This is a genomic window from Limnomicrobium aquaticum, from assembly GCF_040545545.1.
Lineage (GTDB): Bacteria > Pseudomonadota > Alphaproteobacteria > Rhizobiales > Rhizobiaceae > Ensifer_A > Ensifer_A aquaticum.
Map to the genome: position 1 here is coordinate 1 of NZ_JBEPMB010000004.1, position 230686 is coordinate 230686.

The window sequence follows — 230686 nt, forward strand, 5'->3', positions numbered from 1 at the left end:
CGCCGCTCCGTGTCCGGGTTCTTCCGGTAATTGCGTTTGTTCCAGACCAGCCTTCCGATATACGTCTCATTGTTGAGGATGCCCGTGCCACGCTCTGCATGTCCGCGGATGGCCGTGTCTATAATTCGGTTAGCTTAGATTTGTCGGTGCCGCAGCAAATGATTGTGGCGACACGGCTTGTCGGCAAACTCTTACCGTCGTTGGGCAGCATAGGGGCGAAGCGGAAATTATTTCCGTTTCGCGGATAATCCTGTTCGCGCCAGCTTGAAACGTCGATTCCTTGCCAACGGTCAGCGTGTAACCCCAATCTAACGCAGGGCACAAAATTGTCTGCTTGAATGTCTTACCTGACTGTCCTGCCTGCATTTAGGCTTTCCTGATAGCGAAGCCTTTTTCGAAGGCCTGAAATAAGCCCATTTTCCTAGCTGGGAATCCAGTCTTCGCAGGAAGAAGCTTGAAAAATGGCCCAAATTTGCAAGTCTCTGCACTATCAGGCCCAGGCTCAGCACCTGGCGACATTTTCCAAGCCAGAAATAATTTCCGCTTTGGGCCGTGAACGGACTGTCCGGAGGCTGACATCCCCGGACCACGTGAAACCTTTAATTTCTCACAGTGATTCCGACTATTCCAAAAGCCGAATGACTTCAAGAGCATTATTGCTGACAGTGAGATTTGTGAATTTCCTTCGAAGATGCTGCGAATACGCGCCGGCTACCGGTCTGGCGCTGCTTCCTCCATCTTCTTGGTCAACAGGAACGGACCTGTTTCAACCATCTCGACACGGAAGGATAGGACGATGGCTCTCAATGATATTCTGCCCGGCAAGCTCGGCTTTGGCGCAGCGCCGCTCGGCAACATGTTTCGTGACATTCCCGACGAGGAAGCGCTGGCTACAGTCGCGGCTGCATGGGAAGACGGCATCCGCTATTACGACAATGCACCGTTCTATGGCGCGGGTCTCGCCGAAATCCGTATGGGAAAGGCGCTCGCGGACAAGCCGCGTGACCAGTATGTGGTCAGCACGAAGGTCGGCCGCCTGATCCTCGACGAGGTTGAAGATATCGGCGCCCGTGATCTCGGCGAGAAGGGCGACGTGTTCAAGCATGGCCTCCCCAACAAGATCGTCAACGATTACACCGAGGACGCGACCTACCGCTCGATCGAAGACAGCCTGAAGCGCCTCAAGACTGACTATATCGATATCGCCTGGGTCCATGACATCGCGCAGGATTTTTACGGGGACGAGTGGCTCTGCAAGTTCGAAGAGGCGCGCAAGGGCGCATTCCGCGCTCTCGACCGCATGCGCGACGAAGGCGTGATCAAGGCCTGGGGGCTTGGCGTCAACAAGGTCGAGCCGATCGAACTGTTGCTGGCGCTGGATGAGCCTCGACCGGACGGTTTCCTGCTGGCCGGGCGGTATTCGCTCCTCGATCACGACCGCGCCCTGCAGCGCGTCATGCCGACTGTGGCCGAGCGTGGGCTTGGGATCGTCGCAGGCGGTCCTTACAGCTCGGGCGCACTCGTCGGCGGCCCGAACTTCGAATATGCGCCGGCGACGCGAGAAATCCTCGCCAAGGTTGCCGCCATCAAGGCAATTGCCGATCGCTACGGGATTTCGATGAAGGCTGCAGGGCTTCAGTTTGCGCTTGCCAACCCGGCGGTTGCAGCGGTCATTCCGGGCGCAAGCCGTCCCGCCCGGATCGCCGAGGACGGGTCCGCACTGCGGGAAAGCATCCCGGCGGATTTCTGGCGCGAGTTGCGGGATGGCGGTCTCGTCAATCCGGCAGCGCCGCTTCCGATCGAAGACTGACCGCCGATTGCAGGGCTGAAGCAGAACGGGGCACCATCATGTCCCGGTCGTCCTCGTCGTTCAACGCGGCTGCAGGAACTTCTGCATTCGAGGAACAGCAAAATCGAGGAAGGCGCGGACGCGGGCTGGGAGGAATTGCGAATTGCGATAAAGGGCGTGGACTTCATCCACGACGCCGATATCGCTGTCTGCCAGAAGCTCGACGAGTTCGCCACGCTCGATCGGCCCGCGCAGATGATAGTCGGCAAGGCGGATGATGCCGACGCCGGCAATCGCCATCCTGCGCAAGGTGTCACCATTGTTGACCAGCAACGATCCGCTCAGCATGCGCTCGACAATCCGTCCACCCTCCCGCATCGGCCAGACGGGCATGGCCCGGCGGAAATTGAAGCCGAGGCAATTGTGATGCACGAGCTCTTCCGGCGTTGTTGGCGTCCCGTGGCGTTCCAGATAAGCGGGTGAAGCGACGATGCAGCGTCTGGTCTCGCCGATTTTGCGTGCCATCAGGTTGGAATCGGGAAGCTTGCCGACGCGGATCGCGATATCCGTGCGGTCGAGATAGAGATCGACCACCTCGTCCGAGAGCGAAAGATCCACGATGACATTGGGATAGGCTTCGAAGAAGGCCGGCAGGATGGGCTCCACGGCCGTCGTGCCGAAGCTCACCGAGGACGTGATGCGGACGACGCCTTCGGCCTCGGCTCCCCCTTGTGCGATCTGCTGCTCGGTCTCGTCGAGCTGGGAGAGCAGCGCCTGGCTGCGCTCATAATAGAACTGTCCTTCTTCGGTCAGGGCCAGCCGCCGCGTCGAACGCTCGATCAGCCGGACTCCCAGCCGGGATTCCAGGCGGGCTATCAGTTTCGACACCGTCGATGGCGTCATCAGCATGAGCCGCGCAGCCTCGGAAAAGCTTCCCGCCTCCACCACCCGAACGAACACCATCATTTCGCCTGCGCGATTATCCATTGCCACACCTGTGAGCCAAGTTCATCGAAGTCAATAGTATTTAGCGAATCTTCGCCGCTTCGTCGCGCGATATGTGAACTCGACTATCAAATCCAGTGAAGAGGAAGGGTCTAATCCGCAGCGCGGCATTGTGCGATCTAACTCTCGAGGGCAAGCCAAGCCGGAGAAAGGCGATGCTGGCCCGAAATCGCAAAAGGAAAGGAACGCTGCAATGTCCGACATTCATGGAATGGATTTGTTCAAGCCCGCCTTCATCGGCGATATCGAGGTTTCCAACCGCGTCGCAATGGCACCGCTCACCCGCTCGCGGGCGGGAATGGATGGCGTGCACACGCCGCTTGCGATCGATTACTACCGGCAACGTGCGTCGGCGGGTCTCATCATCACCGAAGCAACCAATATTTCGCGCCAGGGACGAGGCTATGCCTACACGCCCGGTATCTACACGGATGCTCAGGCAGAGGCGTGGCGTGGCGTGACCGACGCCGTTCACGCGGAAGGCGGGAAGATCGTCGTTCAGCTCTGGCACGTCGGTCGCGTGTCCCACAGCAGCCTGCAGGAGAATGGTGCGTCGCCGGTTGCGCCCTCTGCGATCCCCGCCGGTGGGACGGTTTACACCCTTGCCGGGAACGAAGCGCCCTCGATGCCCCGTGCATTGGAAACCGCCGAACTCCCCGGCCTGCTCGAGGATTATCGCCGCGCTGCCCGACTGGCAAAAGCGGCCGGCTTCGATGGCGTGGAGGTTCATGCAGCCAACGGCTATCTGCTCGACCAGTTCCTGCGTGACAGCACCAATCACCGGACGGACTTCTATGGCGGGTCCGTGGAAAATCGGGCGCGCTTTCCCATCGAAGTCGTCACGGCTGTTGCCGAGATCTGGGGCGCAGGCCGCGTCGGCGTGCGCATCTCCCCGCTCTCAACCGCCATTGGCAACACGCCGCTCGATAGCGATCCGCAGGCGACTTACGGCTATTTTGCCCGGCAACTCGGCCAGCTGAGGCTTGCCTATCTCCACGCTGTCGAGGGGCAACTTCGTGATGCCAATGGGGCCTCGGCACTTGACTTCAAGGCATTGCACGAAGGCTTCGGCGGTAGCTACATCGCCAATAACGGTTACAACCGGGACATGGCGCACGCTGCTGTTGCATCGGGCTACGCGGATATGGTTTCGTTTGGACGTGCCTTTATCGGGAATCCCGATCTTGTGGAACGGCTTCGCAAGGATGCACCGCTCCATGATGCCCCCCAGAGCGCCTATTATGGCGGCGGCGCGCAGGGATACACGGATTTCCCGGCAATTGGCGTCTGAGCCGTCAGCCATTCAACGCCTTCATCAGAAGCCGCGCAATCGTCCGATTGCGCGGCTTCTGCGCGTATCCTTCAGAGGCGCGTGCCCGGTTCACTCCGCCGTGAGCCTCGCCAGACTGTTCCTGTGAAACGCTTTCTCAAATGCTGGGAACAAGCTCAGTCTACTGATCACGCGTCCAATGTGAGATCTAATTCTCAGAGCAGCAGCCGGACACGAGTTCCGCAAGAGACTGTTCCCCATACGGTTTTGGAAAGGATCATCATCATGGAAATCGTTTCGCAAGCGAACATCGACGTGCAGGTTCCGACCGATCACGCGCGCTCCCGCAATCTGACCCTGCTGGCCTTGGCGCTCGGCAGCTTTTCGATCGGAACTTCTGAGTTTGCCAGCATGGGCATCATTCAGCTCTTCTCGAAGAGCCTCGGCGTCAGCATTCCCGACGCGACCAGCGCGATCGCAGCTTACGCATTTGGTGTCGTCATTGGGGCACCGCTTGTGACGCTGGCGGCAGCCCGCCTCAATCGCCGCACGCTGCTTCTGGCTCTGATGGGCCTGTTCATCGCCGGCAACGTGCTCTCGGCCATGGCCACGAACCTTGGTTTCTTCATGGTCGCCCGTTTTATCAGCGGCATGCCACAGGGCGCTTATTTCGGGGCTGGTGCTGTCGTCGCCTCCTATATCGTCGGACCGGGACAGGCCGGCAAGGCTTTCGCCATTGTCATGACCGGGCTTACTGTCGCGACCATCTTCGGGTCGCCTCTGGCAACATTCCTCGGGCAGACGATCGGCTGGCGCGAAACCTATCTCGCGGTCGCAGCCTTCTCGCTTCTTGCCTTCGGCGCAATCTTCCAATGGGTGCCGCGCACCAAGGCGCTTGACGGTGTTCCGGTCATTCAGGAAGTCTCCTCGATTCGCAAGCCGCAGGTCTGGGGCGTGATGATTGTGGCAGCACTCGGCATCGCCAGCATCTTCGCCGTCTACACCTTCATCGCACCGCTGGTCACCGATGTCGTCAAGCTGTCGCCTGAAGTGATCCCGGTTGCTCTGGCACTGTTCGGCATCGGCATGACGGCGGGCAACATCTACGGTGGCAAGCTCGCCGATCGCTATCCCGCCCGCGGCATCGTCCTTGGCTTTGGTAGCACTCTCGTTATCCTTGCTGCACTGGCGCTCGGTGGCACATATCCTGCAGTCTTCTTCCCTGCCATGTTCGGCGTCGGTGCGGCCATGATGGCGGCGATCCCGACCATCCAGGTACGGCTGACGAACTTCGCACCGGAAGCCCCGAGCCTGATGGGTGCGATGAATCTGGCTTCGCTCAATGTCGCAAATGCCATCGGCGCTTGGGCAGGCAGTGTCGCGGTCGGAGCCGGCTACGGACTCCTGTCCGCCGCCTGGGCAGGGTTTGCCGTCACGTTGCTGGGCCTTGTTGTCTTCGGTCTCACCCTGTTGCACCACCGCGGCTAGGATGGCTCGAAAGCATGCTGAATTGACAAGTCTCTGCGCCATAAGGCCCCCGCAACCGAACATCAAAACCATACCAAAAAGCCCGCTCGGTCAAACCAGCGGGCTTTCGCGCGTGGATCAATAGGTCGGGGAACTCTTTGCGTTTTAAAACCGTCTTTAAGATATCGGATTTTGCTGAAGTAGCTCGTGTAGCTGGTGTCGCCCGCGGAAATGCAAATGCTCCGCGGGCGATCTTTTGCTGTGGCTCAGTTCTTCACGGTGTCTTCCAGGAAGAAGCGGCCGAGCGGGTTCTGGTAGAAGTTCGTGACGTTCTTGCGCATCACGTTGATATAGGGGCTGTAGTAGAGGTCGATCCAGTTGACGTCGGCCTTCGCCATCTTCTGGAGATCGACATACATGGCCTCGCGCTTGGCCGGGTCCGTTTCGAGACGCGCGGCGGCGACCAGATCCTTCACCTTGTCGTTCTTGTAGCGCGTCATGTAGTTCATGTTCGTGTCGTGGCCGAGCACGAAGGTCGTCTTCTGGTCGGGGTCGAGAATGTCGTTCGTCCAGTACATGACCGAGATATCGTAGTTACCGGCGATCAGCATGTCCCAGCTCTGACTGGGATCGACCTTCTGGAGATTGGCGGTCACACCGGCCCTGGCAAGCTGTTGCTGGAGAAGAACGGCGATCTGCTCGTCTGTCTCCTTGCCTGCATTGACGACATAGTTGAGCGTCAGGCCTTCCGCGCCAGCAGCTTTCAGCATCTGCTTGGCCTTTTCCGGATCGTAAGGACGCTGGAGATTGTCGTCATAATGGTAGAGAGCGCCCTTCGGGATATAGGAATTGGCGACTTCGCCGAGGCCGAAGGTGGCCGCTTCCACGATCGCCTTCTTGTCGATGGCAAGATCGAGCGCCTCGCGCACTTCCTTCTTGGCGAGCGCGCCGTGCTCGTGGTTGATCAGCAGATGATCCTCGCGCGTCGACGGGTCCATGCGCACCGTGAGATCCGGATTCTTCTTCATCTCGGCCACGCGCGAGAAGGGAACGGTGATCGCGACGTCAATCTGGCCGGTCTGGACGTTCAGCATGCGAGTATTGTCGTCTGGGATGACGATCCATTCCACGCCGTCAAGGCTGACATGGCCGGCGTCCCAATAGTTCGGGTTCTTCTTCAGAATGATACGGTCGCCGCGCTTCCAGTCGACAACGGAGAACGCGCCGGACCCGATCGGCTTTTCGGCAAAGGCGTCGGGATTGGCCTCGACGACCTTCTTCGGCAGGACCGAGGCATTCGGCAGCGCCATCATCGAAATGAAGGGAACCGACTTGCTCTTCAGCTTGACGATGAGCGTCTTGTCGTCGGCAGCCGTAGCCGTATCGATGATCTTGAAGCTGTCGGCCCAGAGCGAGCCCTTGTCGTCGCGGATGCGGGTCAGCGAGAAGGCGGCGTCGCCGGCCGTGACCGGGCTGCCATCGGAGAACTTGGCGTCACGCAGCTTGAATGTATAGGTCAGGCCGTCGTCGGAGACGGTCCAGCTTTCGGCCAGGCCGGGCACGAGCTTGGTGCCTGTGGCATCGACGCGGACGAGCACGTCGAAGACGTTGGAGAAGACCCAGTTGTCGACATTCTGCGCCGACTTGATCGGGTCGAAGGTCGTGGAATCCTCGTTGCGGCCGATGGTGAGCACGCCTGCGGCTTCCGCATAGGAGGCCGAAAGGGACAGGATGGCCGCGAAGGCGGCGATTTTGGCTTTCTTCATCTTCAACATGATGGTTTCGATCCTCTGGTGGTTATTTATGGTTGGAGCGTTGCGACAGCGGCCTGTCCGGGTCGATGTCGGGAATGGCTTCGATGAGGCCGGCGGTATAGGCCTCGCGCGGGTTGGCGAAGACGTCTTCCGAGCGGCCTTCCTCCACGATGCGTCCGTGATGCATGACGATGACGCGCTGGCAGAGCGAGCGCACGACCGGCAGGTCATGGGCGATGAAGACCAGCGTCAGGTCCATGGTCGCAACCAGCTTGCGGAAGAGGGCGACGATCTGCGCCTGGATCGTGACATCGAGTGCTGCGATGCATTCGTCGGCGACGATGACGCGCGGGTCGATGGCAAGCGCCCGCGCAATGCCGGCGCGCTGGCACTGGCCGCCACTCATCGTGCGCGGCTTGCGCGTGGCGAAACTGCGCTCAAGCTCGACGAGATCGAGAAGCTCGCTCACGCGTTCCGGGATCCGGGCGGCGGGGATCTTCTTCTGGACCGAGAGGACTTCGGACAGCGTCTCACCGATCGTCATGCGCGGGTTCAGTGAATTGTAGGGGTCCTGGAAGACCATCGCCGCCTCGGATCTCAGCGCCAGCAGCGCCTCTGTCCGATGGAGGCGGAGGCTTGCGCCATGGAAGCTGACATGGCCGGCCGAGGCCGGCGTCAGGCCGAGCATGGCCCGCGCCAGCGTCGACTTGCCCGAGCCGCTTTCGCCAACGATACCGACTGTTTCGCCCGGCCAGATCTGCAGCGACACGCCGTCGACGGCGCTGAAATGCTTGCGCTTCGAAAACAGTCCGCCCCCGGTTGGAAACCGCACGGCAAGATCGTCGATCTCGATCAGCGGACGAACGTCCGCCGGCCTTTCGACAGGCGCGGCCGTTGCCAACTCCTGTTCCACGGGCATGGAGGGGTGGCTGGAAATCAGCGTCTTCGTATAGTCTGCCTGCGGTGCTTTCAGGATCTGTCGTTTCTCGCCGGTTTCGACGATGCGGCCATGGCGCATGACGGCGATACGGTCGCAGGTCTGGGCGACGACGCCGAGATCATGCGTCACGAGAATGATCGAGAGGCTGCGCTTGACGCGCAGGTCGAGCAGGAGATGCAGGATCTGCGCCTGGATCGTCACGTCGAGCGCCGTTGTCGGCTCGTCGGCGATCAGGATTTCCGGGTTGCAGGCAAGCGCAATGGCGATCATCGCCCGTTGCCGCATGCCGCCCGAAAACTCATGTGCGTAGCTTGAAAACTGGCGCGGCGGATCGGTGAAGCCGACCTGGCCCATGATGTCGAGCGCCAGCGATTTCGCCGCGTCGCGCGAAAGCTGCTGATGATAGACAATGCCCTCGACGATCTGATCGCCGATGCGCATGACCGAGTCGAGATGGCTCGTCGGGTTCTGGAAGATCATGCCGATGCGCGCGCCGCGAATGGCTTGCAGCGCCGTCTCGTCCGCGCCGGCAATCTCCTGACCGTCGAGCAGGATCGAGCCGCCGGTCAGGCGAATGGCGCGCGACGGCATCAGTCCGACCAGCGTGCGGCAGAGCAGGCTCTTGCCCGAGCCGCTTTCGCCGACGAGACCGAGCACTTCGCCACGGGCGACATCGATGGACACGCGGTCGAGAAGGACGCGCGCGCCTTCCGGCGCATCGACGGTGACGATGAGATCGCGGACGGCAAGAAGCGGTGGCTGAGTGAATTCCGGGGCGGAGGTTTGCATCATCATCCGTTCACTCCCAGCCGCTCGGCAAGCCCGTCACCGATGAGGGAAAAGCCGAAGGCGAGCACGACGATGGAAAGGCCCGGAAACAGCGTGATCCACCAAGCCTGTGTGACGAAGCTCTGGCCTTCCGCGACCATGACGCCCCATTCGGCAGTCGGCGGCTGAACGCCGAGGCCGAGATAGCTGATCGCCGCGCCCGAGAGCAGAACGAGAACCACGTCGGACATGGAGAAGACGATGGAGCCGGCGACCGCATTGGGCAGGAGATGCCGGAAGAGAATGCGCAGGCGCGAGAAGCCGAGGCTCTGGGCGGCCAGCGCATAATCGCTGTTCTTGAGCACGAGGATCTGCGCCCGGATCAGGCGGGCATAGGACACCCAGCCGACCAGTGCCATGGCGATATAGAAACTGCTCAAGCCCGGTCCGAGGATGGCGATGATGGACAGCATCAGTACCAGGAAGGGAAAGGCGAGGATCACGTCGATCAGCCGCATCAGAACGGCATCGACGAAGCCGCCGAGGTAGCCGGAAACGGCCCCGATGACCGTGCCGATGGCAAAGGGGAAGGCCACCCCGATCAACGCCATCTGCAGATCGATGCGCGCCGAATGGATGACGCGGGAAAGGATGTCGCGGCCGAAATTGTCGGTGCCGAAGGGGTGGGCAAGGCTCGGGCCCTTCAGCCGCGCCGCCGCATCCTGAAAGATCGGATCGTAGGGCGCGACGAGCGGTGCCAGCAGCGCCATCAGCACGAAGAGGACGAAAATGACGAGCCCGGCATAAAGTGTTGCGTTTCGTGTTCTGACCATGCCGCCGCTCATAGCTTCACCCGCGGGTCTGCAGCGACGGTGGCGATGTCGGCCAGGAAGTTGACGAAGACGGTGGCGCAGGCAAAGACCATCGCCACGCCCTGAACCACCATATAGTCGCGCGAGAAGATGGCCCGCACCAGCAATTGGCCCATGCCCGGGAGAGCGAAGACGCTTTCGACCACGACGGTGCCGCCGATCAGCCAGCCGATATTGACGGCCAGAAGATTGATCGTGGGAACCACGGCATTCGGCACGACATGGCGCCAGAAGACGACGCTTTCGGGCATGCCGCGGGCCCGCGCGGCGGTCGCCACATCCGATTTAAGCCAGTCGATCATGGCCGCGCGCAGCGAGCGCATGAGCACGGTGGAGAGTGACAGCGCGATGGTGAGCGACGGCAGCACGAGATGCACGAGCTTGTCAGACAGCGTGTTGCCGTAGCCCGAGACGGGCAAGAGCGGGATGCTGACCGAGAAGAGCAGGATCAGCATCAGCGCGAGCCAGAAAGAGGGAAAGCCGATGCCGAATGTGGAGACAACGCGGACGGCATGATCCACAACCCGGCCTTCGTGGCGTGCGGCGATGGCTGCAAGCGGTACGGCGATCAGCACGGACAGAAGCACCGAGGAAAACACCAGCGCCAGGGTCGGCTCGATGCGGGTGGCGATCAGCTGCAGCACGTCGATCTTGAAGGTGATCGAGCGGCCCATTTCGCCATGCAAGAGGTTTTTGACGAAGTAGAAATATTGCTGCCAGATCGGCAGATCGAGCCCGAATTGCGAACGGATATTGGCGATCGCTTCAGGGGTTGCCTTGGTGCCGAGCAGAACGCGCGCCGGGTCGCCGGGGATCAGCCGGACCAGAACGAAAGTGATGATGGAAACGCCGAGGATCACCGGCAGAAACTGCAAGGGTCTGGTCAGTATGAAGCGATAGCGATGCAGCATCAGCCCGACACACTCTCGAGGAAGGAGAGCAACGGCGGGTAATAGCCCTGCGGATTTTCATAGAAGGGCATGTGGCTGGCGTTGCGCACGACATTGATCCGCGCGCCGTCTGGCAGGGCGTTCTTCATCCGCAGCGCACAGGCCGGTGTCAGTTCGTCATGCTCGCCCACCACGATCAGGACGGGGGCGGTGATCTTCGGCAGGTCGGGGATGCGGTTCCAGTCCTTCAGGTTGCCGATATAGAGGAATTCGTTCGGTCCCTGCATGGTCATGTAGGGGCCCATGTTCCAGTCTTCGAGCGAGCGATTGACCGGAGCCGGCCATTCCGGCAGGCGGCATACGTGGCGGTAGTTCAACAGCGTGACCGCTGCGAGATATTCCGGGTGATTGTAGGTCCCGGCCGCCTCATGCGCCTGCATCATTGCAACGGTTTCAGGCCCGAGCGCAGCGCGCAGCCGCTCCAGTTCGCTGACAAGATGCGGCATGTCGGCGACAGTGTCTGCGAGGATGAGGCTCTTGATCACGTCAGGATGCGTTAGCGCATAATCGATGGCGAGCCAGCCGCCCCATGAATGACCGAGCAGGTGAACGGGACCGAGTCCGAGCGTCTGGCGCACCGCCTCCGTCTCTTCGACATATCGCTGGATAGTCCACAGGCTTGTGTCCTCGGGGCGGTCGGATGCGCCCGTTCCGAGCTGATCGAAGGCGACGACCCGGTAACCGTTGTCCGCCAGACAGGAATGCGCCTCGCGCAGATAATCGCAGGGCAGTCCTGGTCCGCCGTTCAGGCAGAGCAGGGTCTCCGGACCCTTGCCGAAGACATAGGCCACGACGCGATGGCCCTGGATTGTCAGCTCGTGCCTCTCGTCCGGTTCGATTTCGCGCCACATGATTTCGCCTTCGCATTTGCACAACATTTATGCAGGATTATTTCTAGAGCAATTGAGGCTCCACACTAGCTATCAGAAGTGATAGGGTGAACCCGTTCGAGGGGCAGGTTTGGAAATTTGGCGCGGCAGAGGTTGGCATGGACGTCACAGGCATCGAAGAGCGGTTTGCAGCGGCAACCAGCCTCGACCTTCAGATCGATGAACTTTTCCTGGCCATGCAGGACTATGGCTTCGATACGCTGATCTACGACTACACGCCGGGCCGCTACGATCTCAGCGGCGAGCTGATGATCCCCACCGTGCTGGAACTGCGCAATGTCGACGAGACCATGCGCGACTACTGGTGCGGCCGCGGCTATTTCCGGCACGATCCCGTGCAGCATGTGGCGCTCGGGACGACCGCACCCTTCTTCTGGAATTACGATCCCAAGGCGCAGACGCTCATCCATGCCTTCATGAACGAGGAAACAGCGCCGGTTGCCGAATTTCTCTGGGAGCGCGGGCTGACAGCGGGTGTGACCGTGCCGATCCATCTTCCGGGTGGCGATTATGCCACCGTGACCGGCATTCGTGCTGGCGATCCGGGCCGGCTTGAACGCGACGTGCGGCTGTGCATGGGCGATTTCAGCCTCATCTCGCATCTCTTTCAGCGCACCGCAGCGCTGCGCATCGCTCGCGAACAGGCACTCTCCGGCCTGCCGCGCCTGACGATGCGCGAACGCGAATGCCTGCGCTATTCGGCCGAGGGCTATTCGGCCAAGGAAATTTCCCGCCTGATCGACCGCTCCGTGCCCACCGTCGTGATGCATCTCAACGCCGCGACCCGCAAGCTCGGTGCACGAAACCGCACGCAGGCCGTGGCCCGCGCCGCGCATCTGCGCATGTTCGACCAGCCGCGCGGCTAGGCCCATCTTACCCTATCAGTTGTGATAGCTGCCACGCCTGCGGTCCTGCGCCTATTGTCATGCTCCATGATCGTTACATGCAAGGAGCGCCGAATTGTCCGTTGAAACCCGTGAAGGCTATCTGCCATTCCGCGATTATCAGACCTGGTATCGTGTCACCGGCGACCTGAAGAGCGGCAGGCTGCCGCTGGTCGTGGCCCATGGCGGTCCCGGCTGCACGCATGATTATGTCGACAGCTTCAAGGGGATTGCCGCGCTCGATGGACGCGCCGTTATCCACTACGACCAGCTCGGCAATGGCAAATCAACGCATTTGCCGGACAGGGGTCCGGAGTTCTGGACGGTGTCGCTGTTTCTGGAAGAGCTGGATGCGCTTCTGAGCCATCTCGGCATCGCGGATCGCTATGCCTTCCTCGGCCAGTCCTGGGGTGGCATGCTGGGTGCGGAACATGCGGTGCGCCAGCCGGCGGGCCTGAAGGCGCTGGTGATCGCCAATTCACCCGCCAACATGCATACCTGGGTGGCGGAAGCAAACCGCCTGCGCCGCGATCTTCCGGCCGACGTGCAGGAAACGCTGCTTGCGCACGAGGAAGCCGGCACGCTGATGCATCCCGACTATGTCGCGGCCTCCCGTGTGTTCTACGACCGGCATGTCTGCCGTGTGACGCCCTGGCCGGAAGATGTTGCGCGCACCTTCGCCGCCATGGACGAGGACAACACCGTCTACCGCAACATGAATGGCCCGACCGAATTCCACGTCATCGGCACGATGAAGGACTGGACCATCGAGGACCGGCTCGATCGCATCAAGGCGCCGACGCTCCTGATTTCCGGCGCCCATGACGAAGCGACGCCGGAAGTCGTGCGCCCCTATCGCGAACGCGTTCCGGATATCCGCTGGGTGCTCTTCGAACACTCCAGCCATATGCCGCATGTCGAGGAAAAGGAACTCTGCCTGAAGACGGTCTCCGACTTTCTGTCGGGTCACGACGCGGGCGGCTGAGCTTGTAAGCCCGCCTCATGCACCTTGCCCGCCAGGCGCGCGCCCTGACGAGCGGGGAGCTCCGCTCTGTCAGAGATATGGCGAATAGGCCTCGATGGCGGCTTGCGAGAACGGGGCGTTGGCGCAGGTGCTGCCGAGCTTCTTGGCTTCGCAAAACTTGCGGAGCGCTCGCAGCGTGTTGTTGCCGGCAACTCCATCGGAAGAGCCCGCGTAATAGCCGCCGCCACGCAATGCGGTCTGGAGCTTGGCCACGAATTGCTTCTTGTTCACGCTATAGAGCATGACATAGGCGCCTTTGAATTTCAGCTTGGCTGCGTCTTCGATGTAGCGGGCGGCCTTGGCCGGATCGGCCTTGACGCCTTCGCCCTTTGCATAGGCGTTGGCCGCAAGCGTCATGGCTTCGGGGTTGCCGAGAGCTGCGCCCTTTTCGAAATAGGACGTGCCTTTGGCCAGGCTCTTCTTGACGCCCTTGCCGTAAGTGTAAGCGTAGCCCAACATGACGTAGGAGCCGGAATTGCCCAGTCTGGACCCGGTTTCGAAATAGGAGAGCGCCTTGGCGTCGTTTTGCGCCACGCCCGCCCCATTCGCGTAGGCATAGCCCAGCATGGTGGCGACATCGCCCGATGTCTTGTCCAGATCGAGAGCCCGCTTGAAGTAGGCGACCGCTTTTTCCGGGCTCTTTTCGACACCGTCGCCACTGTTGTAGGCATAGCCCAGCATGGCGAGCGCGCCGGCATTCCCCAGCTCGCCGGCCTTGTCAAAGAAGAACAGTGCCTTCTGCCTGTCCTGCGCCACGCCAACGCCGGCATTGTAGGCATAGCCCAGCATGGCCGCGACATTGGCGTCCTTGTCGTTCTGCGCCATGGCGCGCTGGAAGTAGCTGAAGGCGCGTGCCGCGTCCTTGCTGACGCCGTCGCCGTTGTTATAGGCGTAACCGAGCATGGCCAGAGCGCCGGGGTTATCAAGTTCGGCGGCCTTGTCGAAATAGGAGAGCGCCTTCTGCCGGTCCTTGTTGACGCCCTTGCCCCCATCGTAGGCATAGCCCAGCATGGCGATCACGTTGCTGTCTTTCGGATTGAGCGCCAGCGCCTTTTCGAAGTAGCTTATTGCCTTGGTCGTATCCTTGGTGACGCCCGAACCCTCGGAATAGGCGTAACCGAGCATGGCCTGCATGTCGGCGTTCTTTTCATCGAGCGCTGCGGCCTTCTGGAAATAGGAAACGGCCTTGGCCTGGTCCTTCGCGACGCCCGTGCCGTTGTTGTAGGCGTAGCCAAGCTGTGCAGCGGAATTTGCATCCTTGTCGTTGGCTGCGAAGGCCTTGCTGAAATAGTCGAACGCCTTCTTGTCGTCCTTCGTCACTCCGTCGCCGTTCTGGTAGGCGTCTGCAAGAAGTTTCATGGCGTCGGCATTTCCGCGATCAGCGGCAATCGTGAAAAAGTGCAGGGCCTTGGTTCGGTCGCGGGTCACCCCCGCTCCGTCGTTATAGGCCCGCGCCGCATTAAGCGCCGCGGCGGCATCGCCGGCTTCCGCCGATTTCTCGATGTCGGCAAGCGGAGGAACGGCGGCGGTCTGAGCATGAACGGAAGCTGTCGTCACAAGAAGCGCCGAGATCAGGCATGCGCGCAGGACGGTCGAAGTTTTCATGAAATATCTCCTTGAAAGGAATAAATTATTCTCGCTATCTAAAACCTTCAGCCGCCAGCGGGGCTGTGACATCACCATTTTCAACCTGTTTGCGCTGAGCAAGGCAGCACAACATCACGGCACCGATCGCAATCATTGTCGGTAGCCGGTCGGCAAGGCCAGCGCTGCTTTCGATCGTGCCGTAGAGCAGATATGCGCCGCCGACGACCAGCAGCCGCAAGCCTGCGGTCTCGCCCGCCACGTAGCTCCTGCAGCCGTGATAGAGAAGCTCAACGACCCAGATGCCGAAAATCACGCAGCCAGCCACGCCAAGTCCCAGCAGGATGTCGAGATAGCTGTTATGGGTCGACGTCATCGTCTCGTAGTATCCCAGGCGTAGCGGCCCTACGATGCTCTCATATTTCATGACCACGCCATAGCCGAGCCCCTGGAGGGGGATCTTGTCGGTGATCGCATACATGTATTCCCACATGTAGGTGCGCCCGGTCAGCGTCGCCTTTCGGTCCAGAAGTTGCAGCACGACCGCAAAGATTGTCGAGCCGGCGAGATAGGCCGGAATGGTGCCGATCCCTGCCAGCAGCAGAATCTGCGACCGGCTAGCGGCCGATTTCGGTAGGGTCAGGACATAATAGGCGCCGAGCGAAAAGACGAAAATAAACAGGCTGGCGCTCGATTTGCTGACGACGACAGCGATCAGCACGAGCAAAAGTAGAATGCCTTTTTGTTTGCCCGAGATAGTCTTCGACGGCATCAGCCAGGCGGCCAGCATCACACAGAATTCGGCAAACACGTTCTTGTGCGTAAAGAGCCCTCGGACGCTACCGTCGAGGCCCGCGCTGCGCATGACGGCAAGGGACGGCTCGAGGAGTGCGAGCGCCAGACTGAGGACGATGGTCCAGAGCAGCAGACGATAAAGCCATGTATCGAGCCGGACGTCGATATCTGGGAGATCCGCCAGGGAGACGAAGAGCAGCATGAACAGTGCGAAGCGCACAACATGCTGCAGCGATTCCTGCCAGAACGGGTTGTCGAGGCTCGAAATCACGAGCCAGCCGAGAACGAGCCAGAGTGAAGTGGGCAGGTTACGAATGTTACTGAGGCGGAAGTGCAAAAGAATGTAGCCGCCAGCGAAGAGGACGGCGACGACCCGAAGCAGGAACCCGCCATATTTCGGAATATCGATGGCCATGCCTTCCTCGATCGGCCAGATCCACAGACCGGCAACGTCGATGAAGAAGAGCGTGAAGGCCAGTGCCGCGAACGCGGTTCCCGATCTGCTCTTAAGCATGACTCGGCTCCCTCTTGTTGAGCAGCATCATCGCCATCAGCGTGAAGACAATATAGTTCAGTGCCAGCACGACCGGGCCGAAATGCATCAACCCGGCAGCCGTGATCCCGGCCAGGCTCAGTGCATTGATGGCGAGCTCGACGAGCGTGAGGCCGGTACGGCGATGGTCGAGATCAAGCGCGCTCAAATAATTCAGCGAGACGAAGTAGACAACGAAGGGTGCGATGAGCCAGCAGAAAAGCCGCACGAAGCCGATGGCATCGTGAAAGCGATCGCCGAAGATCAGTTCGATCAGCGGTGCGCCGGCGAAGATCGCAACGGCGACGGCCAGTGACACGACGCCGGCGACGACCTGCGCTGTTCTCAGTGAGCGCCGGGTGTCTTCCTGAGTTTCGTTGCCATAGGCGAGTTTTTGAGCGTGTTTCTGAATCGCGAAGAGCATGGCGCTGACGATCTGGAAAATGCGGGAGCCGAGCACGTAATTGCCCAGCACTGCCGGCGTGAAGGCAATGCCGGCAAAGATGCGGTCCACCGAGGTTGCTGCGAAGCGGAATACGTTGGTGGCGCAAAAGGACAGGCCTTCCGCGAAGGAGGCCCGATCCTCCCGATGGAGACGTCCAGAGAGCCTCATATGCCTGTAATTCAGCAGGATGGCATAGGACAGGGTGAAGGCGGCGTAGACAAATGAAAGGTCGAGAAGGTTGCGCCAGCCGGGAACGATCAGGATGACCAGAGCGGGAAGTGCCTTCGTCAGCGCTGCGCCCAGTCGAACCATGTCGGCCGCGCGCATGGCCGACGTTGCGGTGCTGCGATGTTCGGCAATCGTGATCAGGCGCTGTCCGATGGTTTCGGAGACGCAGAGGACGGCAACGAAGGTTATGAATGCCTTACCGACCAGGACGGTCGAGATCGCCAGCGCGAAGGGATAAAGAAGTACGCCCGTTACCAGCGACGTGGTGTAGAGCAGGGCGAGGGTTCGCTCGTAGCGACGATCGTTACGTAAGCCCTGACGAACGAGGACGTCACCGAGGCCCAGCCCGATGATTTCCGCGAAAATTGTCGTGATGATGATCACGAGGCTGAAGCGCCCGAAATCCTCCGGTCCGAGCAGCCGCGCCAGGGTGAGCACCGTCGCGGCACTGATGGCCAGATTGGCCAATGCGGAGAGGACGGTGATGGCGACGCCGGAACGTGTCATGAGCGTGACTCAACTCCGCCGGAAGCCATCGCCGGAGCCTTGTTCCTCGGGCGGTCCTTTGCGAGTGCGGTTTCAACGACCTTTGCCAATTGGCGCTGATAGCGTTCCAGCGAAAAGCGGGCTTCGAAACGCGCGCGGCCTCTGGTGCCCATTTCCGTCGTTGACTGCCGATCTTCCGCTGCCCGGCGGATGGTGGATGCCAGCGCCTCCGCGTCATTGGGCTTAAAGACCAGTCCTGTTTCGCCATCGACGATGATTTCCATGAGCCCGCCGTGGCTTGCGCCGATAACGGCGCGGCGATGCATCATCGCCTCGACCGCGACCAGCCCGAAAGGTTCCGGCTTGCGGGAGGGCACGACGATGAAATCCGACCATTCGAACGCTTCCGACGGGTCTTCGACGAAGCCTTCCATTCGGATCGAGCAGGTGAGTCCGAGAGCTTCGATCTGGCTTTTCAGCTGTCTTTCGGCCGGCCCGTTTTCGAAGGCTGAGCCGAGAAGGCGCAGTTCTGTGCGCTCGGCAATGTCGGCGGGCAGGCGGGCAAGCGCCTCGACCAGCAGGTCCTGTCCCTTCCAGTCGTTTATGCGCCCGATCATCAGGATACGCACGCGATCTCCATCGCGAATGTCACGCGACGACGAGCGGGCCGTGTCGGGAACGCCGTTGAGGATCAACGCGTTGGGTTGCCTGCCTAGCGGCTCGAAGGCAAGTTTCGTCGCTTCCGAGTTAAAGATGAGCGTTGCTCCGGAAAGCCGGGCAATTGTGCGGATCACCTTGCGCGCAAACCCGGTCGGGATTTCATGGATATGGAGAAGGCTCGGACGCCGTGTCAGCCGGGCTGCGATTGCGTAATCGAAGACAACGGATGTGTTGATATAGGTGACACATGCGGCGTTCATCATCCGCCACGCACGGAAGAGATAGGCGGGGAAAGCCAGGGCCAGAAGAAGATTGCCGAGCAGCCCATTGGCCTTTCGGGCAATCCAGAGACGGGAGAGTTCGACCTCGAAGCCGAGCCGCTGCAACTCCTGAAGCAGCAACCCGTCGCGGGGCAGGATCACCTTGATTTGCGCTGTCGGAAAGCTTTGACGGAACGCCTGCAGCGAACTGATGAACGTCCGGTCCGAGCCATAAAGCTCGTAGCCCTGATGTACGGCCAGAATGCGCCGGGGCGTCTGCGTCTTCGCCGTCATAGAAGACGCTCCAGCACGTTTTCGTATTCGGCATGAACCTTGTCGAACGTGAAGTTCTCGGAATGCTGCAGGCGCGCCGCACGCCGGGCCTTCAGAAGATCCAGTTCGCCGGTCTCGATCCTGTCGAAAATGGCGGACAGGTCGCCAATCGTGCGGAAGTAATGCTGACCGGGGCCTGCGACCCAACGGTTGAAGGCGTTGTCTTGTGCAATCACCGCGTTGCCGGCCCCCAGAGCTTCGACGAGCGAAGGGTTCGTTCCCCCGACCGTATGGCCATGGATATAGGCCGCGCAATGGTATCGCAATGCTTCGACAGCCGGCGTCTCGTAAATTGCTCCTGGAAAAATGACCTGGTCGGAGGCGGCGGCGAGAACCTTGCGGTGATAGGGATTGGTGTCTGCGAGCTTGCCGAGAACCAAGAGCTTCATGTGTCGGCGCTTCGAAGAGAAAGCCTCCACCACCTCAAGGATCGAGTTTTCCGGCTCGATCCGCGCGATCGACACGGCGTAGCCCTGCGGCTTCACGCCCAGAGCCTCGACATAGTCTTCGGATGCCTTAACAATGGGGCTCGAGCCGTAAGGGATCACGTCACATTTGTATTGCAGGTGACGGCGCTGGTGGCGCGCGATTTCGGGATGGTCGGCGATGGTCGCGTGGCCGACATGGGCGCCGACGAACTCGTTCAGATAGAACCAGCACCGTGCCGGCAGGCTCCATTTGCCGCGGCGCCACTCGATCCCATCCATGTTGATGGCGACCTTGCGCCCCTTGAACCGCTGCCAAAGCGAGAAGACGCTGGTGTTGTAGCCGAGAACGAGATCAATGCCCGGCCTCTTCACAACATCCCGAATGCAGCGCCAGTCGAATTTCATCGTGGAGACCGGGCCGTCGCCGCTGACGGCAACATGAACCCTGCGCACACCCATCCATTCGTCTTCATAAAGATCGGGCGGGCAGTCGGTGCTGTTGGCGTCGTGCTGACAATAGACCGTGACCTGCCAGCCGCGCTGCCGCAGGTAGAGCGAGAAATTCTGGGCGAAGGTTTCAAAGCCGCCATGTTGCGCGGGCAGACCGCGGATACCTAGAATATTAAGAGATTTCATTGTTTGACCCACCAATAAAACAACAAGCAACAAACGACTGTGCCGAAGCATGTCGCGTTCAGATCTGAAAGCTTTGGTCTAACGAGAAGAAGTTCGCCTAATACCGAATTTCTGCACGTTCAATTTTTTTATGCTTTTTAATGAAATCTATGACTTACCAATGAGGCCCAGGGGCGGAAGAGTTTTTGTTTTGTCGCTCTTTCCATCTTTGCTCAACAATTATGAGAGCAGCCTGCTGGACGCAAGTTTATGCTGAACGCTTGGTTAATGTCTACAGGGCAGCTCTCTTCCTTTCACGCGTATTCCAGGCAGCGTTCCACGAGATAGCGGCCGTAGGCGCTCTTTCCGTAGGCTTTTGCAAGCCTTTCCAGTTGCGGGGCGTCGATGAAGCCGAGACGGAAGGCGATCTCTTCGGGGCAGGAAACCTTGAAGCCCTGACGCCGCTCCAGCGTTGCCACGAATTCGGCCGCTTCGAGCAGGCTGTCGGGTGTGCCGGTGTCGAGCCAGGCGAAACCGCGTCCCATTTGCTGGACGGTGAGTTTGCCGCGTTCGAGGTAGACGCGGTTGACATCGGTGATCTCAAGCTCGCCGCGGGCGGAGGGCTTCAGATTTGCAGCAATGTCGATCACGTCGGCATCGTAGAAATAGAGGCCCGTGACGGCCCAGTTCGACTTAGGCTTTACCGGCTTTTCTTCGATGGAGAGGGCGCGAAAATCGCGGTCGAATTCGACGACGCCATAGCGTTCCGGCTCGCTGACATGATAGGCGAAAATCGTCGCCCCGTCCTCCTGAGCCTTGGCGCGATCGAAGAGCTCTCCAATGCCGTGCCCATAAAAGATGTTGTCACCGAGCACGAGACAGGAGCGTTCGCCGGCGATGAAGTCGGCGCCGATGATGTAAGCCTGGGCAAGTCCGTCAGGCGAGGGCTGTTCGGCATAGGACAGCGAAAGCCCCCAGCGCGACCCGTCGCCCAGCAGGGCCTGGAAGTTCGGGAGATCCTTGGGCGTCGAGATGATCAGGATGTCCCGGATCCCGGCCAGCATCAGGGTCGAAAGCGGATAGTAGATCATCGGCTTGTCGTAGACCGGCATCAGCTGTTTCGACGTGACCGATGTCATGGGATGGAGGCGTGTTCCGCTGCCGCCCGCGAGAATGATCCCCTTCATGATAACCTCTTATGTCCAATTGAAAATTGAAAGATCTTTTATGTATTCAATGTCTTGTTTGACGTTGTTTTGCCTCAGCCGTGCCGCCCGGCCAAGATTTCCCTGACAATCGCCGCCGTCGATCCGTGCCAGTCGGGCAACACGACGCCATGGCTCAGCCGCAGCTTGCTGCAGTCGAGCCGGGAGTTGGCGGGGCGTGAGGCGGGCGTCGGATAGTCGCTGGACGAGATCGAGACGACCTCGGAGGAAGGCCCACCTTCGGCGGCTGAAGCCGCAAAGATTGCCCGGGCAAAATCCGCCCAGGAGGCTTCGCCTGTGGCCGTCATATGGAAAACGCCGCGCATGCGTTCATCGCGGCTCTCCAGCAGGTTATCCGCCACTTTCAGGACCGCATCTGCGATGTCGAGGGCTGAGGTCGGGTTGCCGAACTGGTCGGCGACGACGCGCAATTCCGGCCGCTCGCCGGCAAGCCGCAGCATGGTCTTGAGGAAATTCTTTCCATAAGGGCTGTAGACCCAGGCGGTCCGCAAGACGGCGACGTTAGGGGAGGCGGAGAGAACCCGCTGCTCGCCTTCCAGTTTCGACCGGCCATAGACATTGGTCGGCCCGGTTTCGTCTGTCTCGACATAGGGCGTCGTTTTGGCGCCGGAAAACACATAATCGGTAGACAGATGCACGAGCGGAATGCCGCGGCGGGCCGCGGCCTGTGCGAGTGCGGCGGGTCCGTCTGCATTGATGGCGAAGGCCAGCGCCTCTTCCGATTGGGCCTGATCCACCGCCGTGTAGGCGGCGGCCGAGATGATCAGTTCCGGCGCAACCTGTTCTACGGTTGCGGCGATGGAGCCCGTATCGGCCAGATCAAGCTCCGGGCGGCCGACGGCTATGATCTCGATATCGTTGCGCGATGCTGCTCGTGCCGCAAGCGATTGCGCCACCTGTCCCTGCGTTCCGGTGACGAGATAGCGGCGCCGAGGGATCATCGCCCACCTCCGCCGGCAGGCAGGCCGAGACGGCGACCGTCGTAGTCCCGACGCAGCGGCTCCCACCACCAGGCATTGTCGAGATACCAGCGGACAGTTTTCTCAATGCCGGTGTCGAAGGTTTCGATCGCCCGCCACCCGAGCTCCGTTTCCAGCTTTGTGGCGTCGATGGCATAGCGGGCATCATGGCCCGGACGATCGGTGACGAAGGTAATCAGTGCCTCATGCGGCTCGCGGCGCGGGGCCATGGTGTCGAGCAGCGCGCAGATGGTGCGCACAACATCGATGTTGCGACGCTCGTTCCGCCCACCGACATTGTAGGTTTCGCCGATGCGGCCACGCTCGGCGATCAGGTCGAGCGCGCGGGCGTGGTCTTCCACGAAAAGCCAGTCGCGGATGTTGTCTCCCTTGCCATAGACCGGCAGAGGCTTGCCTTCCAGGGCATTGAGGATCGTGAGCGGGATCAGTTTTTCGGGAAAGTGATAGGGTCCATAATTGTTCGAGCAGTTGGAAACGATGACCGGGAAGCCATAGGTGCGGGCCCAGGCTTTCGCCAGAAAATCGGAGCCCGCCTTGCTGGCGGAATAGGGTGAGCTCGGATCATAGGCCGTGGTTTCGGCGAAGAGGCCCTCGGCGCCGAGCGAGCCATAAACCTCGTCGGTCGAGACATGCAGAAAGCGGAATGCGTCCTTCTCTCTGTCGGCCAGGCCCTGCCAGTAGCGCCGCGCAGCTTCCAGCATCGTGTAGGTGCCTATGACATTGGTCTCGATAAATTGCCGGGAACCGGTGATCGAGCGATCGACATGGCTTTCGGCCGCCAGATGCATGACGCGGTCAGGTCTGAAGCTCTCGAAGGCGGCTTCCATCGCCAGCGCATCGCAGATGTCGGCGCGACGGAAACTGTAAAGCGGATTGTCGGCCACTGTCTGCAGGGAGGTCAGTGTCCCCGCATAGGTGAGCTTGTCGATGTTCAGGACCTCATAGCCCTTTTCAAGCACGAGATGTCGAACGAGGGCAGATCCGATGAAACCTGCACCGCCGGTGACGAGAACACGCATGGTAGCCGCCTTTCTCACGAACCGAAGCGAAAGGCGGTTGGCAGCTCGGCAAGCCGGGGCTGCACCTTGTCCTTGTCGGACAGGATGGCGAGGTCAGGCGCGACGGGCCAGTCGATGCCGAGGGCAGGGTCGCTCCAGAGAAGACCCCGGTCGTGGGCCGGACTGTAATAGTCGGTCAGCTTATAGCTGATCACCGTGTTTGGCATGAGGGTGCAGAAACCATGCGCGAATCCCGGCGGCACCCAGAGCTGTTCGCCATGTTCGGCCGTCAAGCGTCTGGCCGCATGCTGCCCGAAAGTTGGCGAGCCCGTGCGAATATCGACCGCGACATCGAGCAGCGCGCCTTGCGTGCAGGAAACGAGCTTGCCCTGCGCGCGTGGGGGAAGCTGAAAGTGAAGGCCTCTCACCGTCCCGGTCTCGACCGACATCGAGCAGTTTTCCTGGACGAATGTGAAGTCGCCGACCTGGCTGCTGAAGGTCTCCTGCCGGAAAACCTCCATGAAGAAGCCGCGGCTGTCGCCGATCTTCTTTGGCGTGATGAAATAGACGTCCGGAATATCGAGTTCTTCAAAAATCATGGGAAATATCCGTATTCAATATGTTTCTGGATGTGTCAGATGCTCCTTCTCAGCTCTCGTAATATCCGGAATAGCGATAATAGCGGCTGCCCTTGGCGACTTCGCGCTGGCTCATCACGCCAAGCATCGTCGTTCCCGGTGCACAATTTTCCTGCAGCGCCTTCATGCAGCGCTTGGCCACCGTCTGGGCCGTCGTGCTCCAGCGAACGACGAAGGTGACGAAATCGGCATGGCGGGCGATGTAGAGGCCATCGACAACCGGATCGATCGGCGGCGTGTCGATGACGATGAAGTCGAATTGCTGCCGGGCTTCCGCAATCAGCGCCGCAAAGCGGTCGCCCATGACGAGTTCATCGGTCGCATGGTTGCTGAGGCGTCCGCCCAGCGCGAGCTTCAGATTGCCGCTTGGATCGGAGGTGATCAGGCTTGAAAGGCCTTCGCCGGTTTGACCCTGCAGGTAGCTCGCCAGCTGCTGGCTCTGGTTCAGGCCGACGAGCTTGTGGACGCTCGGCTTTCTGAGGTCGGCGTCGATCAAGAGCGTGCGGCGGCCGGAATGGGCGAGCGTTCGGGCCAGCGAGAGGGAGACTGTCGACTTGCCCTCGTTCGGAACCGAAGAGGTGACCAGCACGACGAGGCCGCCGGGTTGACCGTTCATCGCGAAGTCGCCGTTGCGGTTCCGGTCGATATTCATCCGCTCGATCTTGACGCGGATACGCCGGAACGCTTCGGCGAAGGCGGACATGGGCGTCGAGATGATGAGATCTGGAATGCCGTTGCGCGCGTTGGCCGGTGTTGCCTGCTTTTCGATCACGGCGGCAACCGGAACTCTCAGCACGCTTTCAATCTGTTCGTCCTCGACGAAGCCGCCGATGAAATTCTCCCGCATGAAGGCGACGCCCAGTCCGACAAGCAGCGAGGCGCCGAGCGCGATGCCGAGCGAGCGGCCGACCTTGGGGAAGGAGGGCGTCGTGGGCAGCAGCGCAACGCTGACGATGCGGCTGTCCGGAACCTGAAGCTGGGCCTGCGTGTCCAGCTCCTTCATGCGCGACAGCAGGCTTTGATATTGCTCGCGCGCGATTTCGGATTCCTTCTGGATCGCATAGACTTCCGCCAGGACTTCAGGTGGCAGGTTGCTGCTCATGATGGCGGTGCGCAGACGCTCCCGAAGAGCGTCGGTGGTGTTTCCGCCTGTGGCCACGTCCTTCTGGAACGCCACGACTGCGGCAGCCGCGTTGTCCTGCAGCTTCTTGTCGAGTGCGGCCAGATCCTTCTGGATATTGCCCTGCGGCTTGCCGCCGAGGACGGGGATCGACATCGAGGCCGCGAGATTGGCGCGCTGCACCTGCAGCGCCTTCAGGGCGTCGCTCTTCAGCGTATCGGCGAGTGCGGAATAGTTGCCTTCCGTCAGCTGCTTCTGTGCTGCCGCCAGCGCGTTGTTACGGTCTACGTTGCGGCGCAGCGTTGCGTCCATTTCCTCGCGCAGCCGTTTGATTTCGTCCGACCCTGAAAGCTCCTGTAGCTTTGCCAGGTTCTTCTCCATATATTCGTCGAGCTTGCGCTCCCCGCGTACAACGGCGTCGTTGGCCTGGCCGAGCTGCGCCTGAATGATGTTGCGCGATGCCAGCGTGCCGGAAACCTTCGACTGGAGTTGCTGGTTGATGTAGGTCTGGGCAAGCGCGTTGGCGAGCGCGACCGCCTTCTGCGGATCGCGGGACGTGAAGGAAACGGAAATGACATAGGTCATGCCTTCGCGTTCCACGTCGACCGCTTTTTCAACCCGCTTGACCACCTTGGCGACCAGTTCGTCGCTGTCCGTGGCAGCAGGGCTCTCGAGGTTGAACACCGTGAGCACCTTGTCGAGCCATCCAAGCGTCACCCCGAATTCTGGATCGCTCATCAGGTTCTGATCCTTGATCAGCTGCGCGATGGCGTTTCCCGTATTGAGGATCGCGACTTCGCTGTCGACGCGAGCGTTGGTCTCAATCCCCGAGTAATCCGGCCGGTCCGTGGGGTTGAGAAGGTTCTTCGAGCTGGGGTCGACCAGGAGTTTGGCCGTTGCAGTGTATTTCGGAACCAGGGTGAACAGCACCACTGAAACCGCGACCATCACGACGAGCGCGACGGCGGCAATGATCAAATACTGACGGCGAATGATTCCGATCAGATTTCGAATCTCGTGACTCTGTTCCACTATAATACCTCACGCAAACTATAAACTATGCTCTTGTCCGCAACGCTGAATTATCAATATTTTATGACGTCCACTGAATTGACGCCGATTTTTACTGCAGCAAGATGACCATTTAAATACGCACCCACATCGACGTTGATGCGGTTGTCGTTGATTTCCACGTCCCTGACAGGCGTATGCCCGTGCACGACCCTGAAGCCGAGCTTGACGCCATTCCATTGAAACTCTGCCGGGCGCGACCAGAGTAGCGTCTCGGTTGACTGCATCTCAAGGCCCAGTGCCGGGTCGATCATGGCGTGCACGAAGCAATAGTCGGGCACGACGATCATCTCCGGCAGGGCACGAAGGAAATCGCGGTGTTCTTCCGGCAGGTATTCCTGCAGCATCCGCGCGATGCTCCGGCTATCGCGGTGGCGCGGATAAAGCCCGTAGGAGGCCAGCGTTTCGGTCGCGCCGATCGACAGCCATTGGTCCTGCCGTCCGTCACTGTCGAGGAAGTCCTGAAGCGCCACTTCGTGATTGCCGGCAATGCAGAACCTGCGGAAGCCGGGAGGTGGCGGCGAGGTCAGGTGATCGAGCACGGCAGCGGATGCGGGGCCGCGGTCTATGTAGTCGCCAAGGCAGATCAGCCACTTTTCCCCGTCGATGGATGCTGCGTCCGCGATGATGCGTTCCTCAATGGCTTTCAGGCCGTCATAGCATCCGTGGATGTCGCCGATCGCGTAGATGGCCTGCGGCCGCTGTTCGAAGAACAATCTCTCCCGCCGCCGCGCGGGGGCGGGCGGTTTGCTGCGGCCAAGCACGCTCGACATGAAGGCCATCATCTGGGCAACCCTTCTGATCGCTGGCCCGAGCCAAGCGCGCGGGCGAGCCCACAGGCAACAATGGCGATGAAAAAGAGGGTGTAGCCCTCGATCTCGAGGCTGAAATCGACCACGGCGTGGAGGGCCGAAAGCGCGATCACGGCCGCGGCGGCGGCAATGATCGCGTCGCGCTTTGCGTTGGCGACCAGAGCCGCAAAAGCAAGGCCGACGAGAAGGATCGGCAGACTGCCGAAGACCAGTCCGTATTCGCTCCACAGCGCCAGATAGCTATTGTGAGCCTTGTCCCAGATGTAGTCCGTGTTGACGGGCGGCTGGTGGACAAGCGGAAAGGCGGTTGCGAAACTGCCGCCACCAAACCCCGTGAACGGACGCGCCAGGATCATATTCCAGGTCTGGGCATAAAGCGCGGTTCGATCCACAATTGAGTGCTCGGCCAGCAGGACGCGGTCGAGCAGTTGCGTACTAAAGACAAGCAAGGCGATCAGCAGCACGCCGAGCACCACAAGGACCGCCCCGCGGGGCACGTTTGCCGGAATTTCATCATCGCCTGCGGTCGGCATGGGGCCGGATTTGGAGGGCCGCCATCCGACGAGGCCCGCGAAGACGGCGATGCCGGTGACGGCGACAATCAGGCCCATGCGGGAATTGGTGGAAGCGATATCCACGACGAGGACGATCAGGGCGGTCGCGACGATTGCCAGCGATACGGGCGTAGCGCCGCCCCGTGAGCCCGCGCCCTGGGAGCGGGGCTGAACCGTCTTGAGGAGTTGGGAAGCGCCAAGGACGATACCTGCTGCGAGCATGGTCGCAAAGGTGTTGCGATTGATGAAAGCGCCGGTCATGGATCCCTCATAGGTCCATTTCTGACCCAGCAGGGCTGCATCGTTCAGCATGAAGAAGAGCACGAAGCCGAGCACGCCATGCGCGACGGCGATCCAGAAGAGCACGGTCATGAAGCGGCTCGCGCGCTTCCTGTTGGCGCAAACCTGGAGGCTGAGAAAAGCGACGACCCCGAATGTCAGCCAGCGGAGCAGGGCGAGCACGGTTTCCCGCGGCGCTATGCTGAGTGTGCAGCAGGAAGCTGAAGGGCCGTCGATGTCGCCGGAATGAAACATGAGCGCCGATAAAATCTGGATGAACTGAAAGCCGATAAATAACAGGTAGACGACACCATAGAGGCCCACCCTTTTCAATGAGAAAGCCAAATCTTGGTTTATATAGAAGATTAACGCGAGATAGGTCACGAGCATGAGGCACATGGCCGTGAAGGCACCGATCCAGACAAGCGGACGGTTGCCGCCGAGGAAGAGCGGCACGATGGCGATAAAGACCGTCAGGCACCACATTGTCGCGTCGTTCAACTTCTCTCTGGTCATGGGATGCTCATTTTTGCCGTTCATCAATGCGGCGGAATTCAATCAATTCTTATTGTGCAATGCCCGAAATTCGGCTCAGCCTGCACCCAGGCCCCGTTTCAGTTCGTAGACGAAACGATCCTGGGCGTCGGCGGGCAGTCCAGAGGCGATCTTGCTCATGCGCTCGCGGAATTCCGGATCGGCTCGATAAAGCCGGCTGATTGCTGCGATGCCCGTCTGGCTGGTCGCCATGATGGCGAGGTCGGCGTCGTTTCCGGTCCTGGCGTCGGCGTCGAGACTGGCGAAGTTTTCTTCGGCAATCAGGTTGCGGTTCAGGGCGATCCATCCCTCATATTTGCCAAGCTCACGAGATTTCCGCAGTTCACTGTTCATCGCCGCGAAATCGCCAAGTAAGGCGCTTGTCTGGGCTCTGACGCACCAGGCGAAGGAGGAGAGGGGGACGCGCTCGATAGCTGCGTCTGCGATGGACCTGCAATGGCCGGCAAAGCGTAGATTGTCTTCCGCCGTGTTGGCCAGTCTGCGCACGCCGGTCATGCCCGCGAGACAGGCCGACAGCAATCTCTGATCTGCATAGGCGGAATAGCCCAGGCTGACCGAGCCGTCGAATATACCGTCCTGCAGGACTGCGTTTTCCGCGCCCCCGTAGGTCAACACGGCGGACTCGGTTCGAAACAATGCGGTGCCGGTCAGAAATCCGAGAGCGGCCAGTCCGATGGCGACAAAATGAAAAGGGGACTTCGACATTATGCTCTCTTGAAAATGATGTGCGGTCCCGGAAAACGCGGGATCGCATGATGGCTGCCTCGGTCCGGGAAGACTGGTGTCAGCCTGTTGTGATATGCCGTTTCTTGCATGGAAAGATCAAGCTGCCGCCGGGTGCGGTCAAGTTAGCCTTTCCAACGGTGTGGATCGTCAGAGGCGACGGTGAGGTAGCGATAGCCACTCTCCTGTCGCGACACGATCATGCTGCGCAGATTGTCGAGGACGAATTCGCCCGCGCTCGTCTTGACGACGAGAACGGCGTGGCCTTCGCCCTTTGGCGTGCGCACGACGGCCATCCGCAGCGCCGATGCGGGCAAACCTGCGCGGATCAGCTTGTGTCGCTTCGTGATCGCATAGTCGTCGCAATCGCCGAATGTGCTGGAGATTGTCCAGACATCCCGCCCCTTGTCGGCGCGAGGCTTGATCTGGCTGTTGACCTGATTGTTGATTTCGGCAAGCAGATGCCTGGTTCGCTCGTCATATGCGATGGATGTCAGGCGGGTGCGCCGGCAATCGGCCGGGTTCTGCAGGCAGAAAATCTGGAACTGCAGCGGCGGCGCATGGCCGAGCTTCGGCCCCGCCGGTTTCATATCGGCAGGTCTCGGCGCCATTGCGCGTGCGGCTGAGGCGGTTCCGAAGGCGTTTGCCTCCCCCACCAGAGAAAGCGTCACTGACGCAACTGCCGAAAACGCGATCAGAAAAGACTTCAACATGTCCGCCTCTTTTCCGGATGCTTGGGTTCACATCTCTTTTGCGAAGAAGGTTTCGCTTGAGAGCAAGTTAGCCGAAGGAGCTTGAGGACGGATTATTGAGATCGATAAAATCGTAACGATCGGATCGATTTGTGTCAAAAGGGCGCAGCACCTCCTGCCCCTTGCCTTCACGCAGCCAGATGTGAGGTGTCTTGTGTAGGTGGCCGGACTTCAGAAGCCCTTGCCACCACGCAGTTCGGTCCAAACCGTCAGCGCGAGAATCTGCATATCGAGCCAGATGGAGAATGAGCGGATATATTGCAGGTCGTAGGCAATGCGTGCGCGGGATACCGAGGGCGTATCGGTCGGGCCGCGGAAGCCGCGCACCTGCGCAAGACCGGTGATGCCGGGGCGCACAGTGTGGCGTGCGTGGTAGCCGGGTACAAGTTCTTCGTAAAGCTTGCCGGCTGCCTTCATGCCGATGGCATGGCAGCGCGGTCCAACGAGCGACATGTCGCCACGCAGGACATTATAGAGCTGCGGAAGCTCATCGATGCTCGTCTTCCGCAGAACCCTGCCGAGGGGCGTCACGCGCGGGTCGTCCTCGGTTGTCTGCGCGACCCCGGTCGCGTCGCAGCGATCCGTATACATCGAGCGGAACTTGTAGACCCTGATCTTTTGACCGTCTTTGCCCCAACGCTGTTGCGAAAAGAAGGCGGGCCCGCGGCTCGTGGCCTTGACCGCCAGAGCCACGCCGACCAGCAGCGGCGCCAGAACGATAAGCGCGCACAGCGAAACCACGACATCCATCACCCGTTTGGCGATGAAATGTATTTTCCTCCCGAGGTCGCCCTCGCGGATAACGACATCGCCTCGCGTTCTGTTCGGGGTGTTCCGCGTCTTGCGCCTGCGAGGCAATTCAGGACTGAAGACGTTTTCAAATCCGGTCTGGAAAGTCAAAGGTCGCTCCAGATGTTCATTTCAGAAAAATCAAAAAATATAAAATGATCGCTCGATAGATAGACTGAGGCCAAAAACGGCCGCCGTCTTGTGGAAAGGAAATCCACCTGACAACAAATATGGAAAAATTTGTGAGGGATGGACCCGGAAAACGGGTCCATCATATAGAGCCAATAAGTGCCGCCCGACGAAGCTGCGTCAAGCCAGCAGGCAGGCTAACTCAGTTGGCGCTGGCCTGCTGGCCGGCAACTGCAGCCGTGGTGGTCTGGGGTGCCCCGGTGCTGACGGTGTTTGCGATCTGCGCGATCTGCTGCTGCTGGCCGCTGTTCGAAGACTGCGAGCCTGCAAACGCGATGGCACCTGCGATTGCCTTGTCGTTCGAACCGTTTGCCACGCCAGCGAGTGCTGCGACGAGGTTAGCGATTGCGCGATCCTTCTGGGCGGGAGTGCCGCGGTAACGAGCAATCTCAGCCTGTACAAGCGCGACGCAATTGCCACCAGCCGAGCAGCCTGCAACAACCGAATTGGTGCTGGCCTGAACGGGAAGGGTCGAGAGCGCGAGACCGGCTACGGCCGCCGCTACGGAATATTTGAACATTATAATATACTCCAATGAAAACATGTATAATGAATTCTTAATAGGGAAGTCCGAAAAGAGTCAAGAGTATCTGTTCCTTGACAAGGCCGGAACCTGCATCGCTCCCGCCGCCGCAGCGTCGCGGGCAGCCCCTTTCAGGGTCGTCTTGCGCAAAAGACCTGTCCGAGCGCCGGAAGGATGATCGGTTGTCACATATGACGTTCCCGGTGATACAGAACGTTCGATGCCGAAAAATCTCCGAAATCATGTCTTGATCCTCCAGTCGCTAGAGGGTGTAGCCATGGGAAAAGAAGGCAAGGAGACCATCATGGCGACGACCTCGGGCAAAATGCGCTATCGTGTGGAAGGCATGGATTGCGCCGGCTGTGCAACAAAGATCGACACGGCGGTGCGAAAGCTGCCGGGCATCGTCGATGTATCCGTTTCCGCAACGGCCGGCACAATGATCGTCAACTACGACGGTGACGAAACACTCCCCGCGGTTGAAAAGACGGTTCGGAAACTTGGTTACGGTGTCCAGGCCAAGGATGCAATGGCGGTTAACGCAGCCATCACATCGAACGGCGGTGCAGACGACCATGCCGAGCCGAGCTGCGGTTGTGGCCACGATCATGCCCATGTGCACCCACATGCCTGCGGAAGTTCCGGTCACCCGCCCCACGATCATGCCGGGCACGATCATGGGCACGCCGGCCATTCCCATGCTGCTCACGATAGTGGCGTGCCCGAGGCGCTCGGGCTGCATGGCCATGACCATGGAGCGTCGTCGGATGGCCCCTGGTGGCGTTCCCGGAAGGCGGTTCTGACGATGGCAAGCGGTGGAGCTTTGGCGGTCGCCTATGTCGTTGGTCATGCCGTGCCGTCGATCGCCGCCTACGCGTTTGCTGCCGCCATGCTGATTGGTCTCGTGCCGATCGCCAGGCGTGCGCTTTCGGCGGCCCTTGCCGGCATTCCGTTCACGATTGAAACTCTCATGACCATCGCCGCCGTGGGTGCGGTCCTCATCCATGCGAGCGAGGAGGCCGCAGCGGTTGTCTTCCTCTTCCTGGTCGGCGAACTTCTTGAGGGCATTGCCGCCGGGCGCGCCCGTGCCAGCATCCAGTCGCTCACAACGCTGGTGCCCAAGACGGCGCTGCTCGAAGAGAACGGGCGCACGCGTGAGGTTCAGGCAGACACGCTTTCCGTCGGTTCGATCATTGTCGTCCGGCCGGGAGATCGCCTTGCCGCGGATGGGGTCATCCTGGAAGGTGCGAGCGCCATCAATGAGGCGCCGGTGTCCGGCGAAAGCGTTCCCGTGCGCAAGGAGAAGGACGCCGCCGTCTTTGCCGGAACGATCAACGGCGAGGCTGTGCTCAAGGTGCGGGTCACGGCAGCCGCGGCCGACAACACGATTGCGCGCGTGGTGAAGCTGGTTGAAGAGGCGCAGGAATCCAAGAGCCCGACAGAGCGCTTCATCGATCGGTTCTCGAAATATTACACGCCGGGTGTTCTGCTGGTCGGCGCCCTTGTTGCAGTGGTTCCGCCGCTTGCCGTTGGCGCGCCGTGGGCCGAATGGATCTATAAGGGCCTCGCGGTGCTGCTGATTGGTTGCCCCTGTGCACTGGTCATCTCGACCCCGGCTGCCATCGCTGCCTCCCTGTCCGCCGGAGCGCGGCGCGGCCTTCTGATGAAGGGCGGCGCGGTGCTGGAAGGACTTGGCAAGCTTTCGGCGGTGGCGCTCGACAAGACCGGCACGCTGACGGAAGGAAAGCCCAAGGTTACCGATATCGTTGCCTGGAACGCGGGGGAAGGTGAGGTTCTCGCTTTGGCGGCAGCGCTGGAAACAGGTTCAAGCCATCCACTCGCGCAAGCCATCCTGGCCAGAGCCGAAGCGGATCAGGTTGCCGTTCCTGCCGCCTCGCAGGCGCAGGCCATTGGGGGCAAGGGTGTGACCGCCACCGTGGATGGCCGCGAAGTCTTCCTCGGATCGCCGCGCGCCGCCGGGGAAAAGGTAGTTTTGCCCCAGGACCTGCAGCGGCGCATTCAGTCGCTGCATGAGGAGGGCAAGACCGTATCGGTTCTGCTCAGGGGATCTGAAATCTCCGGCCTCCTGGCCATGCGTGACGAGCCGCGCCCGGATGCCCGCCAGGGCCTGCAGGCGCTGAAAGCACTCGGCATCAAGACGGTTATGCTGACGGGCGACAATCGCCGAACGGCAGAAGCGATCGCTGCGCAACTCGGCATGGGCGATGTCCGCGCAGAGCTTCTCCCGCAAGACAAGCAGCGGATCGTCGGCGAATTGAAGGCTCAGGGGCTTGTTGTCGGCAAAGTGGGGGATGGCATCAACGACGCGCCCGCGCTTGCCGCCGCCGATATCGGGATTGCCATGGGCGGCGGCACGGATGTCGCTCTGGAAACGGCCGATGCGGCTGTCCTTCATGGCCGGGTGGCTGACATTGCAAGGATGGTCCAGCTTTCCAGAAACACCATGGCGAATATCGGCCAGAACATCACCATCGCGCTCGGCCTGAAGGCCGTGTTCCTTGTGACGACGGTGATCGGCATCACGGGGCTGTGGCCTGCCATTCTTGCCGACACGGGCGCGACAGTGCTGGTCACGATGAACGCCCTGCGTCTGCTGTCGCCGAAACTGGAGGGAGACGAGAGCTGAGCCCTTGCGCTTCAGCACACTCTGTAATGTAACTGGCTGAGCACGAAGCGGGCGCCGGGCCGGTTGTCTTCGATCTTCACGCTCAGCCCGTGGAGATCGGCAATCGCCTTGACCATGCTCAGGCCAAGGCCGTTACCCGGCGAATTCCGGCTCTTGTCGAGCCGATAGAGCCGCCGGAACACCTTTTCGCGTTCGCTCTCATCAATGCCGGGACCGTCATCCGCGACAATCGCCACATAACCCTCCTTGCGGCGCTCGAGCGAAACGACGATGCGGGTGCCGGCCGGGCAATGATTGATGGCGTTCTCCACGAGATTGACGGCGAGTTGGGTCAGCAACTCCTTGTCGCCCTCGATGGGGAAGGTTGCATCCGGCGGAGCCTCAAAGGAAACGGACTGCCCATTGTCTTCGGCAACGCCCGAGAAGATCTCGGCGACATTCTCCAGGACCTGTCTGAGGTCCAGCTGGATGAAGCGCGACCTGCGGGCGCCTGCTTCGATCTGCGAGATGCGCAGAAGCGCCTGGAATGTCGCGTTGATCCTGTCGCTTTCCGCCAGGGCTTCCTGCAGTTGCTCTCCCACGGCATGCCCGTTTTCCTCGCGGATTGCTGCCTCCTCGAGAATAACCTTCAACCGGTTGAGCGGTGTCTTCAGGTCATGGGCGATATCGACGCTCACCTGTTTCATGCCGGTCATCAGATCCGACAGACGATTCAGCGCTTCGTTGATCTGCCCGGCGATGACATCGATGTCGTCGCCCCGACCGGAGATCTCCACGCGCTTGGTAAACTGACCATCGGAAATGTCGTTCATCGTGCGGGCGATGTTCTGGATGCGCGCCTGCGCGCGAAGTCCCAGGAAGACGCCCACGATGATCGCCAGAAGCGAAGTTGCGAGCGCCATCCAGGCAAAGCTGGAGAAGACGATCTCCGCCAATGCTTCGGTCTGCTCCACGCTTTGGCCGATCAGCAGCGGCCTCCCATCGATCGTACCTGTCAGAACCCTGTAGCGATTACGCGTCGATAGTCCGAGCTCTTCACCCGTGACCGTCTGGAGACTGCTTCCGGTCTTGAATGTCGCGACATTTCCCGCCAGGCGCTGGCCCTCCGGCGTGCCGAGATAGAAGACGCTCGGATAGCCTTGTTCGAGATTGCTGTAGGTTTCCATGGCCTTCACGAGGTCTTCGACGCGGCCGGGAGAATAGGTCGATTGCATGACGGAATACGTTTCCGTCACGGAGGCGTCGAGCGTGGCATAGAGTTCCCGGCGCAGAATTTCGTATGTCACCGCGTAGACCAGGAAAGACGACGTCATGAACAGGAACGCATAGGCGACCGCCAGCCGGAACGGGGTGCTGCGCCAGAAATTAGCTGGGTACATGGAGGCTGTATCCGGTGTTGCGCACGGTGTGCAGGAGCTGCAACTCGAAGGGTTTGTCGATTTTCGTCCGCAGCCGGCTGATATGGGTCTCGACCACGCTTGTCTGCGGGTCGAAATGGATGTCCCAGACCTTTTCGAGCAGCATGGTGCGCGTCAGCACTCGGCCTTCGGCGCGCATCAGGGTTTCCAGCAGAACGAATTCGCGTGGCTGGAGATCGATATGCTGTCCCGCGCGCTGCACCTTGCGGCGCACGAGGTCCAGTTCGAGGTCGGCAACCTTGAGAACGGTTCGTTGCTCCTGCACAGGCGGGCGACGGGCCAGCGCGTTCAGGCGGGCCAGCAGTTCGGAAAAGGCGAAGGGTTTGACCAGATAGTCGTCCGCCCCGGCCTCCAGTCCCTCGACCCGGTCATCGACGCCGCCCATGGCGGTCAGGAAGAGAACCGGAGTCTTGATCTGCGCGGCGCGCGCGGCCCGGACCAGCGAAAGTCCGTCGAGACCCGGTAGCATGCGATCGACGATCAGAACATCGTAGTGATCGCGGTCCTGGGTCGCCTGGAAAAGCCCGTCCCGGCCGTCGCGAAACGTGTCGCAGACGTGTCCTGCTTCGGTCAGCCCCTTGGCGACGAAGGCGGACATTTTCTCATCGTCTTCGATGACCAGTATGCGCATGTTCTTCTGTCCCGACTTTCGTGATCTTGGCAATCTGCCACGGATTTCTGTCGTGAAGCTTCCCGCTGACATACAATTCCGTAAGAATCTCGCTTCGCGGGGCTCGCGCTTTTGCGGTCGGGTCATCAGGAGCGTTCGTGAACCGGAGACGCGGTCTCCGTATCTCAAGACGCTTTCAACCGCCCGACCTCCACGGCCGGGCGGTTTGACGGGCATTGCGGATCCCGCAGGACCGATCAACGAAGAAGGACGGAGTAGGTGCCGTCTTCCGAGCTCACGATGCCCGCGACGTTGTTGATCTGGACATTCATGCTGCGCAACTTGGCAGCAAGAGCAGGGGTCTTGGCGATGATGGCCTTGGCTTCAGCCGCGTAGATCTCCGGCTGCGCCGTCATGAACTTGTATTCCTTGTTGGCCTTTGCCTGGGCGTCCAGGATGACGACCTGAACATCCGATGCGCTGGCGAATGTCGGGAAGTAGTCGTTCATCGGGGCTGCAGTCGCGATGCCGCCGCTCAGGCCGAGTGCGAGGGCTGCTGCGAGAAAAATCTGTTGTGCGCGGTTCATGGCGTATCTCCGGTTTCGATCGGGCGGCTCGTTGCGAGCTGCCCTTGTTGACGAGAAGGAGATTGCCTGCCGCTCTTCACAGGCGCCTTTCCGGAACTATACAAATTGGTGAGGTTTGGGCGATTGGTCGCGGGCAGGGCATTTTAGGCGAGACTCGTCGATTCACGCGCTTGCGGGCGTGGTTAAAATAGCGTTAAATTCCTTTCAGACGTGACCCTTTGGGAGGCAGTTTGCGCATCTTTTGTGGGTAAGGTCTGCGATGGCTATGATGGCCATGGCGTTCAAGGGGATTGGGTCGGTAATGTGGCCCCATATCTCCCGAGTTTTGCGTAGGACGAGTGGCGTTATGAAGACGTTGACGATCGATATCAGGCGGGCCGACCCCCAGGATGCGCGCGCAATTTCCGAGGCGCACCGCCAATCCTGGCAGCATACCTATGCCGGCCTGATCCCTCACAAGCCATTGACCAAAATGATCGAACGCCGCGGTGAGCGCTGGTGGCGGATCGCATCTCGCGGGCCGGCAACGCTTCTCGTGGCGGAAGTTGCGGGCGAAATCGCCGGCTATGCGACGATCGGCCAGAACCGGGCGCGCGGTCTTGCGCAAGAGGGTGAGATCTACGAGCTGTATCTGAAACCCGAATATCAAGGCATCGGCCTTGGCTCACGCCTCTTTGCGGAGGGCCGCTCGCTGCTTTCTTCGCTGGGCTATCGTGGGATGGTTGCCTGGTGCCTGGAAGATTGCGACCTGACGATCCGCTTTTTCCGCAATCACGGCGGGGTTGATGCCGTCGAGGGCACGGAAGATTTCGGCGGCGCGGCGCTGAAGAAGCTCGGCTTCCTCTGGAACTGATCACTCGGCCTTGAGGCGGTCCGGCAGATGGTTGCTGGGCGTGCCGGCCTTCGGTCCCTTGGTCCCCACCCACATCGGTTCGGTATAGCCGCAGGCGAAGTCGCTCGCATTGTCGTCCGCAAGCTTGCGGGCGAGATCGTTGGCGTTCGGATTGGCCAGCGCATCGACATAGCCGACGACGCAGGAGAGACCGTCGTCCGGCTGTGCGACGCGGGAGACGACCAGAACCTGTCCGGCATTCTTCGGCGACGAGGCTCCGGTGTTGGGGTCCGGGTTGTCGGTAAACCATCGCTGGATTGCGGCAACGGGTTTGCCTGCGTCGTCCAGCCGCCACTCGATGGTCATGTTGATATTGTTGAACTGCGCGAAGGTCTCGAAACTGTCCTCAATGAGATCCTTGGCCGCCGGTCCATATCGCAGGCTCTGGCGCAGATCGTCTTCAGCGAAATAGACTGGATAGGATTTGTATCCGGCGCATTTCATGCGTCCGCCCGCCTCGCCGCTCGAGAGCTTCTTGCAATTGTCGAGATCGAGCTTTGTGTAGACGCTCGAATTGGCGGAGGCCGTCCCAGCGGCAAACGTTGCCAGAATGAAGAGCGCAAATCCCGCATGCATGGTGTCTTCCCCGAAATATCCCCGCGGAAACTCTATCGAAGCGAACGGGCTTGCGCCAGCCGCCGCCCCGCGTCGCCGTGTTAAACATAGCCCATCGGCCATGTTGCGTTGCAATGCATTTGCCTTTATCGACACAGCCGATGAAATCACCGCCATAAGGGATGGATGAATGCGTATCGATGCAATTTCTATCGGCAAGAACCCGCCGGACGACGTCAACGTGATTGTGGAAGTGCCGGTTGGCGGTCACCCGATCAAGTACGAAATGGACAAGGAAGCCGGCGCGCTCATCGTCGACCGCTTCCTCTACACGCCGATGACCTATCCGGGTAACTACGGCTTCGTCCCGCACACGCTGTCCGAAGACGGCGACCCGGTCGACGTTCTCATCTGCAACACACGTCCGCTGATCCCCGGCTGCGTGATCAATGTTCGCCCGATCGGCGTCATGATCATGGAAGACGACGGAGGCAAGGACGAGAAGATCCTGGCCGTTCCGGTTCCGAAGCTGACGCAGCGTTACGACAAGGTCATGAACTACACGGACCTGCCGGAAATCACGCTGAAGCAGATCGAGCACTTCTTCGAACACTACAAGGATCTGGAACCCGGCAAGTGGGTCAAGATCGGCGGCTGGCAGGACGTTGACGTCGCCAAGCGCCTCATCGTGGAAGCGATCGAACGCTACAAGAAGTCCAAGTAAGAGCGCTACGCGCGCTCCAGAAGCGCTTGAAGCTTCGTAGCAATCTCCTCCGTATCGCCGTCGATGCGGAGGATTTTTTTGCGCGCCGTGTCGCCGGAAATCACGGAGATCGACGATTTCGGCAGCTTGAGGGACTTGGCCAGCAGTTCGATCAGCGCCTTGTTGGCCTTGCCCTGTTCGGGCACGGCTGTCACGCGGGCCTTGAGCAGCGTTTCGCCGTCTGCGCCCGTTTCGGCGCCATCAATGCCGTCGCGCCCGGCATTCGGCGTGAGTTTCACCGAAAGCCGGACGTGATCCGAATTGACCTGAAAGGGTAAGGCTTCGCCCATCAGCCGCCGAGCAGTGCAGAGGCAATCGTCGTGTTCAGCAGTTGCTGCAGGAAGAACAGGATGACCAGCACGACGAGCGGCGACAGATCAAGACCGCCCATGTTCGGCAGGATCTTGCGGATCGGGCGGTAGATCGGTTCCGTGACCTGGTAGAGCGAACGGCCGATCATGTTGATGGCTTCATTGCGCGTGTTGATCACGTTGAAAGCATAGAGCCAGGAAAAAATCGCCGAGGCAATGACCAGGAACCAGATGATATTGATAATGAAATTCAGGGTCGCGATAACCGCCAGCATAATCCGCTCCAATCTTTCGATTGACAGTTATGTAGTCTTTGGCGACTAAACGGGCAAGGGCGGGTCTTTCATCCCCGTCAACATGCTTAATGGCGGCGTCCTGCCGCCGAGGAAAACTACTCCATGTCCGATACCGTCACCCCCGTGCACCGGTTCGCCGCATTCCGTCATCGTTCTTATTCGCTGTTCTTCTTCTCACGCTTTCTCACATCCTTCGCGACCCAGATCGTCAGCGTGTCAGTGGGCTGGCAGATGTATGACGCGACGAAGAACCCGTTCTATCTGGGCCTCATTGGCCTCTTCCAGTTTCTGCCGTCGCTGGCGCTGGTGCTGGTGACGGGGTCGGTCGCCGACCGCTACAATCGGCGCGTCATCGTCTCGGCCTGCATGTTCGTGGCTTCCGTTGCCACCGCGCTACTGCTCGGCATGACGCTGACGGCTACTTTCTCGCCCATGCCGGTCTTTATCGTCATGCTGCTCTTCGGGCTGGAGCGCGCCTTCATGGCGCCTGCGGTGCAATCGCTTGCGCCAAATCTCATTCCGCCGGAAGACCTGTCCAACGCCGTGGCCTGGAATTCCTCGTCCTGGCAGGCGGCCACCATCATCGGGCCCGTCGCAGGCGGCCTGCTCTACGGGCTGGGCGCCGACATTGCCTATGCGGTCGCGCTGGCATTGCTGCTCGTGAGCTCGGTTCTCGTCATCATGATCCCGAAGCCCGCGCAGCGCATGTCGCGCGAAAAACCGACATGGACCTCGTTGCTCGCCGGTTTCAGCTTCATCAAGTCCGAGAAGATCGTTCTAGGCGCGATCTCGCTCGACTTATTTGCCGTTCTGCTCGGTGGCGCGACCGCTCTGATGCCGATCTTCGCCCGCGACGTGCTGACCGTAGGCCCCTGGGGGCTCGGCCTGCTTCGCTCCGCGCCCGGCGTGGGTGCCATCGTCACCGCGATCCTGCTTGCGAGTTTCCCGATCAGGCATCGTGCCGGCATGCTGATGTTCGTCGGCGTTGCCGTCTTCGGAGCCGGCACGGTGGTGTTCGGCCTGTCGACGTCGGTCTGGCTCTCGGTGGTTGCGCTCGCGGTCATGGGGGCTGCGGACATGATCTCCGTCTATGTTCGCGAGACGCTGATAGCGCTCTGGACGCCCGACGAAGTGCGCGGGCGCGTGAACGCGGTGAACATGGTTTTTGTGGGAGCCTCGAACGAACTGGGCGAGTTCCGCGCCGGCACGATGGCATCACTCATCGGCGCGGTGCCGGCTGTGGTGGTTGGAGGGGTCGGCACGCTCGCCGTTGCCGTGATCTGGGCGCTGTCATTTCCGAAACTACGCCAGATTGACAGTCTCGATGCTCCGGTTGAGGAGCATTGAGGTACTGGAGCGTTTCAGGCGCAACCGGAATAGCCTGAAACACTCTATCTCTTTGTTTTCACGCAATTCCGGACGAAAAGCCGCTACACGCTTTTTCTGGAATTGCTTTAGCTGTTTAATGTGCGCCTCTCGCGGGCGCGCCTTTCTGCAGCGATCCGCTGTTCCACACGTTCGCGGCCTTCGACGCCGAGAAGATCGGCGATGCGCCAGATGACGTGATCCTCGACTTCTGACTTTTCACCGTCTGCATAAACAATGTCCCAGAGCAGGCCGACGAAGGCGTTGCGCCTCTCGATCGGCAATTCGCGCTTGAGAACGGTGGTGAACTGGAAAAAGTCCACGGCATTCTTCTCCGCGCGATCGCCCGCCTCCAGAAGCGCATTGAGTCTCGCGCCTTCCAGTCCGAAACGCGTCCTGAAGACGTCTGCGACGATGGCCCGTTCCTCCGGCGTCACCTTGCCGTCGGCGGCCATGACTTGATTGCAGAGCGCCACGGCCGCGACGCGGACCTCAGTGACCTCCTCATCAGCAGGGCCTGTCCCGCCGACGATTTCCTGCAGGAATGAGACGATCGTTTCAAACACTTGAAATCTCACTCCTTAGAAAAGCTTCAGACGTGTCTTGCTATCTTCGACGGGTGCCGCAGGCGCCTTGACGCCCGGATCGTCCGGTGGCCTGCCAAAGAACGGCTCGACGGCTGCCCAGGCCTTGCTTTCATCTTCGTCCTGTGCCGGCTTTGCCGGTCTGGCGGCCGGGCGAGAAGTGTTCTTTCCGGACGTTTCACTGTTAACGGGCTTGGCCGCGGATTGGGGCGAAGGTGTCGGTTCGGTCTTGACCGAAGTGGGTTCCGGCTCGCCGAAGACGTGGATTTCCGAGGCTTGGGGCGCCGGGCGCGGCGTATTGGCCGGCGGCAGCGACAGGAAGGCGGCTTCTGCCGTAAGCGGCTCGTGCTCGATCGCCGTGCCGGCCTGCCGCTCGAGCTTGCGCCATTCGAACGCGTCAATGCGGCCTGTGACCGGCGAGAGCGGCAGCCAGACCTGCGACACGAAGCCATCGGCGATCCAGGCGGGATCTCGGGGGGCGCGACGGGCCATCGACATCCAGTGGCGGATACGGGCCTGATCGCCGCTTTCTTCCTCTTCGATATCGGCCAGAAGCAGGAAGACGCTTTCGCGCATGTCGAGCTTGGCTGCGGCTTCCGCCTTTTCTCGGGCGGTCCGGAAGTCGCGCATGTCGAAGGCGGCAGCGGCAACGGCGTAGAGTGATTCATAGGCTTCCGGCTGGGCCGTTTCGAGCTTGATGGCTCGGCGCAGGCGTTCGTCCGATGTCAGATTGCCCTGCGCATGGACGTAGCAGATTGCGACATCCGGATGGGGGGCGGCCTTCCAGAGGCGCTCGAGAACGGCGGAGGCCTTGCGCAGGTTGTTCTCGCGGTAGAGCGCCTTGGCGGCCACGATGCCAGCCGGGATCAGCGACGGTTCCAGACGCAGCGCGTGTTGGGCATCGTCGCCGGCGGCCTTCGGGTTGCCGTCGAGGGCGGCAGCCGCCTTGGCGGTCAGCAGGACTGCCTTCTTGCGGTTGGCCTCGTCCTTGCCCATCGCGCCCGAGAGGCGATATTGTTCCAGCAGTTTCAGAGCGTCGTCGAAAAGGCCGAGACGCATCTTGGCTTCAAGCGTCGCTTCGGCAGCCCAGGGCAGGTGCGGAGCCTTTTCAACAGCGCGTTCGGCATATTGCGTGGCTGCCTCGTCTGCACCGAGGCGCTTGGCCTCCAGATAGAGGCCGCGCAGACCGAGTTCGCGGGTTTCCGGGTCTTCGGCCATCTGCTCGAACTTGCGGCGGGCTTCATCGTTGCGGCCTTCGATGAGACTTGCCTGTGCTTCCAGAAGATGGATCAGCGGCTCCTGATCGGCGCTCAAGAGGCCCTTGGCGCGGGCGTTCATCTTGCGCGCCGTCGCGGCATCGCCGGCGCTGGCGGCAATGAGGCCGGTGGAGAGCGCCTGATAGCCACGATCGCGTTTGCGGGCGCGGAAATAGCGGTTGATCGAGCGTGGCGAGGTCCAGATCGTGCGAATGAGCCACCAGATGAACATGATGACCGCGATTAGCGCGACGATCAGGGTCACTGCGACCATGACGCTCATTTCGATCTGCTGACCCTGCCAGACGATGGTGAGGTCGCCGGGACGATCGGCCAGCCATGCGAAACCCCAGGCGAGGGCGAGGACGAGGAGTACGAAACCGAGTAACTTGAGCATCTTCGTCGCTTACCCCCGCTTGCCGGTCGTCTTGACTGCATGTTCGAGCGCCTGGGCGACAAGCGCCTCAACCTTCACGCGCGCTTCCAGCGCGGCATGATAGTCCTGGTCCGCCGCTTTCAGGTTATCCGGCAGCGTATCCCATTCCCTGAGCGCGCCGGCCAAGTCGCTGCCCTGCAGCTTGTCGCCGATACGGGCGATGATGGCGTCCGGGCTCGTGCCCTCGACATTACCCACAGGGCGAACCTTGATGACGGAGAAGGCGCTTTTGAACAGGCGGTCGCTGAGGCTCTGGCCGGCAACGGGCTTGTTCAGCACGGCGAGCATCTGGTCGGCGGCGTCCGGATAGCGCTTGATGAGGTCGGAACGTGACGGCACGCCCTTGGCCGCGAAGGCCTGCAGGGCGGCGACGGCTTCATCATTCGGAGCGACGCTCGCCAGCGTTTGCAGTTCGGCCTGGAACGGTCCGCCGCGATCTATCGCTGCCTTGAGACCGGCTGAGGCGATGGCGCGGGCAACATCGACGTCGTCGCGCGGCGCGTTGACCTTGGCTTCGGTCTGCTGAAGGCGGTTGGCGACAGAGGCCATCTGCGCGTCGACCTTGTCCATCTTTCCGGCGGTCTCGTCGAGCTTGCCCTTGATGGCGAGCACGTCGGTCAGGTCGCCGACGGGCAGTTTCGACATGGCGGTCTCGATATTCTTCAGGCGATCCTCTACAGGCGCGAGATTAGTGACCGGCGGATTGGCAGCCTTTTTCTCGACGTCTGCGAGTTTCTGCTGAAGGCCCGCGATCTGGCCGGCATAGTCCGGCAGCTGAATCTTCTGGGCAGGCCCCAGATTGGGGACGAAGCCGGCATATTGCGCGGCACCTGCCCCGACGAGCACAACGAGGCCGCCGACGATGCCTGCCGCAATCAGGCCGGCGCCACCGCCTCCGCTGCCACGCTTTTCGGTTGATGAGGGGGTTTCGCTGGAGGGTGCGGCCTGCGGGGCAGGCTCAACTACGGGATCTGGTGAAGGTTCGGACGCTGCAGCGCTTTCGGTGGGCGCTTCGGACGCCGCTGCTGCTTCGACTGCGGCTTCCGGTTTCGCCGCGTCGTCCGAAGGTGTCACGATCCGTTCGGCCTCAAGGTCGATTGTCTGCGGCTCCTCGGATTTGCGGGAGCGGCGCGGCGGGTTTCCGTTGGACATGGCGACCTCTTCAATTCTCTTCTCGGCGCAAAGGTAATCAGGCTTTTCAGTTCAGAAAACCCCTTCGCGGGTATTTGATGGCGAGACTGCTACAAAAGTTCAAACAGGCTCCGTTCATCGGGCCGTACGGCATATCTTGCTTGTCCTCTCATCGCTGCCGGAACGGCCTCGGCAATGGCGGGGCTGAGACATAGGAAATGGATATCCTGTCTCTCCTTAAGGAATGATTCACTGAGTTCGAAAAACCTGCGGGCGGTCTCTGCAGAGTAGAGAAGCACGGCCTCGGGCCGTTGCTCAAATGCAGCCTGCAAAATGTCCCCCGTCACATTGACTGGCCGCATCCTGTAGCAGACGATGACCTTGACCGGAAAACGCGCGGCCGCCAGTTCCTGTTCCAGACGCGGCGAGCGGGGTTCGCCGGCAAGATAGAGAAGCGCGGGCTTGGTTTCGCCTGGAAAGCGTTCACGCAGGACGGCGGCGAGCGCAGCGCCGTCTCCATCGGCGGCTTCGACGTGCGAAAATCCGGCGTCTGCTGCAACTTTGGCCGTCGTCTTCCCCACGGCGAAGAGGGGTTTGCCGGCGAGTTCGCCGGCCGAGCCAAGAGCCCTGATCGCTTCTGCGCTTGTGGCGAGAACAGCCGCGACCTCACCGCAGGTGTGTGCCCGCGCCACGCCTTCGGGATCGTGCACCGCCGCAAAGAGCGCCAGAAAAATCGGTTCGTGTCCCAAAGCTTTCAGCCGCTCCCCGGTGCGCACGGCGCTCGCTTCCGGCCGTGTCACGAGGACGCGCATGTCAGCTCCAGTCGGAGAAGAAGCCGGGGCCGGCCTTGTCGCGGATCTCTTCGCCGGCGCGGCGGCCAAGGGCTGTGGCGTCACTCGCCTTGCCCTCGGCGCGGATTTCATGGAAGCGGGAGCCGTCGGGCGTCAGGATCATGCCGTGAAAGGCGATATGGTCGCCCTCGACCTTCGCAAGACCGGCAATCGGGGTGCGGCAGGAGCCGTCGAGGGTTGCCAGGAAGCCGCGTTCGCAGCCGACGGTCGTCCATGTGGCGGGATCGTTGATGGCGGCAATCAGATCGTCCGTCCGCTTGTCGCCGACACGGCTTTCGATGCAGATCGCGCCCTGGGCGGGGGCGGGCAGAAAGTGCTCCGGATCGAGGATTTCGGTCGCCACATGCGCCTTGCCGAGACGGTTGAGGCCGGCAAGCGCGAGCAGCGTGGCATCTGCCTCGCCATCGGCGAGTTTGCGCAGGCGCGTGTCGACCTGGCCGCGGAAAATGGTCACGTTCAGATCGGGGCGGAGCCGCCGGATCAGCGCCTGACGGCGCAGCGAGGCGGTCCCGACCAGTGCGCCGGAGGGCATTTCCATGAGCTTGGCGGCAACCTTGCCGACAAAGGCGTCGCGCACGTCCTCGCGCGGCAGGAAGGCCGAGATATAGAGGCTCTGCGGCAAAAGCGTCGGCATATCCTTGGAGGAATGCACTGCCAGATCGAGCCGGCCGTCTGCCAGCTGCTCTTCCAGTTCGGCGGTGAAGAGGCCCTTGCCGCCGATGGCCGCGAGCGCACGGTCCTGGATGCGGTCGCCCTGGGTCGAGAGGATGACGATTTCGAACATCTCTTCCGGCAGGCTGTGTGCCTCCATCAGCCGTCTGCGGGTCTCGTAAGCCTGTGCCAGCGCCAGCGGGCTGCCACGCGTGCCGATCCTGAAAGGTTTCGTTTGCATTCCGAATTGTCCGTTGTTACCGGGAAGCTAGCTAGAGCGTTTCCGGCAAAAAAGAAATTGCCCGAAGCGCTCAATCTCTTTGTTTTCGCGCAATTCCGGACGAAAAACCGCTTCGCACTTTTTCTGGACTTGCTCTAAACAGGTTTGACGCAGCCCGCAATGAACGAAGTCAAATTGTCCCGACCGCTGACCATCCTTGGCATCGAAACGAGTTGCGACGAAACCGCCGCTTCCGTCGTCGTGCGCCATCCGGACGGTCGTGGCGAGATCGTTGCCGATGTCGTTCTCAGCCAGCTCGACGAGCATTCGGCCTATGGGGGCGTCGTGCCGGAAATTGCGGCCCGCGCCCATGTCGAGGCGCTCGATACGCTGATCGAGGAGGCACTGACCCGCTCGGGCAAAGGCCTGAAGGACATGGACGCAATTGCCGCGACCTCCGGGCCGGGGCTCATCGGCGGGCTGATCGTCGGGCTGATGACGGGTAAGGCGATTGCCTATGCGTCCGGCAAGCCGCTTTATGCGGTCAACCATCTGGAAGGTCACGCGCTGACGGCGCGGCTGACGGATGGAGTGGAATTTCCCTATCTCATGCTGCTGGTTTCCGGCGGGCACACGCAGCTTGTTCTGGTCAAGGGCGTCGGCGACTACGAGCGTTGGGGCACGACGATTGACGATGCGCTGGGCGAGGCGTTCGACAAGACCGCGAAGCTGCTTGGCCTGCCTTATCCCGGCGGACCGGCGGTGGAGAAGGCGGCGAAATCGGGTGACTCCAAGCGGTTTGCCTTTCCGCGTCCGCTGGTCGGTGAGGCGCGGCTGGACTTTTCGTTTTCAGGGTTGAAGACAGCGGTGCGCATGGCGGCGGAAGAGATCGCGCCGGTGAGCGAGCAGGATATTGCCGATATCTGCGCCTCGTTCCAGCATGCGGTGGCGCGAACGCTGAAGGAACGAATAGGTCGTGGACTGAAGCGGTTTCGGGAAGAGTTTCCGGGCGTTGCCGAGCCGGCGCTTGTTGTGGCCGGCGGCGTGGCGGCCAATACGGTGCTGCGCGAGATTCTAACGTCACTCTGCGCCGAGAACCGCTTCCGCTTCATCGCGCCGCCGCATCGGCTCTGCACCGACAATGCGGCGATGATTGCCTGGGCAGGGCTGGAGCGCATGGCGGCAGGCTTTGATGCCGACGGGCTCGATGTCGCGCCGCGCTCCCGCTGGCCCCTGGATCAAAACGCTGCCGTGGCGCTGGGTTCGGGTAAGCGGGGCGCCAAGGCATGAGCGGGCTTGTGAAAGTGGCCGTGATCGGTGCGGGGGCGTTCGGCACGGCGCTGGCCACCGTGATTGCCGAGGCGGGGCGGGCGGATGTGACGCTGATCGCCCGCAACGACGCGATGGCGGAGCGGCTGGCGGCGACGCGGAAACATGACACGGCGCTGCCGGGAATTTCGCTGTCGGAAAAGATCGGTTTTACCGCCGATCCGGATGTTTTGAGGACGGCGGATATCGTGCTCTTCGCAATGCCCTCGCAGGCACATCGCGAGGCGGCGCGGCACTATGGGCCGTCGCTTTCAGCAGATGCGATTATCGTGACGTGCGCCAAGGGCATCGAGCGCGAGACCGGCGAATTGTTGACGACTGTGCTAGAGGACGAATTGCCTGAACATCGGGTCGCCGTTCTCTCCGGTCCCGGTTTTGCCGCCGATATCGCTTCCGGTCTGCCGACTGCTATGACCATTGCTGCGGCGGATATCGAGACGGCCGCGCGGCTTGCCGAAACGCTGTCCGGCCGCACCTTCCGGCTTTACGCCTCCGATGATCGCATCGGTGTGCAGCTTGGCGGGGCTCTTAAGAACGTGCTCGCCATTGCCTGCGGCATTGTCGAGGGCTCGGCGCTGGGGGATTCAGCGCGGGCGGCGCTGATTTCGCGCGGGCTTGCGGAGATGTCGCGTCTGGCTGCAGCGCTTGGTGGATCGGCAGAGACGGTGAGCGGGCTTTCAGGCCTCGGCGATCTGGTACTGACGGCAACGAGCCACCAGTCGCGCAACCTGCGCTACGGCATTTCGCTGGCGCGCGGCGAAGCGGCGCAGGGCGGGCAATTGGTGGAAGGTGCCTTTGCGGCCTCTGTTGCGGCGCGGCTTGCGCGCGAGCACGGGATCGAGATGCCGATCACGCAGGCGGTTGCCGCCATTATCGATGGAAAACTGGATACGCGTACGGCCATGGAACAGCTCATGACCCGTCCGATCCGTAACGAATAGAGGAGATACGCTCATGCTTTTCGCGCTCTGGTGCACTGACAAGAAAGATCATCTGCAGGTCCGCATGGACACGCGTCCGACCCATGTCGAATGGCTGAACTCGATCAATGCCGAGGGCAAACTGAAGATGGCCGGCCCAACGCTGAATGCCGAAGGCAAGCCGATGGGCAGCCTCGTGGTGATCGTCGCTGACGATGCGGACGCTGCTGCTGCGCTTGCCGCGCAGGACCCCTATGCCAAGGCCGGCCTTTTCGAGACGGTCGAAATCCGGCCCTTCAACTGGGTCTTCAACAATCCGGAGGCATGAGGCGCATGGCGTTTTGGCTGTTCAAGTCGGAGCCCTTCAAGTTTTCCTTCGAGATGCTGAAGGCCAAGGGTGCTGACGGCGCCGAGTGGGATGGTGTGCGCAACTACCTCGCCCGCAACAACATGCGGGCGATGCAGATCGGCGACAAGGGCTTCTTCTATCACTCCAACGAGGGGCTTGAGGTCGTCGGCATTGCCGAGGTTTGCGCGCTGGCGCATCATGATTCCACCACCGACGATCCGCGCTGGGAGTGTGTCGATATCCGTGCGGTGATGGACATGCCGAAGCCGGTGAGTCTGAAGGATGTGAAGGCCAATCCGGCACTGGAAAAGATGTCGCTTGTCACCTCCATGCGGCTTTCCGTCCAGCCGGTGACGGAAGACGAATGGCTGGAAGTCTGCCGCATGGGCGGGCTCGACAACCCGCCACGCTGATATAGAGCATTTCCGATGAAAACCGGATCACCTGAAATGCTCTATCTCTTTGTTTTTTCGCAGTCCGAACGCAAAACCGCTAACGCACTTTTGCTGGACGTGCTCTTGTGAAAACCGATCCCCGTCAGTTCATCCTCGAAAACACCGGCATCATGTCGCCGCCGCATGTGCCGGAGGTTAAGCTTCATCTGGCCGACGAGGCGCACGATCTCTGGCTGAAGACGGAAGAGGAACTCAATGAGATCGGCCTGCCGCCACCCTTCTGGGCCTTCGCCTGGGCGGGCGGGCAGGGGCTGGCGCGCTATGTTCTGGATCATCCGGAAAGTGTAGCCGGCAAGCGGGTCGTCGACTTCGCATCCGGTTCAGGGCTGGTGGCGATTGCCGCGATGAAAGCTGGCGCGCGCGAGGTTCTTGCGGCGGATATCGACCCCTGGACGGGGACGGCGATTGCGCTCAATTCGGGACTGAACGGGGTTGCGGTGGAGTACACCCGCGACGATCTTGTCGGAACGGAACTCGACGCTGACATTCTTCTGGCCGGCGATGTGTTTTACGACCAGAGCTTTGCGGCTGCGTTGATTCCGTGGTTGGAGCGTCTGGCTGCGAACGGAACCGCTGTTCTTGTCGGCGATCCTGGCCGGGCTTATCTGCCGAAGGACAGGGTGGAAGCGCTTGCCGCCTATCAGGTTCCCGTGACACGGGCGCTGGAGGACAGCGAGATCAAGAAGACGATGGTCTGGCGATTTGTTGCCTGAGCGGACTTCCGTTTACTTCGGGCGGATGACGCAAACGCCGTGATCCATTGAGCAGAGATCGCTGTTCTGACCGTTCGGTTCTTCCGTCACATTCACGATCTTGGCGCGGGGCGCGGGTTCCAGTGCCGGAGCACGGCCGATGCCGGGGGCGATGGCGATGTAGACGCCGTTGCCGTGGATGCGGGTTGCCGTGATGCCGCCGGCGAAGGTGCCGATGCCGCGGATATGGGTGGGCAGGCCGTTGACGCCGGCAGCACCCTCCTGCCAGCCGTTACGGTGGTGACGGTGGAACTCGCCGGCTTCTGCGCAGGTCGCGCCGGATACAAGCAAGGCCAGAAGGGCGAACGAGATATTTTTACGCGTCATCATGGCTGATCGACGTCCTCGGCGGTTGGGGCATATCAGTTAACGGTCTGTTAACGAATAAGCACCTTTTTGTCGATGATGGGAAGCGCTTTGCGGCAATCCGGGCCGTTTGCGGATGCGTAATTGAAATATATGGTTAATACAGAGGCTTGACCGGGCTTTTCGCTAATCGATTAAATGTGCGACTTGGCAATAAGCAGGGCTTGCCGGGGCGCAATCCGGGGATTAAAGGTCGCCTTATGACGCAATGCACAAGGAGGAGCGGACCGTCTGGGTTTCCGCGGCTTCCGGACAATTAACGCCAAAGAGGATACCGATGGCGAACGTGACAAATAACCGGCCCTTGTCGCCGCATCTGCAGATCTACAAGCCGATCCCCACGATGGTGATGTCGATCCTGCACCGTATCACCGGCGGCGCTCTCTATTTCGGAACCATCCTTGTTGCCTGGTGGCTCATCGCCGCGGCGTCCGGTCCGGGCTATTTCGAGTTCGTGAACGGCATCTTCGGTTCTTGGATCGGTCGCCTCATTCTTCTCGGCTACACCTGGGCGCTGGTTCATCACATGCTGGGCGGTCTCCGTCACTTCATGATGGACTTCGGCTACGGGCTTGAGAAGGAGCTTTCGACCCGGCTTGCCAAGCTGCAGGTCGTCGCCTCGGTTGTGCTCACGGTCCTGATCTGGATCGTCGGCTTTCTGGTTCGCTGAGGAGATTGTCGGATGAATATGCGCACACCTCTCAAGAAGGTTCGCGGTCTCGGCGCCGCCCATGACGGTACCGAGCATTTCTGGCGCCAGCGCCTCACGGCCGCCGCCAACGTTCCGCTCTTCCTCTTCTTCATCGGCTTCCTGATCAAATACAACGGCAAGCCCTATCCCGAAGTGGTCGCCGCGCTTCACAACCCGATTGTCGCGACCATCATGGGTCTGATGGTCGTTTCCGGCATCGTCCATATGAAACTCGGCATGCAGATCATCATCGAGGACTACATCCACTCCGAGTGGCGCAAGGTCTCGCTTCTGATGCTGAACACGTTTTTCTCGTTCCTTCTCGGCGCGCTCTGTCTTTTCGCCGTGCTGAAGATCGGGTTTGCAGGGTAAGAAAACATGGCAACGAACGCTTCTCTCGCCGCTAACGGCAAAGCCTATACCTATGTCGACCATTCCTTCGACGTGATCGTCGTCGGCGCCGGCGGTGCCGGTCTTCGCGCCACGCTCGGCATGGCCGAACAGGGCCTCAAGACCGCCTGCATCACCAAGGTCTTCCCGACCCGTTCGCACACGGTTGCGGCACAGGGCGGTATTGCCGCCAGCCTACAGAACATGACGCCGGACAGCTGGCAGTGGCACCTTTACGACACCGTAAAGGGGTCCGACTGGCTCGGCGACGTCGACGCTATGCAGTATCTCGCCATGGAAGCGCCGAAGGCGGTCTATGAGCTCGAGCACTACGGCGTGCCCTTCTCGCGAAACGAGGAAGGCAAGATCTACCAGCGCCCGTTCGGCGGCCACATGCAGAACTACGGCGAAGGCCCGCCGGTGCAGCGCACCTGCGCTGCCGCCGACCGCACCGGCCACGCCATTCTGCACACGCTTTATGGCCAGTCGCTCAAGAACAATGCGCAGTTCTTCATCGAATATTTCGCGCTCGACCTCATCATGGAAGCCGACGGCCGCTGCACCGGCGTTGTCGCCTGGAACCTTGATGACGGCACGATCCATCGTTTCGCCGCCAAGATGGTGGTTCTGGCGACCGGCGGCTATGGCCGCGCCTATTTCTCGGCAACCTCCGCGCATACCTGCACGGGCGACGGCGGTGGCATGATTGCCCGCGCCGGCCTGCCGCTGCAGGACATGGAATTCGTGCAGTTCCATCCGACTGGCATCTACGGTGCCGGCTGTCTGATTACGGAAGGTGCGCGCGGCGAGGGCGGCTATCTCGTCAACTCCGAAGGCGAGCGCTTCATGGAGCGCTATGCGCCGTCCGCCAAGGATCTTGCCTCGCGCGACGTCGTCTCGCGCTGCATGACGATGGAAATCCGCGAAGGCCGCGGCGTCGGCAAGAACAAGGATCATATCTACCTGCATCTCGACCATCTCGATCCGGCCGTTCTGCATGAGCGCCTGCCGGGCATTTCCGAGAGCGCCAAGATCTTCGCCGGCGTCGATGTGACGCGCGAGCCGATCCCGGTTCTGCCGACCGTTCACTACAACATGGGCGGCATTCCGACGAACTATTGGGGCGAAGTGCTGAACGCCGACGCCAACAACCCGGAACGCATCGCACCCGGCCTGATGGCTGTCGGCGAAGCCGGCTGCGCTTCGGTGCACGGCGCCAACCGCCTTGGCTCCAACTCGCTGATCGACCTTGTGGTCTTCGGCCGTGCCGCCGCCATCCGCGCCGGTCAGGTCATCGACAAGAGCGAGCCGATCCCGGCGCTCAACAAGGCCGCCTGCGACAAGATCATGGAACGCTTCGACCGCGTCCGCTTCGCCTCCGGTTCGACGCCGACGGCCGTTGCGCGCGATAAGATGCAGCGCGCCATGCAGGAAGATGCTGCCGTGTTCCGCACGCAGGAAGCGCTGGAATCCGGCTGCCGCCGTATTTCCGCGATCTGGAAGGGTGAGCTTCAGGACATCAAGGTCACGGACCGCTCGCTGATCTGGAATTCCGACCTCGTCGAGACACTGGAACTGCAGAACCTGATGGCCAACGCCATCACCACGGTTTACGGCGCGGAAGCCCGCAAGGAAAGCCGCGGTTCGCATGCTCGTGAAGACTATACGTCCGGCCCGTTCGCCGGCCGCGACGACGTCAACTGGCGCAAGCACACGCTGGCCTGGGTGAACGAGGCGGGCGACGTCAAGCTCGACTATCGCCCGGTTCACACCGACCTGATCGCAGACGGCATCGATCCGCACAAGATCGAGCCGAAGGCCCGCGTGTATTGAGGAGACAGGACCATGGTTGAACTCACTCTCCCCAAGAACTCTGTCGTCCAGGAAGGCAAGACCTGGCCTAAGCCGGCGGGCGCGAAGAACCTGCGCGAATATCGCATCTATCGGTGGTCGCCGGACGAGGGGAAAAACCCCTCGATCGACACCTATTACATCGACGCCGACGATTGCGGTCCGATGGTGCTGGACGGTCTGATCTATATCAAGAACAAGATCGACCCGACGCTGACCTTCCGCCGCTCCTGCCGCGAAGGCATCTGCGGGTCGTGTGCCATGAACATCGACGGCACGAATACGCTGGCCTGCACTAAGGGCATGGAAGACGTAGACGGCACGATCAAGATATATCCGCTGCCGCATATGCCGGTGGTGAAGGACCTGATCCCCGACCTCAACAACTTCTATGCGCAGCATCGCTCGATCGAGCCCTGGCTGAAGACGGTTTCGCCGGAGCCGGCGAAGGAATGGCTGCAGAGCCATGACGACCGCCTGAAGCTTGACGGTCTTTATGAGTGCATTCTCTGCGCCTGCTGCTCGACATCGTGCCCGAGCTACTGGTGGAACGGCGACCGCTATCTCGGCCCGGCGGTTCTTCTGCAGGCCTATCGCTGGCTCATCGACAGCCGCGACGAAGCAACCGGCGAGCGTCTGGACAATCTGGAAGATCCCTTCCGGCTCTATCGCTGCCACACGATCATGAACTGCGCGCAGACCTGTCCGAAGGGTCTGAACCCGGCAAAGGCCATTGCCGAGATCAAGAAGATGATGGTCGAGCGCCGCACCTGATCGATTTTTATGCAACGGGTGGGGGGAGTTTGTTTCTCGTCCCGCCCGTCGCCATGATTTATTCTTGATTAACCATAATCTCTTACGGTAACGCGATTTCTATCACGCTCTCGGGTAATTTGCCCGCTGGTGTCTGAGGCTCAAGGAGTTCGTCATGCGCGTCGTTCACGCCGTTACCGGTATTGCTCTTCTGGCGGCCCTTGCAGGGTGCGAGCGGACCTCCGATTCTGGTCAGCTTCCGCCCTCCGCAGCGATTGCACCAGCTCCTGTGAATCCGCAGCCTATCGGTGGCGTTCAGTCGAGCGGGCTTTCCGACCCGACAGGCCAGCCCGCGACGGCGCCCGGCCAGTTCCCGGCAGCGCCCCAGTCACCGACGCAGACGCAGGTCGCCTCCGCGGGCGCTGCCGGCACACCGCCGGCCAATGCCATGGACATCAAGAAGGACCAGATGGTCGGCGGCTGGAAGGTCTCCGCAGCCGGCACGAGCTGCAACATGTTCCTGACGCTCACCAAGTTCGGTAACGCGTCGCGCGGCGGCACCAGCAAGTGCGTCGGCGAGCTGACGACCATGCGGGCCTGGGACGTTTCCGGCAAGCAGGTCACCCTGATGGATTCCACCGGGAACCCGGTCGGCAAGCTCTTCAAGACGTCGGACAATCAGTATTCGGGCTCCACAAACAGCGGAACCCAGATCAGCATCACCCGCTAAGGCGTTTCCAGGAACGGAACTGACCCAGCGCGGCTTAGGAACGGCATGGAACAGATTCCGGATTACGCGCATAGCGTCGGCGAACGCCTCAACCTTCTGGTCGAGGCAGGGAAGCTTCAGGCGGACAACGCCCAGATGGCTGTTGCCGACGCGCTCGATGCGATCCTGAGCGATCTTCGAACCGTTCACGTTTCCAACAAGTCGAGCGCGCTTGGCTGGCTGTTCGCCAAGAAGCGCAAGCCCGCAAACAAGATCAACGGGCTCTATGTCTATGGGCAGGTCGGGCGCGGCAAGACCATGCTCATGGACATGTTCTTCGAGCTGGCGCCGATCCAGAAAAAACGCCGCGCGCATTTTCATGAATTCATGGCCGATGTGCATGAGCGCATCTTCAAGCATCGCCAGAAGCTGAAGAATGGCGAGACGAAGCAGGCCGACCCTGTTCCGCCGGTGGCGCAGGCGCTGCGCGACGAGGCGATGCTGCTCTGCTTCGATGAGTTCACCGTTACCGACATTGCCGATGCGATGATCCTGTCGCGTCTGTTCACCGAGCTCTTCAGCCTCGGCTGCGTGCTGGTCGCCACCTCGAATGTCGAGCCTGACAATCTGTACCCCGATGGTTTGAACCGCGGGCTTTTCGTGCCGTTCATTGGTCTGCTCAAGGAAAACGTCCGGGTTATGTCGCTGGACGCGCGCACGGATTATCGTCTGGAAAAGACGCGCCGCCTGCCCGTCTTCTGTCAGCCGCTGAACGCGCAGGCCGATGCGGCGATTGAAGAGGCCTGGTCGGTTGTGACCGAGGGCAAGCCGGTCATGGTCGAGGAAATCCCGATGAAGGGGCGGTCCATCCGTGTGCCGGCCGCCGCTGCCGGGGCCGCCCGCTTCACCTTCTCGGATCTCTGCGAAAAGCCGCTTGGGGCCTCCGATTTTCTGGCCATCGCTGAACGCTACGACACCGTCTTTGTCGAGCATATTCCGTTCATGGGGCCACAGAACCGGAATGAGACGAAGCGGTTCATTATCCTGATCGATGCGCTCTACGATCATGGCGTGCGGCTTTTTGCCTCCGCTGCGGCGGAACCTGAAAAACTTCTGACAGAAAAGCGTGGTACGGAAGGCTTCGAGTTCGATCGAACCGCGTCGCGGCTTTTCGAGATGCAGAGCGAGGATTACATAGCGCAATACGTGCGAAAAGCGGGCTGATTTGCATCGGATCGATTTTTAATATCTTACGTTTACGTAAGAATTTTTGCATCTAAACGATTGAAAAATATATACACAAATTTTTCATTTGCCAATTTGCCCGGTTAGCGTTAATCGAGACACCCGAAAAGGTGGTCGTAACTCGCGCCTGCCTTGAAGGATTAGTTCTCTCGAAGGAAGCTTATTCATGGCACGCAAGAAGATTGCACTTATCGGTTCGGGCATGATCGGCGGTACGCTCGCGCACCTCGCCAGCCTCAAGGAACTCGGCGATATCGTCCTGTTCGACATCGCTGACGGCGTTCCGCAGGGCAAGGGTCTCGACATCGCCCAGTCCGGTCCGGTCGAAGGCTTCAATGCGTCGCTGACCGGCGCATCCGATTACGCTGCCATCGAAGGCGCAGATGTGTGCATCGTCACCGCCGGTGTTGCCCGCAAGCCGGGCATGAGCCGCGACGATCTTCTCGGCATCAACCTCAAGGTCATGGAACAGGTCGGCGCCGGCATCAAGAAGTATGCCCCGAACGCCTTCGTCATCTGCATCACCAACCCGCTCGACGCGATGGTCTGGGCGCTGCAGAAGTTCTCCGGCCTGCCGAAGAACAAGGTCGTCGGCATGGCCGGCGTTCTCGACTCCGGCCGCTTCCGCACCTTCCTTGCCCAGGAATTCAACGTTTCCGTTCAGGACGTCACGGCTTTCGTTCTCGGTGGCCATGGCGACACGATGGTGCCGCTGGCACGCTATTCGACGGTTGCCGGCATTCCCTTGACTGACCTCGTCAAGATGGGCTGGCTGACGGCTGAACGCCTTGAGCAGATCATTCAGCGCACCCGCGACGGCGGCGCCGAAATCGTCGGCCTGCTCAAGACCGGCTCGGCCTTCTACGCTCCGGCTGCTTCGGCAATCGAGATGGCTGAATCCTACCTCAAGGACAAGAAGCGCGTTCTGCCCTGCGCCGCATACCTTTCGGGCCAGTATGGCGTGAAGGACATGTATGTCGGCGTGCCGGTTGTCATCGGCGAAGGCGGCGTTGAGCGCATCATCGAAATCGAACTGAACGGCGACGAGAAGTCGGCCTTCGACAAGTCGGTCGGTGCAGTTGCCGGTCTCTGCGAGGCCTGCATCAACATCGCTCCGGCTCTCAAGTAAGCCGTTCGCTCTTAATCATTACAGGATATTCCCATGAACATTCATGAATATCAGGCCAAGGCCCTTCTGAAGGGCTTTGGTGCACCGGTTGCCCAGGGTGTGCCGGTTCTGAAGATCGAAGAAGTCGAAGCGGCTGCGAAGTCGCTTCCCGGCCCGCTTTACGTGGTCAAGAGCCAGATCCACGCCGGCGGCCGCGGCAAGGGCAAGTTCAAGGAACTCGGCCCCGACGCCAAGGGCGGCGTTCGCCTGGCCAAGTCCATCGACGAGGCTGTCGCGTTTGCCAAGGAAATGCTCGGCAACACGCTGGTCACGGCCCAGACGGGCCCGGCCGGCAAGCAGGTCAACCGCCTCTATATCGAAGATGGTGCCGACATCGACCGCGAGCTTTACTGCTCGCTGCTCGTTGACCGCTCGGTTGGCCGCGTTGCCTTCGTCGTTTCGACCGAAGGCGGCATGGACATCGAGGCTGTTGCTCACGACACGCCGGAGAAGATCCACACGATCGCCATCGACCCGGCAGCGGGCGTGACGGCAGATGACGTTGCGAAGATCTCCAAGGCTCTCGATCTTTCGGGTGCCGCTGCTGAAGACGCCAAGTCGCTATTCCCGATCCTCTACAAGGCGTTTTCCGAGAAGGACATGGCTCTTCTCGAAATCAACCCGCTCATCGTCATGAAGAACGGCCACCTGCGCGTCCTCGACGCCAAGGTCTCCTTCGACGGAAACGCGCTGTTCCGCCATGACGACGTCAAGGCGCTGCGCGACGAGACGGAAGAAGACGCCAAGGAAATCGAAGCCTCCAAGTGGGACCTCGCCTATGTGGCGCTCGATGGCAATATCGGCTGCATGGTCAACGGCGCCGGTCTCGCCATGGCAACGATGGACATCATCAAGCTTTACGGCAAGGAGCCGGCAAACTTCTGCGACGTCGGCGGTGGCGCCGGCAAGGAGAAGGTGGCTGCTGCCTTCAAGATCATTACGGCTGACCCGAAGGTCGAGGGCATCCTCGTCAACATCTTCGGCGGCATCATGAAGTGCGACGTCATCGCCGAAGGCGTTGTCGCTGCGGTTCAGGAAGTTGGTCTCAAGGTTCCGCTCGTCGTCCGTCTCGAAGGCACCAATGTCGAGCTCGGCAAGAAGATCCTCAACGAGTCGGGTCTGGCGATCACGGCGGCTGACGATCTGGATGACGCCGCCAAGAAGATCGTTGCGGCGATCAAGGGCTAAGAAGGACCTGAACTCATGTCGATTATTGTCAACAAAGACACCAAGGTCCTCGTTCAGGGCCTGACCGGCAAGACCGGCTCCTTCCACACCGAACAGGCGCTCGCCTATTACAGCACCAAGATGGTCGGCGGTATCCACCCTTCCAAGGGCGGCACCAACTGGACCGGCTCCAAGGGCGAAACGCTGCCGATCTTTGCTTCGGTTGCAGAGGCCAAGGAAAAGACCGGCGCCGACGCATCCGTGATCTACGTTCCTCCGGCAGGCGCCGCGGACGCGATCATCGAGGCGATCGAAGCCGAAATCCCGTTCATCACCTGCATCACCGAGGGCATCCCGGTCATGGACATGGTGCGCGTCAAGGCGAAGCTGGAAAAGTCCAAGTCGCGCCTTCTCGGCCCCAATTGCCCCGGCATCCTGACGCCGGAAGAATGCAAGATCGGCATCATGCCGGGCTCCATCTTCCGCAAGGGTTCGGTCGGCATTGTTTCGCGCTCCGGCACGCTTACATATGAAGCTGTGTTCCAGACGTCGAACGAAGGCCTCGGCCAGACAACGGCTGTCGGCATCGGTGGCGACCCGGTCAAGGGCACCGAGTTCATCGACGTGCTCGAGATGTTCCTGGCCGATCCGGCTACCACTTCGATCATCATGATCGGCGAAATCGGCGGTTCGGCTGAAGAAGATGCGGCACAGTTCCTCATCGACGAAGCCAAGAAGGGCCGCAAGAAACCGATGGCCGGCTTTATCGCCGGTCGCACGGCTCCGAAGGGCCGCACCATGGGTCACGCCGGCGCTGTCGTTTCCGGCGGCAAGGGCGATGCAGAATCGAAGATTGCAGCGATGGAAGCCGCGGGCATCCGCGTTTCGCCGTCGCCGGCACGTCTCGGCAAGACGCTGGTTGAAGTCCTCAAGGGCTGATGCTCTTTGCGCCGCAAAAGCGGCGCATCACTGGTCAATATCCGTCCCCGGCCTGGTTTTCCAGCGCCGGGGACGGGCGTCAGTCCGGACGACCGAAAGCGGACATTTGAACTTTATCAAGTCGGGAGGCGGACTTAGTCCGCATGACACCATGGCAAGGCAAGACGCCAACGAGCAGTTTCAGTTGACCTCGTTCCTCGACGGTCAAAATGCGGCGTATATCGAACAGCTTTACGCAAAGTACGAGACCGATCCGGCCTCCGTTCCGGCCGAGTGGCGCGAGTTTTTCGCAGCCTTGGGCGAGAGCGCCGCGGACGTGAAGAAGGCGGCCGAAGGTGCCTCCTGGAAGAAGAAGAACTGGCCGATCGCTGCCAATGGCGAGATCGTCAATGCGCTCGACGGCGACTGGGCCGTGGTCGAGAAGGCCGTGTCCAAGAAGATCGAGGCCAAGGCTGCCGCTGAAGGCAAGCCGGCCACGACTGCCGACGTGCTGCAATCGACCCGCGACAGCGTGCGCGCCATCATGATGATCCGCGCCTACCGCATGCGTGGCCATCTGCATGCCAAGCTCGACCCGCTCGGCATTGCCGCGCCCGTTGAGGATTTCAACGAACTTTCGCCGGAGAACTACGGGTTCACGGCCGCCGATTACGATCGCAAGATCTTCATCGATAACGTTCTCGGTCTCGAATACGCGACGATCCGGGAAATGCTGGACATTCTCCAGCGCACCTATTGCTCGACGCTCGGCGTCGAGTTCATGCATATCTCCGATCCGGAAGCCAAGGCCTGGATCCAGGAACGCATCGAAGGTCCGGACAAGGGCGTCGAGTTCACGCCGAACGGCAAGAAGGCGATCCTGTCCAAGCTGATCGAAGCCGAAGGCTACGAGCAGTTTCTCGATGTGCGCTTCAAGGGCACCAAGCGTTTCGGCCTTGACGGTGGCGAAAGCCTCATCCCGGCGCTCGAGCAGATCATCAAGCGCGGCGGCAATCTCGGCCTCAAGGAAGTCGTGCTCGGCATGGCCCACCGCGGCCGTCTCAACGTTCTGACCAACGTCATGGGCAAGCCGCATCGTGCGGTGTTCCATGAGTTCAAGGGTGGCTCCTACGCGCCGGACGACGTCGAAGGTTCGGGCGACGTGAAGTATCACCTCGGCGCGTCTTCCGACCGCGAGTTCGACGGCAACAAGGTTCACCTGTCGCTGACGGCGAACCCGTCGCACCTGGAAATCGTCAACCCGGTCGTCATGGGCAAGGCACGCGCCAAGCAGGACCAGATGGCGCAAGTCTGGGACGGCGATATCATTCCGCTGTCCGAGCGCGCCAAGGTTCTGCCGCTGCTGCTGCACGGCGATGCCGCTTTTGCGGGTCAGGGCGTCACGGCCGAGATTCTTGGTCTCTCCGGTCTGCGCGGACACCGCGTTGCCGGCACGATGCATTTCATCATCAACAACCAGATCGGCTTCACCACGAACCCGGCCTATTCGCGCTCGTCGCCCTATCCGTCCGACGTCGCCAAGATGATTGAAGCGCCGATCTTCCACGTCAACGGCGACGATCCGGAAGCGGTCGTCTACGCTGCGAAGATCGCGACCGAATTCCGGATGAAGTTCCACAAGCCGGTCGTCATCGACATGTTCTGCTATCGCCGCTTCGGCCATAACGAAGGCGATGAGCCGAGCTTCACGCAGCCGAAGATGTACAAGGAAATCCGCGCCCACAAGACGGTCGTGCAGGTCTATGCCGACCGCCTGATCGCGGAAGGCCTGATCACCGAAGGCGAACTCGAGAAGATGAAGGCCGACTGGCGCGCCCATCTCGAGCAGGAATTCGAGGCCGGCCAGGCCTACAAGCCGAACAAGGCCGATTGGCTGGACGGCGTGTGGTCGGGCCTGCGCGCTGCCGACAATGCCGACGAACAGCGTCGCGGCAAGACCGGCGTTCCGATGAAGCAGCTGAAGGAAATCGGCAAGAAGCTGTCCGATATCCCGTCCGGCTTCAATGCCCACAAGACCATCCAGCGCTTCATGGAAAACCGCGCCAAGATGATCGACACGGGCGAGGGGATCGACTGGGCAATGGCGGAAGCGCTGGCCTTCGGCTCGCTTTGCCTCGACGGCCACAAGATCCGTCTGTCCGGTCAGGATTGCGAACGCGGCACCTTCTCGCAGCGTCACTCGGTGCTCTACGATCAGGAGACCGAAGAGCGCTATATCCCGCTCGCCAACCTCTCGCCGACGCAGGCCCGTTATGAGGTCATCAACTCGATGCTCTCGGAAGAAGCCGTACTCGGTTTCGAATACGGCTACTCGCTGGCGCGTCCCAATGCGCTGACGCTCTGGGAAGCCCAGTTCGGCGACTTCGCCAACGGTGCGCAGGTCGTGTTCGACCAGTTCATTTCGTCGGGCGAACGCAAGTGGCTGCGCATGTCCGGTCTCGTCTGCCTTCTGCCGCATGGCTTTGAAGGTCAGGGTCCGGAACATTCTTCCGCCCGTCTGGAGCGCTGGCTGCAGATGTGCGCCGAGGACAACATGCAGGTTGCGAACTGCACGACTCCGGCAAATTATTTCCACATCCTGCGCCGCCAGATGAAGCGCGACTTCCGCAAGCCGCTCATCCTGATGACGCCGAAGTCGTTGCTGCGCCACAAGCGCGCGGTCTCCCAGTTGTCGGAAATGGCGGGTGACAGCTCGTTCCACCGTCTGCTGTGGGACGATGCGGAAGTCATCAAGGACGGTCCGATCAAGCTCCAGAAGGATGCCAAGATCCGTCGCGTCGTCATGTGCTCGGGCAAGGTCTATTACGATCTGCTCGAAGAGCGCGAAAAGCGCGGCATCGACGATATCTACCTGCTGCGTCTGGAGCAGCTCTATCCGTTCCCGGCCAAGGCGCTGATCAACGAGCTTTCACGCTTCCGCAACGCCGAAATGGTCTGGTGCCAGGAAGAGCCGAAGAACATGGGTTCGTGGGCGTTCATCGACCCCTATCTGGAATGGGTGCTCGCCCATATCGACGCCAAGTACCAGCGCGTGCGCTACACCGGTCGTCCGGCCGCTGCCTCGCCGGCAACGGGCCTGATGTCGAAGCACCTCGCACAGCTTGAAGCCTTCCTGGAAGACGCATTGGGCGGTTGATCCGCCCAATTGCTCGCCCTCACTCGATTGAAGACAAACGGAACTGAAGACAATGGCCACTGAAATCCGCGTTCCCACTCTCGGCGAATCCGTTGCCGAAGCCACCGTCGGCACCTGGTTTAAGAAGGCCGGTGACACGGTCGCCGCCGACGAAATCCTCTGTGAGCTTGAAACCGACAAGGTGACGGTGGAAGTTCCGGCACCTGCTGCCGGCGTCCTCTCCGAAATCGTGGCCAAGGCCGGCGATACGGTCGAGCCGGGCGGTCTGCTCGGTCAGATCGCGGAAGGCGCTGCGGGCGCTGCCGCCGCCAAGCCCGCTGCTGCTCCGGCGCCTGCTGCCGCCCCGGCCTCGGCTGCTGCGCCCGTAGCTGCTCCCGCAGCGGCAACTTCCATGCCGGCCGCTCCGGCTGCCGCCAAACTGATGGCTGAGAACAACGTCTCTGCCGATCAGGTTGACGGTTCAGGCAAGCGTGGTCAGGTTCTCAAGGGTGACGTTCTGGCCGCAATCGCCAAGGGTCCTTCGGCGCCTGCACCCGTTGCCGCTGCTCCGGTTGCAGCCCGTCCGGCCTCTAGCGAGGCTGACGGCGTCCGTGAAGAGCGCGTGAAGATGACGCGCCTGCGCCAGACGATCGCGCGCCGCCTGAAGGACGCCCAGAATACGGCAGCCATGCTGACGACCTACAACGAGGTCGACATGAAGGCGGTCATGGACCTGCGCAACAAGTACAAGGACATCTTTGAAAAGAAGCATGGCGTGAAGCTCGGCTTCATGGGCTTCTTCACCAAGGCCGTGACGCATGCCCTGAAGGAAATCCCGGCTGTCAACGCCGAGATCGACGGCACGGACATCGTCTACAAGAACTACGCCCATATCGGCGTCGCCGTCGGTACCGACAAGGGTCTCGTCGTTCCGATCGTGCGCGATGCCGACCAGATGTCGATTGCCGAAATCGAAAAGGAAATCGGCCGCCTCGGCAAGGCTGCCCGCGACGGCCAGCTTTCGATGGCCGACATGCAGGGTGGCACGTTCACCATCTCCAACGGCGGCGTCTACGGTTCTCTGATGTCCTCGCCGATCCTGAATGCGCCGCAGTCGGGCATTCTCGGCATGCACAAGATCCAGGAGCGGCCGGTCGCCATTGGCGGCCAGGTCGTCATCCGGCCGATGATGTATCTGGCGCTCTCCTACGATCACCGCATCGTCGACGGCAAGGAAGCAGTGACCTTCCTCGTTCGCGTCAAGGAAAGCCTCGAGGATCCGGAACGTCTGGTTCTCGACCTCTGATTTCGAAAAAAAACACGGCCGCCGGGATGACCGGCGGCCAACGTGTCTAAGGCCTTTTTATTGTGCATTTTCCGATGGAAGCGGCTTCAAGCCTTCCGGAAATTGCTTCAACGGAGCTGCCCATGAGTGTCGAACTGATCTGCCTTCTCTTGAGCACCGTCGTTGGATTTGTCTATCTGATGGTCCAGGCGACCTTGTTGAACAGTGACAATGCGGGCGGTATCGATTTGAAACGGGACCGCGAGCCTGTGCTGGGCGTCAAGGCGCAGCGTGCCGGTCGCGCATTGCGTAATTTCCTGGAGAGCTATCCGCTTTTCATTGCGCTCGTTCTTGTGGTGGAACTTGCCCATCGCAACGGTATGATGACGAGTGGCGGCGCTATCGCTTATCTCGCCGGCCGCGTGGTCTATCTGCCGCTTTACATCGTGGGGATAGGCCCGGCGCGCTCTGCGGCGTGGGGCCTTTCGCTTCTTGGCATCGTGCTGATGTTCATCGGTATTCTCATCTAAGGACGTAAGCCATGACGCACCAATATCTCATTGAACTTGCTTCTCTGATGGCGATCTTTTCCTTCGCCATCGTGGTGCCCGGCGCGGATACCGCCATGGTGATGCGGCAGGCGATCGTGCATGGGCGCAAGGCGGCGATCCTGACGAGCTTTGGCATCGGCACAGCGCTGATGTTCCACGTCACCTACACGATCCTTGGTCTCGGGCTGATCATCTCCAAGTCGATCATGCTATTCAACGTGATCAAGTGGGCGGGTGTCGCCTATCTGATTTATATCGGCATCCAGTCGCTGCGCGCCGGTGCGACCGATCTTGACACGGGTGTCGTGCCTTCGGCTGAAAAGGGCGCGACGCAGTCGGCCTTCAAGGGCTTCGCGCTCGGCTTCATGGCCAATGCGCTGAACCCCAAGCCGGTCTTTTTCTTCCTGTCGATCTTCTCGACCGTCGTCTCGCATGACACGCCGGCGGCGGTGAAGCTGGGCTATGGCCTCATCATGGCGAGCTGCCTGATTGCCTGGTTCGTTGCCGTCTCGTTCTTCCTGACGACGCCGGCGATGCGTGCGGCGTTTGGACGTGCATCCAAGTGGATCAACCGGGCGAGCGGCGCGGTCTTCATCGCCTTCGGCCTCAAGCTTGCGACCGAAAAGGCGGGCTGATGTCATGCGGCGGGTTGGTCTGGCAGTCTTGGGGATCGTGACCTGGCTTGCGCCCGCTTTTGCCCATGCTGCTGCCTGCCCCCAGGAAAAGGCGATCTATCGCGATCGCGATAATGCCTATGAGCTAGCTTTCTCGCCGGTCAATACCGATGCGGAATCCAACACGCATCGCTTCAAGCTGAGCGTGCAGGGCACGAAGCTGTCGATGGATGGTTATGTCCAGGGCTCGACGCCGGTCAACACCTCGAACGGCATCATCTTCTACCACTGCCCGGATGGCGACGTTACCGACAGCGACATCAAGAAATGCACTGTCTGGCAGGGCTTCCTTTATGGCCACTCCGGTAGCCGCATCGACATCCTGCCCGCGCAGCGTAAGGACGCCGCCGACCAGATCCTGATTGCGGGTCTCGGTCTTGCCATTGATCAGTTTGAGGGCTTCGGCAAAGACAAGCCCAAGCTTGCCCCTTGGGACGTGCTGGACTTCAAGGAGTGCACGAAATGACCGAGCGGCCTGTTCTTCTCGTGACCGGCGGCAGTCGCGGCATCGGCGCAAGCGTCGCCTTGAAGGCCGCCGAAAAGGGCTGGGCCGTTGTCGTCAACTATGCGCGCGACCGGGACGCCGCCGAAGCGATTGCCAGCGTCATCAATGAAACCGGCGGTTCGGCGGTCGCCGTGCAGGGGGATGTGTCGCGCGAAGACGACATTGCAGCGATCTTCTCCGTCATCGATACGGCCTTCGGGCGGCTCGACGGCCTCGTCAACAATGCCGGCATTGTCGATCAGCCGGCCCGCGTCGATGAGATGAGCCGCGAGCGGCTGGAGCGGATGTTCGCCGTCAATTGCATCGGCGCGATTCGCATTGCATCGGAATCGGTCAAGCGCATGTCGACGCGTCACGGCGGCAATGGCGGCGTGATCGTCAACATCTCCTCCATGGCGACCGTCATCGGCTCGCCGAACCAGTATGTCGATTACGCTGCCTCGAAGGGTGCCATCGATACCCTGACAATCGGGCTGGCGCGCGAAGTGGCGGATGAAGGCATCCGCGTCAACGCGGTGCGGCCCGGCATCATAGACACCGATATCCACGCCTCCGGCGGTCTGCCGGACCGGGTGCGCGACCTGGCCGCGTCGATACCGATGAAGCGCGCGGGTGAGCCCGACGAAGTGGCGGACGCCATTCTCTATCTCCTGTCTCCCGAAGCGTCCTACGTGACGGGGGCGATACTCAATGTCTCCGGTGGCAGGTAAGGCCACCGGTCGGAAGGAAGGAAATCGAAATGTCCTATGATGTGATCGTGATCGGCACCGGCCCCGGCGGCTATGTCTGCGCAATCAAGGCCGCCCAGCTCGGCCTCAAGACCGCCGTCATCGAAAAGCGCGCCACCTATGGCGGCACCTGCCTGAACATCGGCTGCATTCCGTCCAAGGCGCTGCTGCATGCTTCGGAAGTCTTCGCGCATACGGCGCATGGCATTGCCGAACTCGGCGTCGAGGTCTCGGCACCCAAGCTGAACCTTGAAAAGATGATGGCGCACAAGGACGCCACCGTGAAGTCCAACGTCGATGGCGTGCAGTTCCTGTTCAAGAAGAACAAGATCGACACGTTCCACGGCACGGGCAAGGTCGAGGGCGCGGGCAAGGTGTCCGTCACCAACGACAAGGGCGAAGTCACCACGCTTGAGGCGAAGAACATCGTCATCGCGACCGGTTCGGACGTTGCCGGTATTCCGGGCGTCAAGGTCGATATCGACGAGACGGTCATTGTGTCTTCGACCGGCGGCATTGCGCTCACCAAGGTTCCGGAAAAGATGGTCGTGGTCGGCGGCGGCGTCATCGGGCTTGAGCTCGGCTCGGTCTGGTCGCGTCTCGGCGCCAAGGTCACGGTCGTCGAATATCTCGACAACATCCTCGGCGGCATGGACGGCGAAGTGTCCAAGCAGTTCCAGCGCATGCTCGCCAAGCAGGGCATGGAATTCCATCTCGGCGCGAAGGTGACGGGCGTGGAGAAGGCGGATAAGGGCGCGAAGGTCACGTTCGAACCCGTGAAGGGCGGCGACAAGACCGTTCTCGACGCCGATGTCGTGCTGGTTGCCACTGGCCGCAAGCCTTACACCGAAGGCCTGGGCCTCGCGGAGGCTGGCGTTGTTCTGGACAATCGCGGCCGCGTCGAGATCGATCATCACTACCGCACCAATGTCGCCGGCATCTATGCCATCGGCGATGTGGTCAAGGGCCCGATGCTCGCCCACAAGGCGGAAGACGAGGGCGTGGCGCTGGCCGAAATCCTCGCAGGACAAGCCGGCCATGTGAACTATGACGTCATTCCGGGCGTTGTCTACACGCAGCCGGAAGTCGCCTCCGTCGGCAAGACGGAAGAGGAGCTGAAGGCCGCAGGCGCTGCCTACAAGGTCGGCAAGTTCCCCTTCACGGCCAATGGCCGCGCACGCGCGATGCTGGCAACGGATGGTTTCGTCAAGGTTCTGGCGGACAAGGAGACCGACCGCGTTCTGGGCGTTCACATCATCGGCTTCGGTGCCGGCGAGATGATCCACGAGGCAGCCGTTCTGATGGAATTCGGCGGCTCGTCGGAAGATCTCGGCCGCACCTGCCATGCGCATCCGACCATGTCGGAAGCCGTGAAGGAAGCAGCCCTTGCGACCTTCTTCAAGCCGATCCACATGTGAGACTGATCCGGAACTGGCCTTCGTCAAATCCGGACATGAAGTTTTTATAATCATTCTAGAAAGCGCCTTGCGACGCAGGGCGCTTTCTGTTTTTGTCTTTAGCGCGGGCTTATGTTCATTTGCGAGAAGGCAAGACAATGAAACCCTTGAACTATTCCATCCCGCAGCGCGCCCTGCATTGGGGCATGGCGCTGCTCATCCTCTTCAACCTGATCTTCACCGAAGGCATGGAGACCTGGAACCGCGCGGTGCGCAAAGGTCTGGAGATCACGCCGGAGATGGTGTCCTCGGCCAATATCCACGCCTATGTCGGCATTGCGATCCTCGTTCTGGTGGTGATCCGCCTCGGACTTCGTTTCGTTCAGGGCGTGCCGGACCTGCCGTCCGAAGAGCCGCCGGTGCTGAAGCTGGTTGCAACTGCGACGCACGTCTTGCTCTATCTGCTGATGATTGCCCTGCCGCTGACCGGCATGGGCAAGTACTATTTCGGCCAGAAGCTGGCTGGCGACATTCATGCAGATGTCCTGAAGATCATCCTTTGGGCCTTGATCGCCCTGCATGTGGCGGGCGCGCTGGTGCAGAAGTTCTACTTCAAGACCGATGTGCTCGACCGCATGACCAAGGGCGTGAAGGCTTGAGGGACGGAGCCGCAATGGTTCTTTCAGAGAGCGATCTACCCGGTGCTGATTGGGTGGATCGCCAAAGCGTTTCGGTGGCGCGTCGCGACGTAAGGGCTGCGGATGCAGCAGTCATCGCGCTCGGCGATGCGATGCCCGGCTGGGTCGCAGCACTGATGCGGCTCAGGAATTTCATCGTCGGCTTTGTCGGGCTGAAAGGCGCGGGGCCGGGCGCGGGGGCCAATGGCGGTCAGAGTATTGGCGGCTTTCCCATCGTCAGCGAAACGCCGGAGAAGCTCGTCCTCGGCTTCAACGACTGGCATCTCGATTTTCGCATCGTTGTCGAGGCCGTGCCGGAGGCTTCGGGAACGGACCTCTCGCTGACCACTCTTGTCAAGCGCAAGCACTGGTTCGGAAAGCTCTATATCTTTCTCATCACGCCATTTCACGTTTTGATCGTGCGGCAGAGCCTTAGTGGGATCGCGGAAGCCTTCAGTTGACGGCGACCGTCACCGGGGTCACGGTGAAGCCTCTCTGCTGCAGCAGCGAGACCAGTCCTTCATCGCCCGGCAGGTGCAGCGCGCCGACGGCCATGAAGGCATTGCCTTTATTGAGGGTCGCTTCGGCGCGGTCAGCCATGTGGTGGTTTCGCACCGTGATCATTTTCTTCTCGAACTCGGCCATATCGGCGCTGTCGGCGTCGAGCTTGCCGACATATTCGCTCAAGGGGCCGATCATCGCCGGCTTGCCCGAGGCGTAAAGCTCGATCATCGTTTCCATCAGGTCCTTGGTCCGCTGCGGGTCTTTCAGTACGCCGATCAGGCCGGAGACATGCGTCTTCATGGACACCGAAGCCATGGCTTCGAGCTGCTCGGTCAGCGTTTCGAGACCGACCACCTTCTTGCCGGCTGCAATCGCATCCTTGGTCAGCTTCTCATCCAGAAAGTCGGCGCCAGCACCCTTGCGGGCCAGTTCGCAGGTCGGCAGCGCCACGAACGTGGAGAGCACCCAGGGCTTCATCTTGATAACGGCGGCAAGCGGAATGCCGCGTTCGGCCAACTGCTTTTCCAGCAGTGCCTTCTGGGCCGGGTTCAGAAAATCGTTTATCGTCGTGCTATCGGTAAACATCGAGAGATCGGGGCGCGCCAGAAGCTTCATGCTGGCGGCGTTCTTGTCGGCGATCTCGTCGGATTCGACGATGACGGCCTGTGCCGTCTTGAAGTCCTGCGCGGCTTCGGTCGGCAGATTGATAACGCGCGGGTCGGAGAGATGGATGGTGCCAAGCAGGTAGGACGGGGCGATGCCGGGCTTCTCGATCTTCCAGAAGATCGACTCGCCGTTCTTGAGCTTCGCCGTATCCTTCTCGATCTCTGCGAAACCCTTCGGGTCTTCCTTTTTGAGATCAGCGAGGATGTTCTTGCCGCCGCAGCTCAGGTCTTCCGCTGCCTTGGCCGGAGAAATCCAGCCGAGAACGAAGACCAGCGAGAGTGCTGCCAGCGTGTGCAGGCCGGCGATCAGCCACAGCCCGGCATTTCCGAACGAAAAGCTTCGGCTTTGGGCGGGGCGCAGACGGGTCTTCATGCGGAGATTCCTGAAATGGTTGTCCTGCGACCATAGCCGTGCGACCGCTCAAGAATCCTTAACCGGATTGGTTAATCTCGCCGCTTATCCATAAGCAATTCCGAACGCGAAACCGGCGTCCACTTTCGCTGGAATTGCCCCTACGCCCTCGGATGTGCCCGGTCGTAGATATCGAGCAGCCTGTTCGTATCGACGGCGGTATAGACCTGTGTCGTCGAGAGGCTGGAATGGCCGAGCAACTCCTGGATCGAACGCAGATCGCCGCCGCCGGCGAGCAGGTGCGTGGCGAAGGAGTGTCGCAGCGCATGCGGCGTTGCCGTTTCCGGTAGACCGAGTGCGGAGCGCATCTTGACCATTTCGCGTTGGATGATCGCCTGTTGCAGCGGCCCGCCCTTGGCGCCGCGAAAGATCGGCTCGTCGGGCTTGACGTGATAGGGGCAGAGCTTGCGATAGAGGTCGACCGCTTGCATGGCGGCGGGCAGAAGCGGCACCATGCGTGTCTTGCCGCCCTTGCCGGTGATGCGCAGCGTTTTTGTGCCCGGCAGTAGATCGTTCGGCGTCAGCGACAGGCCTTCCGAGATGCGCAGGCCGGAGCCATAGAGCAGCGTCAGCACGGCGGCGTTGCGCGCGGCGATCCATGGTTCTTCCGCGAGCTGGGAATCCGCTTCGATGACGTTGAGCGCCTGGCTCGCGGCCAGCGGTTTGGGCAGCGATTTCGGCTGCTTGGGGGAGCGCACGGCGCGCGCGCCGGTGGCATTGGCCAGCCCCTGCTTTTCCAGATAGCGCAGGAAGGAGCGGATGCCGGCGAGGCCGCGCCCGAGGGTGCGCGCGCCCGCGCCATCATTGCGTCGGGAGGCCAGGAAACCGCGCAGGTCGGCGGGGCGCAGGCTCGCGACGTCGGACAACTTTGCCGGTCCGCCGGCATGGCCGGTGAGAAAGTTGAGGAACTGGCGCGTGTCGCGCTCATAGGCCTTGACCGTCTTGGGTGACAGCCTCCGTTCGCCGGCAATGGAGGCCAGCCAGTCCTGCCTCAGCCTCGTCAATTTGTCGTCGGAAATGATGAGAAGTTCGTTCACGCGGGCAGCCCTCTTGCCCGCGCATTGTCCGCCCGCATGGTTAGCTTTTCGCTAACGCGGCGTTTCTTCGCGTGAAGATCAGCACGAGACCCGCCGAGGCGACGAAGGCGGCGCCGATCCAGACATTCAGCTCCGGCGACTGGCCAAACCAGACATAGCCGAGCGTTGCCGCCGTCAGCAGTTCTACATAGGAAAGCGGCGCAAGCGTGGTGGCATCCGCATGGCGGAAGGCGTTGATTGTCAGCGTGTGGCACAGCAGCGAGATCAGCCCCATGGCGAGCAAGAGGAGGAGATCGGAGCCGGATGGCGCGGACCAGGTTATGATGCCCTGCGGCAGGAGGAGCAGCGTTCCGAACACATTCTGAAAGACGAGGGCTTGCAGCGGTGTCGTTTCGCCCGAGGCAAGCCGTGTCGAGACCAGATAGAAACCGTAGCAGACGCCGGATGCCAGTGCGAGCAGGACGCCTGGCGAGATGGCGGTTCCGGGCTTTGCGATGATGATCGCGCCGGCGAAGCCGAGCACCAGTGCGGCAATCTTTGACGGTGTCATCTTCTCCCCCAGCAGGAAGACGGCCGTAACGCTTGCCACGACAGGTCCGATGAAAAAGGCGGCAACGGCGGTCGCCAGATCGATGGTGACAATGGAGAGGTAGAACAGAGTCATCGCCGTCACCATCAGGATCGTGCGGACAATATGCGGCTTGAGCCGGTGGCGCGGCGGCAATGCGCTGCGGCCATGGCGCAGGAAGGCGATGGGCAGGAGCAGGATCGAGGCGGCGAAATAGCGGCCGGAGCTCACCAGCAGGGCTGAATGGTTTTCCGAGAGAACCTTGGCGATGCCGTCGGCGACCGGAATGATGGCCGAACCCGTTGCCATCAACATGATACCCCTGATCTGACTCGACATGCTGTCCTCCGCTTCCCGCATTCGCCTATCGCGGATGGCGCGGCGCGTCCATGGCGGCACTCGAGAATCACGAAGGGCTGTTCCTCTCCTCCATGCGCTTTCCGGTTTTCTTTGGGCAGAGCTTGAGGCATGGTCCGCGCGATGAAGACGGATTCGCCCGCATTGTTCGAACTGCCTGATCCTGGGCCAGAACCGGCGCGCCAAACGGTGCGCGCGGTGCCGGTGCTCGTGCCGATGCCGGCACCGGGGCCTTATTCCTATACTGTTCCCGAGAACGTGCATGTCGTGCCGGGTTCCATCGTTGTCGTGCCGCTGGGGCCGCGCAAGGTGATCGGCGTTGTCTGGGACGAGCGGGGCGAGGGAGGGTCTGTCGATCCGAAGAAGCTGCGGCCGATCGAGCACGTGTTCGATTGTCCGCCTCTGGCAGACGACATGCGCGTCTTTCTCGACTGGGTAGCAGCCTATACGCTGACGCCGCCGGGGTATGTTGCGCGCATGGCGTTGCGCGCGCCAACGGCCTTCGATCCGGAACCGATGGTCGAGGGCCTTCGGCTGGTGAAGAGCGAGCTGGAGCGGATGACGCCTGCGCGGGCGCGGGTGATCGAACTGGCCTCCGATGGCTTTGCCTGGACGCGGCTGGGGCTGGTCCATGCGGCGGGCGTGTCGGCGAGCGTCGTGGACGGGATGATCGCTCAAGGCGCGTTCGAGACCGTCTTCCTGCCACCACCGCCCGTCGTTGCGCCGCCCGATCCCGATTATGTCGCCGACCGGCTGGAGGGCGTGCAGAAGGATGCGGCGCGCGTTCTGATCAAGACCGTGGACAAGGGCAAGTTTTCCGTCTCGCTGATCGATGGCGTCACGGGTTCCGGCAAGACGGAGGTCTATTTCGAGGCAGTCGCCGAGGCGTTGAAGCGCGGCAAGCAGGTGCTGATCCTGCTGCCGGAAATCGCGCTGACGGCGAGTTTTCTCGAGCGGTTTCAGGATCGTTTCGGCTCGAAGCCGGCGGAGTGGCATTCCGATCTTGCACCGCGCACCCGCGAAAAGGTCTGGCGGCAGGTGGTGACGGGCGAGGTGCGGGTCGTGGCCGGCGCGCGTTCGGCGCTGTTCCTGCCCTTTGCCGAGCTTGGCCTGATCGTGGTCGATGAAGAGCATGACCCTGCCTACAAGCAGGAGGATCGCGTCTTCTACAATGCCCGCGACATGGCGGTGGTCAGGGCGCGGATCGGCGATTTTCCGACCGTGCTCGTCTCGGCGACACCGTCGGTCGAAAGCCAGGTCAATGCCATGCAGGGCCGCTATCAGGCCATCCATCTGCCGACCCGTTTCGGCGATGCGGCCATGCCGGATCTCAGGTTGGTGGATATGCGGCGGCATGCGCCGGCGCGGGGCGGGTTCCTCTCGCCTCTCATGCTGCGCGGCGTCGATGCGACGCTGAAGAAAGGCGAGCAGTCGCTGCTCTTCCTCAACCGGCGCGGCTATGCGCCGTTGACGCTTTGCCGGGTCTGCGGCCATCGCTTCCAGTGCCCGCAATGTTCAAGCTGGCTGGTGGAACATCGCTTTCGCGGCGTCATCCAGTGCCACCAATGCGGTTATCAGGAAAAGACGCCGGAGGCCTGCCCGGAATGTGGGACGCTCGATCATCTCGTGGCCTGCGGGCCGGGGGTGGAGCGCATCGCGGAAGAGGTGGTGAGCCATTTCCCGGATGCGCGCACCATCGTGCTCTCCTCCGACATGGCCGGCGGGGTGAAGCGGCTGAGGCTGGAGCTGGAGGCGATTGCCAAGGGCGAGGCGGATATCGTCATCGGCACGCAGCTGGTCGCGAAGGGGCATAACTTTCCGCTGATGACGCTGGTCGGCATTGTCGATGCGGATCTGGGCCTGGCGAACGGCGACCCGCGCGCGGCGGAGCGGACCTTCCAGCTTCTGCATCAGGTGACTGGCCGTGCGGGACGAACTGGTCTCAAGAGCCACGGGCTCATCCAGACCTATCAGCCGGGTCATCCGGTGATGCAGGCCATCGTCTCGGGCGATGCGGAGGCCTTCTACGACCGCGAAATCTCGGAGCGCGAAAAGGCGAACCTCCCACCCTTCGGACGCCTCGCCTCGATCATCATTTCGGCCGACGACCGGCATTCGGCGGAGGTGCATGCGCGGGCGCTGCGCAATGCCGCGCCGCAGGCTGCGGGCATCACGGTGCTAGGGCCGGCTGAAGCGCCGCTCGCGCTGGTGCGCGGGCGCTACCGCTTCCGGTTGTTGGTGCATGGCCAGCGGACCTCGGATATGCAGGGCTTCCTCAAGGCCATGCTGGCGGCGGGGCCGAAGGAGCGGGGTTCGCTGCATGTGCAGGTCGATATCGACCCGCAGAGTTTCCTTTGAGCGGCTCTCTCAGGACCTGTTGTCCCGCATCAGGTCTGCCAGAACCGCGTCGAAATCCTCGCCCTTGATCGTCCGGTCGATGAGTTCGTGGAGACCTTTCTCACCAGCCTTGGCCTGGATGCGGGTGACATAGGCAGTTGCTGCGCCATAGGCATCGGCCCAGCCACGCTCCTGGATAAACGAGCCCCAGCTGTAAATCCGGCGCGCATGGCTGATCCATTGGATATCCTTGTCGGAATAGTCGAGGCGCAGGCGGTCGTCGCCGGACAAATAACTGGCAAGTCCCTCGTCGAACCATGTGGGAAACTTGGCATCCCAGAGTTCGCTCGCGCCCCATCGCTTGTGCAGTTCGGAATGAACACGCTCATGGGTGAGCAGGATCTGGCCGAGATGAGGATCGTTGGCGCCGCGCGGTGGCAGGTGGATGGCATGCCATCCATAGGTGACGGCGATGCGGTTGTTCTTGCCGAAGGCTTTTTCGCACATCATCGTCGTGCACAGCACGTAGCGGGGCGTGGTCTCCAGCGCGCCGAAGAAGGCCTTCACTTTTGCATTGGCCTGGCTGATCAGCAGCATTTCCTGAGCCGCCTTCGACGGATCGTCTGTATAGACACCGTCCGCGATCTCCGTCAGCCCGTAAAGCTTCGGCGCGACCATTCTCTGCGGTCCCGGAGTTGCGTAGGCAGCGACGGTTAAAAGCGTCGAACCGGCGAAGACAAGCGTAAAGGTTTTTCTCGATCTCATGGGCAGCACCTCCAACATGTTGAAACAAACTATCGGATACCAGGCTCATGCGTCTTGAATGAAATTGCCTCCCGCATTGCGGAGAATCCTGTGCGCAAACACGCACGCGGTGATTTCGGCGCTGAAAAGCTTGTGCCATAAGGTCCGCTCGATTTTGTGAATGCCTTCCGTGTGATGGCGGATTGATCGAAGGGCGGATCATGGAACTGACAATCCCACCTATTCCCAGCGCACCGGGTGCGCAGGCGGCTATGGCGTCTGCGGTGCTGACGCTTCTGCTGGGTCTTGCGCTCATGGTTCTGGCGCGACAGATTGGCGCATGGTGGGGCTTTGCCGCGCGCGAAGGCCGCGAGGGGGCGGTCGGCGAACTTCGTCCGATCGGTGCCTTTCTGGCCGGTCTGGGTCTAGCCGGTTTCCTCTTCGACCAGCCGGTCATCTATGTGATGATTGGCTCTGCCTGGGCGCTCGCCGCTTTCGGCCGGCTGCTTTCCATGATGTCGGCGTCCGACCGCTCGAACGGGCTCTTCAATTTTCTGTTTCTGCTCCTTCAGGCCGCTCTCGCTGCAGCGGGGCTCTACTGGCTCTTCGACGTCTGGACGGGCGATATCGGCTTCGCGATGCCGGAAGACCGCTCGGCCTACATTGTCTTCGTGGCTGCGGCTGTCACCGCCGGCCTCGGCGCGGTCTGCATGTTCGGGCCGGGTCTCATGATGATGCTTGCCGGGCTTTCGATCGGTGAGGGGCGCAGCCGTGTGATCGCCTCTGTACGCGCGCTCGGCGGCATGCTGATCGGGGCGGGTGGGGTGACGTTGCTGGCTGGCAATCCGATGTGCGAACTGGCGCTCGGTTCGGCGCTGGCGCTGTCAATCTTCGGACGTATACTTTCGCTGATTTTCGAAACCGGAAGATACGTTTTCCAGGTGATCGCGCTTCTGGTGACCATTGCGGGTGCTGCGATCTTTCTCGGTCATGTTTTCGGTTATTTCTGATCTTTCGGCGCCGCTTCAAAGAGTGGCGCAGAAATTTGCCGAATCATGTCTTTATCTGTCCTTTCCCTCCCAAAGGCGTGTTGCGAGTCCTGACATCCTATGCTACAGCGACGGCGAAATTCAGGGGGAATTGGGTCCTTGACCCGCGAAATCTGAGTCAATTGGCAATAGTTTCACGGGGTTAGCCGGAGCGTGAGCTTTGGTGCAATCTCGGGGATCAATGAAGAGAAGTTTGTGCCCGTGGCAGACACATCCCAAACTGTTTCCGGTGTAGCGGAAAGATACGCCTCTTCGCTTTACGAGCTGGCCTCGGAGGCGGGTTCCGTCGATCAGATCGGCGCCGAGCTTGCCGGTTTCCAGACCATGATCAACGAAAGCGCCGATCTGAAGCGTTTCATCGAGAGCCCGGTATTCTCGGCTGAAGACCAGCTGCGCGCGGTTGCTGCAGTTCTCGAAAAGGCGGGCATTTCCGGCCTCTCGGGGAACTTCATCAAGGTCGCCGCGTCCAATCGCCGGCTCTTTGCCGTTCCCGGCATGATCAAGTCTTATTTCCAGATCGTCGCGCGCAATCGCGGTGAGATTTCCGCCGAGGTCACGAGCGCCCATGCGCTGACCGCCGCGCAGGAAAATGAATTGAAGGCGACGCTGAAGGGCGTCACCGGCAAAGACGTGGCAATCAATGTCAACGTCGATCCTTCTATCCTTGGTGGGCTGATTGTTAAGGTCGGATCGCGTCAGATCGACACTTCCCTTCGCACCAAACTTTCTACTCTTAAGCTTGCACTGAAAGAGGTTGGCTGATGGACATCCGCGCCGCGGAAATTTCCGCAATTCTGAAAGATCAAATCAAAAATTTCGGCAAGGAAGCTGAAGTTTCCGAAGTTGGTCAGGTTCTCTCCGTCGGTGACGGTATCGCCCGCGTTTACGGCCTCGACAATGTTCAGGCCGGCGAAATGGTCGAGTTTCCCGGCGGCATCCGCGGCATGGCGCTCAACCTCGAAGCCGACAACGTCGGTGTGGTTATCTTCGGCGCCGACCGCGACATCAAGGAAGGCGACACCGTCAAGCGTACGGGCGCCATCGTGGACGTTCCGGTTGGTCCGGAACTGCTCGGCCGCGTCGTTGACGCGCTTGGCAACCCGATCGACGGCAAGGGCCCGATCAACACGACGCGTCGTGCACGCGTTGACGTGAAGGCTCCGGGCATCATCCCGCGCAAGTCGGTTCATGAGCCGATGTCGACCGGCCTCAAGGCCATCGACGCCCTCATCCCGGTTGGCCGCGGCCAGCGCGAGCTCGTCATCGGCGACCGCCAGACTGGCAAGACCGCCATCATTCTCGACACGATCCTCAACCAGAAGGCCATTCACGACAATGGTCCGGACGGCGACAAGCTCTATTGCGTCTACGTCGCAATCGGCCAGAAGCGTTCGACGGTTGCCCAGTTCGTGAAGGTCCTCGAAGAGCGCGGCGCTCTGCAGTACTCGATCATCGTTGCCGCGACCGCTTCGGACCCGGCTCCGATGCAGTTCCTGGCTCCGTTCGCAGGCTGCGCAATGGGCGAATATTTCCGTGACAACGGTCAGCATGCCCTCATCGGCTATGACGACCTGTCCAAGCAGGCTGTTGCCTATCGTCAGATGTCGCTTCTGCTGCGCCGCCCGCCGGGCCGCGAAGCCTATCCGGGCGACGTTTTCTATCTCCACTCGCGTCTCCTCGAGCGCGCCGCAAAGCTCTCCGACGAGCGTGGCGCCGGTTCGCTGACGGCTCTGCCGGTCATCGAAACCCAGGGTAACGACGTTTCGGCCTTCATTCCGACCAACGTGATCTCGATCACCGACGGTCAGATCTTCCTTGAAACGGATCTGTTCTTCCAGGGTATCCGCCCGGCCGTTAACGTCGGTCTGTCGGTTTCCCGCGTGGGTTCGTCCGCTCAGATCAAGGCGATGAAGCAGGTTGCCGGCTCGATCAAGGGTGAACTCGCCCAGTATCGCGAAATGGCCGCCTTCGCACAGTTCGGTTCGGACCTTGACGCTGCCACGCAGCGCCTGCTGAACCGCGGTGCACGCCTGACCGAACTCCTGAAGCAGCCGCAGTTCTCGCCGCTGAAGACGGAAGAGCAGGTTGCGGTGATCTTCGCCGGCGTGAACGGTTACCTCGACAAGCTCCCGCTCGCGCAGGTCGGCAAGTTCGAGCAGGGCTTCCTGTCGTACCTCCGTTCCGAAGGCAAGGCGATCCTCGACGCGATCCGCACCGAAAAGGCGATCAGCGACGATACGAAGGCCAAGCTGAAGGCGGCGCTCGACTCGTTCTCGAAGTCTTTCGCCTGATCAGGGGTTCCAGAAGTTAGGACGGAAAACGGATGCCTTCACTTAAGGATCTGAAAAACCGGATCGCCACCGTCAAGGCGACGCAGAAGATCACCAAGGCGATGAAAATGGTCGCCGCGGCGAAGCTTCGGCGTGCGCAGGAGGCGGCCGAGGCTGCTCGTCCGTATTCGCAGCGGATGAGTGCGGTGCTTGCAAACATCGCTCAGGCCGGCACGAACGAAGCGCCGCGTCTGATGACCGGCACGGGTAACGACCAGGTTCATCTTCTGGTCGTCTGCACGGCGGAACGCGGCCTTTGCGGCGGCTTCAACTCGCAGATTGCCCGTCTGGCGCGCGAACATACGCGCAAGCTTCTGGCTGAAGGCAAGACGGTCAAGATCTACTGCGTCGGCAAGAAGGGTTACGACATCCTTCGCCGCGATTTCGCCTCGCTCATCGTTGAGCGGACGGAACTGCGCGAGGTCAAGAAGATTGGCTTCGAAAACGCGGACCAGATCGGCAAGAAGGTCATCTCGCTCTTCAACAAGGGTGAGTTCGACGTCTGCACGCTGTTCTACTCGGAGTTCAAGTCGGTGATCAGCCAGATCCCGACGGCGCTGCAGCTCATTCCGGCTGCGGTTCCGGCCGCCGAGCCTGCAGGCGCAAGCGACGCGTCCTACGAATACGAGCCGGATGCCGGCGCGATCCTGGCGGACCTCATTCCGCGCAACATTTCGGTCCAGGTGTTCCGGGCTCTGCTTGAGAACGTCGCCGGCGAAATGGGCGCCAAGATGAGCGCGATGGACAACGCGACGCGCAACGCAGGTGACATGATCAACAAGCTGACGCTCAAGTACAACCGTCAGCGCCAGGCTCAGATCACCAAGGAACTGATTGAAATCATTTCGGGCGCCGAAGCGCTCTAAGGGTTAAGGAAAGAGGGTATCATTATGGCAGCTACCTCGGGCTCTACCGGCAAGGTGACGCAGGTCATCGGCGCTGTTGTCGACGTTTCGTTTGCAGGCGGCAACCTTCCGCCGATCCTGAACGCGCTCGAAACCACCAACAACGGCTCGCGTCTGGTTCTTGAAGTCGCCCAGCACCTCGGCGAAAACGAAGTTCGCACGATCGCCATGGACTCGACCGAAGGTCTCGTCCGCGGTCAGCCGGTTGTCGACATGGGCGCGCCGATCTCGGTTCCGGTTGGCGATCACACGCTCGGCCGCATCATGAACGTTATCGGTGAACCGGTTGACGAAGCCGGTCCGCTCGACCGCACGCATCTGCGCGCCATCCACCAGGAAGCTCCGGCCTATGTCGAACAGTCGACGGAAGCCCAGATCCTGGTCACGGGCATCAAGGTCGTCGACCTTCTCGCTCCTTACGCAAAGGGCGGCAAGATCGGCCTCTTCGGCGGTGCCGGCGTTGGCAAGACCGTTCTCATCATGGAACTGATCAACAACGTCGCCAAGGCGCACGGTGGTTACTCGGTCTTCGCCGGCGTGGGTGAACGTACCCGCGAAGGCAACGACCTTTACCACGAAATGATCGAATCCGGTGTGAACAAGCACGGCGGTGGCGAAGGCTCCAAGGCAGCCCTCGTATACGGCCAGATGAACGAGCCGCCGGGTGCACGCGCTCGCGTTGCTCTGACCGGTCTGACGATCGCTGAAGACTTCCGCGACAAGGGACAGGACGTTCTGTTCTTCGTCGACAACATCTTCCGCTTCACGCAGGCAGGTTCGGAAGTGTCCGCTCTGCTCGGCCGCATTCCTTCGGCCGTGGGCTATCAGCCGACGCTGGCTACCGACATGGGCCAGATGCAGGAACGCATCACCACGACGACCAAGGGCTCGATCACCTCGGTTCAGGCCATCTACGTTCCCGCCGACGACTTGACCGACCCGGCTCCGGCCACCTCGTTCGCCCACCTGGACGCAACGACGGTTCTGTCGCGTTCGATCGCTGAAAAGGGTATCTACCCGGCTGTGGACCCGCTGGACTCCACGTCGCGCATGCTCGACCCGCTGGTTGTCGGCGAAGAGCACTACGACGTGGCCCGTAGGGTTCAGGGTACGCTGCAGCGCTACAAGTCGCTTCAGGACATCATCGCCATCCTCGGCATGGACGAACTGTCCGAAGAGGACAAGATGACGGTTGCACGCGCCCGCAAGATCGAGCGCTTCCTGTCCCAGCCGTTCTTCGTGGCCGAAGTCTTCACCGGTTCGCCGGGCAAGCTGGTTTCCCTCGAAGACACGATCAAGGGCTTCAAGGGTCTCGTCAACGGCGAATACGATCACCTTCCGGAAGCCGCCTTCTACATGGTCGGCTCCATCGAGGAAGCCATCGAAAAGGCCAAGAAGCTGGCTGCTTGATCCACCATCTTGCGGCGGCGCGGGCTCGCTGGAGTGCCGCGCCGCGCATTTTCTTTCGTAATGGAAAAGTGAAAAGCCATGGCTGAAAGCTTCAATTTCGAACTGGTTTCGCCGGAGCGGCTTCTGGTTTCCGCCGATGTGACGGCGGTTGTCATTCCGGGCACCGACGGCGAGATGACCGTCATGGCGAGCCACGCGCCCGTGATGACGACGGTCAAGGCCGGTGTGGTCAAGCTCTCCAAGGCTGACGGCGCCGAAGACAAGTTCGTCGTTTTCGGCGGATTTGCAGACATCCTTCCGACGGGCTGCACGCTACTGGCAGAATCGGCAGTTCACATGGACGAGCTGAACGCTGCATCGCTGGAAAGCCGTATCGAGGCCGCTCGCAACGAGCTGGCCAATGCGGAGCATCACGAACACCGCAGCGCGATCGAAGATTTCATCTTCCAGCTGACCGAGCTGCGTGGCGCCGTTTCGGGCTGAACCCGAGAATAAATTCAACGAAATTTTTCGCCTCGCTCGGTGACGAGCGGGGCGAATATTTTTTTGTAACAAAAAGCAACGTGGCGAGTTTGACGCACTCATAGTGAGGTCAAGACGTAAATATGTCGCTATATGTCGATGAACTAATTTTCAAAAGGTTAACGCCGAAGTTACCAAATTTCGGCCCCCTTGGTTGATCGAAAATAAATAGTACATATTCTATATAATTGCCTTGAAATCATGGTCCGGCAATGCCGGTTGTCTGATTGGTGAAAGGGAATGCGATGCCAGTTCTTCAGTTGAAACCCGGTTCGTCGAGTGATGAACTGCTGACATTTGCAGAAAAGGCCGCCCAGGCGAGCGATTTCCTGAAGGCAATCTCCCATGAGGCCCGCCTGATGATTCTGTGCATCCTGGCGGAAGGCGAGAAATCGGTGACCGAGATCGAGACGATCCTCGGCTTGCAGCAGGCTGTTGTGTCACAGCAACTCGCGCGCCTGCGCCATGAGAATGTCGTCGAGACCCGCCGCGAGGGTCGACAGATCTATTACAGTATTGCCAATCCCGATGTTTCTGGAATCATCGATGCTCTCTATTCGATGTTCTGCAGGCCCGGCGCATCGATGATAAAGGCTTGATCGGATTGGAGAACTGTCTGCGTGACATGTTCGCTTGCGCCCGGTCGTACATGGGCCGGCATCCGTGCCACATATTGAGTTGCGGGTGACGCCAAGGGTTCTCAAGAGCCACGCTTCGTATATAGTTCTGCCACGCCTGTTATGGCTCACGGTATCGTAACAGGCGGACTTTATGGTCGATGCGGCATATAGCCATGTTGACCCAAAGCGGGGTCAGTCTTGTGAATCTTCACTCGCCGTTGAAGCGATGGAGCCGGAAATGAGTTCAGCGTACCGGCAATGGGGAGCCTTTGCGGCTGCGACAGTAGCAGCGCTCACCTTTGCGGTTCAGCCGCAGAGCGCGGTCGCGTTCGAGATTTTCGGGATTCATCTCTTCGGATCGGACGAGAAGGATACGCAGATCGCCGACCCCGTGCGCTACGCGGCAACATTGACTGGTGATGACGCGGATCTCCAGAAGATATTGGATGAACAATCTGCCTTGATTCAGGATCAGTCCAAGCCCGTTGACGGTGATTTCGGGCTTGTCATCAAGGCCAAGGACGATCGCGACAGGCTGGTGGCGCTGCTTTACGAAAAGGCGCGTTACGGAGCCGTGGTGACCGTCAAGGTCAATGGTATTCCGGTGGACAGTCTGCCGGCGCTGCCCAAATTTCCGCGGTCTGCGGCCGTGCCGGTTTCCATTTCCGTCAGCGTTGGCCCGGTGTTCACGCTGGGCAAGATCGTTCTGAAGGGCGATGCCGCCAAGCTCGATGGCGCGAATTACGGGCTGCTCATGGGTGGCAACGCCGGCTCGCAAGCGATTATTGACGCTTCCGCGAAGATTGTGCGTGACCTCAAGGCCGAAGGACGCCCGCTGGCGCGGATCAGCGAACGCACCGTTATTGCCGATCACGCGACCAACCGCGTTGATGTCACGCTATCGGTGGAGTCGGGCCCGGTCGCTCCGCTCGGGCAGGTCTCTGTCAATGGTGCCTCGGAAGTCAATCCGGAATTCGTCTCTGAATGGTCCGATCTGCGCGCCGGCGATCCTTATGCGCCCGACAAGCTCGCGCGTGCGGCAAAGCGACTGCGCGAGCTTGGCACCTTTTCGACCGTCGCCGTCACGGAAGGCAAGGAGCTTGCGCCGGACGGAACGATCCCCATCAAGATCGACGTGACGGAAGGCAAGCAGCGCTATTTCGGTGCGGGCATACAGTATTCGACCATCGATGGCGTCGGGCTTCAGGGCTATTGGGGCCACCGCAATCTCTTCGGTAACGCCGAATCGCTGAAGATATCCGGCTCGGTCAACCGGCTGGGGCAGACGCGCGACTTCAAGAAGCTTGACTACGCAGCCGCCATCGCTTTCGCAAAACCGGGAGCGTTTGGGCCGGCCACGACCTTCACCGCGAACTTTTCAGCGGGCCTCAACCACACGGCTGCTTACGATGCCAAGGTGCTCTCCGGCTCCGTCGGGGTGACGTATGACCTGACCGATCAGGACAAGCTGTCCGCGGGCCTCGCGCTCGACTGGACGCAGGCCAAGGACGTTTATGGCGATAATCGCTATCTCACCGCTTCGGTCCCGCTCGGCTGGACGCGCGATACGACCGACAACAAGTTTGATCCGACGACCGGCTTTCGCGCGTCGCTGACGCTTCGGCCCAGCTTTGGCATCAACAACAAGACCACGTTCGGCAGTGCTGAAGGTGCCATCTCGGCCTATCGTCAGCTCGGTGACGATGGCCCGGTTCTGGCAGGCAAGGTCGCTGTCGGCACGCTTGTTGGCGGAGGCAGCCTCGCGAATATTCCGGCAACACGCCGCTTCTATGCTGGTGGCGGCGGATCTGTGCGGGGCTACGCCTACCAGGGCATTTCGCCGCGCGATGCGGCCAACAATCCGCTGGGCGGGCGATCCTACATCACCGCCTCGATCGAAGCGCGTATCAAGGTCACCGATACGATCGGTGTCGTGCCCTTCCTCGATTTCGGTACTGTTTCATCCAGCAGCGCGCCGAGCTTCTCCGACCTCCGGGCCGGCGCTGGCGTTGGCCTGCGATACGCAACACCGTTCGGCCCCATCCGGCTCGATGTCGCGGTCCCGTTGCGACGTTATCCAGGCGGCAGCACATTCGGTATCTATGCCGGCATTGGGCAAGCGTTCTGATGGGCAGCGCGTGGTTATCGCCCGATTGCTGCGACAATCAGCGGCTAAAGCTTCAATAAAGGCAACATCTATACGGGTTGTGCGTTACGGGTCCGGGACGTGCGGCGCGTTGCCCGATTCACGATGGTGGGAAGAAGATCGGTATGGCGGGGACTTCAGGGAGAGCCGGATTTTGGCCACGGATGTTCGGCATCGCCGTGGTGGCGCTGGTGGCTCTGCTGGTCGCTGCATTTGGTGTGCTGGGTTTCACGCGCGCCGGAACGTCGATCCTCCTGAGCCTCGCTTCGCCTGCGCTGAACGGCGCGGATAGCAAGATTACGATCTCCGGCGCTGGTCCGCTGCTAACGGGCCACCTGACGGTTGGTCGGCTGACGCTCGCGGATGCCAAGGGCGTTTATGCCGAAATCGACGAGATTGTCGCCGAGTGGTCGCCTTGGGATCTTCTTGCGCTGAAGGCAAAGATTGATCTGCTCAGCGCCAAGCGTGTTCGCCTCGAGCGCCTCCCGGAAAGCTCTTCGCAATCCTCCTCCAGCAGCAGTTCGTTCTCCCTTCCGGTCGAGGTTGATCTCAAGCAGCTTTCTCTCCCGCAGATTTCGCTGGGCCCGGCGCTATCCGGGAAAGAAGAGACATTGTCGGCAGAGGCGAATGCGGCGCTGACCCGCGCTGGCATTTCCGGCAAGGCTGCGATCCGCGATCTGGGCAAGACGGCGGCCAGCGCGACGCTGGCCGTTCAATATGATTCCAACGCACAGACGCTGGCGCTTGATGCCAGGGCAGAAGAGCCGAAGGGCGGCGTGATTGCCGGCCTTCTGCGTCTGCCCGAGCAGCCGGCACTCGGCTTCTCCGTCAAGGGCGACGGCGCTCTGTCGAACTGGCAGGGCAAGGCGGTCGCTTCAGTCGAAGGTGTCCCGGTCGTCAATCTTGATGCCGGTGTGCGAAAAGCCGCTAGTGGTCCGATCGAGGTTGCCTTGAAGGGCGGCGGTGCGTTTGACGCGGTGCTGCCGCCGGTGCTGGAGCCTCTCTTCAAGGGTCGAACGGATATCGACCTTGCGATTGCCTATGACGCCGGTGGTGTGCTCTCCGTCAGCCGTGGCAAGATCGCCACCGGCACGCTTTCCGCCAATCTCGGTGGAACGCTATCGGCCAAGGGCGCGAACGATTTTCATGCCGAAGTCATGCCGGTAGGTGACGGCGCGGTCTTCTCGTTGCCGATGGGACATGATGTGCTGGGGCTGGACCTCAAAGCGCTCAATGTTTCAGTCAGCGGTTCGCCCGACAAGGCGAAGATCGATGCCGCTCTTGATCTGAAGAAACTGAACACGAACGCATTGAATCTGACAGATGTGGCGTTCTCAGCCAAGTCTCTGGCGTTCAACCTGCAGGCACAGAGCGGCGTGCTGGATACGCAGCTGACAGTGGGCGGCCGCGATTTCAAGTCCGCTGCGCTCAACCGGCTGGTGCAGGCGCCGCTGAAGCTCACGGCGCCGGTGACGCTTTCGCAGCAGGCGATCCAGGCCGCCTATCAGCTGGAGGGCGCAAGCCTCGGTGGCAAGGGTGATATCGCCTATGACAGGACTGCCGGGACGATCGAGACCAATCTTCAGCTCTTTGCCGTACCCTCGGCCTTGCCCGAGGCACTGACGGCCAAGTTGACCAAGTCTGTTGGACTTGCCGGCAATGTGCGGATCGTCAATGGTGCGGTCGAGGCGAAGAACGTGGTGCTGACCTCCGAAGTGGTCGAGGCCAAAGGAAGTGCCAGCCTGAAGAGCGGTGCGATCGATGCCGCCTTCAATGGAACGCTGCCTGATCTCGCCAAGCTCTCCGCCAGCGCACAGGGAAGCGGGAGTTTCAGCCTCGCCGCCAGCGGATCGCTGGACGCGCCGTCCGCGAAGATTTCGCTTGCTGTGCCCAAGGCCGTCCTGTCTGGCAAGGAACTCGACGGCTTTTCGGCCGATGTCACGGCGGCACTCAATCAGGGTGCGATCGGCGGGGACGTGAAGGCCAAGGGCTCGATTGCCGGTCAGGCCATCAATGTCGACGCGGTCATGAAACAGGACAAGGGGCGAACAGCGGTTCCCGACCTGCAGGTGAAGATCGGGCCTAATGTCATTTCCGGCACGCTGACGCTGGATACTGCCTTTCTGCCCGATGGCAAACTCAGCTTCGATCTGCCGGACCTGTCGCTGATCGGTGCTATGGCCGCCCAGCCGTTGAATGGTGCGTTGAAAGGCAATCTTGCCCTCTCGGCTCAGCAGGGTCAGCTTGCGGCGCGACTCGATCTGGCCGGCAAGACGCTGGGCTATGACACTGTCTCCATCGCCGGTGTTCGCGCCGGCATCGATTATCGAGCGGCCACGCTTTCCGGGGAACTCGGTGCAGATGCGGTTCGCAGCGGGACGAACTTGTTGGAGAAGCCGGTCGTTACGTTCTCACGTCAGGGTGAGAAGACCGACTTCGCGCTTGGCGGGCGCTATCAGGGCGCGCCGATTGCGGTGAACGGTTACATGGCCCCGGTGGATGGCAACACGGTTGTCCATCTCGGTGGTTTCAATGCGACAGCCGAGAAAATTGCGGTGAAGCTCGCCGGGCCGGCCGACATAACCCTGATCGATGGCGGCGTTCGCTTCGATGCCCTGAAACTGGCGCTCGGGACCGGATCGATCGCCATCAGCGGCCGTGCGGGGAGCACGCTCGATCTCAAGGCGACGATTACGAGCCTGCCGGCCGCCCTGGCCAATACGTTCTCGCCGGGGCTTGGCGCCGATGGCGCCATCTCCGGCACCGCGGCCGTCACCGGCAAGGCGACCGATCCGTCAGCGCAATTCGCGCTCAACTGGCCAGCCGCCTCGCTTGCGGCGACGCGCAGTGCCGGCCTGCCTTCCCTGTCCTTACGGGCAAATGGCGGGTATGCGGGCGGCGCGCTGACCATCGATGCCTCGGGCTCCGGCGGTGGTCTCAATGCCAAGGCATCCGGCCGCGTCAAACTGCAGGGGGGCCAAAGCCTCGACATCCGCGTGCAGGGCTCTGCACCTCTGACGCTTGCGCAACCCTTTGTCGCTGACCAGGGGATTGCTCTTTCGGGAAGCTCGAATTTCGACATTTCGGCCAATGGCGCGCTGACCTCGCCGAAGCTTGGCGGCACGATCAGGCTCGCCTCAGCAGGCGCGGCACTGCCGCGCCAGAACCTGAACCTGACGGGCATGGAAGGCACGATCGTGCTGGAGGGCAATACGGCCCGGATCGCCGGCCTTTCTGCCAAGATCACCAATGGCGGCAGTATTACGGTGGCCGGCACGATCGGGACGACGGCCGGCTCCGGCTTCCCCGCCGATCTCACGATCAAGCTGGCGAATGCGGTCTATGCGGATGGCGATCTCGTCAAGGCCAGGCTGACAGGTGATCTGACGCTCAAGGGTCCGCTCACCGGGGGCGCGGAGCTTGGCGGCGTGATGCGCATTGCCCAGGCTGCCATCACCATCCCGGAGAAGATCCCGGCTTCGCTTGCAGAAATTGACGTCAAGCACAAGAATGCACCGAAGAAGGTGATCGTGCAGACGAAGGAGCTTGAGCCGGAGGCTCCGAATGGCGCCAGCGGCTCCTCTGCCATTCGCCTTTCTCTCGACCTGCAGGCGCCGAACCAGATATTTGTCCGTGGTCGAGGTGTCGATGCGGAATTGGGCGGTACATTGCGCGTAACCGGAACTTCCGCCGCGCCCTCCGTATCCGGGGCGTTCAAAATGATCCGTGGGCGGCTGGAGATCCTCGGCAAGCGGCTGGATTTTGCCTCGGGGACCATCGGCTTCGGCGGTGGGCTGGTGCCGACGCTGGATCTGGATGCCACCTCCACCGCATCGGCGGCCACGATCACCGTCACCGTCAGCGGTCCCGCGAACGACCCGGAAATCGCCTTTTCCTCCTCGCCCGCATTGCCGCAGGACGAGGTGCTGGCGCAGCTGATCTTCAATCGATCGCTCTCCAGCCTCACGCCGTTCCAGATTGCGCAGCTCGCGGACGCGGCGCTGCAGCTTGCGGGAGGGCGCAGCTCATCGATCTTCGAGAAGCTGCGCAAGGGGGCGGGCATCGACGATCTGGACGTCTCGACCGACAGCGCCGGACAGGCGCAGGTAACGGCCGGCAAATACATCAATAGCCGCACCTATCTGCAGCTGCAGCAGGGCTCGGGTTCAGGGGCGAGCAAGGCCATCATCAATCTGGATGTCGGCAAAGGCGTGAAGCTGAGGGGCGAGGCCGACAGCGGCGGCGGCAGTGCAGCAGGCATTTTCTACGAGAAGGAATACTGACACCGCGTCAGGCATCGGGAAACCCCTGATATCGTGGGTCTGCCGGCAGAGTGTTAACACGAACGTAACCGGTATTGTGCAATCTCCTTAAGAACAGTCCATCGGCAGCACGATGCTTGCGGGGGCGGGCGACACTTGGGGAAGAGTTTTTAAGATGGCTAGCGCAATCAACACCACCAATTATGCAGGCGAAACCCTGGAGATCATAGCCTTCCGGCTTCATGATCAGGAATTCTGCGTGAAGACGACGACGATCCGCGAAATTCGCGGCTGGGCACCGTCGACACCGATCCCGCATTCGCCGCCGGAAGTCATCGGCGTGATGAACCTGCGCGGCTCGGTCATCCCGATCATCGACCTGGCCTACAAGCTCGGCATGGAAAGCACACAGGCCAACGAACGTTCGGCCATCGTCGTTGCAGAAGTGCACAACATGGTCATCGGCATGCTGGTCGACCGTGTCTCCGACATCCTGACGGTTGCCGGCAGCCAAATCCAGCCGGTTCCGGAAGTCACCGCTTCCTTCGACCGCAGCTATTCGGAAGGCATCATCGCCAACGAGAATGGCATGATCTGCTTCCTGAATCTCGCCAAGATGTTCCGCGAAAAGGACATGGACGACGTCGCCGCCTGATCGGCAGACTTCGAGAATTTCAGAAAGGTCGCTCCGGGAGCGGCCTTTTTGCGTTTCAGCGGATGCCCAGGAGGTGGAGAAGCGCGAAGCTGATGCCGACCAACAGGCCAAGCGAAATCGTACCCGTCGCGAGAACTCTGCCGCCTGACGACAGGATCGTGCGCATGTCCACAGAGAGCCCAAGGGCGGCCATGGAGACGATGGTGAGCGCGGTCGCCAGCGTTTCGACTGGGCCGAGCGCCTGATCGGAGATCATGCCTGCGGAGCGCAGCGCCATCATGGCGATGAAGCCGATGATGAACCACGGTATGATCTTCGCCCATTCGATGCGGCGGGCCGTTTGTGTCCGCTCTGCGCTGCAATCGCCGAGAAGGCCGATACAGAAGATGACCGGGGCAAGCATCATGACGCGGATCAGCTTGACCAGCGTGCCGGTCTGCATGCTCAGGAGGCCGACCGGGGCGGTGGCGGCAAGCACCTGCGGGACGGCATAGACGGTCATGCCGGACAGGATGCCGTAGCGTTCCGCGCTCATGCCCGTCGCGTGCTGGCCGAGCGGCAGCAGCAGGACGACGAGGATGCCCAGCGCCGCGGTGAAGGCAATCGAGGCTGCAACGTCCTCCGCACGGGCCTTGATGACCGGGGCAACGGCGACAATGGCCGAGTTGCCACAGATGGAATTGCCGCAGGCGACCAGAAGGGCCAGACGATGTTCCAGCTTCAGCATGCGACCGATCGTGTAGCTTGAGAGCACGGCGACAAAGACGGACGCGGCAACGCCGGCGACGAGCGCCGGTCCGGCATCGCCAATGGCCGAGATGCTGATGGACGCACCCAGCAACACGATGGCGATTTCCAGAAGCAGTTTGGCCGAAACCTTGACGCCGGCCTCGAAGCGCGGATGTAAACCGATGAAGGTGCGGATCAGGGCGCCGATCAGGATCGCCATCACGAGGCTTTCAAACCATGCGCGACCGAAGAGCGCCTTTTCGGTCTGCTCTGCCAGGAAGCCGAGGGCCGCGACGGCGCTGCAAAGAGCGATGCCCGGCAGAGCGGCTCTGGATGTGTCCTGCCATGTCTGCGCGGTCTGCATGATCGTCTCCTTGATGGAGATGAAAATGACATGGACATTCATGCAGAAAAATCGAATAATATAGCATGTTCCATTCGGTGAAATCGAACGAATGACCTTTGAACAGCTCTCCATCTTCGTGGCCGTGGCCGAGCGGCAGCATCTGACCAAGGCCGCCGAGGCCCTGCGGCTGACGCCCTCTGCCGTCAGCGCGGCGATCAAGACGCTCGAAGGCTTCTATAATGTGCAGCTTTTCCATCGGGTCGGGCGGGGGATCGAGCTGACGGAGGCGGGGCGTGTCTTTCTGGATGAGGCCAAGGCCGTGCTGTCGCGAGCGCAGTCGGCGGCGCTGGTGCTCTCCGAGCTCGGCGCGATGCGGCGGGGGCGGCTTGCCATCCATGCCAGCCAGACGGTCGCGACCTATTGGCTGCCGCAGCGGCTGGTGCAGTTCCACGCCGCCTATCCGGGCATCGCGCTCGATCTCACCGTCAGCAACACGCAAGGCGTGACCCGCGCCGTGCTGGAGGGGACGGCGGATATCGGCTTTATCGAAGGCCGTTTCGACGAGCCGGCTTTGGCGGCGCGCGTGGTGGGCGAGGACGAGCTGGTCGTCGTCGTCGCGCCGGGCCATCCGCTGGCCAGGGCCGAGGGGGCGAGCGCGGATACGCTGGTCTCCGAGACGGTCTGGGTCATCCGCGAGGAGGGGTCCGGCACGCGTTCCGAATTTGAGGCGATGCTGCACGCCATGGGGTTCGACCCGAACCGGCGCAAGATTGCCCTCACTCTGCCCTCCAACGAGGCGATGCTGTCGGCGGTGCGTACCTCGCTTGCGGCCTGCGCCGTGTCACGCCGCGCGGTCGAACCGCTTCTGGCGCAGGGCGATCTGGTCGCGGTCAACTTCCCGCGGCCCGAGCGACAGTTCCGCATGATCCGCCACAAGGAGCGGCATTTCGGCGAGGCGGCGAAGGCACTGGAGGCGATCTGCCTTCAGGCGTGATCGGCGGTTTCCGGCTTGTTGACGAGGCTTGCTGCTTCCTTCACCAGCGGGTCGAAGGCAGCACCCTTTTCCAGATGCTCGAAGAATTGCCGGCGCATGCGCGGCTCCCAGAATTTGTTGATGTGGTTCGCCACGCCTGCCGCGCGCTCGGCCTGCGGCTGGGAGTGGAAGAAGGTGGCGATCTGGTTCGCCATGCGGACGATCTTGTCATGCGACATCGGCATCTCTCTCGGTAACGGTCTGGCCGGCGATGCGGCCACTATGCGTGAAAATCTCGAAATCCTTGTCCCGCGCCAGCGCCACCAGCGTAATTCCGGCAGCGTCTGCCATGCGGATAGCGAGCGCTGTCGGGGCGGAAATGGCGATCAGGACGCTTGCGCCCGCCATCGCCGTCTTCTGGACCATTTCCACCGAGACTCGGCTGGTCAGCACGATGGCGCCGCTGGCGCCGTCGATGCCGCCCCGTGCCATCGCGCCGCAGAGCTTGTCGAGCGCATTGTGCCGCCCGACATCTTCCCGGGCAAGCAGCAAGCCGTCGCCGGGGCGGTAGAAGCCGGCCGCGTGGACCGCGCGGGTGGCCGCGAAAAGCGGCTGATGCGCGCTGAGCGCGGCGGTGGCCTCGGCGACCTCTTCCGGTGAAAGAGTGAGCGTTGCTTCAACGCGGCGGGCTGGCAATAGCGCCTGCTCGATGGATTCGATGCCGCAGAGGCCGCAGCCGACCGGTCCTGCCATGGCGCGGCGGCGGGCAGTCAGTGCCGCCTGATGGTCGCCGGCGAGTTCGATCTGGAGATCGATGCCGCCGCCGGTCTCTTCGGATGTGACGGAGAGGATGTCTTCCGGTCGCGCAACGATGCCCTCGTTCAGCGTGAAGCCATAGGCGAAGTCTTCAAGATCTGACGGGCTTGCCATCATGACGGCCTGTGTCGAGCCGCGATAGGTGAAGGCGACGGGCACTTCCTCGGCGATCTCGCGGGTGGAGGGTGCGAAGCGGCCGGCGGCAAAAGTTGTGCGGGGGAGGGGGTGGGAGGGGTTCATGGCTGGCCCCTCCTCTCCCCTTGTGGGAGAGGATAGCTCGCCCCAAGAGGCGAAGCCGATTGGCTTGGCGAGCTTGGTGAGGGGTGATTGGGCGTCGAGTGCATGCGGTACCCCTCACCGGGAAAATCTAGCACTTAGCCTTTGGCTAAGATGCTGATTTTCCTTCCTCTCCCACAAGGGGAGAGGACAGGCCTCGGGGTGCCGTCTCATCTCCATTACTCCGCAGCTTCCATCTTACCCGCAATGCGGCGGGAGCGGCGGGAGAGTTCGGTATAGTCTTCCTGCCATTCCGACGGGCCGTTGGAGGGCGAGACCTGCACTGCCGTCACCTTGTACTCCGGGCAGTTGGTTGCCCAGTCGGAGAAGTCGGTGGTGATGACGTTGGCCTGCGTGTCCGGGTGGTGGAAGGTTGTGTAGACGACGCCCGGTGCCACGCGGTCGGTGATCAGCGCGCGCAGCGACGTGTCGCCGGCGCGCGAGGCGAGCCGCACCCAGTCGCCATCGCGGATGCCGCGATTTTCGGCGTCATGCGGGTGGATTTCCAGCCGGTCTTCGGCATGCCAGGCGACGTTTTCGGTGCGCCTTGTCTGCGCGCCGACATTGTACTGGCTCAAGATGCGGCCGGTCGTCAGCAGCAGCGGGAAGCGCGGGCCGGTCTTTTCGTCCGTCGCCACATATTCCGTGCGGATGAACTTGCCCTTGCCGCGCACGAAACCATCGACATGCATGATCGGCGAACCTTCCGGGTGCTTCTCGTTGCAGGGCCACTGCACCGAGCCTTTTTCCTCCAGAAGCTCATAGCTCACGTTGGCGAAGCTCGGCGTGGTGGCGGCGATCTCGGCCATGATTTCGGAGGGGTGGCTGTAGTGCCAGTCGAGCCCCATGGCCTTGGCCAGTTCCTGCGTCACTTCCCAGTCGCCATAGCCGTTCTTCGGGCTCATGACCTTGCGGACGCGGTTGATGCGGCGCTCGGCATTGGTGAAGGTGCCGTCCTTTTCGAGGAAGGTCGAGCCGGGCAGAAAGACATGGGCATAGTTGGCGGTTTCGTTGAGGAACAGGTCCTGCACGACGACGCATTCCATCGCCGCGAGACCGGCGGAGACGTGATGCGTATCCGGGTCGGACTGGAGAATGTCCTCGCCCTGAATATAGATGCCCTTGAACGTGCCTTCGACGGCGGCGTCCAGCATGTTGGGGATGCGCAGGCCCGGCTCGTTGTTGAGCTTCACGCCCCAGAGCTTTTCGAAGACGTCGCGCGTCGCGTCGTCGGAGATATGGCGATAGCCCGGCAGTTCATGCGGGAAGGAGCCCATGTCGCAGGAGCCTTGCACATTGTTCTGACCGCGCAGCGGGTTCACGCCGACGCCCTTGCGGCCGATATTGCCGGTCGCCATGGCGAGATTAGCGATCGACATCACGGTCGTGGAACCCTGGCTGTGCTCGGTGACGCCGAGGCCGTAATAGATCGCGCCGTTGCCGCCGGTGGCAAAGAGGCGGGCAGCGCCGCGAATGAGGTCGGCAGGAACGCCCGAAAGCTTTTCCACCTCTTCCGGGCTGTGGCGCTTCTCGGCGACGAATTCGGCCCAGTCCTGGAATTCCGACCAGTCGCAGCGCTCGCGGATGAAGGCTTCGTTATAGAGGCCTTCGGTGACGATGACATGGGCAAGTGCTGTCACGATGGCGACATTCGTGCCGGGGCGGAGCGGCAGGTGGTAATCCGCCTTCACATGCGGACCGTCGACCAGATCGATGCGGCGCGGGTCGATCACGATGAGTTTCGCGCCCTGACGAAGCCGCTTCTTCAGCCGCGAGCCGAAGACCGGATGGCCGTCCGTCGGGTTCGCTCCGATGACGATGACGACATCGGTATGCTCGACGCTGTCGAAATCCTGCGTGCCTGCGGAGGTGCCGAAGGTCTGGCCGAGGCCATAACCGGTCGGCGAGTGGCAGACGCGGGCGCAGGTGTCGACATTGTTATTGCCGAAGCCGGCGCGGATGAGCTTCTGGACCAGATAGGTCTCTTCATTCGTGCAGCGCGAGGAGGTGATGCCGCCAACGGAGTCACGGCCGTATTTCGCCTGAATCCGGCTAAATTCCGATGCCGTATGCTTCAGCGCCTCTTCCCAGGACACTTCGCGCCACGGCTGGTCGATGCTCTCGCGGATCATGGGATTGAGGATGCGGTCGCGATGCGTGGCATAACCCCAGGCGAAGCGGCCCTTGACGCAGGAATGGCCGCGATTGGCCTTGCCATCCTTCCACGGCACCATGCGCACCAGCTCTTCGCCGCGCATTTCGGCCTTGAAGGAGCAGCCGACGCCGCAATAGGCACAGGTGGTGACAGCGGAATGTTCCGGCTGGCCGATCTCGATCACCGACTTTTCCGTCAGCGTCGCGGTTGGACAGGCCTGCACGCAGGCGCCGCAGGAGACGCATTCGGAGGAGAGGAAATCCTCATGCATGCCCGGCGAAACACGGCTGTCGAAACCACGGCCTTCGATGGTGAGCGCAAACGTGCCCTGTACCTCTTCGCAGGCGCGGACGCAGCGCGAGCAGACGATGCACTTGGCCGGATCGTAGGTGAAGTAGGGGTTCGATTCGTCCTTCGGCATCCAGCGGGCATTGGTCTCGCCCACACCGTCGCGCGCGTTCACATGGTTGTCGCCCTCGTAGCCATAGCGCACGTCGCGCAGGCCCACGGCACCGGCCATGTCCTGCAATTCGCAGTCGCCATTGGCGGCACAGGTGAGGCAGTCGAGGGGATGGTCGGAAATATAGAGTTCCATCACGCCCTTGCGGATCGACTTCAGGCGCTCCGTCTGGGTATGGACGACGAGGCCTTGCGCGACCGGCGTGGTGCAGGAAGCGGGCGTGCCGTTGCGGCCTTCGATCTCGACGAGACAGAGGCGGCAGGAGCCAAAGGCGTCCACCATGTCGGTGGCGCAGAGCTTCGGCACCTGAATGCCGGCCTCCATCGAAGCCCGCATCAGCGACGTGCCTTCCGGCACGGTGATTTCGCGGCCGTCGATCGTGAGCGTCACGGTCTTTTCGGATTTCGAGGCGGGGGTGCCGTAGTCGATTTCGTGGACGAGGGACATCAGATGTCTCCTTTTTTCGCGGCTTGGGCGAGGACATGGGCGACGATTGCGTTGGCGTGGCCGTGGCCCAGCCCGTGCGTTTCCTTGAGAGCGTTCACAATCTGCATATGCGGCTTGCCGATTTCTGATTTCGCGATGTCGATCCAATGAGAAATCGGCTGACCATATTTCTTCTCGATGGAAGGGAAGTAGGAAGCAGGTCCCTTTGCCTTTTCGTCCTGGCTCATTCAGCCGCCTCCAGCTTGGCCGCGCCGACGAAGTCATCGGGGAAATGCGTGATCGCGCTCATCACCGGGTAGGGGGTGAAGCCGCCGAGTGCGCAGAGCGAGCCGAATTTCATCGTGTTGCAAAGGTCGGTGACGAGTTCGAGGCTCTTCTTGGGCTCGATGCCGGCGGCGATCCTGTCGATGACCTCGACGCCGCGCGTCGAGCCGATGCGGCAGGGGGTGCATTTGCCGCAGCTCTCGATGGCGCAAAACTCGAAGGCAAAGCGGGCCATTTTCAGCATGTCGGCGCTGTCGTCGAAGACTGTGATGCCGGCGTGTCCGATAAGCCCTCCACGCGCCGCGAAGGCTTCGTAGTCGAAGGGCGTGTCGAAGAGTGCGGGCGGGAAGAAGGCCCCCAGCGGCCCGCCGACCTGTGCCGCCTTGATGGGGCGGCCGGTCGCCGTGCCGCCGCCGATGTTTTCGACAATTTCGCCCAGCGTCAGGCCGAAGGCGGTTTCGAAGAGGCCGGTGTATTTCGCATTGCCGGCGATCTGGATCGGGATCGTACCGCGCGAGCGGCCCATGCCAAAGTCGCGATAGTATTCCGCGCCCTCGTCCAGGATGATCGGCACGGAGGCGAGCGAGATGACGTTATTGACCACGGTCGGCTTGCCGAACAGGCCTTCGAGCGCGGGAAGCGGCGGCTTGGCGCGGACGACGCCACGCTTGCCTTCCAGCGCGTTCAAGAGTGAGGTTTCCTCGCCGCAAACATAGGCGCCGGCGCCGACGCGCATTTCCATGTCGAAGGCGTGATGCGAGCCGAGCACCGAGGGTCCGAGAATGCCGGCGGCGCGGGCGATTTCGATCGCCGCGTTGAACATTTCGATCGCCAGCGGATATTCCGAACGGGTGAAGATGTAGCCCTTCGTCGCGCCGGTCGCGAGGCCCGCAATCGCCATGCCTTCGATGAGCACGAAGGGGTCACCTTCCATGATCATGCGGTCGGCAAAGGTGGCGCTATCGCCTTCGTCGGCATTGCAGACGATGTATTTTTGGGCCGCCTTGGCATGGAGCACGGTGTTCCACTTGATGCCTGTCGGGAAGCCCGCGCCGCCGCGACCGCGCAGGCCGCTGTCGGTCACTTCCTTGACGATATCGGCGGCATGCATGGAAAGGGCCGAGCGCAGGCCTTTCAGCCCGCCATGGGCTTCATAATCGGTGAGCGATAGCGGATCGGTGACGCCGCAGCGGGCGAAGGTCAGGCGGGTCTGGTTCTTGAGGAACGGAATGTCTTCCGTCGGGCCTAGATAGAGCGGATGGCCAGCCTTTCCTTCGAGAAGACCTGCTTCGATGAGTGGCTCAACATCGGCAGCTCTCACCGGACCATAGGCGATGCGGCCTTCCGGCGTTTCAACCTCGACCAGCGGTTCCAGCCAGTGCATGCCGCGGGAACCGTTGCGCACAATGATAGCGTCGTGACCTTCGGAGGCGATGGCATATTGAAGCGCCTTGGCGACATGGTTTGCGCCGAGTGCGACGGCTGCGGAATCGCGGGGGACGTAGATCTTGATGCTCATTGGCTGGCCTCCGCAAGCGCTGCCTTGACGGCGGCAAGATCCGCGCGGCCGATCAGTTCTCCATCCAGCATGGCCGCCGGGGCGCAGGAACAGAGACCGAGACAGTAGACGGGCTCCAGCGTGACGCGGCCATCCGGCGTGGTCTCGTGCCAGTCGATGCCAAGTGCCGAGCGAACCGAATTGCAGAAGGCCTCGCCGCCGATCGACTGGCAGGCCTCCGCGCGACAGAGCTTCAGCACATGGCGGCCGGCCGGCTCGGCGCGGAAGTCGTGATAGAAACTCACCACGCCGTGCACCTCGGCGCGAGAGAGGTTCAGTTCCTTGGCAATCAGCGGCAGGACAGATTTCGGGATATGGCCGAACTCCTCCTGAAGCGCATGGAGGATCGGGAGGAGGGGACCTTCCAGGTCTTTCAGCGACCTGACGATCTCAAGGGCGCGTAATTCCACGCCGCCAAGGGGATTGTGAATATTCAAGGGCCCGACCTCCCGGAGCAAACACTGCTCAGCCTACTCTAAGGCCCGACCATGGCTATCGGATGGACGACGGTCAATATTCCTCTTTCGTCAATTGATAGAAAATCTCTATCAAGAAATCGCTAACTGCTGCTTGTCAGCTATTGATTTTGCAGCCCCAAGAAGGGCGCGCACGAGCGGTGTGGCGGGGTCGCGCGGTGCCGTCACGATGCCGACGAGATGGCCGGATTCCGGGCGGTCCAGTTCTATGGCGCGCACCCTGTTCTGGTATCCAAAGGCCTCAATCACGCCGGCAGGCAGGATGGTTGCCCATTCGCCCGAGAGGACATGGGAGAATAGAACGACGATGGAGTTGGACTCCATCCTTGCACGGGGCCGCGTTCCGACCTCTTCGAAGTGGCGATCAATGATGCGCCGGTTCTGCATGTCCGTCGTCAGCAGACAAAGATCGACGGCTGCCGCATCTTCCCAGCTGACGCGTGTGCGGCCCGCGAAAGGATGCTGCCGGGAGACGAGCATGTAATAGCGCTCACGGTAGAGCGGGACCGTCTGCACGCGGCCCACAGGTTCTCCACCCAGATAGGTGAGCCCTGCATCGACTTCGAAATTCTCGATCAGCTCGAGGATTTGGTCCGACGTGGCAGATCGAATCGAAAAGGTGACTTCCGGGTGGCGCTTCTTGAAGATCTCCGTGATCTTCGGCGTGAAGGCGAGTGCGGTGGGGATGACGGCGAGGCGCAGGTGTCCGGAGAGACCCGAGCGCACTTCGCGCATTTCGTCGCGCAGCGCGCGCGTATCGGCGACGATCTTTCGGGCCCATATCAGCACGCGCTCGCCTTCCGGTGTCAGGCCCTGAAAGCGAGATCCGCGTTGCACGAGCAAAACGCCCAGCTGATCCTCGAGCTGACGGATGCCGGCAGAGAGTGTCGGCTGGGTCACGCCGCATTCCTCCGCCGCGCGCCCGAAATGCCGGGTTCTTGCCAGAGCGATAAAGAATTCAAGTTTTGAGATCATGCGCTGCTGTTCCGGTATCGTTATGCCGTCCCGCCTCTTGCAGCTCCATCGTCCCCCAACGCCGAACTTGGCAGCCTTGCCAAGATTGCTGGGTTGTTGTCTCTCATAACGGATTTTTGCATAGGCTTTCCCTATGGAAAACGTAAGAGAGCCGGTTCTGGATTTCGGCCAGCGGAAAAATTCTTCGCTGGCTTACAAAAAAATCCGCGGTCGAGAGTGACCGCGGATTTCAATGCATGGATTGCCGGTCGCGGTCGTTATCAGCCAGCGGCGGCAACGGCCCGTTTCGCCATGACCTTCACCAGGTTGGCGCGATAGTCCGAATTGCCGTGAATGTCGGCCATCATCATGCCGGCATCGACGGAGACGGCGGCGAGTGCATCGGGAGCCCAGGCGGCCTTGAGGGCCGCTTCCATGCCCTGATGGCGGAAGACACCGTTGGAGCCCGCGCCGGTGACGGCGACGCGGACGTCAGAGCCCTTCTTGGCCACGAAGACGCCAGCCATGGCGTAACGCGAAGCCGGGTTCGGGAACTTCTGGTAGGCGGCCTTGTCCGGGGCTTCGAAGGAGAAGGAGACGATGATCTCGCCCTCCTCCAGAGCCGTTTCAAACATGCCGACGAAGAAGTCGTCCGCAGCGATCTCACGCTTGTTCGTCTTGACCGTCATGTTGAGCGCCAGAACGGCAGACGGATAGTCCGCCGCCGGGTCGTCATTGGCCACAGAACCGCCGATCGTGCCCATGTGGCGGACATGGGGGTCGCCGATGTGGCTTGCGAGATGGCAGAGCGCCGGGCACACGGCCTTGAGTGCGTCGGAGCTTGCGACATCGTAGTGCGACGTGCCGGCGCCGATGGTCACATGGCGGCCATTGACCGTGATGCCCTTCATCGAGCCGATATGACGCAGGTCGATGAGATCCGACGGCGCGGCAAGACGCTGCTTCATGGTGGCGATCAGCGTCATGCCGCCGGCAAGGTATTTGCCCTCGCCCGCATTGCCCATCAGCTGGGCGGCCTCGTCCACGGAAGAGGCGCGGTGGTAATTCGTCTCATACATGGTTGCTTCTCCCTTAATGACCGTGCAGCGCCGCCCAAACCTTGGAAGGCGTGGCGGGCATGGTCAGGTTGTTGTTGCCGATGGCGTCGGTGATCGCGTTCATGAAAGCCGGCGGCGAACCGATTGCGCCGGCTTCGCCGCAACCCTTGAGGCCGAGCGGGTTGCCAGGGCAGGGCGTGTTCTGGTGCGACACCTTGTAGGACGGCAGATCGTCGGCGCGCGGCATGGCATAGTCCATGTAGCTTGCCGTGAGCAGCTGTCCCGTGGAGGCGTCGTACTGCACGCCTTCGAGCATGGCCTGGCCGATGCCTTGCGCAATGCCGCCATGAACCTGGCCTTCGACGATCATCGGGTTGATGATGTTGCCGAAATCGTCGGCCGCCACGAACTGGATGATCTGGGTCTTGCCGGTTTCCGGATCGACTTCGACCTCGCAGATGTAGCAGCCGGCCGGGAAGGTGAAGTTGGACGGGTCGTAGAACGCGCCTTCCTTCAGGCCCGGCTCCATGCCGGCGGGCAGGTTATGAGCGGTGTAGGCAGCAAGCGCCATCTGGAACCACGGCAGCGCCTTGTCGGTGCCGGCGACCTTCAGTTCGCCGTTCTCGATGACGATGTCGTTTTCGGAAGCTTCCAGAAGATGCGCGGCGATCTTCTTCGCCTTGGCCTCGACCTTGTCGAGCGCCTTGACGATGGCCGACATGCCGACCGCGCCGGAGCGCGAACCGTAGGTGCCCATGCCCATCTGAACCTTGTCGGTATCGCCGTGCACGATGGAGATGCTGTCGATCGGCAGGCCGAGACGAGTCGAGACGAGCTGTGCGAAGGTCGTTTCGTGACCCTGGCCGTGGCTGTGCGAGCCGGTGAGGACTTCGATGGTGCCGACCGCGTTGACCCGCACTTCCGCCGATTCCCACAGGCCGACGCCGGCGCCGAGCGAGCCGACCGCCGCCGACGGCGCAATGCCGCAGGCCTCGATATAGCAGCTCATGCCGATGCCGCGCTTCTTGCCGCGCCGTTCGGCTTCCGCCTTGCGGGCCGGAAAGCCGGCCCAGTCGGCTTCTGCCATCGCTGCATCCAGCGAGGCCTGATAGTCGCCGATATCATAGTTCATGATGACCGGCGTCTGGTGGGGGAACTGGCGGATGAAGTTGATTGAGCGCAGCTCTGCCGGCGACATGCCCAGCTCGCGCGCGGCCGTTTCCATCGTACGTTCCAGCAGATAGGTCGCTTCCGGACGGCCGGCGCCGCGATAGGCGTCGACCGGCGCGGTGTTGGTGTAGACCGCGTGGACATTAGCGAAGATCGCCGGGAAGGCATACTGGCCCGAGAGCAGCGTCGCGTAGAGATAGGTCGGGACGGCGGCCGAGAAGAGCGACATGTAGGCGCCGAAATTGGCAACCGTGTCGACCTTCAGCGCGGTCACGCGATGGTTGGCGTCGAAGGCCATCTTCACCTTGGAAACATGGTCGCGGCCATGGGCGTCGGTGAGGAAGGCTTCGGTGCGGTCGGATGTCCACTTGACCGGAACGCCGGTCTTCCTGGAGGCCCAGAGACAGGTGATTTCTTCCGGGTAGATATAAATCTTCGAGCCGAAACCGCCGCCGACATCGGGGGCAATGACACGCAGCTTGTTTTCCGGCGCGACATTATAGAAAGCGCTCATCACGAGGCGAGCCGCATGCGGGTTCTGGCTCGTGGTGTAGCAGGTGTAGTGATCTTCCGCACCGTCATAGATGCCAAGCGCCGCGCGCGGCTCCATCGGGTTCGGCGACAGGCGGTTGTTGTGGATCTCGATCTCGGTGATGTGAGCAGCGGAGGCAAGTGCCGCATCCACGGCACTCTCGTCGCCGATGGTCCAGTCATAGATCTGGTTGCCAGGGGCATTGGCATGGATTTGCGGTGCGCCGGGCTTCATCGCGTCGATCGCTTCGGTGACGGCGGGCAGGACTTCGTAGTCGACCACCACGGCTTCGGCCGCATCGCGCGCCTCGCCAATGCTGTCGGCAATGACAATGGCGACCGCGTCGCCCACATAGCGCACCGTGTCATAGGCGAGCGGACGCCAGTCGCCCATGTTCATCGGGGAGCCGTCCTTGGAATGGATCATCCAGCCGCAGATGAGGCTGCCGATGCCGTCTTCCTTCATCGCCTTGCCTTCCAGCACGTCGATGACGCCGGACATGGCCTTGGCGGCGGAGAGGTCGATATTCGTAATCTTCGCATGTGCATGGGGGCTGCGGACAAAGACCGCATATTTCATCCCCGGCACTTTCATGTCGTCCACATACCGGCCCTTGCCGGTCAGGAAGCGCTTGTCTTCCTTGCGCGCAACGCGTGCGCCAATACCTTCAACACCCATTTCTGATCCTCCCAGAAGAGCGAATAATGAAAAGTGATTTCGGCAAGCGGCGGGACTGAACGGGCAAACGTTTTCACCAGGCGCGGTTGCATCAGGCGAAGGCGTCGTTTGGCGGTTCCCGTCGCTAAAGCCTTATTCGGCAGCCTGCTTGGCGCCCATTTCGTCGGCGGCAGACAGGATCGACTTCACGATGTTGTGGTAGCCGGTGCAACGACAGATATTGCCCTCCAGCTCGCTCCGCACCGTCTGCTCATCAAGCTGGCCACCATGGCGGCGGATCATGTCGACGGCGGTCATGACCATGCCGGGCGTGCAGAAACCGCACTGGAGACCATGGTTTTCCTTGAAGGCGGCCTGCACCGGATGCAGCGTATCGCCCGAGGAAATGCCTTCAATGGTGGTGATGTCCGAGCCGGATGCCTGAACAGCCAGGATCGTGCAGCTCTTGACCGACCTGCCGTCCATGTGGACAACGCAGGCGCCGCATTGCGTTGTATCGCAACCGACATGCGTTCCCGTGAGGCCGAGATTTTCGCGGATGAAGTTCACGAGCAGGGTGCGATCTTCGCATTCTCCGCTCACTTTTCGACCATTCACGGTCAACGTCACTTTCGTCATGCATTCCTCCCTAGATTAGCAGACGTAGTATGGTGAGTATTTGCTGATTTCGGCCGGCAAGCAACCGAAACATCGAAATGTGTAAAAGATTTGAAACATTTTGACCCCTGAAACGTTATCCGCCCGCGAATGGCTGATCGGACGCGAGCGGTGGTGCGGGTACGTTTCCACAATTTGAGCCAGATTGGTATTTAGTTCAAACATTTGGCTCTCGCGGAAACCGCGTGATCCATGCTAGTCAGTACGGATGGGGGGGTGTCTGGCTCCGCCCGTTACACAGGGAGACAATCATGAAGAAAGCTATTGCATTGATTCTGGTGGCGCTCGCCGTCACGAGCTGCACGCAGACCGAAAAGGGTGCGGGCATCGGCGCCGTCGGCGGCGCGATCCTCGGTGGCGCAATCACGGGCGACGTTCGCGGCGCGGCCGTCGGTGCTGCTATCGGCGGTGTCACGGGTGCCGTTCTCGGCCACGTTTCCGAACAGCCCGGCCAGTGCTACTACCGCGACCGTTACGGCCGCCGCTACATCGACAGCTGCCCGCGCAACTACTAAGTCGATCCAATTTCTGAAAGCACCGGCGCGACAAAAACGCGCCGGTGTTTTTTTGTCTTGACCTTCCAGTGACTGGAAGGATTAGCCTTGCTGAAAATATGCAGGAGGGCTCGAGATGAGCATGAATTCCGAAACGCTGCCGGCGACCGGCGGCGAACCGGTTCCCACGGCAATCGATCCCGTCTGCGGCATGACGGTGAAGCTGAACGCCGGCAAGCCGAAGCTTGTCTACAAGGGCACGGAATATCACTTCTGCAATCCGAAATGCCTGACGCGCTTTGACGCGGATCCTTACTTTTATCTCTCCGGCAATTCCAAGCGGCGGAAGAAGGCAGCGCCCAAGGTGGCGCGCTACACCTGCCCGATGGATCCGGAGATCGTTCAGGACGGCCCCGGCACCTGCCCGATCTGCGGCATGGCGCTGGAGCCGATGGACGGGCAGGCCGATGGACCGAACCCGGAACTGGTGGATTTCACCCGCCGCTTCTGGGTAAGCGTCGCCGCTACCGTGCCGCTGATCATCCTCTCCATGGGTCCGATGCTGGGCCTGCCGATCCGCGACTGGATCGGCGAGCGGATATCCGTCTTTCTTGAGATGATCCTGGCCACCCCCGTCGTACTGTGGGCGGCACAGCCCTTCTTCCATCGCGGTTGGGTTTCGGTGAAGACCTGGCATCTCAACATGTGGACGCTGATCATGCTGGGCGTGTCGGCGGCCTTCGGCTATAGCGTGGTCGCGGCCTTCTTCCCCGGCATATTCCCGCATCACATGACGGGTCATGGCGGCGGTGTGCCGGTCTATTTCGAAGCGTCTGTCGTCATCATCGCGCTGGTCTTCCTCGGCCAGATCCTGGAGCTCAGGGCGCGCGAGAAGACGGGCGATGCGCTGAAGGCGCTGGTCAATCTGGCGCCGAAAAAGGCGCTGCGGCTGAATGAAGACGGCTCGGAATATGAAGCGCCGCTCGAAAACATTCTCGTCGGCGACCGCATTCGCGTGCGGCCCGGCGAAAGCGTGGCGGTCGATGGCGCAGTGGTCGAGGGCCGCTCGTCCGTGGACGAGAGCATGATCACCGGCGAGCCGGTCCCGGTCGAGAAAAACCCCGGCGATGCCGTCACCGGCGGGACGATCAACGGCAATGGCGGGCTGATCATCAAGGCGACGAAGGTCGGCGACGACACGATGCTGGCGCAGATCGTCAAGATGGTCGTCACCGCCCAGCGGTCGCGCGCGCCGATCCAGAGCCTGGCCGACAAGGTGGCGGGCTGGTTCGTGCCGGCGGTGTTGGGCGTTGCCATTGTCTCTTTCATCGCCTGGCTCGTCTTTGCGCCCGAACAGTCCTTTATCTATGCGATCGTTGCGGCCGTCTCCGTGCTGATGATTGCCTGCCCTTGTGCGCTCGGGCTCGCGACGCCGGTTTCGGTGATCGCCGCGACGGGGCGCGGCGCGCAGGCGGGCGTGCTGATCCGCAATGCGGCGGCGCTGGAACGGCTGGCGGCGGTTGATACGCTGGTCATCGACAAGACCGGGACGCTGACCGAAGGCAAGCCTCATCTCGCGGGCGTGACGGCGTTTGAAGGCTTTTCGGACGATGAGATACTGGTGCTGGCCGCCTCACTCGAGAAGGGTTCCGGCCATCCGCTGGCCTCGGCGATCCTGAAGGGCGCGGAGGCGCAGGGGCTGTCCCTCCAGGAGGTTGCCGACTTCCAGTCGGTTTCCGGCAAAGGCGTGTTGGCGAAGATCGGTGGGCGTCAGGTCGCGCTCGGCAATTCGGCCATGATGTGCCACATCGATCTCGGCGTCGGTGACCTCAAGCCCGCCATGGAGCGATTGGCGGCGGAGGGCGCGACGGTGATGTATCTGGCCGTCGACGGTCGCCCGGCAGGGCTGATTGCCGCCGCCGATCCGCTGAAGGCGTCGGCCAAAGACGCGGTTACCGCGCTGAAGGCTATGGGCCTGCGCGTCATCATGGCAACGGGCGATCAGGAGGCGGTGGCGCGCCTGGTGGCCGCCCGTGTCGGGATCGACGAGTTCCGCGCAGGGCTGTTGCCGGAGGGCAAGAAGGCTCTGATCGACGGATTGCATGCTGCGGGCCGCTCGGTCGCGATGGCGGGCGATGGCGTGAATGATGCGCCGGCACTCGCTGCCGCCGATACCGGCATTGCCATGGGCACCGGCGCGGATGTGGCGATCGAGAGCGCCGGCATCACGCTGGTGAAAGGCGATCTGCAGGGCGTGGTCAAAGCTCGGGCTTTGGCCACCGCGACGATCCGCAACATCAAGCAGAACCTGTTCTTCGCCTTCATTTACAATGTCGTCGGCGTGCCGATTGCTGCCGGCGTGCTTTATCCGATCACAGGCTCCATGCTCTCGCCCATGCTGGCGGCGGCGGCGATGAGCCTCTCGTCCGTCTCGGTGATTTCCAACGCGCTGCGGCTGCGGCAGCTGAAATTGTGAAGGTGACCCATGAATATTGGTGAAGCTTCGGAGCGCTCCGGCCTGCCCGCCAAGACGATCCGTTACTATGAGGACATTGCGCTTGTCGCGCCCGACCGGGCCGACAATGGCTATCGCGATTATTCCTCAAGCGATGTGCATCGCCTGCGCTTTCTTTCGCGTGCCCGCAATCTCGGCTTCTCCATCGATGAATGCCGGCTGCTGCTTTCGCTCTATACCGATCGCAACCGGGCGAGCGCGGATGTGAAGGCGATGGCTGAACAGAGGTTGGAGGAAATCGACGCCAAGATTGCCGAATTGCAATCGCTGAAATCCGCCCTCCAGCCGCTGGTCGATTGCTGCCATGGCGACGACAGGCCCGACTGTCCCATTCTGGATGATCTTGCGGGACTGCGGACGAAGGTCAAACACGCGCAGGCGTGACGGGGCCTCTTCGCGGTGCTATAGCCGGCTCACTAGCAGAAGGCGGCATGGCATGCGCAAGATAACGGTTCTCGGATCGACAGGGTCGATCGGCGTTTCGACTCTCGATGTGATCGGGCAACTCGGCGGGCGCGAGGCCTTCGAGGTGCTGGCGCTGACCGGCAATGGCAATATCCCGCTTTTGGCCGAACAGGCGATCGCCTGCGGTGCAAAGCTTGCGGTGACGGCGAGCGAAGAGCTCTATTCCGAACTGAAGGATGCGCTGGCCGGCACCGGCATTCAGGTCGCCGCCGGCAAGTCTGGCCTGATCGAAGCCGCCGACATGGAGGCGAGCCTTGTCATGGCCGCCATCGTCGGCACGGCCGGCCTTGCGCCGACGCTCGCTGCAGCAAGGCGCGGCGCCGATATCGCGCTGGCCAACAAGGAATGCCTCGTCTCCGCCGGCACGCTTTTTGTCGAGGCGGTGGAAAAGGCCGGCGGAAGGCTGCTGCCGGTCGATAGCGAACACAATGCCATCTTCCAGGTGCTGGAAGAAAACCAGCGTCATGCGCTGGAGCGCATCGTGCTCACCGCCTCCGGCGGGCCGTTCCGGACATGGACGCGCGAGCAGATGGCGGGTGTCACCGCCGCAGTCGCCCGCGTGCATCCCAACTGGTCGATGGGCCTGAAGATTTCCGTCGGCAGCGCCTCCATGTTCAACAAGGCGTTGGAGATGATCGAGGCGAAGCATCTCTTCCGCGTCGCGCCCGAACAGATCGAAGTCATCGTCCACCCGCAAAGCGTCATTCATTCCATGGTCGGCTACACGGATGGCTCGGTGCTGGCTCAGCTCGGCTGCCCGGACATGCGCACGGCCATCGGCTATGCGCTCGCATACCCTGCGCGCCCGGCGCTCAATGTCGAACGCCTGGATTTCGCCAAACTCGCCCGCCTCGATTTCGAAGCGCCGGACGAAACCCGCTTCCCCGCACTCCGCCTCGCCCGCCTCGCCATGACCCGCGGCGGCCAGCAAAGCGCCATCATGAACGCTGCGGAAGAAACCGCCTTCGAGGCCTTTGTGGAGGAGAAGATCGGGTTCCTGGAGATGGCCGATGTGGCCGAGGCGGTCATGGAGGATATGACCGGCTGGGGGGCTGCCGCGACGGTCGAGGATGTGTTTGCGTGTGATGCGGAGGCAAGGAGAAGGGCCGGGGAGTGGGTGCGGGGGAAGCGGGCGGCTTGAGGGGATTGTACCGCGCCCCCAGCCATGGTCGCCAGCGCTGTGCTCGGCTCTTCGGAGACGACGTCCAAAAAAGCCGACTGCAAAAGCCCTCAACCTGATGACAGAATGGCTTTGATCCGGGGTGTCGCAAACTCCGAAAACACCCGCACCTTCAACGGCATGATCGCCTGCCCGGTGTGGACGAGCTGAACGGGCAGCACCTCCGGCTGAAACTGCGGCAGCACGACAACCAGCCTGCCTTCGGCGATGGATTTTGCTGCCTGATAGGAGAGGATGCGGACGATGCCGGCGCCGGCTAGTGCTGCGTCGATGGCACCGTCGGCAGTGTTGACGGCGAAGCGGGGGCTGAAGGGGAGGGCGACGGTCTCCTTGCCCTTTTGGAAGGTCCATGTGTCGGGCGTGTTCAGCCGCTCGAAGGCGATGCAGTCATGGGCGGCGAGATCTTCGAGCGTTTGCGGTGTTCCGCGCCTGGCCAGATAGTCCGGGCTGGCGCATGTGATCCATCGGACGGCACCCAGGCGCGTTGCCACGAGGCTGCTATCGGGCAGGGGGCCGATGCGCACGGCGAGATCGACATGGTTTTCGATCATGTCGACGACATGATCCGTCAGGGTTAGCCTTATGTTGATCTCCGGATAGGTCTTCAGGAAATCGAGGATAATGGGTTCGATATGTATCCGCCCGAACATGATGGGTGCGGTCAGCAGCATGTCGCCGCGCGGCACGCGATATTCGCCACCTGCCACCCGCTCGGCTTCGCCCAGCTCTTCCAGAACCCTCCGGCAGCTTGCCACATAGGTCTGGCCGGTCTCCGTCAGCAGCAGTTTGCGGCTGGTGCGGATCACCAGTTGGGCGCTCAGATGCGCCTCGAGGTCCGACACCCGGCGGCTGACAGTCGGGAGCGGCACGCCGAGCGAGCGCGACGCGGCAGAGAGGCTGCCGCCATCGACGGCCGCAAGCAGGGTTCGCATGGCTTCGAAACGGTCCATTGGGATTTCCGGAAAATGGAAGGATGGGTTTCTATATTCATGGATACTGCAATTCTGCGCAACCTTTTACTGATGGGGCAACGGCCAATTCCGGCCGCAACATCAAAAGGACCCGCAATCATGCCCCGTATTTCCCAGCCCGCCACCGTCGCCGATGCACCGGAAAAGTCCCGCCCGCTTCTCGAAGCTGTCTCGCAGCAGCTCGGCTCGGTTCCCAATCTGTTTCGTCTGGTCGCCACCAGCCCGCAGGCGCTGGAAGGCTATCTCGGCCTGTCCGGCGCGCTCGGCAAGGGCACGCTTCCGGCTGCAACGCGCGAGCGGATCGCGCTGGCCGTGGCTCAGGTGAACGGCTGCGACTATTGCCTCTCGGCCCACAGTTTCCTGGGCAAGAACCTCGCCAAGCTCGATGACGCCGAGATCGCTGCCAATCGTCGTGGCATGTCGAACGATGCCAAGGCGGATGCCGCCGTGCGCTTTGCCGTGAATGTGGCGCAGACACGCGGTCGGATCACCGATGGCGATTTCGCCTCGGTGAAGAACGCCGGCTACACCGATGCGCAGATCGTTGAGATCGTGCAGCATGTGGCGCTGAATGTCTGGACCAACTATTTCAACAATGTCTTCCAGACCGAGGTCGATTTCCCCGCCGTCTCCGCCCGCGAGGCCGCGTGATTGAGCCGTGGGCGGATGTCTTCGACTGGCATCCGCCTGTTTCTGAAATCGATGGAGGAAACGCCATGGCAGCCTCAAGTGACATTGCCTTCACGCCTGCCGTCAAGGCGGTCCAAACCGCGCGGGGTTCACGCGCCCTCTATGCACGCGTCGAGGAACGGGGCGGGTTCCAGACCCGGATCACCGAAGACCTTGTGGCCTTTCTCGCCAGCGTCGATACGGCCTATCTCGCCACCGCCAATCTGGACGGCCAGCCCTATGCCCAGCATCGCGGCGGGCCGAAGGGCTTCATCCGCGTTGTCGATGACACGACGCTTGGATTTGATGACTTTACCGGCAACCGACAATATATCTCCGCCGGAAACCTGATGGAAAACGACAAGGCGTTCCTATTCCTGATGGATTATGCCCATCGCCGCCGGGTCAAGGTCTGGGGTCGGGCGAGAATGACGGACGACGAGGCGTTGATCGAGCAGTTGATGCCGACGGACTACCGCGCGCGGCCTGAACAGGCAATGCTGTTTACGGTCGAGGCCTGGGACATGAATTGCCCGCAGCACATTCCCCAGAAGATCGACATGGTCGATGTTACGACAGCGATCGGACGCTTCGAGGCGCGTATAGCCGCGCTCGAGGCAGAAAATGCCACTCTCAGACAGCAAATCGAAAGGAACAGACCATGAGCCGTCCACCGCTGCCCCCCTTTACCGACGAGACCGCAGCCCAGAAGGCCCGCGCCGCCGAAGACGCCTGGAACAGCCGCGACCCCGCGCGCGTGGCTCTCGCCTACACGCCCTTGAGTGAATGGCGCAACCGTGCCGAATTCATCACCGGCCGCGAGGCGATCGAGGCCTTCCTGACGCGCAAATGGTTGCGGGAGCTGGATTATCGCCTCATCAAGGAGGTCTGGGCCTATGCGGGTAATCGCATCGCCGTGCGTTTTGCCTATGAGTATCGTGACGATAGCGGCAACTGGTTCCGCGCCTATGGCAATGAAAACTGGCAGTTCGACGCGGACGGTCTGATGGAGCGCCGCATCGCCAGCATCAACGAACATCCAATTGCCGAAGCGGAGCGGAAGTTCCACTGGCCGCTCGGCCGGCGGCCGGACGATCATCCGGGGTTGAGCGCTCTGGGGCTTTGATGTGGCCATTCCGCTGAAACCGTGTAGAACGTTCCGCAGCCACGCGTTTCGCGCTTAATCAGATACTCCGCGCAACTCGGTTGACGCACGTGCTGCGGAACGCGACGATCGTCCGCGCGTTAAGCCGCCGCCGACAAGAGCTCTCTTGAAAACGAAAGGCACCAAGCTTGCTCGAAAGTCTCATTGCCCAATACGGGCTTCTTGCCGTGCTGATAGGAGCCGGGATCGAGGGAGAAACGGTGGTGTTTCTGGGTGGCGTTTCGGCGCACCGGCATCTGTTGCCGTTCTGGGGCGTGGCAGCGGCGGCGGCGCTTGGCTCCTTCATCGCCGACCAGATCTTCTTTTTTCTGGGGCGCCGGGCCAGCGGGTCGGCGTGGGTGCGGAAGCTGACATCCCATCCTGTCGCCGCAAAGGGGAAGGACTTGCTGGAGCGCTATCCGACCGGGTTCATTCTTGCCTTCCGGTTCATCTATGGCATGCGAAACATCAGCCCGGTCATCATCGGGTTGTCTGCCGTTCCCGCCCGCAAGTTCGTGATGCTGAATGCGCTCGCGGCGCTTGTCTGGGGCCTTTGCATTTCCGCTGCCGGATATCTCTTCAGCAACGTGATCGAGGCCGTGCTCGGCCGCATGCATCTGCATATCCACCTGATCATCGGTCTGGTGTTCGCCGTCGCCTTTGGCGGTGTCCTGTTGATCTGCAGCCGTTGGAGGCTTGCGAAGGATATGTGAGGAATTCGCCATGCGTTCGACGCGCCCGACACGATGGGGTCGTGCCGGCTGGCCCGTCAAACCCCGTAGACTGCCCGCCGCAAATTCTCCGGAAACGCCCCAAGGCACCCCTCCAGCGCCGTGTTGCTGAGCGACACCATCGTCACGCCCGCTGCCCGGTCCACCAGCCACGTATTCCCATAAACCCCGCCCCATTGCACCGCGCCCCTGGCCATGGTGTTCAGCGCGACGCTCGGGTCTTCGCAGACGGCGCCGAAGAAGCCGAAGCGCATTCCGGGTTCGGAAGGTGTATCGCCGACCTGGTTTGAGAAGCCGGCCTCGGCGAGTTTGGGGCTTAGGACGCGGCCGCCGCCGCGGGCGAGTGTGTCCAGCAGCGTCATGACCTCGCCTGCCGTGCCCGCCATGCCTCCGCCTCCGGATTGAAAAATCTTGTCATCCAAGATGCGGGACGGCCAGAAGCCGCCCGACCAGCCGGATTCACGCGGGGGATAATAGGGGTTGGGCATGCGGATTGCGCCATCAGGACCGTCCGCATAGGCGACCGCCAGCCGTTCGATGCCTGTCACATGAAAGCGGCTGTCCTTCAATCCAAGGGGCGCGCATACATAATGGTTGATCACCTCTTCCAGCGTGCCGCCATGAAGCTTGGCGATGAGAGCGCCGAGAATGTCGATGCTGAGGGAATAAGCCCAGGCCGTTCCCGGCTCGAAAGCGAGCGGCACGTTGTTCAGCGAACTGAACTTCTTCTGCGCGTCCGTATCAAGAGTCCCGGTCACCTCAATGTCTTTCGGATCGAGTTCCTCCAGCACGAGATTATACGTCAATCCCGATGTATGCGTCAGCAGGTGGCGGATGGTGATCGGGGCCGGCTCGCCGTTCGGACCCTTCGGGTGGAACCAGGGCAGATGATCGACCGCGCGGTCGTCGAGGCCGAGTTTGCCCTTGTCGATCATCGCGAGCGTCGCTGCGGCCACGAAGGGTTTGGTGACCGAGGCGAGCCGAAAGATCGTGTCTTCGCGCGTGCGCCTCTCCGCTTCGCGGTCGGCATAGCCGGCTGCCCGGCTATAGATTTCCTTGCCGTTCTTGCGGACCTTGACGACGCAGCCGACAATGGTCTTTCGGGCAATGGCGGTGTCGATGACGCGGTCGAGGCGGTCCTGCATGGACATGGGCAAATCCTGATTTGATGCTCGATACAGAAAACGGAGCATGTTGCCATGCTCCGTTCAATTCAGAAATATTGATGTGTGGTTCAGCCGTTTATGCGACGGCGCGCGCCAAGGCGCAGCGCGACCACAGGCTATGCAGTGCGCCGACCAGATGGCGCAGGTCCTCGTCCGTGTGGAACGGGCTCGGCGTGATTCGCAGGCGCTCGGTCTTCTTCGGCACGGTCGGGTAGTTGATCGGCTGAACGTAGATGCCGTAATTGTCGAGCAGCAGGTCGGAGATCCACTTGCACTTGGCGGCATCGCCGACGAGAACCGGCACGATATGGCTCGGGTTCGGCATATGCGGGATGCCTGCGGCGTTGAGCATGTTGCGGAGCGTGCGCACACGCTCCTGATGACAGAGCCGCTCTTGGCTGCTTGCCTTCAGATGCTTGATCGAGGCGAGCGCGCCTGCGGCAATTGCCGGCGGCAGCGAGGTCGTGAAGATGAAGCCGGAGGCGAAGGAGCGGACGAAGTCGATCAGCGCGGTTGAGCCGGTGATATAGCCGCCCATGACGCCGAAGGCCTTGCCGAGCGTGCCTTCGATCACGGTGATGCGGTCCATCACGCCGTCGCGTTCGGCAATGCCGCCGCCGCGCGGGCCGTAGAGGCCAACGGCATGGACTTCATCGAGGTAGGTCATCGCGCCGTAGCGGTCGGCAATGTCGCAGATCTCCTTGATCGGCGCGATATCGCCATCCATGGAATAGACCGATTCGAAGGCGATGAGCTTCGGGGCTGCCGGGTCGGCGGCGCGCAGCTTTGCTTCGAGGTCCTTGAGATCGTTGTGCTTCCAGATCACGCGTTCGCATTTCGAATGGCGAATGCCTTCGATCATCGAGGCATGGTTGCCGGCATCCGAGAAGATGATGAGGCCGGGGATCTTGGCGCCGAGCGTGCCGAGCGAAGCCCAGTTGGACATGTAGCCGGAATTGAAGAGGAGGGCGGCTTCCTTGCCATGCAGGTCCGCGAGCTCGCGCTCCAGCAGGACGTGGTAATGGTTGGTGCCGGAAATGTTGCGGGTGCCGCCGGCACCGGTGCCACATTCGTCAATGGCCTGCTTCATCGCGTCCATGACGGCTTCGTTCTGGCCCATGCCGAGATAGTCGTTGGAACACCAGACGGTCACTTCCTGCGGGCCGTTTTCCGTGTGGCGGATTGCCTTGGGGAAGTTGCCACGCTGACGTTCAAGATCAGCGAAAACGCGATATCGGCCTTCCTGGTGCAAACCGTCCAGCTCGTTTTTGAAAAAGGCCTCGAAATCCATTCTCGTCTCCACACCCTGCCATGGCGTTTTCAGGTTTCACGCGATCCCCGTCAAGTCCCGACAGTTAGATTCCTTCTAAACTGCGGCAATTCGCGCATCACGTTTTTGTGGGGTGCTGGCGGTCAGTCCACGCCCCTCATCAACCTTGCTAGCATCGGGAAACGCTCATCCAATTGATGTATGTCAACAGACGTTGTTTTCTGAAGTTTGTCCGGTATCCCCTCCGTCCACATACTTCGTTTTCCACAATTCTCGGAAAGTTTTAAGGATTGTTTACCATCGCCTCCGGCAAATCAGGGAGCGGGAAACAGCGTTTTCGATTTGCCGGACAGCCAGTAGCCGAGAAGACCGATCCATTCATGGGTGGCGGCGTCAACCAGGCCCAATCCGTTCGAAACCGAGTCCGGGAAGACGAAAAGTCTGGACAGGCCGAAGGTGCGATAGCCCACAGGATAGGGGATCACATCGAAGCCGACCGCACGGAAGGCGCCGACGGAGCGCGGCATATGGGCGGCTGAGGTCACGAGAAGCCAGCGTTCTCCCGGCCTGGGCTTCAGCGCTTCCAGGCTGTAGCGGGCGTTTTCAGCCGTTGTGCGCGACTTCTCCTCCATTTCGATCCGCTCCGCAGGTATTCCCAGATTGACGAATAAGGCCTTGGTCAGCGCCGATTCGGTATTGGCGCCCGGATCGCCGAAATGGCCGGTGCCGCCGGAGAGGAAGACGCGCGCCTGCGGATATCGGACTGCAAGCACAGCCGTTTCGGTCACCCGTTCTGCTGCCGAGTCGATGATCGTCGTATGGCGGGCCGGCGAAAGATCGACATCCACGGGGCCGCCCAGCATGATGATCCCGGTCGGGGGCTCCGCAATCACCGGCTGCGGGAACCGGTCCTCAAGAATTGCCTGCGGCACATTGGCAAGCGGCGTCAGCCCGAAGGCCAGCGTCAGCAGGATCGATGTCGTGCAAAGCGCAATGCCTTTGCGGCGTCTGCGCAAGGTGAGGAGAACGACACCGAGAACGCCAATCAGCATGAAGAGCGTCGACGGCGTGGTGGCGAGACCGATCAGCTTGGAAATGACAAAAAACATACGGGCTCATGAAAATCCGGGGGGATGGTGATCCCGACGCGATTCGAACGCGTGGCCTACAGATTAGGAATCTGTCGCTCTATCCTGCTGAGCTACGGGACCATTGAAACTTTCAATACTAAAGCCGTCAGGAGAAGCCAAGGCTTTTCTACCGCTCACTGCCAGTCGGAAATGGTTCCGCCGACCCTTTGAATACCGCTGATTTGGTTAATCATTCCGAAATACGGGCCTGCGATACTTCATGCGGCTGAAAAGCCGGATTTGTATCTCGTTGAACGGCAAATGTAGGTCTGATTGGTCAAGCTTCCGAAGAAGATGGTCATCATCGCGTCCGGTGTGGTCGTCCTCACCGGGGCCTCGGGCGCGACTGCGTTTTTCATTGGCAAAGACCGCATTCTCGGCCCCTCGGCGAAGGAACTCGGCGGTGTGGAATGCACCGACGTGATCCGCGTTGCCGACATGCGCAAGGATCGCGCGCCTTGGCTGCGCAAATTCGTGCGCGTGCCGCCCGGCACCGATGGCATCACGCGCGTCAAGACGGCGCTCCGGGTCGCCAAGAAGGTGCAGGAAACTCTCCCCGCCGATCTTATTGAGATTGCAGTGCTCGATCAATCAGGGCCGGACAAGCGCGCCGAGATGCGCGGGCGGGCGATCGGGGCTGAAGTCATCCTCGTGAGGGACGCCGCGAAGGTTCCCGGCATTACCGAGCCCTACACGATCCAGTATTACCAGGGTGCGGCGAGCGGCACCGGCATGTTCTATGGCGAGGAAGCTACCATGACCTCGGCGGAAGCCGAAGAGCTTCTGGAGAAGATGAAGGATCTGAACGACTGCGCGCCGCCGCCTGGCAAGGAAGAGGCTGGCGACAAGAAGGGCGAGAAGAAGAAAGAGAAAAAACCGAAGCCGGAAAAGAAAGACAAGAAGAAGGAAGGCGAAGGCCACGAGGCGGGCGCCAAGGAAGGCGAAGCCGGCAAGAAGGAAGAAGCCAAGAAGGAAGAGCCGAAGAAGGAAGAAAAGCCCGAAGTCGTCTTCCCCAACGATGTCTTCGGAAAGATGCAGAAAGCTGCCTTCCAGAAGGCCGAGGCTGCCGCCGCCGCAGAGGAAGAGGCGAAGAAGCACGAGGAAGTCAAGGAACCCGGCATGTTCGGCAAGATGCTCGGCATGGTGGGACTTGGCAGCAAGGAAGAAGCTCCCGGCGAACATGGCGCTACGCAGGAGGGCGGTGATCATTCGGCGCCGGCCGACGAGAGCAGTGGCGAGCACACCGCGCCCGCAGAAGCTGGTGGCGACGAGCGTGCCCCGGAGGCGGTGAAGCCCTCGGCGGGACATGAGGCGAAGGGGGAGCCGAACGGCGAAACTAAACCGACCACGAAGCACGAAGCCAAGCCGGAAGCGAAATCCGAAAGTGGCAAGCCGGAAAAGGTGAAATCCGAAGGCGCCAAGAAGGAAAAACCCGCCGAGGAAGCTGCGGCCGCGCCCGAGGAAAAGAGTGGGGGCTTCATGTCGAAAATGCTCGGCATGGTGGGTCTCGGTGGCGACAAGCCCAAGGACACGATCGAGCATTCCGGCGGACCCTCGATTGTCAGCGGCAAGAAGGTGATCAAGGAAGAGCCAGCCCATGGCGCGCCGTCCAAGCCGGAAGCGCAAGGGGAAAACAACGCACCTGCTCACGGCGCTGCTCCGGCACCGGGCGAACATTCGACGGAGCCTGCCAAGTCGTCCGCAGGTGAAGATCATGCCGCACCCGCAGGACACGGCGCTGCGGCCGATCATCCGCCCGCAAACGCTGAAGGCCCGGCAAGTGCTGGAGGCGAAGACAAGGCCAAGGCGGAAAGCGGCGACCATGCCTCCCAAGCTGCACCTGGGGCGGACGCAAACGTCGATGCCGCGGCGGGCCACGACAAGCCGCCAGCACAAGAGACATCTTCCCAGGATGCGCCGAAGCTCGATGCGATGAAGACCAAGGATCATGTTCCGGTCTCGGCGGAGGGCGAACATGCGGCCGAAGAGCCGAAGCCGTATGATCATGCGCCGGCGGCGCATGGCGGGTAACAATTCCCAGGCCCCATGGTTCATTTCGCCGGAACTCAAGTCCAGGGCCCGCGCCTCGCCGACATCATGCACCTGTGCTAGAGACAGGAACACGTTCCGGAGCATGAGGGAAGAGGATGGGCGAAGATCAATCGAGAACGGCGATGTCTGAAGCCTTGCGTGCGGATGTGTCGGCCAGCGTCTTGTGCTGGCTTGCAACGGCGGATGCTGAGGGGCATCCGAATGTGTCTCCCAAAGAGATGTTCACGACGCTGGGTGACGACAGTCTCGTCATTGCCGATATCGCCTCGCCAAGGAGCGTCGCCAATATTCGCATCAATCCGCGGGTCTGCGTCAGCTTCGTCGACGTGTTCCGCCAACGCGGGTTCAAGGTCGAGGGCAAGGCCAGTCTCGTCGAGCAGGGGCATCCATCCTTCGAAACAGTCGCAGCCGACCTTCTCCAAATGGCGGGGCCGGATTTCCCCATCCGCGCGGTCATTGTGGTCGCCATCGACAAGGTGTCGCGCATCTGGGCGCCGAGTTATCGGCTGTTTCCCGAACGCTCGCTGGAGGAGCGGATGCAGGCGGCCTACGACACCTATGGTGTGGAGCCGAAAGCCAAACCGGAATGAAAAAGACCTCCGGAAACGTCCGGAGGTCCTGAATTGTCTGCGGTGATCGCGCTTTGCGCTCAATCTGCCTTCTGGCGGCGGGCGGGGAAGAGGATGATGTCTCGGATCGACGGGGCGTTGGTGAGCAGCATGATCAGGCGGTCGATGCCGATGCCGAGGCCGCCGGCCGGGGGCATGCCCTGGTCGATGGCGTCGAGGAATTCCTCATCCAGCTGCTTGTCCTTTTCGCCGCGGGCATGGGCCTGTTCCAGCTGTTCCACCATGCGGCGGCGCTGTTCTTCCGGATCGTTGAGTTCCGAGAAGGCGTTGCCGAGTTCCCAGGCGTTGCAATAGGTCTCGAAGCGTTCAACGAGGCGCGGTTCGCCCGGCACTTCCTTGGCAAAGGGCGAGATGTCCTTCGGGAAGTGGGTGACATGGCTCGGCTGGACCAGCGTGCCTTCTACCTTTTCTTCAAAGATGAAGGCGAGGCATTCGCCCCAGGTCCAGTCCTTCTCGACCTCGAAGCCGGCAGCCTTTGCAGCAGCGCGAGCTTCCTCGTCGGTCTTGATCGACAGGAAGTCGATGCCGGTTGCGTCCTTGACTGCGTCAGGCATGGGCACGCGCTTGAACGGGCCCTTGAAGGAGATCTGCTTGTCGCCGAAGGGGAAGTCCGTCGTGCCGTGGATCTGCAAGGCGAGCGCCTCGAACAGACGTTCGACGAGGCCCATGATGTCCTCGTAGTCGGCATAGGCCCAGTAGCACTCCATCATGGTGAATTCGGGATTGTGCCGGGTGGAGACGCCTTCGTTGCGGAAGTTGCGGTTGACCTCGAAGACCTTGTCGGTGAGGCCCGAGACCAGCGTGCGCTTCAGGAACAGTTCCGGCGCGATGCGCAGGTACATGTCGAGCTTCAGCGTGTTGTGATGCGTCTTGAAGGGCTCGGCGGTCGCGCCGCCATAGACCGAATGCAGCATCGGCGTTTCGACTTCCATGAAGCCTTCCTGCTCCATGAAGCGGCGGACGCCGGAGATGATCTTCGAACGCTGCTGGAAGCGGAGCTTGGACTCCTCGTTCGTCATGATGTCGAGATGGCGCTTGCGGTAGCGCAACTCGATGTCCGACAGACCATGCCACTTTTCCGGCATCGGCAGCAGCGCCTTGGTCAGCATGGTGATCGTGTGGACGTTGACGGTCAGCTCGCCGCGCTTGGTGCGGCGGACTTCGCCGGTGACGCCGATGATATCGCCGAGGTCGATCAGCGGCAGGAGGTTGCGCGCCTCTTCGGACGTCACGTCCTTGTGGCTGAAGACCTGAACCTTGCCCGACGCATCGACGATGTCGATGAACATGCCGGAGTTGCGGTTGGAATAGACGCGGCCGGCAACGGTGACGATGTCACCCGTCAGCGTGTCGGGCTCGATGTCCTTGTACTTCTCGGCCAGTTCCGCATTGGTGATCGTGCGGTGGAAATGCGCCGGATAGACATCGCCGATCGTCTCGCGAAGCTTGGCGAGCTTCTGCGCGCGCACTTCGGTGACGTCGGAGGAGAGGGCGGTTTCAGGTGTCTTGTCGGTCATGGTCTTATCCGTTTTGTTCCTGCTGGGTCTTCTCCCCTTGGGGAGAAGGTGCCCGAAGGGCGGATGAGGGGTTCCCTTTCGCGGCGTGGGAACCCCTCATCGCCTCACTCTGTTCGGCACTTCTCCCCAAGGGGAGAAGAGGGCGCGCGTTGCGCGCTTATTTCTTCTCAGCCTCGACGCCGAGCTTGACGGCGGTGGCTGCGGATTTCAGGCGCTGGCGGACGACGGAGCGGCCCAAGATGGCCATGCTGTCGAAGAGCGGCAGGGAGCGCGACGAGCCGGAAACGGCGATGAAGAGCGGCGCGAGAACGTCGCGCAGCTTCTTGTCCATCCGTTCGGAGATGGCGCGCAGTTCCGCCTCGATGCTTTCGACGTTCCATTCGACAATCTTCTCGAGATCGGCCTGCGCCGTTTCGAGGATCGCCTGTACGTCGGCGAGCGGCACCTTCTTGATATTGGCGAAGTCTGCGGCGGTGAGGCCGAGATCGCCCTTCAGCAGGAAGCCTGCGAGGTCCGGCAGGTCGGAGAGGCGCGTGATGCGGCTCTGCGAGAGCTTCATGCCTTCGCGGAAACGATCGTTTTCCTGCGCCCAGGCGAGCACGCGGGTGACGAAATCCGTTTCGGTCAGGCCTTCGCGCAGCCAGCGGCCGTTCAGCCAGTCGAGCTTCTGGATGTCGAAGATCGCACCGGCCTTGTTGAGGTTTTCCGGGTCGAACTTTGCGGCCAGCTGGTCCATCGTCAGCATCTCTTCGCCTTCGGCGATCTGGATGAAGAACAGGCCGAGGAAGTTCATCAGCGCTTCCGGCAGGTAGCCGAGTGCGGAGTAATAGGAGATCGAGGTCGGGTTGCGACGCTTGGAGAGCTTCGTCTTGTCGGCGTTGCGCATCAGCGACAGATGCATGAATTTCGGCGGTTCGAGGCCGAGATATTTGTAGAGGAGAATGTGCTTCGGCACGGAGGCCAGCCATTCCTCGCCGCGCGCGACATGGGTGATCTTCATCAGATGGTCGTCGACGACATTGGCCATGTGATAGGTCGGCATGCCGTCGGCCTTGAGCAGGACCTGCATGTCGACGCTATCCCACGGGATCGACACGTCGCCATAGACGCCGTCGTTGAACTCGCAATTGCCTTCCGTCGGGATTTTCATGCGCACGACGGAGGGTTCGCCCGCTGCCATGCGGGTCGTGACTTCCTCGGCTGTCAGCGACAGGCAGCGGCCGTCATATTTGGGCTGCTGGCCGGCGGCGCGCTGGGCGGCGCGCATTTCTTCCAGACGCTCGGGCGTGCAGAAGCAGCGGAAGCCGTGGCCGGCGGAGACGATCTTCTCCACATAGTCGCCATAGATATGCTTGCGGTCAGACTGGCGATAGGGGCCATAGGGGCCGCCGACATCCGGGCCTTCCGACCATTCCAGCCCGCACCATTTCAGCGCGTCCAGCACCTTGGTCTCGAATTCCGGCGTCGAGCGGGTCGCGTCGGTGTCTTCAATACGCAGGATGAAGGTGCCGTTGTTCTTCTTGGCGAAGAGATAGTTGAACAGCGCGATATAGGCAGTGCCGACATGCGGTTCGCCGGTGGGCGAGGGCGCGATGCGGACGCGGACGTTGGATGCGGTCATCGTCATGGGTCTTTGGCAAGGCAGATTGCAGGAAGCCCCTTGTCAGGGCCGGCTCACAATCATGCAGGTTCCGAAAAATAGCGCCCCTGCCGTGACAGGTCGCGGCAGGGGAAGTCGGTCTGCTTTACGCCATATCCGCCATCAAAGGTCAAGTGAAGCGATCACCTGAGGCCTTTGACGGCAGGAAAGGGCTAGCCTTTGCGTTGCTTGGCATTGCGCGCCAGCATGTTCAGGATCTCGACCAGCGCCGAGAAGGCCATGGCGGCATAGATGTAGCCCTTGGGCACATGGAAGCCGAAACCGTCGGCAATCAGCGTCGTGCCGATCATCAGCAGGAAGCCCAGCGCCAGCATGACGATGGTCGGGTTGCGCTCGATGAAGTTGGCAAGCGGATTGGCGGCCAGCATCATGGTCGCGACGGCGACGAGAACCGCGATCACCATGACGGGCAGGTGTTCGGTCATGCCGACGGCGGTGATGATGCTGTCGACGGAGAAGACGATATCGAGGAGGATGATCTGGAAGATCGCCGCGCCGAAGCCGATCGTGACCTTGGCGTCCAGCTTCTGGTCTTCCTGTTCGACCGGGTCGGTGCTGTGGTGGATTTCCTTGGTGGCCTTCCAGACGAGGAAGAGGCCGCCGGCGATGAGGATCATGTCTTTCCAGGAGAAGTCGTGGCCGAAGGCATTGAAGACGGGCGCGGTCAGTTTCACGATCCAGGCGGCGAAGCTCAGGAGCACGAGGCGCATGATCAGCGCCAGCGATATGCCGATCATGCGCGACTTGCTGCGATGTTCGGGCGGAAGCTTGTTGGTGAGGATCGAGATGAAGATGAGGTTGTCGATGCCGAGCACGACTTCCATGGCGATCAGCGTGATGAGCGCCGCCCAAACGGCGGGGTCCTGGGCAAGGATGATAAGGTTGTCCATTGTTCACCGTCTTGGTTACATTGACGGCGCACATAGGTATTGACGCCGCCGCCGCCAAGAGGGGCGCCAGTCAAAAACCGAATTTCAACTTGCGCTGATATGCCGCTCAGGCGGCATAAGCTTTCATGAACACGCGGATCGCCGAACGTACCGTCCGTTCTATTTCCGAATCTTCGGGCTGGCCGCATTCGTTGAACAGGCAAGGCTTGAAAAGCCCTGCCGTGCAGAGATCGGCAAACTGGCGCGCGGCCAGAAGTGGATCGTCCAGAACCAGCTCGCCCTTTGCAGCGCGTGTGGCCAGATAGTCCTTGAGGCGATAAGCGCCGCGCGTCGGGCCGCAATTCAGGAACATGTTTGCGACTTCCGGCATGTCGTCAATGACGCCCAGGACCATGCGCAGGCTGCGCACCGTGTTCGGATTTGTCATATGCCGGCCGAACATCATGCCGAAATCGAAGAGAACCAATTCCAGCGGCTTATCGTCGACCAGAATGCTGCTGACGGCATCGAAGATGCGTTCACGCTCGCGTTGGATCAGCCCCGCAAAGAGCTCTTCCTTATTGTTGAAGTAGACATAGATCGTTCCTTTCGAAACGCCTGCCGCCTTCGTGATATCGTTCATGCTTGCGCCGTCGAAGCCGTTCGCGGCGAAGACCTTCTTCGCTCCGTCCAGGATCTGGTCGCGTTTCGCCGGGTTCTCGCCTGCGCCGAGACGACCCTGACCTTCAGGGCTGAGACGGCTGCGGCTGACGGCGCTCATTTCGCCAATGGCTGTCATGCCGGATGCTTCCCTAAACCGATTCTTAATTAACTGAACCGTTCGGTTCGATTTCCCTTGATATGGGGTAAAATATGGATTATGTCAACGTCAATGACTGAACCGTTCGGTTCGAAACCTCCTTATCAGGAAATTATATAATGGCCAAGAATGCAGGCAATGCAGCCGTTCAGCTTGTCGATGGCGAAGAGACTGTCGGGACCGCTCGCGAAGAAGCGTCCTCCAGGGCTGTCGATGCTGAAGTGCGCGCCGAGGCAAAGCCCGCTGCACCCGTCGTCGAAAAGAAGGCTGCGCCCCGCAAGCGCGGCCGCGGTCGTCTCGTTCTGGGCGTCATCGTACTCGCCGCTCTTGCAGGCGGCGCCTATTACGGACACGAATGGTGGACCAACGGTCGCTTCATGGTTTCCACCGACGACGCTTATATCGGTGGCGATATCAACTATGTCGCGCCGAAGGTCGGCGGGTATGTGAAGACGGTCAACGTCAAGGCCAATGATTACGTCAAGGCTGGCGATCCGCTCGTCACGCTTGATGACGGCGACTATCGCATTGCGCTCGAGCAGGCCCGTGCGCAGCTCGCCACGCAGCAGCTCTCGCTGAAGTCCATCGATGCGCAGCGTCTCGTTGCTGTCGCGTCCGTTCAGCAGGCTCAGGCCAAGTTGAAGGCTTCGGAAGCTGCCCTTCACGGCGCCCAGCTGACGCAGGATCGTGCCAGCAAGCTGCAGTCGCAGGAGGTTGCCAGCGCCTCGTCGCTCGACAAGGCCAATGTGGCGCTCGAACAGGCCCAGGCCGATGTCGGTGCCTCGAATGCGGCCATCGAGTCCGCCAATGCGAACATCAAGGCGATCGATGCACAGCATGCGCAGGCCGAAAGCATGATCAAGTCGCTCGAGCTTGCCATCCAGAAGGCGGAGCGCGACGAGAGTTTCACGGTTCTGCGCGCGCCGTTCGACGGGATTGTCGGCAATCTGTCGGTGCAGGATGGTGATCTCGTGACGCCCGGCATGCGGCTCGCTGCCGTCGTTCCGTCCGATGCGCTCTACATCGACGCCAATTTCAAGGAAACGCAGATCGCTTCGATCCAGCCCGGCCAGACGGTCGGCATTCATGTCGATGCGCTCGGCGATAAGCATATCGAGGGTAAGGTCCTGTCGATTTCGCCGGCCTCCGGCGCAGTCTTCTCGCTTCTGCCTGCCGAAAATGCCACGGGCAACTTCACCAAGATCACCCAGCGGCTGCCTGTCCGTATTGCAATCCCCAAGGATGCGCTTGCAACGCATCGTCTGATGGCCGGCCTGTCGGTTGTTGTCGATGTCGATACGCGCACGACGCCCGTCTCCCCCAAGACAGCGTCCGCTCAGTAACGGCATCCGGAAGGTTTGCGCGGAAGAGACTAGACGCGCAAACCTTCCATCTCATTGTTCTACCCAATCGTGGTCGATGAACCGCGAGTCATTTTTGCCGGGACTGCTCCGGTTGAGGGAATGGCCATGGCCAACGATATCGCGAAGGACGTGAAGGCAGGCATACCGCCAGAACCTCCAGTCTCGCGACGCAGCGTCTTTGCGTTCTTCGCGATGGTTCTCGGCATGTTCATGGCCATCCTGGACATCCAGATCGTTTCGGCCTCGCTGTCTGAAATCCAGGCGGGTCTTGGGGCGAGCTCGGATGAAGCCGCCTGGGTGCAGACGGCCTATCTGGTGGCGGAAGTCATCATGATCCCGCTGTCGGGCATGGCCGCGCGCATTCTTTCGACGCGCGTCATGTTCACGATCTCTGCGGCCGGCTTTACCGCCGCCAGTGCACTGGCAGCGACGGCAACCAATATCGACCAGATGATCATCTACCGCGCCTTCCAGGGCTTCATCGGCGGCGGCATGATCCCCTCTGTGTTTGCGGCAGCCTTCATCATCTTCCCGCCATCCAAGCGCCCGATCGTGTCGCCGATCATCGGTCTCATCGCGACGCTCGCACCCACGATCGGCCCAACCGTCGGCGGTTATCTCAGCCACAGCTTCTCCTGGCACTGGCTGTTCCTGGTCAACGTGCCGCCCGGCATCATCGTGACGATTGCCGCCTGGACGCTCATCGATTTCGACAAGCCGGAGCCGGGTCTTGCCCGCAATTTCGACTGGACCGGCCTGATCAGCATGGGCGTCTTCCTGGGCGCACTGGAATATGTTCTCGAAGAAGGCAACAACAAGGGCTGGCTGCAGGACGAGAAGATTGCCATCGGCGCGGTTGCGATCGTCATTGCCGGCCTCGTCTTCTTCTACCGTGCTTTCACGGCGAAGTTTCCGATCGTTGATCTCAAGGCGTTCACCAACCGAAACTTCGCTTTCGGCACCGCCTTTTCCTTCATCATGGGCGTCGGCCTTTACGGGTTGACCTATCTCTATCCCGTCTATCTCTCGGCCATCCGCGGCTATGATTCGCTGATGATCGGCGAGACGATGTTCGTCTCCGGTCTCGCCATGTTCTTCACGGCGCCCGTTGCCGGCATCATGTCGCGCAAGCTCGATCCGCGGGTCATGATGATGATCGGTTTCTTCGGTTTCGGCTGCGGCACGCTGATGATGACCCGTATGACGGCCGACTGGGATTTCTGGGAACTCTTCGTTCCGCAGATCCTGCGCGGCTGCTCGATGATGATCGCCATGGTGCCGATCAACAACGTGGCGCTCGGCACGCTGCCGCCGGACCGTATCCGCAACGCGTCCGGCCTCTATAATCTCAGCCGTAACCTTGGCGGTGCCGTAGGACTTGCGGTGATCAACACGATGCTGACGCGCCAGACCCGGTCGCACTACGAGCAGCTTGCCGAGCATGTCCAGTGGGGCCGGCCGGAAGCACGCGACATGGTCACCTCCATGACCAACAAGTTCAACGCACTGGGTCTCGATGGCGGCACGGTGGCGATCAAGCAGCTGGCCGGCATGGTGAAGCAGCAGGCCTATATCCTGTCCTTCATCGATGTTTTTCTTCTGCTGACCTCGCTTTTCGCCCTGCTCGTCGTGTCTTCCTTCCTCATCCAGAAGCCGGAAGGTCCGGCAGGTGCCTCCGGCGGCGGTCATTGACGCTGAGAATGGTCGCGCTACGGTCTCCGCAACCCTTTGAGTCGCGGATGCCGGGAGATGTGATCTGTCAGAAGAGCCCGTCCTTGAGACCGAACGCCTGATCCTGCGTCCGCCGCGTGCGGATGATCTGCCCGGTTGGGCCTTGATGATGGCCGATCCCGACAATTCCCGTTTCATCGGCGGCCCACTCGGCGCGCGTGCGGCCTGGGCGAGCCTCTCGATCATGGCAGGGGCGTGGGGCCTGCACGGCTTCGGCAACTTCTCCGTTCTGCTAAAATCCACCGGTGAATGGATCGGCCGCGCCGGCCCCTGGATGCCGCCGGGCTGGCCGGGGCCGGAGATCGGCTGGGCCTTCCTGAAGGATCATTGGGGGCAGGGTTATGCCGCCGAGGCCACGCGGGCGACGATTGCCTGGTCGCGCGAGGCGCTCGGCTGGGACCATGCGATCCACATCATCCATCCGGAAAATTCGCCCTCCATGGCACTGGCCGAGCGCATCGGCTCCCGCTTCGAGCGCGAGATCCCCCCACGTGCGCTCGACAACGCTGTGCCGCTTCTGATCTTCTCCCAAAAATTCTGATTTACGTACCTCAAAATTCTGCTAAAAGCATTTCGCGTGAATTGCGCTCATGCGATTTTGCGTTTCGGGGAGAGACCATGCGGCCGACTGTTCACGATATTGCCGAAAAAGCGGGGGTGAGTCTCGCCACGGTGGATCGTGTTCTCAACAATCGTCCCGGCGTGAGGGCCAAGACGCGGGCGCTGGTCGAGGAGACCATCGTCCGGATCGGTTATGTCCGTGATGTCGCAGCCGCCAATCTGGCGCGCAAGCGGCTCTATCGTTTCGAGTTTCTGATCCCGAATAGCGACAACTCGTTTCTCGACCAGTTGCGGGTTGCGGTCAGCGATGTTGCTGCGCTCTCGCGGATCGAACGGATCGAGATCGGCATGCGCGAAGTCGCGGCCTTCGATCCCGCTTCCCTTGTTGCCGCGATGCGTGAGGCGATGGCGGGAGAACCTGACGGAATTGCCATGGTCGCCATCGATGACGACGCGGTGCGCGCCGTCGTGGCCGAGGCAAATGCCGCCGGGATTGCCGTCGTGACCGTCGTTTCCGATCTGCCGGGCTCAGAGCGAGTGCATTACGCCGGCATCGACAATCTGGCGGCCGGCCGCACGGCGGCGAGCCTGATGGGACGATTCATCGGCGGCAGGGGCACCGTCGGCGTGATTGCCGGTTCGCTCAATGCCCGCGACCACGGCGAACGTCTGGCCGGGTTTGAAGAGGCGCTGCGGCGCGATTTTCCCGGCGTAGCGGTCCTCCCGGTCATCGAGGGGCGCGATGATCCGAAGCGGGTCGAGCGTGAAGCGGTGGTACTTCTGAACGCACGTCCGGACCTTTCCGGCCTCTACAGCCTCGGGGCCGGTAATCGCGGTCTCGTCAAGGCGCTGCGGGCAAATGCCGCCGCGCGGCATCTGCCCGTGATCGCCCATGAGTTGACGGCGACGACACGGGCGGCGCTGTCGGAAGGGCTTTTCGACGCGGTGCTCAATCAGGATGCGGGCCATGAGGTGCGCAGCGCCGTGCGGGTCATGAAGGCGCATGCCGATGGGCTCCATACCGTGGACGCGCAGGAGCGCATCCGCATCGACATTTTCTTGAAAGATAACATGCCCCAGTAAAGGCGGGCGGGAGGAAACAGAATGTATCTCGGTCTCGATCTCGGCACGTCCGGCGTCAAGGCGCTTCTCATCAACGACAACCAGACGATCCTTGCCTCCGGCAATGGGTCGCTGGATGTCTCGCGGCCGCATTCCGGCTGGTCGGAGCAGGACCCGGCGCATTGGTTGCGGGCAACCCGCGAGGCCGTCGCCGCCATCAAGGCGAGCCATCCCGAAGCGCTCGCCTCGGTCAAGGGTATCGGCCTTTCCGGACATATGCATGGCGCGACGCTGGTCGATGCTGCGGGCAATGTTCTACGCCCCTGCATCCTCTGGAACGACACGCGCTCCTTTGCAGAGGCTGCCAAGCTCGATGCCGATCCGTGCTTCCGCGACATCACCGGCAACATTGTTTTCCCCGGCTTCACCGCGCCGAAGCTGGTGTGGGTGAAGAACAACGAGCCGGACATCTTCGCGAAGGTCGCCAAGATCCTGCTGCCGAAGGATTATCTGCGGCTCTGGCTGACGGGCGAATATCTTTCCGAAATGTCGGATTCGGCTGGGACGAGCTGGCTCGATACGGGCAAGCGGGCATGGTCGACCGAGCTGCTGGCGGCAACCGATCTCGAAGAAAGCCAGATGCCGGGTCTTGTCGAAGGGACTGCGGAAGCGGGTGTCTTGCGCGCCGAACTGCTGGCCGAATGGGGCATGGTGGGCCGCGTCGTCGTGGCCGGCGGTGCAGGGGACAACGCGGCCTCGGCGGTCGGCATGGGCACGGTGCATTCGGGCTCCGCCTTCGTTTCGCTCGGCACGTCGGGTGTGCTTTTTGCGGCGAACGATCGCTATCTGCCGAACCCGGCAAGCGCGGTCCATGCCTTCTGCCATGCGATCCCGAACACATGGCACCAGATGGGCGTCATTCTCTCGGCGACGGATGCATTGAACTGGCATTCGCATGTCACGGGCAAGAGCGCTGCCGAGCTTTCCGCTGAACTCGGCGATACGCTGAAGGCGCCCTCTGGTGTCACCTTCCTGCCCTACCTCTCCGGCGAGCGCACGCCGCATAACGATGCCAAGATACGCGGCGTCTTTGCCGGGCTGGAGCATGAGTCCTCGCGCGTCGTGCTGACCCAGGCTGTGATGGAAGGCGTGACCTTCGCGATCCGCGACAATCTCGCGGCGCTGAATGCCGCCGGCACGACGATTTCGCGCGTCACCGCCATCGGCGGCGGCTCGCGCTCGCGCTACTGGCTGAAATCGATCGCCACCGCGCTCAACATTCCGGTCGATATCCCTGCGGACGGCGATTTCGGCGCGGCCTTCGGAGCGGCCCGGTTGGGGCTGTTGGCGGCGACCGGGGCCGACCCGCTTTCCGTCTGCACGGCACCGAAGACGGCGGAGACGGTGGAGCCGGTAACGGCGCTATCGGCGGCTTACGACGAGGCCTACCGACGCTACCGCGCGCTGTATCCGGCGGTGAAGGCGGCGATGGGGTGAGGTTTCAGGGTGCGGCAATAAAGACCCCTCCCCAACCCTCCCCACACGGGGGAGGGGGAGTGACCGCCGCGCCTCTGTCCGTCTCCCCCCTTGTGGGGGAGATGGCGGCAGCCAGAGGGGGAGCCCCTCGGCTCAAAATTCGAATGAACAACATGGGAAGGAGAACACCCCAATGAGCACAGGCTTTTTCGGCGATATTTCGAAGATCAAATATGAAGGCCCGGACAGCACCAATCCGCTGGCTTTCCGCTTCTACAACCCCGACGAGGTCGTCATGGGCAAGCGGATGGAAGACCATCTGCGCTTTGCCGTGGCCTATTGGCACACGTTTGCCTGGGAGGGCGGCGATCCCTTTGGCGGGCGCACCTTCGACCGTCCCTGGTTCGACGGCGCGATGGACAAGGCCAAGCTGAAGGCCGACGTGGCGTTTGAATTCTTCCAGCTGCTCGGCGTGCCGTTCTATTGCTTCCACGATGCCGATGTGCGTCCGGAAGGCAAGAACTTCGCCGAAAACACGAAGAACCTCAACGAGATCGTCGACTACTTTGCCGAAAAGCAGGCCGCGACCGGCGTCAAGCTGCTCTGGGGCACCGCGAACCTCTTCTCCAACCGCCGCTTCATGTCGGGCGCCTCGACCAATCCCGATCCGGATGTGTTTGCCTATTCGGCCGCGACCATCAAGACCTGCATGGACGCCACGATGAAGCTCGGCGGCGCGAACTATGTTCTGTGGGGCGGTCGCGAGGGCTATGAAACGCTGCTCAACACCGACCTGAAGCGCGAACTCGACCAGATGGCGCGGATGCTGCACATGGTCGTCGAATACAAGCACAAGATCGGCTTCAAGGGCGCAATCCTCGTCGAGCCGAAGCCGCAGGAACCGTCGAAGCATCAGTACGACTACGATGTCGCGACCGTCTACGGCTTCCTCAAGACCTACGGTCTCGAAAACGAAGTGAAGCTCAATATCGAGCAGGGCCACGCGATCCTCGCAGGTCACAGCTTCGAGCACGAACTGGCGCTGGCCAATGCGCTCGGCGTCTTCGGCTCCATCGACATGAACCGCAACGATTACCAGTCCGGCTGGGATACCGACCAGTTCCCCAACAACGTTCCGGAAATGGCGCTGGCCTATTACCACGTTCTGGCCGGCGGCGGCTTCTCGACGGGCGGCACCAACTTCGACGCCAAGCTCCGCCGTCAGTCGCTCGACCCGGAAGACCTGTTGATCGGTCATATCGGCGGCATGGATTGCTGCGCCCGCGGCCTTAAGGCAGCCGCCAAGATGATTGAGGACAAGGCGCTTTCCGGCCCGCTCGCCGCCCGCTATGCCGGCTGGGACAAGGCCGAAAACAAGGCCATGCTGTCGGGCGGAAGCCTCGAGTCGATTGCCGAGCGGGTTCTGGCGAACGACATCAATCCGCAGCCGAAGTCCGGCAAGCAGGAACTGCTGGAGAATATCGTCAACCGTTACGTCTAAGCGGTTCCAAAAGTCTGCGACGGGGGCGTTCCAGTTCCCGTCGCGGAATTCCTCAGCCTTCACTGCTGAGATGCCGACATACGAAGTCATGGCCCGCAGATCGAGATCGATTTTTGAAAGGCAAGACGATGACCGAGTTCGCGATCAATCCGGAATTTCTCATCAAAGACGAGCAGGCGTTGCGCGGGCTTTTCCCGCCGACGCATGATCTGGCTGCGCTGAAGTGCCTCGACAAGCTGGATCACCACGCGCAGGATTTTATCCGGCGCTCGCCTTTTCTGTGCATCGGCACACAGAGTGCCGATGGAACGTCAGACGTCAGTCCGCGCGGTGATCCGGTGGGTTTCGTGCAGATTCTCGATCAGAACACGCTGGCCATCCCCGATCGCCCGGGAAACAACCGCCTCGATACGCTCTCAAATATCCTCTCCAATCCCAACGTCGGCCTCCTGTTTATCGTACCCGGCTTCGACGACACGTTGCGCGTCAATGGTCAGGCTTCTCTCGTTACGGATCCCGGCATTCTTGCCGGAATGGCGGTCAATGATCGGCTACCCCGGCTTGCCATCGTGGTGAAGGTGAAGGAGGTATTCCTGCATTGCGCCAAGGCTTTCCGACGCTCGCATTTGTGGAGTCCGGAGCATTTTCAGGACCGTCGCACGATGCCGTCGCTTTCAAAAATCATCCTGGATCAGACGACGGGCGCTCCGGAAAGCGAGGAGGAAATGCGTGAGATCGATAGCGGATTGGAAGCAGCCTACAAGGCTTCGATGTACTGAATAGGCATCCGTTCAGCGCAGCCCCTTCGGCGGCCCCACCGAATTGCGCACCACCAGATCCGGCATCAGCAGAATTTCCCCGTCCGGCGTTACACCGTCGCCCAGCAGATCCAGCAGTAAGGCCATGGCCCGCTTGCCGATGGCCGTTCGTGGCTGGCGGATGGTGGTCAGCGGGGGCGACATGAAGCCGGAGAGCGGCACGTCGTCGAAGCCGGTGACGGAAAAGTCGCGTGGGATATTGTAGCCGCGCGCCGTCAGACCCAGCATGACCCCGATGGCAGTCTGGTCGTTGACGCACATGAAGGCGGTGGGCAGGCGGTCCTGCATGAAGAGTTGCTCAAGGGCCAGGCGGCCGCTTTCGATCGTGCCGTCGCCATCGATGACGATGCGGTTTTCGGGCCGCATATTGGCGGCGTCCATGCCTTCCTCGAAGCCCTGCCGGCGGCGGCTATAGGCAAGGCGCGTGCGGCTGTCGCCGATGAAGGCGATCTTGCGATGGCCCTCCGCCAGCAGCAGGTCGATGAGCTTGCGGGCGCCCGCCACATCGTCGACGCCGACATAAGGCAGGCCGCCATTATAGATCGGCTCGAAGACGCCGACGGTTGCCGGCAGGCGCGCGGTCATCGTCTGGTGGCCGAAGGGCAGGATGCCGGTGAAGAGGATCAGCCCCGCAGCCTGGTTCGAATTGAGGAATTTCAGATATTCGAGCCCGCGCTGGGCATCGTTCTGCGTGTGGCCGATCAGGATGCCGTAGCCATGGGCGCGAGCTTCGTTTTCGAGGCCGACAAGGATGTTGGAAAAGTTCGGGTCGCCGATATCGGGCGCGACGACGAGGATCATGTTGGAGCGGCCAAGGCGGAGGCTGCGCGCCATGGCATTCGTCGTATAGCCGGTGATGGCAATGGCCTGATGGACCTTCAGCCGAGTCGAGTTCGCCACCTTTTCCGGCGTGTGGATGGCGCGCGAGACCGTGGCAATGGAAACCTCGGCAATGCGGGCGACATCTTCAATCGTAGCGGGCGTGGAATTCGACACGGAATAGCCTTGGTCTCATGCTCGCCGGGACACTACACGGAGTTTGCCGCAGGTCAAACGAGACCGGCAGAAATCGGTGAGTTGTGCTCAATGTAAACCTTTACATAGCTCATGTAAAGGTTTACATAATCGCTCAAGGAGGCGCTTTCGGGAGAAAGGCGCCCGGGAGGACGATCATGGAGACGAGCGCTGAGAGTGGCCGCACGCCCGTGCTTGCGGCGCGGCGGATCAGCAAATCCTTCAATGGCGTGCAGGTGCTGTTCAGCGTCAATTTTGACCTGCAGCCAGGCGAAATTCATGCGCTGGTCGGCGAGAACGGGGCCGGCAAATCCACCTTCGTAAAGATCATGTCAGGCTTCGAACAGCCAAGCTCCGGCGAGATCCTGCTCGACGGCAAGCCGGTGCGGCTGCCGGCCAATGGACAGGCCGAGCATCTCGGCATCGTCATCATCCACCAGGAATTCAACCTTGCCGAACATCTGACCGTCACCGAGAGCCTGTTTCTCGGTCGAGAGATCACGCGCTTCGGTGTGCTCGACCGCAAGCGCATGCGCGCCGAGACGCGCCGCGCGCTCGATCTCCTGGGCTCGCGCATCGACGAGAATGCGATGATCAGTTCGCTTCCTGTCGCTGACCGGCAGATGGTCGAGATCGCCAAGGCGATCAGCAAGGATGCCCGCGTCATCTTCATGGATGAACCAACGGCGGTTTTGTCCAAGGAGGAGACGGCGGTTCTCTTCGAGCAGGTGCGCAAGCTGCGCGACACGGGCACGAGCTTCGTTTTCGTCTCTCACAAGCTGGACGAGGTGCTGGAGTTGACGGACCGCGTCACGGTTCTGCGCGACGGTCAATGGGTGAAGACTGCGCCGACCTCGATGCTGGATGGCGAGTCCATCGCCCAGCTGATGGTCGGGCGCGAATTGTCGAGCCTCTATCCGGCGAAGCGCGAACCGGATGTGGACGAGGAGATCGTGCTTGTCGCGCGCGGCATCACGACCGGCTTCGTGCGGGACGCCAGTTTCGAGGTCCGCAAGGGTGAGATCATCGGCTTTTCGGGTCTGATCGGGTCCGGGCGCACGGAATTGATGGAAGCGGTCGCCGGCTTAAGGCCGCGCCATGCGGGCGAGGTGACGATCAAGGGCGTTTCCATGTCCTCCGGCGACGCGCATGCCGCGAACCGCGCAGGGCTCGCCTATATGACCAAGGACCGCAAGTCGAAGGGGCTGTTGCTGGGCTCCCGCATGGCGGTGAACCTGACGCTGCAATCGCTCGATCAGCATGGCAAGTTCGGTTATCTCAGCCCGAAGAGCGAGGCGAATGCGCTGGCGCGGGCCATGCGCCGCTTCGATATCCGGGTTCGCGATGGGCGCGTGGTCGCGGGGCGCATGTCGGGCGGCAACCAGCAGAAGCTGATGCTCGCCAAGGTCATGGAGACCGAGCCGGAAATCATCATCATCGACGAGCCGACGCGCGGTATCGATGTCGGCACCAAGCAGCAGATCTATCATTTCATCTCGGCCTTGGCGCGGGCCGGCAAGTCGATTGTCGTCGTCTCCTCGGAACTGCAGGAGGTGATCGGGCTCTGCACGCGCGTCGCCGTCATGCGCGAGGGCCGCATCGTCGGCTGGCTCGAGGGCGACGAGATCAACGAACAGGAAATCATGCGCTATTCCGCCGGTCTGAAGAAGATGGCTGGCTGAGCGCGGATAGGTAACGCAGAGGGGCCGCTAGAGCCTCGGCATGCATCGGGAGGAAGTCTTGGACATGAGTGTGGACGGTGAGGGACAGGCAGCGGAAAAGCCCCGGTCATTCCTCAAGGAGATCGATCTGCGAGCCGTTGCGCCCTTCTTTGCATTGGCGCTGCTGCTGATTGTCGGGGCTTTCACCAATCCGAATTTCATCGGCATCGACAATCTTGCGAATGTGGCGACCCGCAGCGCCTTCGTGGCGATCATTGCGGTGGGCGCAACCTTCGTCATCTCCTCGGGCGATCTCGACCTTTCGGTTGGCTCCATGCTGGCCTTTGTCGCCAGCCTGATGATCCTGTTCATGAATTCCGGCGCGATTGCCGATCCGCATCTCATGCTGGCCGCGGCTGTCGCCTTTGCCATCTTTGCAGGTGCTGCCTGCGGCCTGCTCAACGGGCTTGTCACCACGCTCGGGCGGATCGAGCCCTTCATCGCCACACTGGGGACGATGGGCATCTATCGCGGTCTGACGACGTGGCTCTCGCAAGGGGGCGCAATCACGCTGCGCTCGCCGGAGATCCAGAATATCTACCGCCCGGTCTATTTCGGCTCCTTCCTCGGCCTGCCGATCCCGATTGTCTGCATTCTCGTCGTCACGCTGATTGCCGCCTTTCTGCTTTATCGCACGCGCTATGGCCGGCATGTGGTGGCGGTAGGCTCCAATCGCGATGTGGCGCGCTATTCGGGCATCGCAGTCGATCGCGTCCGCACCATCGCCTTCATCATCCAGGGTCTTTGTGTGGCGATTGCCGTGCTTCTCTATGTGCCGCGTCTCGGGTCGACCTCGGCCACGACCGGTATTCTTTGGGAACTGCAGGCGATCACCGCCGTCGTCGTCGGCGGCACGGCGCTCAAGGGCGGGGCAGGGCGCGTCTGGGGCACGATCTGCGGGGCCTTCATTCTCGAGCTGGTCGGCAACATCATGCTGCTTTCCAACTTCATCAGCGAATATCTGATCGGCACCATCCAGGGCTCGATCATCATCATTGCGATGCTCGTCCAGCGCTCGCTGACGCGCAAATCGTGAAGCACGGGTCCGGTTATCAGGGGCGTCCGGACCTTGGGAGGAAAGACCCCTTCGACAGGGAGTGAGACATGTTCAAGAAAATGATCGGCACGGCGTTTCTCGCCGTCGCCATGGCAAGTGCTGCTTATGCGGCAGACGTCAAGAAGACCATCGGCGTTTCCATTCCGGCCGCAGACCACGGCTGGACGGCGGGCGTCGTCTATCACGCCGAGCGCGTGGCGAAGCTCATCGAGAAGGAATATCCGGGCGCCAAGGTCATCGTGAAGACCTCGCCGGATGCGGCGAGCCAGGCCAACGCCATCCAGGATCTGGCCGTGCAGGGGCTCGACGCGCTCGTCATCCTGCCGACGGATCCGGATCCGCTGGTCAACGCCATCAAGCAGGTGAAGGACAAGGGCACGTTCGTGTCCATCGTCGACCGTGCGCCGAGCGTCAATGACGGCACCGTGCGTGACCTTTACGTGGCCGGCAACAATCCGGCGCTGGGCGAAGTCGCCGGCGAGTATATCAAGAAGAACACGCCGGATGCGGAAGTCGTGGTCATTCGCGGTCTGCCGATCCCGATCGACCAGCAGCGCCAGGACGGCTTCGACAAGGGCATTGCCGGTTCCAAGGTGAAGGTTCTCGACCGCCAGTTCGGCAACTGGAGCCGCGACGATGCGTTCAAGGTGATGCAGGACTTCCTGACCAAGTACAAGAAGATCGACGTCGTATGGTGCCAGGATGACGACATGACCGTCGGCGTGCTGCAGGCCATCGAGCAGGCCAAGCGCACCGATATCAAATATGTCATCGGCGGCGCCGGCTCCAAGGACATGATCAAGAAGGTCATGGACGGCGACAAGATGATCCCGGTCGATGTGCTCTATCCGCCGGCCATGGTGGGCACTGCCCTGCAGCTCACGGCGGCGGCGCTCTACGGCCAGGTTCCGGTCAAGGGCACCTATACGCTGGATGCGACGCTGGTCACCAAGGACAATGCCAAGAACTTCTACTTCCCCGATTCGCCTTACTGAGGGTTCGCCTTATCGAGGCCGGGGTTACCCCTTGCATATCCCCGTCTGCCCGGTTTTGCCGGGCAGACTTTTTTCAACAGGCACGTTGCGGCAGAGCAGTTGAAATCCGCCGCGATGTGCTTACTGTAACGTTGCAGTTCCTGTCGGGAGGACATGATGAAGACGATCAAGGGGCCGGGGCTTTTCCTGGCACAGTTTGCTGGCGATGCAGCGCCGTTCAATTCCTGGAAATCCATCACCAAATGGGCGGCCGATTGCGGCTACAAAGGCGTGCAGGTTCCGACCTGGGACGGCCGGCTTTTCGATCTGGAGAAGGCCGCGACCTCCAAGACCTATTGCGACGAGATTGTCGGTGTGGCGAAGGAGAATGGCGTTGTCATCACCGAGCTTTCGACCCATCTTCAGGGCCAGCTCGTTGCTGTCCATCCGGCCTATGACGAGGCTTTCGATGGCTTTGCAGCGGACAAGGTGAAGGGCAATCCCAAGGCCCGGCAGGAATGGGCGGTCGATCAGGTGAAGAAGGCGCTCACCGCGTCCAAGAACCTCGGCCTCACCGAAATGGCATCCTTCTCCGGCGCGCTGTGCTGGCCCTATGTCTATCCGTGGCCGCAGCGCCCGGCGGGGTTGGCTGAAACTGCGTTTGATGAACTGGCGCGTCGCTGGCTGCCGATCCTCGATCATGCCGCTGAATGCGGCGTCGATGTCTGCTACGAGATCCATCCGGGCGAAGATATCCACGATGGTGTCACATTCGAGATGTTTCTTGAGCGCGTGAAGAACCATACGCGTGCCAACATGCTCTACGACCCGTCGCATTATGTTCTGCAATGCCTGGATTATATCGACCACATCGACATCTATCATGAGCGGATCAAGATGTTCCACGTCAAGGATGCCGAGTTCAATCCGACCGGCCGTCAGGGCGTCTATGGCGGCTATCAGTCCTGGGTCAACCGGGCCGGGCGCTTCCGCTCGCCGGGCGACGGGCAGGTGGATTTCGGCGCGATCTTTTCGAAACTGACGGCCTACGATTTCTCCGGCTGGGCGGTCGTGGAATGGGAATGCTGCCTCAAGCATCCGGAAGACGGCGCGCGCGAGGGGGCGGAGTTCGTCAAGAACCATATCATCCGCGTCACCGAAAAGGCCTTTGACGATTTCGCCGGCGGCGGAACGGACGAGGCGGCCAACCGGCGCATGCTCGGCATCGCGTAAGCAACGACTATCCAAGGGAGAGAAACATGGCCATCGAAGGCACGACGGAAACCCGTGCGCCGCGTATCCGGCTCGGCATGGTAGGCGGCGGCTCGGGCGCGTTCATCGGCGCGGTGCATCGCATCGCGGCTCGTATTGACGATCATTATGACCTGGTGGCGGGGGCTCTGTCCTCGACGCCGGAAAGGTCGCGCCAGTCGGGCGCGGAACTGGGGCTTCACCCCTCCCGCGTCTATGACGACTTCAAATCCATGGCGATCCGCGAGGCGCGGCTGAAGGACGGGATCGAGGCGGTTGCCATCGTCACGCCCAACCACATGCACTATCCCGCTGCGATCGAGTTCCTGAAGCGCGGCATCCATGTCATTTGCGACAAGCCTCTGACCTCGAACCTTGCTGATGCGAAGAAGCTTGTGAAGGCGACGGAATCGTCCGATGCGCTGTTCATCCTGACGCATAACTATTCGGGCTATCCGATGGTCCGTCAGGCGCGCGAAATGGTGGCGCGCGGCGACCTTGGCGACATCCGTCTCGTGCAGATGGAGTATCCGCAGGACTGGCTGGCTGAACCCGTCGAAAGGTCGGGGAGCAAGCAGGCCGAATGGCGCACCGACCCGGCGCGTTCCGGCGTTGGAGGCTCGACGGGCGATATCGGCACCCATGCCTATCAGCTCGGCTGCTTCATCTCCGGGCTCGAACTCGATGAACTGGCCGCCGACGTGCATACCTTCGTTCCCGGTCGCCAGCTGGATGACAATGCGCATGTCATGCTCCGCTTCAAGGGCGGGGCGAAGGGCATGCTCTGGTGCAGCCAGGTTGCCTCGGGCAACGAGAATGCGCTGAAGGTTCGTGTCTATGGCACCAAGGGCGGGCTCGAATGGGAGCAGGAGAACCCGAACTATCTCTGGTACACGCCGCTTGGCGAGCCGAAGCGTCTGCTGACGCGCGGCGGGGCTGGCGCGCTGGACGTTGCGGCGCGCGTGTCGCGCACGCCGGGCGGACATCCGGAAGGCTATCTGGAGGGTTTTGCCACCATCTATTCGGAAGCGGCGCGGGCTATCCAGGCGAAGCGCACTGGCAAGACGGTCGATCCGGCCGTCCTTTACCCAACGGTAGCTGATGGGTTGAAGGGCGTGACCTTCGTCACGGCCTGCATCAACTCCTCCAAGCGCAACGGCGCCTGGGTCAAGGTCTGACACCCATTCCCCGCCGTCCATTCAGGGCGGCGGGGTTTCCGTATCAAAATCCGAACGTCTGAAAGAACATCCCAATGGACCCCAAGGCTCTTGCCTCCCGCTTCCCCGGCGACTTCATCTTCGGTGTTGCGACCGCCTCCTATCAGATCGAGGGCGCGACGAAGGAAGACGGGCGCAAACCCTGCATCTGGGATGCTTTCTCCAACATGCCGGGCCGAGTGTACGAGCGGCACAATGGCGACATCGCCTGCGATCACTATCATCGTTGGGAAGAGGATCTCGATCTCATCAAGGACATGGGCGTTTCCGCCTATCGCTTCTCGATTGCCTGGCCGCGTGTCGTGCCGGATGGTGTCGGGCCGATCAACGAGAAGGGGCTGGACTTCTACGACAAGCTGGTCGACGGCTTGCAGGCGCGAGGCATCAAGGCCTTTGCGACGCTCTACCATTGGGACCTGCCGCTGGCGTTGATGGGCGATGGCGGCTGGACGGCGCGCTCGACCGCGCATGCGTTCCAGCGCTATACGCAGACTGTCATCCGCCGTCTTGGCGACCGGCTCGATGCGGTCGCGACCTTCAACGAGCCGTGGTGCTCGGTAATCCTGTCGCATCTCCTTGGCGTCCATGCGCCGGGCGAGCGCAACATGCAGGCGACGCTTTATGCCGCGCATTACACCAATCTCGCTCATGGTCTCGGCGTCGAGGCCGTCCGCGCGGAAGCGCCGAAGCTTCCGGTGGGGATCGTCTGCAACGCCATGTCGGTCGTGCCGGCGAGCGACAGCACGGCGGACAAGTCAGCAGCAGCACGCGCCGAGGATTTCCATAACGGTCTCTTCTTCGGGCCGATCTTCAAGGGCGAATATCCGGCGGGGGTCGTCGAGGCGCTGGGGCCGCTGATGCCGAAGATCGAGGATGGCGACATGGCGACGATCTCGCAGAAGATCGACTGGTGGGGGCTGAACTATTACACGCCGGCCCGAATCACGGATGCGCCGGACGAGCCCTATCCGTCGCACGGCTCCGGTGCGTTCGTGAAGCCTGACAAAACGGATATCGGCTGGGAGGTCGACAGTTCCGGCTTCATCGGCGTGGTGCGCACGCTCTACAAGACCTATGACCTGCCGGAATTTTACATCACCGAAAACGGCGCCTGCTACAATATGGGCGTTGGCGAGTATGGCGAGGTCGATGACCAGCCGCGCCTCGACTACTATGCCGACCACATCTCGGTCGCCGCCGATATGATCGCCGAGGGTTACCCGTTGCGGGGTTATTTCGCCTGGTCACTGATGGATAATTTCGAGTGGGCGGAAGGTTACCGGATGCGCTTCGGATTGGTGCATGTCGACTACGAAACGCAGGTGAGAACCGTTAAGAAAAGCGGGCGTTGGTACAGCGAGCTCGCGGAAAGTTTTCCGAAAGGAAATCACTCGCCAACTATCTGATCTAAAAAACATTTTTGCCGAAGCTCGGGTCGCTGGCAGGTCTGGCGCCGTGGCAGAAAATGACCATGCTACGAAATTTAACAGGTGCTTTATTACTTGCTGTTTTAAACCATTTCTGAACAGACGGCAGGTTAAAAGGCTGACCTAGTCGGAGTTTTGGATGGTAGTGTCGAGCGAAAGCAGGATCGGGGGCAGAACGCTTCGTGCGCCTTTGATGGTGACGCTGGTGCTTATCGTCTTCGCTGCCGTGGTTGCGGGTGGGACTGTGCTGATCCTGACCGCCATCAGCAACATGGCTTTCCACGCCAACAGTCTCGATACCCAACGCGCGCAGCAGACGGCTTCCGGCGCGCTTGCCTCCTTCGAACAGCAGATAGCCTCGGCCACCAGCGACTACAGCGCGTGGGACGACGCAGCGAAGGCTGTTTATGTGGATCGCGATCGCGACTGGATCGAGAAGAATTACGGCGTCTTCACCGGCGCAGGAACACTGTTCGACACCTATTTCATGGTGACGCCGGGTGGCGATACCACCATGGCCTACAAGGATGGGGCGCCGTTCTCCGCGCGCTTCGACACCTATTTTGGTCCATCCTTCGATGCGCTTCGCGCCGGATTGGTCAGCGACATGGCAAGGGGTGTCTACCAGAAGACCGGTTTTGTCGAAACGCCGGACGGTCTTGCCGTGGTCGGTATTGCTGCCGTGCGGTCCAGTCAGGGTGCGCTGACGGTCGCGAAGGACAAGGTTACCTTCGTCATCCTCGCCCGGCACCTAAGCGACGCCGTCGTCAACCAGCTGGCCCATAACTACATTATCGACGGTCTGAGGCTTGTGCCGAATGTGCCTTCCGACAGACCTTTCGCGGCCATGCGTAACAGCAAGGGTGACATTCTCGGCGCCTTTGTCTGGGACCTGCGCGAACCCGGCACCCGCAGCTATCGGCAGGTGCTGCCCATGGTCGGCTGGGGCATTGCGGTCATCGGTTTTGTCCTGCTCGGTCTCCTGGCTTCCGGATCGGTCATCGTGCGCCGCCTGATGGCCGACGAGCGGGCGGCTCGAAAGCTTTCCAAACAGGACCAGCTCAGCGGGCTTCTCAATCGCTCTGGTCTCAACGATGCGCTTGATGAGATCGAGGCGCAGGCTGCCCGAAGCCACCGGGATGCCGTCCTCATCTATCTGGACCTCGATCGCTTCAAGGACGTCAACGACGCCTATGGACACTCGGTCGGCGACCAGCTGATCCGCGGGGTCACTGCCGGCCTCAAACATCTTTTGCCGCAGGATGCCGCCTTTGCGCGGATTGGCGGCGACGAGTTTGCGATTGCGATCGTCTGCAAAGATACGCAAAGCTGCTGTGCGGCGCTGGAACAGGCGGTCATCGCCTTCTTCAAGGAGCCGTTCATCATTGGCGGGCGGCTTGCTTCCGTGGGCGCCAGCATGGGGATTGCCGTGTCGTCGCAGGGTACGCTCGGGAGTGCGGAACTGCTTCGCCGTGCCGACATGGCGATGTACCGCGCCAAGGCGACGCGCAGCGGCCGCGCTGTCTTCTATCAGCCCTCCATGGACGAGGATCGCGAAGCACGCGTCAACATGGCCAACGATCTGCGCCTCGCGCTCGACAAGGATGCGCTGACCGTCGTCTATCAGCCGATCTTCGACGCGCATACCCGCATGATGTGCGGGGTCGAGGCGCTCGTGCGCTGGAATCGCGCCGGCCAAGGGTTTGTCGCGCCTGACATTTTCATTCCGATTGCGGAAGACAACGGGCTGATCGGCCGTATTGGTGAATTCGTGATGCGGCATGCCCTGACCGAGGCCGCCAAATGGCCGCGAATCAGTGTTGCCATCAATATCTCTCCGCTGCAGCTCCACGACGCGTCCTTCGTCGGATCGGCAGCGGCAATCATCGATGCCTGCGGGTTTCCCGCCGATCGCGTGATCCTTGAGCTGACGGAAGGATTTTTCGTCCGTAACCCCGATCGCGCCAAACATTCCATGGCGCAACTTCAGCGCAACGGCTTCCGGATCGCGCTTGACGACTTTGGCTCCGGCTTTTCCAGCGTGGGCTATTTGCGGGAATTCGGCTTCGATCGCCTGAAGATCGACCGGTCTCTCGTCCATGCTCTGGGCAAGACGGAAAAAGCTGGCGATCTCCTGAAGGCGACGGTTGCGCTTGCCTCGTCTTTCGATATCCCGGTCACTGCCGAAGGGATCGAGACCCTGGCGCAGGCAGATTATGTGTCCGAGTGCGGCTGCGATGAGCTGCAGGGCTTCTTCTTCTCTAGGCCTGTCTCAGGTGAAGAGATTTCGCGCATGCTGGCTGATACCGGCTGGACTGCATCGGTCGCCTGAACGTCCCGGTCAGCCGATCCGCACCAGCTTTTGCCCCGCCCGCCCATCCTGATGGCGCGCGTCGAATTCCCTGCGGGCCTTCTGGATAGTCATGTGATTGCTGAAAACCCAGCTGCCCAGCGACACGATCGGCTCCGCAAAGGATTGCCCGAGGTCCGTGAGTTCATATTCGACCGACGGCGGCACCGTGGTGAACACAGTGCGGCGCACGACGCCGTCGCGCTCAAGGGCGCGCAGCGTGAGTGTCAGCATGCGTTGCGAGATACCGACCACGTCCCGCTTCAGTTCACTGAACCGCTTGGGGCCGTCGCGAAGCATCATGATGACGAGCACGGTCCATTTGTCGCCGAGACGGGAGAGCATCTCGCTCACCGTCGGGCACTTGGAGGGATCGTAGCTGTTGCAGGCGCCGTTATCGTTTTGTGACATGGTATTCATTTTGTGCCTACTTGAAGGATTTTTCAAGTTACATATTTAGGCATGGTTACGAATAATTACCAACCCTCCGGCCAGCGGCCATGCCCCAAATGGACCCAAAGGCGGAGAATTGCAACATGAAGGCACCGTTATGCTGATCGACAAATTGAACTGGCGCTATGCCACCAAGAAGATGGACCCCGCGAAGGCTGTTCCCGAGGACAAGGTTGAGCGCATTCTCGAAGCGGCTCATCTGGCTCCGACCTCCAGTGGCCTGCAGCCCTATGAAATCATCGTCGTGACCAACCCGGACGTTCGCGCCAAAATCCGCGATGCCGCAAATGGTCAGGCACAGATCACCGAAGGCTCGCACCTCCTCGTTTTCGCGGCCTGGGATACCTACACGGAAGAGCGCATCAACAAGGTCTTCGACCAGGTGAACGCTGAGCGCGGCTTCACCAACGAAGGCTGGGAAAACTATCGCAAGATGCTGCTTGGCGCCTATCCTCCCCGTGACGCGCAGGTCAATTTCGAGCATGCCGCCCGCCAGGCCTATATCGGCTTCGGCCTCGCCATCACGGCTGCCGCGTTCGAAGGCGTTGACGCCACCCCGATGGAAGGCTTCGATCCGGCCAAGGTTGATGAAATCCTCGGCCTCAAGGCTCGCGGCCTGCGTTCGGTGACGCTTCTGCCGCTCGGCTACCGCCAGGCAGATGCCGACTGGCTGGTCAACCTCAAGAAGGTTCGCCGCCCGAAGGACCAGTTCATCTCCAAGGTGGCCTGATTTCTCGATGACCCCCGAGAGCCCGCTCGTGCCGAAAGGTGCGGGCGGGTTTTTCTGTTGTCAGGTTTTGGTTAGCCCTGCGGGGCCAGATGCTTCTCGCCGCGCTTCTTTGCGAGCTTCATCTGAAGCTGGCGCTGGCGGAAGCGTTCGCGGTCTTCTTCCGTGCGGGTCTCGTAGCAATGCGGGCAGGAGACGCCTTCCTCGAACAGAGGCGAGGTCGTGTCTTCTGCCTTGAGCGGGAAGCGGCAGGCCCGGCAGAGCTTGTATTCGCCCTCTTCAAGCCCATGGCCGACGCCGACGCGCTCGTCGAAGACGAAGCAATCGCCTTCCCACAGACTTTCCTCGGCCGGAACGGTTTCCAGATATTTGAGAATTCCACCCTTGAGGTGATAGACCTCGTCAAAGCCGAGCTGCTTCATGAAGGCCGTCGACTTCTCGCAGCGGATGCCGCCGGTGCAATACATCGCAATCTTCGGCTTGTTGTGGAGGCCGGGATTGTTGCGCACCCAGTCGGGAAATTCGCGGAAGGTCTTGATGTTCGGATCAACCGCGCCCTTGAAGATGCCGATTGCAGTCTCGTAGTCGTTGCGCGTGTCGATGACGATCGTTTCCGGATCGGAGATCAGCGCATTCCAGTCCTTCGCTTCGACATAGGTGCCGACGATCTGCGTGGGGTCGATATCCTCGACGCCCATCGTCACGATTTCCTTCTTCAGTCGCACCTTCATACGCAGGAAAGGCTTCTTCGAAGCGTAGCTTTCCTTGTGCTCCAGATTGCGGAATTCGGGGCGCGATCGGATGAAAGCGAGAATGTTTGCGATACCCTGCGCCGGGCCTGCAATCGTGCCGTTGATGCCCTCGCGAGCGATCAGCAGAGAGCCGCAGATGTCATTGGCGCGGCAAGCCTCGAGCAGCGGTTCCCTAAAGGACTTGTAATCCGGGAAGGCGGCGAAGTGATAAAGGGCGGCAACGGTGAAGGAACCGTCGGCTTTGGCTGTGTGGTCGGTGGTATCGGTCATGGCGCGGAAATACTCCCGTCTGCCGAAAAACTCAAATGTTTCGCGTGGCCGTATTGCCGCCGGGGGCTGACAATCGTCAAGCCTGGCTCACTTTTTTGCCGCTGCAAGCTTCCAAAGTGCCGCGAAGCGCTTGGCCTCCCGCTTGGCGCCATCAGGATAGAGCCGCGCGGCAATCGTCATCGCATCGTGTCTCAGCGCGGCGCGGCGCTCCATGATCAGTTCGGCCAGCCGGTCGCGGTCGGCGATTGCGCCGAAGAGATGCGGTTCGGAGTGGAGCAGGATGTTGAGGACTTCCAGATCGTGCTCGTGGCCGAGAACATCGGTCAGCACCTTGGCCTCTGCCGCTTCGGCTGCCATGGCAAAAGGCCACGCGTCGGCGAGGAATGCGGCCTGGAAGACGGTTGCCTGCGCGCATTTGCGCAGATCATGAAAGGCTTCCGGATGGCCGCCGTGGTGGCAGACTTCCAGCGTCGCCCGTGCCTTGCGATGGTTGCGGCTACGGCCTTCGGCCAGTGTTTCGGCGGCCTCGCCGTGATGGCCAAAAGAGGCCTTTTCCAGACCCTGTGCCGCCTGACGGCAGGCGGCGATCACCGGATCGGTAAGGCGGGTCAGCGAGGGAGCTTCCAGCGCCAGCAGATCGCGTCGCCTCTCAACAGCCTCCTTCAGAGGCCTGGCCATGTCGCCCGCCTTGCGGCCTTCGAGATAGCTCGCAAGACTTTCCGCGCATTCCACCAACGCCGTCGCGTCACGCACTTCGCTTAAGCCCCGTGCGGCTTCCGATAGTGCCCGGCGGATCGGTTTCATGTGTTTGGGATCGCAATGTTCGACCAGCCGGATCAGGGCTCGAACGCGCTTCAGATGTTTGCGTGTCTGGTGGACTGCGGTTTCGATGCCGTTGCGCTGCTCGTCCATCTGTTCGATTGCAGTATCGAGATGATGGCGCGCCACATCCGGAACGGAGCGGGAGAGGGGTTTTGCGGGATCAAGCTTCGGCATAGGTGTCAGCCGACAGGCCCGAGAGCGCCAGCGCCTGGTTGGAATAGGCCGGATTGCCGGTCAGTTCCGGCCCGATCCATTCGGGAATTTCCGGGGATTCCTTTTCGGATTTCATCTCGACTTCGGCGACAATCAGCCCTTCGAGTGCGCCGGAATAGACATCGATTTCCCAGACGTGGCGGGCGACCTTCACTTTGTAACGCGTCTTTTCGATGAGATTGCCAAGCTTGAGCTGGAAAAGCGGCAGCGCTTCATCGACCGGTACGTCGAATTCGAATTCGTCGCGGGTCATGCCATGGCCGCCGGCCTTGATCGTCAATGTCGCCTTGCGATTGTCACGCACCCGGACCCGCATGTTGCGGCCGTCCATGGCAAGGATATAGGCCTGACGGATACGAGACCCCTTGTCGGCCTCGGCCTTCCATCGATCGTCGCGTACCAGAAACTTCCGCTCGATTTCCTTGGCCATACGATCAGTATCCTTTTCACCTGTCGCGGTCGCCCCTCTTATAGGCTAACGCACTGGTAAAGCTCAAGCCGTCTCTATCAATATAAGCTCAAGGGCCTTTGGAGGTTCCCTCGGGCGCGTCTTGATCCGGAGCAAAGGGCCTCGACAGCGCGGCCTACATTCGCTAACTAGATGCGCAACTTCAATCGTTTTAAATGAGGCAATCATCATGTCGGCGAAGACGGAAAAGCTGCTTTCGGTCCTGAAGCTCCAGCCGGTCGTGCCGGTGCTGATCATCGAGGATGTGGCCCACGCCGTGCCTCTGGCCCGCGCGCTCGTTGCCGGCGGTCTCAAGGCCATCGAGATCACCATGCGCACGGCCGCAGCGCTTGACGCCATCAAGGCAGTTGCCAACGAGGTAGAGGGTGCCGTGGCCGGTGCTGGCACGATCCTGAATGCTAAGCATTTCGAGCAGGCGGTGGCCGCGGGTTCGCAGTTCATCGTCAGCCCCGGTTCGACGCGCGGTCTTCTCGACGCGGCGCGCGACAGCGACATTCCGCTTCTGCCGGGCGCCGTCACCTCCAGCGAGATCATGGCTCTGAAGGAGGAAGGCTATGATGTCCTGAAGTTCTTCCCCGCCGAACAGGCGGGCGGCGCCAATTACATCAAGTCGCTCTCCTCGCCCTTTGCCGGGACGCTGTTCTGCCCGACGGGTGGGATTTCGCTGAAGAATGCCAAGGATTATCTCAGCCTGCCGAATATCGTCTGTGTCGGCGGTTCGTGGGTTGCGCCGAAGGAACTGGTCGCTGCCGGCGATTGGGCAGGCATCACCAAGCTGGCGGCGGAAGCCTGCGCTCTGCGCGGCTGATTCTTCGACGAATTTGAAAAGTCGGGTTGCGACACCTATCTCCGTTTCGGACACGAGAAGGAGATCCACAATGTTTGACGCCAAGAAACTGCTGGAACAATTTCTCGGAAGCCAGGTGCCGGGAACGGGCAAGTCGGTCAGCGGATCGGCCCAGGATGCGCTCGACATGGCGCGACGCAATCCGCTGGCAGCGGGCGCCATTGCCGGATTGCTGCTGGGCACCAAAACCGGGCGGAAGCTTTCCACCTCTGCGCTGAAGGCGGGCGGTCTCGCGGCGATTGCCGGTCTCGGCTATCAGGCCTACAAGAACTATAAGGCGGGCAAGTCGCCGGAGCAGGTGACGCCGCAGCTTACAGTCGACAGCCCGCTGGCGCTGCCGCCGCCGCAATCGCCCTTCCATCCCGAATCCGACGCCAATGACGACGCCTTTGCACTGGTTCTGGTGCGGGCGATGATTTCGGCTGCCCGCGCCGACGGTCATATCGATGACGTCGAGCGCGGCCGCATCATCGGCAAGATCTCCGCCGCCGGGCTCGACCCGGACGCCGAAACCTTCCTCGAAAGCGAGCTTTCGCGTCCCGCCGATCTCGATGGGCTCATCGCGGCGGCGACGACGGAGGAGCAGAAGGTGGAGCTCTACACCGCTTCGCGGCTGGCCATCGAACCGGACACGCGCGCCGAGCGCGGCTATCTCGATCTTCTCGCCGGTCGGCTGGAATTGCCGGACGGGCTTGTCGATCACATCGATGTCGCCGTCACGGCGGCCAAGAGCTGAAATCGTGGACCGAGCGCCGGGCTTCCGGCTCCGGTGCTTGCCGACCAGCCTGTTTCTGGCGCTGGTTGTATGGGCATGAAATTCCCAAGAAAATTCGTTGTGCCCCGCTTACCGTTATGCTCCATTGAAATTCAAATCGTACCGCAATGCCGTTGTTGAGACCGACATGATCGCACTTGAAGACTGGACGCCCCGCCCCGCGCCTGCCCCCGTAACGCTTGCCGGACGCTATGTCGCTGTTGCGCCCTACGAGCGGGCAAAACACGGCGAGGCGCTGTTTACGGCGCTGGGCGGTGCAAGCGAAATCAACGACTTGCTCGCCTATTTCGCGGCGCCCGACTTTCATTCGGCGGCTGAGTTCATGGATTGGCTGGATGCGGTGGCGAAAGCCGGCTGGCTGACGGAAGTCTTCGTGGACAATGTATCGGAAAAGGTTGTTGGCATGGCGAACTACATGCGCGCCGACCCGGCCAATGGCGTCGTGGAAGTTGGCGGCGTGGCGCATGGCAAGGCGATGGCCGGCACGCGGCTTTCAACCGAAGCGCATTATCTCATGGCCAAGCATGTTTTCGAAGACCTTGGCTATCGCCGCTACGAATGGAAGTGTCATAATGGCAATGCCGCCAGCAAGCGCGCGGCCGAACGTTTAGGCTTCCAGTTCGAGGGCGTCTTCCGCCAGCACATCATCTCGCGCGGCAAGAACCGCGACACGGCCTGGTATTCGATGATCGATGCTGAATGGCCGGCTCTCAACGAAGCCTTCGAGACCTGGCTTGCCACCGACAATTTCGACCCCCACGGCCAGCAGATCCGGTCGCTCCAGCAGATCCGATCCGATCTCGCCGAGGACATCTGACATGGCCGGCGAAAACGACAACCGCCAATCCGCCATCGCCGCCGCGATCTTTCTCGTTGTCGCGGGGCTGGCGCTCTATTTCATGCCCAATATCGTGCTGTGGATCGGCGGGTTCTCGCCAGCTCTGGCCGTGATTGCGGGCGTGGCGGTGATCGGGGCGTTTTTCGGGGTGTTCTGGGTGCGGTCGCGGTATCAGCGGAGGTGAGGGCGGGCCCGCAATTCGGTTGGACGTCAGCGCTCTTTCAAGAGGGCTTCGACCGCCGACACAAAGGCGGTCGCATCGGTTATTGCTTGGCGCACCAGAGGTTCTTCTATGGCATCGCCACGATAGTCCGCGATCATACGCAGTTCATGGAGCCGGTTAAATGACCGCCCATGGTCGGCGACAACGAAGCCTCGCTTGACGACATGAAAGCTGAAGGCCGCTATCAAGCCACTATGGGTCTTGGCATCAATCGCTTCTGGTGGCGCATCGGTCGCCATAAGTGCGGCCTTGGCGGCGTCGAACATCGTATAATAGATGCGATTGCAGACACCGTCCGTATCGCCTGCATCGAGCAGCAATCTGGCTGAGGCCAGCGCTCTTGCGGCCTTCGTCATGAAGTCTGCGGGCTTCATAGAGCAATGCCGTCGCGCCGTATATTGGCCAGGAGACGCGGATTGGGGTAGCGCTCAGGATGCTGCCATTCCAGTTCCCAGACCGGCAAAGGCTGGATCAGGATACCCTTTTCGAGAAGAACATCATATGCGATATCCGCCATGGCGAGTTTCGTCCCAACGAAAGAGCCGACATCACCTTTCAGAAATACGGCAAGATCGGCGTCGCTCTCCGGCGAATTGTCATGGCGCGCTCGGCTGCCGAACAGCATTGCGCCGCTGATCGGGAACATCCGTCTGGCCGCTTCCAGAAATGCGCCTGCCGCTTCGCGCGTTGAAGGGTAGATCATTGCCATGGTGATCGCCTCCGTTGGCTGGCTGGGGTGAGCAAGAACCTTATCGCGAGGGTCGATCCGAAGCATAGCCTCATCAACCTCGTTTTACCCAGGTTCGATCATACTCTAAATTCTACCGTAAAAAACTGGTGCTGCGAGAGAGGATTGAACTCTCGACCTCACCCTTACCAAGGGTGTGCTCTACCACTGAGCTACCGCAGCATCCGGTCCCGAAACGGCGCGTTGGCGTGTCGGGTGAAGCGGGGTGCCTATTGCCACATGTTCTCCGGCGGCGCAAGCGCTGGCACCGAAGTTTTTTCAGAAGTTCAGCAAGCTTCCTTGGCGGCGCGTTCTGCGCTATTGGCATTCCTTCATTTTCAACGACGTGAGACGGGGGCGGGGCGATGACGTCCGGCGCAGACGAGACGAAGGATCAAGGCGATTTCCGCGACGCGGAATCGCGCAAGCGTGCCAAGGAGGCGATGCGGCGCGAGAAGGAAGCGGAGAAGAAGCGGCTTGCCGGCGCGCTTCGGGCCAATCTGATGCGGCGCAAGGCGCAGTCGCGGGCGCGGCGCGAGGGCGAGGCGGATGAGCGGGACGAGGGGCTGCCGGGTGCGCTGCCGTCCGATTCCACAGATGGTTGAGCGCTGAACCGCCATGACAGCGGTTCTATTGCTTGACCGGCGGGGCGGTCCAAAGTGCCGCCGGCGATTCGCGGATCTGGCGGGTTATCAGCAGCAAATGTCCCCTCTGATGCGTCTGCACTCTTAAAACGGCAGTAGCTCTGCCCTAAATCATCCTCAATCGCGGTGGAAACCATGCGTCCGGCCGGCCGAGGGGGCCTTATTTCCGGCCTTTCTTGAAGGCTGCGCGCCTTTGGGTTATGGGGACCGTCACACCTGACAAGATCGGCGTCATGCGGACGCCTGAAAGAGATACACTTATGGATCGCATTCGCATTGTCGGCGGCAAGCCGCTGAACGGCATCATTCCCATTTCCGGCGCGAAGAATGCCGCCCTGCCGCTGATGATCGCCTCGCTTCTGACCAGCGATACGCTGACGCTCGAAAACGTGCCGCATCTGGCTGACGTCGAGCAGCTTCTGCGCATCCTCGGCAATCATGGCGTCGATATCGCTGTCAACGGCCGCCGCGAGCATCAGGACGGGTCCTATTCCCGCACCATCCATTTCACCTGCCGCACCATTGCCGATACGACCGCGCCTTATGAGCTGGTCTCGAAGATGCGCGCTTCCTTCTGGGTGATCGGACCGTTGCTCGCGCGCGAAGGCCGCTGCCGTGTGTCTCTGCCCGGCGGCTGCGCCATCGGCACGCGTCCGGTCGATCTCTTCATCGAAGGTCTCACGGCCATGGGCGCCGAGATGGAAATCGATGGAGGCTACATCAATGCCAAGGCGCCCAAGGGCGGTCTCATCGGCACGCGCTACACCTTCCCCAAGGTCTCGGTCGGTGCGACGCATGTTCTCGTCATGGCGGCAACGCTTGCCAATGGTACGATGGTCATCGGCAATGCCGCGCGCGAGCCGGAAATCGTCGATCTCGCCAATTGCCTGAACGCCATGGGCGCGAAGATTTCGGGCGCCGGCACGTCGACGATCACCATCGAGGGCGTGAAGTCGCTTTCCGGCGCGCGCCATCGCGTTTTGCCTGACCGTATCGAAACAGGCACCTACGCCATGGCGGCCGCGATGGCCGGCGGCGATGTGACGCTCGACGGCACGAGCGTCGATCTGCTCGACACCGCGCTCGAAGCGCTGCGCCGCTCGGGCGCCGAAGTCATCGCGGTGCCGAACGGCATTCGCGTGATCGGCCATGGTGATGCGATCAAGCCGGTCGATGTCGTGACCGATCCCTATCCGGGCTTCCCGACCGACCTTCAGGCGCAGTTCATGGGCCTGATGACCCGCTCGACGGGCATCTCGCATATCACCGAGACGATCTTCGAAAACCGCTTCATGCATGTGCAGGAACTGGCCCGCCTCGGCGCAAAAATCTCGCTCAACGGTCAGACGGCCCGCGTAGAGGGCGTATCGAAGCTGAAGGGCGCGCAGGTCATGGCGACCGACCTTCGTGCCTCGGTGTCGCTCGTCATCGCCGGTCTGGCGGCAGAAGGCGAAACGATCGTCTCGCGCGTCTACCACCTCGACCGCGGCTTCGAGCGGCTGGAAGAAAAGCTGACCCGTTGCGGGGCCATTGTCGAGCGCATCAGCGATTGACGGTATGACCCCGGCTTGCTCGCGGTTGCGCGGCGGGCTATCGCTTCTTATCTGCGTATCAAAGAGCGCTGCCCGAGAGCAATAAAGCGTACGGGCGGCGCGCAAGACGCAAAGGTGAGACTATGAGTGGTTTGAAACTGCTGGCGCTGGACGAAGAAGATCTCGACATCGTGTCGGCCCACATGCAGGATTCGGTTTTCAAGGTAGCGGAATGCGCCTTCGATGCCCGGATGAAGCAATTTTCGCTGACGGCCAATCGCTTTGTCTGGGAAACGGCCTCGGAAAAGGGCAGGCCGCTCGAGCGGCGCAAGGCGGCTCTGGTGTTCAAGCGGGTCAGCGCGGTGAAGTCCACAGGCGTCGACCGCAAGAACAGGCAAGCCGTGCTTGACTTGCTGGCCATCCGCTTCGAAAAGCAGGGCGAGGGGCCGGAAGGCGTGATCGAGCTGGTTCTCGCCGGCGGCGGCGTGGTTCGGCTCGATGTGGAATGTATTGAAGCGCAGCTTGCCGATGTCGGCGGCGCGTGGGAAACGAAATCGAAGCCGCAGCATCGGGTGGATGCCTGATCGCGGGTGAGATTTCAGACCGTCCCTGTAGAGGGGCGGGACGTCGGAAGGGATTGGGGCATTGGCAATTTGGCTTGACTGGAGCGAGGCGGATTTCGAGGCGAAATTCGCCGCTTTCCTGACGACGAAGCGTGAAGTCTCGGAAGATGTGGGGCAGACCGTGCGCGAAATTATCGCCGATGTCCGCGCCCGCGGCGACGCCGCTCTGACCGAATATACGCTTCGTTTCGACCAGCTCGATTTTGCCGAAACGCCGATGCGCGTGACGGACGAGGAAATCGAGGATGCGTTGGCGCAAGTCGAGCCGGACGTGCTGGATGCGCTGCATCTGGCTGCTGCCCGCATTACCAAGCATCACAGCCGCCAGATGCCGAAGGATGATATCTATGAAGACGATATCGGCGTCGGCCTCGGCTCGCGCTGGACGGCCATCGAGGCAGTCGGGCTTTATGTGCCGGGCGGGTCGGCGAGCTATCCGAGCTCGGTGCTGATGAATGCGCTGCCGGCCAAGGTGGCCGGTGTGCCGCGTGTCGTCATGGTCGTGCCTGCCATGCGCGGCAAGATCAACCCGACCGTGCTGGCCGCTGCCCGCATTGCCGGCGTGGACGAGATCTACCGTATCGGCGGCGCGCAGGCTGTAGCAGCCCTTGCCTATGGCACGGAGACGATTTCGCCGGTCGCCAAGATCGTCGGGCCGGGCAATGCCTATGTGGCCGCTGCTAAGCGCGAAGTGTTCGGCACGGTCGGCATCGACATGATTGCCGGACCTTCCGAAGTGCTGGCGATTGCCGACAAGGACAACGATCCGGACTGGATCGCAGCCGATCTTCTGGCGCAGGCCGAGCATGACCGCGCCGCCCAGGCGATCCTGATTTCCGACGATGCGGCCTTTGCCAAGGCGGTCAGCGACGCCGTTGAGCGGCAGCTTCGCCTTCTGCCGCGTGCCGACACGGCAGCGGCAAGCTGGCGCGACTATGGCGCGGTGATCATCGTGCCCTCCCTCGACAAGTCCGTTCCGCTCGCTAACCGCATTGCCGCCGAACATCTGGAGCTGGCCGTGGCCGATCCCGATGCGCTGATGGAAGGCATCCGCAATGCGGGCGCGATCTTCATCGGCCGCCACACGCCGGAAGTCATCGGCGATTATGTCGGCGGTTCGAACCACGTTCTGCCGACGGCACGTTCGGCGCGGTTTTCGTCGGGCCTTTCGGTGCTCGAATATGTCAAGCGCACCTCGATCCTGCGGCTCGGCCCGGATCAGCTGCGCGCGCTCGGGCCATCCGCCATTGCGCTGGCGAAGTCGGAAGGGCTTGACGCCCATGCCCGCTCGGTCGGCATTCGCCTCAATCTCGGGAGCTGATATGGCGGGAAACAGCGCGCAAAGGCTCTGCGATGTCGTTCTGGACGATACGATCGGCCGTTCGACGCCGGATGTGGAGCATGAGCGCGCCGTCGCCATCTTCGATCTGCTCGAGGACAATTCGTTTGCCCCCGAAGGCCACGACAACGGGCCTTACAAGCTCTATCTCTCGCTGGTGGAACAGCGCCTCGTCTTCACCATCAAGACCGAGGGCGACGCGCCTGTGGCAACCCATATCCTGTCGCTGACGCCGTTTCGGCGGATCATCAAGGATTACTTCATGATCTGCGACAGCTACTATCAGGCGATCCGCTCGTCCACGCCCAGCCAGATCGAGGCCATCGACATGGGCCGGCGCGGCATCCACAACGAGGGTTCGCAGACGCTGATGGACCGGCTCTCTGGCAAGATCAGGATCGATTTCGATACGGCGCGGCGGCTTTTCACGTTGGTCTGCGTGCTCTACTGGCGCGGTTGAGCCGATGGAGGAGGAGGCCGCCAGCGAAAGCACGGAAAAACGGCCGGGCGCGATCCTGTTCATGTGCGGCATGAATTCCATTCGTTCGCCGATGGCCGAGGCGCTGGCGAAATCCATGCTGCCCAAGGGCACCTATGTCGCATCCGCCGGCGTGCGCACGGGCGAGCGCGACCCTTTCGTCGATGTCGTGCTGGACGAGGTCGGTCTTTCGCTCGGTCGCCGCCAGCCGCAGACGCTGGACGAGCTGGAGGACGACTATTTCGACCTCATCGTGACGCTGGCGCCGGAGGCGCATCACGCAGCACTCGAGCTCACCCGCTCGCTCTCCGTCGATGTCAGCTACTGGCCGACGCCGGACCCCAGCGTGGCGCGCGGCACGCGGGAGCAGATTCTCTCTGCCTATCGCGAGGTGCGTGATCATTTGAAGACACTGATTGAGAAGCGGCTGGCCTGAGCTGCTTTGAATATGAACGTTTTTTGCAACATGCCGTCCTTTTCAGCATGTCAGAGGTTCACAAAGCTCTGCGCATTGTGTAGTTTCCGCAAAATTTTCGCCGGCGCGTTCAGCCCCGGCCCATAAACCATGCAAGAAAGATCTGTCTGAATGGCAAAAGAAGAAGTTCTCGAATTCCCGGGAATCGTCACCGAACTCCTGCCGAACGCAACCTTCCGCGTGAAGCTGGAAAACGAACATGAAATCATCGCCCACACTGCGGGCCGCATGCGCAAGAACCGCATCCGCGTTCTGGCGGGCGACAAGGTGCTCGTCGAAATGACGCCCTACGACCTGACCAAGGGTCGCATCACATACCGTTTCAGATAAACCGGAGCCGCGCTGTCCAAGGCGCATCGACCGATCCCCATGGCGACCGAACAAGCCCTCATTCTTGCCTCTGGTTCGCCGCGTCGCGTCGAACTTCTCGCGCAGGCGCGCATCGAGCCGGCCCGTCTTCTGCCGATGGATATCGACGAGACGCCGAAGCGCTCGGAAAATCCGCGCACGCTCGCCCAGCGCCTTGCCCGTGAGAAGGCCGAGGCCGCGTTTGCTGTCGTGCGCGCGGACGAGGAGCTGAAGGGCGGCTGGGTGCTGGCGGCCGATACGGTGGTGGCCGTTGGCCGGCGCATCCTGCCCAAGGCGGAGTTCGAGGCGGATGCCTTTTCCTGCCTCAACCTGCTCTCCGGCCGGGCGCACTGGGTCTATACCGGCGTGACGCTGATTGCGCCGTCCGGCCACACGCGCAGCCGCATCGTCGAGACCAAGGTTCGTTTCAAGCGCCTTTCCAATGCCGAAATCGATGCCTATGTGCAGAGCGGCGAATGGCGCGGCAAGGCGGGTGGCTATGGCATCCAGGGCATTGCAGGCGCCTTCGTGCAGAAGCTCGCCGGCTCCTATACCAGCGTTGTCGGGCTTCCGCTGACCGAAACGCTGCAGCTTCTGGATGGCGAAGGCTTCGACATCCGCCGGGGCTGGAAAGAAGGCTGACGATCCGATGATTGCCAAGGTCGAACCCTTGAGGAAGCCGCGCCCATGCCCCGAATGCGGGCAGCCGTCGGCGCGCGAACATTATCCCTTCTGCTCCGACCGCTGCCGCAATGTCGACCTTGCGCGCTGGCTCAAGGGCTCCTACGCGATCCCGGTTACGGAAGACGAAGAGAAGGCGGACGGCTTCGAACGCGACTTTGAGCGTTGATTTTGCTTGAGTTTTGACGTCAGGGAATTTTCTTCAAAAAACAGTCAAAAAACTTTGCCGGGGCGCTGGACACAGGCGAACAAGATGCTATAACCCCGCTCGCTTCCGGGGAAAACCCGGCGGGTTTTGACAAGAAACCCGGTCAGACAAGCGACAAGTGCCCGGATAGCTCAGTTGGTAGAGCAGCGGATTGAAAATCCGCGTGTCGGTGGTTCAAATCCGCCTCCGGGCACCATTTTAATTCGTTATCCTAAGATAAGATTTTTAGTCTGTTGGCGCGGTAGTTCGAACCGCTCTGAATGGTAGAAAAGCTCCTGTACCTTTTTTCAAGTACATCTTTCATACAGCTCTTGCACTTGGTTAGCCGCTTATCCTTAGTGAACACGAACGCGCCAGGCTTTTGAAAAGCTATAGCAAATATGTGCGGATCGTCACACGCATCTTCAGCATTCCAACGGGCGTTATTTTCAAGATTTTGAACGTGCCTAGAACACTGATTCACGTCGGTATCTTCTCTGCGCCCCTTATCTTTTAGCAATTTCAATAGCTGCAAAATTTTCGGATGATTCATCATCTCTCGACTGTATTTTTCAGCGTGACTATACAGGAAGACTACACGGGGAGAGGAAAGCATTTCTGGCAGGGCATCCTCCGTTAGCCATTTTTCGCCAGCGGCGCTCGCATCGATGAGGACTCTTGCCATGTTAAAACATTGTCCTCACAATTTCTTTGATAAAGAAGTCTTTGTAGTTTTCTGGAGCGTTGTCGAGAGAGCCATCGCTTCGTATCGGAATTTCAGTAACGCTGTTGCCATTCTTTGTATTTTCGCAAAACAAAATTGATGAAGGAAGATGTGTGGTATTCTCTTTGATGTTTACACGGTATCGATCAATTAAGAAGTCGCTATGAGTCTCGATTATGTATCTGATTCCCTTTGTGCTCATAGAGTACAAAAATTCACCCAGTGCAGCTTGAGCGATGGGATGTAAGTGCAACTCAGGTTGTTGAAGCAGCATAATGTCGCCATCAGGGCCGGTTGATCTGAAGGCTGATTCTATCACGAATGGAATAGCTTGAGAGACACCTATTCCAACTTGGCTGAGAAGGAAGTCTCGTCCACCTTTCTTTACTGTAACCAAAAGTGGGGGTTTTTTTACCTTTTTCGTCAGCTGGTCTATGCTGAGGTTCTCAAATAGCTGGCTTTCTCGCCCAAACTTCAACACGGGCTCTAGGAGTTCCGGCTGCTCGACTATCTTGAGGTCGTGCCACATGGTGGCGAAATGCCGCCCGTTCGCCAAAAACTTTCGGCTCATGTCGTAGAAGCGATCAGGCAACCCGCGCAAAGGACCTGTTTGCCAAGCTGACGGCAGCGCTGTGCTAGTCAATCCTCGCCCGACGGAGAGGACTAAATGCCTCTTCGATTTTCCTGCTGTCGCTAGAAGCTCTCCCAGATAAAACAGTGAATTAATCGACTGACTATCGCGGTTATCCTCGACGTTTAATCTATGAAATCCCTTATTTTCGTTGTGGAGCCTGAGCAAAGATGGCTCGTCAAAACCTGACTTGTCCGGAGCGAATCTCTCTATTTTATAGAATATTGAGTTTCTTTTTCTGACGAAAGTCAGACGAGATGAATCGTATACCGCTGTAAATCGCAACACTTGAGGCGGCATGTTGTGTTTGCTCTGTGTAAGGGTCACGAGCCGTGATAAAGGTTTCTTTGTATTTTCGGAAATAAATCCAATCGTTACGTCAGCATTGTCAAAATATGGGGAGAAAAAATCATATCTATCATATGCATAGTCTTCGTTAAGGCCTGGTGTCTCAAGCAGCTCCGTTCGACATACATATTCCGTCAGATGGAGTATGCTGCTCTTTCCGGAGCTGTTGTCGCCAACTAGGAATAAAGTCTTTCCAATGTCGAAGCTTATATCTTGAAAACCTCGAAAATTTCGCGCGAAAATCTTACTCACTCGTAGGGGCTCCCTCCCATACTCCTCTCAAGAGAGAGTATTAAGATTCGATTATGCAATCAAGCCGCGAAAAATTTTAACTGCCGCCACCTCGCCTCAATGCACAAACTGCCGAGTCGCCAGAAACAATATAATCCCCAGCGCCATGACGAAGAACGCGCCTGCGATCTCGATCGCCGTGCCGATCTTCTCCCCCGCCGTTCCGTTGCCTGCGAGCTTCACGGCCAGCCCCTTCGCTGACACGGCCAGGATCGCCAGCAGCGAGACGGTGATGGCGGTGCCCACCGACATGGCGAAGACGGAGAGGATGCCGCCGAGATAGAGGCTGTTGAGGAGCGAGAAGGTCACGACGATGATCGCGCCGGAGCAGGGGCGCAGGCCGACCGCGACGACGGCGGAGAAGGCTTCCTTGAGGCTGAAGTTCTCACCGCCGAGTGATTGCGGGGATGGCATGTGGGCGTGGCCGCATTCCTCGCAGAAATCGGCGACGGCTGTCCTGTTGGTTTTGCCGGAACCGAGGAGGGCGGTCGGCTGGGTGGTGCCGGGGCTCAGGCCGAAGCCTTTGAGGCTTGATTTCGCCGGCGCGAGGCGCTGAACGGTGGTGTGGTCGCAGGCACAATAGGCGTCGTCGTCATGCGCATGGAACTGCAGGCCTGCCGGCATGCCGGCCATGGCCGAAACGGGTGCGCGGGCGGATTTGCTGACAAGGCTGCGGACCTTGCGCACCAGCATCCAGAAGCCGAAGGCTGCGACCAGGAGGTAGCTTGCCTGTTCGAGGAAGTCGGTGGCGTTGGTCAGCGTGATCGAGGTGCCGCGCAGGATGAGATAGGCGGCACCGACGACGAGGAGCGCGGTGATGCCCTGCAGGAAGGAGGAGATGATCGCGATGAGGATGCCGCGTTTCAGCTGGATCTCGTTGGCGATCATGTAGGAGGAGATGACAGCCTTGCCGTGTCCCGGCCCTGCGGCATGGAAGACGCCGTAGAGGAAGGAGAGGCTGACCAGTGTCCAGAGTTTCCAGGGGTCCTGACGCATGGCGATCAGCGATTGCGTCAGCGCGCGGTAGAAGGTCTGCTGCTGCGCGTTCACCCAGGCGAGGAAGGGGCCGCCGAAGCCGGATGTGTTGAAGGAGGGCTCGGCGGTGCCGATGCCGAGGGGGGAGCCGGCATGAGCGGCGAGGGGCATCAGGAGGGGGGAGAGGATCGCGGCGGCGGCAAGCGCGAGCGCCAGGCGTTTCGTGGTCTTCGCGCTCAACATGTCACGTCGATCCGCGTTGCGAAAAGCTTGGACATCGTCGTCCCCATAGGGTCGTTGAAGAAGGCTTGCGTGAGCGTCTTCTGGTTCTGTGCGATCACCTCATCCGGGTTGGGCCGCACCACCTTGTGCTGGCAGGCCTTGAAGCCCGCGCCTTCGGCCACGATATCCTTGTCGGTGGCAAAGTCGAGCGAGGTGTAAAGCGTGGGGTCCCAGACGCCGAAGGTCATGTCGCCTTTCAGCGGCATGGGCGTTGCCGGCTTGACCGCGAAGAACATCAGAAGCTGCCCGTCCTTGTAATCGACATTGATGACCTCGGGCGGCGCGATGTCGATCTTCTTCCCGTTCTGCGTGATGTTCGTATAGTAGTCGAAATCGGCGAGCGACTGTTTCACCGTCGTGCCGACAGCCTTCAGCTCGTCCGGGTCGAGCTTCAGGTTCTTGTTCTTGTCGAAATCCAGAAGCACGGTCGAGGAGAAGACTTCGTCGAAACGCCAGACGTTTCTGAGTTCCTTGATATTCCCGTCGTCGCCGGCGACGACCTCCAGCCTTGCCTCTACGAAGATATGCGGATGCGCGAACGCTGCGGCGGGAACCATAAGTCCCATCAGCGTCGTGAGAATGGCAAGCTTGCGGGTCATGGAACCATCGTCAGTCGAGTTTCAGGCGTCGGTCAGGGGTTCTGATTGGTCCCCAATCTGGACGAAAATGAGCCCGGCGCGCCCCACACCGTGTCGCGGCACCATGTCACGACGCAACTCTCCGGCAAAGTTACAATTTTTTAAACCAGGCCTGCAGGAAGTCGACAAAGGTGCGCACCTTGGCTGGCAGGTGGCGGCGATGCGGGTAGACGGCATAGATGCCGCGGTCGCTCGGCAGGTATTCGTTGAAGAGGACCACAAGTTCGCCGCTCTCAATATGCTTGCGGGCGACGAAGTCGGGCAGCAGTGCCACGCCCAGGCCTGCCAGCGCGCCGCGCAGCGTTGCGGTCGGGCTGTTCACCTCGATCGGGCCGGAGACCTGAACGGAGAAGGAAGAGCCGTCCGGTTCGAAAAAACGCAGCACGCCCTTACGGCGGCTGTTCGAATCGATAAGGCAGGGCACGTTTGCCAGCGCAGTCGGATGCTCAAGCCCCTTGTGACGCGCGATGAATTCCGGGGTTGCGCAGATGTTCAGACCGAAATCTGTGATCTTGCGGGCAATCAGGCCGGAATCTTCGAGCTTCGTCACGCGGATGGCGAGGTCGAAGCCTTCCTCGACCAGATCGACGAACCGATCCTCCGCCATGATTTCCAGCGACAGGTCCGGATGCAGCTTGGCAAAGTCGATGAGACAGTGGCCGACATCGGCATCCACGAAGGTGCGGGGCACGGAGACCTTCAGCCGGCCCTTGAGGTCCGTGTTATTTTCGCGCACCAAATCGGCGAGTTCGTCGATCTCCTTGAGGATTTCCGACGCGGATCGATAGTAGGTCTTGCCGGCTTCGGTGAGCGAAAACTGGCGGGTGGTGCGGTTCAGAAGGAGAGCGCCGAGCTCGTCTTCCAGCTCGCGTACATATTTGGAAAGCAGCGCTTTGGAACGTCCGAGCTTGCGGGCAGCGGCTGAGAAGCCCTCCGCGTCCACGACGTCGATGAAGGCCCTGATCCGCGTGAGAGTATCCATTTTGCCTCGCTTTATTTTTCCGCGAATATAGGGGATCGGTACGACCCATTTCAATCGGTCGAAAAAAATTGGCCCCGATCAAAAAAACTCTTGATTACGACAGCGAATATTCTTATCTCCGCGGTTGCCCAAAGTCGCACGTGCCTGTGGGTGTCCGCCGACCCTCGAACTGAGATTTAATCTCTAAGGTGAGGTCATCGGTAAGGTACCTGGAACTAACCGCTCCAGTCGCTACTCCGGCCAACCGGGAAATGCGAGGACATCTTGAAGCAACGACGGTGCGGGCCTTTCTGGTGTCTGCCGGCTTTCCAACAGCCGGGGTTACTGAAGAGGCACACCTTCATTGCCGGAAGTGCGGTCGGGTTCTCCCCTCCAATCCAAGGCAGACAAAGTGAATGATCGCTCTCGCTAGAGCGTTTGTTCGTCATTCGCGTTTGCGTTTCGCTCAGGTTCCGGGGTCTCCACCGGCTGGTGCCTGATCGCATCGTCATCCGCGCTTTGTCCTTCGGGTCTATCTGTAGTCCCGAAGCCATGCCATTCCGACGCCCCGCGCCATGAGCAGCTCGGGACGAAGGGCCTTTGACTCTGGATTTTTGGAGACCCGCCATGACCTCGCAGCGCATCCTCGACTTTTTCAAGACCCGCCAGCCGGAAGGTCCGTGCCTCGTCGTCGATCTCGATGTCGTCGCCGGCAATTTCAAGGCATTTCGTCATGCCCTGCCGGACAGCCATATCTATTATGCGGTCAAGGCGAACCCCGCTCCGGAAGTGCTGCGTCTGCTCGCAGGCCTCGGTTCCAATTTCGATTGCGCGTCCGTCGCTGAGATCGAAATGGCGCTCGACGCCGGCGCGACGGCTGCCCGTATTTCCTTCGGTAACACGATCAAGAAAGAACGCGACGTCGCCCGCGCCCATGCGCTCGGCGTCAACCTCTTTGCGGTCGACAGCCACGAGGAAGTCGAGAAGATTGCGCGTGCCGCTCCCGGCGCCCGCGTCTTTTGCCGCGTGCTGACCAATGGCGAAGGCGCGGAATGGCCGCTGTCGCGCAAGTTCGGCTGCGTGCCGCAGATGGCCGTCGACGTGCTCGTCTATGCGCATCAGCTGGGTCTCGAATCCTTCGGCGTCTCGTTCCATGTCGGTTCGCAGATGACCAAGGTCGACGCCTGGGATGCCGCACTCGCAGACGCCAAGCGCGTCTTCGTGTCGCTCGCCAAGCAGGGCATCGAGCTGAAGATGGTCAACATGGGCGGCGGCTTCCCGACGAAGTACCTGAAGGACGTGCCGACGGCGCAGGCCTACGGTCAGGCGATCTTCGCATCGCTCTCCAGGCATTTCGGCAACCGGATCCCGATGACCATCATCGAGCCGGGCCGCGGCATGGTCGGCAATGCGGGCGTGATCAAGTCGGAAGTGGTTCTGATCTCGAAGAAGTCGGACAATGACGAGCATCGCTGGGTCTTCCTCGACATCGGCAAGTTCGGCGGTCTGGCGGAAACGATGGACGAAGCCATCCGTTATCCGATCCGCACGGAGCGCGATGCGGACGACATGGGCCTTTGCGTTCTGGCTGGCCCGACCTGTGATTCCGCGGATGTCATGTACGAGAAGAACATGTATCCGCTGCCGCTTTCGCTCACCATCGGTGACGAGGTGCTGATCGAAGGCACGGGCGCCTATACGACGACCTACTCGGCCGTCGCCTTCAACGGTTTCGAGCCGCTGAAGTCCTACTGCATCTGATCGATCCGTCCCGGCTGGTCCGGGACGCTTCAATCCCGCCGCGAAACCGTCACAAAACCTTCATCTGCCGTTCAGACACGGTCGGCTAAAACGGGTTCCAGGCTGAATTGATAAAGGTTTGGAAGCAGATCGGTCGATAAGGACCTGACGCCGTCGCCCTTTCCGGGGCGCGGCATTCACCCCAAGATATCCGGGCCGCATTGAGCGGTATTGAAGTTCGGGAGGCCACGATGGCCCTTGTTCTTGACGTCCTCCGCGCGAAAAACGCGCCTGAATTCACCATCGAGCCGGAAGCTGCCGGCGATGTCGTCGCGCGCGAGCGTCTTCTGGATGCCGCCATGGGCCCGAACCGCCGCAAGAAGTCGTCCGAGAAAATTCGCCGTGGCCGTCTGCCGGCTGAGGGCCTGGCTTTCGTTGCCCGCGACCGCGCCGGCCATGTTATCGGCACCGTGCGTCTGTGGAACGTCCATGCTGGCATCACCCCGGGCGGCGCGCCGCTTCCCGCGCTGCTGCTTGGCCCGCTGGCCGTCGATGCCGCTCATGAGGGCAATGGCATTGGTGCGGCGCTGATGCGTGCTTCCATCTTCGAAGCCCGCCGGCTCGGCCATGGGGCGATCCTGCTTGTTGGCGATGCGCCTTACTATGAGCGGTTCGGTTTCTTTTCCGACAAGACCTCGACGCTGATGATGCCGGGCCCTTTCGAGCGCTCGCGCTTTCTCGCGCTGGAGCTGGAAGACGGCTGGCTCAAGGGCGCTGCAGGCGTTCTTGTCCCTTGCGGCCGCAGGCTTTCGGTTGCCCCGATCAAGAAGGCGGCCTGAACCGTCCGAGGTCATGCGTCTGATTATGCCGGCTCTGAAAGGGGCCGGCATTTTTGCGTCCGCAGGGGCGCCGTAGTGCCCCGAGTGTGAGACTCTTCTGCATTGCAACGGCATTGTTACAATGCCTGTCGTAATAGGCGCCGGCGCCGGTCACGCCGCCGCGTTGGCGCGATTATAGTTAATCATTTGATAACATTTGCTTTTCCTGGCCACGCCTGCGGCCCGATTTGGGCTGTCATATATCCTTCATACAAGTGTCACATAAGCGTAACTCCTGGAGCCTAATGAACCCCCGAAGCCGTGGTCCTTATGAGAGGGGGGCGGCCTAAAAGGAATTACCATCACGTACAGGGAGAACTGCCGTGAACCTCATCCGCAAATTCGCAGCTGGCGCTGCTGCTGCCGCTCTTAGCCTCACGCTTGCCGGCGCATCGCTGGCTGCCGACATCACCGGCGCAGGCTCGAGCTTCATCAACCCGGTTCTGTCCAAGTGGGCTGAAGGCTACAAGGCTGCCACGAGCAACACCGTGAACTACCAGTCGGTCGGTTCGGGCGCCGGCATCAAGCAGCTGCTGGCCAAGACTGTTGTCTTCGGCGCAACCGACAAGCCGATGAGCGATGGCGATCTCGAGAAGAACGGCCTTGCGCAGTTCCCGATGATCTCCGGCGGCATCGTCGTCACCTATAACATCGACGGCGTAAAGCCGGGCGAACTGGTCTTCGACGGCGAGACGCTTTCCGGCATCTTCCTTGGCAAGATCACCAAGTGGGACGACGCTGCTCTCAAGAAGCTGAACCCCGATGCCAAGCTGCCGTCCACGCCGATCTCCGTCGTTTACCGCGCTGACGGTTCGGGCACGACCTTCAACTTCACGAACTACCTCTCGAAGGTATCGCCGGAGTGGAAGGAAAAGGTTGGTTCGGACACGGCCGTTCAGTGGCCGGTCGGCTTCGGCGCCAAGGGCTCTGAAGGCGTCTCCACGACGGTTGCCCAGACTGCCGGCTCGATCTCCTACGTCGAGTACTCCTACGTTGTTGCCAACAAGATGGGCTTCTCGAAGATGAAGAACGCTGCCGGCAAGGTTGTTGAGCCGAAGCTCGACACCTTCACTGCTGCTGCTGCCAACGCTGACTGGAAGGGCGCGAAGAACTTCAACGTCATCGTCACCAACCAGCCGGGCGACAACACCTGGCCGATCGCCGCTTCGACTTGGGTTGTTCTCTACAAGCAGCCGGCCGACAAGGCTCTGAACGATGGCGCGCTCGACTTCTTCAAGTGGGCCTATGAAAAGGGCCAGAAGGACGCAACCTCGCTCAACTACGTTGCTATCCCGGACTCCGTCTCCAAGGTTGTGATGGAATCCTGGAAGAAGGACTTCGGCACGAAGTAATAGGCGCTACGGCGCAAAATTGGCGGACAGAGATAATCTCTGTCCGCTTTTCATGACCGGGACAGGGGTTGCAGAATGGTCGATGCGACAAACGGGGCTGATTTTTCGAGGGTGGATGTTGCTGCCATCACGAAAACCTTCAAGCTACAGGACCGTATTTTCTTCTTCATGACACTGGCATCGGCCGCACTCGTCGTTCTGATGCTGCTCGCCATTCTTGTCGTTCTCGTGATCGACGCTCTGCCGACGTTCCAGACTTATGGGTTGTCCTTCCTTTGGGGCACGGTCTGGAGTGCGCCCACCGAGAAGTTCGGTGCCGTTCCCGCCGTTATGGGCACGCTGATCAGCTCTCTGATCGCCATGCTCATTGCCGTGCCGATCTCCTTCGGCATTGCCATCTTCCTGACGGAGCTTTGCCCCGGTCCGCTGCGCCGCCCGATCGGGACGGCCATTGAGCTGCTCGCCGGCGTTCCTTCCATCATCTACGGTATCGTGGGCCTCTTCGTGCTCGTGCCGCTGATGCAGCTTTACATTTTGCCCTTCCTGATCGCGACGATCGGCCAGGTTCCGGTCATCGGCTATCTGTTCCAGCCGCCGGCACCGGGCGTGGGCCTTCTGACTGCCAGCCTCGTGCTCGCCATCATGGTCCTGCCCTTCATCACCGCCATCACCCGCGACGTCTTCCTGACCGTTCCGCCGATGCTGCGTGAGTCCGCCTACGGCATGGGCATGACGACCTGGGAAGTGGCCCGCAACATCCTGATCCCCTATACCCGCCGCGGTCTCGTCGGCGGCGTCATGCTCGGTCTCGGGCGTGCGCTCGGCGAAACCATGGCCGTGACATTCGTGGTCGGTTCGGTCACGCGCCTTCAGGCCTCCATCATCTCGCCCTCGACCACGATCTCCGCGCAGATCGCCAACACGTTCGGTGAAGCCGACGGGTTGCAGCTTTCAAGCCTGATTGCCCTTGGTCTCCTGCTCTTCATCCTGTCGTTCTGCGTACTTGCGCTGGCGAAGTGGATGATCGGCCGCTCTGACTCCTTCTGAGGATTGACCCATGGAAGATACCATTCGTCAAAACATCATGTCGCGGCGTTACGGGCGTAACCGCCTGATGATGACGCTCTCCGTCGTCGCCGCCGGCCTCGGCATGTTTTTCCTCGCCATCATCCTCGGCACGCTGCTGTTCCACGGTGTTTCGTCGCTCAGCCTCGACGTCTTCACGATGAGCATTCCGGCCGAAGGCTCGCGTGGCGGTCTGCTCAACGCGATGTACGGCACGGCCATGGTGACCTTCTTCGCCATCCTGATTGCCGCCCCGATCGGCATTCTCGCCGGAACCTATCTGATTGAGTACGCCAACGGCTCGAAGCTGGCAGAAGTCGCGAAGTTCATCAACGACATCCTGCTTTCCGCACCTTCGATCATCATCGGCGTGTTCGTCTATGGGGCCATCGTCGTGCCGATGCGCGGCAACTCGGCCATTGCCGGTATTGCGGCGCTGGCTCTGATCGCGCTGCCTGTCGTCAACCGCACGACGCAGGACATGTTGCTGCTGGTGCCGAATGCATTGCGCGAAGCAACCGCAGCCCTCGGTGCGCCGCGCTGGAAGTCGATGACCCACGTCATATACAGGTCCGCCTGGACCGGTATCCTCACCGGCATCCTGCTCGCCGTTGCCCGTATCAGCGGTGAAACGGCGCCGCTTCTCTTCACGGCCGGCTATTCCAAGTTCATGAATGCCGGCTTCACCGGACCGATTGCCACGCTGCCTGTTGCGATCAATACTCTTGCCGCCGATCCGGGTGAGGATCTGAAGCGTCTGGCCTGGGCTGGCGCACTCATCATCACCGTCGCGATCCTCGCCATCAACATCATTGCCCGCCTGATGGGCGGCCGCCGCCAGTGACGCGGACGCAACGATAGGACTGGAATTATGAACATGACCGATATGAATTCCCAGAGCGTCATCCAGAACCGTGGTGGCTCCTTTGGTCCGGCCGATCTCGAAATGCCGGTCAAGGTTGAAGTCAAGAACCTGGATTTCACCTACCAGAACGGCCATCGCGTTCTGAAGAACGTCAACATGAAGATCCGCGACAAGACGGTCACCGCCTTCATCGGCCCGTCGGGCTGCGGCAAGTCCACCCTGCTGCGCACCTTCAACCGCATGTACGATCTCTATCCGGGCCAGAAGGTCGAGGGCGAAATCCTGCTCGATGGCAAGAACATCCTTTCCAAGGACGTCGATCTCAACAACCTGCGCGCCAAGGTTGGCATGGTGTTCCAGAAGCCGACGCCGTTCCCGATGTCGATCTATGAAAACATCGCTTTCGGCATCCGCCTTTACGAGAAGATCTCGAAGTCGGAAATGAATGACCGCGTCGAAGCCGCCCTCACGGAAGCCGCCCTGTGGACCGAAGTGAAGGACAAGATCAACCAGTCGGGCCTCGGCCTGTCTGGCGGTCAGCAGCAGCGCCTCTGCATCGCCCGCGCGATTGCCGTCAAGCCGTCGGTCCTGCTGCTTGACGAGCCGGCCTCTGCGCTCGACCCGATCTCGACCGCGAAGATTGAGGAGTTGATCGAATCGCTCCGTTCGCAGTATTGCATCGCCATCGTGACGCATAACATGCAGCAGGCAGCTCGTACTTCGCAGTACACCGCCTTCATGTATCTCGGCGAACTGGTTGAATTCGACAGTACCGACAAGCTCTTCAGCGCGCCGAGCCAGCAGCGCACGAGCGACTACATCACCGGCCGCTTTGGCTGAGTGGACCGATCCGGAACGTTCGCGTTCCTGCCGGCGGGTTGTCTGGAGGCGACCCGCCGGTTTTTGTTTGTGGCAGAGTCTTGTCGCGGTGCCTGTCGGTGATTGTAGCCCCGCCTCTGTCCTGCCGGACATCTGCCCCGCAAGAGGGGAGATTGCCAGAGGCGGCGCTACATCCGTCTCCCCCCTTGTGGGGGAGATGGCGGCAGCCAGAGGGGGACTTTGCCAAAGGCGCCGAGCAAACGGAAAAAGACCCCTCCCCAACCCTCCCCACAAGGGGAGGTAGAGTGACCGTCGTGCCTTACCCCGGATACCGATGCCGCCCGCCGCGAAAATCGGTGACGGCAAGCCCGCTCTCGTCCACCGTATGCTCGGCCGCATTCACATAGGCCTTGCCGTGGCCGCCCGGAATATCCAGCACGTAATGCGGCTGGCAGAGGCCGGAAAGCCGGCCGCGCAAGGATGCCACTAGCGTCTGGCCTTCCTCGACCGTCAGACGAAAATGCCCGGTTCCGGGTGCAAGGTCCGGATGGTGGAGGTAATAGGGCTTGATGCGGTTTTCGACGAAGGTCCGCATCAGTTGCGCCAGAACCTCCGCATCGTCGTTGACGCCCTTGAGCAGCACCGACTGGCTGACCATGGCGATGCCGGCGTCGGTGAGCCGTGCGCATGCCCTGCGGCCCGCGTTGGTAAACTCGTCTGCATGATTGGCGTGGAGCGCCACATAGATGGTCTTGCCCGTAGCCCTGAGTAACGCGATCAGCTCGCCGGAAATCCGCTCTGGATCGACCAGCGGCACGCGCGAATGGATGCGGATGACCTTGACATGATCGATCTTGCTCAGCGGTTCCAGCAGCCGCTCCAGCCGGCGGGGCGAGAGCACGAGCGGGTCGCCGCCTGTCAGGATGACTTCCCAGATCTCCTCATGTTCACGGATATAGGCGAGTGCCGCGTCCAGCTTCTCGGCCACCAGCAGCCCGTCACCCGTGGGGCCGACCATTTCGCGGCGGAAGCAGAAGCGGCAATAGACCGGGCAGACATGCACGGCCTTCAGGAGAACCCGATCCGGGTAGCGATGCACGACGCCTTCGACGGGCGTGAAGCGCCTGTCGGAAATCGGGTCGGCGCTTTCCTCCGGCAGGGTGTCGAGTTCGCGCGCGTCGGGGATGAATTGCCGCGCCATGGCGCTGTCCGCTCCGGTGCGCTCGATCAGCGCCGCCATTTCCGGCGTCACAGCAACGGCATAGCGCGCCGCCACCGCCTCAAGGGCAGGCGACGGCGTGACGAGACCGGCGAGTGCCAGATCGTCCAGCGAGTTCAGCGAAACGCCGGCCTTGATCATGGCGCGTACTCCGCGACCGTCGTCCAGATGACATCCTCGATCCGCCGCGCGCCGGTTGCGAGCATGGCCAGCCGGTCGAAGCCGAGCGCGATGCCGCTCGCGTCGGGCATGATCGCCAGCGCGTCCAGAAAATCCTCATCCAGCGGATAGCGCTCACCATAGATGCGGGCCTTCTCCGCCATTTCCATCTCGAAGCGCCGGCGCTGCTCTGCGGCGTCCGTCAGTTCCCCGAAGGCGTTGGCGATTTCGACGCCGCAGGCGTAAAGCTCGAAGCGCTCGGCCACGCGGGCATCGTGCGGCGCGCGGCGCGCAAGGGCGGCTTCGGCGACCGGATATTCGCAGAGGATCGTGGCGCGGCCCTGTCCCAGATGCGGCTCGACCTTGCCGACGATGACCTTGGAGAAGAGGTCCGCCCAGGTGTCGTCATCGGAAACGGAAAGGCCGAGCGTGCGCATCTGCGCCGCCAGCGCCTCGCGATCGGTCGTGCCGTCGGGGAGGATCGTCGCCAGAAGGTCGATTTGGGCATGGCGGGTGAAGGCATCCGCCACGGTCAGCCGCTCTGGTTCCGCAAATGGGTCGCATTCGTGGCCGGCAAAGCGGAAGCGGTCTATGCCTGTAGTTCGGACGGCAAGCGCCAGAAGGTCGGCGCAGTCGCTCATCAGCTGATCATAGGTCTCGCCGGCGCGATACCATTCCAGCATGGTGAATTCGGGATGGTGCAGAGGGCCGCGCTCGCGGTTGCGCCAGACATGGGCGAAGGTGCAGAGCCGCTTTTCGCCGGCGGCGAGCAACTTCTTGGCGGCGAATTCCGGCGATGTGTGGAGATAGAAGGGGAGCGCCCGGCCGTCGATGGTCAGCGCCTGGGTCTCAAAGGCATGCAGATGCGCCTCGTTGCCCGGCGAGACCTGAAGCGCTGCCGTCTCGACCTCGACGAAGTCGCGCTCGGCAAACCACGCCCGAAAGGCGACCATGAGCTTGTTTCGGCCCATCAGGAAAGGCCGGCGGTCGGCATGGATATGCGGCTGCCACCAGGGGCTGGCGCTGGTCATGGCTCGGTTCACCTGTCGCTCCGGGCGAATTCTTCGCGTCCGGACTGGCGTTTTCATCGAAATTGCGTTAGTGCGGCCCGCAACGGAATTCAAGAACGCGCGCGGGGCCTTTCCGGTCCTTTAAGGTGCGTTTCATCGAGATACAAGGACGTCTTATGGTCAAGATCATCGCCTCGTCGGTCCGCAAGGGCAATGTCCTCGAAGTCGAGGGCAAGCTTTATGTCGTTCTGACCGCTCAGAACTTCCATCCCGGCAAGGGGACGCCGGTCACGCAGGTCGACATGCGCCGCATCGTCGACGGTGTGAAGGTGTCGGAGCGCTGGAAGACGACCGAGCAGGTTGAGCGCGCCTTCGTGGAAGACTCTGCGCATTCCTTCCTCTATTCGGACGACGAAGGCTTCCACTTCATGAACCCGGAAAACTATGACCAGCTGGTCATGGACAAGGAATCCGTTGGCGATGCGGCGGCCTATCTCGAAGAAGGCATGAGCGTCATTCTCTCGGTGCATGAAGGCCGCGCGCTGGCGCTCGAACTACCGCGCCACGCGACGCTCGAAATCATGGAAACCGAGCCTGTCGTCAAGGGCCAGACGGCTTCGTCGTCCTACAAGCCGGCGATCCTGTCGAACGGTGTCCGCACGCTGGTTCCGGGCCACATCACTCCCGGCACGCGCGTCGTCATCCTGACGGAAGACGGTTCCTACGTGGAACGCGCCAAGGATTGATTGGGGCGAAACCCCGCTTGAATGACAAAGGGCGCTCAACCCGGACCGGGGAGCGCCCTTTGTTTTTACCCGGACAATCGCGAACGCGCAGCCGAACGGCGCAGCAGGCGATCTTCGATGACGGGTGGTGAGTGATAGATAAGAGGCCGGATCGGGAATTCAAGACCTCGCGAACGGTCGTACCTTGGACCGCCTTGATAGCTTGACGGATCGCTGATCCACAGGCGGCGGGGGCAGGGTTCTTGCCAGGCGCGGGCGAAGGCGTAAACGTGAGGCTCGCGTTCAACCGGAGCCTTCGCATGTCCCTCGATACCCGTCCCGTACCGCCTGCCGATGCCGCCGCGCGCCGCGCCGTCAAGCCCGTCGTCTGCTATCCGGTCGAAACGCTGCCTGTGCCGGACATGGATCGGCTTTTCGCCGTGCGGGAGACGCTGACGAAGATCGACGAGGTCATTGTGCCGCCGCGCGAGGGCAAGGCGTTCAGCGTGCCGAAGGGGCATTTCTTCCGCATCGCCAGCATCGAGGGACCGCAGGTCGGCGACCTCAATCTCTGGAATGCCCACGATCTCAACGAGCGCTTCTTCAGCGGCAAGACGCGGGCGCTGCATGCGACCCATATCACGACCGGCAATCGGCTCTGGAGCAATCTGCCCAACCTGCGCCCCATGGCCACGATCACCCACGACACGCTCGGCTGGTATGGTTTCGATGAATATGGTGGCGGCGTCCACGATGTTATAGGCACGCGCTGCGATCCCTATACGCACCGGCTGCTTTCCGGCGGCGACTACCATCATTGCTGCCATTCCAACCTTTGCGGGGCGCTGTCGGAGGCGCGGGGCATCACGATGAAGGAGGCGGAGCCTTATGTTCACGATGTGCTTAACGTCTTCATGTGTACCGGCTTTACGCATGACACCCATCAGTATTTCATGAAGGCGAGCCCGGTGCGGCCGGGTGATTTCCTGGAAATGTTCGCGGAGATCGATCTGCTCGGCGGTCTTTCGGCGTGTCCGGGTGGCGATTGCAGTTCCGAGCATTCCAGCGATACGGCGGCCTGCCATCCGCTGAAGGTCGAGGTGTTCCGGCCGGACATGGCGCTGCTCGCCGACTGGCCGTTCCCGGAGCGCAATGCCTATCGCGGCAGGCCGTGAAGGCTTGAAAAGAAAAAAGGCGGCGCAGATTAAGCGCCGCCCCATCTCTGGCTGATTGTCACAGGCCAAATGGCCTGTCTCAGAATTCTTCCCAGTCCGACGAGGCGAGCGCCGTGTTGCCGGAAACGGCGGGTGCCCGACGTGCCGGGGCGGCGGGGCGCGCAGGCGCTGCCTGGCGCGACGGCTGCGCGCTGTAGGCGCGTGCCGGGGTCGCGGTCTGTGCACCGGCGCCGTTGGTCCTGAAGCGGTTGACCAGCGCCATCAGCACGCCGACTTCGGCGTTGAGGGCGGCACTGGCGGCGGTCGCCTCTTCCACCATCGCGGCGTTCTGCTGGGTCACCTGGTCCATCTGGTTGACGGCGGCGTTGATCTCGCGGAGCCCCACGGCCTGTTCGGTCGAGGACGAGGAGATCTCCTGGATGAGGCCGTTGATCTGCAGCACCTGCGAGGCGATGCTTTCCAGCGCCTCGCCGGCCTTGTTGACCAGGCTGACGCCTTCGCTCACCTGGGTTTCCGAAGCGTTGAGCAGCGTCTTGATCTCCTTGGCGGCGGTGGCGGAACGCTGGGCGAGTTCGCGCACTTCCTGGGCAACGACCGCGAAGCCCTTGCCGGCTTCGCCGGCACGGGCTGCTTCCACACCGGCGTTGAGCGCCAGAAGATTGGTCTGGAAGGCGATCTCGTCGATCACGCCGATGATGCGGTTGATATCCTGAGACGACTGCTCGATGCCGTGCATGGCCGAAATCGCCCTGTGCACGATCTCGCCCGATTTCTCGGCATTCGAATTGGCCGACTGGACCGAGCTTGCCGCGCGGCCGGCATTGTCGGCGCTGGAATTGACCTGCGAGGTCAACTCGTCGAGCGCTGCAGCGGTCTCTTCGAGGCTTGCCGCCTGTCTTTCCGTACGCAGCGACAGGTCGGAGGAGGCGCTGGTGATTTCGTTGGCGCCGCCGCTGATGTTGCGGACGGAGTGGCTGAGCGTCTGGATCGTCTCTTCAAGGCTCGCCAGCGCGCTGTCGAAATCGCTCTTCAGCTGGCCGTATTCTGCCGGGAAATTGCCGGGCAGGCGATAGGTGAGATTGCCGGCGGACAGTTCCGAGAGTCCCTGGCCAAGATGGCTGACCACCTGCTGCTGGAGCGCGGCATTGGCAAGACGCTCCTGTTCGTTCTGCCGGCGGGCGGCGTCAGCGGCGTCGCGCTGTTCTTCCGCTGCGGCTTCCAGGCGTACGGCATCCGCGAGTTTGTGGCGAAAGCCTTCCAGTGCGGCGGCAACCGCGCCGGTTTCGTCTTCGCTATCCTGACCGGCGACCGGCTTTTCATACTGGCCGCGGCTCAACCGTTCCACATCGGCGACGAGACCGTCGATCGGACGCTGGACAAGGCTGCGGACGGAGAGATAGAGGCCGATGATGACGGCGAGCAGTACGACGAGGCCGCCGACGACCATCAGCAGGGTCTGTTCACGAACCTGCGTGGCGACCACGGTGGAAGGGATATCGACGAGAACCACCCAGCGGGCGTTCAGGCCGGGCAGGTCGAAGGGATAGACGAGGCGTTCGAACTGGGCGCCGTCCTTGCCGGCGATGCCCTCCAGCTGGGACGTTGTCTTGTCGGCGATGGCGGCCTTGATCTTCTCGGGCGCTGCGCCGTCATAATCCTTCATCATATTGCTGGCGTCAGGCCCGACCAACCACTTGCCGTCCTGCGAAACCAGCATGACGCGACCGGTCTCAAAAGGACGCAGCGCCGAAAGGCGGGTCGAGAGCGAGGCGAGCGAAATATCGACACCCGAGACGCCGATCAGCTTGCCGCCGGAAATGACGGGATAGGCGATGGAACTCATGACGGTCGGCACATCCGTGCCATCGGCCATATAGGGCTTGGTGATCGCGCCCTTCATGCTCTGCGCGGCCGATGCATACCATTCCTTGGAATAGTCGATGTCGAAGGTGCTGAACTGGATCGCGTTGTTGCGGTCCTTCGACCAGTAGGGAGAGAACTGGCCGGTCTTGTTGCCGCCGAGATCTGCCTTGTCCTTCATCTCTGCCTGCTTGCCGTCGAAGGCGTTGGACGCTTCCGCGAACCAGCTGCCGAAGGCGAAGGGATTCTGTTCCAGATTGGCGCGCAGGATGTCAATCGTCCCCTTGCGGTCGAGGAGGCCGCCGGCATGGGTGTGGCCGATGACGCCGGCCATGGTGCGGGCAGCGCTGGAGAGTTCGCCGACATCGGCGGCGATGTCCTTGGCGATGCCGCTTGCCTCGCTGCCGGCCTGCTTCATGACCAGACTTCTGACGCGGTCATTCGTCTGCGAGATCAGCACATAGTTGGAGAGCGCCAGGAGCAGCGTGATCGTGGCCGCAGTGACCAGAATGAGCTTGGCTGCGATGGAACGTTTGATGAAACCGAACATAAAGCCTCATTTTCAGAATTTGTGGCAGGAAGGGGGTGGTGCCCAGCCACTGGGATGCATATTCGCCCGAGCGTCCCGGAGCAGGTCTCGCGGAACGGTGAGGCGAGAAACTTTGGGTAAAATTTATATCGATATGTCGTTAATGAAGCCTGAAAATCCGGCATTTCCGGTTGTGACGGCCGTGTGACACAATCGCGTCAAAGATCTGTTCATTTGCGACTTCGGTGGTCGAATGCACATTCCCCATTGCACAAATCGGTGGCGTGATTAAAGATTTGGCAATTGTTTGTTCCGGCGCGATGAGGGCCAATGTCGATTAAAGCCAGTATCTATCACCTGACTCATTACAAATACGACAAGCCGATCGTGTTGGGGCCGCAGATCATCCGGCTGAAACCGGCCTCGCATTCCAAGACCAGGGTGATCAGCCATTCGCTGAAGGTGACGCCCGAAAATCACTTCGTGAATCTTCAGCAGGACCCGTACGGCAACTATCTCGCCCGCTACGTGTTTCCCGAGCCGGTCACCGAGTTCAAGATCGAGGTCGATCTTGTTGCCGACATGACGGTCTACAATCCGTTCGACTTCTTCGTTGAGGAGCAGGCCGAGACATGGCCGTTCGACTATCCGGAGGAGCTGAAGGACGATCTTTCCATCTACATGACGCCGGAGCCGGCCGGGCCGCTGCTGACCAAATTGCTCAAGGGCATTGACCGTACCCCGCTGCGCACCATCGACAAGGTAGTCGCTCTCAACGCCATGCTGCAGGCGCGCACCGAATACACAATCCGCATGGAGCCCGGCGTGCAGACGCCGGAGGAAACGCTGAAGCTCGCGAAGGGCTCGTGCCGCGATTCCAGCTGGCTCCTGGTGCAGATCCTGCGCCATCTCGGCTTTGCCGCGCGCTTCGTCTCCGGCTATCTCATTCAGTTGACGCCGGACCTGAAGGCGCTGGACGGTCCTTCGGGAACGGAGGTCGACTTTACCGATCTGCATGCCTGGACGGAGGTCTATATTCCCGGTGCCGGTTGGGTCGGCCTGGATCCGACCTCCGGCCTGCTCGCTGGTGAGAGCCATATTCCGCTCGCCGCCACGCCGCACTACAAGAATGCAGCGCCGATCTCCGGCGGCTATTTCGGCGAGGCGAAGACCGAGTTCGACTTCGACATGAAGGTCATGCGCGTTGCCGAGCATCCGCGCATCACCAAGCCGTTTTCGGATGAAAGCTGGGATGCGCTCAATGCGCTGGGCGAAAAGGTTGATGCCTATCTCGATCAGGCCGATGTGCGCCTCACCATGGGCGGCGAGCCGACCTTCGTTTCGATCGACGACTTCCAGTCGGACGAGTGGAACACGGCGGCCGTCGGCCCGCAGAAGCGCGACCGCGCCGATGTGCTGATCCGCAAACTGCGCGAGCGCTTCGCCCCGAACGGGTTCCTGCATTACGGGCAGGGCAAGTGGTATCCCGGAGAAAGTCTGCCGCGCTGGACCTTCTCGCTCTACTGGCGCAAGGACGGCCTGCCGGTCTGGAACAAGCCGGAACTGATTGCGGCAGAAGCGAAGGACTACAAGGTCTCCCACGAGGATGCAGGCAAGTTTGCCGCAGCGCTCGCCATCGAGCTTGATGTGGGGCCGGAATTCGCGACGCCCGCCTTCGAGGATACGGCCGAATGGCTGATCAAGGAGGCGAACCTTCCCGAGAATGTCGATCCGGCCAATTCGAAGCTCGAAAATCCGGAAGAGCGCAGCCGCATCGCCAAGGTGTTCGAACGCGGGCTGACCAAGCCGACCGGCTATGTTCTGCCGGTGCAGGCCTGGAATTCGCGGGCCAGCGGGCGGACCTGGATTTCGGAAAAGTGGAGCACGCGGCGCGGCCACCTTTTCCTCATCCCCGGCGACTCGCCCATCGGCTTCCGCCTGCCGCTCGGCTCGCTGGTCTATATTCCGCCGTCGCAATTCCCCTATATCAACCCGAGCGACCCTTCGACCCCGCGCCCGCCGCTGCCCGATTACCGGCAGGACAAGGGCCGGCTGATGCCGGAACATTCGCTGCAGCCGGACAAGGCGACGACGCCGATCCAGCGGCAGGCGCTCTCCGAAATCGAAGGCCGCGTGCGCACCGCCATCTCCATCGAGCCGCGAGACGGTCGCCTCTGCGTCTTCATGCCGCCGACCGAGACGCTGGAGGATTATCTCGACCTCATCGCCTCGGCCGAGCGGGCGGCGGCGCATCTGAACATGCCGATTCATATCGAGGGCTATACGCCGCCGCAGGATGAGCGACTCAATGTCATGAAGGTGACACCCGATCCGGGTGTCATCGAGGTGAACGTGCATCCGGCCTCTAACTGGAAGGATTGCGTCGACATCACGACGGCGCTTTACGAAGAGGCGCGGCAGTCGCGGCTTGGGGCCGACAAGTTCATGATCGACGGGCGCCATACCGGCACGGGCGGCGGCAACCATGTCGTCGTCGGCGGCTCGAACCCCAATGACAGCCCGTTCCTGCGCCGGCCGGACCTGTTGAAGAGCCTCGTGCTGCACTGGCAGCGCCATCCGTCGCTCTCCTATCTCTTCTCCGGCCTGTTCATCGGCCCGACGAGTCAGGCGCCGCGCATCGACGAGGCGCGGCACGATGCGCTCTATGAGCTGGAAATCGCGCTCGCCCAGGTGCCGCTGCCTGGCAAGGGCCTGCCACCGCTGCCCTGGCTGGTGGACCGGCTGTTCCGCAACCTGCTGACCGACGCGACGGGCAATACGCACCGCTCGGAAATCTGCATCGACAAGATGTTCTCGCCGGACGGCCCCACTGGCCGGCTCGGGCTGGTCGAGTTCCGCGGATTTGAGATGCCGCCAAATGCACGCATGAGCCTTGCCCAGCAGCTTCTCGTCCGGGCACTGATCGCGCGCTTCTGGAAGAACCCGATCGAGGGCAATTTCGTGCGCTGGGGCACGTCGCTCGCCGACCGCTTCATGCTGCCCTATTACGTCTGGAAGGACTTCCTCGACGTGCTGGCCGACCTCAAGGCCAACGGCTTCGAGTTCCGTCCGGAATGGTTCGCGGCGCAGCTCGAGTTCCGCTTCCCGTTCTGCGGCGAGGTGGAGTACGAGGGCAACAGGCTCGAGGTGCGGCAGGCGCTGGAGCCCTGGCATGTCACGGGCGAGCAGGGCGCGCCGGGCGGTACGGTGCGCTATGTCGACAGTTCCGTCGAGCGGGTTCAGGTGACGTTCGAAACGGCGAATCCCGAGCGCTATCAGGTGACCTGCAACGGCCGCCTTGTTCCGCTGAAGGAGACCGACCAGCGCGGCGTGACCGTGGGGGGCGTCCGGTACAAGGCCTGGCATCCGGCCTCGGGCATTCATCCGGTCCTGCCGGTGAATGTGCCGCTCACCTTCGACATCTACGACACGTGGTCCAGCCGGTCGCTGGGCGGTTGCGTCTACCATGTCGCGCATCCGGGCGGTCGCAGCTATGATACATTCCCTGTGAATGGCAACGAGGCGGAGGCGAGACGCCTTGCGCGCTTCCTGCCTTCCGGGCATACCGGAGGCTTGTGGCTTTTCAGGGCCGATCCGCCGCATCCGGAATTCCCGATGACGCTGGATCTCAGGCGGCCTTGAAAAGGGCGTATCGGGGGTAATCGATTTGGCAGGCGGGACTGCGGCAGACAAGAAGACGATGGCGGGGGGCAGGGTGGATGCCCTTCTCGGCTATCGGCCGCTGCCCGGTATTGCCGACGAGATGATCGATCCGCAGGGCAAGGTGCGTCCCGTCTGGCAGCATCTACTCGGCTATCTCGGCCGTCAGGACGAGCAATCGATCACCGACCGCTTCGCCACGGCAGACCGTTACCTCAGCGATGCCGGCGTGTTCTACCGCGCCTATGGCGGTCCTGGGACATCCGAGCGCGACTGGCCGCTTTCGCATATCCCGGTGATGATCGCGGAAGCGGAATGGGCGAAGATCTCGGAAGGGCTGGTGCAGCGCGCCGAGCTTCTGGAACATATCGTCGCCGACATCTATGGCGAATGCCGGCTGGTGCGCGACGGGCTTCTGCCGCCGCCGCTGGTGGCCGCCAATCCGGAGTTCCTGCGGCCGATCGTCGGGCTTCAACCCTCCGGCGGGCATCATCTGCATTTCTGCTCCTTCGAGATCGGGCGCGGGCCGGACGGCAACTGGTGGGTTCTGGCCGACCGGACGCAGGCGCCCTCGGGTGCCGGCTTCGCGCTGGAAAACCGCGTGGCCACCGCGCGCGCCTTCTCCGATCTCTATGCCGAAATGCATGTGCATCGGCTCGCCTCCTTCTTCGGCAATTTCCGCGACACGCTGCTCAACAAGCGCCAGAGCCGCGACCAGCGGGTGGCGGTCCTTTCGCCGGGTTCGGCCAACGAAACCTATTTCGAACATGCCTATCTTGCCCGCTATCTCGGCTTCATGCTGCTGGAAGGCGAAGACCTCGTCGTCGTCAACGGCAAGGTCATGGTCAGCACTGTGTCGGGCCTCAAGCCCGTCGGCGTGCTGTGGCGGCGCGTGGATGCGAGCTTCACCGACCCGCTGGAGCTGGACCAGAATTCCTATATCGGTACGCCCGGCCTCGTGCAGGCTGCGCGCAGCGGCTCGGTGATGATGGTCAACGGGCTGGGTTCGGGCATTCTGGAGACCCGGGCGCTGCTCGCCTTCCTGCCGCGCATCTGTCGCGAAGTGCTGGGCGAGGATCTCAAGCTGCCTTCGATTGCCACATGGTGGTGCGGGCAGGATGCGGAGCGGGCGCATGTTGCCGCCCATCTCGACCGCATGGTGATCGGGCCCGCCTATTCGCGGCTGCCCTTCTTTGACGACAAGGGACAATCCGTGCTCGGCGCCTCGCTGCGCGACCGGGCAAAGGAATCGATTGCCGGCTGGCTGCGCACGGAGGGCGCGAAGTTGGCGGGGCAGGAAGCGGTGACGCTATCGACTACGCCGGTGTGGAACGATGGCAAGCTTTCACCGCGGCCGATGTCGCTGCGCGTCTTTGCGGCCCGCACGCTCGACGGCTGGAAGATCATGCCTGGCGGTTTCGCGCGGGTCTCTTCCGGCGAGGATGCGGCGGCCATTGCCATGCAGGCCGGCGGCAATGCTGCCGATGTCTGGATCGTGTCTGAAAAGCCGGTCGAGAAGACGACGCTTCTGCCGCCGGACTCGAGCTTCACCCGTAACATGCCGGGCAGCCTGCCGAGCCGCGCGGCGGACAATCTCTACTGGCTGGGGCGCTATATCGAGCGCGCCGAAGGCACGATCCGAATCCTGCGCGCCTGGCATGCCCGCTATGCCGAAGCGGCGGATGCGCGCACGCCGCTGCTGGGTGATGTGACGGATTATCTGGAAAGCCTCGATATCGAGATCGAGCCGGCGATCCCCAACAGCCTCATCACCAACATCGAAAGTGCGCTCTACAGCGCGTCACGCATCCGCGACCGTTTCTCGCCGGATGGCTGGCTGGCGCTCGCGGATCTTGCCAAGACGGCACGGGATTTCAACAGGAAGGTCAAGCCCGGTGACGATGCGACGCGGGCGGCGACCATTCTCTTGCGCAAGCTCGCGGGCTTTGCCGGTCTCGTGCATGAAAACATGTATCGCTTCACGGGCTGGCGCTTCCTGACTATCGGCCGCATGCTGGAACGTGGTTTGCACATGACGCGGCTGCTCGGCCACATGTCGGGCGAGGATGCGCCGGATGGCACCTATGACATGCTGCTCGAGATCGGCGACAGCGTCATGACCCATCGGCGGCGCTACAATGTGGCAACGGCACGGGTGACGGTGACGGACCTGCTGGCACTCGACCCGCTCAACCCGCGTTCGATCTTCTATCAGCTCAACGAGATCAAGACGGAAGTCGAGCATCTGCCGAATGCCTATGTCGACGGGCAGATGTCGCCGCTCTATCGCGAGGCGCTGAGACTTCATTCGACGATTGCACTGATGACCGCAGACACGATGACGCCGGACGTCTACAAGGAGCTGGAACGGGAAATGGAACAGCTCTCCGACGTCCTTGCACAAACCTATCTGAATTGACGGCCTTCATGCTCTACGACGTCAAGCTCAAGATCGCCTATGACTACGACGTGCCGGCCTCCGGCGCGCGGCACATGGTGCGCGTGCTGCCGATGTCGATCCCCGGCCGGCAGCGGCTCATTGCGGGCAATGTCTCCATCGTACCCGCGCCGGAAGAACGGGCTGACATGGTCGATTTCTTCGGCAACACGGTCACATCGGTCTATTTCCGTTCGGCGCATTCCCATTCGGAAGTGAACATGCAGGCGCGCGTCCAGGTCGATACGCAGGCGCCGGGGCTCGCGCTTTACTGCCGCGCCGACGAGATCGCTGCGGAACTGCAGGCGGTCACGTCCATCGGGCCGGATTCGCCGCATCATTTCGTCGGGGAAAGCCCGAAGCTGCGCGATATTCCGGTCATCGCTGCCTATGCCCGCAGTTTCTATGAGCCGGGGCGGACGGTTGACGAGATCGCGCGCGCGATCTGCGCCGACATTTTCAAGACGTTCAAATACGATGCAACCGCCACGGACGTGGACACATCGGCTGCGGAGGCCTTTGAGCTCAAGGCCGGCGTCTGTCAGGACTTCACCCATATCATGACCTCGGCGCTCCGAAGCCTGGGAATCCCTGCCGGCTATGTCAGTGGCTATCTGCGCACCATTCCGCCGCCGGGCAAGGAGCGGCTGGAAGGCGCAGATGCCATGCATGCCTGGGTCCGGGTCTGGGCCGGGCGCGATGCCGGCTGGCTGGAGTTCGATCCGACGAACAACATTCCGGCCGGGCAGGATCACATCGTCGTCGGCTATGGTCGTGATTATTCCGACGTTGCGCCGATCATCGGTGTGTTGCGTAGCTATGGTAGACACAATAATATTCAATCGGTCGACGTTGTCCCGGTTTGAAGCAGATTTCGCGCTGCAGGTGCCGATTTCCTTCACACACTCCTAAAATTGAAGAGAATTCGATTTAATTGCTCATCTAGAGCTTAAAGCCGAAACAATATATTCGCGCTAACTTACCTTCGTTCGACCATAACCGTGCATAAAAAGACTTGGGGCGATCGTCTTTTCGTGGGGGTTGCATTGCTGCATCATGTATATCCTGAGCGGCAGTGTGTGAGCGGGGGTTTTTCGTGTTCGTTCATCGCGCTTGTCATAAGGTTCTGTCCCGTTTTCTTGCAGACGAGAAGGGGAATTTCGCCGTCATGGCCGCCTTTCTCATCCCGGTCGGCATGGCGACCGCGGAACTGTCGATGGATATTTCCGGATTGATGGCGCAGAGGACGAGGCTCCAGGCTGCGGTCGATTCAGCCGCAATTGCGGCAGGTGCTGCGCTCGCCAACGAGCAAGCGACGATCGATGAGGCCAGGCAACTGGCATTGAGTTTCGTAAAGGGGCAGCTGAATCAGGATCTGGCCGCGATTGCGCAGGATCAGCAGAAGAACGGTGCTGACAGTCCCTATAGCGGCTATGACATTGGCGGCTGCACCAATGTCGATGTGGTACAAAGTACCGGAGTGGGGACGACCAAGGTCTTCGACGTCAAGGTCACGAGTTGCCTGGAAAAGAAGCTCACGGTTCTCGGCGCGTTCTACGGAAGCAGCCTGCATACGCTGAATGCAACGGGTTCGACGAAGAGCATGACCGCCTCGCAGAAGGCACTCTCGATGTATCTCGTGCTCGACCGTTCTGGCTCCATGGCAGACAATACGGATACCGTCACGGGAACGACGACCTACACCTATTCCTGCGGCAAGCGTAAGACATGCACGGGCACGCAGAACACCTATCTCATCAAGATCGATGCGCTGAAACAGGCGGCCGGTGCGCTGATGAAGACGATCTCCACCGCCGATCCGGATCAGTATTACGCCCGGCTCGGGGCCGTATCCTACAATTCGGCGATGGATACGCCGCAGTCGCTCGGCTGGGGAACGGTGGCGGTTGCCAACTATGTCAATGCACTGGTTGCCTCGGGAGGCACAGACTCCAGCAATGCCTTCAAACAGGCGTATCAGTCGCTGACGGCGGCGACCGAAAACAGTCTGCACCTGACCAAGAACGGTCAGACTCCGGACAAGTTCATCGTCTTCATGACCGATGGCGAGAACAATTACGCCTCGGCAGACACCGCGACGAAGCAATGGTGCGACAGCGCAAGAGCGGCCGGCGTGCAGGTTTATTCGATTGCCTTCATGGCGCCGGCGACAGGCCAGGCGCTGCTGAGCTATTGCGCCACGGACGCCAACCACTTCTTTGCCGCCAACAATGCCAGCGATATGATTGCGGCCTTCAAATATATCGGTGAAAAGGCTGTTTCGGCCACAACGCGATTGACACAATAAGCTGCTCATAAAAAAGGCAAATTGCCAGCGGCCGGGATGAAATTTCCGGCCGTTTTTGCTATGCGTCCGGCGAATTTCGCAATTGCAAAATCGCGGTTGCAACGGCCGGGGAAGAATGCATTAATTGACGGCATAAACCGATTAATTCATGTTAGAACAGGCTTGGATTTAACGATGAATATACCGTCTTCCGAAACACTCACGCCCGCGCCGCGCACCTCCGATCCGGAGCAGCTCGCGACTGAAATTCTGGAAAGACTGAAGTACCGCATCGGCAAGGATCCGAAGGTTGCCAAGCCGCATGACTGGCTGACGGCGGCCATACTCGTCGCCCGCGACCGCGTCACCGACAATTGGATGGATTCGACCAAGCGCACCTATGCGGAAGGCCGCAAGCGCGTCTATTATCTCTCGCTGGAATTCCTGATCGGCCGCCTGATGCGCGACACGATGACGAATATCGGGATCATGGACTCGATGCGCATCGCGCTCGCCTCGCTCGGGGTCGATATCGATGTGATCGCCGAGCTGGAGCCGGACGCCGCTTTGGGTAACGGCGGCCTTGGACGACTGGCTGCCTGTTTCATGGAGTCCATGGCCACCGTCGACGTGCCGGCCTATGGCTACGGCATCCGCTATGTGCATGGCCTCTTCCGCCAGCAGATGTCGGATGGCTGGCAGGTGGAACTGCCGGAAAACTGGCTGGCGCACGGCAACCCCTGGGAATTCGAGCGGCGGGAAAGCTCCTATGAAATCGGCTTCGGCGGTTCAGTCGATACTGTCGATGTCGGCGATGAGGCTATCCGCTATGTGTGGAAGCCGGCCGAGCGCGTAATCGCCACGGCCTATGACACGCCGGTGGCCGGCTGGCGCGGCCAGCGCGTGAATACGCTGCGGCTCTGGACGGCAGCTCCTATCGACCCCATCCTGCTCGATGCCTTCAACGCCGGCGACCATATCGGCGCCCTGCGCGAGAGCAACAAGGCGGAAAGTCTTGCCCGCGTTCTCTATCCGGCCGACGCGACGCCAGCGGGCCAGGAGCTGCGGCTCAGGCAGGAGTTCTTCTTCTCCTCCGCCTCGCTCCAGGACATTCTGCGCCGTCACCTGCAGCAGTTCCCAGACTTTACGTCCCTGCCCGACGCGGTGGCGATCCAGCTCAACGATACGCACCCGGCAGTCGCCGTAGCGGAGCTGATCCGTCTCCTCATGGACGTCCACGGTCTCGACATCGAACAGGCCTGGAGCATCGCCAGGGCCACGTTCTCCTATACGAACCACACGCTGCTTCCCGAAGCGCTGGAAAGCTGGCCGGTGCCGCTTTTTGAGCGTCTGCTGCCGCGCCACATGCAGATCGTCTATGCGATCAACGCCATGATCCTCATGGAGGCCCGCCGCCAGAAGACGCATACCGACCAGCAGATCCGCTCGATCTCTCTGATCGACGAGGGCGGCGAGCGCCGCGTGCGCATGGGCAATCTTGCCTTTGTCGGCTCCCATTCGATCAACGGCGTGTCGGCGCTGCATACGGAGCTGATGAAGGAAACGGTGTTTGCCGACCTGCACCGCCTCTATCCCGACCGCATCAACAACAAGACGAACGGGATCACGCCGCGCCGCTGGTTGATGCAGTGCAATCCGGGTCTTCTGTCGCTCATCCGCGAGGCGATCGGCGACAAGTTCATGGACGATACGGAGGCGCTGAAGGATCTCGAGACGTTCGCGACCGACAGCTCCTTCCAGGAAAAATTCGCGGCAGTGAAGCGCCAGAACAAGGTGCGTCTTGCCAAGCTGGTGCGCGAGCGCATGGGTGTGCGGATCGACCCGTCGTCGATGTTCGATATCCAGACGAAGCGCATTCACGAGTACAAGCGCCAGCTCCTCAATATCATCGAGGCGATCTCGCTTTACGATCAGATGCGTTCGCGTCCGGAACTTGATTGGGTTCCGCGCGTTAAGGTCTTCTCCGGCAAGGCAGCGCCGAGCTATCACAATGCGAAACTGATCATCAAATTGGCCAACGACGTCGCACGAGTCATCAATAACGATCCTGCCGTGCGCGGACTGCTCAAGGTGGTCTTCGTGCCGAACTACAACGTATCGCTGGCTGAGGTCATCATTCCCGCCGCCGACCTGTCGGAGCAGATCTCGACTGCGGGCATGGAAGCCTCGGGCACAGGCAACATGAAGTTTGGACTGAATGGCGCGCTGACGATCGGGACGCTCGACGGCGCCAACGTCGAGATGCGCGACCATGTGGGCGCAGACAATATCATGATCTTCGGCATGACGGCGGAAGAGGTCGCCAAGGTTCGGGCAGACACCTACAATCCGCGCGCCATCATCGAAGGTTCCAAGGAACTGCAGCAGGCGCTGTCTGCCATTGCCTCGGGTGTTTTCTCGCCGGGGGATACGGGCCGCTTCGCCGATCTGGTTGACGGACTGTACAGCCATGACTGGTTCATGGTCGCCGCCGATTTCGACGCTTACGCCAAGGCGCAGCGCGAGGTCGATGCGCTTTGGACCGATCAGCCGGCATGGTACAACAAGACAATTCTGAATACTGCCCGTATGGGCTGGTTCTCGTCTGATCGCACGATCAGGCAATATGCGCGTGAAATCTGGAGAGCTTGATGGGGAAACAACCCGAACCACCGGACGCAGCCAGCGAACCGGTGGTGCCTGCCCCGGAGGAGATCAGGGCGATTATAGACGGGTTGCATACCGACCCGTTTGCCGTGATGGGGCTTCATGAGATTGATGGCGGTTTTCATGTCCGCTGTTTCATACCGGGGGCGGAAAGCGTCGAGGCGGAGACGATCGGCGGCAAGCTGATTGGCGTGCTCGAGCGTTATGACCGTGACGGCTTCTTTGCCGGCAAGGTGGACATTCCGCATCGACAACCGATCCTTTATCGCGCGCGTCGCGGGTCTTCGGAATGGACCTTGGTCGATGCCTACAGTTTCGGGCCCGTGCTGGGGCCGATGGATGACTATTACATCCGCGAGGGTTCGCACTTAAGATTGTTCGACAAGCTTGGTGCGCATCCGATGATGCTCGACGGCGTGTCGGGCTTCCACTTCGCCGTCTGGGCTCCCAATGCGCGGCGCGTCTCTGTTGTTGGCTCGTTCAACAACTGGGACGGGCGCATGCATGTGATGCGGCTCAGGCGCGATACGGGCATCTGGGAAATCTTCGTGCCCGACGTGCCGGCAGGGGAGGCTTACAAGTTCGAAGTCGTCGGAATGGACGGAACGGTGCTGCCACTGAAGGCCGATCCGTTTGCGCGGCGTTCCGAGCTGCGTCCGCAGACGGCCTCGGTAACGACGTCAGAACTGCACCAGGACTGGGAAGACGCAGCGCATCGCCAGCATTGGTCGTCCGTTGACGCACGCCGGCAGCCGATCTCGATCTATGAGGTTCATGCCGGTTCGTGGCGCAAGCATCCGGACGGGCGCTTCTATTCCTGGGACGAGATGGCGGATCATCTGATCCCCTATTGTGTCGACATGGGCTTCACCCATATCGAATTCCTGCCCATCAGCGAGTTTCCCTACGATCCGTCCTGGGGCTACCAGACGACAGGGCTCTATGCGCCGACGGCGCGTTTCGGCGAGCCGGAGGGCTTTGCCCGCTTCGTCAATGGGGCGCACAAGGCGGGGCTTTCGGTTCTGCTTGACTGGGTGCCGGCGCATTTCCCGATGGATGCGCACGGGCTTCGCCAGTTTGACGGCACGGCGCTCTACGAGCATGCCGATCCGCGCAAGGGCTTTCACCCGGACTGGAATACGGCGATCTACAATTTCGGCCGCAACGAGGTCTCGTCCTTCCTCGTCAACAACGCGCTCTACTGGGCTGAGAAGTTCCATATCGACGGCCTTCGCGTCGATGCGGTCGCCTCGATGCTCTATCTCGACTATTCGCGCAAGGAGGGCGAGTGGATCCCCAACGAGCATGGCGGGCGTGAAAACCTGGAGGCAGTGAGCTTCCTGCAGGCGATGAACAAGGCCGTCTATGGCAGTCATCCCGGCATTATCACGGTGGCGGAGGAATCGACCTCCTGGCCGAAGGTGTCGCAGCCGGTGCATGTCGGGGGGCTGGGCTTCGGCTTCAAGTGGAACATGGGCTTCATGCATGACACGCTGAAGTATTTCGCCCACGAGCCGGTCCATCGCAAATATCACCACAACGACCTGACCTTCGGCCTTGTCTATGCCTTCTCGGAAAACTTCGTGCTGCCGCTGAGCCATGACGAAGTGGTGCATGGCAAGGGCTCGCTGATTGCCAAGATGTCGGGCGACGAGTGGCAGAAATTCGCAAACCTGCGTGCCTATTACGGCTTCATGTGGGGTTACCCCGGCAAGAAGCTGCTCTTCATGGGGCAGGAGTTCGCGCAATGGGCGGAGTGGAACCACGCCAAGGAACTCGACTGGCATCTCACCCAATATCCCCTGCATGGTGGCATGCAGCGCGCCGTGAAGGACCTCAACCGGCTCTATCGCGACACACCGGCGCTGCATGCGCGCGATTGCGAGCCGGACGGTTTCGAATGGCTGATCGTGGATGACAACAACAATTCGGTCTTTGCGTGGCTGCGCAAGGCACCGGGCGAGAAGCCAGTGGCGGTGATTTCCAATCTGACGCCGGTGATGCGCGAGAATTACGAGGTGCCGTTGCCCGTGGAAGGGCTGTGGCGCGAAATCTTCAACAGCGATGCGGAGATTTATGGCGGTAGCGGCAAGGGGAATGCCGGCGAATGCCATGCCCGCAAGACCGCGTCGGGAGGAGTAGCAGCAAGCCTGCTGCTGCCGCCGCTTTCGACCATCATGCTGCAACTGGCTTGACATAACTAACGGGAGGACTGCCATGACAAAGACAAGAAGACCGCAACCGCTCGCCCGCGACGCCATGGCCTATGTGCTTGCCGGCGGGCGCGGTAGCCGCCTGAAGGAACTGACGGACATGCGCGCAAAGCCGGCCGTCTATTTCGGTGGCAAGACGCGCATCATCGATTTCGCGCTCTCCAATGCGATGAATTCCGGTATCCGCCGCATCGGCGTTGCGACGCAGTACAAGGCGCATTCGCTGATCCGCCACCTGCAGCGCGGCTGGAACTTCTTCCGTCCCGAACGTAACGAGAGCTTCGACATCCTGCCGGCTTCGCAGCGTGTCTCTGAAACGCAATGGTATGAAGGCACGGCCGATGCCGTGTTTCAGAATGCCGACATTATCGAGCCGTACGGTCCGGAATATATGGTCATCCTGGCGGGCGACCATATCTACAAGATGGACTACGAGATGATGCTGCAGCAGCATGTCGATAGTGGAGCCGATGTCACGATCGGCTGCCTGGAAGTGCCTCGTATGGAAGCGACCGGCTTCGGTGTGATGCATGTCGACGAGAAGGATGTGATCATCGATTTCGTCGAGAAGCCGGCCGATCCGCCGGGCATTCCCGGCAATCCGGACATGGCGCTTGCCTCGATGGGCATCTACGTCTTCCACACCAAGTTCCTGATGGACATCCTGCGCAAGGATGCGGCGGACCCGAATTCCAGCCGCGATTTCGGCAAGGACATCATCCCCTACATCGTGCAGCACGGTAAAGCGGTCGCCCATCGCTTCGCTCAGTCCTGCGTGCGCTCCGAGACCGAGGCGCATGCCTATTGGCGCGACGTCGGCACCGTGGACGCCTATTGGCAGGGCAATATCGACCTTACTGACATCGTGCCGGAACTCGACATGTATGACAGCAGCTGGCCGATCTGGACCTATTCGGAAATCACCCCGCCGGCGAAATTCGTGCATGACATCGAAGGCAGGCGCGGTTCGGCTGTGTCGTCGCTGGTGGCCGGCAACTGCATCATCTCCGGTGCCTCCATTCACAAGACGCTTTTGTCGACTGGCTGCCGTATCAATTCCTTCTCCAAGCTGGATCAGGCGGTCGTGCTGCCGGAAGTCATCGTCAACCGTCATGCGCGACTCTCAAATGTCGTGGTGGACCGGGGCGTCATCATTCCGGAAGGTCTCGTCGTCGGCGAGGATCCGGAGCTGGACGCCAAGCGCTTCCGCCGCACCGAAAACGGAATCTGCCTTATCACACAGGGCATGATCGACAGATTGGGACTGTGACGCATGAAGGTATTGTCGGTCGCTTCAGAGATCTATCCGCTGATCAAGACCGGCGGCCTTGCCGACGTGGCGGGCGCGTTGCCGCTCGCCATGGGCCATCATGGCGTGGAGATGCGCTCGCTGATCCCCGGTTATCCGGCGGTCATGAAAAAGGTCGGCAAGACCAAGAAGGTGGCGACCATTCCGTCGCTCTTCGGCGTGAAGGCGAATGTCCTCTTCGTCGTGCATGAGGGGCTTGAGCTCTATGTGCTCGACGCGCCGGCCTTTTTCCAGCGTGAAGGCGGCCCTTACACGGATGCTCTGGGCAAAGACCATACCGACAACTGGAAGCGCTTTGCAGCGCTTTCGCTGACGGCAGCGGAGATTGCCGCCGGGTTGATACCGGCCTGGAAGCCGGATCTCGTGCATGCGCATGACTGGCAGGCGGGGCTGGTCCCCGTTTACATGCGCTATGGTCGCGCGCCGGAGACACCTTCGGTGATCACCGTGCACAACATCGCCTTTCAGGGGCAGTTCTCACCGGCGATCTTTCCGGAACTGGCGCTGCCGCCGGAGGCCTATTCTGTGGATGGCATCGAATATTACGGCGATGTCGGCTATCTCAAGGGTGGGCTGCAGATGGCGCATGCGATCACCACCGTGAGCCCCACCTATGCGCGGGAAATCCATCAGGGCGAATTCGGCATGGGTCTCGAAGGGCTGATCCGGGCACGCGCCAGCCATGCCAGCGGCATTGTCAACGGCATCGATACGGCCGTCTGGAACCCGCTGACCGACCCAATGCTGGCCTCGTCCTTCTCGGCGAAACAACTGACGAAGCGCGCGGCGAACCGCGAGGCTGTCATGCGGCATTTCGGGCTCGATGGCGACGGGCCGATCTTCTGCGTCATCAGCCGGCTCACCTGGCAGAAGGGCATGGACCTACTCGCGGAAGCCGCAGGCGATATCGTGGCGCAGGGCGGCATGCTGGCAATTCTCGGCTCGGGCGACCGGGCGCTGGAAGGCGGGCTGGTTCAGGCCGCGTCCTGGCACAAGGGCCGCATCGGCGTGCATATCGGCTATGACGAGCCGCTGTCGCATGTCATGCAGGCGGGGTCGGACGCCATTCTCATTCCCTCGCGCTTCGAGCCCTGCGGGCTGACGCAGCTCTATGCGTTGCGCTATGGCTGCGTGCCGGTCGTGGCCCGCACCGGCGGGCTTGCCGATACCGTGATTGACGCCAACGAGGCGGCACTCTCGGCCGGTGTCGCCACCGGCTTCCAGTTTTCCACCATCACCGCCGACGGGCTACGCCAGGCGCTGGCCCGTGTCTTTGAAGTCTGGCGCGATCCTGATACATGGCGGCAGCTGCAGAAAAACGGCATGAAATCCGATGTTTCCTGGGACAAGAGCGCCGCGGCCTATGCCGCCCTCTATGCCCGGCTCGTCTCGAAAGGCAATTGAACTCATGATCAAGACCGTCGCCACCACTCCCTTTGATGGCCAGAAGCCCGGCACGTCCGGTCTGCGCAAGAAGGTTCCCGTCTTCGCGCAGCCGAATTATGCCGAAAACTTCATCCAGTCGATCTTCGACAGCCTCGAAGGCTTTGCCGGTGAGACGCTGGTGATCGGCGGCGACGGGCGCTATTTCAACCGCGAGGTCATCCAGATCGCCATCAAGATGGCCGCCGCCAACGGCTTCGGCAAGGTCATGGTGGGCCAAGGCGGGATTCTGTCGACGCCGGCGGCCTCGAATGTCATCCGCAAATACAAGGCCTTCGGCGGCATCGTGCTCTCGGCCAGCCACAATCCCGGCGGCCCGAACGAAGATTTCGGCATCAAGTACAATATCGGCAATGGCGGTCCCGCGCCGGAAAAGATCACCGACGCGATCTATGCCCGCACCAAGGTGATTGACACCTACAAGATCGCTGACGTCGCCGATATCGATCTCGATAAGGTCGGCACGCAGACGGTGGAAGGTATGACGGTCGAGGTCATCGATCCGGTGGCCGACTATGTGGAACTGATGGAGAGCCTGTTTGATTTCGGCGCGATCCGGGCATTGATTGCCGGCGGTACGCGCGTCGTGATCGATTCCATGGGTGCCGTGACAGGACCTTATGCGACAGAAATTCTGGAAAAGCGGCTCGGCGCGCCGGCAGGGTCGGTGCGCAATTCCACACCGCTGCCGGATTTCGGCGGCCATCATCCAGACCCGAACCTCGTTCACGCCAAGGAGCTTTATGACGACGTCATGAGCCCGGAAGGCCCGGATTTCGGCGCTGCTTCCGATGGCGACGGCGACCGCAACATGGTGGTTGGCAAGGGCATGTTCGTCACGCCCTCCGACAGTCTGGCGATCATCGCAGCGAACGCCACCGTCGCACCCGGCTACAGCCAAGGCATTGCCGGGATCGCTCGCTCCATGCCGACGAGTGCCGCGGCCGACCGCGTGGCGGAAAAGCTCGGCATCGGCATGTATGAGACGCCGACCGGCTGGAAGTTCTTCGGCAACCTGCTCGACGCCGGCAAGGCGACCGTGTGCGGCGAGGAAAGCTTCGGCACGGGCTCCGACCATGTGCGCGAGAAGGACGGGCTCTGGGCCGTGCTCTTCTGGCTGAACATTCTCGCCGCCCGCAAGCAGAGCGTGGCGCAAATCGTCAAGGCGCATTGGGCCGAATATGGCCGCAATTACTATTCGCGCCATGACTATGAAGAAGTCGACACGGATGCCGCCAACGGGTTGATGGCGCATCTGCGCGACAGTCTCGCCTCCTTGCCCGGCCAGACTTTCGGCGCGCTGGAAGTGGAGGCGGCAGACGACTTCGCCTATCACGACCCGATCGATGGCTCCGTCTCGAAGAACCAGGGCATCCGCATCCTCTTCAAGGGCGGCTCCCGCGTCGTCTTCCGCCTCTCCGGCACGGGCACGGCGGGCGCGACGCTGCGCGTCTATGTCGAGCGGTATGAACCGGATGCGGCCCGCCACGGGATCGATACGCAGGAAGCGCTGGCGGACTTGATCGCGGCAGCGGAACATTTTGCGCAGATCAAGACGCGTACGGGGCGTGAGACGCCAACGGTGATTACCTGAAATTGCCGAAGCGAACACCTACGGCTTGAATTCTCGCTCCTGATTACATATATAATATTATATGTAATCAGGAGCGTTCATCATGACCTATGCCTTCACCAAGACCATCGATATGCCGTTCGACGCGGCAATCGCTCATGTGACGGACGCGTTGAAAGCCAAGGGCTTTGGCGTGTTGACGATGATTGATGTCAAGGCGACGATGAAGGCCAAGCTCGACAAGGACATGGCGCCTTATACGATCCTGGGCGCCTGCAATCCGGGGTTTGCCTACAAGGCGCTGCAGGCGGAAGCGCTGATCGGTACGATGCTGCCCTGCAATGTCGTCGTTCGCCAGATGGATGACGGCAGAATAGAGGTTGCGGCGGTCGATCCGGCGGCCTCGATGCAGGCGATCGACAATCCGGCGCTTGCGGCGATCGCCGGCGATGTGCAGACAATGCTTGAGGATATGGTCGCGGGGCTCTAAGGCCCCGGCTTGAGAAGCTGTTGCATGGGCATGGCTAGCTATCCCGTTAACGAGCCGCGCCCTCTGTTTTCTCAAGCTCCGGCGTGAAACCGGTTCCCACTTCCGGCGGAATTGATCTAAGACTGTCGTATTGATTTTCCACGGTCCGGATTCGCGCATGCAATCACCCAAACTCGGCGCAACGTTGCTTTCCAACGGCACGCAATTCGGTGTCTGGTCGGAACATGCAGCGGCCATCGACCTTTGCCTTTTCGCCCCTGACGGCGCGACGGAGATCGTGCGGCTGCCGATGGAGCGGGGGCTCGACAACGTCTTCCGCGCCTTCGCCGAAGGCTTGGGCGAGGGTGCGCTGTACGGATTTCGCGCTTCAGGCTCCTATGCGCCGGATCATGGTCTGTGGTTCGACGAATCGAAGCTTCTCGTCGATCCTTATGCCAAGGAGCTTGATAGACCTTTCGTCTATTCGCCGCGTCTATCGGCCTTTGGCGATGACACGGCGGATATCGTTCCCAAGGCGCGGGTTGTCGGGCAGACGCTGGTGAGCGTCGAGCCGCCCCGCTTCAGGCCCGGAGGCTTTGTCTACGAGGTCGCGGTCAAGCCCTTCACCATTCTCAACGAGGATGTGCCGTCGGCGCAGCGGGGGACGGTTGCGGGACTGGCCGATCCGTCGGTCATCGCGCATTTCAAGCGGCTGGGCGTGGATGCGGTCGAGCTCATGCCTATTACCGCCTGGATCGATGAGCGCCATCTGCCGCCGCTCGGGCTCTCCAATGGCTGGGGCTATAATCCGATAGCCTTCATGGCGCTCGATCCGCGGCTCTGCCCCGGCGGGCTTGCGGAATTGCGCGAGACGGTGGCCAGCCTTCATGCCGAAGGCATCGGCGTGATCCTCGATCTCGTCTTCAACCATTCGGGCGAGAGCGACCGTTACGGTGCGACGCTCTCCATGCGCGGGCTCGACAATCTGGGCTATTACCGGCATCTGGCTGGCGAGCGCGGCATTCTCGTCAACGATACCGGCTGCGGCAATACGCTGTCGCTGGACCATCCGATAGCCGGTGGGCTGGTGGTGGACACGCTGGCGCATTTCGTGTCCGAGGCGGGCATCGACGGGTTCCGCTTCGATCTGGCGCCGGTTCTGGGGCGTGAGGAGACCGGGTTCAATCCGAATGCGGCGCTCTTCCACGCCATCCGCAGCCATCCGCTTCTCACCGACCGGGTGATGATCGCCGAGCCCTGGGATATCGGTCCTGGCGGCTATCAACTCGGAAATTTTCCGGATGACTATCTCGAATGGAACGACCGGGCGCGCGACGACATGCGGCGCTTCTGGCGCGGCGACGGGCATATGGTCGGGGCGCTGGCGACGGTGCTGGCCGGCTCATCGCCGACCTTCGGGCGCTATGGCGGCAAGCGCACGCGCAGCGTCAATTTCCTGGCTGCCCATGACGGGTTCACGCTGTTCGACCTCGTGTCGCATCAGGGCAAGCACAACGAGGCGAATGGGGAAGAAAACCGCGACGGGCACAACGAGAACCATTCGTGGAACAACGGCGTCGAGGGGCTGACCGAAGATGTGGCGATCAATGCCGCCCGGCGGCGCGACGTCAAGGCGCTGCTTGCCACGCTGTTTGCGGCACGCGGCACGGTCATGCTGACCATGGGCGACGAGGGCGGGCGCAGCCAGCAGGGCAACAACAATGCCTATTGCCAGGACAATGCCATCACCTGGCTCGACTGGGAGGCGTTGGACGAGGAACTGGTGCTCTACTCGCGCTTCCTTGCCGGATTGCGCAAGCGTTTCGACGTGTTTGCGCGCGCCGATTTCTTCACGGGCGCGGATGGCGATATCGCGTGGCTGTCGCCGACCGGTGCGCCGATGACGGTCGGCGAATGGGAGGCCGAGGATCAGGGGCAGCTTGCCATGGTTGTCAGGACACGCGACGTCCTGAAGGGCGCGGCGACGCAGCTTGCCGTCCTCTTCAACCGCGGTGCCGGGCCGGTTTCCTTCCGCCTGCCGGGGCTTCTGTGGCGCGAGCTTGAGGGCGGGCAGAGCGGATCGACATTTACCGTGCCGGCGCGCAGTGTTCTCTTTGCCGTTGAAGAACCGCAATAATTCCGGCATGTTCGCGGTATATTCTTTGTCTCTTGATTGATCTCATACGGAATTTCTCATGCCCCCGAAAATTCACCTGAAGGACGTTCCAGCGCTCATCGGCACGGAGGTGGGCGTATCGGAGTGGATCACCGTCGATCAGGCGATGATCGACAAATTCGCCGATGCGACGCTCGACCATCAGTTCATCCATGTCGATCCGGAGCGCGCGAAGGAGACACCCTTCGGCACCACGATCGCGCATGGCTTCCTGTCGCTGTCGCTGCTGTCTGCCATGAATGCGTCTGGCGCGCCGCAGATCATCGAGCAGAAGATGGGGATCAATTACGGGTTCGAGAAAATCCGTCTCATGTCGCCGGTCAAGTCCGGCTCGCGGGTGCGCGGCCGCTTCAAGATCGATGACGCCCGCTTTCGCGGCGGCAACATGCTGATGATCACCTATAATGTGACGGTCGATATCGAAAATGAGCCGAAGCCGGCGCTGACGGCGACCTGGATCACCATCGTGCAGTTCGATCCGGCGGATCGTCCGGCGCTGTAAGGCGGACAAGGTCGACGCTCGCAACGATGCTTCGAGATGCGCGCTTTGCGCGCTGTTCAGCATGAGGGGAGGCTAGGACAGCGGCCGCTCTTGCAATTCTATCTGCTGCGCCTCGCCCAGGATCCATTCGCGGAAGGCGAGGATGCGTGGGTCGTTGGCGCTGGCTTCCGGGTAGACCAGAAAATAGGCGAATTCGGCCGGGATGCGGATGCCGAGTTCGAAGGGCTGGACGAGCCGGCCTTCCGCCAGATCGTTGGCGACGATGGCGAAGTCGGCCAGCGCCACGGCAACGCCGCTCAGGGCTGCTTCAATGGCATCCGACGAGGACGAGAAGGACAGTACGCTACGGTCGTCAAAGTCCGGAACGCCGGCAGCCGCCATCCAGGTATTCCAGTTGGGCCAGGTGATACCCTGACCCGACCACTCGACATGGGCGAGCGTGTGTTGCAGCAGGTCGCGCGGCTCCTTCAGCGGGCGCTCGGCGTTCAGGAGGCGCGGGCTGCAGACGGGCACGATGACGTTGCCGAAAAGGTGTTCCGATCTCAGGCCATCATAGTGCCCGGTGCCGAAGCGGATCGCGATGTCGATATCGTCGAGGTCGAAATTGCGCGTGTCGTAGGAAATGTCGAAGCGCAGGTCGATGCCGGGATTGAGCCGGCGAAACTGCACGACTTTCAGCATCAGCCATTTGGTGGCGAGCTCCACCGGCACGCTGATGCGCAACGCGGTCGAGCCCCGCGAGAGCTTCTGGATGCGCGAGGCGGCGCGCGTCAGCGTCTCGATGCTGTCTTCCGCCGCGTCGCAGAAGAGCGTTCCCGCCTCCGTGAGCCGCAGGCTGCGGCCGGCGCGATGAAAGAGGATCGCGCCCAGCTGGTCTTCGATTTCCTTGATCTGATGGCTGACAGCAGCCGGCGTTAAGCCCAGTTCATCCGCCGCGCGGGTGAAATTCAGGTGCCGGCGTGCGGCCAGCAGGGTCTTGAGCGCTCGGGTTCCGGGAATGAACAGCATGGCAACTTCAAAAATAATTTGAAACTATGAGAAAAATTATCAGTTTCTCTTTTTCTTATCAATGCGTCATAAGCTCTCTCACAAGGAAGCATCAAAGATAAATAAAAGATAAACAAGAAGGAGTGGCATCATGGCACACGAAGTCACCAAGATCATCGACATCCTGAAGTTCCGTCGCTCGCAGCAGCGTCTCTCCCATGCCCTGCACAGCGTTCCGGATTTCCTCAAGTCCGACATCGGCGTTGAAGGCGCCCCGGTGAGCCGCGCCCATTATGGCGACGTCCATTCGGCCGCAGCCGCTGCCCGCGTCTCGACGGCACATCGCCAGGTTTCGGCATTCTGAAATATCGAGATCGTTAATCGATGATGGCCCGGTGCGATGAACGCGCCGGGCTTTTTCATTTTAACGAAGTCCTTTGCCGGATTCTATTTCACATTTGTCATGTTGGGCTGCAAAACGCATGTGACGCAACAATTTTAGTTTCTTAAAATATAATTTTTCCAACGAGATATAGTAATTTCAGGTCTGTCTTTTTTCTGTCATCTTGCCAGCATGCGATTCGATCTGTTTGATTGAAATGGCGTAGATGAGGGTTGAGGCAGGTGGCGATCGTATCGTTGGCGAATGCCAAGGGTGGCGCGGGGAAGACGACGGCGGCGGTTCTTCTGGCGGCGGCTTATGCTCGTAAAGGCAAGAGCGTGCTGGTTCTGGATTGCGACAGGTTTTCAAGCGCGACCGAATGGTGTGCCAAGGCCGGCGGCAAGATTGATGCGATCAATGGCGTCACGGCGTCTAATCTCGCAGAACATCTCCGGCGCAATCGCGGACGCTACAAGCATGTGATCGTCGATCTCTCGGGCGCTTCCGACATGCTGATTGCACTCGCCTCGGGGCTTTCCGATCTGGTCCTGGTGCCGGTGCAGGGCAGCGTGCTGGACGGGCAGGGCGCGGTGCATGTCTTCAATCTCATCGAAATGGTAATGCAGAACACGCGCAGCCGGGTGCGGCGTGCTGTTTTGCTGTCGCGCGTCAATCCGCTGGTGACGACGCGGTCGCTGCGCAAGGTGCAGGCGATGCTGGGTGAGAAGGGCATTCAAATGCTCGCGACGCCGATCGTCGAGCGTAGCGCCTATCGCGACATGTTCGAGAAATCCTGCCTTCTGGACGATCTCGACCCAGCAAAAACCAGCAATATCGAAAAGGCGATTGCCAACATGACGGCGCTTCTGCGTGAGGTGAAGACGTTCATCGCAGATGACGAAGATGCGCAGGCGCCCTATTCGGGCATCTGCTATGGCGAGGAGCGCGCCGCTCCACCGAGCAAGCGCGATCCTTATCGGCGTTATGCCGTGACGTCGCTGGCGCCTTCGTTGAGCATGCCCAGCGCATAGGCCGAGAACGACCGCCAGCACTCGACATGGAACGTGTCGGCACTCTTCTTCCAGACGATGACCTCGATCTTGCCGAGCACGGTGCGCGCGCATTTGCCGACCGGGAAGGCGTTCTCGCGCAGGTCGAGCGGGCAGCCGGCATTGATGGCGGCAGCGGCCTGCGTGCCCTTTACCTCGAAGGCGGTGTTGCGATGCGAGACGTCGGTTGCTGAATGCAGTTCCTTCACGCCGGCGCAAAGCGCCATCATGTCGGTGCCGTTGGCGTCGATCAGCAGCCATTCGTCCGGGCCGAGCCAGAAGGCCACGCGACCGTCCTTATCAGACGATGTCAGCGGTCTGGTCGGCAGGTCGAGGCCGAGGGCGGCCGAAAGCGCCGCCACGGCATCTTCAGCGGCGCGGAGCGAGAGCCGCGTCATGGGCTTAAGCGGGGTGACAGACGCTGCGCCCGATCCGGAGACGGTGAGCTTCTGCGGGAGGGTACGGGTTGCCTGAGCCTCAAGCATTGATGCGGCTCCCTTCCTTGTCATATAATACGGCGTCGGTCACTTCGACCGCGATGGTTTCCTTTTCCAGCGGCACATAGAGCGTCTGGCCGATCTTCGCCCGGCCATCGGCAACGACGGCGAGGCCGAAGCTCGTCCCCAGGTTTTCCGACCAGTAGGACGACGTGATGTGGCCGAGCATCTTCATCGGCTTCGGCTGGTTCGGGTCCTCAACGATCTGCGCGCCTTCCGGCACGAGCGTCTTGCCGTCGCGCGGCTTGAAGCCGACGAGCTGCTTGCGGCCGGAGCGCACGAGATCCGGGCGCTTGAGGCCGCGAATGCCGACGAAATCGGTCTTCTTCTTGGAGACCGCCCAGGCAACACCGGCATCGTCCGGCGTCAGCGTGCCGTCCGTGTCCTGGCCGACGATGATATAGCCCTTCTCGGCGCGCAGGACGTGCATCGTTTCCGTGCCATAGGCGCAACCGCCGACAGCTTGTGTCGCGGCATAGAGCGCATCCCAGAGGGCTGCACCATAGTCCGACGGGACGTTGATTTCGAAGCCCATTTCGCCGGCAAACGTCATGCGGAAGAGGCGGGCGGGAACGCCCATCACCGTGCACTCAATAACGCTCATATGCGGGAAGGCTTCGTTCGTCAGGTCCACGCCCTCAACGAGCGGGGCGATGATGTCGCGTGCCTTCGGACCCTGCACGGCAACGGTTGCCCATTGCTCGGTGGCCGAGGTCAGCCAGACCTTCAGATGCGGGAACTCCGTCTGCAGATAGTCTTCCATGTGGTTCATGACGCGGGCGGCACCGCCGGTCGTCGTCGTGACATGGAAGCGGTCGTCGGCGATGCGGCCGACGACGCCGTCGTCATAGACGAAACCGTCCTCGCGCAGCATGATGCCGTAGCGGCAGCGGCCGGGCTTCAGATTGTCCCAGGCGTTGGTGTACATGAGATTGAGGAAGGCGGCCGCATCCGGGCCGACGACCTCGATCTTGCCGAGCGTCGAGGCATCGAAAATGCCGACGCTCTCGCGCACAGTCTTGCATTCGCGGTTGACGGCGGCATGCATGTCCTCGCCGGGGCGCGGATAGAACCAGGCGCGCTTCCAGTTGCCGACATCCTCGAAGACCGCGCCGATGGCCTCTTCGCGCTCATGCATCGGCGTCTTGCGCGCCGGGTCGAAGAGCGGACCACGGTTGTGGTTGAGGATCGTGCCGAAGGTCACGGGCGTATAGGGCGAGCGGAAGGTGGTGAGGCCCACTTCCGGAATATCCTTGCCGAGTGCTTCGGCAGCAATCGCCAGACCGTGCATGTTGGAGAGCTTGCCCTGGTCGGAGGCCATGCCGTTCGTCGTAAAGCGCTTGATATGCTCGATGGAGGCCATGCCTTCGCGGACCGCCAGACGGATATCCTTGGCGCAGACATCGTTCTGGAAGTCGATGAAGGCCTTGCCATGGGTTTCGGGGCCGGCGCCCTCCGGCGTGCCGATCATGCCGCCGGTCCAGGCATAGGCAGTTGCGGCTTCCGGGGCGGTGCGGACATCGCCGGTCGCGCCTGCCTCGCGGGCGGCATCCGTGCCGGCCGTGAAGGCTTCCGCAACGAGGGCCGAGGCATCGTCCGTGCCGTTGCAGGCACCGACGGAGATGCAGTTCTCGGTGTAGATATCCGGCAGGAAGCGGGCCTTGTCGGCCTCGTATTTCAGCTTGCCGCGCGTCTGCGAGAACATGTGGACGGAGGGCGTCCAGCCGGCGCAGGTGATCAGCGCATCGATTTCGATCTTGCGGCGCGTGCCGCCCGCCTTGCGGATGACCGACATGGAGTTGACGCGGAGCTTGCCGCCGGTCGAGACGACCGACTGGCCGGTCATGACCTCGATGCCGAGGCGGGCGGCCTCGGCGCGGACCGCCTCGCCCGGGTTGTCGCGGACATCGACGATGGCCGGGATGGTCACGCCGGCGTTTGCCAGATCGAAGGCGGCTTCATAGGCCGAATCATGGGCGGTGAAGACGCCGACCCTGGAGCCGATGGCGACGCCGTAATGGTTGATGAAGGTGCGGGCGGCCGAGGCCAGCATGACGCCGGGGCGGTCGTTGCCGTCGAAGACCATGTGGCGTTCGATAGCGCCCGAGGCGATGATCACCTTCTTCGCGCGCACCTTCCACAGGCGCTCGCGGGGCGCTGCGCGCTCCGGAATGGCCTGATGGTCGGTGACGCGTTCGGCGAGCGCCACGAAATTGTGGTCGTAGTATCCGAAGGCCGTCGTGCGGGTCAGCACGCGGACATTCGGGCGTGCGGCAAGGCGGGTCGCTGCGGCCTGCGCCCAGTCATAGGCCGGCTGGCCGTCGACAGTGAGGCTGCTGTCGTAATGGGCGGCGCCGCCGAGTTCCGGGCGCTCGTCGCAGAGGATGACGTCCGCGCCGGCACGCGCAGCGGCGAGCGCCGCCGTGATGCCGGCAAGGCCGCCACCGATGACGAGCACGTCGCAATGGGCGAAGCGGCTGGCGTAGTGATCGGGGTCTGCTTCCTTCGGCGCATTGCCGAGGCCGGCTGCGGCGCGGATGAAGGGTTCGTAGACATGCTTCCACGCAGCCTTCGGCCACATGAAGGTCTTGTAGTAGAAGCCGGCGGCGAAGAAGGGCGACAGCATGTCATTGACCGCGCCGACGTCGAAGGAGAGCGACGGGAAACGGTTTTGCGAATTGACCTTCATGCCCTCGAACACTTCCTGCACGGAAGCGCGGACGTTCGGCTGTTCGCGGGAGGCGTCGCGGGCGACATTCATCAGCGCGTTCGGCTCTTCGGAGCCGGCGGAGATGACGCCGCGCGGGCGGTGATACTTGAACGAGCGGCCCATGAGATGGACGCCGTGGGCGAGCAGCGCGGAGGCAATCGTGTCGCCTTCCAGCGCCGTGTAATATTTGCCGTCGAAGGAGAAACGCGCCTGACGGGCGGGCGTCAGCCGGCCCTTGCCGGCGATACGGAATGCGCCGCTCATTTCGCGTCTCCTTCCAGGTTCAGTGATTCAAGGGAACGCCTGGCTTCGCCGGCCTTGTAGGTGACGACGAACTTGTCGCTGACGGTGTGGCGCACCGCATTGAAGAAGCGGCCGCAGCCATGCTGGTGCCGCCAGCGCTCGTAGATGTAGCCCTTGGGGTTGTCGCGGAGGAAAAAGTACTCCGCAAAGGCTTCGTCCGAGATGTCGGCGATGTTTTCCGGCCGGGCGATATGGGCTTCGCCGGCGGCGTGGAATTCCAGCTCCGCGCGGTCTTCCTGGCAGTAGGGGCAGTGAATGAGAAGCATCTTAGTCCCCCGAGATCAGTGAGCGACGGCGGCGGCGGCCGCTTCGTCGATGAGGCGACCCGTGCGGAACCGGTCGAGCGTGAGGCCGGCGGCGAGCCGGTGCGGCTCATTGCGGGCAATGAGATGGGCGAAGAGATTGGCCGAGCCGGGCGTGGCCTTGAAGCCGCCGGTGCCCCAGCCGCAATTGACATAAAGGCCCGGAACCGGGGTCTTCGACTGGATGGCCGAGCGATCCGGTGTGTTGTCGGTGATGCCGCCCCACTGGCGCATCATCTTGACGCGGCGGAAGATGGGGAACAGCTCGCAGATGGCGTCGAGCGTGTGCTCGATGATCTGGATGCCGCCGGTCTGGGAATAGGAGACATACTGGTCGGTGCCTGCGCCGATGACGAGTTCGCCCTTGTCCGACTGCGAGATATAGGCATGCACCGTGTTGGACATCACGACGCAGGGGAAGATGGGCTTCAGCGGCTCGGAAACGAGCGCCTGCAGCGGGTTCGACACCAGCGGCACGCGGACATCGGCCATGGCCATGATCTGCGTGTTGTGGCCCGAGGCCGAAACGCCGATCTTCTTCGCGCCGATGAAGCCGCGCGTCGTTTCGACGCCGGTGACGGCGCCATCCGGACCACGGGCGATGCCGGTGACCTGGCAGTTCTGGATGATATGAACGCCGCGGTCATGCGCTGCGCGGGCATAGCCCCAGGCAACCGCATCGTGCCGGGCCGTGCCGCCGCGACGCTGCAGCGCTGCGCCATTCAGCGGATAGCGGGCGGTGGCCGAAATATCGAGCGGCGGGCAATAGGCCTTGGCCTGTTCCGGCGTCAGCCATTCATTGTCGATGCCGTAGAGACGGTTGGCATTGATGTGGCGCGTGAATGACTGCTTGTCATGCGTGTTGTGCGACAGCATCATCACGCCGCGCGGGGAATACATGACGTTATAATTGAGATCCTGGCTGAGATTTTCCCAGAGCTTCAGCGAGTGCTCGTAGATGTCCATGCTCTCTTCGTAGAGATAGTTGGACCGGATGATGGTCGTGTTGCGGCCGGTATTGCCGCCGCCGAGCCAGCCCTTTTCAATGACAGCGACATTGGTGATGCCGTGTTCCTTGGCCAGATAATAGGCGGCACCGAGACCATGGCCGCCGCCGCCGACGATGATGACGTCATAGGCCTTCTTCGGCTCCGGGGAGACCCATTGCTTCTCCCAGCCCTTGTGGCCGCGCAGGGCCTCGCGAACCACGGCGAATGCGGAATATTTCTTCATGAAGGGCGCTCCGGCGGTCGAACTCAACGGACAGGATGAAATATGCGACATCCTATCTTTTCTCTCAGCGACAGGAATGGCAAATTTCCGTCACGCATAATGGTTCTTTTGCGACGCGAAAACAGCAATCTTTCGACACTGGTCCGATGAGGTGTCGCTTCCAGTGCATTTCCGGGGTCTTGGGGACGAAAATCTTGCGCGGGGCTTTCGAACGGTCTGGACTTCGCGGGGATGATCTGTTATCCGCTTCACCCAATCGCAGGGCTTCCGGCTCGGCGAACGTTATATTTTTGCCGCTTTGGAGCAGAACCTACTCCTCTTGCTGGCGTAACACAAAACCAAAGGAACGGGATTCACGTGCAGGTACTTGTCCGCGACAACAACGTTGACCAGGCGCTCCGCGCTCTCAAGAAGAAGATGCAGCGCGAAGGCATTTTCCGTGAAATGAAGATGCGCGACTACTACGAAAAGCCGTCGCAGAAGCGCGCTCGTGAAAAGGCAGAAGCCGTTCGCCGCGTTCGCAAGCTCGCTCGCAAGCGCATGCAGCGCGAGGGGCTCATCGGTGGTGGCCGTCCGGGCGCCGCTCGTTGATTTTCCCGCCGTTTTTTCGGCGTTATTTTGAATGATGTGTGGCGGTGGTGACTGTGTCGCCGCCGCCATTTTCTTCAAGCGGCGTCGCGCGTAGTTGTCGTGACGGGATTGCAGCATTTCCTTGGGGGACTGGTTTTGACGGGTGCCATCAATTTCTCGGCAGCGAAGGCTGCGACCGCGGTCCAGCGGCCTGTTCGCATGGTTCTTGCCGCCTTTGCGGTGGGCAGCCTCGTGGCGCTTGCCGGTTGCGCGACCACGACCTCCGACGATACGATCCGCATCGACCGTGCGCAGGGCTCCGAAGAAAACATCAGTTCGCTGACCAGCGTCATCAATTCCAATCCCAGTGATCCGGAAGCCTACAATTCGCGCGGTTCGGCGCTCGGCAAGGCCGGTCGCTTCAAGGATGCGATGAACGACTTCAACAAGGCCATTCAGCTCAATCCGCGCTACTATCAGGCCTATGCCAACCGGGCACTGGTGGAGCGCAGCCTGGGCAAGCAAGTCGAAGCCGTGCAGGATTACAACACGGCACTGCAGATCAATCCGCGCTACGATGTCGCCTATATTGGCCGCGGCGATATCTATCGCCTCGCGAACCGTCTCGATGAAGCCATGGCGGATTTCAACAAGGCGATCGAACTCGACACGACGGATGGTCGCGCCTATCACCGCCGTGGCCTGATCTTCCAGCGCAAGGGTCAGCATGCGAAGGCGATCGAGGATTTCTCCTCGGCCATCTCGCTGTCGCCGACGGCGCCGGAGCCCTATAACGGGCGCGGTATTTCGTATCTGGCCACGAACGACCTCGATAATGCGTTTTCGGACTTCAACCATGCCATCGATCTCGACGGCAAGATTGCCGAATCCTGGGCCAACCAGGCGCTTGTCTATGAAAAGCGCGGCAACATGCAGATGGCCTACAAGTCCTTCTCTCACGCGCTGCAGCTCGATCCGAGGTATCAGCCTGCGCGCGACGGTGTTGAGCGGACCCGCGCCGGGACGGCCAGCGCCGGCTGAAGCAAGACAGGATGCTGTTTCAGAAGCCCGGCCAGCGCCGGGCTTTTTGCGTTTTGCAAAGTCCGTATGAAAGGATGTGCGGTCAAGGCGGCAAATCGCGGCGGAAACTGTTGCGGGCTCCGGTTCAGACCACTTGCGAACAGGGCGATGAACCTGTCATCATTGTGCATCGCGGTATGGGTATCCCGGCTTGGAGAAGAGCATGAAACAGACGATCATCCTTGGCGCGGGCATGGCCGGCATCGGCGCGGGCCTGCATCTTCTCAAGCGCGGCGTCGATGTGACGATTGTCGACCAGACGGAACCGGGCCGCGAGACCAGCTATGGCAATGCCGGGCTGATCCAGACGGAAGCTGTCGAGCCCTATGCGCTGCCGCGCGATATCGGCAAGCTGTTCATGATTGCTACCGGCATTTCCAACGACGTCTACTACGAGATCTCGAACCTGCCGAGCCATGCGCTGTCGCTCTTGAAATACTGGTGGTATTCCGGCCCGTCGCAATACGGCAAGATCTCAAAGGCCTATGCCTCGATCATCTCGCGTTCGACGGCGGAGCATGCTCCCTTTATCGCCGAAGCGGGTGCCGAGGATCTCGTGGCTCATGACGGTTTCCGTACCTTCTATCGCGATGGGCGCGAATTCGAGAAGGGGATTGCCAACGCCAAGCGGCTCTTCGAGACCTACGGGCTTGGCAGTTCGGTGATGACCGGGCGCCAGCTGATGGAGGCCGAGCCGCATATCCAGATTTCGGGCGCCGGCGCTATCCACTGGCCCGATACCTGGGCGGTTCGCGACCCCGGTTCGCTAGTCGTGGCCTATGCCGATCTGTTCCGCAAGCTGGGCGGCAAGATCGTGCGCGGCGACGCGCAGTCGCTCAGCCCTTCGGGCTCGGGCTGGAAGGTGACGACGGTCGATGGGCCGGTCGAGGCGGATGCCGTTGTCGTCGCGCTTGGGCCATGGTCGCCGACGCTCCTGCAGTCCTTCGGTTATGACATCCAGATGGTGCGCAAGCGCGGCTATCACATGCACTACCGCTCCGACACGCCGCTCAACGTGCCGCTGATGGATATGGCCAACGGCTATGTGCTCGCCCCCATGCTGAAGGGCATGCGGATCACCACCGGCGCCGAGCTGACAAAGGAAGCCTCGCTTGCTGCGCCCGTGCAGCTGAAGCGCGCTCACAAGGCGGCCAGCGAAATCATTCCGCTTGGCAGCCCGGTGGAGAATGCGCCGTGGTCGGGCACGCGGCCCTGCATGCCGGACATGCTGCCGGTGATCGGGGAAGCACCGAAGCACAAGGGCCTGTGGTTCCATTTTGGCCACGGTCATCAGGGCTTTACGCTGGGACCCGCTACGGGACGCATGCTGGCTGAACTGATGACGGGCGAAACACCGTTCACCGACGCGACGCCGTTCCGGCCGGCGCGACTGTTCTGACATCCGAATCAGAAAGGCCGCGCCGGTTTCCACCGTGCGGCCTTCTTGATTCCGAATTTTCCGGGCTGATCAGAACAGCAGAATGCCGCCGACGCTCAGGATGATGAAGAGCAGGACGGAGAAGAGGAAGCCGGCGGAGGTGAAGAAGCCCACGGCCATCGAAATCATCAGGAATACGATGATCATCGTGCCATATTTTGCGCCCTTGATGAAAAGATCGTAGCTCTTTTCATGTTCCTTGTAGTCCATCGGCGCACCGAGTTCGACCGGACCGGACTTGTGTTCTGCCATGATTTCCTCTCCTCATCTCGAAAATGCGTCCCGTCCCCTCCGGATTGACGCATGTCACTGTTAACCTCAGAAATTACACAAAGAGAGTGACTTGGCAATGGTGGCGGAGTGTCGCTGCGTGGACGATGAAACGGCTTTAGGTTTTTCTGATGCGATTGCCGCCACGTAATCGCTTGAAGCGGGCAAGTCTTCCGGTTGAAGAGCCGAATGTCGCCAGCGCGAAGTAATTTGCAAGTGTGATGGGCACTGCTGATTGAACAATTATGAATATGAAAGTGTCCGGGTGGCTCTTCGCAGATAGTCGCTCATGCGGTGGAATACCGTAATCAGAGAATGCAAATCCTAAATATAGAAGGATTGCCATTATGCCGCTTAGAGAAACATGGACTCCCGCCCGCCTGTTCAATTTAAAGGCCTCGAAAATTCCGTAAGCGATAAACAGAAATACGAAAACAAAATAATATTTGTAAATATATCTCTGTAGAAAATAAATATTTTCCGCTGATCGCATTCCGGAAATCATTGCTATTATCAATAGGAGGAAGGTGGGGAAATAGACGAATATAAGAGGAAATAATTTCTGTAAATTGATCTTGAAAGAATTTGGTACCATGCCAAAAGCCTGTCAATGAGGAACGCCAGCCCTGCTAGAGCATTTTCGGTGAAATCCGGATCACCTGAGATGCTCTATCCGTTTGTTTTTTCGCAGTCCGGACGCAAAACCGCTGACGCACTTTTGGCTCGGACGTGCTCTAGACGGAGTGTAGAAATATTGGACTTTTCCTTCATACATGTCCAGCGTCGCGCGACGCGCGGGTCATGGCAGCCCACCCCTCGACCAACTTCTCCCTTCGGGGTACGGCAGCCTACTCCGCCGCCACCCGAACTTCCGGCCTCGACGAATCAAGCTCGCGCTCCATCTCCGTCATTTTCACCAGAACCTCCTTCGCGGCCTTTTCCTTCACATGGCCGAAGCCGCGAATCTTTTCGGCGGCTGCCAGCAGTTCCGCCACGGCCGGCGCGTTGGCGGCGTTGAGCTTGACAGCGACCCGACCCAGCAGGGCCTCGTAATCCCCGATCATCTGCCGTTCCATCTTGCGCTCTTGCGTGTAGCCGAAGATGTCGAGCGGCGTGCCGCGCAGGGTCTTGAGCTTGGCGAGCACGCCGAGCGCACCCATCATCCATGGGCCGTAGGAGGATTTGACGAGGTGGCCCTGCTTGTCCTTCTTCGCGAAAAGCGGCGGTGCCATGTGGAATTCGAGGCGGTCCCAGTCGGAGAATTGCTCGGCGAGGCGTTTTTCAAAATCGCCATCGGTGAAGAGGCGGGCGGTTTCGTATTCGTCCTTGATCGCCATCAGTTTGCCGAGGCTGCGGGCGGCGGCGAGCGTGACGGGGCCGGCCGCACCCGTCGTGCGGATCTCGGCCTCGCGGATGGGGGCAAGGGCGCGTTCGAAACGTTGGGCGTAGCGGGCGTTCTGGTAGGCGGTGAGATGCGTCTTTAGGCGCTCGATGGCCTCGTCGGCGGTTTCCGCGCGCGGGGCTTCGTGATGGTGATCACGATAGAGCGCCGTAACCGTGGCGGGGTCGTTACCCGCGATGCGGCCCCAGCGGAAGGCGGCGATGTTCATCTCGACGGCTTCGCCGTTGAGGCGGATGGCTTCCTCGACCGAGTCGGGCGCCAGCGGCAGGCCGCCGAGCTGGCTGGCATAGCCCAGCATGAACATGTTGGCGGCGAGCGCATTGCCGAAGAGTTCGCGCGCGGCCTCGTCGGCGTCAAAGAAACGCGTCGAGGTCTCACCTGCCGATTTGCGGATGGTCTTCTTCATCAGCTCCGCAGGAAAGCTGAAATCCGGGTTGCGGGTGAAGCCGCCGGGCATGATCTCGGCGGTGTTGGCGATGAAGAGCGTCTTGTCTTCGGTGACGGTGGCCAGCACCTTCTTGGAGGCTGAAACGGCGAGGTCGCAGCCGAGCACGAGATCGGAGCGACCGGCGGGGATGCGGATGGCAGTGATTGCCTCGGGGGTCTTTGCGATGCGCAGATGGGTGAGCACCGCGCCACCCTTCTGGGCCAGGCCGGCCATGTCGATCAGGCCGCAGCCCTTTTCCTCGATATGGGCGGCCATGCCGAGGATCTGGCCGATGGTGACGACGCCGGTGCCGCCGATGCCGGCGACGATGGCCGCCCAGCCGTCATCGAGCGAGGCGAGGGCGGGAGCCGGGAGGTTTGCGAAGAGGCTGTCGAAGCCGCTGGCGTCCTTGGCCTTGGCTTCCGCCTTGCGCAGCTTGCCGCCATGCACGGTGACGAAGGAGGGACAGAAGCCCTCGACGCAGGAGAAGTCCTTGTTGCAGCTGGATTGATCGACCTTCCGCTTGCGGCCGAAGGCGGTTTCGACCGGCTGGATGGAGACGCAGTTGGATTTGACGCCGCAATCGCCGCAGCCTTCGCAGACGGCTTCGTTGATGAAGGCGCGCTTGTTCGGATCGGGGAAGGTGCCGCGTTTGCGGCGGCGGCGCTTTTCGGCGGCGCAGGTCTGGTCGTAGATGAGGACGGTGACACCGGGAATGTCGCGCAGTTCCCGCTGCACATCGTCCATGTCGCGGCGATGGTTGAAGGTCGTGCCCTTCGGCCAGTCGATGCCGGGCGGATATTTATCCGGCTCGTCGGAGACGACGGCGATGCGCGTCACACCTTCTGCCGCCAACTGGCGGGCGATCTGGTCTACGCTCGCGCCGCTTTCGACATGCTGGCCGCCGGTCATGGCCACCGCATCGTTATAGAGGATCTTGTAGGTGATGTTGGTGCCCGCCGACAGCGCGAAGCGGATGGCGAGCGAGCCGGAATGGGCATAGGTGCCGTCGCCGAGATTCTGGAAGATGTGGCCGCGATCGGAGAAGGGGGCGACGCCCACCCATTGCGCGCCTTCGCCGCCCATCTGGGTGAAGCCGACCGTGTTGCGGTCCATCCAGATCGACATGAAATGACAGCCGATGCCGGCCGCCGCGACCGAGCCTTCCGGCACCTTGGTCGAGGAATTGTGTGGACAGCCGGAGCAGAAAAAGGGCGTGCGGATATTGCCGTCGGCGATGCTGGCAATCATCGCCTGCGCCTGTTTCATGCGCGCGGTGCGGGCGGAAATCTCGTCGCTCGGGCCAATGTAACGAATAATGCGCTCGCCCATGGCAATCGCAATGTCGTTGGGGTCGAGCGCGCCTTTCACGGGGAAGAGCCAGTCGCCGCGCTCGTCGCGCTTGCCGACGATTATCGGCTGGCCGGCGGTGCCGTAAAGCGCTTCGCGTAGCTGCGTTTCGATCAGCGAGCGCTTTTCCTCGACCACGACGATTTCGGTGAGGCCGCTGGCGAAATCCTTCACGTCGTCGAGATCGAGCGGCCAGGTGCAGCCGATCTTGAAGAGGCGGATGCCGAGCCGATTTGCCTCTTCCTCGCCGATGCCGAGATTGGAAAAGGCTTGCAGCGTGTCGAGATAGCTCTTGCCGGTGGAAATGACGCCGATCTTCGGTGCGGTGCCGCCCGACCAGACGATCTTGTTGAGCCCATTGGCGCGGATGAAGAGATTGGCGGCGGCGCGCTTATATTCGTGGAGGCGGGCTTCCTGGCCGAGGAAATCGATATCGTTCAGCCGGATATGGATGCCGCCGGGCGGCCCTTCGAAGGGGGGCGCGACGATGTCGAGGCGGTTCAGGCCGGCATTGACCGAGGCGGTCGATTCGACATTGTCCTTCACGCATTTCAGCGCCACCCAGCAGCCGGAATAGCGGCTGAGCGCATAGCCGAGCAGGCCGTAATCGATGATTTCCTGCACGCCGGCGGGGTTCAGGATGGGCATCATGTAGTCGACGAAGTTGAATTCGGTCTGGTGGGCATTGGTGGAGGATTCCGCCGTGTGGTCGTCGCCCATGAGGACGAGGACGCCGCCATTCGGGGAGGTGCCGGCAAGGTTGGCGTGGCGGAAGACGTCGCCGGCGCGGTCGACGCCGGGGCCTTTGCCATACCAGAGGCCGAAGACGCCGTCATATTTGCCGTGACCGTCTAGGCCGGCCTGCTGCGAGCCCCAGACGGCGGTGGCGGCGAGCTCCTCGTTGAGGCCGGGGGTGAAGGTGATCTGGTGGGCGGTGAGCTGCTTCTTCGCCTTGACGAACTGGCTGTCGAGGCCGCCGAGCGGCGAGCCGCGATAGCCGGAAATGAAGCCGGCCGTGTTGAGCCCCGCGGCCCTGTCGGCCTCGTGCTGCATCATCAGCATCCGCGCGATGGCCTGCGCGCCGGTCAGATAGACCCGGTTGCGCGAAAGGTCGTATTTGTCATCGAGCGAGATTTTCTGATGCATTCGCGGTCCTCCCAAACCTTGAACAGTCAAGGGATTGTTCTCCCAATGGAGGAAGCCGTCAAACGGTTTCGAAGCCGGGCGAAAAGTCGCAAGGGAATTGCGGTTTGTTATCCGGTCGTGATCGAATGTTGCGCGAAATTGCACCATTCGTGAAACATTCGGAAGGGTACAATATAGTGCTCGACAGCGGCCGAGGCGGCGTGTTCTCTCAAACGAGACACACCTGCTTGAGGTTTTCCGGCATGGATTTCGCGCAATTTCATCATCTGTTTCTCGTCTATGTGGCCTATGTCATCGCGGTGGCAAGCCCCGGTCCCAGCAATATGGCGATCATGGGAGCCGCGATGCACCAGGGTCGTGCACATGGCGTGGCCGTGGCGCTCGGCGTGCTGACCGGCAGCTTCTGCTGGGCCTGTCTCGCCGCTGCGGGGATTTCGACCGTGCTCACGCGCTATGCCGAGGCGCTGATCGTCATGAAGATCGCCGGCGGGCTTTATCTGCTCTTTCTCGCGTGGAAATCGGCAAAATCGGCCATGTCCGAAGAGAGTGCTGCGGTCTCGGACGCGGTTCCTGCAAGCCGTTTCGCGTCTTATCGTCGTGGCGTCCTGCTGCATCTGACCAACCCCAAGGCTATTCTCGGCTGGGGCGCCATCATGACGCTGGGGCTCAAGCCCGACGCGCCGGCGCATACGCTCTTCGCCATCATCGGCGGATGTGCGGTGCTGGGCTTCATCGTATTTGTCGGCTATGCGCTGCTCTTTTCAACGGCGGCGATGGCCAACGGCTATCGCAAGGCGCGGCGCGTCATTGAAGGCACGCTTGCTCTCGTCTTCGGTTATGCCGGGTTGAGGCTGCTTCTTTCGAAGCCCTGATCAGGCGGCTCGCGCTTTCTCGATCATCAGAGCGACTTCGTGCAGGTCGTGCGCGACCGCCGTGCAGAAGGGGCGGATCTCGTCGGTGGGGTCGAGGAGGTCCGGCACCATGACCGCCATCATGCCGGCGGCATGGGCCGAGCGGATGCCGTTGTGGCTGTCTTCCAGAGCGAGGCAAGCGGCTGGATCGACGCCGAGGCGATCGGCGGCCATGAGGAAGGGATCGGGCTCCGGCTTGCCCTTCGGATAGTCCCCCTGCGCAACGATGGCGTGGAAGCGACGGGTGATGTCGAAGGTGCCTATCTTGAAATCGACCTTGTCGCGTGGCGACGAGGTGGCGATGGCGCGCGGGATTTCGAGCCGGTCCAGCAGGTCCAGGATTTCGATGACGCCAGGCTTGATATCGAGGCGCAGCTTCAGAAGGGTTTCGTAATGCGAGATCCAGACCGGGCGGAATGCTTCCGCATCGAATGTGTTGCCCAGTCCCGACATCAGCCGCGTCCGGATATCCGGCCATTGCCGGCCAATCAGCGTCCTGAACAGTTCCCAATCGACCGTGTGACCGAAATGTGCCGCCGCCGTCACGGCAGATTCGAAGGATAGCGTCTCGGTGTTGAACAGCAGACCGTCCATGTCGAAGATCACGGCGGCAGGTCGGCGGGGCAGAGGCATCGGGAGGTGATTCCTGAAAAGGTACGTCTGAACGTGTCTGTAGCGGTTTTCGCATCCGTTGTGTAAAAAATAGAAATGCCCCGGAGTCGGTCTCCGGGGCATCATAACATGCAAATTGATCGATCAGAGCTTGCCGGCGCGCTGCTGGATCATCATGAATGTGTCGAACGTGTATTCGCCGACCTGCGCCCAGAGATAGGCGTCCTTCTTGAAGGCCAGCTGGTCGTCATAGACCTTCTTGAAGCTGGGGCTCTTGGCCGAGAGATCGGCGTAGATCTCGACGGCGGCCTTGTAGCACGCTTCCATGATTTCCTGGCTGAAGGGACGCAGCTGCGTGCCCGAACCGACAAGCTCCTTGAGCGCCGTCGGGTTCTTGACGTCGTATTTCGCCATCATGTTGGTGTTGGCGAAGGCGCAGGCGTCCTGCAGGATGGCCTGATAGTTCTTCGGCAGGGCGTTGTATTTCGCGAGATTGAAGAAACCGTGGACGACCGGACCGCCTTCCCAGAAACCCGGATAGTAATAGTATTTCGCGACCTTGTTGAAGCCGAGCTTGGCGTCGTCATAGGGACCGACGAATTCGGCAGCGTCGATCGTGCCCTTTTCCAGCGCCGGATAGATGTCGCCGCCGGCGAGCTGCTGCGGCACGACGCCGACCTTTTCGAGGATCTTGCCGGCCAGGCCGGCGATGCGCATCTTCAGGCCCTTGAGGTCGTCCAGTGTATTGATTTCCTTGCGGAACCAGCCGCCCATCTGAACACCCGTGTTGCCGGCGGGCAGGCCATAGACGCCCTGCGTGGCATAGAATTCGTTCATCAGCTTGTTGCCGTTGCCCTGGTAGAACCATGCATTGGACATGCGGGCATTGAGGCCGAAGGGCAGCGCGGTGCCGAATGCGAAGGTCGGCTCCTTGCCCCAGAAGTAATAGGAGGTCGTGTGCGCGGCCTCGACCGTGCCGGCAGCCACGGCGTCAAGCGCCTGAAGGCCGGGGACGATTTCGCCGGCAGCGAAGGTCTGGATGGTGAAGGCGCCGTTCGTTGCGGCGGAGACGTGCTCGGCGATATCCACGGCGCCGCCCCAGATCGTGTCGAGCGACTTCGGGAAGGACGAGGTCAGACGCCAGGTGATCTTCGGATTTTCCTGGGCAATGGCGGGTGCCGCAAGCGTGGTGGCTGCGGCGGCAGCGCCCGCGCCGGCAACTCCGGCTTTCTTGATGAATGAACGACGATCCATGAATAACCTCCCGATTCGTTTGGTTCCGCAGCCCGGTTTCCCCCTCTGTGCCGCAGAGTGCAGGAAGCTAACCATTTTGGCTCCCTGCTGGCAAGCGCGCCTCTCAAAATTTCTTTCTGTAAGTGGCTGCAAGCAAATATCTTTTTGATAAATATGCCGAACATTTCCGGGTGCGTTTGCTCTTCATATCGCCGCAATTTTGATTGACTTGCGTCAGTTGTGGCGTGATGAATGCAAAACTTGATCAAATCGGAGACCCCTTCATGAGCATGCCGATCGTTGCCATCCCTGCCGATATCCGTGAACTTGACGGAACGACCTGGCACGTGGTGCAGACGCAATATGTCAACGCTGCCGTCGTCGGTGGCGGACTGCTGCCGTTGATCGTGCCGGCGCTGGAAGATGGTCACGACATTGACGAAGTGCTCGACCGTGTCGATGGCGTGCTGCTGTCTGGCTCGCGCTCCAACGTTCACCCTTCGCTTTACGGCAAGGTGGCCGAGGAGAAGGACGGACCTTTTGATCCGGCGCGCGATGCGACGACCATGCCGCTGATCCGCCGCGCCATCGAGCGGGGCGTTCCGTTGCTGGCGATCTGTCGCGGCATTCAGGAGCTGAACGTCGCGCTTGGCGGCACACTTGCCAGCGAGATCCAGGAGATGCCGGGCGTTGCCGATCATCGCCGCCGCGACGTTCCGGACCGCGACGTACAGTATGAAATCCACCAGACGGTGCATGTGAAGGAAGGCAGCTGCCTTGCCGGCGCGCTCGGTGCTGGCCAGTTCAAGGTCAATTCGCTGCATCGCCAGGCGATCTCGGATGCCGCTCCCAATCTGGCTGTCGAAGCGGTTGCTGAAGACGGCACGATCGAGGCCGTCTCGGTCATCGGCGCGAAGTCCTTTGCCGTCGGTGTCCAGTGGCATCCGGAATATTGGGTTGGCAAGGACGGCCCGTCCAATGCGCTGTTCAAGGCGTTTGGCGAAGCCGTGCGCGATCATGCGGCAGCGCGCAAGTTGAACGATTGAGAGCTTCCATCTATCCTCTCCCGCACAGGGAGAGGAAGGGACTTCACTGGACGGCTGTCAGCGTCAGCGCAGCTGATGGTGGCTCGACCGCGACATAGCCGATGCCGTCGCCGGGGGCGATCATCAGCAGCTGCTTGCCGGACTTGTCGGTGAGCGCCACACTACCATCGGCATTTTCGGTCCAGTTGCGGGCCTGATCGAGGCCCGGCCAGACATCGTCGCAGCCCGGCTCGCTTTTCAGGACGAAAGTGCGCGCCGAGGCGTGTTTGCCGCGATTGACGACGCAGGCCTTTCCTTCCGCAATATTGGCGACGGAGTAGCTTGATGGGTTGCCGACCGCGGCGGTCTTCATCGGGTCCACCCCCGGCGTCTGCTGGGGCGAGGGCGCGAAGTAGCTGGCTGCTGCGCCCGCAATGGCGACGGCCGTGGCGATCATGATCATCTTCATGTCTCTCTCCTTTGTCTTGGGAGACATCCGCTTTTCCGGTCCATCATTGTGGTGACGAACACATCAAGCGAGGTACCTGCATGCCTATAAAAGCATGTTGCGCCTCATTTCCTAACAGAAGTCTAAAGCGCAGGAGAGATATTAACTGCTTATTGCGGTCAGACGATGACCAAGGTCAATTGCGGCTTGTTCACCCTCTGAACGGCGTCTCGGGGACCGGAGTAACCGGGCGTCCCTTCTCGAACCAGGAGATGAGGTTTTCCGCCGTCAGGTCAGCCATGGCGTTGCGCGTCGGCACGGATGCCGAGGCGACATGCGGAAGCAGGCAGGCATTGTCGAGCGCGATAAGCCGCGCAGGCACATGCGGTTCGTCCTGAAAAACATCGAGGCCGGCTGCAGCGATGACCTTGTTTTCGAGCGCATCGGCAAGCGCCTCTTCATCCACCGTCCAGCCGCGACCGACATTGATCAGAACGCCGTTGGGGCCGAGGCGCTTGAGGATATCGGCGTTGATCGTCTTGTGCGTTTCGGGCGTCTTCGGGACAATGCAGATGAGGGTGTCGACGGCCTCCGCCAGCGCTTCCAGCGACGGATAATAGCGGTAGGAGACGTCCTTGCGTTCCGAGCGCGTGTGATAACTCACCGGCAGATTGAAGGCCGCCACGCGCTGGGCGATTTCCAGGCCGATGCGACCGAGGCCATAGATGCCGACGGAGCGGCCGCGCAGCGACAGCGGCGAGAGCATGAAGGCGCCGTCCTTTTCCCAGCTCCCCTCGCGCAGCCAGGTTTCGGCGCGGGGCAGAAGGCGGATGGTGTTGATCAGCAGGCCGAGCGTCGTGTCGGCCACTTCCGCGTTCAGCACGTCGGGCGTGTTGGTGACCATGATATTGTTGGCGGCGGCATGGGCGACATTGACGCCATCGTAGCCGACACCGAAATTGGCGACGATTTCGAGGTGCGGCAACGCGGCCATCAGATCGGCCGGCATGCCGTTGAATCCGGTGGCGCCGCGCACCTTTCCAGCAATCTCCGGCGTCACGAGAGCTGGGTCCGGCCGGTCAAGGCGGATCAGGTCGAAATGCGGCTGAAGCCGCTCGATGACGCGCGGGTGGACCTTTCCGGCGGTGAGGATCGAGACTTTCGACATGGGTTTTCTGCCTGTTCGTTTCACGCGATTGCAGGCGCAACCAAGATCGCGCCGGTTCGAAATTTGCGCCGGGATCAGGTCCGATGCAACGGGGCGGTGGATTGACGGATGCGCATTTCCGGCTTGATCAGATGCATGCCGTCCGGCTCATGGCTGCCGGAGAGCTTGTCGAGCAGCGCGCGTGCGGCAAGGCGGCCCACTTCCGATTGACCGTTCCACACGGTGGTGAGGCCCGGCGTTGCAATGGCCGCTTCTTCCAGGTCGTCATAGCCGGTGACGGAAATGTCGCGGCCGGGCATCAGGCCGGCACGCGCGATGCCGTTCATGAAGCCGATCGCGACAAGGTCGTTCCAGCAGACGGCGGCGGTCGGCTTCTGTGGCAGCGACAGGAAATGTACGGCCGCCTCGAAACCGCCCTGCTTGGAGCGGGGACCGGCAATGCGCAGTGCCGGATCGACCGGAATGTTCGCCTTCTTGAGAGCGTTGACATACCCCTGATAGCGGTCGCGGCCCGTCGAGGTCTGGTCGGTGCCGCCGACCATGGCAATGGTGCGGTGGCCAAGGCCGATCAGGTGATTGGTGGCCAGCGAAATGCCGTAGCTGTCATCGCCGCGATAGGTCGGCAGGTCGAGGTTCTCGACCGAACGGGCGACAAGGATGGCGGGCATGCCGTTGTTTTCGGCAAGCTCCAGATCCTCGCGGGGCGTGCCGATGGCGGGCGACATGATGACGCCGTCGCCGCCGAGCTGCAGCAGCGTCTCGATGAAATTGCGCTGCTTATCGACCGAGTCATAATGGTTCGACAGGATGAATGTGTGGCTGGACCGGTCGAGTTCGCTCTCGATAGCTTTGAGGATTTCCGCGTAGAACGGGTTCTGGATGTCATGCACGACGACGCCAATGATGCCCGAGCGGGAGGTTCGAAGGCTCGCGGCGCGGCGGTTGTAGATATAGCCGAGCGCGCGGGACTGTTCCTTGATCTTCTCGCGGGTGGCGGCGGCGACGAGCGGACTGTCGCGCAGCGCCAGCGAAACGGTGGCGGTCGAAACGCCGAGCGACTCGGCGATCGTTGAAAGCTTGATCTTTTGCGCCACGTTGCCTCCCCGACGCTATCCTCACGCGGGGTCTTCGCCCCGCTTCCAGATCATTTTGGCATGATCTGCTTTTCCGTTTGCCGCGCAGGGTTAGCGAAAACCGGTTTCCATGTTTTCGCCCTGGCGCTTTGGCCTACTTAAAAATTTTAAGTAAACTGTTTTAACGGGGCTTGCAACAATTTCGATCTACCGCCCAAATTCAACTATCGGCGGAGAGGGCCGTTTCAAGATTGTCACTGACCTGCTGGAGAAGTTCGAGCAGGCGGCGCATCTGCTTTTCGTCGAGATCGCGGAAGGCGGCATCCATGACCGTGGTGCCGGATACCTCCACGCTCTCAAGCTTGGCGCGGCCATCGTCCGTCAGCCATACGGTGGTCTGGCGACCGTCCTCGCCGCCCTTGCGGGTGAGCAGGCCCTGCGCTTCCATGCGGGTGATGGTGCGGGTAATCGTCGGCGGCTTGACGCCGAGGCGGGTGGCGATGGCACCGGCGGTGAGGCCATCTTCCTCGCCGAGCGCGGTCATCACGCCTTCCTGTCCGCCGTAGAGACCGACATCGCTCAGCGTGCGTGAGGTCAGGGTGCGGAACTGGCGGGCGACCTGCGCGACCTCGAAGGCGATGTCAGCCGGGCTGGCCGACGACTTGCTGCGCTTGCCGTCTTTTTTCTTGTCCTTGTTTTTCTTTGCCATCTGCCCGCTTGCCTCCGTGCCGAAGCACGTTATGACTCCCCTGCACAAGGGATACCGGAGGTTTCGGGACCTGTCCACGCTGTCGGGAGGCCAAATGGCAGGAAAAGACGATCGCATCGCGGTGCTTCCGCTGGGCGCCCATGAGCAGCATGGGCCACATCTGCCTTTTGCGACCGACACCATCATTGCAACCGGCGTTGCCCGCCGGGCTCAGACGCTTTTACCGAAAGACCTCGATGTGCTCTTCCTGCCGACCGAGGCGGTCGGCTATTCGATCGAGCATATCGACGTGGAGGGCACGCGAACGCTGACCTACCAGGAGGCTATCGAGCGCTGGCTGGGTATTGCGGAGCGGTTGAGCGAGGAGGATATCCGCCGTCTCGTTCTGCTCAACGCCCATGGCGGGAATTCTCCGCTGATGACCATCGTTGCGACCGAGGCGCGGGTGCGGTTCGGCATGCTCTGCGTGGCATCGAGCTGGACACGCTTCGGAGCGGAAGCAGGCCTTGTCACGCCGGAGGAAAAGGCGATAGGCATCCATGGTGGTGAGATCGAGACCTCTGTCATGCTGGCGCTGGCACCGGAGCTGGTGGACATGGACAAGGCGCGGGACTTTGATTCCCGGCAAAGCGATTTCATTTCCGATTTCAAGCATCTGCGCGCTTACGGTCCGCATGCCTTCGGCTGGATGATGCGGGACCTCAATGCTGACGGTGTTGCGGGAAATGCGGCGCTGGCGACGGCGGAGAAGGGACGCGAGATGATCGACCGCGCAGCGCGCGGCCTGATCGAACTGCTGCGGGACGTCGCGCGTTTCGACCTTTCGCTGTTCGACGCTATAAAGACGCCTTCAGCAGCGGGTGACCGGCCAGGAAATCGATGAAGGCCCGCACCTTGGGGCTGCGATTGCCGCCGGGCGGCATGATTGCGTGGATCGGAAAGGGGTCAATGCGGTGCACGTCCTTCAGGATTTCGATGAGGCGCCCCTCCTTCAGGGGTTGCACCACCGTGAGACGCGCCAGCCGGCCAATGCCGAGCCCAGACAGCATCATGTCGACGATGACGTCAGCGCTGTCGGTGATGAGGCTGCCGCCGACCTCCTGCAGGTTCACGCCTTCCGGGGATGCGAAGGGCCAGCGGCGGAGGTAGGGGAAGCCGGAAATCACGATGCAATTGTGGTTCGCCAGTTCCGCCGGTGTTTTCGGTACGCCGTAGCGGTCCAGATAGGCGGGGCTGGCGCAGATGGCGCGCGAGGACTCGCCGATCTTTCGGGCGACGAGTGACGGATCGCCGAGTTGGCCCATGCGGATCGCCACGTCCCATTGCTCGCCGATCAGATCGACCTGCCGGTCGGCAATGCCGAGATCGAGGCGTATCTTCGGATAGCGCGCCAGGAAGTCCGGGATGATCGGACCCAGAACATAGCGGCCGAAGGCGGTGCCGGTGTTGACGCGCAGCAGGCCCGACGGTTCGGCTGCGCTCGCCATGACCTCCTGTTCCGCGTCCTCGACGGCTGCGAGGATGTCGCGGGCGCGGGCGACATACATCGCGCCTTCCGAGGTCAGCGACAGGCGGCGGGTGGTGCGGGCGATCAGTCGGATGCCGAGTCGCGATTCCAGCCGACCCACAAGCTTGGAGACGGCGGATGGCGTCAGCGCCAGATCGTCTGCGGCCTGCGCAAAGCTTCCCGTCTCCGCAATCCGGCAGATGGCCTGCATTTCCTTGAGAGAGGCATCGGACATAGCTGAAAAAAATTCACTTATGTGAGGAATTTTCTGGCCATTATCATCTTACAGGAAAGAATTAAGATCAAGGCCTATCGCGCAAATTCGAAGCATAAGGCTTCGCAAAGGAGATCGACATGGCCGAGATTGACAGCACCCTTGCCGGCAGGTTCGAACTGTTGGGTGAAATCGATGCCTCGCCACGGCGCGAGCTTCGCGAGATTGAGGTTCCAACCGACATCTGGCCGGGCACACGATCAGATATGGCAAGCCTGGAGCGAAATGCCGAAGAATGGCGGCGCGAGGAGCGCCGCCAGGCAGTAACAGGATTTGTTCGCAAACTGTTCAGGCGGTAACGGGCGAGAGACCGGCCGTCGGCGCCGCAACCGGCTTGGCGGACTTTGCCTTCTTTCGGTTCGCCTCGTCGCGCATGTCCAACCAATAGGCGGCAATGATCTGGATGAAGACGCCGTTGGCGATCAGCAGCAAGCCGGTCTCCGGCCAGTTGCCGATGACGGCCATGATCGCCTGGGCGAGTACGGCCAGAACCGTGCCAATCAGGAAGATCGCGAGGCCATGGCGGCCGATGACAGCCAGCGGATTGTCATGATCCAGCCGCGTGATGCGCGACAGGAACGGCACCGACAGGAATATGTAGACAAGCGCCAGCATATGGGCGAGGCGCCAGCCGGTCAGATAGGTCTTGTCGAAACCGGTCAGCACGAAGGGCAGGCCGAGCGACAGGCTCGAATGCGCGCCAAGGCCCATGATCGTCCAAAGTGCGGCAAACAGAACGAAGGTGATGGAGGCGGCGAGCAGGCCGGGGCTGCCGCCGATGCGGCCGCCGCGGGCGATGTAGCGTGCGCCGACATAGCCGATCACGAACAGGAACTGCCACGACAGCGGGTTGAAGAACCAGACGCCTTCTTCCAGCGTGCGCGGCGGGCCGATGCGCCATGTTCCGGCGAGCGCCCAGATGAGGGCGGAGACGGCAATCAGCATGGCGGGATTGCGGCGTTCCAGCCAGATCATGGCCGGCGCCAATGCCATCAACGCCATATACATGGGCAGAATGTTGTTATAGCCGAGCTGGTGGCCCAGCGTCGTCAGCGCAACCAGGCCCTTCATCGGGGCTTCCATGACCGGGCCGATGGCGACCTGCGTCATGAGGTCGGGGCGCAGGAACAGCCAGGCGGCACCGACGAAAATGCCCAGCGTCAGAAGCGTGCCGGCCATATGTGCGGCGAAAAGCGTTACAACACGACGCCATGCCTTGACGGTGAGCGATCCAAGATTGGTGAGGTCATACTTGCGGCCATAAGCCAGAGCGACGGCGATGCCAGAAATCAGAACGAAGAGTTCGGAGGCATCGGAGAAACCGAAGTTCTTCATCGTCCAGTGCTCCAGCGGCTGGCCGGGAACGTGGTCAACGAAGATCATGAGAAGGGCGAGCGCGCGCAGAACGTCAAGCCGCGTGTCACGGCGGCGTACGGGTGTTTGCGTGGGAACAGCTATTGCGGGCGAAGCGTATGTCGCGGACATAGGTTGTCTCCTTTCGCCCGACAACGCACGGACGATTCGCTTGTTCCATCATCTTCAAATGGGAGCGAAGCAGAAGTGCGTTCGGGTTGTGGCTGCATTGTGAAATTAGCATGACAGCCTTACTTTTCCGACCGAGGCTTTTAATTCGCCACGATTGTTGCGATCGGTGGTAGGGCCGTCCTATATAGGCAGCAATTCGAAGCCCTTTCCCCGAAGGTGGACCATGACCGAAGTGCAAGCGATCAAACCCATTCCCGTCACCGTGCTGACCGGCTATCTCGGCTCCGGCAAGACGACGCTGCTGAACCGCATTCTCACGGAGAACCACGGCAAGAAGTACGCGGTTATCGTTAACGAATTCGGCGCGATCGGCATCGACAACGATCTGATTGTCGAGTCGGACGAAGAAATTTACGAAATGAACAATGGCTGCGTCTGCTGCACCGTGCGCGGCGACCTGATCCGCGTCGTGGAAGGCCTGATGCGCCGCCCCGGCCGTTTTGACGGCATCATTGTCGAGACCACGGGCCTTGCTGATCCGGTTCCGGTGGCGCAGACCTTCTTCATGGACGACGATGTGCGCGCCAAGACCGAGCTTGATGCGGTCGTGGCACTCGTCGACGCCAAGCATCTGCCGCTGCGTCTGAAGGACAGCCGCGAGGCCGAAGACCAGATTGCCTTTGCCGATATCGTTATCATCAACAAGACTGACCTCGTCTCGCATGACGAACTGCATCAGGTGGAAGATGTCGTGCGCGCCATCAATCCGGCTGCCCGCGTGATGTTTGCCAAGCGTTCGGAGGTCGATATTGCCAAGATCCTCGATCAGGGCGCGTTCAACCTCGAAAAGGCGATGGAAAACGATCCGCATTTCCTCGACGAATACGAGGATCATGTCTGCGGTCCGGATTGCGATCACGATCATGACCACCATGACCACCATGGCCACGATCACGGCCACCACCATCATGATCATGACCATCATCACCACGACCACGGGCATGATAATGGCCACCACCATGGCACGCCCTCGGCGATCCACGATGTGACGGTGAAGTCGATCTCACTGCGCGGCGGCGAGATGAACCCGGACAAGTTCTTCCCGTGGATCCAGAAGGTGACGCAGACCGATGGCCCCAAGATCCTTCGTCTGAAGGGCATCATCGCCTTCACCGGCGACGAGGAGCGCTACGTCGTGCAGGGCGTGCACATGATCATCGAAGGTGACCATCAGCGTCCGTGGAAGGAACACGAAAAGCGCGAAACGCGCCTCGTCTTCATCGGCCGCGATCTCGACCAGGAAAAACTGGAACGTACCTTCAAGGCCTGCGAAGCGCAGACGGTTGCGGCGTGATGGTTGCAAAAGACGCTGGCTCAGTGAGTGCCAAACTGGTATGGTACCGCTCATGAGCGAGCTGAAAGAGCACCCAGACCTCGAGTATATTGCATCAGGTGTAGGCGAAGCGCCTGCACCTGAACATGACGCTTGGGTGCGTCGGACGGTTGAAAGCCGGCTGGCGAAAAAGAAAACCGGAAATACGGCTTACCGCAATCTTGATGAGGTCGCGGCGGAATTCGGGTTCGATGCACGTTAGATTTTCGGACGATGCTCGCGCCGATCTTCGTGCCATTCAAGGTTATATCCGTGAAAGAAATCCGGCGGCCGCGCAGAGGGTCATCGACGCAATTCTTATGATCGCCTTATCAGCTTGAGAGTTTTCCGCTCCTGGGAAAACGGGTCGCGTGCAGGGAACGCGCGAAATTTCGGTGCCGCAATATCCCTATTTTCTCGTCTACACTATAACGGATGAATATCACGTCGATATAGAAGCCGTGCTTCATGGCCGACGACTTTATCCGCCGGAGCCGGATTGACGTCCCAGCGGACCGTTTCCCGCCTTCCCACCTGCTCCAACATTGTCTAAACAGCAGCCACTGAAGACAATTCATGCTGAGAAGAGACCCGCCATGCCCACAGTTGCTCCGCTTGATCTCGAAGGCCACATCGTCGGTGCGCATTTCCTTGGCGATGTTCCCTTCTTCACGTCCGCGTCCGGCGAGGTTCATCGCCTCGACATGGGCCACAAGACGGCGGCCGCGCATCAGGGCCTGCTCGCCTCCATCAAGGATGAAGCCAGCAACACGCTGGTGACGTCAGGCGAGGATGGCAAGGTCAACCGTGTTCATGCGGATGGGCGTGTGGAACTCCTCGCCGAGGAGCCGCGCAAGTGGATCTCCGTCATAGCTGCGGGACCGCAGGGGGCTGTTGCCTTTGGCGTCGGCAAGGAAGCCAGGGTGCGGCTCGCCGATGGCACGGTGAAAAGCTTCACCGAACAGCGCACGGTGGAAGCTATTGCGTTCGCGCCCAAGGGCCTGCGGATTGCCGCCGCCCGCTACAACGGCGTGACGCTGCATTGGGTGATGACCGCTGGGGCGCCGATCGATCTCGACTGGAAGGGCGCACACAATGCCGTGACCTTTTCGCCCGACGGGCGCTTCGTTGTCACCGCCATGCAGGAAAATGCGCTGCATGGCTGGAAGATTGACGTGAAGCCGGGCGAAGAGGCGCGACACATGCGCATGACCGGCTATCCGGCCAAGATCAAGTCGATGTCCTGGTCTGTGAAGGGCAAATGGCTTGCCTCGTCCGGCGCGCCGGCCGCGATCGTCTGGCCGTTTTCGGCGAAGGACGGTCCGATGGGCAAGCCGCCGCTGGAACTCGGCACGCGGGGTAACATCATGGCGACCGCCGTCTCCTGCCATCCGGCGGAAGAGGTTGTGGCCATCGGCTTCATCGACGGAATGATCCTGCTTGTGCGGTTCGCCGACGAGAAGGAAGTGGTGCTGCGTCGTCCCGGCAAGGGGGCGATCACCTCCATGGCGTGGTCGAAGTCCGGAAAGTTGCTGGCCTTTGCCTCGGAAGCCGGCGATTGCGGCGTAGTGGACATCGCGGGGTGACACGATGCCGATGCCGCAGGAATATTTCCACGCATCGCGCGACTTCGAGGCCTTCATGGAGGCGCTCAGGCGGATCTCCCTGCTGCAGACGACACATCAGTGTTACACCATGGTCGAGGCGGTCTTCCACGCGCTGCGTTGCCATATGACACCGCGCGAGGCGCTGCGTTTCGCCGATCATCTGCCACCTGTTCTCAGGGCGATCTTCGTGTCGGCCTGGGATGTCGAGGCTCCCGTGCTTCCGCTGACCGATCGCGCCGGGCTGCAGCGCGAAATTCTGGCTCTCCGGCACAATCACAATCTTTCGACGCCTTCGGCGCTGGAAGACGTGGGTGCTGCACTTCACGAAACCATGGACACCGCGGAGTTCCATCGTTTGCTGGAGGTCCTGCCGCGTGAGTTTGCCAGTTTCTGGCGCTGAGATATTTCCTTCGATCGATTGGTGATCAGCTCTGTTCCACCGGGAACAGCGGTCCCGTTATGGCGCGTCTATACCTGTCTCCATCAGATGCCAGCCAACCGGAGCTAAGCCTCCACACGATCAGCCAAAGGCTCGGGATGAGCCATATCGGGAGACATGACCATGACCAGGATACGCACTCTCTTCGCCCAATCCGCACTTGCAGCCGCTCTTGCCATCGGTGCCGCCGGTGCTGCACATGCCGATATCGCTACCTATTCGACATCCATCAGCGCGCCTTCTGCCAATGCACCGAGCAACGCGCCGGGCAATACCCCGAGCGCGGAAACCCCCTCCAACAGCGACGTTCAGGACACCAAGACAAACTCGGGTGGCAACGGCGGCAATTATAACGGCGACCCTTTCATCTCCACCTACAACACTCAGATTCCGAACAGACAGAAGCTGCCCAAGGAGCAGCTGTTGCGCAAGAAGCCCTGCCGGGGTCCCATCTGCAAGACTGAAAACGCTTCCATGGATGGCGAGGTCTGCTTCTATACGGGTGTCAACTTCACAGGCGCGCATTTCTGCGCGACGATCGGGACCAGTGCGCCCAGCCTGCCTCCCCGGTGGAACGACCGCATTGCCTCGGTCGAGGTCAAAGGCCTCATCAGCGCCAAGGTTTGCTCCGATCGCGGCTATTCCGGCCAGTGCCTGGTGATCGACGCCAGCCACCCCAGGCTCTTCACGCTGAACAGAGAGATTTCTTCGTATACCGTGCGGCGCTGAAATCGTGTGGGAGCGCGGTGACTGGAGCAATTCCAGCGAAAGTGGAAACCGGTTTCGCGTCCGGAATTGCGCAAAAACAAAGAGATAGATCGTTTCAGAGTTTCTATGAGACATTGAAACGATCTAGAAGCCGCGCTCCTGACCGCTCCAAAGGAAAAACCGTCCCGTCTGCGGCATGCCAAGCGCTTCAGCAAGCGAGAGAATACCTGCCGCCACCTGAGCCGGGTCCAGATCGGCCGAGGGGCCGCCCATATCGGTTTTCACCCAGCCCGGATCGACCAGCACGACCGGGATTTTCTCGTCTTCCAGCGCCGTTGCCAGTCCCTGCATCACCTTGTTCACGGCCGCCTTGGAGGCGCGATAGGCGATCTGGTCGGACTTGCGGTAGCCCATGAAGGACATCTGACTCGAAATGGTAAGAATGCGGCCACGGTCCGAACGCCTTAACGCTGGCAGGAAAGCCTGCGAAACGGCAAGCGGGGCGATGGTGTTGATCGCCAGGGTTTCGGCAAAGCCGTCGAAATCCATGGCGAGCGGCGATTGCCGCTCCGGCCGCGGCCCGATGATGCCGGCATTGTTGATCAGGATATCGACCGGGCCGGCAACCGAAGCTGCTGTGCGGCTGACAGCGGCTCTGTCGGTGACGTCGAAAACGAGAGGCATGAGTGCCTCGCCGAGGTCGCATTGCAGTTTCGCCGCATCGGCCTCGCTGCGCACCGAGCCGTAGACCGTATGGCCTTCGGCGAGTGCCGCGCGCGCCAGCTCATGGCCGATGCCGCGACCCGCTCCCGTGATGACGATTGTACTCATGCCTCGTTTCCTTTCACCATTCCAGTTCCATATGCGGCCGGCCGTTGGAGGTTTTCTCGATGGTTCGGCCGTCTTCGCCGATCGTGCAGGTGACGCGCTTGCGGAAGGCGGAGAAGCTGTCGAATGTGACGACATCCACCGCTTCTTCGAAATCGAATGTAATGCGATAGCGCCCCGGCGCGTGCGTGAGGGCCTGCACGGAGAGGATTTCGGCCCTGAAGGGCTGGCCGAGATAGTGGCCGGAGACCCTGGAGCCCAGCATCCACGGATTGAGCGGTGGGCGGTTGCCGGCTTTCGCGGCAATCGTGTTCCAGTCGCGGAAGCCGTATTGGGCGGCGATCAGTTCCAGTGCCTTGGAGTGGGTAATGTCCTGGGCTTCGTCCTTCAGGCGGCTGCGCAGGCGCCTGGCCTGGTCCTTGAGGGTTTCGAGCGAGGGAATGGGCATCGATTGTGACATGGTTGAAGTCCTTGCCGCATTCGCATTGCCGTAATCGGGACCCGCATTGCCGATGGCGCGAATGCATCAAAGCTTCGGTCATCAATCGGTAGGTTCGATGCAGGTCCTTGCGAGCTGCATCGGGAACTTCACCAGGGCCAAAAGCCAGCGGGCGGCAGGCGTTCCCAAGCCGTGAGACAAGCTTATGCCTCAAAGCGCGGCTGCAATCAAGCGACGGCGGGAACGGCCATCAGCACCGCGACGTAGTGGAGTGCTGCGGCAGCCAGCACATGGGTGTGCCAGATCGCGCGGGAATAGGGCAGGCGGTCGTAGTGATAGAAGATCGTGCCGGCCGTATAGGTGATGCCCCCGCCGAGCAGCAGGATCAGCACGCTCGGATTTAGGTTCTGGATCAGCGGCCAGACAGCGACAATGCCGAGCCAGCCCATGCCCAGATAGAGGAAGAAGCCCGCGCGGGGCCAGCGGTGGAAGAAAGCCAGCTTCATGACGATGCCTATGATGGCCAGCGTCCATGAGGAAATCGCAAGACCCCAGCCCAGCCAGCCACCAAGCCCGATAATGCCGATCGGCGTATAGGTGCCGGCGATCATCAGGTAGATGGCCGCATGGTCGAAGCGGCGCAGGACAGCCCGCACCTTGCTGTGAATGGTCAGGTTATAGGCGGCCGAAAAGGAGAAGGTGGCGATCATTCCGACGCCATAGACGGTCAGCGGCCAGATCCAGTTGGCCGGCAATTTCAGGCTCGCCCAGACGATCAGCGCAGAGGTGGCGGCAATCGCGGCCGCGACCCCGATGACATGGACGACGCCGTCAGCAAAGTGTTCCCAGGGGGTGTGCGGCAGCTGGAATCGGTTCATGAGCAGTCGTGGTCCGGTCGGGGTTGTTATCGTCAGCAAAGTGTACCGGGCTGTGACGTTTCAGGCAATCGGCATCGCTGCGACATTCCCGCCCGGCGGCAGAGAACTGCGTGTTAGTGTTAATGTCGCATGCTGCATGTGGCAGACACGACGAGGCTCCCTAGGGCTCCGTCCGGAGTTGGCGGCCCGCAGGCCGCCATTCCATGATCAGGCACTCGCCCGGAAGTCGGAGTCGTCTTCGTCGGGGCCTCCCATCGACATGTCGAGCATGAGGCCTCTGACCCGCGCCTGCTGTCTTGCGACCGTCTGACCCGCCTTGGGCTGGGATGTCTTTGCGGCCGGCTTCGTGGGGGCCTTTTTCTTCTGCCTCGCCTGCAACGATCGGTCGGCGCCTGCCCGCGGCTGTGCGTCCTCGCCATTGTCGACCGTGAAGAAGGCGATGGAGGCCCGCAGCTCCTCGGCCTGTTCGGCCAGTTCTTCTGCGGTTGCCGACATCTCTTCCGAGGCACCGGCATTCTGCTGGGTCACCTTGTCGAGTTGCTGGATGGCCTCGTTGATCTGGCCTGCGCCAATATCCTGTTCGCGGCAGGCCGCAGAGATTTCCGCGACCAGTTCCGCGGTCTTGCGAATGTCAGGCACAAGGCGGGCGAGCATGCCGCCTGCCTCGGTCGCGACATCGACCGTTTCCGTCGAGAGGCCGCTGATTTCGGCCGCGGCCGACTGGCTGCGTTCGGCAAGCTTGCGCACTTCGGAGGCGACAACTGCAAAGCCCTTGCCATGCTCGCCTGCGCGGGCCGCTTCGACGGCAGCATTCAGGGCCAGAAGGTCGGTCTGGCGGGCGATCTCCTGGACGATGGAAATCTTTTCGGCAATCTTGCGCATGGCCGTCACGGCGCGGTTGACGGCATCGCCCGAGGCCTCGGCGTCCTTCGAAGACTGACGCGCGATCTTTTCGGTCTGGGCGGCATTGTCGGCATTCTGCTTGATGTTGGAGGCCATCTGTTCCATCGAGGCCGCCGCTTCTTCAGCGGATGCTGCCTGTTCGGTTGCGCCTTGCGAGAGCTGTTCCGAACCGGACGACAGCTGTTGCGAGCCGGCCGAGACGTTTTCGCTGGCGACCAGTGCGTCGGTCACGACGCCACGCAGCCGCTCCACCATGGACAGTAGCGCAGTTCCAAGCGTGTCCTTGTCGGAAAGCGGCTCGGGCTCGACGGTCAGATCGCCGGCTGCGATCTGGTTGGCAATGTCTGCCGTGTTGCGCAGGTTGTCGACCAGATTGTTGATCGCGTTCTTCATCCGCTCGTGGTCGCCTTCGCATGCAATCTCGACCCGCTCTGTCAGATCGCCGACGCTAACCTGCCGGAGTACGCGGTTGCCCTCCGAGATCGGGAGAATGATCGCGTCCAGCATGCCATTGATTCCGGAGACGAGCTTGGCGAAATCCCCGACGAAACGATCGGCGGCCCCCCGCTCGGAAAGCTTGCCGGCCGTGGACGCAGCGATCAGGCGCTGAAGTTCCAGGGTGATCGCCCGCAGATTGCCGCGCAGCGTCTCGATTGTCTCGTTGATGAAGGCCTTCTTGCCGGGGAACTGCTCGAGTGGCGCTTCGAAATTGCCCTCGCCCAGCTGCTTAATGCAGGCCATGGCCTTCTTCTTGACGGCGATATGGCCGGCGACCATGTCGTTGATCCCCTTGGCCATGGTGCCGAAGTCACCCTTGAAGCGCTCGACGGGTAGAAAGACATCGATATCGCCCCTGTCATGTTCGGCCGACATGTTGTTCATTTCACCGATCAGGCCCCGCAGATTGCCGCGCAGGGTTTCGATCGTTTCGTTGATGAACGCCTTCTTGCCCGGCAGCTGTTCGAGCGGAGCATTGAAATTGCCCTCGCCAAGCTCCTTGACGCAGGCCATGGCCTTCTTCTTCACCGCGATATGGCTACCGACCATGGCGTTCACGCTTTTGGCCACCGCTGCCATGTCGCCCCTGAACTCCTCCACCGGCAACATGACATCGATGTCGCCCTTGTCGTGATCATCCGACATGTGCGTGATGGATGTCGCAAGCTTCTGCATCGGCTGGATGCCCGCTTCCAGCAAGAGGTTGATTGCCTTCAGTATCTCTCGGGCGCTGCCCGTCGCGACATCGACATTCGCCCGGTCGGCGAGGTTCCCGTTCGCGTGGCTGGCGGAGACGCGCTGGATCTCGGCCAGAGCAACCTCACATTTCGAGGATTTCTTCATTTGCGTGTAGAAGGACATGCGATTTTCCTGTCGAAGCTGCTTCGGATTGGATGACTCTTGCAAATTTCAAGCGCTTTACGGCCGCCGCCTTTCTAAAGGTGGACGGGCCGGGGGGCCCGCGAACCCGAGCCAGTCCGTTCGGGCGGTGTGAACGGGATAGCGGTTCTTCAGAGCCGGAGCCCGTTCCCGCTTCGGGCTCCGGTTCAAGAAGCCTATGGGTGAGTCACGTCTGACGATAACGAAAAAGCACATGATTTCCTCTCGTCGCCTGCTGCTAACAAGGAGCAATTATGCGAACTAGATCATGGGACGGGATGCTGTTTCGCGTGCCGCGAAGGGATCATCGATACCAGATGTTGCGCAACTCAGATTAGAAATCTTAATCGTTAACCGTATCCTAAAGTGGCATCCGCAATTTTAGCGATTTCTCATACGGTAGTCGCGACGCGTAATTTGAAAATGGGGCGGGTTGCCGTTTTTGGGGATATTATGAGGATATCAATGAGCGTTTGAACGCCCTGGATTTGCGATGCCCGGCTAATTCCGGCGCGCTCATCACGCGGCCATTGTCGGTCTGAATTGATCGAGGATGAAGCTCGGTTCAGGCTCATGCAGGATCATCGGACCTGCAGACCAACAGACAAAAAAGGCGCTTCGATTTTCAACCGAAACGCCCTTTAATTCATGAATTTGGATGGTGGGCGTGACAGGGATCGAACCTGTGACCCCTACGATGTCAACGTAGTGCTCTCCCGCTGAGCTACACGCCCATCCGATGTCGGCGCATAGATCATAAAATGCTTTGCGCCGTCAATAGGGTTTTTGAAGCTTTTTTATCAATCCGTGGAAAAGCTTCGGTGGCCGCCTTTTCAGGCAGCCAGCATCTTGTTGACCTCGTCGACGAGGTCGCGAAGGTGGAAGGGCTTGGAGAGAACCTTGGCGTCCTTGGGGGCGCGGGAGTCCGGGTTGAGCGCCACGGCGGCGAAGCCGGTGATGAACATGACCTTCAGGTCCGGGTCGAGTTCGGTCGCGCGGCGGGCGAGTTCGATCCCGTCCATTTCCGGCATGACGATGTCGGTCAAGAGCAGCGAGAAGGGCTCTTCGCGCAGACGGTCATAGGCGCTGGCGCCATTGTCGTAGGACATGACGTTATAGCCGGCGCGCTCGAGCGCCTTGACCAGGAAACGGCGCATGTCGTTGTCGTCTTCAGCAAGGAGGATCTTCTGGGTCATTTTCTCTGACATCTGGTGTTTTCTCGTTCAGGCGTATGAACATCAGTTTTAAGCTGCAGCGGGTAAATTTCCCGTGAACACGGCCTGCCAAGGCTAGGTATAACGCATGAGAAGCCGCTTTGGGTCTCTGCGAATGTTTTGACTTCACGCACGGCTGCTGGCAACATGTTTGATACTGCAAATCACCACAACAACAAAACATGGTAAAGGGGAATGATGCGCGGCTTGGACGAGGAAAGCATCGATTACGAGGTCTTCGAGCCCGCCGCTCATACAATCCCATTCGTGTTCAATTCCCCGCATAGCGGCCGACGCTACAGTCGCGAATTCATGGCGCAGTCGCGGCTCGACCCGCTGACGATCCGCAAATCAGAAGACGTCTATGTGGATGAGCTGTTCATTTCGGCCGTCTCGCTTGGCGCGCCGATGCTGGTCGCCCATTTCCCGCGCGCCTTTCTCGACGTAAACCGTGAGCCCTACGAACTCGATCCGCGCATGTTCATCGGCGAACTGCCGTCGCATGTGAACCGAAATTCCGTGCGGGTTGCCGGCGGGCTTGGGACGATTCCGCGAATCGTCGCGGAGAATACTGAAATCTACGGCGCGCGGTTGACGGCGGAGGAGGGGCTGGATCGCATCGAGGCCGTCTACAAGCCCTACCACGCCTGCCTGCGCAGACTGATCGCCCGCACGCATGTCTGCTTCGGGCAGGCGATCCTCATCGACTGCCATTCGATGCCGGGAAATATCCGCATTCCCGGTTCGCCGGAAAAGCCGGAGATCGTGATCGGTGACCGTTATGGCACAAGTGCGTCATCCCGGCTCACGAGGGCGGCCAGCGATATCCTCACCGATCTCGGTTTTGCCACTGTGCGCAACAAGCCCTATGCCGGCGGTTTCATCACCGAACATTACGGCCGCCCCGCCCGCAGCCTCCATGCCATCCAGATCGAGGTCAACCGGTCGCTCTATGTGGACGAGGTGACGCTGCAGCGGAAGCCTGAATTCCTGCTGGTGGCGGGGTTGCTGCGGGAGTTCATGATGCGGCTGGCCGATTATGTCGTGGAGACATCGGGCGATATGGCGTTTGCGGCGGAGTGATCCCTCCTCTTCCCTTGTGGGAGACGACAAGCCGCACCTTCCCCTCCGCCTGCATCCGCAGGCGGATTAGCAAGGCGGCCCGCGCTTGAGGATCAGGATCGGATGCGGTCTTGCCTCGGCAATCTCGACGGGTCGCGCTGGCGTTCCGCCGTTTTTACTAACTACCAATCAGTGCGGCGCGTCAGCGTGGCTCTCCGGATGCTGATGCCCAGAGACAAAGGCGGAAGCGTGAAAACCGGAGACAAACTCGGGAAAGGTTTTTACCCGAGGGTTTCGGCGTGGCAGAGCGCTTGTCCCCTTGAGAGGCGGGCTGCATGGCCGAAAAAAAACCGCGCCGTTGGGCGCGGTCAAATCTAGGGAGGAAACACCCAAGGAGGGTATTACAGCCGCGAGCGACTGTAAGATGACATTAATATTGCAGCGCACCAATGTCAACGGATTTGGCACAGGATTTAAGCAGATTTTTTCCGTGCTCAAATTTTACCCATTCCTGATGGAAGTGGCGGCAAATGTCAAAAGACGCTCTTTCCTCAGTCGCGAAATTCCGGTTTAAGAATAGCAACATCCGCACACGAAAAAGCGCGGCTCGCGCGCCGACACGAGGACCCCATGCTGCCAGACAGAGCGTTTTTCGATCGCCTTGCCGAAGTCGCCGCGCGCGAGACGCTGCCGCGCTTTCGAGCGGGTGCTGCGGTGGTCAACAAGGAGGCGGGCGGCTTCGATCCGGTGACCGAGGGCGACCGGGCAGCGGAAGAGGCTATCCGTGCCGAGATCGAGCGCGCCTTCCCGGATCATGGCATCCTGGGCGAAGAGCACGGCAATGTCGGGCTGGATCGCGAGAATGTCTGGGTGATCGACCCGATCGACGGCACGCGCGCCTTCATTTCGGGGCTTCCCGTCTGGGGGACGTTGATCGGGCTTTACAGCGGTGGCCGCGCCAAGATGGGTCTGGTGGACCAGCCTTTTACCGGCGAACGCTATTTCTCCGACGGCAAGGCGTCATATTATACCGGGCCGGGCGGCGCGCGGCAGATCAAGACGCGCGATTGCGGCGACATTTCCAACGCGACGCTGTTTTCCACCTCGCCGCATCTCTTTGCGGGCGAGGACGAGCGGAAATATCGTGCGGTCGAAAAGACCGTGCGGCTCTTCCGCTATGGCTGCGATTGCTATGCCTATATGCTGGT

The 230686-nt window shown here is 61.2% G+C and carries 211 protein-coding genes, 4 tRNA genes and 1 pseudogene (1 of these 216 cut by a window edge); 121 read left to right on the plus strand and 95 right to left on the minus strand.

Annotated features, from left to right (window positions below):
• Together ABID16_RS13560 and ABID16_RS13565 are read left to right on the plus strand one after the other, a co-directional pair.
• Nucleotides 1-248, plus strand: a 248-nt coding sequence (locus ABID16_RS13560) for a hypothetical protein (RefSeq protein WP_354556893.1), incomplete at its 5' end; no start/stop codon positions are given.
• Between the two features lie 548 nt (nt 249-796).
• On the plus strand, nt 797-1810 hold the full coding sequence (locus ABID16_RS13565; protein WP_354556894.1) for an aldo/keto reductase: 1014 nt from the start codon (nt 797-799) through the stop codon (nt 1808-1810).
• A 60-nt stretch (nt 1811-1870) separates the two neighbouring features.
• Here ABID16_RS13565 and ABID16_RS13570 read toward each other — a convergent pair whose 3' ends face one another.
• Complete coding sequence (locus ABID16_RS13570) at nt 1871-2776, minus strand: LysR family transcriptional regulator (protein ID WP_354556895.1); 906 nt, start codon at nt 2774-2776, stop codon at nt 1871-1873.
• Nucleotides 2777-2987: 211 nt separating this feature from the next.
• On the opposite strand from ABID16_RS13570, the gene ABID16_RS13575 reads away from it, so the two are divergent.
• Together ABID16_RS13575 and ABID16_RS13580 are read left to right on the plus strand one after the other, a co-directional pair.
• On the plus strand, nt 2988-4085 hold the full coding sequence (locus tag ABID16_RS13575) for an alkene reductase (RefSeq protein WP_354556896.1): 1098 nt from the start codon (nt 2988-2990) through the stop codon (nt 4083-4085).
• A 264-nt stretch (nt 4086-4349) separates the two neighbouring features.
• Nucleotides 4350-5552, plus strand: a complete 1203-nt coding sequence (locus ABID16_RS13580; protein ID WP_354556897.1) for an MFS transporter — start codon at nt 4350-4352, stop codon at nt 5550-5552.
• A 245-nt stretch (nt 5553-5797) separates the two neighbouring features.
• Here the strand turns inward: ABID16_RS13580 and ABID16_RS13585 are convergent, their stop codons facing one another.
• From ABID16_RS13585 to ABID16_RS13605, 5 genes are read right to left on the minus strand one after another with little or no spacing between them, the layout of a single operon-like run.
• Nucleotides 5798-7306 (minus strand): ABC transporter substrate-binding protein, encoded by a 1509-nt coding sequence (locus ABID16_RS13585; RefSeq protein ID WP_354556898.1) that lies wholly within the window; start codon nt 7304-7306, stop codon nt 5798-5800.
• 22 nt (nt 7307-7328) lie between these two features.
• Nucleotides 7329-9014 (minus strand): dipeptide ABC transporter ATP-binding protein, encoded by a 1686-nt coding sequence (locus ABID16_RS13590; protein WP_354557238.1) that lies wholly within the window; start codon nt 9012-9014, stop codon nt 7329-7331.
• A 2-nt stretch (nt 9015-9016) separates the two neighbouring features.
• Nucleotides 9017-9826, minus strand: a complete 810-nt coding sequence (locus tag ABID16_RS13595) for an ABC transporter permease (RefSeq protein ID WP_354556899.1) — start codon at nt 9824-9826, stop codon at nt 9017-9019.
• A gap of 8 nt (nt 9827-9834) precedes the next feature.
• On the minus strand, nt 9835-10773 hold the full coding sequence (locus ABID16_RS13600; RefSeq protein ID WP_354557239.1) for an ABC transporter permease: 939 nt from the start codon (nt 10771-10773) through the stop codon (nt 9835-9837).
• A gap of 2 nt (nt 10774-10775) precedes the next feature.
• A complete protein-coding gene (locus ABID16_RS13605) occupies nt 10776-11666 on the minus strand; it encodes a proline iminopeptidase-family hydrolase (RefSeq protein WP_354556900.1) in 891 nt (296 codons plus the stop codon).
• 137 nt (nt 11667-11803) lie between these two features.
• Here ABID16_RS13605 and ABID16_RS13610 point away from each other — a divergent pair, with 137 nt between their 5' ends.
• Nucleotides 11804-12571, plus strand: a complete 768-nt coding sequence (locus ABID16_RS13610; RefSeq protein ID WP_354556901.1) for a LuxR family transcriptional regulator — start codon at nt 11804-11806, stop codon at nt 12569-12571.
• A 94-nt stretch (nt 12572-12665) separates the two neighbouring features.
• A complete protein-coding gene (locus ABID16_RS13615; protein ID WP_354556902.1) occupies nt 12666-13574 on the plus strand; it encodes a proline iminopeptidase-family hydrolase in 909 nt (302 codons plus the stop codon).
• A gap of 69 nt (nt 13575-13643) precedes the next feature.
• On the opposite strand, the gene ABID16_RS13620 is transcribed toward ABID16_RS13615, so the two are convergent.
• From ABID16_RS13620 to ABID16_RS13695, 16 genes are all read right to left on the minus strand, one after another.
• Entirely contained in the window at nt 13644-15218 is a 1575-nt protein-coding gene (locus tag ABID16_RS13620; protein ID WP_354556903.1) for a putative peptidoglycan binding domain-containing protein, read from the minus strand.
• Between the two features lie 34 nt (nt 15219-15252).
• Nucleotides 15253-16506, minus strand: coding sequence for an O-antigen ligase family protein (locus ABID16_RS13625; protein WP_354556904.1), 1254 nt, complete (start codon nt 16504-16506; stop codon nt 15253-15255).
• The gene (locus ABID16_RS13630) at nt 16499-17704 is read right to left on the minus strand and encodes a lipopolysaccharide biosynthesis protein (protein WP_354556905.1); all 1206 of its coding nucleotides are present in this window, start codon (nt 17702-17704) and stop codon (nt 16499-16501) included. Before ABID16_RS13630 ends, ABID16_RS13625 begins: the two co-directional genes overlap by 8 nt.
• A complete protein-coding gene (locus ABID16_RS13635; RefSeq protein ID WP_354556906.1) occupies nt 17701-18897 on the minus strand; it encodes a glycosyltransferase family 4 protein in 1197 nt (398 codons plus the stop codon). The genes ABID16_RS13630 and ABID16_RS13635 overlap by 4 nt, the downstream gene beginning before the upstream one ends.
• On the minus strand, nt 18894-20000 hold the full coding sequence (locus tag ABID16_RS13640; RefSeq protein ID WP_354556907.1) for a DUF1972 domain-containing protein: 1107 nt from the start codon (nt 19998-20000) through the stop codon (nt 18894-18896). The genes ABID16_RS13635 and ABID16_RS13640 overlap by 4 nt, the downstream gene beginning before the upstream one ends.
• A 293-nt stretch (nt 20001-20293) precedes the next feature.
• Nucleotides 20294-21166 (minus strand): glucose-1-phosphate thymidylyltransferase RfbA, encoded by an 873-nt coding sequence (rfbA, locus tag ABID16_RS13645; RefSeq protein ID WP_354556908.1) that lies wholly within the window; start codon nt 21164-21166, stop codon nt 20294-20296.
• Between the two features lie 74 nt (nt 21167-21240).
• Nucleotides 21241-22146, minus strand: coding sequence for a dTDP-4-dehydrorhamnose reductase (gene rfbD, locus ABID16_RS13650; RefSeq protein WP_354556909.1), 906 nt, complete (start codon nt 22144-22146; stop codon nt 21241-21243).
• Nucleotides 22143-23204: a dTDP-glucose 4,6-dehydratase gene (rfbB, locus tag ABID16_RS13655; protein WP_354556910.1), complete on the minus strand. Its 1062-nt coding sequence runs from the start codon at nt 23202-23204 to the stop codon at nt 22143-22145. Before rfbB ends, rfbD begins: the two co-directional genes overlap by 4 nt.
• Before the next feature lie 14 nt (nt 23205-23218).
• Nucleotides 23219-23782 (minus strand): dTDP-4-dehydrorhamnose 3,5-epimerase, encoded by a 564-nt coding sequence (gene rfbC / locus ABID16_RS13660; RefSeq protein ID WP_354556911.1) that lies wholly within the window; start codon nt 23780-23782, stop codon nt 23219-23221.
• Between the two features lie 49 nt (nt 23783-23831).
• Nucleotides 23832-25973 carry a GumC family protein gene (locus ABID16_RS13665; protein ID WP_354556912.1) on the minus strand — a complete coding sequence of 714 codons (2142 nt, stop codon included), beginning with the start codon at nt 25971-25973 and terminating at the stop codon, nt 23832-23834.
• A 53-nt stretch (nt 25974-26026) separates the two neighbouring features.
• Complete coding sequence (locus ABID16_RS13670; protein ID WP_354556913.1) at nt 26027-26797, minus strand: metallophosphoesterase family protein; 771 nt, start codon at nt 26795-26797, stop codon at nt 26027-26029.
• Nucleotides 26794-28173 carry an O-antigen ligase family protein gene (locus ABID16_RS13675; protein ID WP_354556915.1) on the minus strand — a complete coding sequence of 460 codons (1380 nt, stop codon included), beginning with the start codon at nt 28171-28173 and terminating at the stop codon, nt 26794-26796. Before ABID16_RS13675 ends, ABID16_RS13670 begins: the two co-directional genes overlap by 4 nt.
• A gap of 75 nt (nt 28174-28248) precedes the next feature.
• Complete coding sequence (locus tag ABID16_RS13680) at nt 28249-28917, minus strand: hypothetical protein (protein WP_354556916.1); 669 nt, start codon at nt 28915-28917, stop codon at nt 28249-28251.
• 143 nt (nt 28918-29060) lie between these two features.
• A complete protein-coding gene (locus ABID16_RS13685) occupies nt 29061-29648 on the minus strand; it encodes a transglutaminase-like cysteine peptidase (protein ID WP_354556917.1) in 588 nt (195 codons plus the stop codon).
• 210 nt (nt 29649-29858) lie between these two features.
• Nucleotides 29859-30488: a sugar transferase gene (locus tag ABID16_RS13690; RefSeq protein ID WP_494337802.1), complete on the minus strand. Its 630-nt coding sequence runs from the start codon at nt 30486-30488 to the stop codon at nt 29859-29861.
• Nucleotides 30489-30807: 319 nt separating this feature from the next.
• The gene (locus ABID16_RS13695) at nt 30808-31185 is read right to left on the minus strand and encodes a hypothetical protein (protein ID WP_354556919.1); all 378 of its coding nucleotides are present in this window, start codon (nt 31183-31185) and stop codon (nt 30808-30810) included.
• Nucleotides 31186-31492: 307 nt separating this feature from the next.
• Between ABID16_RS13695 and ABID16_RS13700 the strand changes: the two genes are divergently transcribed.
• Complete coding sequence (locus ABID16_RS13700; RefSeq protein ID WP_354556920.1) at nt 31493-33835, plus strand: heavy metal translocating P-type ATPase; 2343 nt, start codon at nt 31493-31495, stop codon at nt 33833-33835.
• A gap of 11 nt (nt 33836-33846) precedes the next feature.
• Here ABID16_RS13700 and ABID16_RS13705 read toward each other — a convergent pair whose 3' ends face one another.
• The 3 genes from ABID16_RS13705 to ABID16_RS13715 all read right to left on the minus strand — a co-directional run bounded on the left by ABID16_RS13705 (nt 33847) and on the right by ABID16_RS13715 (nt 36450).
• A complete protein-coding gene (locus ABID16_RS13705) occupies nt 33847-35214 on the minus strand; it encodes a sensor histidine kinase (RefSeq protein WP_354556921.1) in 1368 nt (455 codons plus the stop codon).
• The gene (locus tag ABID16_RS13710; RefSeq protein WP_354556922.1) at nt 35201-35884 is read right to left on the minus strand and encodes a winged helix-turn-helix domain-containing protein; all 684 of its coding nucleotides are present in this window, start codon (nt 35882-35884) and stop codon (nt 35201-35203) included. Before ABID16_RS13710 ends, ABID16_RS13705 begins: the two co-directional genes overlap by 14 nt.
• 236 nt (nt 35885-36120) lie before the next feature.
• Nucleotides 36121-36450 (minus strand): hypothetical protein, encoded by a 330-nt coding sequence (locus tag ABID16_RS13715; RefSeq protein ID WP_354556923.1) that lies wholly within the window; start codon nt 36448-36450, stop codon nt 36121-36123.
• A 346-nt stretch (nt 36451-36796) separates the two neighbouring features.
• Here ABID16_RS13715 and ABID16_RS13720 point away from each other — a divergent pair, with 346 nt between their 5' ends.
• Nucleotides 36797-37303 carry a GNAT family N-acetyltransferase gene (locus ABID16_RS13720; RefSeq protein ID WP_354556924.1) on the plus strand — a complete coding sequence of 169 codons (507 nt, stop codon included), beginning with the start codon at nt 36797-36799 and terminating at the stop codon, nt 37301-37303.
• Here ABID16_RS13720 and ABID16_RS13725 read toward each other — a convergent pair whose 3' ends face one another.
• Nucleotides 37304-37918 (minus strand): hypothetical protein, encoded by a 615-nt coding sequence (locus ABID16_RS13725; RefSeq protein ID WP_354556925.1) that lies wholly within the window; start codon nt 37916-37918, stop codon nt 37304-37306.
• 169 nt (nt 37919-38087) lie between these two features.
• On the opposite strand from ABID16_RS13725, the gene ppa reads away from it, so the two are divergent.
• Nucleotides 38088-38621, plus strand: coding sequence for an inorganic diphosphatase (gene ppa / locus ABID16_RS13730; protein ID WP_230830764.1), 534 nt, complete (start codon nt 38088-38090; stop codon nt 38619-38621).
• A gap of 5 nt (nt 38622-38626) precedes the next feature.
• On the opposite strand, the gene ABID16_RS13735 is transcribed toward ppa, so the two are convergent.
• The gene (locus ABID16_RS13735) at nt 38627-38950 is read right to left on the minus strand and encodes a DUF167 domain-containing protein (protein WP_354556926.1); all 324 of its coding nucleotides are present in this window, start codon (nt 38948-38950) and stop codon (nt 38627-38629) included.
• Complete coding sequence (locus ABID16_RS13740) at nt 38950-39246, minus strand: YggT family protein (protein ID WP_230830761.1); 297 nt, start codon at nt 39244-39246, stop codon at nt 38950-38952. The genes ABID16_RS13735 and ABID16_RS13740 overlap by 1 nt, the downstream gene beginning before the upstream one ends.
• A gap of 123 nt (nt 39247-39369) precedes the next feature.
• Between ABID16_RS13740 and ABID16_RS13745 the strand changes: the two genes are divergently transcribed.
• Complete coding sequence (locus tag ABID16_RS13745) at nt 39370-40614, plus strand: MFS transporter (protein WP_354556927.1); 1245 nt, start codon at nt 39370-39372, stop codon at nt 40612-40614.
• A 107-nt stretch (nt 40615-40721) separates the two neighbouring features.
• On the opposite strand, the gene ABID16_RS13750 is transcribed toward ABID16_RS13745, so the two are convergent.
• The 5 genes from ABID16_RS13750 to hemC all read right to left on the minus strand — a co-directional run bounded on the left by ABID16_RS13750 (nt 40722) and on the right by hemC (nt 45782).
• The gene (locus tag ABID16_RS13750) at nt 40722-41198 is read right to left on the minus strand and encodes a tellurite resistance TerB family protein (RefSeq protein ID WP_354556928.1); all 477 of its coding nucleotides are present in this window, start codon (nt 41196-41198) and stop codon (nt 40722-40724) included.
• A 15-nt stretch (nt 41199-41213) separates the two neighbouring features.
• A complete protein-coding gene (locus tag ABID16_RS13755) occupies nt 41214-42869 on the minus strand; it encodes a heme biosynthesis HemY N-terminal domain-containing protein (RefSeq protein WP_354556929.1) in 1656 nt (551 codons plus the stop codon).
• Between the two features lie 9 nt (nt 42870-42878).
• Nucleotides 42879-44060 carry a COG4223 family protein gene (locus ABID16_RS13760; protein WP_354556930.1) on the minus strand — a complete coding sequence of 394 codons (1182 nt, stop codon included), beginning with the start codon at nt 44058-44060 and terminating at the stop codon, nt 42879-42881.
• An 89-nt stretch (nt 44061-44149) separates the two neighbouring features.
• Entirely contained in the window at nt 44150-44851 is a 702-nt protein-coding gene (locus tag ABID16_RS13765; RefSeq protein WP_354556931.1) for a uroporphyrinogen-III synthase, read from the minus strand.
• A gap of 1 nt (nt 44852) precedes the next feature.
• On the minus strand, nt 44853-45782 hold the full coding sequence (hemC, locus tag ABID16_RS13770) for a hydroxymethylbilane synthase (protein ID WP_354556932.1): 930 nt from the start codon (nt 45780-45782) through the stop codon (nt 44853-44855).
• A 159-nt stretch (nt 45783-45941) separates the two neighbouring features.
• On the opposite strand from hemC, the gene tsaD reads away from it, so the two are divergent.
• The 5 genes from tsaD (at nt 45942) to ABID16_RS13795 (ending at nt 49527) form a co-directional block, all read left to right on the plus strand.
• Complete coding sequence (gene tsaD / locus ABID16_RS13775; RefSeq protein ID WP_435532419.1) at nt 45942-47051, plus strand: tRNA (adenosine(37)-N6)-threonylcarbamoyltransferase complex transferase subunit TsaD; 1110 nt, start codon at nt 45942-45944, stop codon at nt 47049-47051.
• The gene (locus ABID16_RS13780) at nt 47048-48031 is read left to right on the plus strand and encodes an NAD(P)H-dependent glycerol-3-phosphate dehydrogenase (protein ID WP_354556933.1); all 984 of its coding nucleotides are present in this window, start codon (nt 47048-47050) and stop codon (nt 48029-48031) included. The genes tsaD and ABID16_RS13780 overlap by 4 nt, the downstream gene beginning before the upstream one ends.
• A 13-nt stretch (nt 48032-48044) precedes the next feature.
• On the plus strand, nt 48045-48338 hold the full coding sequence (locus ABID16_RS13785) for a YciI-like protein (protein ID WP_354556934.1): 294 nt from the start codon (nt 48045-48047) through the stop codon (nt 48336-48338).
• Between the two features lie 5 nt (nt 48339-48343).
• Nucleotides 48344-48772, plus strand: coding sequence for an EVE domain-containing protein (locus tag ABID16_RS13790; RefSeq protein WP_354556935.1), 429 nt, complete (start codon nt 48344-48346; stop codon nt 48770-48772).
• A 107-nt stretch (nt 48773-48879) separates the two neighbouring features.
• Nucleotides 48880-49527, plus strand: coding sequence for a class I SAM-dependent methyltransferase (locus ABID16_RS13795; RefSeq protein ID WP_354556936.1), 648 nt, complete (start codon nt 48880-48882; stop codon nt 49525-49527).
• Nucleotides 49528-49539: 12 nt separating this feature from the next.
• On the opposite strand, the gene ABID16_RS13800 is transcribed toward ABID16_RS13795, so the two are convergent.
• Nucleotides 49540-49896, minus strand: coding sequence for a hypothetical protein (locus ABID16_RS13800; RefSeq protein WP_354556937.1), 357 nt, complete (start codon nt 49894-49896; stop codon nt 49540-49542).
• Between the two features lie 313 nt (nt 49897-50209).
• On the opposite strand from ABID16_RS13800, the gene sdhC reads away from it, so the two are divergent.
• From sdhC to ABID16_RS13890, 18 genes are all read left to right on the plus strand, one after another.
• Nucleotides 50210-50602 carry a succinate dehydrogenase, cytochrome b556 subunit gene (gene sdhC / locus ABID16_RS13805; protein ID WP_354556938.1) on the plus strand — a complete coding sequence of 131 codons (393 nt, stop codon included), beginning with the start codon at nt 50210-50212 and terminating at the stop codon, nt 50600-50602.
• A gap of 12 nt (nt 50603-50614) precedes the next feature.
• Nucleotides 50615-50995 carry a succinate dehydrogenase, hydrophobic membrane anchor protein gene (gene sdhD / locus ABID16_RS13810; protein ID WP_354556939.1) on the plus strand — a complete coding sequence of 127 codons (381 nt, stop codon included), beginning with the start codon at nt 50615-50617 and terminating at the stop codon, nt 50993-50995.
• A 6-nt stretch (nt 50996-51001) separates the two neighbouring features.
• Complete coding sequence (gene sdhA, locus ABID16_RS13815) at nt 51002-52846, plus strand: succinate dehydrogenase flavoprotein subunit (protein WP_354556940.1); 1845 nt, start codon at nt 51002-51004, stop codon at nt 52844-52846.
• 12 nt (nt 52847-52858) lie between these two features.
• Nucleotides 52859-53638, plus strand: a complete 780-nt coding sequence (locus tag ABID16_RS13820; protein WP_109856595.1) for a succinate dehydrogenase iron-sulfur subunit — start codon at nt 52859-52861, stop codon at nt 53636-53638.
• Between the two features lie 154 nt (nt 53639-53792).
• Nucleotides 53793-54347, plus strand: a complete 555-nt coding sequence (locus tag ABID16_RS13825; RefSeq protein ID WP_354556941.1) for a protease inhibitor Inh/omp19 family protein — start codon at nt 53793-53795, stop codon at nt 54345-54347.
• A 45-nt stretch (nt 54348-54392) separates the two neighbouring features.
• Complete coding sequence (gene zapE, locus ABID16_RS13830) at nt 54393-55550, plus strand: cell division protein ZapE (protein ID WP_354556942.1); 1158 nt, start codon at nt 54393-54395, stop codon at nt 55548-55550.
• Nucleotides 55551-55737: 187 nt separating this feature from the next.
• Complete coding sequence (gene mdh / locus ABID16_RS13835; RefSeq protein ID WP_354556943.1) at nt 55738-56700, plus strand: malate dehydrogenase; 963 nt, start codon at nt 55738-55740, stop codon at nt 56698-56700.
• Between the two features lie 33 nt (nt 56701-56733).
• Nucleotides 56734-57927, plus strand: coding sequence for an ADP-forming succinate--CoA ligase subunit beta (sucC, locus tag ABID16_RS13840; RefSeq protein WP_354556944.1), 1194 nt, complete (start codon nt 56734-56736; stop codon nt 57925-57927).
• Nucleotides 57928-57942: 15 nt separating this feature from the next.
• A complete protein-coding gene (gene sucD / locus ABID16_RS13845; protein ID WP_354556945.1) occupies nt 57943-58845 on the plus strand; it encodes a succinate--CoA ligase subunit alpha in 903 nt (300 codons plus the stop codon).
• 151 nt (nt 58846-58996) lie between these two features.
• Nucleotides 58997-61981, plus strand: a complete 2985-nt coding sequence (locus tag ABID16_RS13850; RefSeq protein ID WP_354556946.1) for a 2-oxoglutarate dehydrogenase E1 component — start codon at nt 58997-58999, stop codon at nt 61979-61981.
• Between the two features lie 52 nt (nt 61982-62033).
• Nucleotides 62034-63266 carry a 2-oxoglutarate dehydrogenase complex dihydrolipoyllysine-residue succinyltransferase gene (odhB, locus tag ABID16_RS13855; RefSeq protein ID WP_354556947.1) on the plus strand — a complete coding sequence of 411 codons (1233 nt, stop codon included), beginning with the start codon at nt 62034-62036 and terminating at the stop codon, nt 63264-63266.
• A 122-nt stretch (nt 63267-63388) separates the two neighbouring features.
• Nucleotides 63389-63775 carry an MAPEG family protein gene (locus tag ABID16_RS13860; protein WP_354556948.1) on the plus strand — a complete coding sequence of 129 codons (387 nt, stop codon included), beginning with the start codon at nt 63389-63391 and terminating at the stop codon, nt 63773-63775.
• Between the two features lie 11 nt (nt 63776-63786).
• On the plus strand, nt 63787-64431 hold the full coding sequence (locus ABID16_RS13865; RefSeq protein ID WP_354556949.1) for a LysE family transporter: 645 nt from the start codon (nt 63787-63789) through the stop codon (nt 64429-64431).
• 4 nt (nt 64432-64435) lie between these two features.
• Nucleotides 64436-64936: a hypothetical protein gene (locus ABID16_RS13870; RefSeq protein ID WP_354556950.1), complete on the plus strand. Its 501-nt coding sequence runs from the start codon at nt 64436-64438 to the stop codon at nt 64934-64936.
• A complete protein-coding gene (locus ABID16_RS13875) occupies nt 64933-65685 on the plus strand; it encodes a glucose 1-dehydrogenase (RefSeq protein WP_354556951.1) in 753 nt (250 codons plus the stop codon). Before ABID16_RS13870 ends, ABID16_RS13875 begins: the two co-directional genes overlap by 4 nt.
• Nucleotides 65686-65714: 29 nt before the next feature.
• Nucleotides 65715-67121, plus strand: a complete 1407-nt coding sequence (gene lpdA, locus ABID16_RS13880) for a dihydrolipoyl dehydrogenase (RefSeq protein ID WP_354556952.1) — start codon at nt 65715-65717, stop codon at nt 67119-67121.
• Between the two features lie 137 nt (nt 67122-67258).
• Nucleotides 67259-67759: a cytochrome b gene (locus ABID16_RS13885; RefSeq protein WP_354556953.1), complete on the plus strand. Its 501-nt coding sequence runs from the start codon at nt 67259-67261 to the stop codon at nt 67757-67759.
• A gap of 14 nt (nt 67760-67773) precedes the next feature.
• The gene (locus ABID16_RS13890; protein ID WP_354556954.1) at nt 67774-68238 is read left to right on the plus strand and encodes a DUF2867 domain-containing protein; all 465 of its coding nucleotides are present in this window, start codon (nt 67774-67776) and stop codon (nt 68236-68238) included.
• Here ABID16_RS13890 and ABID16_RS13895 read toward each other — a convergent pair.
• The 3 genes from ABID16_RS13895 to ABID16_RS13905 form a co-directional block, all read right to left on the minus strand.
• Entirely contained in the window at nt 68231-69319 is a 1089-nt protein-coding gene (locus tag ABID16_RS13895) for a TraB/GumN family protein (RefSeq protein ID WP_354556955.1), read from the minus strand. The genes ABID16_RS13890 and ABID16_RS13895 overlap by 8 nt on opposite strands.
• A 140-nt stretch (nt 69320-69459) precedes the next feature.
• On the minus strand, nt 69460-70395 hold the full coding sequence (locus ABID16_RS13900; protein WP_354556956.1) for a tyrosine recombinase XerC: 936 nt from the start codon (nt 70393-70395) through the stop codon (nt 69460-69462).
• 40 nt (nt 70396-70435) lie between these two features.
• Nucleotides 70436-71302, minus strand: coding sequence for a DMT family transporter (locus tag ABID16_RS13905; protein ID WP_354556957.1), 867 nt, complete (start codon nt 71300-71302; stop codon nt 70436-70438).
• A 141-nt stretch (nt 71303-71443) separates the two neighbouring features.
• On the opposite strand from ABID16_RS13905, the gene ABID16_RS13910 reads away from it, so the two are divergent.
• On the plus strand, nt 71444-73678 hold the full coding sequence (locus ABID16_RS13910; protein ID WP_354557241.1) for a primosomal protein N': 2235 nt from the start codon (nt 71444-71446) through the stop codon (nt 73676-73678).
• Between the two features lie 9 nt (nt 73679-73687).
• Here the strand turns inward: ABID16_RS13910 and ABID16_RS13915 are convergent, their stop codons facing one another.
• The gene (locus ABID16_RS13915; RefSeq protein WP_354556958.1) at nt 73688-74422 is read right to left on the minus strand and encodes a hypothetical protein; all 735 of its coding nucleotides are present in this window, start codon (nt 74420-74422) and stop codon (nt 73688-73690) included.
• Nucleotides 74423-74622: 200 nt separating this feature from the next.
• Between ABID16_RS13915 and ABID16_RS13920 the strand changes: the two genes are divergently transcribed.
• The 10 genes from ABID16_RS13920 to ABID16_RS13965 all read left to right on the plus strand — a co-directional run bounded on the left by ABID16_RS13920 (nt 74623) and on the right by ABID16_RS13965 (nt 88300).
• Nucleotides 74623-75411, plus strand: a complete 789-nt coding sequence (locus ABID16_RS13920; protein ID WP_354556959.1) for a hypothetical protein — start codon at nt 74623-74625, stop codon at nt 75409-75411.
• A gap of 234 nt (nt 75412-75645) precedes the next feature.
• Complete coding sequence (locus tag ABID16_RS13925; RefSeq protein WP_354556960.1) at nt 75646-76212, plus strand: F0F1 ATP synthase subunit delta; 567 nt, start codon at nt 75646-75648, stop codon at nt 76210-76212.
• Nucleotides 76212-77741 carry a F0F1 ATP synthase subunit alpha gene (gene atpA / locus ABID16_RS13930; RefSeq protein WP_354556961.1) on the plus strand — a complete coding sequence of 510 codons (1530 nt, stop codon included), beginning with the start codon at nt 76212-76214 and terminating at the stop codon, nt 77739-77741. Before ABID16_RS13925 ends, atpA begins: the two co-directional genes overlap by 1 nt.
• Nucleotides 77742-77773: 32 nt before the next feature.
• Nucleotides 77774-78646 (plus strand): F0F1 ATP synthase subunit gamma, encoded by an 873-nt coding sequence (locus tag ABID16_RS13935; protein ID WP_354556962.1) that lies wholly within the window; start codon nt 77774-77776, stop codon nt 78644-78646.
• 24 nt (nt 78647-78670) lie between these two features.
• A complete protein-coding gene (atpD, locus tag ABID16_RS13940; RefSeq protein ID WP_354556963.1) occupies nt 78671-80095 on the plus strand; it encodes a F0F1 ATP synthase subunit beta in 1425 nt (474 codons plus the stop codon).
• Between the two features lie 78 nt (nt 80096-80173).
• Nucleotides 80174-80578: a F0F1 ATP synthase subunit epsilon gene (locus ABID16_RS13945; protein ID WP_354556964.1), complete on the plus strand. Its 405-nt coding sequence runs from the start codon at nt 80174-80176 to the stop codon at nt 80576-80578.
• Between the two features lie 284 nt (nt 80579-80862).
• Nucleotides 80863-81216 (plus strand): ArsR/SmtB family transcription factor, encoded by a 354-nt coding sequence (locus ABID16_RS13950; protein ID WP_354556965.1) that lies wholly within the window; start codon nt 80863-80865, stop codon nt 81214-81216.
• Between the two features lie 247 nt (nt 81217-81463).
• The gene (locus tag ABID16_RS13955) at nt 81464-83365 is read left to right on the plus strand and encodes an autotransporter assembly complex protein TamA (protein WP_435532426.1); all 1902 of its coding nucleotides are present in this window, start codon (nt 81464-81466) and stop codon (nt 83363-83365) included.
• Nucleotides 83366-83547: 182 nt separating this feature from the next.
• The gene (locus tag ABID16_RS13960) at nt 83548-87666 is read left to right on the plus strand and encodes a translocation/assembly module TamB domain-containing protein (RefSeq protein ID WP_354556967.1); all 4119 of its coding nucleotides are present in this window, start codon (nt 83548-83550) and stop codon (nt 87664-87666) included.
• 154 nt (nt 87667-87820) lie between these two features.
• Complete coding sequence (locus ABID16_RS13965; protein ID WP_112697001.1) at nt 87821-88300, plus strand: chemotaxis protein CheW; 480 nt, start codon at nt 87821-87823, stop codon at nt 88298-88300.
• A 55-nt stretch (nt 88301-88355) separates the two neighbouring features.
• Here the strand turns inward: ABID16_RS13965 and ABID16_RS13970 are convergent, their stop codons facing one another.
• On the minus strand, nt 88356-89393 hold the full coding sequence (locus ABID16_RS13970; protein WP_354556968.1) for a YeiH family protein: 1038 nt from the start codon (nt 89391-89393) through the stop codon (nt 88356-88358).
• 91 nt (nt 89394-89484) lie between these two features.
• On the opposite strand from ABID16_RS13970, the gene ABID16_RS13975 reads away from it, so the two are divergent.
• Entirely contained in the window at nt 89485-90369 is an 885-nt protein-coding gene (locus ABID16_RS13975; protein WP_354556969.1) for a LysR family transcriptional regulator, read from the plus strand.
• Here the strand turns inward: ABID16_RS13975 and ABID16_RS13980 are convergent.
• The 10 genes from ABID16_RS13980 to ABID16_RS14025 form a co-directional block, all read right to left on the minus strand.
• The gene (locus ABID16_RS13980) at nt 90360-90587 is read right to left on the minus strand and encodes a formate dehydrogenase subunit delta (RefSeq protein WP_354556970.1); all 228 of its coding nucleotides are present in this window, start codon (nt 90585-90587) and stop codon (nt 90360-90362) included. The two genes, ABID16_RS13975 and ABID16_RS13980, sit on opposite strands and share 10 nt — an antisense overlap.
• Nucleotides 90577-91404, minus strand: a complete 828-nt coding sequence (fdhD, locus tag ABID16_RS13985; RefSeq protein ID WP_354556971.1) for a formate dehydrogenase accessory sulfurtransferase FdhD — start codon at nt 91402-91404, stop codon at nt 90577-90579. Before fdhD ends, ABID16_RS13980 begins: the two co-directional genes overlap by 11 nt.
• Before the next feature lie 215 nt (nt 91405-91619).
• The gene (fdhF, locus tag ABID16_RS13990; protein WP_354556972.1) at nt 91620-94502 is read right to left on the minus strand and encodes a formate dehydrogenase subunit alpha; all 2883 of its coding nucleotides are present in this window, start codon (nt 94500-94502) and stop codon (nt 91620-91622) included.
• Nucleotides 94502-94729 (minus strand): DUF4287 domain-containing protein, encoded by a 228-nt coding sequence (locus ABID16_RS13995; protein ID WP_354556973.1) that lies wholly within the window; start codon nt 94727-94729, stop codon nt 94502-94504. The genes fdhF and ABID16_RS13995 overlap by 1 nt, the downstream gene beginning before the upstream one ends.
• A complete protein-coding gene (locus ABID16_RS14000) occupies nt 94726-96285 on the minus strand; it encodes a formate dehydrogenase beta subunit (RefSeq protein ID WP_354556974.1) in 1560 nt (519 codons plus the stop codon). The genes ABID16_RS13995 and ABID16_RS14000 overlap by 4 nt, the downstream gene beginning before the upstream one ends.
• On the minus strand, nt 96282-96761 hold the full coding sequence (locus tag ABID16_RS14005; RefSeq protein ID WP_354556975.1) for a formate dehydrogenase subunit gamma: 480 nt from the start codon (nt 96759-96761) through the stop codon (nt 96282-96284). The genes ABID16_RS14000 and ABID16_RS14005 overlap by 4 nt, the downstream gene beginning before the upstream one ends.
• A 111-nt stretch (nt 96762-96872) precedes the next feature.
• Nucleotides 96873-97775 carry a LysR family transcriptional regulator gene (locus ABID16_RS14010; RefSeq protein ID WP_354556976.1) on the minus strand — a complete coding sequence of 301 codons (903 nt, stop codon included), beginning with the start codon at nt 97773-97775 and terminating at the stop codon, nt 96873-96875.
• 260 nt (nt 97776-98035) lie between these two features.
• Nucleotides 98036-98833 (minus strand): FAD binding domain-containing protein, encoded by a 798-nt coding sequence (locus tag ABID16_RS14015; RefSeq protein WP_354556977.1) that lies wholly within the window; start codon nt 98831-98833, stop codon nt 98036-98038.
• A gap of 13 nt (nt 98834-98846) precedes the next feature.
• A complete protein-coding gene (locus ABID16_RS14020) occupies nt 98847-101192 on the minus strand; it encodes a xanthine dehydrogenase family protein molybdopterin-binding subunit (RefSeq protein ID WP_354556978.1) in 2346 nt (781 codons plus the stop codon).
• 132 nt (nt 101193-101324) lie between these two features.
• Nucleotides 101325-101810, minus strand: coding sequence for a (2Fe-2S)-binding protein (locus ABID16_RS14025; protein ID WP_354556979.1), 486 nt, complete (start codon nt 101808-101810; stop codon nt 101325-101327).
• A gap of 290 nt (nt 101811-102100) precedes the next feature.
• Between ABID16_RS14025 and ABID16_RS14030 the strand changes: the two genes are divergently transcribed.
• The 4 genes from ABID16_RS14030 to dxr all read left to right on the plus strand — a co-directional run bounded on the left by ABID16_RS14030 (nt 102101) and on the right by dxr (nt 106464).
• Nucleotides 102101-102364, plus strand: a complete 264-nt coding sequence (locus ABID16_RS14030; RefSeq protein ID WP_354556980.1) for a YMGG-like glycine zipper-containing protein — start codon at nt 102101-102103, stop codon at nt 102362-102364.
• Between the two features lie 115 nt (nt 102365-102479).
• Complete coding sequence (locus ABID16_RS14035) at nt 102480-104819, plus strand: heavy metal translocating P-type ATPase (protein ID WP_354556981.1); 2340 nt, start codon at nt 102480-102482, stop codon at nt 104817-104819.
• Between the two features lie 9 nt (nt 104820-104828).
• Nucleotides 104829-105242, plus strand: coding sequence for a Cu(I)-responsive transcriptional regulator (cueR, locus tag ABID16_RS14040; protein ID WP_354556982.1), 414 nt, complete (start codon nt 104829-104831; stop codon nt 105240-105242).
• A gap of 52 nt (nt 105243-105294) precedes the next feature.
• Complete coding sequence (gene dxr, locus ABID16_RS14045; RefSeq protein WP_354556983.1) at nt 105295-106464, plus strand: 1-deoxy-D-xylulose-5-phosphate reductoisomerase; 1170 nt, start codon at nt 105295-105297, stop codon at nt 106462-106464.
• 89 nt (nt 106465-106553) lie between these two features.
• On the opposite strand, the gene ABID16_RS14050 is transcribed toward dxr, so the two are convergent.
• Nucleotides 106554-107453 (minus strand): LysR family transcriptional regulator, encoded by a 900-nt coding sequence (locus tag ABID16_RS14050; RefSeq protein WP_354556984.1) that lies wholly within the window; start codon nt 107451-107453, stop codon nt 106554-106556.
• A 120-nt stretch (nt 107454-107573) separates the two neighbouring features.
• On the opposite strand from ABID16_RS14050, the gene ABID16_RS14055 reads away from it, so the two are divergent.
• The 4 genes from ABID16_RS14055 (at nt 107574) to ABID16_RS14070 (ending at nt 110000) form a co-directional block, all read left to right on the plus strand.
• The gene (locus ABID16_RS14055; RefSeq protein WP_354556985.1) at nt 107574-108125 is read left to right on the plus strand and encodes a carboxymuconolactone decarboxylase family protein; all 552 of its coding nucleotides are present in this window, start codon (nt 107574-107576) and stop codon (nt 108123-108125) included.
• Between the two features lie 65 nt (nt 108126-108190).
• A complete protein-coding gene (locus ABID16_RS14060) occupies nt 108191-108808 on the plus strand; it encodes a pyridoxamine 5'-phosphate oxidase family protein (protein WP_354556986.1) in 618 nt (205 codons plus the stop codon).
• Complete coding sequence (locus ABID16_RS14065) at nt 108805-109269, plus strand: nuclear transport factor 2 family protein (protein WP_354556987.1); 465 nt, start codon at nt 108805-108807, stop codon at nt 109267-109269. Before ABID16_RS14060 ends, ABID16_RS14065 begins: the two co-directional genes overlap by 4 nt.
• A 167-nt stretch (nt 109270-109436) precedes the next feature.
• Nucleotides 109437-110000 carry a DedA family protein gene (locus ABID16_RS14070; RefSeq protein ID WP_354556988.1) on the plus strand — a complete coding sequence of 188 codons (564 nt, stop codon included), beginning with the start codon at nt 109437-109439 and terminating at the stop codon, nt 109998-110000.
• Between the two features lie 56 nt (nt 110001-110056).
• Here the strand turns inward: ABID16_RS14070 and ABID16_RS14075 are convergent, their stop codons facing one another.
• The 4 genes from ABID16_RS14075 to ABID16_RS14090 all read right to left on the minus strand — a co-directional run bounded on the left by ABID16_RS14075 (nt 110057) and on the right by ABID16_RS14090 (nt 113665).
• Nucleotides 110057-111169, minus strand: a complete 1113-nt coding sequence (locus ABID16_RS14075; RefSeq protein ID WP_354556989.1) for a serine hydrolase domain-containing protein — start codon at nt 111167-111169, stop codon at nt 110057-110059.
• 91 nt (nt 111170-111260) lie between these two features.
• On the minus strand, nt 111261-112475 hold the full coding sequence (hemA, locus tag ABID16_RS14080) for a 5-aminolevulinate synthase (protein WP_354556990.1): 1215 nt from the start codon (nt 112473-112475) through the stop codon (nt 111261-111263).
• A gap of 293 nt (nt 112476-112768) precedes the next feature.
• Nucleotides 112769-113563, minus strand: a complete 795-nt coding sequence (locus tag ABID16_RS14085) for a YdcF family protein (RefSeq protein ID WP_354556991.1) — start codon at nt 113561-113563, stop codon at nt 112769-112771.
• A 25-nt stretch (nt 113564-113588) separates the two neighbouring features.
• A tRNA-Arg gene (locus ABID16_RS14090) sits at nt 113589-113665 on the minus strand.
• Between the two features lie 192 nt (nt 113666-113857).
• On the opposite strand from ABID16_RS14090, the gene ABID16_RS14095 reads away from it, so the two are divergent.
• Together ABID16_RS14095 and ABID16_RS14100 are read left to right on the plus strand one after the other, a co-directional pair.
• Entirely contained in the window at nt 113858-115615 is a 1758-nt protein-coding gene (locus tag ABID16_RS14095) for a putative sodium/potassium/calcium exchanger (protein ID WP_354556992.1), read from the plus strand.
• Nucleotides 115616-115758: 143 nt separating this feature from the next.
• Nucleotides 115759-116226 (plus strand): pyridoxamine 5'-phosphate oxidase family protein, encoded by a 468-nt coding sequence (locus ABID16_RS14100; RefSeq protein ID WP_354556993.1) that lies wholly within the window; start codon nt 115759-115761, stop codon nt 116224-116226.
• 59 nt (nt 116227-116285) lie between these two features.
• Here ABID16_RS14100 and lysS read toward each other — a convergent pair whose 3' ends face one another.
• From lysS to ABID16_RS14120, 4 genes are all read right to left on the minus strand, one after another.
• Nucleotides 116286-117782, minus strand: coding sequence for a lysine--tRNA ligase (gene lysS / locus ABID16_RS14105; protein ID WP_354556994.1), 1497 nt, complete (start codon nt 117780-117782; stop codon nt 116286-116288).
• A gap of 157 nt (nt 117783-117939) precedes the next feature.
• On the minus strand, nt 117940-119403 hold the full coding sequence (gene gltX, locus ABID16_RS14110) for a glutamate--tRNA ligase (protein ID WP_354557242.1): 1464 nt from the start codon (nt 119401-119403) through the stop codon (nt 117940-117942).
• Between the two features lie 191 nt (nt 119404-119594).
• On the minus strand, nt 119595-120332 hold the full coding sequence (locus ABID16_RS14115) for a TerC family protein (RefSeq protein WP_354556995.1): 738 nt from the start codon (nt 120330-120332) through the stop codon (nt 119595-119597).
• 106 nt (nt 120333-120438) lie between these two features.
• On the minus strand, nt 120439-121110 hold the full coding sequence (locus ABID16_RS14120) for a TetR/AcrR family transcriptional regulator (protein WP_354556996.1): 672 nt from the start codon (nt 121108-121110) through the stop codon (nt 120439-120441).
• Nucleotides 121111-121250: 140 nt separating this feature from the next.
• On the opposite strand from ABID16_RS14120, the gene ABID16_RS14125 reads away from it, so the two are divergent.
• The 7 genes from ABID16_RS14125 to ABID16_RS14155 all read left to right on the plus strand — a co-directional run bounded on the left by ABID16_RS14125 (nt 121251) and on the right by ABID16_RS14155 (nt 129605).
• Nucleotides 121251-122474, plus strand: a complete 1224-nt coding sequence (locus ABID16_RS14125; RefSeq protein ID WP_354556997.1) for an HlyD family secretion protein — start codon at nt 121251-121253, stop codon at nt 122472-122474.
• 126 nt (nt 122475-122600) lie between these two features.
• Nucleotides 122601-124187: a DHA2 family efflux MFS transporter permease subunit gene (locus tag ABID16_RS14130; protein ID WP_354556998.1), complete on the plus strand. Its 1587-nt coding sequence runs from the start codon at nt 122601-122603 to the stop codon at nt 124185-124187.
• A gap of 103 nt (nt 124188-124290) precedes the next feature.
• Nucleotides 124291-124767 (plus strand): GNAT family N-acetyltransferase, encoded by a 477-nt coding sequence (locus ABID16_RS14135; protein WP_354557243.1) that lies wholly within the window; start codon nt 124291-124293, stop codon nt 124765-124767.
• 77 nt (nt 124768-124844) lie between these two features.
• On the plus strand, nt 124845-125870 hold the full coding sequence (locus tag ABID16_RS14140) for a LacI family DNA-binding transcriptional regulator (protein WP_354556999.1): 1026 nt from the start codon (nt 124845-124847) through the stop codon (nt 125868-125870).
• Nucleotides 125871-125891: 21 nt separating this feature from the next.
• The gene (xylB, locus tag ABID16_RS14145) at nt 125892-127346 is read left to right on the plus strand and encodes a xylulokinase (RefSeq protein ID WP_354557000.1); all 1455 of its coding nucleotides are present in this window, start codon (nt 125892-125894) and stop codon (nt 127344-127346) included.
• Nucleotides 127347-127518: 172 nt separating this feature from the next.
• Nucleotides 127519-128826: a xylose isomerase gene (gene xylA, locus ABID16_RS14150; RefSeq protein ID WP_354557001.1), complete on the plus strand. Its 1308-nt coding sequence runs from the start codon at nt 127519-127521 to the stop codon at nt 128824-128826.
• A gap of 128 nt (nt 128827-128954) precedes the next feature.
• On the plus strand, nt 128955-129605 hold the full coding sequence (locus ABID16_RS14155; protein ID WP_354557002.1) for a pyridoxamine 5'-phosphate oxidase family protein: 651 nt from the start codon (nt 128955-128957) through the stop codon (nt 129603-129605).
• A 12-nt stretch (nt 129606-129617) separates the two neighbouring features.
• On the opposite strand, the gene ABID16_RS14160 is transcribed toward ABID16_RS14155, so the two are convergent.
• Nucleotides 129618-130640 carry a LacI family DNA-binding transcriptional regulator gene (locus tag ABID16_RS14160; RefSeq protein ID WP_354557003.1) on the minus strand — a complete coding sequence of 341 codons (1023 nt, stop codon included), beginning with the start codon at nt 130638-130640 and terminating at the stop codon, nt 129618-129620.
• A gap of 176 nt (nt 130641-130816) precedes the next feature.
• Between ABID16_RS14160 and ABID16_RS14165 the strand changes: the two genes are divergently transcribed.
• The 7 genes from ABID16_RS14165 to ABID16_RS14195 all read left to right on the plus strand — a co-directional run bounded on the left by ABID16_RS14165 (nt 130817) and on the right by ABID16_RS14195 (nt 140637).
• Nucleotides 130817-132340, plus strand: coding sequence for a sugar ABC transporter ATP-binding protein (locus ABID16_RS14165; RefSeq protein ID WP_354557004.1), 1524 nt, complete (start codon nt 130817-130819; stop codon nt 132338-132340).
• A gap of 64 nt (nt 132341-132404) precedes the next feature.
• Nucleotides 132405-133415: an ABC transporter permease gene (locus tag ABID16_RS14170; protein WP_354557005.1), complete on the plus strand. Its 1011-nt coding sequence runs from the start codon at nt 132405-132407 to the stop codon at nt 133413-133415.
• A 68-nt stretch (nt 133416-133483) separates the two neighbouring features.
• Nucleotides 133484-134431, plus strand: coding sequence for a substrate-binding domain-containing protein (locus ABID16_RS14175; RefSeq protein WP_354557006.1), 948 nt, complete (start codon nt 133484-133486; stop codon nt 134429-134431).
• 156 nt (nt 134432-134587) lie between these two features.
• Complete coding sequence (locus ABID16_RS14180) at nt 134588-135643, plus strand: sugar phosphate isomerase/epimerase family protein (protein ID WP_354557007.1); 1056 nt, start codon at nt 134588-134590, stop codon at nt 135641-135643.
• A gap of 26 nt (nt 135644-135669) precedes the next feature.
• Entirely contained in the window at nt 135670-136839 is a 1170-nt protein-coding gene (locus ABID16_RS14185; protein ID WP_354557008.1) for a Gfo/Idh/MocA family protein, read from the plus strand.
• A gap of 74 nt (nt 136840-136913) precedes the next feature.
• Nucleotides 136914-138284: a GH1 family beta-glucosidase gene (locus ABID16_RS14190; RefSeq protein ID WP_354557009.1), complete on the plus strand. Its 1371-nt coding sequence runs from the start codon at nt 136914-136916 to the stop codon at nt 138282-138284.
• Between the two features lie 160 nt (nt 138285-138444).
• Nucleotides 138445-140637, plus strand: a complete 2193-nt coding sequence (locus tag ABID16_RS14195) for a bifunctional diguanylate cyclase/phosphodiesterase (RefSeq protein WP_354557010.1) — start codon at nt 138445-138447, stop codon at nt 140635-140637.
• Between the two features lie 9 nt (nt 140638-140646).
• Here ABID16_RS14195 and ABID16_RS14200 read toward each other — a convergent pair whose 3' ends face one another.
• Nucleotides 140647-141066: a winged helix-turn-helix transcriptional regulator gene (locus ABID16_RS14200; RefSeq protein ID WP_435532420.1), complete on the minus strand. Its 420-nt coding sequence runs from the start codon at nt 141064-141066 to the stop codon at nt 140647-140649.
• Between the two features lie 139 nt (nt 141067-141205).
• Between ABID16_RS14200 and ABID16_RS14205 the strand changes: the two genes are divergently transcribed.
• Nucleotides 141206-141838: an NAD(P)H-dependent oxidoreductase gene (locus ABID16_RS14205; RefSeq protein ID WP_354557011.1), complete on the plus strand. Its 633-nt coding sequence runs from the start codon at nt 141206-141208 to the stop codon at nt 141836-141838.
• A 71-nt stretch (nt 141839-141909) separates the two neighbouring features.
• Here the strand turns inward: ABID16_RS14205 and trhO are convergent, their stop codons facing one another.
• The 3 genes from trhO to ABID16_RS14220 form a co-directional block, all read right to left on the minus strand.
• Nucleotides 141910-142857 (minus strand): oxygen-dependent tRNA uridine(34) hydroxylase TrhO, encoded by a 948-nt coding sequence (trhO, locus tag ABID16_RS14210; RefSeq protein WP_354557012.1) that lies wholly within the window; start codon nt 142855-142857, stop codon nt 141910-141912.
• A gap of 87 nt (nt 142858-142944) precedes the next feature.
• Nucleotides 142945-143853, minus strand: coding sequence for a CHAD domain-containing protein (locus tag ABID16_RS14215; protein WP_354557013.1), 909 nt, complete (start codon nt 143851-143853; stop codon nt 142945-142947).
• A complete protein-coding gene (locus ABID16_RS14220) occupies nt 143840-144322 on the minus strand; it encodes a CYTH domain-containing protein (RefSeq protein WP_354557014.1) in 483 nt (160 codons plus the stop codon). The genes ABID16_RS14215 and ABID16_RS14220 overlap by 14 nt, the downstream gene beginning before the upstream one ends.
• Nucleotides 144323-144530: 208 nt before the next feature.
• On the opposite strand from ABID16_RS14220, the gene ABID16_RS14225 reads away from it, so the two are divergent.
• From ABID16_RS14225 to ABID16_RS14240, 4 genes are all read left to right on the plus strand, one after another.
• Nucleotides 144531-145169 (plus strand): 2-dehydro-3-deoxy-phosphogluconate aldolase, encoded by a 639-nt coding sequence (locus ABID16_RS14225; protein ID WP_354557015.1) that lies wholly within the window; start codon nt 144531-144533, stop codon nt 145167-145169.
• 70 nt (nt 145170-145239) lie between these two features.
• Complete coding sequence (locus ABID16_RS14230; protein WP_354557016.1) at nt 145240-145944, plus strand: tellurite resistance TerB family protein; 705 nt, start codon at nt 145240-145242, stop codon at nt 145942-145944.
• Nucleotides 145945-146110: 166 nt separating this feature from the next.
• Nucleotides 146111-146800: a GNAT family N-acetyltransferase gene (locus ABID16_RS14235; protein ID WP_354557017.1), complete on the plus strand. Its 690-nt coding sequence runs from the start codon at nt 146111-146113 to the stop codon at nt 146798-146800.
• 1 nt (nt 146801) lies between these two features.
• A complete protein-coding gene (locus ABID16_RS14240) occupies nt 146802-147005 on the plus strand; it encodes a hypothetical protein (RefSeq protein ID WP_354557018.1) in 204 nt (67 codons plus the stop codon).
• Between the two features lie 26 nt (nt 147006-147031).
• On the opposite strand, the gene ABID16_RS14245 is transcribed toward ABID16_RS14240, so the two are convergent.
• The 3 genes from ABID16_RS14245 to ABID16_RS14255 form a co-directional block, all read right to left on the minus strand.
• Nucleotides 147032-147400 (minus strand): HEPN domain-containing protein, encoded by a 369-nt coding sequence (locus tag ABID16_RS14245; protein WP_354557019.1) that lies wholly within the window; start codon nt 147398-147400, stop codon nt 147032-147034.
• A 14-nt stretch (nt 147401-147414) separates the two neighbouring features.
• Nucleotides 147415-147753, minus strand: a complete 339-nt coding sequence (locus tag ABID16_RS14250) for a nucleotidyltransferase domain-containing protein (protein WP_354557020.1) — start codon at nt 147751-147753, stop codon at nt 147415-147417.
• A gap of 126 nt (nt 147754-147879) precedes the next feature.
• Nucleotides 147880-147954, minus strand: a tRNA-Thr gene (locus tag ABID16_RS14255).
• A gap of 182 nt (nt 147955-148136) precedes the next feature.
• Here ABID16_RS14255 and ABID16_RS14260 point away from each other — a divergent pair.
• From ABID16_RS14260 to ABID16_RS14305, 10 genes are all read left to right on the plus strand, one after another.
• Nucleotides 148137-148376: a hypothetical protein gene (locus tag ABID16_RS14260; RefSeq protein WP_354557259.1), complete on the plus strand. Its 240-nt coding sequence runs from the start codon at nt 148137-148139 to the stop codon at nt 148374-148376.
• A 299-nt stretch (nt 148377-148675) separates the two neighbouring features.
• Nucleotides 148676-149968: a UDP-N-acetylglucosamine 1-carboxyvinyltransferase gene (murA, locus tag ABID16_RS14265; RefSeq protein WP_354557021.1), complete on the plus strand. Its 1293-nt coding sequence runs from the start codon at nt 148676-148678 to the stop codon at nt 149966-149968.
• Between the two features lie 122 nt (nt 149969-150090).
• Nucleotides 150091-150531 (plus strand): DUF2948 family protein, encoded by a 441-nt coding sequence (locus ABID16_RS14270; protein WP_354557022.1) that lies wholly within the window; start codon nt 150091-150093, stop codon nt 150529-150531.
• Between the two features lie 61 nt (nt 150532-150592).
• The gene (gene hisD, locus ABID16_RS14275; protein ID WP_354557023.1) at nt 150593-151891 is read left to right on the plus strand and encodes a histidinol dehydrogenase; all 1299 of its coding nucleotides are present in this window, start codon (nt 150593-150595) and stop codon (nt 151889-151891) included.
• 1 nt (nt 151892) lies between these two features.
• Nucleotides 151893-152369, plus strand: coding sequence for a UPF0262 family protein (locus ABID16_RS14280; protein WP_354557024.1), 477 nt, complete (start codon nt 151893-151895; stop codon nt 152367-152369).
• Between the two features lie 4 nt (nt 152370-152373).
• Nucleotides 152374-152823, plus strand: coding sequence for an arsenate-mycothiol transferase ArsC (locus ABID16_RS14285; protein WP_354557025.1), 450 nt, complete (start codon nt 152374-152376; stop codon nt 152821-152823).
• A gap of 150 nt (nt 152824-152973) precedes the next feature.
• A complete protein-coding gene (infA, locus tag ABID16_RS14290; RefSeq protein WP_112631247.1) occupies nt 152974-153192 on the plus strand; it encodes a translation initiation factor IF-1 in 219 nt (72 codons plus the stop codon).
• A gap of 39 nt (nt 153193-153231) precedes the next feature.
• Nucleotides 153232-153852, plus strand: coding sequence for a Maf-like protein (locus ABID16_RS14295; RefSeq protein WP_354557026.1), 621 nt, complete (start codon nt 153232-153234; stop codon nt 153850-153852).
• Nucleotides 153809-154060 (plus strand): DNA gyrase inhibitor YacG, encoded by a 252-nt coding sequence (gene yacG, locus ABID16_RS14300; RefSeq protein ID WP_354557027.1) that lies wholly within the window; start codon nt 153809-153811, stop codon nt 154058-154060. The genes ABID16_RS14295 and yacG overlap by 44 nt, the downstream gene beginning before the upstream one ends.
• Nucleotides 154061-154219: 159 nt before the next feature.
• Nucleotides 154220-154295, plus strand: a tRNA-Phe gene (locus tag ABID16_RS14305).
• Nucleotides 154296-154310: 15 nt separating this feature from the next.
• Here the strand turns inward: ABID16_RS14305 and ABID16_RS14310 are convergent.
• From ABID16_RS14310 to ABID16_RS14330, 5 genes are all read right to left on the minus strand, one after another.
• Nucleotides 154311-154763 (minus strand): hypothetical protein, encoded by a 453-nt coding sequence (locus tag ABID16_RS14310; RefSeq protein WP_354557028.1) that lies wholly within the window; start codon nt 154761-154763, stop codon nt 154311-154313.
• Nucleotide 154764: 1 nt separating this feature from the next.
• Complete coding sequence (locus ABID16_RS14315) at nt 154765-156033, minus strand: AAA family ATPase (protein ID WP_354557029.1); 1269 nt, start codon at nt 156031-156033, stop codon at nt 154765-154767.
• 96 nt (nt 156034-156129) lie between these two features.
• Nucleotides 156130-157290, minus strand: coding sequence for a nickel/cobalt transporter (locus tag ABID16_RS14320; protein ID WP_354557030.1), 1161 nt, complete (start codon nt 157288-157290; stop codon nt 156130-156132).
• Nucleotides 157284-157928 carry a DUF1007 family protein gene (locus tag ABID16_RS14325; RefSeq protein WP_354557031.1) on the minus strand — a complete coding sequence of 215 codons (645 nt, stop codon included), beginning with the start codon at nt 157926-157928 and terminating at the stop codon, nt 157284-157286. Before ABID16_RS14325 ends, ABID16_RS14320 begins: the two co-directional genes overlap by 7 nt.
• A gap of 130 nt (nt 157929-158058) precedes the next feature.
• A complete protein-coding gene (locus ABID16_RS14330) occupies nt 158059-158949 on the minus strand; it encodes a LysR family transcriptional regulator (RefSeq protein ID WP_354557032.1) in 891 nt (296 codons plus the stop codon).
• Between the two features lie 606 nt (nt 158950-159555).
• Between ABID16_RS14330 and odc2 the strand changes: the two genes are divergently transcribed.
• The 6 genes from odc2 (at nt 159556) to pstB (ending at nt 165668) form a co-directional block, all read left to right on the plus strand.
• Nucleotides 159556-160689, plus strand: coding sequence for an ornithine/lysine decarboxylase (odc2, locus tag ABID16_RS14335; protein ID WP_354557033.1), 1134 nt, complete (start codon nt 159556-159558; stop codon nt 160687-160689).
• A gap of 230 nt (nt 160690-160919) precedes the next feature.
• On the plus strand, nt 160920-161507 hold the full coding sequence (locus ABID16_RS14340) for a GNAT family N-acetyltransferase (protein ID WP_354557034.1): 588 nt from the start codon (nt 160920-160922) through the stop codon (nt 161505-161507).
• A 362-nt stretch (nt 161508-161869) separates the two neighbouring features.
• On the plus strand, nt 161870-162898 hold the full coding sequence (pstS, locus tag ABID16_RS14345; RefSeq protein WP_435532421.1) for a phosphate ABC transporter substrate-binding protein PstS: 1029 nt from the start codon (nt 161870-161872) through the stop codon (nt 162896-162898).
• Between the two features lie 75 nt (nt 162899-162973).
• Nucleotides 162974-163945, plus strand: coding sequence for a phosphate ABC transporter permease subunit PstC (gene pstC, locus ABID16_RS14350; protein WP_354557035.1), 972 nt, complete (start codon nt 162974-162976; stop codon nt 163943-163945).
• A 10-nt stretch (nt 163946-163955) separates the two neighbouring features.
• Entirely contained in the window at nt 163956-164807 is an 852-nt protein-coding gene (gene pstA / locus ABID16_RS14355; protein WP_354557036.1) for a phosphate ABC transporter permease PstA, read from the plus strand.
• Between the two features lie 33 nt (nt 164808-164840).
• A complete protein-coding gene (pstB, locus tag ABID16_RS14360) occupies nt 164841-165668 on the plus strand; it encodes a phosphate ABC transporter ATP-binding protein PstB (protein ID WP_435532427.1) in 828 nt (275 codons plus the stop codon).
• Nucleotides 165669-165966: 298 nt separating this feature from the next.
• On the opposite strand, the gene ABID16_RS14365 is transcribed toward pstB, so the two are convergent.
• Both ABID16_RS14365 and epmA read right to left on the minus strand, forming a co-directional pair.
• Complete coding sequence (locus tag ABID16_RS14365) at nt 165967-167007, minus strand: lysine-2,3-aminomutase-like protein (RefSeq protein WP_354557037.1); 1041 nt, start codon at nt 167005-167007, stop codon at nt 165967-165969.
• Nucleotides 167004-168056 (minus strand): EF-P lysine aminoacylase EpmA, encoded by a 1053-nt coding sequence (epmA, locus tag ABID16_RS14370; RefSeq protein ID WP_354557038.1) that lies wholly within the window; start codon nt 168054-168056, stop codon nt 167004-167006. Before epmA ends, ABID16_RS14365 begins: the two co-directional genes overlap by 4 nt.
• A gap of 155 nt (nt 168057-168211) precedes the next feature.
• Between epmA and efp the strand changes: the two genes are divergently transcribed.
• Together efp and ABID16_RS14380 are read left to right on the plus strand one after the other, a co-directional pair.
• The gene (gene efp / locus ABID16_RS14375) at nt 168212-168781 is read left to right on the plus strand and encodes an elongation factor P (protein ID WP_354557039.1); all 570 of its coding nucleotides are present in this window, start codon (nt 168212-168214) and stop codon (nt 168779-168781) included.
• Nucleotides 168782-169080: 299 nt separating this feature from the next.
• Nucleotides 169081-169935 (plus strand): urea carboxylase-associated family protein, encoded by an 855-nt coding sequence (locus ABID16_RS14380; protein WP_354557040.1) that lies wholly within the window; start codon nt 169081-169083, stop codon nt 169933-169935.
• A gap of 79 nt (nt 169936-170014) precedes the next feature.
• On the opposite strand, the gene ABID16_RS14385 is transcribed toward ABID16_RS14380, so the two are convergent.
• Nucleotides 170015-172345, minus strand: a complete 2331-nt coding sequence (locus ABID16_RS14385) for a methyl-accepting chemotaxis protein (RefSeq protein WP_354557041.1) — start codon at nt 172343-172345, stop codon at nt 170015-170017.
• 309 nt (nt 172346-172654) lie between these two features.
• Here ABID16_RS14385 and ABID16_RS14390 point away from each other — a divergent pair, with 309 nt between their 5' ends.
• The 12 genes from ABID16_RS14390 (at nt 172655) to ABID16_RS14445 (ending at nt 193060) form a co-directional block, all read left to right on the plus strand.
• Nucleotides 172655-175966, plus strand: coding sequence for a transglutaminase family protein (locus ABID16_RS14390; protein ID WP_354557042.1), 3312 nt, complete (start codon nt 172655-172657; stop codon nt 175964-175966).
• A 58-nt stretch (nt 175967-176024) separates the two neighbouring features.
• A complete protein-coding gene (locus tag ABID16_RS14395; protein ID WP_354557247.1) occupies nt 176025-178403 on the plus strand; it encodes a circularly permuted type 2 ATP-grasp protein in 2379 nt (792 codons plus the stop codon).
• Between the two features lie 8 nt (nt 178404-178411).
• Complete coding sequence (locus tag ABID16_RS14400) at nt 178412-179287, plus strand: transglutaminase family protein (RefSeq protein WP_354557043.1); 876 nt, start codon at nt 178412-178414, stop codon at nt 179285-179287.
• A gap of 230 nt (nt 179288-179517) precedes the next feature.
• Nucleotides 179518-180729: a vWA domain-containing protein gene (locus tag ABID16_RS14405; protein WP_354557044.1), complete on the plus strand. Its 1212-nt coding sequence runs from the start codon at nt 179518-179520 to the stop codon at nt 180727-180729.
• A gap of 174 nt (nt 180730-180903) precedes the next feature.
• Nucleotides 180904-183360, plus strand: coding sequence for a glycogen/starch/alpha-glucan phosphorylase (locus ABID16_RS14410; protein WP_354557045.1), 2457 nt, complete (start codon nt 180904-180906; stop codon nt 183358-183360).
• Nucleotides 183360-185570: a 1,4-alpha-glucan branching protein GlgB gene (gene glgB, locus ABID16_RS14415; protein WP_354557046.1), complete on the plus strand. Its 2211-nt coding sequence runs from the start codon at nt 183360-183362 to the stop codon at nt 185568-185570. Before ABID16_RS14410 ends, glgB begins: the two co-directional genes overlap by 1 nt.
• A 22-nt stretch (nt 185571-185592) precedes the next feature.
• Nucleotides 185593-186858 carry a glucose-1-phosphate adenylyltransferase gene (glgC, locus tag ABID16_RS14420; protein ID WP_354557047.1) on the plus strand — a complete coding sequence of 422 codons (1266 nt, stop codon included), beginning with the start codon at nt 185593-185595 and terminating at the stop codon, nt 186856-186858.
• A 3-nt stretch (nt 186859-186861) separates the two neighbouring features.
• The gene (gene glgA, locus ABID16_RS14425) at nt 186862-188301 is read left to right on the plus strand and encodes a glycogen synthase GlgA (protein ID WP_354557048.1); all 1440 of its coding nucleotides are present in this window, start codon (nt 186862-186864) and stop codon (nt 188299-188301) included.
• A gap of 4 nt (nt 188302-188305) precedes the next feature.
• The gene (locus ABID16_RS14430) at nt 188306-189934 is read left to right on the plus strand and encodes an alpha-D-glucose phosphate-specific phosphoglucomutase (protein ID WP_354557049.1); all 1629 of its coding nucleotides are present in this window, start codon (nt 188306-188308) and stop codon (nt 189932-189934) included.
• 82 nt (nt 189935-190016) lie between these two features.
• Nucleotides 190017-190403 carry a DUF302 domain-containing protein gene (locus ABID16_RS14435; RefSeq protein WP_354557050.1) on the plus strand — a complete coding sequence of 129 codons (387 nt, stop codon included), beginning with the start codon at nt 190017-190019 and terminating at the stop codon, nt 190401-190403.
• A gap of 157 nt (nt 190404-190560) precedes the next feature.
• On the plus strand, nt 190561-192519 hold the full coding sequence (glgX, locus tag ABID16_RS14440; protein ID WP_354557051.1) for a glycogen debranching protein GlgX: 1959 nt from the start codon (nt 190561-190563) through the stop codon (nt 192517-192519).
• 58 nt (nt 192520-192577) lie between these two features.
• Nucleotides 192578-193060: a MaoC family dehydratase gene (locus ABID16_RS14445; protein ID WP_354557052.1), complete on the plus strand. Its 483-nt coding sequence runs from the start codon at nt 192578-192580 to the stop codon at nt 193058-193060.
• A 72-nt stretch (nt 193061-193132) separates the two neighbouring features.
• On the opposite strand, the gene ABID16_RS14450 is transcribed toward ABID16_RS14445, so the two are convergent.
• On the minus strand, nt 193133-194068 hold the full coding sequence (locus tag ABID16_RS14450) for a LysR substrate-binding domain-containing protein (protein ID WP_354557053.1): 936 nt from the start codon (nt 194066-194068) through the stop codon (nt 193133-193135).
• A 130-nt stretch (nt 194069-194198) separates the two neighbouring features.
• Here ABID16_RS14450 and ABID16_RS14455 point away from each other — a divergent pair, with 130 nt between their 5' ends.
• Both ABID16_RS14455 and ABID16_RS14460 read left to right on the plus strand, forming a co-directional pair.
• Entirely contained in the window at nt 194199-194411 is a 213-nt protein-coding gene (locus ABID16_RS14455; RefSeq protein ID WP_354557054.1) for a hypothetical protein, read from the plus strand.
• 260 nt (nt 194412-194671) lie between these two features.
• Nucleotides 194672-195460, plus strand: a complete 789-nt coding sequence (locus ABID16_RS14460) for an AAA family ATPase (protein WP_354557055.1) — start codon at nt 194672-194674, stop codon at nt 195458-195460.
• On the opposite strand, the gene ABID16_RS14465 is transcribed toward ABID16_RS14460, so the two are convergent.
• From ABID16_RS14465 to ABID16_RS14480, 4 genes are read right to left on the minus strand one after another with little or no spacing between them, the layout of a single operon-like run.
• Nucleotides 195412-195963, minus strand: a complete 552-nt coding sequence (locus ABID16_RS14465) for a sarcosine oxidase subunit gamma (protein WP_354557056.1) — start codon at nt 195961-195963, stop codon at nt 195412-195414. The genes ABID16_RS14460 and ABID16_RS14465 overlap by 49 nt on opposite strands.
• On the minus strand, nt 195956-198949 hold the full coding sequence (locus ABID16_RS14470; protein ID WP_354557057.1) for a sarcosine oxidase subunit alpha: 2994 nt from the start codon (nt 198947-198949) through the stop codon (nt 195956-195958). The genes ABID16_RS14465 and ABID16_RS14470 overlap by 8 nt, the downstream gene beginning before the upstream one ends.
• The gene (locus ABID16_RS14475) at nt 198946-199254 is read right to left on the minus strand and encodes a sarcosine oxidase subunit delta (protein WP_354557058.1); all 309 of its coding nucleotides are present in this window, start codon (nt 199252-199254) and stop codon (nt 198946-198948) included. The genes ABID16_RS14470 and ABID16_RS14475 overlap by 4 nt, the downstream gene beginning before the upstream one ends.
• A 15-nt stretch (nt 199255-199269) precedes the next feature.
• On the minus strand, nt 199270-200523 hold the full coding sequence (locus ABID16_RS14480) for a sarcosine oxidase subunit beta family protein (RefSeq protein ID WP_354557059.1): 1254 nt from the start codon (nt 200521-200523) through the stop codon (nt 199270-199272).
• A gap of 351 nt (nt 200524-200874) precedes the next feature.
• Here ABID16_RS14480 and rpsU point away from each other — a divergent pair, with 351 nt between their 5' ends.
• From rpsU to ABID16_RS14495, 3 genes are all read left to right on the plus strand, one after another.
• The gene (gene rpsU, locus ABID16_RS14485) at nt 200875-201114 is read left to right on the plus strand and encodes a 30S ribosomal protein S21 (protein WP_354557248.1); all 240 of its coding nucleotides are present in this window, start codon (nt 200875-200877) and stop codon (nt 201112-201114) included.
• A 198-nt stretch (nt 201115-201312) separates the two neighbouring features.
• Nucleotides 201313-202134 (plus strand): tetratricopeptide repeat protein, encoded by an 822-nt coding sequence (locus tag ABID16_RS14490; protein WP_354557249.1) that lies wholly within the window; start codon nt 201313-201315, stop codon nt 202132-202134.
• Between the two features lie 202 nt (nt 202135-202336).
• Nucleotides 202337-203572 carry an NAD(P)/FAD-dependent oxidoreductase gene (locus ABID16_RS14495; protein ID WP_354557060.1) on the plus strand — a complete coding sequence of 412 codons (1236 nt, stop codon included), beginning with the start codon at nt 202337-202339 and terminating at the stop codon, nt 203570-203572.
• A gap of 69 nt (nt 203573-203641) precedes the next feature.
• Here ABID16_RS14495 and ABID16_RS14500 read toward each other — a convergent pair whose 3' ends face one another.
• On the minus strand, nt 203642-203863 hold the full coding sequence (locus ABID16_RS14500; protein ID WP_354557061.1) for an aa3-type cytochrome c oxidase subunit IV: 222 nt from the start codon (nt 203861-203863) through the stop codon (nt 203642-203644).
• An 866-nt stretch (nt 203864-204729) separates the two neighbouring features.
• Nucleotides 204730-208206 (minus strand): indolepyruvate ferredoxin oxidoreductase family protein, encoded by a 3477-nt coding sequence (locus tag ABID16_RS14505; RefSeq protein ID WP_354557062.1) that lies wholly within the window; start codon nt 208204-208206, stop codon nt 204730-204732.
• Between the two features lie 242 nt (nt 208207-208448).
• Here ABID16_RS14505 and ABID16_RS14510 point away from each other — a divergent pair, with 242 nt between their 5' ends.
• On the plus strand, nt 208449-209078 hold the full coding sequence (locus ABID16_RS14510; RefSeq protein ID WP_354557063.1) for a LysE family translocator: 630 nt from the start codon (nt 208449-208451) through the stop codon (nt 209076-209078).
• On the opposite strand, the gene ABID16_RS14515 is transcribed toward ABID16_RS14510, so the two are convergent.
• The gene (locus ABID16_RS14515; RefSeq protein ID WP_354557064.1) at nt 209079-209750 is read right to left on the minus strand and encodes an HAD family hydrolase; all 672 of its coding nucleotides are present in this window, start codon (nt 209748-209750) and stop codon (nt 209079-209081) included.
• Between the two features lie 123 nt (nt 209751-209873).
• Complete coding sequence (locus ABID16_RS14520) at nt 209874-210983, minus strand: TRAP transporter substrate-binding protein (protein WP_354557065.1); 1110 nt, start codon at nt 210981-210983, stop codon at nt 209874-209876.
• Nucleotides 210984-211246: 263 nt separating this feature from the next.
• On the opposite strand from ABID16_RS14520, the gene ABID16_RS14525 reads away from it, so the two are divergent.
• Entirely contained in the window at nt 211247-212008 is a 762-nt protein-coding gene (locus tag ABID16_RS14525; RefSeq protein WP_354557066.1) for a gamma-glutamyl-gamma-aminobutyrate hydrolase family protein, read from the plus strand.
• Nucleotides 212009-212051: 43 nt separating this feature from the next.
• Here the strand turns inward: ABID16_RS14525 and ABID16_RS14530 are convergent, their stop codons facing one another.
• The 4 genes from ABID16_RS14530 to ABID16_RS14545 form a co-directional block, all read right to left on the minus strand.
• Nucleotides 212052-212456 carry a hypothetical protein gene (locus tag ABID16_RS14530; protein WP_354557067.1) on the minus strand — a complete coding sequence of 135 codons (405 nt, stop codon included), beginning with the start codon at nt 212454-212456 and terminating at the stop codon, nt 212052-212054.
• 190 nt (nt 212457-212646) lie between these two features.
• On the minus strand, nt 212647-213603 hold the full coding sequence (locus ABID16_RS14535) for a 2-hydroxyacid dehydrogenase (RefSeq protein ID WP_354557068.1): 957 nt from the start codon (nt 213601-213603) through the stop codon (nt 212647-212649).
• A gap of 74 nt (nt 213604-213677) precedes the next feature.
• Complete coding sequence (locus ABID16_RS14540) at nt 213678-214697, minus strand: LacI family DNA-binding transcriptional regulator (RefSeq protein ID WP_354557069.1); 1020 nt, start codon at nt 214695-214697, stop codon at nt 213678-213680.
• Between the two features lie 199 nt (nt 214698-214896).
• On the minus strand, nt 214897-215385 hold the full coding sequence (locus ABID16_RS14545; protein ID WP_354557070.1) for a MarR family winged helix-turn-helix transcriptional regulator: 489 nt from the start codon (nt 215383-215385) through the stop codon (nt 214897-214899).
• A 94-nt stretch (nt 215386-215479) separates the two neighbouring features.
• Between ABID16_RS14545 and ABID16_RS14550 the strand changes: the two genes are divergently transcribed.
• Entirely contained in the window at nt 215480-216268 is a 789-nt protein-coding gene (locus tag ABID16_RS14550) for a creatininase family protein (RefSeq protein WP_354557071.1), read from the plus strand.
• Here ABID16_RS14550 and ABID16_RS14555 read toward each other — a convergent pair.
• Nucleotides 216222-217127 (minus strand): LysR family transcriptional regulator, encoded by a 906-nt coding sequence (locus ABID16_RS14555; protein WP_354557072.1) that lies wholly within the window; start codon nt 217125-217127, stop codon nt 216222-216224. The genes ABID16_RS14550 and ABID16_RS14555 overlap by 47 nt on opposite strands.
• A gap of 119 nt (nt 217128-217246) precedes the next feature.
• On the opposite strand from ABID16_RS14555, the gene ABID16_RS14560 reads away from it, so the two are divergent.
• A complete protein-coding gene (locus ABID16_RS14560; RefSeq protein ID WP_354557073.1) occupies nt 217247-217465 on the plus strand; it encodes a hypothetical protein in 219 nt (72 codons plus the stop codon).
• On the opposite strand, the gene ABID16_RS14565 is transcribed toward ABID16_RS14560, so the two are convergent.
• Nucleotides 217455-218651 carry an OpgC family protein gene (locus ABID16_RS14565; RefSeq protein ID WP_354557074.1) on the minus strand — a complete coding sequence of 399 codons (1197 nt, stop codon included), beginning with the start codon at nt 218649-218651 and terminating at the stop codon, nt 217455-217457. The two genes, ABID16_RS14560 and ABID16_RS14565, sit on opposite strands and share 11 nt — an antisense overlap.
• Nucleotides 218652-218874: 223 nt before the next feature.
• Here ABID16_RS14565 and ABID16_RS14570 point away from each other — a divergent pair, with 223 nt between their 5' ends.
• The 6 genes and pseudogenes from ABID16_RS14570 to ABID16_RS14595 all read left to right on the plus strand — a co-directional run bounded on the left by ABID16_RS14570 (nt 218875) and on the right by ABID16_RS14595 (nt 222798).
• Nucleotides 218875-220005 (plus strand): CobW family GTP-binding protein, encoded by a 1131-nt coding sequence (locus ABID16_RS14570; protein WP_354557075.1) that lies wholly within the window; start codon nt 218875-218877, stop codon nt 220003-220005.
• A 52-nt stretch (nt 220006-220057) separates the two neighbouring features.
• Entirely contained in the window at nt 220058-220246 is a 189-nt protein-coding gene (locus ABID16_RS14575) for a hypothetical protein (RefSeq protein ID WP_354557076.1), read from the plus strand.
• Nucleotides 220236-220526, plus strand: a pseudogene (locus ABID16_RS14580) (type II toxin-antitoxin system RelE/ParE family toxin). Before ABID16_RS14575 ends, ABID16_RS14580 begins: the two are co-directional and overlap by 11 nt.
• Nucleotides 220527-220619: 93 nt before the next feature.
• On the plus strand, nt 220620-221609 hold the full coding sequence (locus ABID16_RS14585; RefSeq protein WP_354557077.1) for a WD40 repeat domain-containing protein: 990 nt from the start codon (nt 220620-220622) through the stop codon (nt 221607-221609).
• A 4-nt stretch (nt 221610-221613) separates the two neighbouring features.
• Nucleotides 221614-222030, plus strand: a complete 417-nt coding sequence (locus ABID16_RS14590) for a DUF2267 domain-containing protein (RefSeq protein ID WP_354557078.1) — start codon at nt 221614-221616, stop codon at nt 222028-222030.
• Between the two features lie 162 nt (nt 222031-222192).
• On the plus strand, nt 222193-222798 hold the full coding sequence (locus tag ABID16_RS14595) for a peptidase inhibitor family I36 protein (RefSeq protein ID WP_354557079.1): 606 nt from the start codon (nt 222193-222195) through the stop codon (nt 222796-222798).
• A 123-nt stretch (nt 222799-222921) separates the two neighbouring features.
• Here the strand turns inward: ABID16_RS14595 and ABID16_RS14600 are convergent, their stop codons facing one another.
• From ABID16_RS14600 to cpdR1, 6 genes are all read right to left on the minus strand, one after another.
• A complete protein-coding gene (locus ABID16_RS14600; RefSeq protein WP_354557080.1) occupies nt 222922-223608 on the minus strand; it encodes an SDR family NAD(P)-dependent oxidoreductase in 687 nt (228 codons plus the stop codon).
• A 13-nt stretch (nt 223609-223621) separates the two neighbouring features.
• Nucleotides 223622-224065 carry a glyoxalase superfamily protein gene (locus ABID16_RS14605; protein ID WP_354557081.1) on the minus strand — a complete coding sequence of 148 codons (444 nt, stop codon included), beginning with the start codon at nt 224063-224065 and terminating at the stop codon, nt 223622-223624.
• A 206-nt stretch (nt 224066-224271) separates the two neighbouring features.
• On the minus strand, nt 224272-224922 hold the full coding sequence (gene trhA / locus ABID16_RS14610) for a PAQR family membrane homeostasis protein TrhA (RefSeq protein WP_354557082.1): 651 nt from the start codon (nt 224920-224922) through the stop codon (nt 224272-224274).
• Between the two features lie 207 nt (nt 224923-225129).
• Nucleotides 225130-227166 (minus strand): methyl-accepting chemotaxis protein, encoded by a 2037-nt coding sequence (locus tag ABID16_RS14615; RefSeq protein ID WP_435532428.1) that lies wholly within the window; start codon nt 227164-227166, stop codon nt 225130-225132.
• Between the two features lie 695 nt (nt 227167-227861).
• A tRNA-Val gene (locus tag ABID16_RS14620) sits at nt 227862-227936 on the minus strand.
• A 99-nt stretch (nt 227937-228035) separates the two neighbouring features.
• The gene (gene cpdR1, locus ABID16_RS14625; RefSeq protein ID WP_109858444.1) at nt 228036-228398 is read right to left on the minus strand and encodes a response regulator CpdR1; all 363 of its coding nucleotides are present in this window, start codon (nt 228396-228398) and stop codon (nt 228036-228038) included.
• Nucleotides 228399-228614: 216 nt separating this feature from the next.
• Between cpdR1 and ABID16_RS14630 the strand changes: the two genes are divergently transcribed.
• The gene (locus ABID16_RS14630; protein ID WP_354557250.1) at nt 228615-229499 is read left to right on the plus strand and encodes an N-formylglutamate amidohydrolase; all 885 of its coding nucleotides are present in this window, start codon (nt 228615-228617) and stop codon (nt 229497-229499) included.
• 609 nt (nt 229500-230108) lie between these two features.
• Nucleotides 230109-230686, plus strand: the 5' portion of a protein-coding gene (gene hisN / locus ABID16_RS14635) for a histidinol-phosphatase (protein WP_354557084.1). It continues 196 nt past the right edge of the window; 578 of the gene's 774 nt are visible here — the first part of the coding sequence; it begins with the start codon at nt 230109-230111; its stop codon lies beyond the right edge, outside the window.

Coding starts and splice junctions, on each gene's coding strand:
- ABID16_RS13780 (WP_354556933.1), top strand. CDS start 47,048: ATGAGCGGGCTTGTGAAAGTGGCCGTGATCGGTGCGGGGGCGTTCGGC.
- ABID16_RS13915 (WP_354556958.1), bottom strand. CDS start 74,422: ATGAGATCGAGAAAAACCTTTACGCTTGTCTTCGCCGGTTCGACGCTT.
- ABID16_RS13920 (WP_354556959.1), top strand. CDS start 74,623: ATGGAACTGACAATCCCACCTATTCCCAGCGCACCGGGTGCGCAGGCG.
- ABID16_RS14235 (WP_354557017.1), top strand. CDS start 146,111: ATGATCGCACTTGAAGACTGGACGCCCCGCCCCGCGCCTGCCCCCGTA.
- ABID16_RS14365 (WP_354557037.1), bottom strand. CDS start 167,007: ATGATCAAGGCCGGCGTTTCGCTGAACTCGCTGGACGATCTGGCACTC.
- ABID16_RS13740 (WP_230830761.1), bottom strand. CDS start 39,246: ATGCTGGCGGTTATCGCGACCCTGAATTTCATTATCAATATCATCTGG.
- ABID16_RS13590 (WP_354557238.1), bottom strand. CDS start 9,014: ATGCAAACCTCCGCCCCGGAATTCACTCAGCCACCGCTTCTTGCCGTC.
- ABID16_RS13765 (WP_354556931.1), bottom strand. CDS start 44,851: ATGCGCGTCCTCGTGACACGGCCGGAAGCGAGCGCCGTGCGCACCGGG.
- rfbA (WP_354556908.1), bottom strand. CDS start 21,166: ATGAAGGGGATCATTCTCGCGGGCGGCAGCGGAACACGCCTCCATCCC.
- ABID16_RS13585 (WP_354556898.1), bottom strand. CDS start 7,306: ATGTTGAAGATGAAGAAAGCCAAAATCGCCGCCTTCGCGGCCATCCTG.
- pstB (WP_435532427.1), top strand. CDS start 164,841: ATGACCGATATGAATTCCCAGAGCGTCATCCAGAACCGTGGTGGCTCC.
- efp (WP_354557039.1), top strand. CDS start 168,212: ATGGTCAAGATCATCGCCTCGTCGGTCCGCAAGGGCAATGTCCTCGAA.
- ABID16_RS13860 (WP_354556948.1), top strand. CDS start 63,389: ATGAGTGTCGAACTGATCTGCCTTCTCTTGAGCACCGTCGTTGGATTT.
- ABID16_RS14050 (WP_354556984.1), bottom strand. CDS start 107,453: ATGGACCGTTTCGAAGCCATGCGAACCCTGCTTGCGGCCGTCGATGGC.
- ABID16_RS13635 (WP_354556906.1), bottom strand. CDS start 18,897: ATGACGGCGAAGACGCAGACGCCCCGGCGCATTCTGGCCGTACATCAG.
- ABID16_RS13705 (WP_354556921.1), bottom strand. CDS start 35,214: ATGTACCCAGCTAATTTCTGGCGCAGCACCCCGTTCCGGCTGGCGGTC.
- ABID16_RS13685 (WP_354556917.1), bottom strand. CDS start 29,648: ATGTTGAAGTCTTTTCTGATCGCGTTTTCGGCAGTTGCGTCAGTGACG.
- ABID16_RS13695 (WP_354556919.1), bottom strand. CDS start 31,185: ATGTTCAAATATTCCGTAGCGGCGGCCGTAGCCGGTCTCGCGCTCTCG.
- ABID16_RS14270 (WP_354557022.1), top strand. CDS start 150,091: ATGAGTGGTTTGAAACTGCTGGCGCTGGACGAAGAAGATCTCGACATC.
- lysS (WP_354556994.1), bottom strand. CDS start 117,782: ATGACCGACAAGACACCTGAAACCGCCCTCTCCTCCGACGTCACCGAA.
- ABID16_RS14020 (WP_354556978.1), bottom strand. CDS start 101,192: ATGGGTGTTGAAGGTATTGGCGCACGCGTTGCGCGCAAGGAAGACAAG.
- ABID16_RS13980 (WP_354556970.1), bottom strand. CDS start 90,587: ATGTCGCATGACAAGATCGTCCGCATGGCGAACCAGATCGCCACCTTC.
- ABID16_RS13950 (WP_354556965.1), top strand. CDS start 80,863: ATGCCAGTTCTTCAGTTGAAACCCGGTTCGTCGAGTGATGAACTGCTG.
- ABID16_RS14430 (WP_354557049.1), top strand. CDS start 188,306: ATGATCAAGACCGTCGCCACCACTCCCTTTGATGGCCAGAAGCCCGGC.
- ABID16_RS14550 (WP_354557071.1), top strand. CDS start 215,480: ATGGCAGGAAAAGACGATCGCATCGCGGTGCTTCCGCTGGGCGCCCAT.
- ABID16_RS14085 (WP_354556991.1), bottom strand. CDS start 113,563: ATGTTTTTTGTCATTTCCAAGCTGATCGGTCTCGCCACCACGCCGTCG.
- ABID16_RS14120 (WP_354556996.1), bottom strand. CDS start 121,110: ATGACAGCCATTGGCGAAATGAGCGCCGTCAGCCGCAGCCGTCTCAGC.
- ABID16_RS14590 (WP_354557078.1), top strand. CDS start 221,614: ATGCCGATGCCGCAGGAATATTTCCACGCATCGCGCGACTTCGAGGCC.
- ABID16_RS14230 (WP_354557016.1), top strand. CDS start 145,240: ATGTTTGACGCCAAGAAACTGCTGGAACAATTTCTCGGAAGCCAGGTG.
- ABID16_RS13820 (WP_109856595.1), top strand. CDS start 52,859: ATGGTTGAACTCACTCTCCCCAAGAACTCTGTCGTCCAGGAAGGCAAG.
- ABID16_RS13910 (WP_354557241.1), top strand. CDS start 71,444: ATGAAGACGGATTCGCCCGCATTGTTCGAACTGCCTGATCCTGGGCCA.
- ABID16_RS13565 (WP_354556894.1), top strand. CDS start 797: ATGGCTCTCAATGATATTCTGCCCGGCAAGCTCGGCTTTGGCGCAGCG.
- ABID16_RS13735 (WP_354556926.1), bottom strand. CDS start 38,950: ATGGGCGAAGCCTTACCCTTTCAGGTCAATTCGGATCACGTCCGGCTT.
- sdhA (WP_354556940.1), top strand. CDS start 51,002: ATGGCAACGAACGCTTCTCTCGCCGCTAACGGCAAAGCCTATACCTAT.
- ABID16_RS14170 (WP_354557005.1), top strand. CDS start 132,405: ATGAGTGTGGACGGTGAGGGACAGGCAGCGGAAAAGCCCCGGTCATTC.
- ABID16_RS14525 (WP_354557066.1), top strand. CDS start 211,247: ATGAGCATGCCGATCGTTGCCATCCCTGCCGATATCCGTGAACTTGAC.
- ABID16_RS14390 (WP_354557042.1), top strand. CDS start 172,655: ATGTCGATTAAAGCCAGTATCTATCACCTGACTCATTACAAATACGAC.
- lpdA (WP_354556952.1), top strand. CDS start 65,715: ATGTCCTATGATGTGATCGTGATCGGCACCGGCCCCGGCGGCTATGTC.
- ABID16_RS14025 (WP_354556979.1), bottom strand. CDS start 101,810: ATGACGAAAGTGACGTTGACCGTGAATGGTCGAAAAGTGAGCGGAGAA.
- ABID16_RS13870 (WP_354556950.1), top strand. CDS start 64,436: ATGCGGCGGGTTGGTCTGGCAGTCTTGGGGATCGTGACCTGGCTTGCG.
- ABID16_RS14065 (WP_354556987.1), top strand. CDS start 108,805: ATGAGCCGTCCACCGCTGCCCCCCTTTACCGACGAGACCGCAGCCCAG.
- ABID16_RS14010 (WP_354556976.1), bottom strand. CDS start 97,775: ATGATCTCAAAACTTGAATTCTTTATCGCTCTGGCAAGAACCCGGCAT.
- rfbB (WP_354556910.1), bottom strand. CDS start 23,204: ATGCGTGTTCTCGTCACCGGCGGTGCAGGTTTCATCGGATCTGCCCTC.
- hemC (WP_354556932.1), bottom strand. CDS start 45,782: ATGCAAACGAAACCTTTCAGGATCGGCACGCGTGGCAGCCCGCTGGCG.
- odhB (WP_354556947.1), top strand. CDS start 62,034: ATGGCCACTGAAATCCGCGTTCCCACTCTCGGCGAATCCGTTGCCGAA.
- ABID16_RS14570 (WP_354557075.1), top strand. CDS start 218,875: ATGACCGAAGTGCAAGCGATCAAACCCATTCCCGTCACCGTGCTGACC.
- ABID16_RS13725 (WP_354556925.1), bottom strand. CDS start 37,918: ATGCATGCGGGATTTGCGCTCTTCATTCTGGCAACGTTTGCCGCTGGG.
- ABID16_RS13605 (WP_354556900.1), bottom strand. CDS start 11,666: ATGTGGCGCGAAATCGAACCGGACGAGAGGCACGAGCTGACAATCCAG.
- mdh (WP_354556943.1), top strand. CDS start 55,738: ATGGCACGCAAGAAGATTGCACTTATCGGTTCGGGCATGATCGGCGGT.
- sucC (WP_354556944.1), top strand. CDS start 56,734: ATGAACATTCATGAATATCAGGCCAAGGCCCTTCTGAAGGGCTTTGGT.
- ABID16_RS13745 (WP_354556927.1), top strand. CDS start 39,370: ATGTCCGATACCGTCACCCCCGTGCACCGGTTCGCCGCATTCCGTCAT.
- ABID16_RS14240 (WP_354557018.1), top strand. CDS start 146,802: ATGGCCGGCGAAAACGACAACCGCCAATCCGCCATCGCCGCCGCGATC.
- ABID16_RS14165 (WP_354557004.1), top strand. CDS start 130,817: ATGGAGACGAGCGCTGAGAGTGGCCGCACGCCCGTGCTTGCGGCGCGG.
- ABID16_RS14175 (WP_354557006.1), top strand. CDS start 133,484: ATGTTCAAGAAAATGATCGGCACGGCGTTTCTCGCCGTCGCCATGGCA.
- ABID16_RS14075 (WP_354556989.1), bottom strand. CDS start 111,169: ATGTCCATGCAGGACCGCCTCGACCGCGTCATCGACACCGCCATTGCC.
- pstC (WP_354557035.1), top strand. CDS start 162,974: ATGGTCGATGCGACAAACGGGGCTGATTTTTCGAGGGTGGATGTTGCT.
- ABID16_RS13960 (WP_354556967.1), top strand. CDS start 83,548: ATGTTCGGCATCGCCGTGGTGGCGCTGGTGGCTCTGCTGGTCGCTGCA.
- ABID16_RS14565 (WP_354557074.1), bottom strand. CDS start 218,651: ATGTCCGCGACATACGCTTCGCCCGCAATAGCTGTTCCCACGCAAACA.
- ABID16_RS14100 (WP_354556993.1), top strand. CDS start 115,759: ATGTCTGAAGCCTTGCGTGCGGATGTGTCGGCCAGCGTCTTGTGCTGG.
- ppa (WP_230830764.1), top strand. CDS start 38,088: ATGCGTATCGATGCAATTTCTATCGGCAAGAACCCGCCGGACGACGTC.
- ABID16_RS14280 (WP_354557024.1), top strand. CDS start 151,893: ATGGCGGGAAACAGCGCGCAAAGGCTCTGCGATGTCGTTCTGGACGAT.
- ABID16_RS14030 (WP_354556980.1), top strand. CDS start 102,101: ATGAAGAAAGCTATTGCATTGATTCTGGTGGCGCTCGCCGTCACGAGC.
- ABID16_RS13675 (WP_354556915.1), bottom strand. CDS start 28,173: ATGACCAGAGAGAAGTTGAACGACGCGACAATGTGGTGCCTGACGGTC.
- ABID16_RS14155 (WP_354557002.1), top strand. CDS start 128,955: ATGACCGAGTTCGCGATCAATCCGGAATTTCTCATCAAAGACGAGCAG.
- fdhD (WP_354556971.1), bottom strand. CDS start 91,404: ATGAACCCCTCCCACCCCCTCCCCCGCACAACTTTTGCCGCCGGCCGC.
- ABID16_RS14000 (WP_354556974.1), bottom strand. CDS start 96,285: ATGAGCATCAAGATCTACGTCCCCCGCGATTCCGCAGCCGTCGCACTC.
- ABID16_RS14115 (WP_354556995.1), bottom strand. CDS start 120,332: ATGGACAACCTTATCATCCTTGCCCAGGACCCCGCCGTTTGGGCGGCG.
- ABID16_RS14125 (WP_354556997.1), top strand. CDS start 121,251: ATGGCCAAGAATGCAGGCAATGCAGCCGTTCAGCTTGTCGATGGCGAA.
- ABID16_RS13935 (WP_354556962.1), top strand. CDS start 77,774: ATGCCTTCACTTAAGGATCTGAAAAACCGGATCGCCACCGTCAAGGCG.
- ABID16_RS13895 (WP_354556955.1), bottom strand. CDS start 69,319: ATGAAGACCCGTCTGCGCCCCGCCCAAAGCCGAAGCTTTTCGTTCGGA.
- ABID16_RS13630 (WP_354556905.1), bottom strand. CDS start 17,704: ATGACACGTTCCGGCGTCGCCATCACCGTCCTCTCCGCATTGGCCAAT.
- ABID16_RS14410 (WP_354557045.1), top strand. CDS start 180,904: ATGAATATACCGTCTTCCGAAACACTCACGCCCGCGCCGCGCACCTCC.
- ABID16_RS14285 (WP_354557025.1), top strand. CDS start 152,374: ATGGAGGAGGAGGCCGCCAGCGAAAGCACGGAAAAACGGCCGGGCGCG.
- ABID16_RS14245 (WP_354557019.1), bottom strand. CDS start 147,400: ATGACGAAGGCCGCAAGAGCGCTGGCCTCAGCCAGATTGCTGCTCGAT.
- ABID16_RS14250 (WP_354557020.1), bottom strand. CDS start 147,753: ATGGCAATGATCTACCCTTCAACGCGCGAAGCGGCAGGCGCATTTCTG.
- ABID16_RS14395 (WP_354557247.1), top strand. CDS start 176,025: ATGGCGGGGGGCAGGGTGGATGCCCTTCTCGGCTATCGGCCGCTGCCC.
- ABID16_RS14435 (WP_354557050.1), top strand. CDS start 190,017: ATGACCTATGCCTTCACCAAGACCATCGATATGCCGTTCGACGCGGCA.
- ABID16_RS14260 (WP_354557259.1), top strand. CDS start 148,137: ATGACGTCCGGCGCAGACGAGACGAAGGATCAAGGCGATTTCCGCGAC.
- ABID16_RS14585 (WP_354557077.1), top strand. CDS start 220,620: ATGCCCACAGTTGCTCCGCTTGATCTCGAAGGCCACATCGTCGGTGCG.
- ABID16_RS13790 (WP_354556935.1), top strand. CDS start 48,344: ATGGCGTTTTGGCTGTTCAAGTCGGAGCCCTTCAAGTTTTCCTTCGAG.
- ABID16_RS13595 (WP_354556899.1), bottom strand. CDS start 9,826: ATGGTCAGAACACGAAACGCAACACTTTATGCCGGGCTCGTCATTTTC.
- xylA (WP_354557001.1), top strand. CDS start 127,519: ATGAGCACAGGCTTTTTCGGCGATATTTCGAAGATCAAATATGAAGGC.
- ABID16_RS14325 (WP_354557031.1), bottom strand. CDS start 157,928: ATGACCCGCAAGCTTGCCATTCTCACGACGCTGATGGGACTTATGGTT.
- ABID16_RS14500 (WP_354557061.1), bottom strand. CDS start 203,863: ATGGCAGAACACAAGTCCGGTCCGGTCGAACTCGGTGCGCCGATGGAC.
- ABID16_RS14180 (WP_354557007.1), top strand. CDS start 134,588: ATGAAGACGATCAAGGGGCCGGGGCTTTTCCTGGCACAGTTTGCTGGC.
- glgA (WP_354557048.1), top strand. CDS start 186,862: ATGAAGGTATTGTCGGTCGCTTCAGAGATCTATCCGCTGATCAAGACC.
- ABID16_RS14545 (WP_354557070.1), bottom strand. CDS start 215,385: ATGGCAAAGAAAAACAAGGACAAGAAAAAAGACGGCAAGCGCAGCAAG.
- ABID16_RS14060 (WP_354556986.1), top strand. CDS start 108,191: ATGGCAGCCTCAAGTGACATTGCCTTCACGCCTGCCGTCAAGGCGGTC.
- ABID16_RS13955 (WP_435532426.1), top strand. CDS start 81,464: ATGGAGCCGGAAATGAGTTCAGCGTACCGGCAATGGGGAGCCTTTGCG.
- glgX (WP_354557051.1), top strand. CDS start 190,561: ATGCAATCACCCAAACTCGGCGCAACGTTGCTTTCCAACGGCACGCAA.
- ABID16_RS14190 (WP_354557009.1), top strand. CDS start 136,914: ATGGACCCCAAGGCTCTTGCCTCCCGCTTCCCCGGCGACTTCATCTTC.
- ABID16_RS14575 (WP_354557076.1), top strand. CDS start 220,058: ATGAGCGAGCTGAAAGAGCACCCAGACCTCGAGTATATTGCATCAGGT.
- odc2 (WP_354557033.1), top strand. CDS start 159,556: ATGACCTCGCAGCGCATCCTCGACTTTTTCAAGACCCGCCAGCCGGAA.
- ABID16_RS13875 (WP_354556951.1), top strand. CDS start 64,933: ATGACCGAGCGGCCTGTTCTTCTCGTGACCGGCGGCAGTCGCGGCATC.
- ABID16_RS14205 (WP_354557011.1), top strand. CDS start 141,206: ATGCTGATCGACAAATTGAACTGGCGCTATGCCACCAAGAAGATGGAC.
- ABID16_RS13890 (WP_354556954.1), top strand. CDS start 67,774: ATGGTTCTTTCAGAGAGCGATCTACCCGGTGCTGATTGGGTGGATCGC.
- ABID16_RS13905 (WP_354556957.1), bottom strand. CDS start 71,302: ATGTCGAGTCAGATCAGGGGTATCATGTTGATGGCAACGGGTTCGGCC.
- ABID16_RS14035 (WP_354556981.1), top strand. CDS start 102,480: ATGAGCATGAATTCCGAAACGCTGCCGGCGACCGGCGGCGAACCGGTT.
- ABID16_RS13825 (WP_354556941.1), top strand. CDS start 53,793: ATGCGCGTCGTTCACGCCGTTACCGGTATTGCTCTTCTGGCGGCCCTT.
- ABID16_RS14515 (WP_354557064.1), bottom strand. CDS start 209,750: ATGCCTCTGCCCCGCCGACCTGCCGCCGTGATCTTCGACATGGACGGT.
- cueR (WP_354556982.1), top strand. CDS start 104,829: ATGAATATTGGTGAAGCTTCGGAGCGCTCCGGCCTGCCCGCCAAGACG.
- ABID16_RS14475 (WP_354557058.1), bottom strand. CDS start 199,254: ATGCTTCTCATTCACTGCCCCTACTGCCAGGAAGACCGCGCGGAGCTG.
- ABID16_RS14615 (WP_435532428.1), bottom strand. CDS start 227,166: ATGAAGAAATCCTCGAAATGTGAGGTTGCTCTGGCCGAGATCCAGCGC.
- ABID16_RS14015 (WP_354556977.1), bottom strand. CDS start 98,833: ATGTATGAGACGAATTACCACCGCGCCTCTTCCGTGGACGAGGCCGCC.
- ABID16_RS14380 (WP_354557040.1), top strand. CDS start 169,081: ATGTCCCTCGATACCCGTCCCGTACCGCCTGCCGATGCCGCCGCGCGC.
- atpA (WP_354556961.1), top strand. CDS start 76,212: ATGGACATCCGCGCCGCGGAAATTTCCGCAATTCTGAAAGATCAAATC.
- ABID16_RS13760 (WP_354556930.1), bottom strand. CDS start 44,060: ATGTCCAACGGAAACCCGCCGCGCCGCTCCCGCAAATCCGAGGAGCCG.
- ABID16_RS14320 (WP_354557030.1), bottom strand. CDS start 157,290: ATGTTGAGCGCGAAGACCACGAAACGCCTGGCGCTCGCGCTTGCCGCC.
- ABID16_RS14535 (WP_354557068.1), bottom strand. CDS start 213,603: ATGTCGAAAGTCTCGATCCTCACCGCCGGAAAGGTCCACCCGCGCGTC.
- ABID16_RS14530 (WP_354557067.1), bottom strand. CDS start 212,456: ATGAAGATGATCATGATCGCCACGGCCGTCGCCATTGCGGGCGCAGCA.
- xylB (WP_354557000.1), top strand. CDS start 125,892: ATGTATCTCGGTCTCGATCTCGGCACGTCCGGCGTCAAGGCGCTTCTC.
- tsaD (WP_435532419.1), top strand. CDS start 45,942: ATGAACGAAGTCAAATTGTCCCGACCGCTGACCATCCTTGGCATCGAA.
- cpdR1 (WP_109858444.1), bottom strand. CDS start 228,398: ATGACCCAGAAGATCCTCCTTGCTGAAGACGACAACGACATGCGCCGT.
- ABID16_RS14055 (WP_354556985.1), top strand. CDS start 107,574: ATGCCCCGTATTTCCCAGCCCGCCACCGTCGCCGATGCACCGGAAAAG.
- ABID16_RS14200 (WP_435532420.1), bottom strand. CDS start 141,066: ATGTCACAAAACGATAACGGCGCCTGCAACAGCTACGATCCCTCCAAG.
- sdhD (WP_354556939.1), top strand. CDS start 50,615: ATGAATATGCGCACACCTCTCAAGAAGGTTCGCGGTCTCGGCGCCGCC.
- ABID16_RS13680 (WP_354556916.1), bottom strand. CDS start 28,917: ATGTCGAAGTCCCCTTTTCATTTTGTCGCCATCGGACTGGCCGCTCTC.
- ABID16_RS14455 (WP_354557054.1), top strand. CDS start 194,199: ATGGCACACGAAGTCACCAAGATCATCGACATCCTGAAGTTCCGTCGC.
- ABID16_RS13970 (WP_354556968.1), bottom strand. CDS start 89,393: ATGCAGACCGCGCAGACATGGCAGGACACATCCAGAGCCGCTCTGCCG.
- ABID16_RS14465 (WP_354557056.1), bottom strand. CDS start 195,963: ATGCTTGAGGCTCAGGCAACCCGTACCCTCCCGCAGAAGCTCACCGTC.
- ABID16_RS13625 (WP_354556904.1), bottom strand. CDS start 16,506: ATGCTTAAGAGCAGATCGGGAACCGCGTTCGCGGCACTGGCCTTCACG.
- ABID16_RS14385 (WP_354557041.1), bottom strand. CDS start 172,345: ATGTTCGGTTTCATCAAACGTTCCATCGCAGCCAAGCTCATTCTGGTC.
- ABID16_RS13885 (WP_354556953.1), top strand. CDS start 67,259: ATGAAACCCTTGAACTATTCCATCCCGCAGCGCGCCCTGCATTGGGGC.
- trhO (WP_354557012.1), bottom strand. CDS start 142,857: ATGACCGATACCACCGACCACACAGCCAAAGCCGACGGTTCCTTCACC.
- ABID16_RS14225 (WP_354557015.1), top strand. CDS start 144,531: ATGTCGGCGAAGACGGAAAAGCTGCTTTCGGTCCTGAAGCTCCAGCCG.
- ABID16_RS14215 (WP_354557013.1), bottom strand. CDS start 143,853: ATGCCGAAGCTTGATCCCGCAAAACCCCTCTCCCGCTCCGTTCCGGAT.
- ABID16_RS14470 (WP_354557057.1), bottom strand. CDS start 198,949: ATGAGCGGCGCATTCCGTATCGCCGGCAAGGGCCGGCTGACGCCCGCC.
- ABID16_RS14600 (WP_354557080.1), bottom strand. CDS start 223,608: ATGAGTACAATCGTCATCACGGGAGCGGGTCGCGGCATCGGCCATGAG.
- ABID16_RS14445 (WP_354557052.1), top strand. CDS start 192,578: ATGCCCCCGAAAATTCACCTGAAGGACGTTCCAGCGCTCATCGGCACG.
- ABID16_RS14310 (WP_354557028.1), bottom strand. CDS start 154,763: ATGGCAAGAGTCCTCATCGATGCGAGCGCCGCTGGCGAAAAATGGCTA.
- rfbD (WP_354556909.1), bottom strand. CDS start 22,146: ATGATCCCTCGGCGCCGCTATCTCGTCACCGGAACGCAGGGACAGGTG.
- ABID16_RS13800 (WP_354556937.1), bottom strand. CDS start 49,896: ATGATGACGCGTAAAAATATCTCGTTCGCCCTTCTGGCCTTGCTTGTA.
- ABID16_RS14605 (WP_354557081.1), bottom strand. CDS start 224,065: ATGTCACAATCGATGCCCATTCCCTCGCTCGAAACCCTCAAGGACCAG.
- atpD (WP_354556963.1), top strand. CDS start 78,671: ATGGCAGCTACCTCGGGCTCTACCGGCAAGGTGACGCAGGTCATCGGC.
- rfbC (WP_354556911.1), bottom strand. CDS start 23,782: ATGATTTTTGAAGAACTCGATATTCCGGACGTCTATTTCATCACGCCA.
- ABID16_RS13670 (WP_354556913.1), bottom strand. CDS start 26,797: ATGATGGCCTTCATGTCGAGCGTGCTTGGCCGCAGCAAACCGCCCGCC.
- ABID16_RS14330 (WP_354557032.1), bottom strand. CDS start 158,949: ATGGATACTCTCACGCGGATCAGGGCCTTCATCGACGTCGTGGACGCG.
- ABID16_RS13640 (WP_354556907.1), bottom strand. CDS start 20,000: ATGAAATCTCTTAATATTCTAGGTATCCGCGGTCTGCCCGCGCAACAT.
- ABID16_RS13575 (WP_354556896.1), top strand. CDS start 2,988: ATGTCCGACATTCATGGAATGGATTTGTTCAAGCCCGCCTTCATCGGC.
- ABID16_RS14220 (WP_354557014.1), bottom strand. CDS start 144,322: ATGGCCAAGGAAATCGAGCGGAAGTTTCTGGTACGCGACGATCGATGG.
- fdhF (WP_354556972.1), bottom strand. CDS start 94,502: ATGTCCCTCGTCCACGAAATCGACTACGGCACCCCCGCCTCGAAATCC.
- ABID16_RS13850 (WP_354556946.1), top strand. CDS start 58,997: ATGGCAAGGCAAGACGCCAACGAGCAGTTTCAGTTGACCTCGTTCCTC.
- ABID16_RS13975 (WP_354556969.1), top strand. CDS start 89,485: ATGACCTTTGAACAGCTCTCCATCTTCGTGGCCGTGGCCGAGCGGCAG.
- ABID16_RS13700 (WP_354556920.1), top strand. CDS start 31,493: ATGGCGACGACCTCGGGCAAAATGCGCTATCGTGTGGAAGGCATGGAT.
- zapE (WP_354556942.1), top strand. CDS start 54,393: ATGGAACAGATTCCGGATTACGCGCATAGCGTCGGCGAACGCCTCAAC.
- ABID16_RS13965 (WP_112697001.1), top strand. CDS start 87,821: ATGGCTAGCGCAATCAACACCACCAATTATGCAGGCGAAACCCTGGAG.
- gltX (WP_354557242.1), bottom strand. CDS start 119,403: ATGACCGCATCCAACGTCCGCGTCCGCATCGCGCCCTCGCCCACCGGC.
- dxr (WP_354556983.1), top strand. CDS start 105,295: ATGCGCAAGATAACGGTTCTCGGATCGACAGGGTCGATCGGCGTTTCG.
- ABID16_RS14510 (WP_354557063.1), top strand. CDS start 208,449: ATGGATTTCGCGCAATTTCATCATCTGTTTCTCGTCTATGTGGCCTAT.
- ABID16_RS13755 (WP_354556929.1), bottom strand. CDS start 42,869: ATGCTCAAGTTACTCGGTTTCGTACTCCTCGTCCTCGCCCTCGCCTGG.
- ABID16_RS13865 (WP_354556949.1), top strand. CDS start 63,787: ATGACGCACCAATATCTCATTGAACTTGCTTCTCTGATGGCGATCTTT.
- ABID16_RS14495 (WP_354557060.1), top strand. CDS start 202,337: ATGAAACAGACGATCATCCTTGGCGCGGGCATGGCCGGCATCGGCGCG.
- ABID16_RS13715 (WP_354556923.1), bottom strand. CDS start 36,450: ATGAACCGCGCACAACAGATTTTTCTCGCAGCAGCCCTCGCACTCGGC.
- ABID16_RS13580 (WP_354556897.1), top strand. CDS start 4,350: ATGGAAATCGTTTCGCAAGCGAACATCGACGTGCAGGTTCCGACCGAT.
- ABID16_RS14295 (WP_354557026.1), top strand. CDS start 153,232: ATGGCGACCGAACAAGCCCTCATTCTTGCCTCTGGTTCGCCGCGTCGC.
- ABID16_RS14130 (WP_354556998.1), top strand. CDS start 122,601: ATGGCCAACGATATCGCGAAGGACGTGAAGGCAGGCATACCGCCAGAA.
- ABID16_RS14490 (WP_354557249.1), top strand. CDS start 201,313: ATGGTTCTTGCCGCCTTTGCGGTGGGCAGCCTCGTGGCGCTTGCCGGT.
- ABID16_RS14185 (WP_354557008.1), top strand. CDS start 135,670: ATGGCCATCGAAGGCACGACGGAAACCCGTGCGCCGCGTATCCGGCTC.
- glgC (WP_354557047.1), top strand. CDS start 185,593: ATGACAAAGACAAGAAGACCGCAACCGCTCGCCCGCGACGCCATGGCC.
- sdhC (WP_354556938.1), top strand. CDS start 50,210: ATGGCGAACGTGACAAATAACCGGCCCTTGTCGCCGCATCTGCAGATC.
- infA (WP_112631247.1), top strand. CDS start 152,974: ATGGCAAAAGAAGAAGTTCTCGAATTCCCGGGAATCGTCACCGAACTC.
- ABID16_RS13945 (WP_354556964.1), top strand. CDS start 80,174: ATGGCTGAAAGCTTCAATTTCGAACTGGTTTCGCCGGAGCGGCTTCTG.
- epmA (WP_354557038.1), bottom strand. CDS start 168,056: ATGACCAGCGCCAGCCCCTGGTGGCAGCCGCATATCCATGCCGACCGC.
- ABID16_RS14140 (WP_354556999.1), top strand. CDS start 124,845: ATGCGGCCGACTGTTCACGATATTGCCGAAAAAGCGGGGGTGAGTCTC.
- ABID16_RS14560 (WP_354557073.1), top strand. CDS start 217,247: ATGGCCGAGATTGACAGCACCCTTGCCGGCAGGTTCGAACTGTTGGGT.
- ABID16_RS13620 (WP_354556903.1), bottom strand. CDS start 15,218: ATGAAAACTTCGACCGTCCTGCGCGCATGCCTGATCTCGGCGCTTCTT.
- pstA (WP_354557036.1), top strand. CDS start 163,956: ATGGAAGATACCATTCGTCAAAACATCATGTCGCGGCGTTACGGGCGT.
- ABID16_RS14340 (WP_354557034.1), top strand. CDS start 160,920: ATGGCCCTTGTTCTTGACGTCCTCCGCGCGAAAAACGCGCCTGAATTC.
- ABID16_RS14520 (WP_354557065.1), bottom strand. CDS start 210,983: ATGGATCGTCGTTCATTCATCAAGAAAGCCGGAGTTGCCGGCGCGGGC.
- ABID16_RS13995 (WP_354556973.1), bottom strand. CDS start 94,729: ATGAGCCAGGACGAAAAGGCAAAGGGACCTGCTTCCTACTTCCCTTCC.
- yacG (WP_354557027.1), top strand. CDS start 153,809: ATGGCGAAGGCTTCGACATCCGCCGGGGCTGGAAAGAAGGCTGACGAT.
- ABID16_RS14450 (WP_354557053.1), bottom strand. CDS start 194,068: ATGCTGTTCATTCCCGGAACCCGAGCGCTCAAGACCCTGCTGGCCGCA.
- trhA (WP_354557082.1), bottom strand. CDS start 224,922: ATGAACCGATTCCAGCTGCCGCACACCCCCTGGGAACACTTTGCTGAC.
- ABID16_RS13610 (WP_354556901.1), top strand. CDS start 11,804: ATGGACGTCACAGGCATCGAAGAGCGGTTTGCAGCGGCAACCAGCCTC.
- hemA (WP_354556990.1), bottom strand. CDS start 112,475: ATGGATTTCGAGGCCTTTTTCAAAAACGAGCTGGACGGTTTGCACCAG.
- ABID16_RS13570 (WP_354556895.1), bottom strand. CDS start 2,776: ATGGATAATCGCGCAGGCGAAATGATGGTGTTCGTTCGGGTGGTGGAG.
- ABID16_RS14480 (WP_354557059.1), bottom strand. CDS start 200,523: ATGAAGAAATATTCCGCATTCGCCGTGGTTCGCGAGGCCCTGCGCGGC.
- ABID16_RS13785 (WP_354556934.1), top strand. CDS start 48,045: ATGCTTTTCGCGCTCTGGTGCACTGACAAGAAAGATCATCTGCAGGTC.
- ABID16_RS14555 (WP_354557072.1), bottom strand. CDS start 217,127: ATGTCCGATGCCTCTCTCAAGGAAATGCAGGCCATCTGCCGGATTGCG.
- ABID16_RS14595 (WP_354557079.1), top strand. CDS start 222,193: ATGACCAGGATACGCACTCTCTTCGCCCAATCCGCACTTGCAGCCGCT.
- sucD (WP_354556945.1), top strand. CDS start 57,943: ATGTCGATTATTGTCAACAAAGACACCAAGGTCCTCGTTCAGGGCCTG.
- ABID16_RS14400 (WP_354557043.1), top strand. CDS start 178,412: ATGCTCTACGACGTCAAGCTCAAGATCGCCTATGACTACGACGTGCCG.
- ABID16_RS13720 (WP_354556924.1), top strand. CDS start 36,797: ATGAAGACGTTGACGATCGATATCAGGCGGGCCGACCCCCAGGATGCG.
- ABID16_RS14505 (WP_354557062.1), bottom strand. CDS start 208,206: ATGCATCAGAAAATCTCGCTCGATGACAAATACGACCTTTCGCGCAAC.
- ABID16_RS14195 (WP_354557010.1), top strand. CDS start 138,445: ATGGTAGTGTCGAGCGAAAGCAGGATCGGGGGCAGAACGCTTCGTGCG.
- ABID16_RS14630 (WP_354557250.1), top strand. CDS start 228,615: ATGCGCGGCTTGGACGAGGAAAGCATCGATTACGAGGTCTTCGAGCCC.
- glgB (WP_354557046.1), top strand. CDS start 183,360: ATGGGGAAACAACCCGAACCACCGGACGCAGCCAGCGAACCGGTGGTG.
- murA (WP_354557021.1), top strand. CDS start 148,676: ATGGATCGCATTCGCATTGTCGGCGGCAAGCCGCTGAACGGCATCATT.
- ABID16_RS13710 (WP_354556922.1), bottom strand. CDS start 35,884: ATGCGCATACTGGTCATCGAAGACGATGAGAAAATGTCCGCCTTCGTC.